214 protein-coding genes, 1 tRNA gene, 1 pseudogene and 3 riboswitches (2 of these 219 cut by a window edge) are annotated in these 225,872 nt (G+C 71.2%); of the genes and pseudogenes, 124 read left to right on the top strand and 92 right to left on the bottom strand.

Annotated features, from left to right (window positions below; genetic code table 11):
- The 8 genes from ICW72_RS12380 to ICW72_RS12345 form a co-directional block, all read right to left on the bottom strand.
- Positions 1-454 carry the start of a zinc-binding dehydrogenase gene (locus ICW72_RS12380; RefSeq protein WP_191082987.1) on the bottom strand. Its footprint begins 524 nt before the window's first position, so the window shows 454 of its 978 coding nt (coding positions 1-454); its start codon is at positions 452-454; its stop codon lies off the left edge, out of view.
- 10 nt (positions 455-464) lie between these two features.
- Positions 465-1,094 (bottom strand): LysE family translocator, encoded by a 630-nt coding sequence (locus ICW72_RS12375; protein WP_191082986.1) that lies wholly within the window; start codon positions 1,092-1,094, stop codon positions 465-467.
- 2 nt (positions 1,095-1,096) lie between these two features.
- Positions 1,097-1,528: a GNAT family N-acetyltransferase gene (locus tag ICW72_RS12370; RefSeq protein WP_191082985.1), complete on the bottom strand. Its 432-nt coding sequence runs from the start codon at positions 1,526-1,528 to the stop codon at positions 1,097-1,099.
- On the bottom strand, positions 1,525-1,983 hold the full coding sequence (locus tag ICW72_RS12365; RefSeq protein ID WP_191082984.1) for a CopD family protein: 459 nt from the start codon (positions 1,981-1,983) through the stop codon (positions 1,525-1,527). The genes ICW72_RS12370 and ICW72_RS12365 overlap by 4 nt, the downstream gene beginning before the upstream one ends.
- An 85-nt stretch (positions 1,984-2,068) precedes the next feature.
- Entirely contained in the window at positions 2,069-2,620 is a 552-nt protein-coding gene (locus ICW72_RS12360; RefSeq protein WP_332308913.1) for a ParA family protein, read from the bottom strand.
- Positions 2,621-2,727: 107 nt separating this feature from the next.
- Positions 2,728-3,357, bottom strand: coding sequence for an Asp/Glu racemase (locus ICW72_RS12355; RefSeq protein WP_191082983.1), 630 nt, complete (start codon positions 3,355-3,357; stop codon positions 2,728-2,730).
- 8 nt (positions 3,358-3,365) lie between these two features.
- Positions 3,366-3,710 (bottom strand): aldehyde dehydrogenase, encoded by a 345-nt coding sequence (locus ICW72_RS12350; protein ID WP_191086355.1) that lies wholly within the window; start codon positions 3,708-3,710, stop codon positions 3,366-3,368.
- On the bottom strand, positions 3,710-5,035 hold the full coding sequence (locus ICW72_RS12345) for a sulfite oxidase (RefSeq protein WP_191082982.1): 1,326 nt from the start codon (positions 5,033-5,035) through the stop codon (positions 3,710-3,712). Before ICW72_RS12345 ends, ICW72_RS12350 begins: the two co-directional genes overlap by 1 nt.
- Before the next feature lie 48 nt (positions 5,036-5,083).
- Between ICW72_RS12345 and ICW72_RS12340 the strand changes: the two genes are divergently transcribed.
- From ICW72_RS12340 to ICW72_RS12240, 21 genes are all read left to right on the top strand, one after another.
- Positions 5,084-6,502: an NAD(P)H-hydrate dehydratase gene (locus tag ICW72_RS12340; protein WP_191082981.1), complete on the top strand. Its 1,419-nt coding sequence runs from the start codon at positions 5,084-5,086 to the stop codon at positions 6,500-6,502.
- Positions 6,503-6,688: 186 nt separating this feature from the next.
- Complete coding sequence (locus tag ICW72_RS12335; RefSeq protein ID WP_191082980.1) at positions 6,689-8,029, top strand: hypothetical protein; 1,341 nt, start codon at positions 6,689-6,691, stop codon at positions 8,027-8,029.
- The gene (locus ICW72_RS12330; protein ID WP_191082979.1) at positions 8,026-8,400 is read left to right on the top strand and encodes a putative periplasmic lipoprotein; all 375 of its coding nucleotides are present in this window, start codon (positions 8,026-8,028) and stop codon (positions 8,398-8,400) included. Before ICW72_RS12335 ends, ICW72_RS12330 begins: the two co-directional genes overlap by 4 nt.
- Before the next feature lie 121 nt (positions 8,401-8,521).
- Entirely contained in the window at positions 8,522-9,082 is a 561-nt protein-coding gene (locus tag ICW72_RS12325) for a penicillin-binding protein activator LpoB (RefSeq protein WP_191082978.1), read from the top strand.
- The gene (locus tag ICW72_RS12320; RefSeq protein ID WP_191082977.1) at positions 9,082-10,410 is read left to right on the top strand and encodes a DUF6844 domain-containing protein; all 1,329 of its coding nucleotides are present in this window, start codon (positions 9,082-9,084) and stop codon (positions 10,408-10,410) included. Before ICW72_RS12325 ends, ICW72_RS12320 begins: the two co-directional genes overlap by 1 nt.
- A gap of 2 nt (positions 10,411-10,412) precedes the next feature.
- Positions 10,413-11,594 carry a CsgG/HfaB family protein gene (locus ICW72_RS12315; RefSeq protein ID WP_191082976.1) on the top strand — a complete coding sequence of 394 codons (1,182 nt, stop codon included), beginning with the start codon at positions 10,413-10,415 and terminating at the stop codon, positions 11,592-11,594.
- Positions 11,595-11,666: 72 nt separating this feature from the next.
- Positions 11,667-13,073, top strand: coding sequence for a malonyl-CoA decarboxylase (locus ICW72_RS12310; protein WP_223880561.1), 1,407 nt, complete (start codon positions 11,667-11,669; stop codon positions 13,071-13,073).
- Positions 13,074-13,133: 60 nt separating this feature from the next.
- Entirely contained in the window at positions 13,134-13,841 is a 708-nt protein-coding gene (locus ICW72_RS12305; RefSeq protein ID WP_223880560.1) for a DUF1194 domain-containing protein, read from the top strand.
- A gap of 71 nt (positions 13,842-13,912) precedes the next feature.
- Positions 13,913-14,908, top strand: coding sequence for a YMGG-like glycine zipper-containing protein (locus ICW72_RS12300; RefSeq protein ID WP_191082975.1), 996 nt, complete (start codon positions 13,913-13,915; stop codon positions 14,906-14,908).
- Positions 14,908-17,799 carry a caspase family protein gene (locus ICW72_RS12295; protein ID WP_191082974.1) on the top strand — a complete coding sequence of 964 codons (2,892 nt, stop codon included), beginning with the start codon at positions 14,908-14,910 and terminating at the stop codon, positions 17,797-17,799. The genes ICW72_RS12300 and ICW72_RS12295 overlap by 1 nt, the downstream gene beginning before the upstream one ends.
- A gap of 82 nt (positions 17,800-17,881) precedes the next feature.
- A complete protein-coding gene (locus tag ICW72_RS12290) occupies positions 17,882-19,807 on the top strand; it encodes a type VI secretion system Vgr family protein (protein ID WP_191082973.1) in 1,926 nt (641 codons plus the stop codon).
- Positions 19,807-20,409 carry a DUF6931 family protein gene (locus ICW72_RS12285; protein ID WP_191082972.1) on the top strand — a complete coding sequence of 201 codons (603 nt, stop codon included), beginning with the start codon at positions 19,807-19,809 and terminating at the stop codon, positions 20,407-20,409. Before ICW72_RS12290 ends, ICW72_RS12285 begins: the two co-directional genes overlap by 1 nt.
- A 43-nt stretch (positions 20,410-20,452) precedes the next feature.
- Positions 20,453-20,707, top strand: a complete 255-nt coding sequence (locus tag ICW72_RS12280; RefSeq protein ID WP_223880559.1) for a PAAR domain-containing protein — start codon at positions 20,453-20,455, stop codon at positions 20,705-20,707.
- An 81-nt stretch (positions 20,708-20,788) separates the two neighbouring features.
- Entirely contained in the window at positions 20,789-22,366 is a 1,578-nt protein-coding gene (gene tagH, locus ICW72_RS12275; RefSeq protein WP_191082970.1) for a type VI secretion system-associated FHA domain protein TagH, read from the top strand.
- 32 nt (positions 22,367-22,398) lie between these two features.
- On the top strand, positions 22,399-23,742 hold the full coding sequence (tssK, locus tag ICW72_RS12270) for a type VI secretion system baseplate subunit TssK (protein WP_191082969.1): 1,344 nt from the start codon (positions 22,399-22,401) through the stop codon (positions 23,740-23,742).
- A 13-nt stretch (positions 23,743-23,755) separates the two neighbouring features.
- The gene (gene tssL, locus ICW72_RS12265) at positions 23,756-25,129 is read left to right on the top strand and encodes a type VI secretion system protein TssL, long form (protein ID WP_191082968.1); all 1,374 of its coding nucleotides are present in this window, start codon (positions 23,756-23,758) and stop codon (positions 25,127-25,129) included.
- A complete protein-coding gene (locus ICW72_RS12260) occupies positions 25,129-25,536 on the top strand; it encodes a hypothetical protein (protein WP_191082967.1) in 408 nt (135 codons plus the stop codon). The genes tssL and ICW72_RS12260 overlap by 1 nt, the downstream gene beginning before the upstream one ends.
- Positions 25,485-27,719 (top strand): type VI secretion system membrane subunit TssM, encoded by a 2,235-nt coding sequence (gene tssM, locus ICW72_RS12255; RefSeq protein ID WP_191086246.1) that lies wholly within the window; start codon positions 25,485-25,487, stop codon positions 27,717-27,719. Before ICW72_RS12260 ends, tssM begins: the two co-directional genes overlap by 52 nt.
- Entirely contained in the window at positions 27,647-28,603 is a 957-nt protein-coding gene (locus tag ICW72_RS12250) for a type VI secretion IcmF C-terminal domain-containing protein (RefSeq protein WP_191082966.1), read from the top strand. Before tssM ends, ICW72_RS12250 begins: the two co-directional genes overlap by 73 nt.
- Entirely contained in the window at positions 28,603-29,115 is a 513-nt protein-coding gene (gene tagF / locus ICW72_RS12245) for a type VI secretion system-associated protein TagF (protein WP_191082965.1), read from the top strand. The genes ICW72_RS12250 and tagF overlap by 1 nt, the downstream gene beginning before the upstream one ends.
- Positions 29,112-29,807, top strand: a complete 696-nt coding sequence (locus ICW72_RS12240; RefSeq protein WP_191082964.1) for a PP2C family protein-serine/threonine phosphatase — start codon at positions 29,112-29,114, stop codon at positions 29,805-29,807. The genes tagF and ICW72_RS12240 overlap by 4 nt, the downstream gene beginning before the upstream one ends.
- Before the next feature lie 40 nt (positions 29,808-29,847).
- On the opposite strand, the gene ICW72_RS12235 is transcribed toward ICW72_RS12240, so the two are convergent.
- Positions 29,848-30,327 (bottom strand): Hcp family type VI secretion system effector, encoded by a 480-nt coding sequence (locus ICW72_RS12235; protein WP_191082963.1) that lies wholly within the window; start codon positions 30,325-30,327, stop codon positions 29,848-29,850.
- A gap of 237 nt (positions 30,328-30,564) precedes the next feature.
- The gene (tssH, locus tag ICW72_RS12230) at positions 30,565-33,195 is read right to left on the bottom strand and encodes a type VI secretion system ATPase TssH (RefSeq protein ID WP_191082962.1); all 2,631 of its coding nucleotides are present in this window, start codon (positions 33,193-33,195) and stop codon (positions 30,565-30,567) included.
- Positions 33,196-33,345: 150 nt separating this feature from the next.
- Here tssH and tssA point away from each other — a divergent pair, with 150 nt between their 5' ends.
- The 12 genes from tssA to ICW72_RS12170 all read left to right on the top strand — a co-directional run bounded on the left by tssA (position 33,346) and on the right by ICW72_RS12170 (position 47,018).
- A complete protein-coding gene (gene tssA, locus ICW72_RS12225; RefSeq protein WP_191082961.1) occupies positions 33,346-34,464 on the top strand; it encodes a type VI secretion system protein TssA in 1,119 nt (372 codons plus the stop codon).
- A gap of 178 nt (positions 34,465-34,642) precedes the next feature.
- Positions 34,643-35,152 (top strand): type VI secretion system contractile sheath small subunit, encoded by a 510-nt coding sequence (gene tssB, locus ICW72_RS12220; protein WP_191082960.1) that lies wholly within the window; start codon positions 34,643-34,645, stop codon positions 35,150-35,152.
- Between the two features lie 4 nt (positions 35,153-35,156).
- A complete protein-coding gene (tssC, locus tag ICW72_RS12215; RefSeq protein ID WP_191082959.1) occupies positions 35,157-36,653 on the top strand; it encodes a type VI secretion system contractile sheath large subunit in 1,497 nt (498 codons plus the stop codon).
- A gap of 13 nt (positions 36,654-36,666) precedes the next feature.
- Positions 36,667-38,178 carry a type VI secretion system contractile sheath large subunit gene (tssC, locus tag ICW72_RS12210; protein ID WP_191082958.1) on the top strand — a complete coding sequence of 504 codons (1,512 nt, stop codon included), beginning with the start codon at positions 36,667-36,669 and terminating at the stop codon, positions 38,176-38,178.
- A 19-nt stretch (positions 38,179-38,197) separates the two neighbouring features.
- Positions 38,198-39,004: a type VI secretion system accessory protein TagJ gene (locus ICW72_RS12205; RefSeq protein WP_191082957.1), complete on the top strand. Its 807-nt coding sequence runs from the start codon at positions 38,198-38,200 to the stop codon at positions 39,002-39,004.
- Complete coding sequence (tssE, locus tag ICW72_RS12200; protein ID WP_191082956.1) at positions 39,001-39,480, top strand: type VI secretion system baseplate subunit TssE; 480 nt, start codon at positions 39,001-39,003, stop codon at positions 39,478-39,480. The genes ICW72_RS12205 and tssE overlap by 4 nt, the downstream gene beginning before the upstream one ends.
- Entirely contained in the window at positions 39,477-41,309 is a 1,833-nt protein-coding gene (tssF, locus tag ICW72_RS12195; RefSeq protein WP_191082955.1) for a type VI secretion system baseplate subunit TssF, read from the top strand. Before tssE ends, tssF begins: the two co-directional genes overlap by 4 nt.
- A complete protein-coding gene (tssG, locus tag ICW72_RS12190) occupies positions 41,306-42,238 on the top strand; it encodes a type VI secretion system baseplate subunit TssG (RefSeq protein ID WP_191082954.1) in 933 nt (310 codons plus the stop codon). The genes tssF and tssG overlap by 4 nt, the downstream gene beginning before the upstream one ends.
- A gap of 13 nt (positions 42,239-42,251) precedes the next feature.
- Positions 42,252-43,733 (top strand): class I SAM-dependent methyltransferase, encoded by a 1,482-nt coding sequence (locus ICW72_RS12185; RefSeq protein ID WP_191082953.1) that lies wholly within the window; start codon positions 42,252-42,254, stop codon positions 43,731-43,733.
- The gene (locus tag ICW72_RS12180; protein WP_191082952.1) at positions 43,733-45,184 is read left to right on the top strand and encodes a class I SAM-dependent methyltransferase; all 1,452 of its coding nucleotides are present in this window, start codon (positions 43,733-43,735) and stop codon (positions 45,182-45,184) included. Before ICW72_RS12185 ends, ICW72_RS12180 begins: the two co-directional genes overlap by 1 nt.
- 132 nt (positions 45,185-45,316) lie before the next feature.
- Positions 45,317-45,928, top strand: coding sequence for an OmpA family protein (locus ICW72_RS12175; RefSeq protein ID WP_191082951.1), 612 nt, complete (start codon positions 45,317-45,319; stop codon positions 45,926-45,928).
- 49 nt (positions 45,929-45,977) lie between these two features.
- Entirely contained in the window at positions 45,978-47,018 is a 1,041-nt protein-coding gene (locus tag ICW72_RS12170) for a hypothetical protein (protein WP_191082950.1), read from the top strand.
- A gap of 1 nt (position 47,019) precedes the next feature.
- Here ICW72_RS12170 and ICW72_RS12165 read toward each other — a convergent pair whose 3' ends face one another.
- The 9 genes from ICW72_RS12165 to fsa form a co-directional block, all read right to left on the bottom strand.
- A complete protein-coding gene (locus tag ICW72_RS12165) occupies positions 47,020-47,601 on the bottom strand; it encodes an anthranilate synthase component II (protein WP_191082949.1) in 582 nt (193 codons plus the stop codon).
- Between the two features lie 57 nt (positions 47,602-47,658).
- Positions 47,659-49,545 (bottom strand): DUF2207 domain-containing protein, encoded by a 1,887-nt coding sequence (locus ICW72_RS12160; protein WP_191082948.1) that lies wholly within the window; start codon positions 49,543-49,545, stop codon positions 47,659-47,661.
- Positions 49,546-49,559: 14 nt separating this feature from the next.
- Positions 49,560-50,129: a LemA family protein gene (locus tag ICW72_RS12155; protein WP_191082947.1), complete on the bottom strand. Its 570-nt coding sequence runs from the start codon at positions 50,127-50,129 to the stop codon at positions 49,560-49,562.
- A 54-nt stretch (positions 50,130-50,183) separates the two neighbouring features.
- Entirely contained in the window at positions 50,184-51,767 is a 1,584-nt protein-coding gene (locus ICW72_RS12150) for an ABC transporter substrate-binding protein (RefSeq protein WP_191082946.1), read from the bottom strand.
- A gap of 81 nt (positions 51,768-51,848) precedes the next feature.
- A complete protein-coding gene (locus ICW72_RS12145; protein ID WP_191082945.1) occupies positions 51,849-52,721 on the bottom strand; it encodes a PhzF family phenazine biosynthesis protein in 873 nt (290 codons plus the stop codon).
- The gene (locus ICW72_RS12140; RefSeq protein ID WP_191082944.1) at positions 52,718-53,518 is read right to left on the bottom strand and encodes an exodeoxyribonuclease III; all 801 of its coding nucleotides are present in this window, start codon (positions 53,516-53,518) and stop codon (positions 52,718-52,720) included. The genes ICW72_RS12145 and ICW72_RS12140 overlap by 4 nt, the downstream gene beginning before the upstream one ends.
- Positions 53,519-53,530: 12 nt before the next feature.
- A complete protein-coding gene (locus ICW72_RS12135) occupies positions 53,531-54,466 on the bottom strand; it encodes a tyrosine recombinase XerC (RefSeq protein ID WP_191082943.1) in 936 nt (311 codons plus the stop codon).
- Entirely contained in the window at positions 54,375-55,016 is a 642-nt protein-coding gene (locus tag ICW72_RS12130) for a hypothetical protein (protein WP_191082942.1), read from the bottom strand. Before ICW72_RS12130 ends, ICW72_RS12135 begins: the two co-directional genes overlap by 92 nt.
- A gap of 208 nt (positions 55,017-55,224) precedes the next feature.
- Complete coding sequence (gene fsa / locus ICW72_RS12125; protein WP_191082941.1) at positions 55,225-55,878, bottom strand: fructose-6-phosphate aldolase; 654 nt, start codon at positions 55,876-55,878, stop codon at positions 55,225-55,227.
- Between the two features lie 65 nt (positions 55,879-55,943).
- On the opposite strand from fsa, the gene ICW72_RS12120 reads away from it, so the two are divergent.
- From ICW72_RS12120 to ICW72_RS12070, 11 genes are all read left to right on the top strand, one after another.
- A complete protein-coding gene (locus ICW72_RS12120; protein WP_191082940.1) occupies positions 55,944-58,133 on the top strand; it encodes a primosomal protein N' in 2,190 nt (729 codons plus the stop codon).
- A 161-nt stretch (positions 58,134-58,294) separates the two neighbouring features.
- The gene (tkt, locus tag ICW72_RS12115) at positions 58,295-60,241 is read left to right on the top strand and encodes a transketolase (protein ID WP_223880973.1); all 1,947 of its coding nucleotides are present in this window, start codon (positions 58,295-58,297) and stop codon (positions 60,239-60,241) included.
- A gap of 22 nt (positions 60,242-60,263) precedes the next feature.
- Positions 60,264-61,283 carry a type I glyceraldehyde-3-phosphate dehydrogenase gene (gap, locus tag ICW72_RS12110; protein WP_191082938.1) on the top strand — a complete coding sequence of 340 codons (1,020 nt, stop codon included), beginning with the start codon at positions 60,264-60,266 and terminating at the stop codon, positions 61,281-61,283.
- 144 nt (positions 61,284-61,427) lie between these two features.
- A complete protein-coding gene (locus ICW72_RS12105) occupies positions 61,428-62,621 on the top strand; it encodes a phosphoglycerate kinase (RefSeq protein ID WP_191082937.1) in 1,194 nt (397 codons plus the stop codon).
- A gap of 159 nt (positions 62,622-62,780) precedes the next feature.
- Positions 62,781-62,990: a hypothetical protein gene (locus ICW72_RS12100; protein WP_184381814.1), complete on the top strand. Its 210-nt coding sequence runs from the start codon at positions 62,781-62,783 to the stop codon at positions 62,988-62,990.
- A 159-nt stretch (positions 62,991-63,149) separates the two neighbouring features.
- Positions 63,150-63,923, top strand: coding sequence for a TorF family putative porin (locus ICW72_RS12095; RefSeq protein WP_191082936.1), 774 nt, complete (start codon positions 63,150-63,152; stop codon positions 63,921-63,923).
- 76 nt (positions 63,924-63,999) lie between these two features.
- Positions 64,000-64,620, top strand: coding sequence for a hypothetical protein (locus ICW72_RS12090; protein WP_191082935.1), 621 nt, complete (start codon positions 64,000-64,002; stop codon positions 64,618-64,620).
- 57 nt (positions 64,621-64,677) lie between these two features.
- The gene (locus tag ICW72_RS12085; protein ID WP_191082934.1) at positions 64,678-65,310 is read left to right on the top strand and encodes a LolA family protein; all 633 of its coding nucleotides are present in this window, start codon (positions 64,678-64,680) and stop codon (positions 65,308-65,310) included.
- A gap of 63 nt (positions 65,311-65,373) precedes the next feature.
- Positions 65,374-66,147, top strand: coding sequence for a gamma-glutamyl-gamma-aminobutyrate hydrolase family protein (locus ICW72_RS12080; RefSeq protein ID WP_191082933.1), 774 nt, complete (start codon positions 65,374-65,376; stop codon positions 66,145-66,147).
- Positions 66,148-66,567: 420 nt separating this feature from the next.
- Complete coding sequence (locus ICW72_RS12075; protein WP_184381809.1) at positions 66,568-67,254, top strand: fumarylacetoacetate hydrolase family protein; 687 nt, start codon at positions 66,568-66,570, stop codon at positions 67,252-67,254.
- A gap of 45 nt (positions 67,255-67,299) precedes the next feature.
- Positions 67,300-67,899 carry an NUDIX hydrolase gene (locus ICW72_RS12070; protein WP_191082932.1) on the top strand — a complete coding sequence of 200 codons (600 nt, stop codon included), beginning with the start codon at positions 67,300-67,302 and terminating at the stop codon, positions 67,897-67,899.
- On the opposite strand, the gene ICW72_RS12065 is transcribed toward ICW72_RS12070, so the two are convergent.
- Together ICW72_RS12065 and ICW72_RS12060 are read right to left on the bottom strand one after the other, a co-directional pair.
- The gene (locus tag ICW72_RS12065) at positions 67,880-68,653 is read right to left on the bottom strand and encodes an SDR family NAD(P)-dependent oxidoreductase (protein ID WP_223880558.1); all 774 of its coding nucleotides are present in this window, start codon (positions 68,651-68,653) and stop codon (positions 67,880-67,882) included. The genes ICW72_RS12070 and ICW72_RS12065 overlap by 20 nt on opposite strands.
- The gene (locus ICW72_RS12060; protein ID WP_191082930.1) at positions 68,641-69,903 is read right to left on the bottom strand and encodes a capsular polysaccharide export protein, LipB/KpsS family; all 1,263 of its coding nucleotides are present in this window, start codon (positions 69,901-69,903) and stop codon (positions 68,641-68,643) included. The genes ICW72_RS12065 and ICW72_RS12060 overlap by 13 nt, the downstream gene beginning before the upstream one ends.
- A 107-nt stretch (positions 69,904-70,010) precedes the next feature.
- On the opposite strand from ICW72_RS12060, the gene ICW72_RS12055 reads away from it, so the two are divergent.
- From ICW72_RS12055 to ICW72_RS12035, 5 genes are read left to right on the top strand one after another with little or no spacing between them, the layout of a single operon-like run.
- Positions 70,011-70,388, top strand: a complete 378-nt coding sequence (locus ICW72_RS12055) for a DVU3141 family protein (RefSeq protein WP_191082929.1) — start codon at positions 70,011-70,013, stop codon at positions 70,386-70,388.
- The gene (locus ICW72_RS12050; protein ID WP_191082928.1) at positions 70,389-71,195 is read left to right on the top strand and encodes an ABC transporter permease; all 807 of its coding nucleotides are present in this window, start codon (positions 70,389-70,391) and stop codon (positions 71,193-71,195) included. It abuts the gene before it with no gap.
- 9 nt (positions 71,196-71,204) lie between these two features.
- Positions 71,205-71,852 carry an ABC transporter ATP-binding protein gene (locus ICW72_RS12045; protein ID WP_191082927.1) on the top strand — a complete coding sequence of 216 codons (648 nt, stop codon included), beginning with the start codon at positions 71,205-71,207 and terminating at the stop codon, positions 71,850-71,852.
- Positions 71,853-71,898: 46 nt separating this feature from the next.
- A complete protein-coding gene (locus ICW72_RS12040; protein ID WP_191082926.1) occupies positions 71,899-73,164 on the top strand; it encodes a capsule biosynthesis protein in 1,266 nt (421 codons plus the stop codon).
- Positions 73,154-74,911, top strand: coding sequence for a polysaccharide biosynthesis/export family protein (locus tag ICW72_RS12035; RefSeq protein ID WP_191082925.1), 1,758 nt, complete (start codon positions 73,154-73,156; stop codon positions 74,909-74,911). The genes ICW72_RS12040 and ICW72_RS12035 overlap by 11 nt, the downstream gene beginning before the upstream one ends.
- A 12-nt stretch (positions 74,912-74,923) precedes the next feature.
- On the opposite strand, the gene yddG is transcribed toward ICW72_RS12035, so the two are convergent.
- The 7 genes from yddG to ICW72_RS12000 form a co-directional block, all read right to left on the bottom strand.
- Positions 74,924-75,772: an aromatic amino acid exporter YddG gene (gene yddG, locus ICW72_RS12030; RefSeq protein ID WP_191082924.1), complete on the bottom strand. Its 849-nt coding sequence runs from the start codon at positions 75,770-75,772 to the stop codon at positions 74,924-74,926.
- Positions 75,773-75,848: 76 nt separating this feature from the next.
- Positions 75,849-76,487, bottom strand: coding sequence for a YciI family protein (locus ICW72_RS12025; protein ID WP_191082923.1), 639 nt, complete (start codon positions 76,485-76,487; stop codon positions 75,849-75,851).
- 13 nt (positions 76,488-76,500) lie between these two features.
- On the bottom strand, positions 76,501-77,274 hold the full coding sequence (locus ICW72_RS12020; protein WP_191082922.1) for an ABC transporter ATP-binding protein: 774 nt from the start codon (positions 77,272-77,274) through the stop codon (positions 76,501-76,503).
- Complete coding sequence (locus ICW72_RS12015) at positions 77,271-78,056, bottom strand: MlaE family ABC transporter permease (RefSeq protein WP_191082921.1); 786 nt, start codon at positions 78,054-78,056, stop codon at positions 77,271-77,273. Before ICW72_RS12015 ends, ICW72_RS12020 begins: the two co-directional genes overlap by 4 nt.
- Complete coding sequence (alr, locus tag ICW72_RS12010; RefSeq protein ID WP_191082920.1) at positions 78,053-79,096, bottom strand: alanine racemase; 1,044 nt, start codon at positions 79,094-79,096, stop codon at positions 78,053-78,055. The genes ICW72_RS12015 and alr overlap by 4 nt, the downstream gene beginning before the upstream one ends.
- Positions 79,096-80,610 carry a replicative DNA helicase gene (locus ICW72_RS12005; RefSeq protein WP_191082919.1) on the bottom strand — a complete coding sequence of 505 codons (1,515 nt, stop codon included), beginning with the start codon at positions 80,608-80,610 and terminating at the stop codon, positions 79,096-79,098. The genes alr and ICW72_RS12005 overlap by 1 nt, the downstream gene beginning before the upstream one ends.
- A gap of 64 nt (positions 80,611-80,674) precedes the next feature.
- Positions 80,675-81,826 carry an MFS transporter gene (locus ICW72_RS12000; RefSeq protein WP_223880972.1) on the bottom strand — a complete coding sequence of 384 codons (1,152 nt, stop codon included), beginning with the start codon at positions 81,824-81,826 and terminating at the stop codon, positions 80,675-80,677.
- 200 nt (positions 81,827-82,026) lie between these two features.
- Between ICW72_RS12000 and ICW72_RS11995 the strand changes: the two genes are divergently transcribed.
- From ICW72_RS11995 to fdxA, 4 genes are all read left to right on the top strand, one after another.
- Positions 82,027-83,406 carry a TIGR04086 family membrane protein gene (locus tag ICW72_RS11995; protein ID WP_223880555.1) on the top strand — a complete coding sequence of 460 codons (1,380 nt, stop codon included), beginning with the start codon at positions 82,027-82,029 and terminating at the stop codon, positions 83,404-83,406.
- Positions 83,407-83,492: 86 nt separating this feature from the next.
- A complete protein-coding gene (locus ICW72_RS11990; RefSeq protein ID WP_191082916.1) occupies positions 83,493-86,378 on the top strand; it encodes a helicase-related protein in 2,886 nt (961 codons plus the stop codon).
- Positions 86,379-86,398: 20 nt separating this feature from the next.
- A complete protein-coding gene (locus ICW72_RS11985) occupies positions 86,399-86,683 on the top strand; it encodes an RNA-binding S4 domain-containing protein (protein ID WP_191082915.1) in 285 nt (94 codons plus the stop codon).
- Between the two features lie 72 nt (positions 86,684-86,755).
- A complete protein-coding gene (gene fdxA / locus ICW72_RS11980; RefSeq protein ID WP_191082914.1) occupies positions 86,756-87,088 on the top strand; it encodes a ferredoxin FdxA in 333 nt (110 codons plus the stop codon).
- 73 nt (positions 87,089-87,161) lie between these two features.
- Here fdxA and ICW72_RS11975 read toward each other — a convergent pair whose 3' ends face one another.
- Positions 87,162-88,361 carry a coiled-coil domain-containing protein gene (locus ICW72_RS11975; RefSeq protein WP_191082913.1) on the bottom strand — a complete coding sequence of 400 codons (1,200 nt, stop codon included), beginning with the start codon at positions 88,359-88,361 and terminating at the stop codon, positions 87,162-87,164.
- 84 nt (positions 88,362-88,445) lie between these two features.
- Complete coding sequence (locus ICW72_RS11970) at positions 88,446-89,744, bottom strand: hypothetical protein (protein WP_191082912.1); 1,299 nt, start codon at positions 89,742-89,744, stop codon at positions 88,446-88,448.
- A gap of 105 nt (positions 89,745-89,849) precedes the next feature.
- Here ICW72_RS11970 and ICW72_RS11965 point away from each other — a divergent pair, with 105 nt between their 5' ends.
- Both ICW72_RS11965 and ICW72_RS11960 read left to right on the top strand, forming a co-directional pair.
- Positions 89,850-90,749 carry a metal ABC transporter solute-binding protein, Zn/Mn family gene (locus ICW72_RS11965; protein ID WP_223880554.1) on the top strand — a complete coding sequence of 300 codons (900 nt, stop codon included), beginning with the start codon at positions 89,850-89,852 and terminating at the stop codon, positions 90,747-90,749.
- Between the two features lie 49 nt (positions 90,750-90,798).
- Positions 90,799-91,974: a hypothetical protein gene (locus ICW72_RS11960; RefSeq protein ID WP_191082911.1), complete on the top strand. Its 1,176-nt coding sequence runs from the start codon at positions 90,799-90,801 to the stop codon at positions 91,972-91,974.
- On the opposite strand, the gene ICW72_RS11955 is transcribed toward ICW72_RS11960, so the two are convergent.
- From ICW72_RS11955 to cnbZ, 4 genes are all read right to left on the bottom strand, one after another.
- Positions 91,958-92,791, bottom strand: coding sequence for a class I SAM-dependent methyltransferase (locus tag ICW72_RS11955; RefSeq protein WP_191082910.1), 834 nt, complete (start codon positions 92,789-92,791; stop codon positions 91,958-91,960). The genes ICW72_RS11960 and ICW72_RS11955 overlap by 17 nt on opposite strands.
- A 5-nt stretch (positions 92,792-92,796) precedes the next feature.
- The gene (locus tag ICW72_RS11950; RefSeq protein WP_191082909.1) at positions 92,797-93,618 is read right to left on the bottom strand and encodes a metal-dependent hydrolase; all 822 of its coding nucleotides are present in this window, start codon (positions 93,616-93,618) and stop codon (positions 92,797-92,799) included.
- A gap of 25 nt (positions 93,619-93,643) precedes the next feature.
- On the bottom strand, positions 93,644-96,373 hold the full coding sequence (secA, locus tag ICW72_RS11945) for a preprotein translocase subunit SecA (RefSeq protein WP_191082908.1): 2,730 nt from the start codon (positions 96,371-96,373) through the stop codon (positions 93,644-93,646).
- Positions 96,374-96,499: 126 nt separating this feature from the next.
- On the bottom strand, positions 96,500-97,252 hold the full coding sequence (cnbZ, locus tag ICW72_RS11940; RefSeq protein WP_191082907.1) for a 2-amino-5-chloromuconate deaminase CnbZ: 753 nt from the start codon (positions 97,250-97,252) through the stop codon (positions 96,500-96,502).
- Between the two features lie 81 nt (positions 97,253-97,333).
- Between cnbZ and ICW72_RS11935 the strand changes: the two genes are divergently transcribed.
- From ICW72_RS11935 to ICW72_RS11870, 14 genes are all read left to right on the top strand, one after another.
- Positions 97,334-97,759: a DUF6998 domain-containing protein gene (locus tag ICW72_RS11935; RefSeq protein WP_191082906.1), complete on the top strand. Its 426-nt coding sequence runs from the start codon at positions 97,334-97,336 to the stop codon at positions 97,757-97,759.
- Between the two features lie 68 nt (positions 97,760-97,827).
- Positions 97,828-98,781 carry a peptidylprolyl isomerase gene (locus tag ICW72_RS11930; protein ID WP_191082905.1) on the top strand — a complete coding sequence of 318 codons (954 nt, stop codon included), beginning with the start codon at positions 97,828-97,830 and terminating at the stop codon, positions 98,779-98,781.
- A gap of 5 nt (positions 98,782-98,786) precedes the next feature.
- A complete protein-coding gene (gene argJ / locus ICW72_RS11925) occupies positions 98,787-100,019 on the top strand; it encodes a bifunctional glutamate N-acetyltransferase/amino-acid acetyltransferase ArgJ (RefSeq protein WP_191082904.1) in 1,233 nt (410 codons plus the stop codon).
- Positions 100,020-100,174: 155 nt separating this feature from the next.
- Positions 100,175-101,362 (top strand): acyltransferase family protein, encoded by a 1,188-nt coding sequence (locus ICW72_RS11920; RefSeq protein WP_191082903.1) that lies wholly within the window; start codon positions 100,175-100,177, stop codon positions 101,360-101,362.
- 76 nt (positions 101,363-101,438) lie between these two features.
- Positions 101,439-102,542: a bifunctional GNAT family N-acetyltransferase/(deoxy)nucleoside triphosphate pyrophosphohydrolase gene (locus ICW72_RS21075; RefSeq protein WP_191082902.1), complete on the top strand. Its 1,104-nt coding sequence runs from the start codon at positions 101,439-101,441 to the stop codon at positions 102,540-102,542.
- A 9-nt stretch (positions 102,543-102,551) separates the two neighbouring features.
- Complete coding sequence (locus ICW72_RS11910; protein WP_191082901.1) at positions 102,552-103,340, top strand: competence/damage-inducible protein A; 789 nt, start codon at positions 102,552-102,554, stop codon at positions 103,338-103,340.
- On the top strand, positions 103,340-104,488 hold the full coding sequence (locus ICW72_RS11905) for an MFS transporter (protein WP_191082900.1): 1,149 nt from the start codon (positions 103,340-103,342) through the stop codon (positions 104,486-104,488). The genes ICW72_RS11910 and ICW72_RS11905 overlap by 1 nt, the downstream gene beginning before the upstream one ends.
- Positions 104,485-105,531, top strand: a complete 1,047-nt coding sequence (locus ICW72_RS11900) for a calcium:proton antiporter (RefSeq protein ID WP_191082899.1) — start codon at positions 104,485-104,487, stop codon at positions 105,529-105,531. Before ICW72_RS11905 ends, ICW72_RS11900 begins: the two co-directional genes overlap by 4 nt.
- A 120-nt stretch (positions 105,532-105,651) precedes the next feature.
- Positions 105,652-105,754, top strand: a riboswitch (glycine riboswitch).
- A riboswitch (glycine riboswitch) is annotated at positions 105,755-105,864 on the top strand.
- 35 nt (positions 105,865-105,899) lie between these two features.
- Positions 105,900-106,985: a glycine cleavage system aminomethyltransferase GcvT gene (gcvT, locus tag ICW72_RS11895; protein WP_191082898.1), complete on the top strand. Its 1,086-nt coding sequence runs from the start codon at positions 105,900-105,902 to the stop codon at positions 106,983-106,985.
- Between the two features lie 12 nt (positions 106,986-106,997).
- Positions 106,998-107,372: a glycine cleavage system protein GcvH gene (gene gcvH, locus ICW72_RS11890; RefSeq protein WP_184381775.1), complete on the top strand. Its 375-nt coding sequence runs from the start codon at positions 106,998-107,000 to the stop codon at positions 107,370-107,372.
- Positions 107,369-110,260 carry an aminomethyl-transferring glycine dehydrogenase gene (gene gcvP, locus ICW72_RS11885; RefSeq protein WP_191082897.1) on the top strand — a complete coding sequence of 964 codons (2,892 nt, stop codon included), beginning with the start codon at positions 107,369-107,371 and terminating at the stop codon, positions 110,258-110,260. Before gcvH ends, gcvP begins: the two co-directional genes overlap by 4 nt.
- A gap of 33 nt (positions 110,261-110,293) precedes the next feature.
- On the top strand, positions 110,294-111,700 hold the full coding sequence (gene thrC / locus ICW72_RS11880; RefSeq protein ID WP_191082896.1) for a threonine synthase: 1,407 nt from the start codon (positions 110,294-110,296) through the stop codon (positions 111,698-111,700).
- 17 nt (positions 111,701-111,717) lie between these two features.
- Positions 111,718-112,983 (top strand): M16 family metallopeptidase, encoded by a 1,266-nt coding sequence (locus ICW72_RS11875; RefSeq protein ID WP_191082895.1) that lies wholly within the window; start codon positions 111,718-111,720, stop codon positions 112,981-112,983.
- A complete protein-coding gene (locus ICW72_RS11870; RefSeq protein WP_191082894.1) occupies positions 112,980-114,305 on the top strand; it encodes a TldD/PmbA family protein in 1,326 nt (441 codons plus the stop codon). Before ICW72_RS11875 ends, ICW72_RS11870 begins: the two co-directional genes overlap by 4 nt.
- A gap of 106 nt (positions 114,306-114,411) precedes the next feature.
- Here ICW72_RS11870 and ICW72_RS11865 read toward each other — a convergent pair whose 3' ends face one another.
- From ICW72_RS11865 to ICW72_RS11815, 12 genes are all read right to left on the bottom strand, one after another.
- Positions 114,412-115,266, bottom strand: a complete 855-nt coding sequence (locus ICW72_RS11865; RefSeq protein ID WP_191082893.1) for an SAM-dependent methyltransferase — start codon at positions 115,264-115,266, stop codon at positions 114,412-114,414.
- A gap of 19 nt (positions 115,267-115,285) precedes the next feature.
- Entirely contained in the window at positions 115,286-115,939 is a 654-nt protein-coding gene (locus ICW72_RS11860) for a P-loop NTPase family protein (RefSeq protein ID WP_223880553.1), read from the bottom strand.
- Positions 115,831-116,100 (bottom strand): nucleotide-binding protein, encoded by a 270-nt coding sequence (locus ICW72_RS21230; RefSeq protein ID WP_332308909.1) that lies wholly within the window; start codon positions 116,098-116,100, stop codon positions 115,831-115,833. The genes ICW72_RS11860 and ICW72_RS21230 overlap by 109 nt, the downstream gene beginning before the upstream one ends.
- Complete coding sequence (locus ICW72_RS11855; protein ID WP_191082892.1) at positions 116,043-116,942, bottom strand: flagellar biosynthesis protein FlhF; 900 nt, start codon at positions 116,940-116,942, stop codon at positions 116,043-116,045. Before ICW72_RS11855 ends, ICW72_RS21230 begins: the two co-directional genes overlap by 58 nt.
- 3 nt (positions 116,943-116,945) lie before the next feature.
- A complete protein-coding gene (gene flhA / locus ICW72_RS11850; RefSeq protein WP_191082891.1) occupies positions 116,946-119,009 on the bottom strand; it encodes a flagellar biosynthesis protein FlhA in 2,064 nt (687 codons plus the stop codon).
- A complete protein-coding gene (locus ICW72_RS11845) occupies positions 119,006-120,376 on the bottom strand; it encodes a sigma-54-dependent transcriptional regulator (protein ID WP_191082890.1) in 1,371 nt (456 codons plus the stop codon). The genes flhA and ICW72_RS11845 overlap by 4 nt, the downstream gene beginning before the upstream one ends.
- Positions 120,373-120,726 carry a flagellar motor switch protein FliN gene (gene fliN / locus ICW72_RS11840; RefSeq protein WP_223880552.1) on the bottom strand — a complete coding sequence of 118 codons (354 nt, stop codon included), beginning with the start codon at positions 120,724-120,726 and terminating at the stop codon, positions 120,373-120,375. Before fliN ends, ICW72_RS11845 begins: the two co-directional genes overlap by 4 nt.
- Complete coding sequence (gene fliG / locus ICW72_RS11835) at positions 120,707-121,714, bottom strand: flagellar motor switch protein FliG (RefSeq protein WP_223880551.1); 1,008 nt, start codon at positions 121,712-121,714, stop codon at positions 120,707-120,709. Before fliG ends, fliN begins: the two co-directional genes overlap by 20 nt.
- Positions 121,711-123,351, bottom strand: a complete 1,641-nt coding sequence (fliF, locus tag ICW72_RS11830; RefSeq protein WP_191082889.1) for a flagellar basal-body MS-ring/collar protein FliF — start codon at positions 123,349-123,351, stop codon at positions 121,711-121,713. Before fliF ends, fliG begins: the two co-directional genes overlap by 4 nt.
- A 138-nt stretch (positions 123,352-123,489) precedes the next feature.
- Positions 123,490-124,134, bottom strand: coding sequence for a flagellar hook assembly protein FlgD (locus ICW72_RS11825; protein WP_191082888.1), 645 nt, complete (start codon positions 124,132-124,134; stop codon positions 123,490-123,492).
- Between the two features lie 25 nt (positions 124,135-124,159).
- On the bottom strand, positions 124,160-124,669 hold the full coding sequence (fliK, locus tag ICW72_RS11820; protein WP_191082887.1) for a flagellar hook-length control protein FliK: 510 nt from the start codon (positions 124,667-124,669) through the stop codon (positions 124,160-124,162).
- Positions 124,657-124,995 (bottom strand): hypothetical protein, encoded by a 339-nt coding sequence (locus tag ICW72_RS11815; RefSeq protein ID WP_191082886.1) that lies wholly within the window; start codon positions 124,993-124,995, stop codon positions 124,657-124,659. Before ICW72_RS11815 ends, fliK begins: the two co-directional genes overlap by 13 nt.
- A gap of 961 nt (positions 124,996-125,956) precedes the next feature.
- On the opposite strand from ICW72_RS11815, the gene flgE reads away from it, so the two are divergent.
- The 5 genes from flgE to ICW72_RS11790 all read left to right on the top strand — a co-directional run bounded on the left by flgE (position 125,957) and on the right by ICW72_RS11790 (position 131,385).
- Positions 125,957-127,258, top strand: coding sequence for a flagellar hook protein FlgE (flgE, locus tag ICW72_RS11810; protein ID WP_191082885.1), 1,302 nt, complete (start codon positions 125,957-125,959; stop codon positions 127,256-127,258).
- 118 nt (positions 127,259-127,376) lie between these two features.
- The gene (locus ICW72_RS11805) at positions 127,377-128,912 is read left to right on the top strand and encodes a flagellar hook-associated protein FlgK (protein ID WP_191082884.1); all 1,536 of its coding nucleotides are present in this window, start codon (positions 127,377-127,379) and stop codon (positions 128,910-128,912) included.
- 15 nt (positions 128,913-128,927) lie between these two features.
- Positions 128,928-130,001, top strand: a complete 1,074-nt coding sequence (locus ICW72_RS11800; RefSeq protein ID WP_191082883.1) for a flagellin — start codon at positions 128,928-128,930, stop codon at positions 129,999-130,001.
- 163 nt (positions 130,002-130,164) lie between these two features.
- Positions 130,165-130,608 carry a flagellar biosynthesis repressor FlbT gene (locus ICW72_RS11795; RefSeq protein ID WP_191082882.1) on the top strand — a complete coding sequence of 148 codons (444 nt, stop codon included), beginning with the start codon at positions 130,165-130,167 and terminating at the stop codon, positions 130,606-130,608.
- Positions 130,609-130,611: 3 nt separating this feature from the next.
- Positions 130,612-131,385, top strand: coding sequence for a DUF1217 domain-containing protein (locus ICW72_RS11790; RefSeq protein WP_191082881.1), 774 nt, complete (start codon positions 130,612-130,614; stop codon positions 131,383-131,385).
- Here ICW72_RS11790 and ICW72_RS11785 read toward each other — a convergent pair.
- Positions 131,274-131,720 carry a hypothetical protein gene (locus ICW72_RS11785; RefSeq protein WP_191082880.1) on the bottom strand — a complete coding sequence of 149 codons (447 nt, stop codon included), beginning with the start codon at positions 131,718-131,720 and terminating at the stop codon, positions 131,274-131,276. The two genes, ICW72_RS11790 and ICW72_RS11785, sit on opposite strands and share 112 nt — an antisense overlap.
- A gap of 129 nt (positions 131,721-131,849) precedes the next feature.
- Here ICW72_RS11785 and ICW72_RS11780 point away from each other — a divergent pair, with 129 nt between their 5' ends.
- Positions 131,850-132,893: an AbrB family transcriptional regulator gene (locus ICW72_RS11780; protein ID WP_191082879.1), complete on the top strand. Its 1,044-nt coding sequence runs from the start codon at positions 131,850-131,852 to the stop codon at positions 132,891-132,893.
- On the opposite strand, the gene ICW72_RS11775 is transcribed toward ICW72_RS11780, so the two are convergent.
- Positions 132,847-133,584 (bottom strand): hypothetical protein, encoded by a 738-nt coding sequence (locus ICW72_RS11775; RefSeq protein ID WP_191082878.1) that lies wholly within the window; start codon positions 133,582-133,584, stop codon positions 132,847-132,849. The two genes, ICW72_RS11780 and ICW72_RS11775, sit on opposite strands and share 47 nt — an antisense overlap.
- A 118-nt stretch (positions 133,585-133,702) precedes the next feature.
- Here ICW72_RS11775 and ICW72_RS11770 point away from each other — a divergent pair, with 118 nt between their 5' ends.
- From ICW72_RS11770 to ICW72_RS11760, 3 genes are read left to right on the top strand one after another with little or no spacing between them, the layout of a single operon-like run.
- Positions 133,703-134,929, top strand: a complete 1,227-nt coding sequence (locus ICW72_RS11770; RefSeq protein WP_191082877.1) for a CaiB/BaiF CoA transferase family protein — start codon at positions 133,703-133,705, stop codon at positions 134,927-134,929.
- 8 nt (positions 134,930-134,937) lie between these two features.
- Complete coding sequence (locus ICW72_RS11765; RefSeq protein WP_191082876.1) at positions 134,938-135,741, top strand: enoyl-CoA hydratase; 804 nt, start codon at positions 134,938-134,940, stop codon at positions 135,739-135,741.
- Positions 135,742-135,743: 2 nt separating this feature from the next.
- Complete coding sequence (locus ICW72_RS11760; protein WP_223880550.1) at positions 135,744-136,379, top strand: exopolysaccharide biosynthesis protein; 636 nt, start codon at positions 135,744-135,746, stop codon at positions 136,377-136,379.
- Positions 136,380-136,481: 102 nt separating this feature from the next.
- Here ICW72_RS11760 and ICW72_RS11755 read toward each other — a convergent pair whose 3' ends face one another.
- From ICW72_RS11755 to ICW72_RS11745, 3 genes are all read right to left on the bottom strand, one after another.
- Complete coding sequence (locus ICW72_RS11755; protein ID WP_191082875.1) at positions 136,482-137,558, bottom strand: amino acid ABC transporter permease; 1,077 nt, start codon at positions 137,556-137,558, stop codon at positions 136,482-136,484.
- A gap of 3 nt (positions 137,559-137,561) precedes the next feature.
- Positions 137,562-138,743 carry an amino acid ABC transporter permease gene (locus ICW72_RS11750; RefSeq protein ID WP_223880549.1) on the bottom strand — a complete coding sequence of 394 codons (1,182 nt, stop codon included), beginning with the start codon at positions 138,741-138,743 and terminating at the stop codon, positions 137,562-137,564.
- Between the two features lie 123 nt (positions 138,744-138,866).
- On the bottom strand, positions 138,867-139,898 hold the full coding sequence (locus ICW72_RS11745; RefSeq protein WP_223880548.1) for an amino acid ABC transporter substrate-binding protein: 1,032 nt from the start codon (positions 139,896-139,898) through the stop codon (positions 138,867-138,869).
- Between the two features lie 168 nt (positions 139,899-140,066).
- Positions 140,067-140,271, top strand: a riboswitch (cobalamin riboswitch).
- Positions 140,272-140,393: 122 nt separating this feature from the next.
- On the opposite strand from ICW72_RS11745, the gene ICW72_RS11740 reads away from it, so the two are divergent.
- Both ICW72_RS11740 and radC read left to right on the top strand, forming a co-directional pair.
- Complete coding sequence (locus tag ICW72_RS11740; RefSeq protein WP_191082874.1) at positions 140,394-142,337, top strand: TonB-dependent receptor plug domain-containing protein; 1,944 nt, start codon at positions 140,394-140,396, stop codon at positions 142,335-142,337.
- Between the two features lie 150 nt (positions 142,338-142,487).
- The gene (radC, locus tag ICW72_RS11735; RefSeq protein ID WP_332308908.1) at positions 142,488-143,384 is read left to right on the top strand and encodes a RadC family protein; all 897 of its coding nucleotides are present in this window, start codon (positions 142,488-142,490) and stop codon (positions 143,382-143,384) included.
- A gap of 133 nt (positions 143,385-143,517) precedes the next feature.
- Here radC and ICW72_RS11730 read toward each other — a convergent pair whose 3' ends face one another.
- The 7 genes from ICW72_RS11730 to ICW72_RS11705 all read right to left on the bottom strand — a co-directional run bounded on the left by ICW72_RS11730 (position 143,518) and on the right by ICW72_RS11705 (position 148,383).
- Positions 143,518-144,069, bottom strand: coding sequence for a cob(I)yrinic acid a,c-diamide adenosyltransferase (locus ICW72_RS11730; protein WP_191082873.1), 552 nt, complete (start codon positions 144,067-144,069; stop codon positions 143,518-143,520).
- Positions 144,070-144,080: 11 nt separating this feature from the next.
- Positions 144,081-144,971: an energy transducer TonB gene (locus tag ICW72_RS11725; RefSeq protein ID WP_191082872.1), complete on the bottom strand. Its 891-nt coding sequence runs from the start codon at positions 144,969-144,971 to the stop codon at positions 144,081-144,083.
- Entirely contained in the window at positions 144,968-145,225 is a 258-nt protein-coding gene (locus ICW72_RS21225; RefSeq protein ID WP_332308907.1) for a cation transporter dimerization domain-containing protein, read from the bottom strand. Before ICW72_RS21225 ends, ICW72_RS11725 begins: the two co-directional genes overlap by 4 nt.
- Positions 145,222-145,854, bottom strand: a complete 633-nt coding sequence (locus ICW72_RS11720) for a cation diffusion facilitator family transporter (RefSeq protein WP_332308906.1) — start codon at positions 145,852-145,854, stop codon at positions 145,222-145,224. The genes ICW72_RS21225 and ICW72_RS11720 overlap by 4 nt, the downstream gene beginning before the upstream one ends.
- Positions 145,855-145,942: 88 nt before the next feature.
- Positions 145,943-146,461 (bottom strand): GNAT family N-acetyltransferase, encoded by a 519-nt coding sequence (locus ICW72_RS11715; protein ID WP_191082871.1) that lies wholly within the window; start codon positions 146,459-146,461, stop codon positions 145,943-145,945.
- A complete protein-coding gene (locus ICW72_RS11710; protein ID WP_191082870.1) occupies positions 146,458-147,651 on the bottom strand; it encodes an amidase in 1,194 nt (397 codons plus the stop codon). Before ICW72_RS11710 ends, ICW72_RS11715 begins: the two co-directional genes overlap by 4 nt.
- Positions 147,652-147,732: 81 nt before the next feature.
- Positions 147,733-148,383 carry a GNAT family N-acetyltransferase gene (locus ICW72_RS11705; RefSeq protein ID WP_191082869.1) on the bottom strand — a complete coding sequence of 217 codons (651 nt, stop codon included), beginning with the start codon at positions 148,381-148,383 and terminating at the stop codon, positions 147,733-147,735.
- Between the two features lie 194 nt (positions 148,384-148,577).
- Between ICW72_RS11705 and ICW72_RS11700 the strand changes: the two genes are divergently transcribed.
- The 10 genes from ICW72_RS11700 to ICW72_RS11655 all read left to right on the top strand — a co-directional run bounded on the left by ICW72_RS11700 (position 148,578) and on the right by ICW72_RS11655 (position 156,297).
- Entirely contained in the window at positions 148,578-149,384 is an 807-nt protein-coding gene (locus ICW72_RS11700; protein WP_191086240.1) for a ferredoxin--NADP reductase, read from the top strand.
- 83 nt (positions 149,385-149,467) lie between these two features.
- Complete coding sequence (otsB, locus tag ICW72_RS11695; protein WP_191082868.1) at positions 149,468-150,223, top strand: trehalose-phosphatase; 756 nt, start codon at positions 149,468-149,470, stop codon at positions 150,221-150,223.
- The gene (locus ICW72_RS11690) at positions 150,207-152,039 is read left to right on the top strand and encodes a glycoside hydrolase family 15 protein (protein ID WP_191082867.1); all 1,833 of its coding nucleotides are present in this window, start codon (positions 150,207-150,209) and stop codon (positions 152,037-152,039) included. The genes otsB and ICW72_RS11690 overlap by 17 nt, the downstream gene beginning before the upstream one ends.
- Entirely contained in the window at positions 152,024-153,358 is a 1,335-nt protein-coding gene (locus ICW72_RS11685) for an alpha,alpha-trehalose-phosphate synthase (UDP-forming) (protein WP_191082866.1), read from the top strand. The genes ICW72_RS11690 and ICW72_RS11685 overlap by 16 nt, the downstream gene beginning before the upstream one ends.
- 60 nt (positions 153,359-153,418) lie before the next feature.
- A complete protein-coding gene (locus ICW72_RS11680) occupies positions 153,419-153,742 on the top strand; it encodes an NIPSNAP family protein (protein WP_191082865.1) in 324 nt (107 codons plus the stop codon).
- Between the two features lie 85 nt (positions 153,743-153,827).
- Entirely contained in the window at positions 153,828-154,124 is a 297-nt protein-coding gene (locus ICW72_RS11675) for an AtpZ/AtpI family protein (RefSeq protein WP_184381737.1), read from the top strand.
- Between the two features lie 17 nt (positions 154,125-154,141).
- Positions 154,142-154,897: a F0F1 ATP synthase subunit A gene (locus ICW72_RS11670; RefSeq protein WP_184381736.1), complete on the top strand. Its 756-nt coding sequence runs from the start codon at positions 154,142-154,144 to the stop codon at positions 154,895-154,897.
- 49 nt (positions 154,898-154,946) lie between these two features.
- Positions 154,947-155,174: an ATP synthase subunit C family protein gene (locus tag ICW72_RS11665; RefSeq protein ID WP_184381735.1), complete on the top strand. Its 228-nt coding sequence runs from the start codon at positions 154,947-154,949 to the stop codon at positions 155,172-155,174.
- A 137-nt stretch (positions 155,175-155,311) separates the two neighbouring features.
- Positions 155,312-155,809 (top strand): F0F1 ATP synthase subunit B family protein, encoded by a 498-nt coding sequence (locus ICW72_RS11660; RefSeq protein ID WP_191082864.1) that lies wholly within the window; start codon positions 155,312-155,314, stop codon positions 155,807-155,809.
- A complete protein-coding gene (locus ICW72_RS11655) occupies positions 155,809-156,297 on the top strand; it encodes a F0F1 ATP synthase subunit B family protein (protein WP_191082863.1) in 489 nt (162 codons plus the stop codon). The genes ICW72_RS11660 and ICW72_RS11655 overlap by 1 nt, the downstream gene beginning before the upstream one ends.
- 59 nt (positions 156,298-156,356) lie before the next feature.
- On the opposite strand, the gene ICW72_RS11650 is transcribed toward ICW72_RS11655, so the two are convergent.
- Both ICW72_RS11650 and hemW read right to left on the bottom strand, forming a co-directional pair.
- Positions 156,357-156,614: a hypothetical protein gene (locus ICW72_RS11650; protein ID WP_191082862.1), complete on the bottom strand. Its 258-nt coding sequence runs from the start codon at positions 156,612-156,614 to the stop codon at positions 156,357-156,359.
- A gap of 140 nt (positions 156,615-156,754) precedes the next feature.
- Entirely contained in the window at positions 156,755-157,906 is a 1,152-nt protein-coding gene (gene hemW, locus ICW72_RS11645; protein ID WP_223880547.1) for a radical SAM family heme chaperone HemW, read from the bottom strand.
- Positions 157,907-157,970: 64 nt separating this feature from the next.
- On the opposite strand from hemW, the gene ICW72_RS11640 reads away from it, so the two are divergent.
- Positions 157,971-158,711: a sulfite exporter TauE/SafE family protein gene (locus tag ICW72_RS11640; RefSeq protein ID WP_191082860.1), complete on the top strand. Its 741-nt coding sequence runs from the start codon at positions 157,971-157,973 to the stop codon at positions 158,709-158,711.
- Between the two features lie 3 nt (positions 158,712-158,714).
- Here the strand turns inward: ICW72_RS11640 and ICW72_RS11635 are convergent, their stop codons facing one another.
- The 8 genes from ICW72_RS11635 to ICW72_RS11600 form a co-directional block, all read right to left on the bottom strand.
- Complete coding sequence (locus ICW72_RS11635) at positions 158,715-159,644, bottom strand: 3-hydroxybutyryl-CoA dehydrogenase (RefSeq protein WP_191082859.1); 930 nt, start codon at positions 159,642-159,644, stop codon at positions 158,715-158,717.
- A 5-nt stretch (positions 159,645-159,649) separates the two neighbouring features.
- Positions 159,650-160,585: an electron transfer flavoprotein subunit alpha/FixB family protein gene (locus tag ICW72_RS11630; RefSeq protein WP_191082858.1), complete on the bottom strand. Its 936-nt coding sequence runs from the start codon at positions 160,583-160,585 to the stop codon at positions 159,650-159,652.
- Between the two features lie 3 nt (positions 160,586-160,588).
- Positions 160,589-161,338: an electron transfer flavoprotein subunit beta/FixA family protein gene (locus ICW72_RS11625; protein WP_191082857.1), complete on the bottom strand. Its 750-nt coding sequence runs from the start codon at positions 161,336-161,338 to the stop codon at positions 160,589-160,591.
- Between the two features lie 210 nt (positions 161,339-161,548).
- Positions 161,549-162,250 carry a response regulator transcription factor gene (locus tag ICW72_RS11620; protein WP_184381727.1) on the bottom strand — a complete coding sequence of 234 codons (702 nt, stop codon included), beginning with the start codon at positions 162,248-162,250 and terminating at the stop codon, positions 161,549-161,551.
- 63 nt (positions 162,251-162,313) lie between these two features.
- Entirely contained in the window at positions 162,314-163,153 is an 840-nt protein-coding gene (locus tag ICW72_RS11615) for an AraC family transcriptional regulator (RefSeq protein ID WP_191082856.1), read from the bottom strand.
- Positions 163,154-163,196: 43 nt separating this feature from the next.
- Positions 163,197-164,903, bottom strand: coding sequence for a GMC family oxidoreductase (locus ICW72_RS11610; RefSeq protein ID WP_191082855.1), 1,707 nt, complete (start codon positions 164,901-164,903; stop codon positions 163,197-163,199).
- Between the two features lie 64 nt (positions 164,904-164,967).
- Positions 164,968-165,303: a hypothetical protein gene (locus tag ICW72_RS11605; RefSeq protein WP_191082854.1), complete on the bottom strand. Its 336-nt coding sequence runs from the start codon at positions 165,301-165,303 to the stop codon at positions 164,968-164,970.
- Between the two features lie 77 nt (positions 165,304-165,380).
- The gene (locus ICW72_RS11600; protein WP_191082853.1) at positions 165,381-165,905 is read right to left on the bottom strand and encodes an NUDIX hydrolase; all 525 of its coding nucleotides are present in this window, start codon (positions 165,903-165,905) and stop codon (positions 165,381-165,383) included.
- 96 nt (positions 165,906-166,001) lie between these two features.
- Between ICW72_RS11600 and ICW72_RS11595 the strand changes: the two genes are divergently transcribed.
- Positions 166,002-167,468 (top strand): methyl-accepting chemotaxis protein, encoded by a 1,467-nt coding sequence (locus ICW72_RS11595; protein WP_191082852.1) that lies wholly within the window; start codon positions 166,002-166,004, stop codon positions 167,466-167,468.
- 133 nt (positions 167,469-167,601) lie between these two features.
- Entirely contained in the window at positions 167,602-169,056 is a 1,455-nt protein-coding gene (locus ICW72_RS11590; protein ID WP_191082851.1) for a methyl-accepting chemotaxis protein, read from the top strand.
- Positions 169,057-169,167: 111 nt separating this feature from the next.
- Here the strand turns inward: ICW72_RS11590 and ICW72_RS11585 are convergent, their stop codons facing one another.
- Positions 169,168-170,052 (bottom strand): alpha/beta fold hydrolase, encoded by an 885-nt coding sequence (locus tag ICW72_RS11585; RefSeq protein WP_191082850.1) that lies wholly within the window; start codon positions 170,050-170,052, stop codon positions 169,168-169,170.
- 92 nt (positions 170,053-170,144) lie between these two features.
- Between ICW72_RS11585 and ICW72_RS11580 the strand changes: the two genes are divergently transcribed.
- From ICW72_RS11580 to ICW72_RS11570, 3 genes are all read left to right on the top strand, one after another.
- A complete protein-coding gene (locus ICW72_RS11580) occupies positions 170,145-170,543 on the top strand; it encodes a carboxymuconolactone decarboxylase family protein (RefSeq protein ID WP_191082849.1) in 399 nt (132 codons plus the stop codon).
- A gap of 2 nt (positions 170,544-170,545) precedes the next feature.
- Entirely contained in the window at positions 170,546-171,439 is an 894-nt protein-coding gene (locus ICW72_RS11575; protein WP_191082848.1) for an NAD(P)-dependent oxidoreductase, read from the top strand.
- Positions 171,440-171,603: 164 nt separating this feature from the next.
- On the top strand, positions 171,604-172,575 hold the full coding sequence (locus tag ICW72_RS11570; RefSeq protein WP_191082847.1) for a tripartite tricarboxylate transporter substrate binding protein: 972 nt from the start codon (positions 171,604-171,606) through the stop codon (positions 172,573-172,575).
- A gap of 94 nt (positions 172,576-172,669) precedes the next feature.
- Here ICW72_RS11570 and ICW72_RS21070 read toward each other — a convergent pair whose 3' ends face one another.
- From ICW72_RS21070 to ICW72_RS11545, 6 genes and pseudogenes are all read right to left on the bottom strand, one after another.
- The gene (locus ICW72_RS21070) at positions 172,670-173,356 is read right to left on the bottom strand and encodes a translocation/assembly module TamB domain-containing protein (RefSeq protein WP_269749814.1); all 687 of its coding nucleotides are present in this window, start codon (positions 173,354-173,356) and stop codon (positions 172,670-172,672) included.
- Positions 173,357-173,433: 77 nt separating this feature from the next.
- Positions 173,434-174,210: pseudogene (locus ICW72_RS21065) on the bottom strand (translocation/assembly module TamB domain-containing protein); the annotation flags it as partial.
- A 2,162-nt stretch (positions 174,211-176,372) separates the two neighbouring features.
- The gene (locus ICW72_RS11560; RefSeq protein WP_191082845.1) at positions 176,373-178,172 is read right to left on the bottom strand and encodes an autotransporter assembly complex protein TamA; all 1,800 of its coding nucleotides are present in this window, start codon (positions 178,170-178,172) and stop codon (positions 176,373-176,375) included.
- 169 nt (positions 178,173-178,341) lie between these two features.
- Positions 178,342-179,175, bottom strand: coding sequence for an ABC transporter substrate-binding protein (locus ICW72_RS11555; protein WP_191082844.1), 834 nt, complete (start codon positions 179,173-179,175; stop codon positions 178,342-178,344).
- On the bottom strand, positions 179,172-179,885 hold the full coding sequence (locus ICW72_RS11550; protein WP_191082843.1) for a PIG-L deacetylase family protein: 714 nt from the start codon (positions 179,883-179,885) through the stop codon (positions 179,172-179,174). Before ICW72_RS11550 ends, ICW72_RS11555 begins: the two co-directional genes overlap by 4 nt.
- A 53-nt stretch (positions 179,886-179,938) precedes the next feature.
- On the bottom strand, positions 179,939-180,943 hold the full coding sequence (locus tag ICW72_RS11545; protein WP_191082842.1) for a glycosyl hydrolase family 8: 1,005 nt from the start codon (positions 180,941-180,943) through the stop codon (positions 179,939-179,941).
- Positions 180,944-181,117: 174 nt separating this feature from the next.
- Here ICW72_RS11545 and ICW72_RS11540 point away from each other — a divergent pair, with 174 nt between their 5' ends.
- Positions 181,118-181,786 (top strand): hypothetical protein, encoded by a 669-nt coding sequence (locus tag ICW72_RS11540; RefSeq protein WP_191082841.1) that lies wholly within the window; start codon positions 181,118-181,120, stop codon positions 181,784-181,786.
- Positions 181,787-181,788: 2 nt separating this feature from the next.
- On the opposite strand, the gene ICW72_RS11535 is transcribed toward ICW72_RS11540, so the two are convergent.
- From ICW72_RS11535 to ICW72_RS11505, 7 genes are all read right to left on the bottom strand, one after another.
- Positions 181,789-182,532, bottom strand: coding sequence for a transporter substrate-binding domain-containing protein (locus ICW72_RS11535; RefSeq protein ID WP_191082840.1), 744 nt, complete (start codon positions 182,530-182,532; stop codon positions 181,789-181,791).
- 73 nt (positions 182,533-182,605) lie between these two features.
- Entirely contained in the window at positions 182,606-183,391 is a 786-nt protein-coding gene (locus ICW72_RS11530) for a substrate-binding periplasmic protein (RefSeq protein ID WP_191082839.1), read from the bottom strand.
- The gene (locus ICW72_RS11525) at positions 183,388-184,704 is read right to left on the bottom strand and encodes an ABC transporter substrate-binding protein (RefSeq protein ID WP_191082838.1); all 1,317 of its coding nucleotides are present in this window, start codon (positions 184,702-184,704) and stop codon (positions 183,388-183,390) included. Before ICW72_RS11525 ends, ICW72_RS11530 begins: the two co-directional genes overlap by 4 nt.
- 5 nt (positions 184,705-184,709) lie before the next feature.
- Positions 184,710-185,573, bottom strand: coding sequence for a substrate-binding periplasmic protein (locus ICW72_RS11520; RefSeq protein ID WP_191082837.1), 864 nt, complete (start codon positions 185,571-185,573; stop codon positions 184,710-184,712).
- A gap of 146 nt (positions 185,574-185,719) precedes the next feature.
- Positions 185,720-187,369 carry a peptide chain release factor 3 gene (locus ICW72_RS11515; RefSeq protein ID WP_191082836.1) on the bottom strand — a complete coding sequence of 550 codons (1,650 nt, stop codon included), beginning with the start codon at positions 187,367-187,369 and terminating at the stop codon, positions 185,720-185,722.
- 44 nt (positions 187,370-187,413) lie between these two features.
- On the bottom strand, positions 187,414-188,430 hold the full coding sequence (locus tag ICW72_RS11510) for a TAXI family TRAP transporter solute-binding subunit (protein WP_191082835.1): 1,017 nt from the start codon (positions 188,428-188,430) through the stop codon (positions 187,414-187,416).
- Between the two features lie 244 nt (positions 188,431-188,674).
- The gene (locus ICW72_RS11505) at positions 188,675-190,687 is read right to left on the bottom strand and encodes a TRAP transporter permease (RefSeq protein ID WP_191082834.1); all 2,013 of its coding nucleotides are present in this window, start codon (positions 190,685-190,687) and stop codon (positions 188,675-188,677) included.
- A gap of 192 nt (positions 190,688-190,879) precedes the next feature.
- On the opposite strand from ICW72_RS11505, the gene ICW72_RS11500 reads away from it, so the two are divergent.
- The 4 genes from ICW72_RS11500 to ICW72_RS11485 all read left to right on the top strand — a co-directional run bounded on the left by ICW72_RS11500 (position 190,880) and on the right by ICW72_RS11485 (position 195,041).
- Complete coding sequence (locus ICW72_RS11500; RefSeq protein ID WP_191082833.1) at positions 190,880-192,526, top strand: NAD(P)/FAD-dependent oxidoreductase; 1,647 nt, start codon at positions 190,880-190,882, stop codon at positions 192,524-192,526.
- On the top strand, positions 192,523-193,698 hold the full coding sequence (locus ICW72_RS11495; protein WP_191082832.1) for a BaiN/RdsA family NAD(P)/FAD-dependent oxidoreductase: 1,176 nt from the start codon (positions 192,523-192,525) through the stop codon (positions 193,696-193,698). Before ICW72_RS11500 ends, ICW72_RS11495 begins: the two co-directional genes overlap by 4 nt.
- Entirely contained in the window at positions 193,695-194,891 is a 1,197-nt protein-coding gene (locus ICW72_RS11490) for an MFS transporter (protein ID WP_191082831.1), read from the top strand. The genes ICW72_RS11495 and ICW72_RS11490 overlap by 4 nt, the downstream gene beginning before the upstream one ends.
- A 75-nt stretch (positions 194,892-194,966) precedes the next feature.
- Positions 194,967-195,041: transfer RNA gene (locus ICW72_RS11485), tRNA-Gly, on the top strand.
- Positions 195,042-195,372: 331 nt separating this feature from the next.
- Here ICW72_RS11485 and ICW72_RS11480 read toward each other — a convergent pair.
- From ICW72_RS11480 to ICW72_RS11435, 10 genes are all read right to left on the bottom strand, one after another.
- Positions 195,373-197,634, bottom strand: a complete 2,262-nt coding sequence (locus ICW72_RS11480; protein WP_191082830.1) for a S8 family peptidase — start codon at positions 197,632-197,634, stop codon at positions 195,373-195,375.
- Entirely contained in the window at positions 197,627-198,751 is a 1,125-nt protein-coding gene (locus ICW72_RS11475) for an AAA family ATPase (RefSeq protein ID WP_191082829.1), read from the bottom strand. The genes ICW72_RS11480 and ICW72_RS11475 overlap by 8 nt, the downstream gene beginning before the upstream one ends.
- 99 nt (positions 198,752-198,850) lie before the next feature.
- Positions 198,851-200,098: a restriction endonuclease subunit S domain-containing protein gene (locus tag ICW72_RS11470; protein ID WP_191082828.1), complete on the bottom strand. Its 1,248-nt coding sequence runs from the start codon at positions 200,096-200,098 to the stop codon at positions 198,851-198,853.
- 227 nt (positions 200,099-200,325) lie between these two features.
- Positions 200,326-202,212 carry a restriction endonuclease subunit M gene (locus ICW72_RS11465; protein WP_191082827.1) on the bottom strand — a complete coding sequence of 629 codons (1,887 nt, stop codon included), beginning with the start codon at positions 202,210-202,212 and terminating at the stop codon, positions 200,326-200,328.
- Between the two features lie 66 nt (positions 202,213-202,278).
- On the bottom strand, positions 202,279-202,788 hold the full coding sequence (locus ICW72_RS20690; RefSeq protein ID WP_223880546.1) for a hypothetical protein: 510 nt from the start codon (positions 202,786-202,788) through the stop codon (positions 202,279-202,281).
- Positions 202,785-204,137 carry a recombinase family protein gene (locus ICW72_RS11455; RefSeq protein ID WP_191082826.1) on the bottom strand — a complete coding sequence of 451 codons (1,353 nt, stop codon included), beginning with the start codon at positions 204,135-204,137 and terminating at the stop codon, positions 202,785-202,787. Before ICW72_RS11455 ends, ICW72_RS20690 begins: the two co-directional genes overlap by 4 nt.
- Complete coding sequence (locus tag ICW72_RS11450) at positions 204,134-204,631, bottom strand: DUF2924 domain-containing protein (RefSeq protein WP_223880545.1); 498 nt, start codon at positions 204,629-204,631, stop codon at positions 204,134-204,136. Before ICW72_RS11450 ends, ICW72_RS11455 begins: the two co-directional genes overlap by 4 nt.
- A gap of 249 nt (positions 204,632-204,880) precedes the next feature.
- Positions 204,881-205,504, bottom strand: a complete 624-nt coding sequence (locus tag ICW72_RS11445) for a hypothetical protein (RefSeq protein WP_191082825.1) — start codon at positions 205,502-205,504, stop codon at positions 204,881-204,883.
- Between the two features lie 68 nt (positions 205,505-205,572).
- On the bottom strand, positions 205,573-205,854 hold the full coding sequence (locus tag ICW72_RS11440) for a helix-turn-helix domain-containing protein (protein WP_111470928.1): 282 nt from the start codon (positions 205,852-205,854) through the stop codon (positions 205,573-205,575).
- The gene (locus ICW72_RS11435) at positions 205,851-206,585 is read right to left on the bottom strand and encodes an ImmA/IrrE family metallo-endopeptidase (RefSeq protein WP_160121330.1); all 735 of its coding nucleotides are present in this window, start codon (positions 206,583-206,585) and stop codon (positions 205,851-205,853) included. Before ICW72_RS11435 ends, ICW72_RS11440 begins: the two co-directional genes overlap by 4 nt.
- Positions 206,586-206,882: 297 nt before the next feature.
- Here ICW72_RS11435 and ICW72_RS11430 point away from each other — a divergent pair, with 297 nt between their 5' ends.
- The 23 genes from ICW72_RS11430 to ICW72_RS11320 all read left to right on the top strand — a co-directional run.
- Positions 206,883-207,458 carry a sigma factor gene (locus ICW72_RS11430; protein ID WP_191082824.1) on the top strand — a complete coding sequence of 192 codons (576 nt, stop codon included), beginning with the start codon at positions 206,883-206,885 and terminating at the stop codon, positions 207,456-207,458.
- A 33-nt stretch (positions 207,459-207,491) separates the two neighbouring features.
- The gene (locus ICW72_RS11425; protein WP_191082823.1) at positions 207,492-207,833 is read left to right on the top strand and encodes a hypothetical protein; all 342 of its coding nucleotides are present in this window, start codon (positions 207,492-207,494) and stop codon (positions 207,831-207,833) included.
- Positions 207,833-208,375, top strand: coding sequence for a hypothetical protein (locus ICW72_RS11420; protein ID WP_191082822.1), 543 nt, complete (start codon positions 207,833-207,835; stop codon positions 208,373-208,375). The genes ICW72_RS11425 and ICW72_RS11420 overlap by 1 nt, the downstream gene beginning before the upstream one ends.
- The gene (locus ICW72_RS11415; RefSeq protein WP_191082821.1) at positions 208,375-209,229 is read left to right on the top strand and encodes an ATP-binding protein; all 855 of its coding nucleotides are present in this window, start codon (positions 208,375-208,377) and stop codon (positions 209,227-209,229) included. Before ICW72_RS11420 ends, ICW72_RS11415 begins: the two co-directional genes overlap by 1 nt.
- The gene (locus ICW72_RS11410) at positions 209,226-209,972 is read left to right on the top strand and encodes a hypothetical protein (protein WP_191082820.1); all 747 of its coding nucleotides are present in this window, start codon (positions 209,226-209,228) and stop codon (positions 209,970-209,972) included. Before ICW72_RS11415 ends, ICW72_RS11410 begins: the two co-directional genes overlap by 4 nt.
- A gap of 7 nt (positions 209,973-209,979) precedes the next feature.
- Positions 209,980-210,435 (top strand): DUF6511 domain-containing protein, encoded by a 456-nt coding sequence (locus ICW72_RS20685; RefSeq protein WP_223880544.1) that lies wholly within the window; start codon positions 209,980-209,982, stop codon positions 210,433-210,435.
- A gap of 8 nt (positions 210,436-210,443) precedes the next feature.
- On the top strand, positions 210,444-211,217 hold the full coding sequence (locus tag ICW72_RS11400) for a hypothetical protein (RefSeq protein ID WP_191082819.1): 774 nt from the start codon (positions 210,444-210,446) through the stop codon (positions 211,215-211,217).
- A gap of 23 nt (positions 211,218-211,240) precedes the next feature.
- Positions 211,241-211,990, top strand: coding sequence for a hypothetical protein (locus ICW72_RS11395; protein WP_191082818.1), 750 nt, complete (start codon positions 211,241-211,243; stop codon positions 211,988-211,990).
- Positions 211,987-213,312 carry an ATP-dependent DNA helicase gene (locus tag ICW72_RS11390; protein ID WP_191082817.1) on the top strand — a complete coding sequence of 442 codons (1,326 nt, stop codon included), beginning with the start codon at positions 211,987-211,989 and terminating at the stop codon, positions 213,310-213,312. Before ICW72_RS11395 ends, ICW72_RS11390 begins: the two co-directional genes overlap by 4 nt.
- Before the next feature lie 146 nt (positions 213,313-213,458).
- Positions 213,459-214,049, top strand: a complete 591-nt coding sequence (locus tag ICW72_RS11385) for a hypothetical protein (RefSeq protein ID WP_191082816.1) — start codon at positions 213,459-213,461, stop codon at positions 214,047-214,049.
- Complete coding sequence (locus tag ICW72_RS11380; protein ID WP_191082815.1) at positions 214,046-216,592, top strand: VapE domain-containing protein; 2,547 nt, start codon at positions 214,046-214,048, stop codon at positions 216,590-216,592. The genes ICW72_RS11385 and ICW72_RS11380 overlap by 4 nt, the downstream gene beginning before the upstream one ends.
- A gap of 461 nt (positions 216,593-217,053) precedes the next feature.
- Complete coding sequence (locus ICW72_RS11375; protein ID WP_223880543.1) at positions 217,054-217,581, top strand: crossover junction endodeoxyribonuclease RuvC; 528 nt, start codon at positions 217,054-217,056, stop codon at positions 217,579-217,581.
- Positions 217,578-217,808, top strand: a complete 231-nt coding sequence (locus tag ICW72_RS11370; RefSeq protein ID WP_191082813.1) for a hypothetical protein — start codon at positions 217,578-217,580, stop codon at positions 217,806-217,808. Before ICW72_RS11375 ends, ICW72_RS11370 begins: the two co-directional genes overlap by 4 nt.
- Positions 217,798-218,352: a DUF6456 domain-containing protein gene (locus ICW72_RS11365; RefSeq protein ID WP_191082812.1), complete on the top strand. Its 555-nt coding sequence runs from the start codon at positions 217,798-217,800 to the stop codon at positions 218,350-218,352. Before ICW72_RS11370 ends, ICW72_RS11365 begins: the two co-directional genes overlap by 11 nt.
- A 340-nt stretch (positions 218,353-218,692) precedes the next feature.
- Positions 218,693-220,162, top strand: coding sequence for a site-specific DNA-methyltransferase (locus ICW72_RS11360; RefSeq protein ID WP_191082811.1), 1,470 nt, complete (start codon positions 218,693-218,695; stop codon positions 220,160-220,162).
- The gene (locus tag ICW72_RS11355) at positions 220,152-221,420 is read left to right on the top strand and encodes a site-specific DNA-methyltransferase (protein ID WP_191082810.1); all 1,269 of its coding nucleotides are present in this window, start codon (positions 220,152-220,154) and stop codon (positions 221,418-221,420) included. Before ICW72_RS11360 ends, ICW72_RS11355 begins: the two co-directional genes overlap by 11 nt.
- A 97-nt stretch (positions 221,421-221,517) precedes the next feature.
- A complete protein-coding gene (locus tag ICW72_RS11350; RefSeq protein WP_191082809.1) occupies positions 221,518-221,754 on the top strand; it encodes a hypothetical protein in 237 nt (78 codons plus the stop codon).
- Positions 221,755-221,849: 95 nt separating this feature from the next.
- Positions 221,850-222,659, top strand: coding sequence for a DUF3489 domain-containing protein (locus ICW72_RS11345; protein WP_223880542.1), 810 nt, complete (start codon positions 221,850-221,852; stop codon positions 222,657-222,659).
- Positions 222,660-222,805: 146 nt separating this feature from the next.
- A complete protein-coding gene (locus ICW72_RS11340; protein ID WP_184487116.1) occupies positions 222,806-223,006 on the top strand; it encodes a hypothetical protein in 201 nt (66 codons plus the stop codon).
- The gene (locus ICW72_RS11335) at positions 223,006-223,287 is read left to right on the top strand and encodes a hypothetical protein (RefSeq protein ID WP_191082808.1); all 282 of its coding nucleotides are present in this window, start codon (positions 223,006-223,008) and stop codon (positions 223,285-223,287) included. The genes ICW72_RS11340 and ICW72_RS11335 overlap by 1 nt, the downstream gene beginning before the upstream one ends.
- Positions 223,288-223,365: 78 nt before the next feature.
- A complete protein-coding gene (locus ICW72_RS11330; RefSeq protein ID WP_191082807.1) occupies positions 223,366-223,881 on the top strand; it encodes a MerR family transcriptional regulator in 516 nt (171 codons plus the stop codon).
- A gap of 25 nt (positions 223,882-223,906) precedes the next feature.
- Positions 223,907-225,820 carry a phage terminase large subunit family protein gene (locus tag ICW72_RS11325; protein WP_191082806.1) on the top strand — a complete coding sequence of 638 codons (1,914 nt, stop codon included), beginning with the start codon at positions 223,907-223,909 and terminating at the stop codon, positions 225,818-225,820.
- A gap of 11 nt (positions 225,821-225,831) precedes the next feature.
- A protein-coding gene (locus ICW72_RS11320) for a phage head-tail joining protein (RefSeq protein ID WP_191082805.1) crosses the window boundary here: on the top strand, positions 225,832-225,872 show its beginning. The gene runs 196 nt beyond the window's last position; only the first 41 of its 237 coding nucleotides appear in the window; it begins with the start codon at positions 225,832-225,834; its stop codon lies beyond the right edge, outside the window.

The following is a 225,872-nucleotide window of genomic DNA, read 5'->3' as shown; positions in this document are numbered from 1 at the left end:
GCCCCACGCCCGAGGAGGCGCCCTGGATCATCACGGCGCTGCCGGGCTTGCACAGCCCATGCGTCACCACCGCGTCATGCATGGTCTGCAGCGCGATGGGCAGGGTGGCGGCCTGTTCCCAGGAGAGGTTGCTGTCCGGCACGGGCGCCACGCGCCCCCAATCGGCCAGCGCATATTCGGCGTAGGAGGCCGCCATGGAGGCCATGACGCGCATGCCCGGCCGCACGCTGTCGGGCACCTCGCTGCCCACCTCCACCACCTCGCCCGCGCCCTCCAGGCCCGGGATGGCGCCCGGCCCGCCGATGGCGCCATGCTTGTGGCCCGCCGCCACGCCAAGGTCGGCGCGGTTCAGCCCGATGGCGCGCAGGCGGATCAGCACCTGCTCGGGGCCCGGCTTGGGCACGGGCACTTCCTTGACGACGAGACCCTGTTCAGTGACGACGGCGGCTTTCATGGACGTTTCCTCAAGTGGGGCGGCGGATGAGCAGGACGCCGAGGCCCAGTGCGGCGATGGCCGCGCCCGATCCCTGACGCAGCCGGAGCAGCAGGCGGGGGCGTGTGAAAAGCCCCTCGCGCAGGCGCCCGGCCAGCAGGGCGACGAGAAGGTCCACGCCGGTGTTCAGCGCAACGCAGAAGCTTCCCAGGAGAACGAACTGCCACAGCACCGAGCCCGCGGCAGGGTCCAAGAACTGCGGCAGAAAGGCCAGGAAGAAGGCGGCGGTCTTGGGATTGAGCGCCTCCACCACCACGCCCTCGCGGAAGGGGCGGGCGGGTGCGGCGCCCGTGGCGGCCAGGTCCAGCCCGGAAGCGGCGCCCCGGAAGGTGCGCCAGCCCAACCAGAACAGGTAGAGCGCGCCCGCCACCTTCAGCAGCGTGAACAGCTCCGCGCTGGCCAGCACCAGCGCGGAGACGCCCAGCGCCCCGGCCAGCACATGGGCCATGCCCCCCACCCCGGTGCCGAGGCTGGACAGCACGCCCTCGCGCCGGCCGGCCCCCAGGCTGCGCGCGGCCACGTAGAACATGCCCGGTCCGGGGCTGAGCGCCAGCACCAGGGCCGCGCCCAGGAAGAGCAGGAGGGTCGTGACGTCGGGCATGGTTACAGCTTCTTGCGATACCAGATGCGCGAATGGCCGGGCGGCATGCCATCCAGCCGCCCCGCCTCCTGCCAGCCATTGCGCTCCCAGAAATGCGGCGCCTGGAAGCTGAAGGTGTCGGTGTAGGCGTCGGTGCAGCCGCGGCCGCGGGCCAGGGCCTCGGCGCGGGAGAGCAATTCCGTGCCGAGCCCCTTGCCGCGCATCTCGCGCGAGAGCCAGAGCCAATCAATGAACAGCCAGTTCCAGTAGGTGAGGCCGAGCAGGCCGCCCTTCACCACCTCATGCTCGTCACGCGCCAGCACCGTCACCGGCTCGCGGTCATAGGGCCCGCCCATTTCCTGGTTGAAGCCGTGCAGCCCGCGCTGGATGGCGGCGACGGCCTCCAGCTCCGGATAGTCGTCGTCGCTGATGGAGATGCCGGCGGGCAGGCTCATCCCAGCCGGCCCCAAGCCGCCACGCCGACGGTGAGGATGCCGAGGACGAAGTTCACCAGGATCAGTTGACGGATGCGGTCATTGGCCGCCGCCGCCCCCGCCGTGTCGCCTGCGGCCAGCGCGGCGCGCATCTGCTTCCAGGGCCCGGTGAAGATGGCGATGAAGACCGCCGCCATCAGGATGCCCGTCAGGTGCATCAGGTGGACATGCCAGCCCACGCCACGGAAGCCGCCATAATAGCCGAAGAGCAGCCAATAGCCGCTCAGCAGCACGATCGCGACGGCGTGCCACACCACGAGGAAGAAGCGCCGGTGCACGCCCCCCATCAGCGCCATGCGCTGCGCGGGTTCGAGGGTGGCCAGCGCCGGCCGCAGCGCCATGAGCGCGAAGCCCATGCCGCCGACCCAGAGCACGGCGAAGACGAGATGGAGCGTGTAGGCGAGGTTGGAGATCATGGAACCAAGCTAATCCCTGAGTGCCACTGTTGGAATGACCCCGCGGAAACTTCGCCCCTCGGAAAGTTCCCCCCCTCGGAAAAGTTCAGGGGGTGAAGCCCCGCAGCGCCGCGGCCAGCGCCCGCATCTCGGACGCCGCCATGCCGCGCGGCTCGCTTTCCGTCACCCCCATGCCCAGGGCGAAGGCGGCGGCGAAGGCGGAACGGTTGCCCAGCCTCTCCTCCAGCACCGGCGAGCCGCGCCGGGCCAGCTCGCCCAGGATCACGTCGCGCAGCTTGCCCGTGGGCGGCATGCGGTTCAGCACCAGGCGATAGTCGCGGCGCTCGGCCTCGGCCAGGTTCAGCGTGGCCTCGCTGGCCCAGAGGTCGGGCAGGGAGGGTTGCAGCGGCACCAGCACCAGGTTGGCGGCGCGGATGGCAAGGCGGCTTTCCGTCTCGGCATGGGGCGGCGTGTCGATCACCACGAAATCGGCCTCGCGGCGGTGGCGGTCCAGCGCGCCCTGCACCCGCCAGCCGGCCGGCGCCTCGAAACCCAGCGGCGCGGCATCGGCCCCGCGCAGCGCCTGCCAGCGGGCCAGCGTGCCTTGCGGGTCGGTGTCGAGCAGGGCGACGCGGCCGCCGCCCTCGCCCAGCGCCACGGCGAGGTTGGCGGCGAGGGTGGACTTGCCCGCCCCCCCTTCTGCTGCGCGACGGTGATGACGAAGGCCATGGCCGTCCCCCTGCTGGTCCGATTCGCGGACCCACCCTACCCCATTTTGCGGTGCTGCAACGCAGCGCGCGCCGCGGCCATCACGGCGGTGCCCGGCACGGTCAGCGGCGGCGCCTCGGGCAGCAGGGCGGCGGCGGGCGCCATGGAGGCCTGGGCCAGCGCCACCCGCCCCCGCCTGCCGCGCGCCGCCTTGGCGATGGCGGCGTGGTATTCCTCGAACCGGCCTTCCTGGAACAACGCCCAGGCGCCGGGCACGCCATAGAGCCCGACATCGGCGCCGGTCCGGGCCGCGGCCTCGGAAAACAGCTTCCAGGTGCTGGCCCGGGTGCTGGGCGCGGCATAGAGCACCGTCACCTCGCCCCCGGTGCGCGTCGCGGCGGCGGCCAGCGCCGCATCGGCGCGCAGCACCGGGCGGGGGGCGTCCTGGGCGAAATCCACCGCCTCGCCGATGGTGGAGCAGGTCAGCAGCACGGCGTCCGCGCCTTCCGCCATGGCGCGCAGCAGGGCGGCGACCTCCACCAGCAGCGCCGAATCGGGCGCGCGCAGCCATTCGGGGCGGCATTCATGCGTCAGCCGCAGCGCGCCGCCGGGCAGGGCGGCGGCGGCGGCGTCGAACAGCGCGGCATTGGAGGCGCCCGTGTGCAGGCAGGCGATGGTGAGCGCCACGCGGTCCTTCAGTTCAGGAAGGGGTTGCGCGCGCCGGGGCGGGTCTGCGCCGGGCCGAAATGCTGGGCCAGGTAGGTCACGATCAGGCGGCGCTCATCACCTTCCAGCGGGGCCATGCCGTGCACCTCGGTCATCCAGGTCATCAGCTCGTCCCAGCGGGATTCGCTGAAGCGGCTGCGGCGGATGATCGCGGTGCTGTGGCAGGCGGTGCAGGCGTAGAAGACCTCCTCCTGGCCCTCGCCGGCCGGGAGGATGGAGGGCTCCTCGACCGGCTGGGTGGCCTGGTCGAGGCTGGTTTGGGCGAAAGCGATGCCTCCGCCCAGGGCGAACAACAGGGCCAGTGCGCGCAGCATCAGCCCACCAGGATCGCGGCGCGGCTGATGGCGTTGGCGCCATAGCCCTGCGGGTTCCAGTTGGCAGGCGCGTGCGGCTGCATGCGGCCCTCGCTGTCGGTCGCGCGATACCACACCTCATAATAGCCGTCCGAGGGCAGGGCGACGCGGCCTTCCCAGCGCTGCCAGGCGTGGCGGTTGGCGGGGGCCGCCACGCGCATCTCGGTCCAGGTCTGGCCGAAATCCACGCTGGCATGGACGGCGCGCACCGTGTGGTCGCCGGCCCAGGCCGCGCCGCGCAGGTCGAGGCTGCGCGTGCCCGCCGCCAGCCGCGTGCCATGCGCATGGGAGGAGAGGATGGACCGCACGGGCATGGAGGTCATGTCCGCGAAATCCGCGCCGTCATTGCTGCTGCCCGGCACGATGGGCCGCACCGGCATGCGGTAGCTGGTGCCGCCCATGCCCTGGCCGCGATGCGGTTCGGCCAGCAGCGTCACGCGCGTCAGCCATTTCTGGCTGAGGCTGCCTGGCCAGCCCGGCACCAGCAGCCGCACCGGCGCGCCATTGATGTGCGGGATGGGACCACCATTCACCGCGAAGGCGATGATGGTGTCCTCGTCCATGGCCTTGGCGACGGGCATGCCGCGGCTGATGGCCGCACGGTCGGTGGCCCCGGAGAGATGCGGGTCCGCGCCGAAATGGCCCGTGTAGCGCCCGGTCTCCTTCACGCCGGCGGCGCGCAGCACGTCGCGCAGGCGCACGCCCGTCCAGGCGGCGTTGCAGATGGCGCCATTGCCCCATTGGTTGCCGCGCGTCTGCGGCTGGAACTGCGCGCGGCCATTGCCACCGCATTCCATCTGCAGCTGGAGCGTCACGTTCTGGAAGCGGCTGCGGAGCTCGGCCACCGTCAGCGTCAGCGGGGTATTCACCTCGCCGTCAATGGTGAAGCGCCAGGCGTCGGGGTTCGCGGCCACTTCCGGCAGCTGGCCGTTGTTGCGCACAAAAATCTTGTCATTGGGCGTGACGGCGTCGTCCAGCGCGGTCTCGGGCGCTTCCAGCACCAGCGGGCGTTCGCCCTGCAGGATCATCTCCACCTTGCCATCAATCCGCATCATCTGCGGGCCGCCGGAGCCTTGGGCGGCGGCGGGGCGGGTGAAGAGGGCGGGCAGGGTGCCGCCGGGCATCTGCGCGGAGAAGGGAATGGCGCCGCCCACCGCGGTGCCCATGGCGGCGAGGGCGGCGCCCTTCAGCGCGCCGCGCCGGTTCCACACCAGGGCATCGGCACGTTCGGGGTCATCGGCGTAGAGTTCGGTCGCACTGCGTTCGGTGCGGAAAGCCTTTTTCATCTCAACGTCCTCCCTGAGCTTCCTGCATTGTTAAGGGCTTTGGCACATATGTCCACCCGATCCGACCTGGCCTTGCTGACCCCCGCCGAGATGGCCGAGGCCGACCGTCTCGCCGGCAACGGCCCCGCGCTGATGGAGGCGGCGGGGCGCGCCGTGGCCCGCGCCATCCAGGCGCGCTTCCGCCCCTGCCGGGTGCTGGTGCTGGCCGGGCCGGGCAACAATGGCGGGGATGGCTATGTGGCGGCCCGCCACCTGGAGCGCGCGGGCTGGGATGTGGCGGTGGCGCCCCTGGCCCCGCCGCGCGCGGGCAGCGATGCGGCCGGGGCGGCCGCGCGATGGCGCGGCCCCATGCGGGCGCTGACGGCGGAGACGATCGCGCGCGCCGGGCTGGTGGTGGACGCGCTGTTCGGCGCCGGGCTGGCACGGCCGCTGGATGCGCCCCTGGCGGAGATGCTGCGGGGTGTCGCGGCGCCGCTGGTGGCGGTGGATGTGCCCTCCGGTGTCTGTGGCGCCACGGGGGCCGCGCGCGGCTTCGCGCCCCAGGCCGCGCTGACCGTCACCTTCTTCCGCCGCAAGCCGGGGCATCTGTTGAACCCGGGGCGGGATCTCTGCGGCGAATTGGTGCTGGCCGATATCGGTCTGCCCACGCGGGTTTTGGACCGCATCCGCCCACGTGCCTTCGCCAATGGCCCGGCGCTGTGGACGCTGCCCCGGCCGGGCGCGGCCACCCACAAGCACAGCCGGGGCCATGTGGTGGTGCTCTGCGGGACGCAGATGCCGGGGGCCGCGCGCCTCGCCGCTCAGGCGGCACGGCGCGCCGGGGCGGGGCTGGTGACGCTGGCCTGCCCGGACCGCGACCTGGCGCGCGCGCTGCGCGTCGCGGAACCTGGGCTGCTGGTCAGCGAGGCGCCGCTCGCCACGCTGATGGAAAGCCTGCCGCGCGCCGTCTTCCTGGCCGGTCCCGGATTACCGCCCGATGAGACGACCCGCGCCACCCTGGCCGCGCTGCACGCCGCGCGACGCGTCACAGTGCTGGATGCCGGGGCGCTGACCGCCTGCGCCGGGGCGCCGGATTTGCTGTCCGGCGCCGCCCTTCTCACCCCCCATGCGGGCGAATTCACCCGCCTCTTTGGCCCGCCCGGCGAGGACCGGCCTTCCACCGTGCGCGAAGCCGCGGCGCGGACGGGGGCAGTGGTGCTGCTCAAGGGCAGCGACACGCTGATCGCCGCGCCGGATGGCGAAGTGGTGATCAACCACGACGCGCCCCCCTGGCTCGCCACCGGGGGCACGGGCGATGTGCTGGCGGGCATCGCGGCCGCGCTGCTGGCCCAGGGCATGCCGGCCTTCGAGGCCGCCGCCGCCGCCGCCTGGTGGCAGGGCGCCGCCGCGCGGCAGGCCGGCCCCGGCCTGCTGGCGGAGGACTTGCCGGAACTTTTGGATGACAGTCACCAAAAATTGTCAACTTGACGATAATCGCCTCTGTCCCGCATCCTCAACCAAGAATTAATTAGAAGTAGGAAAACTGGTTCGGCGTTTCGTGCCTGGTCTGGGTCTTGGCGTGATGAACCAGGGTTGAGGAGGACGTTTATGGTTGTTCTTGACTGGTGCCGGGCGCCCCTGCACGCCGGCAGGGCTCTGGCGGCCCTGTTTCTGTTGCCCCTCGCTCTGGCCGCCTGCGTCCCGCAGGCTGATCGCGGCACGGTGCATGGCTTCCGGCAATCCGTGGCCCAGGGGAATTTCCAGGCCGCCACCAACATCGCCTCCGGGCTGGCCGGCGTGGGCGCGAATGGCCGCGGGACGGAACTGCTCTGGTCCATGAATGCGGGCGGCACGGCCTTGCACGCGCAGGACCATGTGCGGGCCGTGACATTGCTCGATGGCGCCGAGGAGATGATGCGCGCTGCCGAGGAGGCCAGCTTCAACTGGGGGCGCACCTACCGCTTCGGCACCTATGACGCCGTGATGGTCAACACCTACAAGGCCATCGCGATGCTGGGCCGGGGCGATCCGGCCAATGCCCGCGTCGAGCTGAACCGTCTTGAGGAACGCCAGGCCCGCACGGTGCAGCGCTTCCGCAACGAGATCGCGGCGGCCATGGCCGATGCCGAGCGCCAGCAGGCGCAGGACCCCAGCCGCAGCCAAGCGCTGCAAAACGCCCAGCAGAGCCCCGAGGTGCGCGAGCAGTTGCAGGCCCTGGACCGCTGGCGCAGCTACCAGCCTTTCGTGAACCCGGCCGGGACCTATCTGCGCGCCCTCTTCCTGCTGAACAGCGGCGAGCCCGGTGATGCCGACCAGGCCCGCACAGCCTTTGAGCGCGTTGCCGGCATCGCGGGGAACCCCCGCGTCGTCGCCGAGGATTTGGCGCTGGCGCGCCGCGCGGCGCAGGGCCGGCGCGATGCCCCGCAAGTCTGGGTGATCTTCGAGAACGGCCAGTCGCCCGTCTTCGAGCAGATGAACTTCACCGTGCCCATGCCCGTTTACATGCATGGCGGCGTCACCATACGCCCCGTCACCGTCTCGATGCCGCGCATGGTGTTCCAGCCCGACGCCTATCGCGCCATCGAGGCACGAGCGGGCAATGCCCGCGCCACCACCGTCACGGTCGCCAGCATCGAGGGCGTGATGGCCAGCGAGTTCCGCGCGCGCTACGACGGGCTGCTCGCCGCCGCCGTCTTCGAGGCGATCGCGAAGGCGGCGGGCATCAGCGTCGTGGGCGCCGCCACGCGCAACGCCTCGCCCCTGGTCGCGATCCTGGCGGATGTCGCCGCCACCACGGCGGCCAATGTCACGCAGTCCGACACGCGCTCCTGGCTGATGCTGCCGCGTGAATTCCAGGCGGCCCGCCTGCCCGTGCCGGCCAATGGGCGGCTTGAATTGCAGGCCTTGGGCGGACCTTCCGAGGTGGTGCAGCTGCCGGCCGGCCGCTCCGCGCTGGTGCTGGTCAAGGCACAGGCGCCGGGCAGCCCGCTGAGCATTCAGGTGCATCCGCTGTGACCCGGCCCGCCCTCCTCGCCGCGCTGCTGCTGATGGGCGCCTGCGCGGCCCCGCCCCCGCCGCCCCCGCCGGGCGACCCGCGGCTGATCATCACGCCCGCCGCGTCCAGCCTGCGCTATGGCCTGCCCGTGGTGGCACGGGGCGCCGACGGGCGTCTGCGGGTGAATGTGGACGTGGTGAACCCGCATGAGGCCGACTTCCCGCTGCGCGTCCAGACCGATTGGCTGGACGGCACCGGGCGTCCCATTCCCACCCTGCTGTCCCGACCCGCCTTCCGGTCGTTGGCGCGCGGCACGGTGACGACCATCGACGCCGACGCGCCCCATCCCCGCGCGGAGGATTTCCGCATGACCTTCGACACCGAGAACTGACGATACCGGGAACCGAGCCGGCAAGGAGCCACCGCATGAGCACCCACCCCACTTCCCGCCGCCTGGTCCTGGGCGCCAGCGCCACCCTTCTCCTGGCCGCCTGCCAGCCGGGGGGGGCGACATGCCGACCACCCGCATCGATCCGCGCAACGACCGCAGCGCCATCGGCATGGGCCTCGACAACCGTGACTTCGAGGAAGCGGGCCGTGCCCTGGTGCGGTCCATGCTCGACAGCGGACGGCTGCAGCCACGCCCGAATGGCGAGCCGCGGGTGATGGCCATCAGCCGCATCACCAACGACACCACGCTGCGGATCAACACCAATGAGCTGACGCAGCTGGTTTCGGTCGAACTGAGCAATTCGGGCCGCGTGGTCACGACCACCGCGGTCGGGCTGGACGGCCCGGCCGACCCGCTGGTGGCGCGGGCGCGGCAGCTCAACCAGTCCAGCATGATGGACCAGCGCACGGTGGCCCGCACGGCGGGGCGCGGCCAGGTCATCGCGCCGGACCTCAGCCTCTCGGGCAACATCATCCAGCGCACCAACCGCGTGGATGGCGGGGCGACGCGTGTGGACTACGTGTTCCAGCTGAACCTCACCAACATCCGCACCGGCATCGCGCTATGGCAGGGGCAGGAGGTGATCAGCCGCGTGGGCTCCGGCCGGACGGTGACCTGGTGATGCGCCGGCGTAACTTCGCCCTTGGGACGTCGGGCCTGTTGCTGGCGGGTGGCGCGACGGCGCAGGGCGTAGGCCAGACTGAGACCGACTTCGTGCAGCTTTCCTATGCATCTAGACAACGGCTGGAAGACGCGATCGACAAGTACATCACGGATTCCGGCTTCGCCGGACGTGCGGACGTGCTGCTCGAATTCGGCGCAGCCGACGTCAACGTCCGTGGTGACCATCCTGATTGGGCACGTCATCGCACCCTGGCCTTCGATTCGGCGCTGCTTGAAGCGCAAAGCAAGCTTGTCTCGCGGCTGAATACGCGCATCGTCGCTGAATCCATCGAACGGCTTTTTCGCGCCGGCAACAGCGAGCCTCCGCCCTTCCAGGCGGAAGGGCTGAACCGCCCGGGCCAGATGAACGACCTGTTGCGCCGCCTGCTCGCGGTCGCGCGTGGCCGCCTGGACAACGAGCTGCGAGAGTTGGGCATAGAACCGGAAACCTTGAACCAGGCGCCTGAGCCGCAGCGTCACGTCATGCTGGCGCGCAGCCTGCGCCAAACCAGTGTGCGCCGATCCGTTGGCGAACTGGTGGGGTTTGAGCCGGTCCAAACCTTCGAGGTGCATGACGGACGCGGTAACTTCCGCATTGGCGTCGTCATGGTGGGATCCGAGCGCAGCAAGGCCATCGCGCGGGATATCCTGCAACGCCGTGGGCAATTCACCCCGGAACCTGCGCGCGCAATGGATTTGCGTCAGGTGGTCGCGGACCGAAGCCGCCTCCTGGATGATTTCGGCGTGCGCCGCGTGACGGATGAGGCTGGAATGCCAGCCCTTTTATCCTTCGCCCAGTGGGGGATTGGCTATCGTGGGAATGACCGCGTCAGGCTCGGGATGGAGCTTGATATTGCCGGCCGTCAGGTGCGGGAGATGGCAGACCGGCAGATCGCGGAATACTTGGCGGGAAGCGGACAGTTCGACAGCAATTCCGAAATTGGCATGGAAATCGAACAGGCTGTCCAGCGTCACGCGGACGGCTATGTCGAGACCTCCCCTTCCACGACGGCGCTTGTGGACGGCCTGCGTCAGGTGATGCGCCGCCGCGCCAACCTTCAGGGCATTACGGGCCTGTCCACCCTGCTGGCCTGGTCGCAGACCCACCCCGTTACCAACCAGCCCATCATCGGCGCGGTGCGAGTCTGGTCGGCCTCCGCCGATCAGGCAACGCGCGCTTTCCGGGACGGCCGAACCCCGCAAGGGACAGCGGTGGAGCCGAACAACTCCGCCGGCCAGCCCGGCATGCGCCAAGGACGGCCGCTCACCACATCGCGGGATTTCTGATCATGCGCTGGCTGCTTGCCCTGTTCCTGTGTGTGGCCTTGGCGCAACCGGCGCTTGCCCAACCGATGACCGTCGAGTCCGAGGGCAGCGGGCTGACGCGGGAGGAAGCCGTGGCGCAGGCCCTCCTCCAGGCCGTGGAACAGGTCACTGGGGTCGCCATCCAGGCGGAAGCACTGTCGCAACAGTCAGGGTTGCAGATCGCGACTGAGGCCGGTTCCCGCACCGAGCTTTCGGCCTTGAGCCAGACGGCCATCCAACGGCGGTCGGGCGGCGTTGTCCGTAGCTACCAAGTGCTGTCCATCGAGGCTACGCCCGGCGGGCTGTTCCTGGCGCGGTTGCTGGTGGAAGTCGACCGCTTCCGAGCGACAAGCCCCACGGGTGAGACGCGGCGGCGCCTCGTTGTCGGTGAATTCCGCGACGAACAGCGGCGCGAAACGGAGTTCGCGCGACAACTGCGTGACCGACTGATTCAGCACTTGACCCAATCGCGGCGTTTCGCCGTGCTCGATCGCGACGCGACCGCGGCCTACCATCGAGAGATGGCGCTGCTTTCCGTGGATGCGCCCGTCGCTGAACGCGTGCGGATCGGCCAGGTTCTCGGGACGGACTATCTGGTCATAGGCCGCCTCAGGGGTGTTGGCGCCGCCCGGAACGAGCGGCAGTTGTCTATCACCGGGGAAGTCATTGTCCGCACGCAGGCCCAAGGGACGGTTGATTTCCAGGTGCTCGAAGTCGCGACGCGTCAAGTCCGCTGGGCGGGGAGCGCAAGCGTCACCAATTCCGGTAACCTCGCCGCCGTGCTGGATGCCATCGCCACGCGGATAACCCGCGAGATTACCCAGACAATCTACCCGATGCGGCTTCTGCGCGCCGAGACGCCGGAGGAAATGATCCTGAACCAGGGTGGCGTCACCGTCGTCGAGGGCCAGCGTTTCCGTGCCATGCTGCTGGGCGAGGAAATGCGGGACCCCTACACCCAGGAAAGCCTCGGCCAGGTCGAGCGTCAGCTTGGCATCATCCAAGTCTATCGCGTGGATGACCGCCTGTCCTACGCCCGGCTTGTTGAGGGCGAGATGCCGCCGGCCGGGGCCGATGTTGTGCTGCGCCCCGCCCCGCCCACACCGCCGGCCCCGCCACGGCCCGCGCCGCGCAGCCGGCCCGACAACCGCTCGATGTTCGACTGAACGCAACCCGGCCGCCCGATCGTCCTTTGTTTCCGGATATTTCCGCGCTACATTGCCGGGCTGACGGAGACGATGATGCCAGACACGGTGCTGCCTGCCGGCGAAACCCTCATGGACCGCGCGCTCCGCCGCGTCACGGGCCTGTGGCGCGACATGGCCGATCGCGTGGGAACGCGCGAGGCCGAGGCGCAGGACATCGCGGCCCAGATGCGCGCCTGCCTGGCGGGCAAGGGGGGTGAGGTCTCGGCCCGTGGCCGTGCCGCCCTGCTCGCCACCGCCTATCGCAGCCTGCCGCGCGAGGAGCGCCTGGCCTTCCTGCGCACCCTGGCCGGCTTCGATGCCGACCCGAAGGCGGTCGAAGGCGCCATCGCCGCCTGGAGCGCCGCCCCCGACCCCGCCGCCCGCGCTGCCGCCAAGGTGCAGATGCGCCGCGCGCTGGAGGCCCCGCGCATCCGCCTGCTGCAGCAATTCGCGGCCATTCCGGACGGCATGCGCCTGCTGGTGGATCTGCGCGAGGACCTGCTCCGCGCCGCCGAGGGCGACCCGCTGCTGCGCGCCCTGGAGGCCGACCTCCGCGGCCTGCTGGCCGCCTGGTTCGATGTGGGCTTCCTCGAATTGCGTCGCATTGACTGGAACAGCCCCGCCGCGCTGCTGGAGAAGCTGATCCGTTATGAGGCGGTGCACCGCATCGAAAGCTGGGACGACCTCAAGAACCGCCTCGATTCCGACCGCCGCTGCTACGCCTTCTTCCACCCCCGCATGCCGGAGGAGCCGCTGATCTTCGTGGAGATCGCGCTGGTGAAGGGGCTCGCTTCCAGCGTGCAGGCGCTGCTGGACCCGACGGCCGATGTGCTGGACCCCACCCAGGCCGATACCGCGATCTTCTACTCCATCAACAACTGCCAGCGCGGGCTGGACGGAATCGCCTTCGGCAATTTCCTCATCAAGCGGGTGGTGGAGGTGCTGGGGCGCGAATTCCCGAACCTCAAGCAATTCGCCACCCTCTCGCCGGTGCCGGGCTTCTGCCGCTGGCTGTCCAAGCGGGAGGAGGCGGGCGACACCACCTTGCTCACGCCCGAGGAGGCCAACGCCATCCGCGCCGCCAGCGGCGCCGCGCCCGAAGTCGCGCCGCTGACCGCGCTCCACCTGCTGCTGGGCCGCCGCAACCTGGATGCCGCGGCGAACAAGGCGCTGGAAGGCGTGCTGACGCGGCTCTGCGCCCGCTGGGTGGCCGTGGAGGCCGGGCGCGACCCCAAGCGCGCCGCCGATCCGGTGGCGCATTTCCACCTGTCCAATGGCGCGCGGGTGGAGCGGGTGAACTGGCGCGGCGACACCTCCGAGAAGGGCATGCGCGAAAGTGCCGGGCTGATGGTGAACTACCTCTACGACCCCGCCTTCATCGAGGACAACCACGAGGCCTATGTGGGCGAGGGCAAGCGCCCCATGGCCAATGGGGTGAAGAAGCTGCTGAAGGCCTGAGTCGGTATTTCGCTGGCGGGCCCGGGGGCCGCGCCGCTAGGCTCGCGCTTCATTCGCGCCGTGAGGTCCCCCATGGCACCACCCTTCGTCCGGCGGGCCCTGCTCGCCGCCCCAGCCTTGCTGGCCGCGCCCGCCCGCGCGCAGTCGCAAACCCAGCTCGACGTGCTGCTGGTGCTGGCCATGGATGCCTCGGGCTCCATCGGCGAGGAGGAGTTCCGCCTCCAGCGCGAGGGCTATGCCGAGGCCATCACCCACCCCGCCGTGCTGGCGGCCATCGCCTCCGGCCGACGTGGCGCCATCGGGCTGGCCGCGCTGGAATGGGGCACGCCGGGCGGGTCGCAGGTGGTGGTGGACTGGATGCGCGTGGGCGGTATCGCCAGCGCGCAGGATTTCGCCGAGGCGCTGCTGGGCGCCCCCCGCACGCCGCAATCCTGGAACGCCATCGGCGACGCCATCCACCACGCAAGCCACATGCTGCGCGAAGGCCCCTTCACCGGGGAACGGCTGGTCATGGACATCTCGGGCGATGCCGGGGACATGCGCAGCCACCGCCCCGCCCCCATCGCGCGGGACATCGTGGTGCGGCGCGGCATGGTGGTGAACGCGCTGGCCATCGCGCCCGGCGGCCTGACGCGCAGCGGGGAGAACCTGGCCGCCCTCTACGAACGCGACGTGATCGGCGGCCCCGGCGCCTTCGTCATGCAGGCCGACAGCCGCATGGACCTGACGCGCTCGCTCCGCGCCAAGCTGATCCGGGAGATTTCCTGAGCCGCCGAAGCCTCTGGCGTTTCCCGCATGCCGCGCGTTACGCTCGCCCCACAACCAGGGGATGAAACGCCATGCCGCGCCCGATATACCGCGCCACAGCCGCCCTGACCGCGGCCGTGATGCTCTCCGCCTGTGTCAGCACCCAGGCCGGGCGTATCGGCGCCGATGACGGGCGCGACGCCTGCCGTGCCGAGCTGGTGGCGCTGGACAGCACCGGCGATTTCTATGGCGAGGCCATCCTGCAGGGCGCCGCCATCGGCGCCGTGGGCGGCGCGCTGATCGGCGGCCTCGCCTCCGGCCGGTGGGAGGGAGCGCTGGTCGGCGCCGTCGCCGGCGGCGCGGCGGGCGCGGCCACGGGCTACTGGGTGGCCGTGCAGCGCCAGGCGCAGGACCAGGCGGCCGTGACGGCGCAGATCGTGAACGACCTCTCGCGCGAGAACGCGCAGCTCGACCGCACGCAGGTCGCCTTCAACCAGCTGATGGATTGCCGCTTCCACTCCGCCGCGCGCGTGCGGGTGGCGCTGCGCGACGGGCGCATCAGCCGCCCCGCCGCCCAGGCGCAGATGGCCGATATCCGCGCGCGGACCGAGCGCGACATCCAGCTCGCCCGCACCATCAGCGGCCGCATCGGCACCCGCGCGGCGGAGTTCGACACGGCCGTGGACAATGTGGTGCCCGGCGGCAAGGACAGCGTGCAGCGCGCGGTGGCCAGCCGGTCGCAATCCGTGCGCGTCACCGCGCGGCAATCCGTGCCGGTGCGGCTGACGCCCAGCAGCAGCAGCGCCGAGGTGGCGCAGATCAATGCGCGCGAGGTGGTCTCGGCCCGCCCCGGCCGCGACGGCTTCACCTTGGTCGAGACCTCCTCGGGCGTGCGCGGCTATGCGCCCACCTCGGCCTTCCAGACCACGCGCGGCCAGGCCGCGACGCTCGGCCAGTCGCCCGAAGTGGCGGGCGGCGACGTGCGCAGCCTCGCCGCCACGAACCTGGTGCGGCGCGAGGGCTTCAACGACAGCCTGGGCAATGTGGAGCGCCTCGCGCAGTCGGGTGGCTTCGAACTGGCGGGCTGATGCGGGCCGCCTGGCTCCTTCTCGCGCTCGGCCTGCTCTGGGCCGGCGCGGCCCGGGCCGACCCCCCGCGTGAGCCGGTGCTGCGGGTGGAGGCGGGCGCCCATAGCGCGCCCGTCTCGCGCCTGGCCACCGACGCGGCGGGGCGCATCCTCGCCTCGGTGGGGGATGACAAGACGCTGCGCCTCTGGTCCCTGCCCGATGGCGCGGCGCTGGGCGTGCTGCGCCCGCCCATCGGCCCGCGCGGCGAGGGTGAGCTCTATGCCGTGGCGCTGACGCCCGACGGCACGCGCGCCTTCGCGGCGGGCTTCACCGGCCATGGCTGGGACGGGGCCTTCGCCATCTACCTCTTCGACACGGGCAGCGGGCGGATGCTGGCGCGGCTGCCCGGCCTGCCGGCGCCGGTGCTGCACATGGCCGTCTCTTCCGACGGGGCGCGGCTGGCGGTGGCGCTCGGCGCGCGCGCGGGCATCCGCGTCTTCGACGCGCGGCAGGGCAGGCTGATCTTCGAGGACAGCCAGGGCTGGCAGGGCGCGGCGCGCATGGTGGCCTTCTCGCGCGACGGGCGCCTCGCCTCCACCTCGGCCGATGGGCAGGTGCGGCTGCATGACGGGCAGGGGCGGCGCGTGGCCGCCCGCGCCCCGGTGCAGGGCGCGCGACCCTATGGCGTGGCGTGGTCGCCCGATGGCACTTTGCTGGCGGTGGGCTTCGAGGACCGGCTGCGGGTGGAGGTGGTCTCGGGCACCGACCTCGCGCCGGTGCTGACGCCCGACACCTCGCGCCTGGTGGGCGAAGGATTGCCCGCCGTGACCTGGGCGGGCGACGGGCAGGGCGGCGTGCAGCTCCATGCCGCGGGCTATGCGCGGGCGGCCGCCGCCGTGCCCGGCCAGCCTACCTTCGTGGTGCGCCGCTGGGCGGATTTCGGCCTGGGCCCGCCGCGCGACATCCCCGCCGCGCGGGACGCCATCGCGCATCTGCTGCCGCTGCCCATGGGCGGCGTGGCCTTCGCCGCCGCCGATCCGGGCTGGGGGCGCATCACCCCCGATGGCGCGCTGGCGCATTCGCCCACCGCGCCCAGTGCCGATTTCCGTGCGACGGGCGGGCGGCTCATGGCCAGCGCCGATGGGCGGGTGCTGGGCTTCGCCCTGGCCCCGCACGGCCCCCGGCTGCGCTTCGACGCCGCCGCCGGGCGGCTGGAGCCGGGCGGGGCCGAGGGGCTGGCCGCGGCGCGGCGCGAGGCCCCGCGCCTGCAGGTGACCGATTGGCAGAACCGCGACCGCCCGCGCCTCAATGGCCGCCCGCTGCCCGAAGCCCCCGGCGAGTTCAGCCGCAGCCTGGCCATCGCCCCCGATGGCGAGAGCTTCCTGCTGGGCTGGGACACCGCGCTGCGCCGCTATGACCGCCAGGGCCGCCTCCTCGCCGAACTGCCGCTGCCCGCCACCGCCTGGGGCGTGGTGGCGCTGGAAGGGGTCGCCGTGGTGGCGCTGGGCGATGGCACGCTGCGCTGGATCGGCCTGGACGGGCCGCGCATGACGGAGCGCGCGGCCCTCTTCGTCCATGCCGATGCCGTGCGCTGGGTGATGTTCACGCCCGAGGGCCTGTTCGACCACGCCCCCCTGGGCGGGCAGGAGCTGGTGGGGGTCCATCTCAACAATGGCCGCGCGCAGACGCCGGAATGGGCCAGTTTCCAGCAGGCCTACCGTGCCCTTTTCGCGCCCGCCGCCGTGCGCGCCCGGCTGGCGGGTGATCCGCGCCCGGCCCAGGACCGCATGGCCGAACTCGGCGATGTGCGCGCCCGCATCGGCCGCCTGCCGGCGCTGGCGCCCGGCGAGGCCTGCGCCGTCACCCCCGAGGGCTGCGTGGCCCTGCCCTGGGGCACGGCGGAGCTGCCGGGCGAGGCGACGGCGCTGCGCCTTTCCTTCGATCTGTCCGACCGTGGCCTGGGGCTCGGCCCGCTGGATGTCATGGTGAATGGGCGGCTGGCCATGCGCAGCCCCACCGCGCCGGGCCGGGCCGAGCTGGAAGTGCCGCTCGACCCCGGGCCCAACCGCGTGGCGGCGCGGCTCTACGCCGACGACCAGGCGCTGTTTGCCGAGGGCCCGGCGCTGGAGCTGCGCCGCGCCGGTGCCGCCGCCACCACCCCCGGCGCGGGGCGCCTCATCGTGGTGGCGGTGGGCGTGGACCAATACGCGGTGCGCGAATTGAACCTGCGCTTCGCGGTGGCCGATGCGCGCACGGTGGTGGACACGCTGCGCGCGCGCGGCGCGGGCGTCTTCCGCGAGGTGGTGGCCACCCTGCTGACCGATGCCCAGGCCACCCGCGCGAACATCCTGGGCGCGCTGGACGCCGCGGCCCGGCTGGCCCGGCCCGAGGACACCTTCGTGCTGTATCTGGCGGGCCACGGCATCCGCGCGGAGGGCGACCGCCGCTTCCTCTTCCTGCCGCACGAGGTGGCCGCCCCCACCGCCGACATGCAGGCCCTGCAACGGTCCGCGCTGGACGAGGGCGCGCTGGTGGCGGCCCTGGCCCGCATCCGCGCGCGGGACGGGTTCCTGTTCATTGACACCTGCCATGCCGGGCAGCTCACCATTGATAGCCTGGCGGCGCTGGGCAACGAGACGGGGCGCTTCCTGCTGGCCGCCAGCACCTCGGTGCAGGAGGCGCTGGACAGCTATGACGACCGCAACGGCGTCTTCGCCTTCGCCGTCAGGGAAGGGCTGACCGGCCGCGCGCCGGCGGACCAGGAGGGGCGCGTCTCGGCGCTCGCGCTGGGGGAATGGGTGACGCGCCGAGTGCCGCAACTGGCGGCCGAGCGCCAGCACCGGCAGGACGCGGTGTTCCGCTCCGCCCAGCGCGACCTGCGCTCCTTCCCCCTGGCGGGGGCGCCGCGGTGACCGGCGCTTCCAGTGCGTCGCGCCTCCGGCCTATGCTCCCTGGGAAAACCAAGGGAGCGAGCGGTTGAGCGGCGCGCTGGAGATGACCCAGACCAGCCGGCTTCTGAGCATCAGCACCACGCTGGGGCCGGATGCGCTGGTGCTGCGCCGCCTCTCGGTGCGCGAGGCCATCGGCGCGCCCTTCGCGCTGTCCGCCGAGGTCATCTCCACCGAGATGGAGCTGGCGCCCTCCGCCCTCATCGGCAAGCCCGTGACCTGCACCATCACCACGGGCCATGTGGCCCCGCGGCATTTCCACGCCATCGTGCGCAGCTTCTCGCGCGTCGGGCCCTATGGGCGGGGCCTCGCCTCCTATGTGATCGAGGCGGTGCCGAGGCTGTGGATGCTCTCCCGCACCGGGGATTGCCGCATCTTCCAGGACAAGTCGGTCAAGGACATCGTGGGCACGATCCTGGGCGAGAACCAGGTGGCGCCGGTGCGCTGGGGCGGCTCGGTGCCCACCACGCCGCGCGGCTATTGCGTGCAGTTCAACGAGACCGACCTCGACTTCGCCCAGCGCCTGCTGGAGGAGGTGGGCTGCGGCTATTTCTTCGAACACACGGAAAGCGCGCACACCCTCGTCATCGGCGGCGCCAACGCCGACTATCCGCTGGTGCAAGGCGACCCCCAGGTGATCCGCCCCGATGCGGATGTGATGGGCGCGCTGACCGAATGGCGCCCCGTCTCCGCGCTGCGGCCCGGCAAGATGAAGCTGGACGACCATGACGGGCTGAACCCCTCCCGCCTGCTGGAGAAAGAGGCGGCGACGGTGCTGAACTCCCCCGGCGCCGCGGCTTTCGAGATCTACCAATGGCCCGGCGGCAGCGCGGCCCGGCCCGACGCGGACCCGGCCAAGCTCGGCATGGAGGGGTATGAGGCGGGCGCGGACCTCGTCTCGGCCTCGGGCAATGACCCCACCCTGTTCGCGGGCGGGCGGGTGCGCGTGCTGCACGGGCTGGACGCCACCTCGCCGCTGACCTGGCTGCTGAACGAGGTGGTTCACGAGGCCTATGACGAGACGCAGCTCGCGGGCGATGGCACCGCGGGCTATTCCAGCCGCCTGGTGCTGATGGCGGCCGACCGGCCCTGGCGCCCCGCCGCTCCGCGCCCGCGCCCACCCATGCCCGGCGTGCACAGCGCCATCGTCACCGGCGCGGCGGGCGAGGAGATCCATTGCGACGAATACGGCCGGGTGAAGGTGCATTTCCTGTGGGACCGCGCGGGCCCGCGCGACGACGCCTCCTCCTGCTGGGTGCGGGTGGCGCAGGGCTTCGCCGGCGCCTGGGGCGGGTCCTGGACCTTGCCGCGCGTGGGGGACGAGGTGCTGGTGGCCTTCGTCAGCGGCGACCCCGACCGGCCCGTCATCATCGGCAGCGTCTACAACGCCGAGCAGAAGCCCATCTACGCGCTGCCGGCCAACAAGACGCAATCGGGCTTCAAGACGCGCTCCAGCAAGGGGGGAGGGGCGTCCAACTTCAACGAGCTGCGCTTCGAGGACAAGAAGGGTTCGGAGGAGATCCACGTCCAGGCCGAGAAGGACATGACGCTGCTGGTCAAGAACGACCGCACCGAGACGATCAAGCGCCACCGCACCGAGACGGTGGACGGCAAGCACACCGAGACGGTGAAGCTCGACCGCAGCGCCACCATCACGCAGGGGAATGAAAGCCTGCTGGTGAAGATGGGGAACATGGACACCAAGGTCTCGATGGGGAACCAGTCCACGCTGGTGGAGCTGGGCAACATCTCGACCAAGGCGAGCCTCGGCAAGATCGAGATCGAGGCCTTGCAGTCCATCACGCTGACCTGCGGCGGCAGCAAGATCCACATGACGCCCATGGGAATCGAGCTGGAGGCCATGATGATCACGGTGAAGGCCTCGCTGAACCTCGAGACCTCCGGCGTGATGGTCACGCACAAGGCGAATGGCATCATGACCATCCAGGCGCCGCTGGTGAAGATCAACTGATGGCCGCCCCCCCCGACAAGACGCCCACCGACAAGATGGCGGTGCCGCTCGAACCCCTGCTGCCGCGCCTCGAACTGGACGAGGCCGGGCAGGAGGCCCTGCGTGGCCTGGCCGATGCCACGGCGGGCGTGGCGCGGCTGGTGGCGCTGGAACGCCACAGCGACGCCGCGCGCCTCGCCGCCCATGCCCTGCCCCGGCGCGAGGCGGTGTGGTGGGCCTGCATGTGCGCGCGCGCCATCCCCGACCCCGGCCGCAAACCGGTGGACGAGGCCGCGCTGCTGGCCGCCGAGGCCTGGGTGCGCCGGCCGGAGGAGGCGACGCGCCGCGCGGCCATGGCGGCGGCCGAGGCCGCGGCCTTCCGCAGCGCGGAGGCCTGGGCGGCGGTGGGGGCCTTCTGGTCGGGCGGCAGCATGGCGCCCGAGGGCCAGCCCGCCGTTCCCCCGGCCGAGCATTTGACGGGCGTGGCCGTGGCCGGCTCCGTCGTCCTGGCCGCCGTGCGCGTGCGGCCCGAGCGCGGGCCCGCGCGGCTGCTGCGCTTCGTGGCCTCGGCGCGCGACATCGCGGCCGGGGGGGCGGGGCGGATGGAACCGGAAGGGAACTGAGATGCCGCCGGCCTCACGCATCACCGACATGCATGCCTGCCCCATGTCCACCCCGGCGCCCGTGCCGGTGCCGCATATCGGCGGCCCTGTGCTGACCGGCATGCCCACCGTGCTGACCGGCGGGCTGCCCCAGGCGCGCATCACCGACCTGTGCATGTGCGTGGGCCCGCCCGACACCATCGTGAAGGGCAGCATGACCGTGCTGGTCGGCAACCTGCCGGCGGCACGCATTGGCGACAGCTGCGCGCATGGCGGGGCGCTCATCATGGGGTGGCCCACGGTGCTCATCGGCGGTTGAGGAAAGCGCCGCCTCTACCACCACGCGCTTGACGGCCGCCCGCCACGGCATGCCTACTGCGGCACGAGGGGAGGGTCGGGAATGGTGCTGGTGCTCTCGGTGTTGCGCTGTCCCGACCAGGCCGTGCCCGAGCAGCGGCAGGTGCCCGGCGGCGAATACACGCTCGGCCGCGGCATGGAGTGCGACTGGCCGCTGACCGACCCCGACCGCGTGCTGTCCAAGCGGCATTGCGCGCTGGAATACTTGGCGGGCGGCTGGCAGCTGCGCGACCTCTCCACCAACGGCACCTTCGTGAATGGCGCGGCCGAGCCCGTGGGGCGCGACCAGGTGCGGCCGCTGCGCGATGGCGACCGGCTGCGGCTGGGCGCCTATGAGATCGAGTGCCGGGTGGTGCAGGAGGCGGGCTTCGGCGAGGCGCGCTGGGCCAGCGCGAGCGCCCTGCCGGACCCGATGGCGCCGCCGCCGCCCTCCGACATTTTCGCCGCACCCCTGCCCGGCCTCGGGCCGGCCGGCGGCACCCCGGCCGGGGGCGCGCCGCTGCTGCCCTCCGACTTCGACCCCTTCGCGCCCGATGCGCCCAGCCACAGCCTGCCCGACCACCGGCCCGGCACGCAGGACGTGTTCATCCCGCCCCGCGCGACCACGCCGGACCTGCTGCCGGAGGATTGGAACACCCCGCCCGCGCCGCCCCGCGCGCCCGACCCCGCCGACCCCTTCGCGCATCTGCCCGACCCCTTCGCCGATGCGCCGCCGCCATCCGGCTTCAGGGCGACCCCGCCGGCCGCCGCGCCCCGCCCGCCGTCCCCTCCCGCCTTCACCGCGCCGCTGCCCGGGCTGGGCCCGGCCCCGGCGCCCTTGCCGGACCCTTTCGCGGAAGCGCCGCCACCCGCCGCCTTCACCGCGCCGTTGCCCGGGCTGGGCCCCGCCCCGGCGCCCTTGCCGGACCCCTTCGCGGAAGCGCCACCACCGCCCGCCGCCCCACCGCCGGACCCTTTCGCGGAGCCGCCGGGCTTCGCCCCCGTCGCGTCGCCGCCGCCCATGTCCCCGCCAGCGCCCGCGCCGCCGCCTCCCATGGCCATGCCGGGCGCCGATGGCGGCCTGCAGGCCGCGCTGGAGATCCTGTTGCGGGGCGCGGGCCTGCCCCCCGCCGCCCCGGGCACCGACCCCGCCGCCGCCATCGCCCAGGCGGGAGAGGCGCTGCGCGCGGCGGTGGGCGGGCTGCGCGCCCTGCTGATCGCGCGCGGGGATGTGAAGCGGGAATTCCGCATCGAGCAGACCATGCTCCGCGCCGCCGGCAACAACCCGCTGAAATTCGCCGCGACGGACGAAGCCGCGCTCCAGGCCCTGCTGGCCCCGCGCGGCGGCGGGCCGGAGGCGGTGCGCGAAACGGTGGAGGACCTCACGGCCCACCAGCTCGCCACCATCGCCGCCACCCAGGCCGCCGCCCGCGCCCTGCTCGCGCGCCTCGCCCCCGCGGGGCTGGAGGCCGAGCAGCCCACGGGCGGCATCTCCCTGCCCGGCGCGCGGGAGAAGCGCCTGTGGGAGGCGTATCGGCGCCTGCACCAGCAGGTGCAGGACCAGTTCGAGGATGATTTCGACAGCGCCTTCGGCAAGGCCTTCGCACGCGCCTATGAGCAGGCGACGCGCGGCGGCCGCTGAACGACGTTTTTTCTGGAGGTCCGGCAGGCGGCATGGCGTGGAACGACAAGGTCGTCTGGCAGGAGGGCATGTTCCTCCGCGCCCAGCACTTCCAGCAGCAGGACCGCTATTTCGAGGCGCTGCTCCAGGCGCGCGCCGCGCCGCTGCGCCCGCACCCCTGGGGCATCACGGAACTCGCGCTGGACCGCGACCTGCTGGCCGCCGGCAAGTTCGCCCTGTCCAACGTGGCCGGCATCCTGGAGGATGGCACGCCCTTCGCCATCCCGGGCAGCGCCGACCAGCCCCCGCCGCTCGACCTGCCGGAGGGCACGCGCAACCAGGTGGTCTATCTCGCTTTGCCGGTGCGCCAGCCGGGCAGCCCGGAGGTGGCCGCCGGCGTGGAGGATGGCGCGGGCCGCGCGCGCTACGGGCTTTCCGCCTTCGACGCCTATGACACCCATTCGGACGCCACCCTGCCGGCGCAACTCGCGCTCGGCCGCCCGCGCCTGCGCTTCATGCTGGAGAGCGAGGAACGCGCGGGCTTCACCTGCCTCGGCCTCGCGCGCATCGTGGAGGTGCAGGCCGACCGGCGCGTGGTGGTGGATGACCGCTTCATCCCGCCCTGCCTGCGCGCCTCGGCCGTGCCGCCGCTGGCCAACATCCTCTCCGAACTCGTGGGCATGCTGGGCCAGCGGGCCGAGGCCCTGGCCGCGCGCCTCTCCCAGCCCGGCGCGCGCGGCGTGGGCGAGGTGGCGGATTTCCTCCTGCTCCAGGCCATCAACCGCAACCTGCCGCTGCTGGCGCACTACGCCGATGCGGGGCTGGTGCATCCGGAGGAGCTGTTCCGGGTGCTGGTGCAGCTCGCCGGCGAACTCGCCACCTTCACGGCACCCGACAAGCGCGCGAGCGCCTATCCGGCCTATCGGCACGACGACCTGCAACGCAGCTTTGCGCCCGTGATCGCGGACCTCCGCCGCAGCCTTTCGGCCGTGCTGGAGACGACGGCGGTGGAAATCCCCTTGCAGGAGCGCAGCCACGGCGTGCGCGTGGGCCCCATCCTGGACCGCAACCTGCTGCGCGGGGGGCAATTCGTGCTGACCGTGATGGCCGACATGCCGGCCGAGAACACGCGGCGCCTCTTCCCCAACCAGGTGAAGATCGGCGCGGTGGAGCATATCCGGGAACTGGTGCACGTGGCCCTGCCCGGCATCATCGTGCGGCCCCTGCCGGTGGCGCCCCGGCAGATCCCCTTCCACGCGGGCGCCGTCTATTTCGAGCTGGACCGCGGCTCACCCCATTGGCAGCAGATGCAGACCAGCGGCGGCTTCGCGATCCATGTCTCGGGGGATTTTCCCAATCTGCGCCTGAGCCTCTGGGCCATCCGGGCGGATCGGTGAGGAGGCGGCGGCGATGAGCGACAACCCCTTCGGCGAACCGGACGACGCGGACCGCACCGTGATCCGTGGCGCGGGCGGCGCCGCCCCGCCGCCCCGCGCCGCCACGCCTCCGCCCATGCCCATGGGAGCCGCGCCGCGCGCGCAGCCCCTGGCGGGCGAGGCCGAGGCGCTGCCGCGCGTGGGGCCGGGGCCGCTGGCCGCCGCCGCCTCGCCCTTGCTGGAAATCCTGGCGCGCGTGGCCAATGCGGGCCTGGCCGGCGCCCCCAACCCGGAGGAGCTGCGCGAGCGCACGCTGCGCGCCTTCCGCCAGTTCGAGGCCGATGCGCGGGCGACCGGTGCCAGCGCCGAGGAAATCCGCGCCGCGCATTATGTGCTTTGCGCCGCGCTGGATGATGTGGTGCTGGCCACCCCCTGGGGCGCGCAATCCGCCTGGTCGGTGAAGTCCATGGTGTCGAGCTTCCACCAGGAAACCCGCTCGGGCGAGCGCGTCTTCGACGTGCTGACGGCGATGATGAAGGACCCGGGCCGCTTCAAGGGCACGTTGGAACTGACCTACCTCGCGCTCTCGCTCGGGCTGCAGGGGAAGTATCGGCTGATGCCGCGCGGCGCGGCGGAACTCGATCGGGTGCGGGAGGGGCTGTACCAGCTTCTCGTCCAGATCCGGGGCGAATGGGAACGGGAACTTTCGCCGCGCTGGCGGGGCGTGGACGCGCCGCATCGCGGGCCCTCGCGCTCGGTGCCGGCCTGGGTGGCGGGCGCCTTCGCGCTGGCGGCGCTCGGCGGTGGCTGGTGGTGGCTGGGCGGCGGGCTGGGCGCGGCGGCGGATGGGCTCTATGCGCGCATGGCGGCCCTGCCGCCCGGCGCGCCGCCTTCCATTGACCGCACGGCGCCGCCCGTGCCGCCCGCGCCGCCGCCACCCCCGCCGCCCACCGCCACGCCGCGCCCCGACGTGGTGCCGGTGCTGCGCCGCTTCCTGGCGCCCGAGATCGCGGAGCGGCTCGTCACCGTCGAGGCCGATGCGCAGCGCGTCATGGTGCGGCTGCGGAACACGGGGATGTTCGCCTCGGCCTCCGCGAGCGTGGAGCCGCGCTACCAGGACATATTGCGCCGCATCGGCGAGGCGCTGCGCGAGGAACCCGGCCAGGTGCTGGTGCTGGGCCATTCGGACAACGTGCCCATCCGCACCGTGCGCTTCCCCAACAACCAGGCGCTGTCCGAGGCGCGGGCGCGGGACGCCATGCGCATCCTGGTCGCGGCCAATGGCGACGCGTCGCGCTTCACCGCCGAGGGCCGCGCGGAAGCCGAACCCCTCGCGCCCAACACCACCGCCGAGGGGCGCGAGCAGAACCGCCGCGTCGAGGTCGTGCTGCAAAGGGAGGCCCGGTGATGCGCGCCTTCGTCACCATCCCCGCCTTGGGTGCTCTGCTGGGCGTGATCCTGCTGGGCGTCGTCGCCTGGATTTTCCTGCCGCTGCTGGGCGAGGCCTTCGACAGCATCTTCCTGCGCCTGCCGGTGGTGCTGCTGTTGCTGCTGGCCTGGGCGGGCTTCTTCTTCTGGCGCGGCCGCCGCGCCGCGGCGCGCGACGCGGGGCTGGTGGAAGCCGCCGCCGCGCCCGACCCCCAGGCCACCCGCAACGCCGCCGCCGCCGAGGAAGAGGAAGCCCTGCGCGGCAAGCTGACCGAGGCGCTGGCCAAGCTGAAGGCGGCGACCGGCGGCAAGGGCGGGCATCTCTATGACCTGCCCTGGTATGTCATCATCGGCCCCCCGGCTCGGGCAAGACGACGGCGCTGCTGAACAGCGGCCTGGAATTCCCCCTGGCCGAGGGCCGCGTGGCCGGCGTCGGCGGCACGCGCTTCTGCGACTGGTGGCTGAGTGAGCGCGCGGTGCTGATTGACACCGCCGGCCGCTACACGACGCAGGACAGCGACGCGGCGGCCGACAAGGGCGGGTGGGAACGCTTCCTGGATTTGCTCAAGAAGAACCGACCGCGCCAGCCCTTGAACGGGGTGCTGGTGGCCTTCGGGGTAGACATGCTGGCGAAGCTGGACGCCCCGCAGCGCGAGGCCCATGCGCGCTCCGTCCGCCGCCGCGTGAAGGAGCTGGAGACGCGGCTGGGCCAGCGCCTGCCGGTCTATTTCCTCGTGACGAAAAGCGATCTGCTGCCCGGCTTCATCGAGTTCTTCGACGACCTCGACAAGACGCAGCGCGAACAGGTCTGGGGCTTCACCTTCCCGCCCAGCGCGGCACCCGAGGGGCTGGCCGCGCAGTTCGGCACCGAGTTCGCCGCGCTGCAAGAGCGCCTGATGGCGCGGTTGATCGAGCGTTTGCAGAACGAGCGCGGGCCGGCGCAGCGTTCGCTCATCGCGGGCTTCCCGGCGCAGTTCGCCTCACTGGAGGGCGCGCTCTCCGCCTTCGTGCAGGCGGCTTTCGGCGGATCGAAGCTGGACCCAGCGCCCTTCCTGCGCGGCGTCTATTTTACGTCCGGCACGCAGGAGGGCACGCCGCTCGATCGGCTGGCGGGGGCGCTGTCGCGCAGCTTCGGCCTCGACCCCGCGCGGCCCGCGGGCATCATGGGCCAGCGCGGCCGCGCCTATTTCCTCGGCCGACCACTGCGCGAGGTGGTGTTCAACGAGGCGCGCCTGGCCGCCAACGACACGGGCGCCGAGAAGCGCCGGCGCCTCGTGCAGATCGGCGCCTGGGCGGCCGCGCTGCTGCTGGTGCTGGGCGGCGGCGCCTGGGGCTGGATGGCGAGCGGCACGGAGGAGGCGCGCAACGCACGCCTCGCCACGGCCGTCACGGCGGCCGAGCAGGCCGGCGCCGGCGCGCCGCTGGACCGCGTGACCAGCCCCGACCTCTCGGGCGTGCTGGGCTATCTGGAGGCGGCGCGCGCCCTGCCGCCCGCCGCCTCCGGGCCGGGGCCGGGGCTGGGCCTCAGCCAGGAGGAATTGCTGGAGCAGGGCGCGCAGAGCGCCTATCGCCGCGCGCTGGACCGCGTGCTGCTGCCCCGCCTGCTGGCGCGGCTGGAGACCCAGATCCGCGAGGGCATCCAGCGGCCGGAATTCCTCTACGAGGCCGTGCGCGTCTATCTGATGCTGGGCCGCCAGGGGCCGCTCGACCGCGCGCTGGTGCGCGAATGGTTCGCGCTGGACTGGCAGACCACCTTCCCGGGTGCCGTGAACCAGCCGGGGCGCGAGGCGCTGGCGCGGCATCTCGACGCCATGCTGGCCTCGCCGCTCGCGTCCTATCCGCTGGATGGCGCGCTGGTGGACCAGGCGCGGCGCGTCTTCTCGCGCCTGCCCATGGCGCAGCGCGTCTATGGAAGGCTGCGCCCGCTGGCCGAGAACGTGCCCGCCTGGACGCCCGCGCCGCATCTGGGCCCCGCCGGGCAGCGCTATTTCGTGCGGCCCTCGGGCCGGCCGCTGACCGAGGGGGTGCCGGGCCTCTTCACCATCCGGGGCCTCTACACGGCGGTGCTGCCGCGCCTGCCCCAGGCGGTGCTGGAGGCGGCCAGCGAAAGCTGGGTGCTGGGGCCCGAGGCGGCGACCGGCGGCGCCGGCGATCCGCGCCGGCTGGAGGCGGACATCCTGGCCCTCTACGCCGCCGACTACGTCCGCGCCTGGGAAGCCCTGCTGGGCGACCTGGTGCTGCCGCCGCTGACCAGCCTGAACGCCTCGGCCGAGGCGCTGAACCTGCTCGGCGCGCCCAATTCGCCGATGAAGGATCTGCTGCGGGCCATCGCGCGGGAACTCTCGCCCGGCACGGCGCCGGAGGGCGTCGCGGCGGCGCAGGGCGCGGCCGCGCAGGCGGCCCAGGCGGCGGCGCAGGCGGCGGGGGCCGCGGCCTCACGCCTGGCGGCCGCGGTGGGCGCGGCGGCGGGCGAGGGGGGGCCACCCTCGTCGCCCGGGTGGTGGAGCCGCATTTCCAGCCGCTGCGCGACGCCGCCGGCCCGCCCATTGACGGCGTGCTGGCGATATTGAACGACCTCTACGTGCAGGTGGCGCGGCTGGCCAATGCGCCGCCGGGCACGGTGCTGCCGCCCTCGCCCGGCCTCGATCCCGGGCAGCGGCTGCTCTCCGAGGCGCAGCGCCAGCCGGAGCCGCTGCGCTCCTGGCTGACCTCGCTCGCCCAGGCCACGCAGCGGGCGCGGGCGGGCGGCGCGCAGGCGGCCATCGCGGCGGGCGGGGCGGCGCAACTTGGCCCCTTTTGCCGGGGGCTGGAACAGCGCTTCCCCTTCCGCCGCGCCATGAACGCCCCCGACATGCCGGCGGGCGACTTCCTGCGGATGTTCGGCCCCGGCGGGCTGATGGACAGCTTCTTCGCGCAGAACATCCGCCCCTATGCGGACGTCACGCAGAACCCCTGGCGGCCGGTGGCGGCGGAGGGTCTGGCGCCGCCCATCTCGGCGGCGGACCTCGCGCAGTTCCAGCGCGCCCAGGCCATCCGCGAGGCCTTCTTCCCCGGTGCGGGCTCCACCGGCTTCCGCTTCCAGCTCATCCCGCAGGGGATTTCGGCGGCGGCGACGGGGGCGGTGCTGGAGGCCTCCGGCGCGCAGCACGCGCTGACGCCGGGGGGCGGCGGGCGGCCCATCGAGCTGGCCTATCCGGCCGAACACCCCGTCACGCTGCGCTTCGACCCGCCCTCCTCGGCGGGCGATCTCAGCTTCGACGGGCCCTGGGCCACGCTGCGGCTGGTGTTCCTCAGCCGCGTGATCGCCACGCGCGACCCGGACCGCTTCCGCCTGACCGTCACGCGGGGCGACCGCAGCGCGGAATTCCTGCTGGTGGCGCAGAGCAGCGTGAACCCCTTCGGGCTGCGCGAATTGCTGGAATTCCGCTGCCCCGCCCTGCCGGCCCCCAACTGATGGCCACCGGGCTGTTCGGCAAGCTTCCGGCGCATGGCGACTTCGTGCGCCGCGCCTTGCCGCGCGGCTTCACCGACCCCTGGGATGACTGGCTCTCGCGCGGGATGGAGGCGGCGCGCGCCGCGCTCGGCGAGGATTGGGCGGCGGCCTGGGAGGCCACGCCCCCCTGGCGCTTCCGCCTCGCGCCAGGCGCCTGCGGGCCGCACGCGGTGATGGGCGTGCTGGTGACCTCGGCCGACCTGGTGGGGCGGCGCTTTCCGCTGACGCTCGCCGCCGTGTTGCCCGCCGCCGCCCTGCCGGCGCCGCCCGAATGGTATGCCGCGCTGGAGGAGGCCGCGCTGGTGGCCCGCGCGGGCGGGCTGGACGCCGATGCGCTGGCCGCGCGCCTGCCCCCCGCCCCGCCGGACGATCCCGACGCCACGCTGGACGGGCGCAGCCTGTTCTGGAGCGAGGGCCTGGCCCCACGCCCCATGCCGACGGATTTCCTCTCGCTGCTGGCGGTGCCTGCATGAGCAGCTCCGCCGCCACCCACCCCGGCGCGGTGCGGCCGCGCAACGAGGACCAGGTGGTGGCGCGGCCCGATCTCGGCCTCTGGGCCGTGGCCGATGGCGCGGGCGGCCATGGCGCGGGCGAGGTGGCGAGCGGCGCCATCGCCGAGGCGCTGGAGGCCATCCCGCCCGGGCTGACGGCGGCCGAGATGCTGGCCCAGGTGCGGCTGCGCCTCGCCGCCGTGCATGCGGCGCTGCGGGTGCGGGCGCTGGCGCGGGGGCCGGGCGGCATCATCGCCTCGACGGTCGTAGTGCTGCTGCTGCGGGGCGGGCATTTCGCGGCCCTCTGGGCCGGGGACAGCCGCCTCTATCTGCTGCGCGAGGGCGTGCTGCGCCGCGTGACGCGGGACCATTCCGCCGTGCAGGAGATGGTGGATTCCGGCCTGCTGGCCGAGGCGGAGGCCGAACGCCACCCGCACGCCAATGTCATCACCCGCGCCGTGGGGCAGGAGGGCGAGGTGGTGCTGGACAAGGTGGCTGAGCGCCTGCTGCCGGGCGACCAGTTCCTGCTGTGCAGCGACGGGCTGTTCAAGGATCTGCCGGAGGCGGGGCTGGGTGCCATGCTGGCGGCGGGGATGGAGGCGCCGGCCTTCATCGAGGCCGCGCTGCGCGCCGGTGCCCGCGACAATGTGAGCGCGGTGGTGGTGCGCGTGTGACCGATGCCGGGACGCGCCCGGCACCGGCCGCGCGCGGCGGTCAGGTCAGTTCGGACTTCGCGATGTCGTAGATCACGTGGCCCGTCGTCTTCGACTCGAACTTGTCGTTGATGTCGAGATATTCGCTGTCGATCTTGGTGAAGTTCAGGCTGATGCTCTCGGTCGGCCGGTCACCGCCGGAGGAGATGCTGTAGCCCGAGACCAGCGTGTCGGTCAGGATGTACTTCTGGAACGAGACGTGCTTGCCGTTGTTGTCGGTCTGGGTCAGCTCGATCTTGGTGACCACGGCCTTCCCGCCGATCGCGGCCTTGAGGATGAGCGGCGAGGCGATGTCCATCGTCTTGGTGACGACGATCTCGCTGACGGAGGGGGCCGTCGCCTCGCGCTTGGAGCCGCCGCCCACGCCGGAGGAGATGCCGCGGCCCACGCCGAACTGGAAGGAGTTCACCTCGATCCAGTCCTTGTGGGTGAGCTGCGTGGTCTCTCCCTTGATGTCGCCCAGCTTCAGGAAGATAGCCATGTCGTTTCCACTCCGCGCGCCGCGCCCTTTGGGCCGGTTCCCACCCCGCGGCGGAGGGGTGGGACCGGTGGTTGGATCGGCGGGCACATCCCGCCAACCTGAAAGTCACGCGCCAAGAACACCTCTCCGCACGGGTCTTCCCGCGGAGGGCGGCTTTCGGCTCGCCATGGCCGGAACCTGTGCCATCACCGATGGGTGGCACGGCGAACGGGCGCACCTGCCGAAGTTACAACATCTCTAGTCCAGGTTGTAGCTGAAACTGCCATCCGCCCCCAGCCCGACCGCGACACGGGAAATGGGCTGCCCCTCAGCCAGACGCGCGAGAATGCCGGCCGACAATTGGGGAAGCAATGTACGATTGAGGATATTCTCGATGTTGCGTGCGCCGCTCTCGACTTCGCGGCAACGCTCCACGATGGCCAGTGGCACGGCCTCATCCACTTCAAAGGCCACGCCGTAGCTTTCGCGCACCCGCTTGCCGATACTGGCGAGCTTGAGGCCCACGATCTGCTTCAGCACATGGTCGGCCAACGGGTAGTAGATGACCACGTTGCAGCGGCCGAGGAAGGCGGGCTTGAACACCTTCAGCAAATCGGGGCGCAGCGCCTCCACCAATTGCTCGGGCTCCGGCGCCGTGTCGGGGTCGGCGCAGAGCTTCGCGATGGTGTCCGTGCCGGCGTTGGACGTCATGATGATGACGCAGTTCTTGAAGTCGATGTCGCGGCCTTCGCCGTCCTTCATGTTCCCCTTGTCGAAGACCTGGTAGAACACGTCCTGCACGCCCGGGTGGGCCTTCTCCATCTCGTCCAGCAGGATCACGCTGTAGGGGCGCCGCCGCACGGCCTCGGTCAGCACGCCGCCCTCGCCATAGCCCACATAGCCGGGCGGGCTGCCCATGAGGGTGGCGACCTTATGCTCCTCCTTGAACTCGCTCATGTTGATGGTGGTGAGGTTCTGCTCACCGCCATAGAGCAGGTCCGCGAGCGCCAGCGCCGTCTCGGTCTTGCCCACGCCCGAGGTGCCGGCCATCAGGAAGACGCCGATGGGCTTGCGCGGATCGGCCAGGCCCGCGCGGTTGGTGCGGATGGCCTCGGCGATGGCGGCCAGCGCGTGGTCCTGGCCCACGACGCGCCGCATCAGCTGGTCCTGCAAGGTCAGCACGGACTTGATCTCGTCGCCCGCCATGCGGCCGAGCGGGATGCCGGTCCAGGTCGCCACCACCTCCGCCACCGCCTGGCCGTCCACCACGGGGTGGACCAGCGGCTCCTCGCCCTGCAGGGCGTGGAGCTCCTCGGTCACCTTCGCGAGTTCGGCGCGGGCGGCCTCGGTGTCGTGGCCCTCGGCCGGGGTTTCCAACCCCTCGCGCAATTCGCGGATGCGGGTGACGAGGGCCTTCTCCTGCTCCCAGCGCGTCTTCAGCGCTTCCAGTTCCGTCTCGACCTCGCCCTGTTCCTCGGTCAGCGCCGCGATGCGCTTCGCGTGGTCGCCGCCGGTCGCCGTCTCGCGCCCCAGCGCCGACAACTCCGTGGCGATCAGCGCGAGGCGCCGCGTGCGGTCCTCGATGGCGGCGGGAATGGCGGCCTGGCTCATCGCCACCCGCGCGCAGGCGGTGTCCAGCAGGGAGACGCCCTTGTCCGGAAGCTGGCGGGCCGGGATGTAGCGGGCGGAAAGCCGCACCGTCTCCGTCACCGCCTCGTCCAGGATGCGGACGCCGTGATGCTTCTCCAGCGTGGCGACGAGGCCGCGCAGCATGGCGTTCGCCAGCGGCAGGGTGGGTTCCTCCACCTTCACCACCTGGAAGCGGCGGGTCAGCGCGGCGTCCTTTTCGAAATACTTCTTGTATTCGGCCCAGGTGGTGGCGGCGATGCAGCGCATCTCGCCACGGGCCAGCGCGGGCTTCAGCAGGTTCGCCGCGTCGTTCTGGCCGGCGGCCCCGCCCGCGCCGATCAGCGTGTGGGCCTCGTCAATGAACATGACGACCGGCTGGGGCGAGGATTTGGCGGCATCAATGACGCCCTTCAGGCGGTTCTCGAACTCGCCCTTCACGCCGGCGCCCGCCTGCAACATGCCGAGGTCGAGCGACATGACCCGCACCTTCGCCAGCGCCTCCGGCACGTCGCCCTGGGCGATGCGCAGCGCCAGGCCTTCCACCACCGCGGTCTTCCCCACGCCCGCCTCGCCGGTGAGGATCGGGTTGTTCTGTCGGCGGCGGGTGAGGATGTCCACCATCTGCCGGATTTCGGAATCGCGGCCGAGGATCGGGTCGATCTTGCCGGCCTTCGCCTGGGCCGTGAGGTCCGTGCAGAACTGCTCCAGCGGCCCGCCGGCGCGGGGCGCGCCCTCGGTGGGCGTGGCGGCGGCACCGGGCGCGGGGGCGCCGGCCTGGCCCGCCTCCTCGCTGCCCTTGGTGATGGCGTCGAGGTTCTTCCGCAGCGAATCGGGGGCGATCTTCAGCAGGCTGGGCGCGCTGTCCCTCACGTTGCGCGCCAGCCCCTCATCGGCCAGCAGCGCGGCCAGCATGTGGCCGCTGCGGATGCGGCCCTGGTTCGCCTCCAGGCTGGTGATGAGCCAGGCCTCGCGCAGCCAGGCCACGATGTCGGGCGAAAGGCCGGGCGCGCGGCCATTGCCGGTGCGCATCTTGTCCAGCGCGCGCGTCAGCTCGGCCAGCACCGCGCCCGCCTCCACCCCCGCATCCTTCAGGATGGCGGTGACGTCGCTGCCCGGCGCCTCGACCAGCTTGAGCAGCACATGCTCGGCTTCGACATTGTAGTGGGTGCGGGCCACGGTCAGGCCCAGCGCCGCCTCGAACTGGCGCCGCGCGACATCGGTCAGCCGCGCAACGAGGGATTTCAGGTCAATGGCCACCATGAAGCCCGTTCTCCTCCCGCCCTGGTTGCGGCGTGCAACCGGAGGCTAGGGTCAGGCCGCGCGGCCTGTCCAGCGGCGCCGTTGCTTGGGGCGTTTCCATCGGCGTCCGGGCGAGGCTAGCCTGCAACCAAAGGCAGGAGTGGCCAGGCGATGAGCGAGGACGTCGTGGATGTGGCGGCGCTGGTGGCGCCGCTGGGCAGCGGGGATGGCGCGGGGGAATTCCTGCGCGACGACAAGTCCGCCGCCTCGCTCTACTACCGGCTGCGTGACGCCGTCTCCGGCGCGCGCGACGAGGACCGCGCGCGTGACAGCGAGGAGGGTTCGGAAGGCGCCGTCTCAGAGGGTTGGCGCCAGGTCCGCAAGCTGGGCGTGGAGGCGCTGACCGACCGCACCAAGGATTTCGAGGTGGCGGCCATGCTGACCGAGGCGCTGGTGCGCCTGGAAGGGCTGCGCGGCCTGACCGCCGGCGCCAAGGTGCTGACGGGGTTGCTGGAGCAGCACTGGGAGGCCGGCCACCCCCTGCCGGACGAGGACGGGCTGGACGGACGTTCCTACCCGCTGGGCGGGCTGGATGGCGGCGACCGCGACGGCACGGTGATGCAGCCCTTGCGGCGGGTGGTGCTGTTCGAACGCCCGGGCGGCGGCCCGTTGACCCTGCACCAGTATGAGGCCGCGACCGAGACCGCCGGCATCGCCGACGAGGAGCGGCGGGAGCGGCGCTACGCCCAGGGCGTGCTGCCGCTGGACACCATCGAGACCGAGGCGAAGTTCCGCCGCGACGCGCTGTTGGCGCTGGTGGCGCAGGTGGAGGCGGCGCGGGCCGCCTGGCAGGCCTATGCCGAGCAGGCGGATGCGCGCTTCGGCGTGGAGGCGCCCTCCACCCGCCGCGTCAGCGGGGTTCTGGAGCGCATCGCGGAGGTGGCGCGGCGGCTGCTGGGCCCGGCGGCGGAGGTGGCGGAACCGGTCGCGGCCGAGGCGGCAGCGGCCATGCCCGGCGTCGCGGCCGCGGCCGGGCCGGCGCCGGCCATGGGCTTCGCCGTGCCGCCCGGCGCCGTGGCCTCGCGCGAGCAGGCGCTGGAGATGCTGGAGAAGATCTCGGAGTTCTTCCAGAAGACGGAGCCGCATTCCTTCCTGGCCTACACCCTGGCCGACGCCGCGCGGCGCGGGCGCATGACGCTGCCCCAGCTGCTGGAGGAGGTGTTGCAGGACGAGACGGCGCGGACGGCCATGCTGACCGCCCTGGGCATCCGCCCCACCCCGCCGGAGTAGCCGCCCCCGCAGGTTCACGCGGGGAGGCGGCGTCGCGGCTTCTCGTTGACGGCGCGAAGGGCTTCGACTTACGCTCGCCTTCGGGTTGTGGCCGCGCGCCGCGGCGCCATTCAAGCCCGGCGGTCACGGGCGTTCGCACATGAAGACAGGGCCGGGGCCCCGGCGCCAGGGAGATGCCATGTCAGGCTCCGTTCACGACAAGCTGAACCGCGTGCGCAAGCCGCGCGTCCACATCACCTATGAGGTCGAGACCGAGGGCGCCGCGATCGAGCGCGAGCTGCCCTTCATCGTCGGCGTCATGGGCGATTTCGCCGGCGACCCGACGGAGCCGCTGAAGCCGCTCGCCGAACGCAAGTTCACCCAGATCGACCGCGACAACTTCAACGATGTGATGGCGCGCATCGCGCCCGGCCTGAACATGAAGGTCGAGAACACGCTGGCCGGCGACGGCAGCGAGATGGCCGTGAATCTCAAGTTCAAGTCCATCGAGGATTTCGAGCCCGCCCGCGTGGCCGAGCAGGTGCCCGCGCTGAAGGCGCTGATGGAGACCCGCGCCAAGCTGCGCGACATGATGAGCAAGGTGGACAACTCGCAGCAGCTGGAAGAGCTGCTTGACGAGGTGCTGCAGGACGATGCGAAGCTGAAGGCGCTCTCCGCCCAGCTCGGCCTCGACAAGCAGGAGGGCTGAGGCCATGAGCGGAACCGAAAGCGCGCCCGCCGGCGCCGCCGCGACCACCACCACGGAAGACGGCCCCTCGCTGCTCGACCAGGTGCTGGGTGCCACCCGCCAGACCGAGCGCGACCGCGCGCAGGAACTCATCAAGGCGCTGACCGAGGAGGCGCTGAAGGGCACCGTCACCTACAGCCGCAACCTGACGCAGACCTTCAACCGCGCCATCGCCGAGATTGACCGCAAGCTGTCGCAGCAGCTCAACGCGATCATGCATCATGAGAAATTCACGAAGCTGGAGGGCTCCTGGCGGGGGCTGCACCACCTCGTGATGAACAGCGAGACGGGCACCAGCCTCAAGATCCGCCTGCTCCAGGCGAGCAAGCGCGAGCTGAACCGCGACCTGACGCGGGCGGTGGAGTTCGACCAGTCCGGCCTGTTCAAGAAGATCTACGAGAACGAGTTCGGCACCCCGGGCGGCGAGCCCTATGGCGCGCTGATCGGCGACTATGAGTGGACCAACCACCCGGACGACGTCGAGACGCTGCGCCTGATGTCCAACGTGGCGGCGGCGGGCTTCTCGCCCTTCATCTCGGCGGCCGGGCCGGGCATGTTCGGCTTCAACGACTACCGCGAGCTGTCCCGCCCGCGCGACCTGTCCAAGATCTTCGAGACGGCGGAATACGCGAAGTGGCGCAGCTTCCGCGACACCGAGGACAGCCGCTTCGTGACGCTGGTGCTGCCGCGCGTCATCGCGCGCCTGCCCTATGGCGCGAACACCAAGCCGATTGACGAATTCGCCTATGAGGAGGCGCCGTTCAACCCGGACGGCACCGCGAAGGCGATGGAGCACCACGAGTATTGCTGGATGAACGCGGCCTATGTGCATGCCGCGCGCCTGACCGACGCCTTCGCCCAATATGGCTGGTGCACCGCCATCCGCGGCGCCGAGGGCGGCGGCAAGGTGACGAACCTGCCGGCGCACGTCTTCACCTCCGACGATGGCGACCTCGACACCAAATGCCCGACCGAGATCGGCATCACGGACCGGCGCGAGGCGGAGCTGTCCAACAACGGCTTCCTGCCGCTGTGCCACTACAAGAACACCGATTACAGCGTGTTCTTCGGCGCGCAGACGGTGCAGAAGCCCAAGAAGTATGACCGGCCGGAGGCGACCGCGAACGCCGCCATCTCCGCCCGCCTGCCCTACATCATGGCCACCAGCCGCTTCGCGCATTTCCTCAAGGTGATGGCGCGCGACAAGATCGGCAGCTTCATGGAGGCGAGCGACGTCGAGGCCTGGCTGAACCGCTGGATCCAGAACTACGTGAACCCGATGGAGGGTGCGGGCCAGGAATCGCGCGCCAAATATCCGCTGCGCGAGGCCAAGGTGGAGGTGAAGGAGATCCCGGGCCGCCCGGGTTCCTACAACGCCGTCGCCTACATGCGGCCCTGGCTGCAGATGGAGGAACTCACCACCTCCATGCGGATGGTCGCGCGCATCCCGCAGAAGAGCTGAGCGGGCGGCCCTCGTGAACCACGGGGGCGCGCTGCGCGGGCCGGTGCTGGGCGGCCGCTTCTTCGGCCATGCCGCGCCCGAGGCCGCGCTGCTCGCGGCCTTCCTGGCGGAGGACGACCCCGCCGCCCTGCTGCGCGCCTGGTTCGGCACGGAGGCGCTGCGCGAGGCGGCGGCCCGGCCCGACCGCGCCGCGCGGCTGATGGAGGCGCTGGACCGCGACATCGTGGCGCTGGATGCTGCCATATCCCGCCAGCTCGACCGCGTGCTGCACGCGCCGCGCCTCACCCGGCTGGAGGGCTCCTGGCGCGGGCTGCGCTGGCTGGTGGATGGTTTCGCGCAGGACCGCCTGGTGAAGATCCGCCTGTTGCCGGTGCGCTGGCGCGACGTGGCGCGCGACCTGGAACGCGCGGTGGAGTTCGACCGCTCCGCCCTGTTCCGCCTCGTCTATGAGGAGGAGTTCGGCACCCCGGGCGGCGAGCCCTTCGGCATGATCGTGGCCGATTACGAAATCCGCGGCGGGCCGGCGCCCGGGCAGGAGGTGGATGACATCACCGTGCTGGCGCAGCTGGCCGGCATCGCCGCCGCCGCCTTCTGCCCCTTCGTGCTGCCGGCCTCGCCCGCGCTGCTGGGCCTCGATGATTTCCACGACGCCTCGCCCACGCTGAACATCCTGGACGCGCTGCGCACGCCCGAGCGCGCGCGCTGGCGCAGCCTGGCCGCGCGGGAGGACACGCGCTTCCTCGCCATTCTGTTGCCGCGCACGCTGGGCCGGCCGCTCTGGCGCGACGATGGCAGTAGGGATGACCGTTTCCGCTACCGCGAGCACGCAAAGGGGGCCGCGCAGCGCGTCTGGACCACGCCCGTCTATGCCATGGCCGCGGTCGCCGCCCGCGCCTTCGCGCGCTACCGCTGGCCCGCCGAGATCCGCGGCGCCGAGCCCGGCTGGGACGCCATGGGCGGCGTGGTGGAGACGCTGCCGCATGAGCGCTTCCGCGCCGACCCGCCCGGCCCTCCCCCCCGCCCGCCACTGGAACTGAGCCTGACCGACGAACAGGAACGCCAGGCGGCCGAGGCCGAGATGGTGGCGCTCTGCGGCCTGGAAGCCCTGCCCGAGGCGAGCTTCGGCGCCGTCCCCACCCTGCACCGCCCGCCGCGCATGACGAGCGAGGTGGCCAATGCCAACCAGCGGCTCTCATCGCAGCTCAACAGCGTGCTCTGCGTCTCGCGCTTCGCGCATATCGTGAAGCTGATGGGGCGCGACATGGTGGGCAGCTTCGCCTCGGCCGAAGATGTGGAATTCCGCCTGCAGACCTGGCTCAGCAAGCATATCAGCGGCCTGGCCGGCGGCGGCGACGCGGCCGCGCGCTATCCGCTGCGCGACGCGCGGGTGGAGGTGCGCGAGCGCCCAGGCCGCCCCGGCAGCTATGGCTGCACCATCCTATTGCAGCCACACTACCAGCTGGACGAGGTGGGGGCCTCCTTCCGCCTGGTCACGGAACTCGCGGCGCCACGGCAGGCCGCCTGAACGACAAGGAAACAAGGCGATGGCATCGGCGGGCGAGGCATTCAAGGCAGGCGATCTGGCGGCGGCCATCGCGGCGCAGCAGGCGGTGGTGAAATCCGCCCCGCGCGATTCCGGCGCGCGCTGGTTCCTGGCGGAATTGCTGCTCTTCGCCGGCGAGGCCGAGCGCGCGGACCGCATGCTGGACGCGGCGGTACTGGAGGAGCCCTCGCCCGCCGTGCTGGAATTCCGCAAGCTGCTGCGGGCCGAGGTCATCCGCCAGCAGGTCTGGGGCGAGGGCCGCGCGCCGCAATTCTCGGGCGAGGACGCGACGCCCGCGCAGACCGCCGCGATCCGCGCCGCCGTGCTGGCCCGCGCGGGCGAGACGGAACGCGCGGAGGAAGCCGCGCTGGCCGCCGAGGACAGCCGCCCCGCCACCCCCGGCACCGCCACGCTGGCCGACGGCACCACGCTGGACTTCGAGGATTTCCGCGATGCCGATGACCTGATGGCCCCCATGGTCGAGGTGCTCACCACCGGCGGCGACCACATCCTGGTGCCGGTGGAGCGCATCGAGAGCCTGGAATTCGAAACCCCCCGCCGCCCGCGGGATCTCGCCTGGCGCCGCACCACCATCACGCTCCGCGACGGCACGGAGGGCGTGGTCTACATGCCCGCCATCTATCCGGGGGCGGCCGCGCGGGAGGATGCGCTGCGCCTGGGCCGCGCCACCGAATGGACGGAAGGCCCCGGCCCCGTGCGCGGCCAGGGCCAGCGCCTCTTCCTGGTGGGCGAGGAGGCCGTGGCGCTGGCCGACCTCGCCACGCTGCGCTTCGCCGCGCCGGGATGAGCGGCCGCGCCCCGCCCCAGCGCCTGCGCCTGCCGCTGCTGGACCGGCTGATGGATGACCGCCCCGACCGTCTCGAGGAGGAACCCCTGAAGCTGTCGGAAGCCATGGACCGGCTGCGACTTTCCGTCCGGCGGGATTTGGAGGCGCTGCTCAACGCGCGCCGCCGCCGCTGGCCGCTGCCGGCCCAGACGCCCGAGCTCGCGCTCTCGCCGCTCGGCTACGGCATCCCGGACGCGACGGCGGGCAGCTACGCCCTGCCGGAGCGGCGCGAGGCGCTGGCGCTGGAGGTGGAGCGCATGATCCGCCGTTTCGAACCGCGCCTGCACGCGGTGAAGGTGACGCTGCGCGAGGGCGGTGATGAGCTGGACCGCACGCTGCGCCTGCGCGTGGACGCGCTGCTGCACGCCGAGCCCATCAGCTTCGAGACGCTGATCGAGGCCGTCAGCCACGAGGTCCGGGTGGCCGAGCGCGGATGAGCGAAAGCCTTCTCCCCTTCTACAACCGTGAACTGGCGGCGCTGCGCAAGCTGGCCGGGGAATTCGCGCAGGCGAACCAGAAGGCGGCCGGGCGGCTGCGCATCGCCACCGACGGCACGGTGGATGACCCGCATGTGGAGCGCCTGCTGGAAGGTGTCGCCTTCCTCGCCGGCCGCGTGCAGCAGCGGCTGGATGACGAGCTGCCCGAGATCACCGACGCGCTGCTGGAACTGCTCTCGCCGCATCTGCTGGCGCCGGTGCCCAGCATGGCGACGGTGCGCCTCTCGCCCAAGCGCGACGCGCGCGGCCCCGCTTTGGTGAAGCGCGGCACGCCCATCGAGACGGAGCCGGTGCGGGGCGAGGTGCTGCGCTACCTCACCTGCCATGACGTGACGCTCTGGCCCGTGCGGATCGAGGCGGCGCGGTTGATGGGCCTGCCGCTGGAGGCGCCGCCCAACCCGCGCGCGCCGGGGGCTTCGGCCTGCCTGCGCATCACGCTGCGGACCACCGCCGAGGGCTTGGGCTTCGCGGAGACGGGGCTCGACCGGCTGCGCCTGCATCTGCGCGGCAGCCACCAGGTCGCGGCCGCGCTGCACGAATTGCTGGCCACATCCTGCATCGGCGTCGCGCTGGCCGATGGCCCCCATGACGCGATGCCCACCCTGCTGGACCCCGCGCAGCTCCGCGCCGTGGGGTTCGAGCGCGAGGAGGCCGCGCTGCCCTGGCCGCAGCGCGCCTTCGACGGCCACCGGCTGCTGACCGAGTATTTCGCGCATCCGGAAAAGTTCCTCTACCTCGAACTCGGCGGGCTGGAGGCGCGCAGCCTCGTCCAGCAGGGCGACCGGCTGGAGGTCTTCCTCTATCTCAGCCGCGCCGCGCCGGAGCTGGAGCGCATCGTCGCGGCCGAGACGCTGGCGCTGCATTGCACGCCCATCGTGAACCTCTTCCCCCATCGCTGCGAGCCCATCGCGATGGACGGCACCCAGTCGGACTGGCTGGTCATCCCGGATGTGCGGCGCACGGCCGCGCTGGAGCTCTACAGCGTGGAAAGCGTGCGCGAGAGCCGCCCCGACGGCCGCCGCCGCACGGTGCTGCCCTTCCAGCGCCTGGCCCGCGACGCGGGCGAGGAGGCCGAGGCCGCGCCGATGCAATGGGTCGCCGCGCGCGGTTCCGCCGCCGCGCCGCTGCGGGGCACCGAGACACGGCTGCTGCTCTGCGACCCCGGCTTCAACCCCGAGGCCCCGGCCGATGGCGTGCTGACCATCGAGGGGCTCTGCCTCAACCGCGACCTGCCGGAGCTGCTGCCCTTCGGCGGCGGCCAGCCGAAATTGCGCATCAGCGACCCCGCCGCCCCGGCGGAGCCGATGGCGGAATGCCTCTACGCCCCCACGCCCCGGCTGCCGCCCCGCCTGCGGGACCGGGGCGCCTGGCGGCTGGTGTCGCACCTCGCCCTGAACCACCTCTCGGTGATGGGCGGGCCGGATGCGGCGGCGGCGCTGCGCGAGATGCTGCGCCTGCACGATCTGCGCGACACGCCGGAGACGCGCAGCGCCATCGCGGGCCTCGTCTCGGTCACGGCGGGCAGCGGGCTGGCGCGCATTCCGGGCCAGCGGCCGGGCGTCTTCGCGCGCGGGCTGGACGTGGCGCTGACCTTCGAGGCCCAGGCCTGGAACACCGGCGGCCTCTATCTGCTGGCGGCGGTGCTGGAACGGTTCCTGGCGCTCCAGGTCTCGGTGAACGGCTTCGTCCGCACCCGCGCCCTGCTGCGCGGGCGGGCGAACCCGGTGGCGAGCTGGCCGCCGCGCAGCGGTACGCGGGTGCTGCTGTGACGGCACGCCCGCCGAAGGACGCTCTCGCCCAGGACCCCGAGCTGTTCGACCTCGACCAGGCGGCCTTCGTCATCGCCCCCGGCCAGGACCCGGTGGAGCTGCCCTTCGCCAGCCAGCCGCGCCTCGCCTTGCCGCTCAGCGAGGTGACGGCGGCGGACCCCGCGACGGGCGCGCTGACCACGCCGCTCTTCGGCCTCATCGGGCCGGGGGGCACGCTGCCGCGCCACTACACCGCGACGGCGGCGGCGGAGCTGCGGGCGCGCAACCGCGCCCTGGCGCAGTTCCTGGACCTGCTGGCGCGGCGCTTCACCGGCATGTGGGTGAAGGCCGGCGCCAAGTATCGTCCCACCCGCGACCCCGTGCCCGCGACGCGCGCGCTGGACGCCGTGATCGGCCTCGGCACGCCGCATCTGGGCGCGCGCCTGGCCGTGCCCGCGCCCAGCCTGCGCTACCATGCGGGGCATCTGGCCGCCCGCACGCGCAGCGCGGCGCGGCTGGCCGCCATGCTGGCCGAGGAGGCGGGCACGGAGGTCGAGATCGTGGAATTCGCCGGCGGCTGGCTGCGCCTGCCGCCCACCGAGCAGACGCGCCTGGGTGCGGCCCATGCCGCGCTGGGGGATTCCGCCACAGCGGGCGCGCAGATCTGGGACCCGCAGGCGCGCTTCATCATTCGCCTCGGTCCGCTCGATGCCGCCGCCTTCGCCGAGCTGCTGCCCGGCCGGCCGCTGTTCGACCGGCTGTGCGGGCTGACGCGCCTCTTCGTGGGGCCGGAGCAGGAATTCGTGCTGAACCCGCTGCTGAAGCCCGAGGCGGTGCCGAAGGCCCAGCTGGGGGCGGGGGCGCGGCTTGGCCTCACCTCCTGGATGGGGGGTGCCAAGCCCCGCCGGTCGGTGGCCCGCGACGCCCTGCTGCGCCCGCCCGCCCTGTGAGGATGCCCGCCGCATGACCGTCTGGAGCCACGGCTACGTCGCCGACAGCCCCTACACCTTCTCCTACCAGCCCGCGCAGGCGCCGGGGCATCTCGCCATGGTTTGCGCCATGGCCGGCGTGGTCTGGGCGCCCCAGCCGCGCATGGCCATGCTGGACATCGGCTGCGGGCGGGGGCTGACGGTCAATGTGCTGGCCGCCGCCAATCCGGGCTGGCATGTGCTGGGGCTCGATTACAACCCGGCCCATATCGCAGAGGCGCAGGAGCTGGCCGATGCCGCCGGCTGTGCCAATGCCGGCTTCTGCGAGGCCGACCTGGCCGAGATGACCGATGCCGAGATGGACCGCCTGCCCGAACTCGACATCGTCACCATCCATGGCGTCTGGACCTGGGTGGCCGATGCGGTGCGGGCCGGCATCGTGCGGCTGCTGGCGCGACGGCTGAAGCCGGGCGGGCTGTGCTATATCGGCTACAACGTCCAGCCCGCCTTCGGCGCGGATGCGGCCTTGCAGCGCCTGTTCATGCACCTGGCGGGGCAGGCGCGCGGCTCCTCCCGCGCGCGGGTGGAGGCGGCGCTGGAACAGGTGCGGGCGCTGGCCGCCACCAACCCCGCCCAGCTCCCCTCCACGCCCATGCTGCGCTACCTGCTGGACAAGGAGCAGCGGCTGGACACCGCCTATCTCGCGCATGAATTCCTGACCGCGCATTGGCGCCCGGCCTTCCACGAGGATGTCTGCGCCGCGCTGGCCCCCGCCAAGCTGGAATTCGTGGGCAGCGCCACGCTGCACGAGAACATGCCGGACCTGCAGCTCGACGCCGCGCAGCGCGCCACGCATGACGGCATGCCGCCCGGCCCGGCGCGGGAGTTCATCAAGGATCTCTGCCTGCCGCGCGCCTTCCGCCGCGACGTCTTCATCCGCGGGCTGCGCCGCACCGACCATGTGGAGGCGCTGGACCGCCTGGTCATCGCCGCCTGCCGCGCCCTGCCGGAGGAAAGCCCCAAGCTCTCCGTGCCGGTGGGCGAGGCGGAACTCGTGCCCGCCATGTGGCAGCCCATCGCCGCCGCCCTGCGCGAGGGGCCGCAAAGCCTGCACCGCCTGCGCCACCTGCCCGAGGAGCGCCGCCCCAACCCGGCCGAGCTGCTGGCCGTGTTGCAGGGCACGGGGTTCGTGGTGCCCGTGCTGCGCGAGCCGCAGGTGACGGAGGAGGCGCAGCGCTTCAACCGCGCCCTCTTCGCCGCGACGCTGGCCAGCGGGGACCGGGAGGGGCAGTTCGCCCTGGCCTCCTCCGCCATCGCGGGCGGGCTGCCCTGCGCCTGGCTGGAAATGGCGCTGGCCGTGCAGCCCGACATCCTGGACGCCGCGCCCGAGGCCCTGGCCGCGCGGCTGCTGCCCCATCTGGACGGCGAGGACCAGGCGGAAGCCGCCACCCTCATCACCCGCATCCGGGCGGAGCGCATTCCCGTCTGGCGCGGGCTGGGCCTGCTGCCGGGCTGATGGGCGCCGCCTATTCCATCGCCTTCCAGGCCCAGCAGACCCCGGCGCATTTCGCCCTGGTCGCCGCCATGGCCGGCCACCCCTGGACCCCGCGCGAGCGGATGGTGGTCGTGGACCTCGGCTGCGGGCGGGGGCATGTGGCGCAGGTGCTGGCCGCGGCCAATCCGGGCTGGACGGTGTTCGGACTGGACCATGACGCGGCCGCCATCGCGGAGGCGCGGCAGCTGGCCGCCCGCGCGGGCCTCGCCAACGCGAATTTCCTGGAGCTGGACCTCGCCGCGCTGGATGGCGCGGAGCTGGACCGGCTGCCCGAATGCGACGTGGTCATGGCGCATGGAATCTGGGGCTGGGTGTCGGATGCGGTGCGGGCGGGGGTGGTGCGCTTCCTCGCGCGGCGGCTGAAGCCGGGCGGGCTCGCCTATGTCGGCACCAATGCGCTGCCGGCCTCCGGGGCGGAGGCGGGGCTGCAACGCCTGCTGCGGCACCTGGCGGGCGGCGAGGCCAGCGCCGAGGCCGCCCTCCATGCCATGTCCCGCCTGCGCGCCTTGGCCGGGTCCGGCGGCCTGAACCTGCCGCGCACGCCCATGCTGGAGCGCCTGCTGGCCGAGCCCTGCGTGCTGGAACCCGGCTTTGTCGCCCATGAATTCCTGACGCCGCATTGGCGCCCCGTCTTCCACGAGGATCTCGCCGCCGCCCTGGCCCCGGCCCGGCTGGAATTCCTGGGCAGCTGCAACCTGATGGAGGCCCTGCCGGCGCTGGCCGGCACGCCCGCGCAGCGCGCCGCCCTGGCGCCGCTGGAGGGCACGGAATTCGCCAAGGACCTGCTGCTGGCCCGCGCTTTCCGCGCGGACCTCTTCGTGCGCGGTCGGCGCCGGGTGGACCCTGTGGCCGCCATGGACGCGCTGCCGCTGGCCGCCTGGCAGGCGCCGCCCGCGGCCTCGCCCGCGCTGCGCACCGCCGAGGGAAGGGCCGCGCTGCCCGAGGCCGCCTGGGCGCCCATCGCGGCGCGGCTGGCCGAGGGGCCGGCGCGGCTGGGCGTGCTGCGCGCCGCGGTGCCGGAGGCGCTGCGCCCGCAACCGGCCGAATTGCTGGCGCTGCTGGTGGATACGGGCCTCTGCCTGCCCGTCTTCCGCCCGCCCGCCATGGCACCCGCCGCCACGCGCTTCAACCGCACCGCCGCCGCCTTCCATGCGCCGGGGGGCGAGGGCAGGGGGCATTTCGCCCTGGCCTCGCCCGTGGCCGCCGGCGGGGTGCCGGCCGGGGCGCTGGACCTCGCTTTGGTCGGCGCGCTGCTGGCGGGGGGCGATGCGGCGAACCCGGAGGCGCTGCTGACACGGTTCCAGCCCGGGCTGGGCGGCGGGGCGCGGCTGGTGGCGGTTTCACGTATCCGCGAAAGGCTGGCCGAGGCGCTGCCCCTGTGGCGGCGCTTCGGCATCCTTCCCGCCGGCTGACCGGCCGTTGCGCTTTCGCTTCCACCTGCCCGCCCTGGCGCTCTACGCTTCCGGCCGGAAACGCTGGCGTCTGATCGGCTTCGCTGGGATCGCCGAAGCCGTGAATCAGCCGCCCGGCCATTAAAGGAGGCCATGATGCCCACCTTCCTCCGCGCCGCGCTGCTGGTCTGTGGCGCATTGCTGCCCCTCGCCGCGCTGGCCCAGCCGCCCGCGATCCCCGCGCCGCCGGCCGCCGCGCCGCCCGCTTCCGCGCCTGATGCCGAGGAGCGCCAGATCATCGAAAGGCTGACGCGGGGCATCCGCGTGCCTGGCCGCCCGGGCAGCGAGGGCGCCACCAGCGGTGGCCCGGCCACCCCCCAGGGCGAGGTCGGCAAGGCGCAGGAGGCGGACGAACCCCCCTCGGTCAACCTGACCGTCTTCTTCCCCACGGGGTCCGCGCGCATCACGCCCCAGGCCGCCGACGCCCTGGCGGCGCTGGGCCGCGCGCTGAACCGTGAGGAGCTGCGGCCCTTCCGCTTCCGCGTGGAGGGCCACACCGACACCGAAGGCGATGCCCGCATGAACCAGATGCTCAGCGAACGCCGCGCGCTGGCGGTGCGCGAGCACCTGATCGAGAAGTTCGGGATCGCTCCGCACCGCCTCCTCGCGCAGGGCATGGGCGAGAGCCGCCTGCTGATCCCGACGCCCGACAATTTCCCCGAACCCCGCAACCGGCGCGTGCAGATCGTCAACCTGGGCGGGTAGAGTGCGGCAGGGGTCGGGCGGCCCCCGCTGGAAGGGAGGGCAGGGCACGATGGATGATGACGCCACCGTGCGGCTGGCCCGGCCGGGCGCGGTTCCGGCGTCAGAGGCCACGCCGCCGCGTCGCGGGCCGGCTTTGGCGGGGCCAATTCTGGCGGGGCTGGGCCTTGCGGTCCTCGTCGCGGGCGGGGCCGCGCTGTGGTGGTGGCCGCGCGAGGGGCCGCCGCCGGAGGCCCCGCTGGCCATGGCACCCCCCGTGGCGGCGCCGCCGCCCCCCATGGTGCTGGCGCCGCCCCCGGCCGTGGCGCCCTCACCGGAGGCGTCTGCTCCCTTGGCGCCTCCCCTCCTGGCGCCGCCGAGCCGCAGCCAGGCCGAGATCGCCGCCCATGTCGCCACCCGGCCCACCCTGTTCCGCTGGGACGCCAACCCGCTGGTCTTCGTGCTGGATTTCCCGGATCTGGCCAGCCAGGGGGCGGCGATGAACCGCGCTGCCGCCCTGATCGAGAAGGCCCGCACCCCGCGCGACCGCGTGCTGGACGATACGGCCCTGGCCGCCGCCATCGCCGCCGACCGCAACACGCCCTCGGACTACTATTTCGGGCACAATTACCGCGCCTCGGACCTCACGCGGATGTTCGCGCTGGCCGAGCGTGACGGCATCGCGCTGAACCCGCGGGAGCAATGGCTGCGCGAGCAGGTGGCGCTGGTGCAATCCCTCGCCCCCGGGCGGGATGCCGCCATCCTGACCATTCCGGGCCTGGGGCCCGAGGTCTCCCCCGCACTGCGCGCCGCCATCCTGCGGCACGAACTCGCGCATGGGCAGTTCTTCACCCTGCCCATGTTCGCCGCGCATGTGATGGCCGTCTGGCACCGCGGCATGACGGAGCAGGAGCGGGCCGCCATCCGCGCCTTCCTGGGCCGCGAGGGCTATGACACCGCGCAGGAGGAGATGATGGCCAATGAGGCCATGGCCTACATCCTCCACACGCCCGACCGCGCGGTCTTCGACCCGGTGCGGGAGCTGGGCTGGGACGAGGCACAGGTCGCGCGCATCCGCGCCCTCTTCGCCGAGGGCGCGCCGCCCGAACCGTGAATCAGGCCGCGACGCGCGCCCGGTCGAGGAAGTTCTTCAGGATGCCGTGGCCATGCTCGGAGGCGATGCTCTCCGGGTGGAACTGCACGCCATGGATGGGCAGTTCGCGGTGGGCGAGGCCCATGATGAGCCCATCCGCCGTCTCGGCCGTGATGGCGAGGCTGTCCGGCAGCGTCTCCCGCTTCACCACCAGCGAATGATAGCGCGTGGCGCGCAGCGGCGAGGGCAGGCCGGCGAAGAGGTCCTGGCCCTCATGCTCCACCTCCCACACCTTGCCATGCACGGGTTCGGGCGCGCGGATCACCTCGCCGCCGAAGGCCTGTCCGATCGCCTGGTGGCCGAGGCAGACGCCCATCAGGGGCAGCTTCGCCTCGGCGGCGGCGGCGATGAGCGGCAGGCAGATGCCGGCCTCATTGGGCGTGCAGGGGCCGGGCGAGAGCACCACCGCGTCGGGCCGCATGGCGAAGACGTCCTGCACGGTCAGCGCGTCATTGCGCCGCACCACCACCTCCACCCCCAGATCGCCGAGGAAGTGGTAGAGGTTGAAGGTGAAGCTGTCATAGTTGTCGATGAGCAGGAGCATGGGGTCCAACATGGCGAGGGGCCCATGCTCCGGTCAAGCGGTGCTTGAAGCGGCGCGTCACCACCCGCCGCCGCCCCGGCTGCCCCCACCCCCGCCCGAGAACCCGCCGCCCCCCGAGCCGCTGCGCGAGGAGGAGGGGGACCGTGCGGCCGAGCCATAGGAACTGGCCAGCGCGCTGCCGAGGCCCGACAGCCCCGACCCCCGATAGCGCCCGCCCCGGTACCAGCGCGGCTGGTAGCCCTCGGGCGAGGTCGCGGCGCGGGCCAGCACGTCGCTGAACTGCCGCGTCCAGGCCGTCTCCACGCCCAGCGCCACGGCATAGGGCAGCAGCGCCTCGAAATGCTCGGGCGTGCGGTCGGGCGGGTTGTGGAAGCGCAGTCGCTCGGCCTCCGCCACGGTCAGGTAGAGGCGCGTGCCCTCGATCTCGTCCAGCGCCTGGCGGCCGGTGGGGGTGGGCGCCTTCAGCAGATGGTGGAAGATCACGTTCACCGCGACGAGGGCGATGGTGCCCGCCACCATCTCCCAGCCGATGAACTCGGCCGCGAAGAGGACCCCGAACAGGGTGAACCCGGCGACGAACAGCCCGGCCACCGCGGCCACCACCAGGCCGAAAGCCTCGCGGATGCCGCCGCCCGCGCGCCATTGCCGGAAACCCCGGACGAGGCCGAGCGGAATGCGCAGCGTCACCGCCGCGAAGCCACCCACCATGATCACGAGGGGCGCCACCTCCAGCACATGCGGATGGGTCAGCGCCATGGCCGCCCAGCCCAGCAGCGTGATGAGCACGCCCAGCACCTTCCAGCCCGTGTTCCGGCGGAAGAAGACGCGGTTGAAGGTGGCGTCCAGGTGCCGCCGCAGCGCCGAGCGCGCGGTGGAGAGCGCGGAATGGTTGGCCTGCGCCAGCACGATCATCTGGCGGCCGCCCAGCAATTGCTGCAGCAGCACCGCCTCGCCCGCCGAGGGCTCGGGCGCGCCGGGCGGCGGCGCGGCGCGCGTCAGGATGATCTGGCGCGAAGAATCCTCGCTGATGGTGAGGTGCCCCTTCACCGCGAGGCTGATCACCGCGGCCGACAGGCATTGCGCGTCGAAGCCCATGCGCTCGATGAAGCGCATGGCGGCGGGCGGCAGGGTCGGCTGGTAGACGGGAATGATGGGCCCGCCGCGGGGGTCGCGCCCCACGCGGTGCCAGACGAAGCCGTAATAGGCGAGCAGCAGCGCCAGCACGACGCCGCCCACCTCCAGCGGGGAGCGGTTCATCAGCCAGTGCAACGCCCCGTGCCGCGCGTCATGGGTGACGAAGCCCTGCGGAAAGCCCACGGCGACGGTGAGGTTCTCGCCCGCCGCGAGCGGCCGCGTGGCCTGGAAGGCGATGCGCCCGCCGCCGAGATCCGTGACGCGGACATCGCCGCCGCGCTCCCGCGCGCGGCCGGTATAGGCGGCCTGGCGCGTGGCGGTGGCGCCCGGCGGCAGCACCACCTCGGCCGAGAGGCGCAGCACGGGGAAGGCCCAACCCGTGCCGTTCACATTCCAGTAGACCTCGTCGAAGCCCTCGAAGGCGCGGACCTCGTTCTCCATGCGGAAGCGCAGGCGGTAGCGGTGGACGCCCTGCGTCAGCACCGCGTCCGCGCGGCCGAGATAGACGCGCACGCCGCCGCCGATGCGCTCGGTGCGGAAGGTCTCCGCCTCACCGTTGCGGGTGGCCTCCAGCACCTGGAACCCCGCGCGGAAGATGCCGGCGGGGTCTATCGGGCGCAAATCATAGTCGCGGTAGATGCCGCGGCGGATGGCCTGGCCCAGCGCCAGTACCTCGATCTCCTCGGTGACGATGAGGGCGCCATCGGCCTGGATCTCGATGCGCGCGGTAAAGTCGCGCGTGACCTCCACCTGCTGCGCGAACGCGGCCCCGGCCGCGAGCCAGAGGCAGAACGCCAGCAGCCAGCGCATCAGCTTCCCACCCGTCAACGGAAGGAGACGGGCACGGGGCGGGAGGCGGCTTCGGCCTCAGCCTCGTCGAGGGTGAAGAATTCGGCGGGCGTGAAGCCGAAGGAACGGGCCACGATGTTGGAGGGGAACTGCTCCACCGCCACGTTCAGCTCGCGCGCCGAGCCATTGTAGAAGCGGCGCGACATCTTGATGCGGTTCTCGGTGTCGGTCAGCTCCTGCTGGAGCTGGCGGAAATTCGCGTCGGCCTTCAGCTCGGGATAGGCCTCGCTCAGCGCGAACAGGGATTTCAGCGTGGATTGCAGCGCGTTCTCGCTCCGCGCCTGGGCCTCGGGGCTGCCCTGGTTGGACATGGCCTCGCCACGGGCGCGCACCACCTTTTCCAGCGTCTCGCTCTCATGCCCCGCATAGCCGCGCACCGTCTCGACCAGGTTGGGGATGAGGTCGTAGCGGCGCTTCATCTGCACCTGGATGTCCGACCACGCCTCGCGCACACGGATGCGCAGGCCGACCAGCCGGTTGTAGGTGACGATGACATAGGCGGCGACCAGCACCAGGACGCCGCCCAGGATATACACCATTTCCATCACGCCCTCCGCTGACTGTGCGCGCGGAGGTTGTAGACGAAAGGACCCCCCGCGTCAGGTCCGGCGCACGTTCCAGAAGACCGGGATGCCGCCGGGCTGCATCACGCCCGTCAGGTTGCGGCGATGCGCGAGCGGCTGGAAGAACTGGCCGAGCGGGATGTAGGGCACGTCCTCGAACATCTGCCGCTGCAAATCGGCGGCGATGCGCTGCTGCGCCGGCAGGTCGGGTGCTTCGAACCAGGCCTCGCGCAGGGATTCGAGGCGGGCACTTTCCGGCCAGCCGATGAAGCCCTGCCGCCCCTGGCCGCGCAGCATGAGGTGGCCGGCGGGGTTGAGGTGATCCAGCCCGCCCCAATTGGTGCAGAAGGCGCTCCAGCCGCCGGCATCGGGCGGCGTCTGCTGCGCGCGGCGCTGCACCACCGTGCCCCAGTCCATGGACTGGAAATCAATGTTGACCTGGAGGCGGCGGAACATGTCGGCCGCCACCTGCGACCATGCGGCGAGGCTCGCGATGTCGGTGGTGCCGAGCAGCACGATGCGTTCGCCATTGTAGCCGCTCTCGCGGATCATGCGGCGGGCGGTCTCGATGTTGTTCTCGAAGACTTCCAGCCCCGCATCGCTGGCCAGCGGCGTGCCGGGGGTGAAGGCGCCCACGCCGGATTTGAAGCCCTGCGGATCGCTGCCCATGAAGGCCGTCATGAAATCCGCCTGGTTCACGGCGCGCAGCAGCGCCTGGCGGAATTTCGGGTTGTTCATCGGCGCGTGCAGATGGTTGGGCCGCATGACGGCGATGGAGCCCAGCGGGTCCGGCACCATCACGTTCACGTTGCGGTTCCGCCGCAGCATGGGGGCGAGGTCCGGCGTGGCCACCTCCCACCAATCCATCTCGCCCGAGACCATGGCGTTCGCGGCGGTCGCGAAGTCCGGGATGATGTGCCACTCCACGCGGTCGAAATGCACGACCTTGGGGCCGGCCGTGCCGCTGGGCGTGCCGTTCGCGCGCGGCCGGTAGCCGGCGAAGCGCTCATAGACCACGCGGCTGCCGGAGATCAGTTCCCGCGCGTTGAAGGTGAAGGGGCCGGAACCGATCACCTGGTCGGGGCGGATTTGCGTGAAGGCGTCGGTCGCGGCGATGCTGGCCGGCATGATGAAGGGCGCGTTGGAGGTGGGCTTGGCCAGCGCGTCCAGCATCAGCCCGAAGGGCCGGCTGAGGCGGATGGTGAAGCGCCGGTCGTCCAGCGCGCGCATCTCCTCGGTGAGTGCCGCGAGGCGCGTGCCCATGGCGTCGCGCTTGCCCCAGCGCTCCAGCGAGGCGATGCAATCCTGCGCGCGGACGGGTTCGTTGTTGTGGAAGCGCAGCCCTTCGCGCAGGGTGAAGGTCCAGAGCTTGCCGTCATTCTCGACGGTGTGGCCTTCCACCATCTGCGGCTGCGGACGGTAGTCGTCATCCAGGCCGTAGAGCGTGTCCCACACCGCGAAGCCGTGGTTGCGGGTGATGTAGGCGGTGGTCCAGACCGGGTCCATCACGGTCAGGTTCGCGTGGGGCACCACCTTGAGCACGCGGTTGGCCTGCGCCTGCACGATGGAAGGCGCGGCGGCCGCCGCGGCGGCGCCGGCCAGGAAGGAACGTCTTTGCATCTCTCAGTCTCCCATGCCCGTTACGGGTCTGGGGCCGGAGCATGACGAGCGCGGGGCCGCCATGTCCACTTTTTTGCTGCGCTACAGCAGGGCCTCGCCGCGCAGCACGGGCACGCAGGCGCCGCCGACGGTGGCGTGGATGGCCTCACCTTCGCGCCGCGCCGTGCTCCGCATCAGCGAGGGCCGGCCCATCTCGACGCCCTGGGTGATGTCGAAGCGCGCCGTGGCGTCCTGGGTAAGGGACAGGCGCAGCGCGGCGAGCGGTGCCGCGGCGCTGCCGGTGGCGGCATCTTCCATGGTGCCCGTCAGGGGGGCGAACATGCGCGCGCTGAGCGTCGTGGCGCCCGTCACGGCATAGAGGTAGAGCGGCAATCCCCGCGCGCCCAGATGCGGGAATTCCCGCGCCGCGGCGGCGAAGGCGGCGGGGTCGGGGCGGGCCTGGGCCAGCGCGGCCTCCGTCACCTGCGCGATGATGAAGACATTGCCGCAGCCTGCGATGACGGGGGCGTGGCCCTCGGTGAGGACATCCGCGGGCGCGATGCCCACGCAGCCGGCCAGCAGCGCCGGGTCCATCCGTTCGCCCAGCGCCAACGGCTGCGGCGCCGTGATCTCGGCGCTGTCGCCTTCGACGCGCACCTCGACCAGGCCGGCGATCTCCTCGAAGCGCAGCACGCCTTCCACCGCGCGCGGGGCGAGTGCGAAGCCCGTGCCGACATTGGGGTGGCCGGCGAAGGGCATCTCACCCGCGCGGCTGAAGATGCGCACGCGGGCGGTGTTGGCGGGGTCCTCGGGCGGCAGGACGAAGGTGGTCTCGCTGAGATTGAACTCACGCGTCAGCGCCAGCATCTCCGCGTCCGACAGACCGCGCGCATCGGGAAACACCGCCAGCGGGTTGCCGCCGAAGCGCGTGTTGGTGAAGACGTCGAGCGTGACGAAGGGATAGCGGCGCGTCACAGCGCCATCTCCACCATCACCGGCACATGGTCGCTCGCCTTTTCCCAGCCGCGCGCCTCGCGCAGGATGTGCTGGCGCGTGAGCTTGCCGCGCAGATCCTCGCTGACCCAGATGTGGTCGAGGCGCCGGCCGCGGTCACTCGCCTCCCAGTCGCGCGCGCGGTAGCTCCACCAGGAATAGAGCTTCTCGCTGGCCGGCACGAAGTGGCGCACGGCGTCGTGCCACTGGCCCTGTTCCATCCAGCGCGCCATGGCCTCCACCTCGACGGGCGTGTGGCTCACCACATCCAGCAATTGCTTGTGCGACCAGACATCGTGCTCCAGCGGTGCGATGTTCAGGTCGCCCACCAGCACGCGGCGGCGCGTGGGCGCGCGCGTCGCGGTCCAGGCCGTCGCTTCGGCCACGAAGTCGAGCTTGTGCGCGAATTTCGGGTTGGCCTCGCGGTCGGGAATGTCGCCGCCGGCGGGGACGTAGAAATCATGCAGCTCGATGGGCCCGCCCGGCGCGTCGAGCAGCGCCACCAGGTGCCGGCAATCGCCGCGCGCGCACCAGTCGGGCGCATCCTCCACCAGGGTGAAGGGCACGCGCGAGAGGATGGCCACGCCATTGTAGCCCTTCATCCCCTTGGCCGCGATGTGGGGGAAGCCCAGCGCCTCGATCTCCGCGCGGGGAAACAGCTCATCCGGGCACTTCGTCTCTTGCAGGCAGAGCACGTCCGGCGCCTGCGCCGCGTCCAGCGCCTTCAGCAGCGGCCAGCGCAGCCGCACGCTGTTGATGTTCCAGGTGGCGATACGCAAGGGGAGTTCCTCTCAGCGGTCGGCACGCGGATGGGCCATGCGCCAGGTGGCGAGAAGCCCCTCCGTGTCCACGGCGGTGTAGCGCTGGGTGGTGGAAAGGCTGGCATGGCCCAGCAATTCCTGGATGGAGCGGAGGTCCGCCCCGCCCGCCAGCAGATGGGTGGCGAAGGAGTGGCGCAGCGCGTGCGGCGTCGCGTGCTCCGGGATGCCGGCCAGGCGGCGATAGTCGCGCATGGCTTTCTGCGCCACGGCGGCGTCCAGCCTTTCGCCCCGCACGCCGAGGAAGAGGGGTTCGTCCGGCTCCGCCCCCGGCCGCTGGGCCAGCCAGGCGGCGATGGCCTCGCGCACCACGGGCAGCACGGGGACGATGCGCGCCTTGCCGCCCTTGCCCATGATGCGAAGCGCCGTCTCGCTGCCCGGCAGGGGGGCGTCGCGCACGTCCAGGCCCAGCGCCTCGGAAATACGAAGCCCGCTGCCATAGAGCAGCGTGAACAGCGCCGCATCCCGCGCCGCCTGCCATTGCGGGCGGGGCGTGGCCTCGGTCATGCGGATGGCGGCGATGCCCGTGCCGAATTCGCGCGCATCGGCCGGCGAGAGGGCGCGCGGCAGCGGTGGCTTGCGCCGCGGGCCGCGCAGCCCGGCCACGGCCACCGGCGCCACCCCCTGCTGGCGCGAGAGGAAGCGCAGGAAGCCGCGGATGGCGGCCAACTGCCGGGCGCGGGTGGCGTTGGAGGCGCCCTCGGCCGCGCGGGCGGCGAGGAAGCCACGCAGGTCGGCCAGCCGCAGCGCCGACAGTGCGTCGAGGTCCGGCGCCGCGCCCAGATGGCGGGTCAGGAATTCCAGCAGGTCGCGGAGGTCACGCCCATAGGCCTCGACCGTGTGGGGGCTGGCGCGGCGTTCCTGCGCCAGCCAGTCGAGGAAGGCCTGGCAGGCGGCCTCGCCCGTCATGCGCGGTGCAGGCCGGCGTGCAGGGCGCGGGCCAGCACGTCCAGGGATTCGGGTTCGTGCGGCAGGTCCTCCGCCGCGCGGGCGCCGAGGGCGAGCGTGGCCTCGCCCACGCGCAGCAGGGCCTCGCGGCGGACCAGCGGCGCGGCCTCACCATGCCAGAGGGGGTCGGCGCGGGGGTGTCGCGCAGGGTCAGGGCCGCGGGGGCGGGGTGGGGCAGGAGGGTGGCGTGCTCGACGCCCAGCAGGGAGGGCCATTCGTGGCGCACGCAATCGCGCGGGTCCGCGGCGGCGATGAGGGCGAGGACGGCCTCGGCCACCTTGGCGGCGAAGCTGCGCCCGGTGCGCCCGGCGGCGAGGACTTGGCGCCACTCGGCCCGCCCGGCCTGGATCATGGCCGCCATGTGGTCGGCCAGCACCTCGCCATGGACGCGGCGGGGGGGTGCCAGGACGGCGTAGAGGCCCGGGCGCGCGGCGAGGAAGCCGGGATGGGCGCGCAGATAGGCCTCGACGAAGGCGGCCTCCTCGGCCTCGGTCTTGCGGGCGGCGGTCATGCGCGGAGCATGGCATGGGGCGGCGGAGTCAGGGAAACCTCCCGATCAGGGGAGCCGCAGCCCAGCGCCCGAGTGCAGGAAAAGCGCCCACTTCCCCACTCACCGGCCGCAAGGCGGCCGGCGCGCCCAGCCCAACCGCTGGCCCCGGCGCGCCAGCGCGCGGCGCGGAAGCCAAGGCGGCGGAGCCGCCGCCCGGCGCTTGAGGGCGTCAAATAATGGTTTGCCCCGTCTTCGCCCAATCGGCCAGGAAGGCCTCCAGCCCCTTGTCCGTCAGCGGGTGCTTGAACAGGGCGCGGATCACGTTGGGCGGCATGGTGCCCACATGGGCGCCGAGCTTCGCGGATTGCAGCACATGCACGGGGTGCCGGATGGAGGCGACCAGCACCTCGGTCTTGAAGGCGTAGTTGCGGTAGATCTGCACCACGTCGGCGATCAGCCCCATGCCGTCCTGGCCGATGTCATCGAGGCGGCCCACGAAGGGCGAGATGAAGGTGGCGCCCGCCTTGGCCGCCAGCAGCGCCTGGTTGGCCGAGAAGCAGAGGGTGACGTTCACCGGCGTGCCCTCGTCGGACAGCACCTTGCAGGTGCGCAGCCCCGCTTCCGTCAGCGGCACCTTCACGCAGACATTGGCGGCGATGCCGCGCAGGTAGCGGCCCTCGGCCAGCATGGTGTCGTAATCGGTGGCGGTGACCTCGGCGGAGACGGGGCCGGGGGTGATCTCGCAGATCTCGGCGATCACCTCGCTCATCTTGCGGCCGGACTTGGCGATGAGGCTGGGGTTGGTGGTGACGCCATCCAGCAGGCCGGATCCGGCCAGGGCCCGGATTTCCGCGACATCGGCGGTGTCCACGAAGAACTTCATCTGTTGCATATCCCAAAGAGGCGGCGGGCTTGACCCGGGGCGGGCCGGTGCCCAGGGAATAGCCCATGGCAGCACCCCCAAGAAAGGCCGGAAGGCGCATACGCGTCCTGCTCCCGCTGCCGCTCGCCGAGGCCTATGACTACTGGCTGCCCCAGGACGTGCCCGCGGGCCCCGGCAGCTTCGTCGAGGTGCCGCTGGGCGGCCGCACCACCCTGGGCGTGGTGTGGGAGGATGCGCCGGAGGGCGGCGTGGCCGAGGGAAGGCTGCGGGATGTCATCGCCCTCAAGCCCGCGCCGCCCATGCGCAAGCCCCTGCGGGAATTCGTGGATTGGGTGGCGGCCTACACCCTCTCGCCGGCGGGGGCGGTGCTGCGGATGGCCATGGCCTCGCCCTCCGCGCTGGATAAGCCGGCGGCGGTGGCTGGCTGGCGCGCGGTGCAGCCACGCCCCGAGGGCGCCCGCATCACCCCCGACCGCGCCCGCGCGCTGGAGGCGCTGGGCACGGCCACCCTGCCGGGCACGGAAATCAGTCGGCGGGCGGGCGTCTCGCCCGGGGTGGTGCGGGGCCTCGCTTCGGTCGGGCTGATCCAGCCCGCCGCCATGCCCCGCCAGTCGGCCTTCCCCCGCCCGGACCCAGGTTATGCGCCGCCCGCGCTGGGCGAGGCGCAGTCCCGCGCGGCCGAGGCCCTGGTGCGCGGCGTGGCGGCGCGCGCCTTCGGCGTGACGCTGCTGGAGGGGGTGACGGGCTCCGGCAAGACCGAGGTCTATCTGGACGCCATCGCCGAATGCCTGCGGCAGGGACGGCAGGCGCTGGTGCTGCTGCCGGAAATCGCGCTCTCCACCCAATGGCTGGCGCGGTTCGAGCGGCGCTTCGGCGCCCCGCCCGCGCTGTGGCATTCGGAATTGTCCTCGCGCACGCGGCGGGTGACGTGGCGGGCGGTGGCGGAGGGAACGGCGCCCGTGCTGGTGGGCGCGCGTTCGGCCCTGTTCCTGCCCTTCCCGGACCTCGGCCTCATCGTGGTGGATGAGGAGCACGAGACCGCCTTCAAGCAGGAGGAGGGCGTGATCTACCACGCGCGCGACATGGCCGTGGTGCGCGCGCGCCTGGAACAGGCCGCCTGCGTGCTGGTCAGCGCCACCCCCAGCCTCGAGACGGTGACGAACGCCAAGGATGGCCGCTACGCGCGCCTTTCGCTGCCGCAGCGCCATGGCGGGGCGAGCCTGCCCGACATTCGCGCGCTGGACCTCCGCGTGACGCCGCCCGAGCGCGGGCGCTTCCTGGCCCCGCCCTTGGTCGCGGCCATCACCGAGACGCTGGCGCGCGGCGAACAGGCCATGCTGTTCCTCAACCGCCGCGGCTATGCGCCGCTGACGCTCTGCCGCACCTGCGGCCACCGCATGCAATGCCCCAACTGCACCGCCTGGCTGGTGGAGCACCGGGCGCAGCGCCGCCTGCTCTGCCACCATTGCGGCCACACGGCGCCCACCCCGCCCGCCTGCCCCGAATGTGGCGCGGAGCATTCCCTGGTGCCCATCGGGCCGGGCGTGGAGCGCATCCAGGAGGAGGTGGCGGAACTTTTCCCCGACGCCCGCCGCCTGGTCATGGCCAGCGACACCATCCCCGGCCCCGCCGCCGCCGCCGAGGCCGCCCGCCAGATCGAGGCGCGGGAGGTGGACCTCATCATCGGCACGCAGATCGTGGCCAAGGGCTGGCACTTTCCGCACCTGACGCTGGTGGGGGTGGTGGATGCCGATCTCGGCCTTGGCGGCGGGGATTTGCGGGCGGCGGAACGCACCATGCAGTTGTTGCACCAGGTGGCGGGTCGGGCGGGGCGCGAGGCGGCGCAAGGCCAGGTGCTGCTGCAAAGCTTCGCGCCCGACCACCCCGTGATGGCCGCGCTGATGGCCGATGACCTGCCGGGCTTCCTGGAGGCCGAGGCCGCCCAGCGCGCCCCCGGCCACTGGCCCCCCTTCGGCCGCCTGGCCGCGCTGATCGTCAGCTCCGAGGATGCGCGGGCGGCGGAACGCGCGGCGCGGGATCTGGGCCTGGCCGCGCCGGAAGGGGAGGGGGTGCAGGTGCTGGGCCCCGCCCCCGCGCCGCTTGCCTTGCTGCGCGGCCGCCACCGCCACCGCCTGCTGCTGAAGGCGCCGCGCGGGGTGCGGGTGCAGCCCTTGCTGCGCGACTGGCTGGGGCGGGTGGACGTGCCCGCGAATGTGCGGGTGCAGGTGGATGTGGACCCGGTGGGGTTCCTGTGATCCAGGGGCATAACCTTGCCCACCCCGCCCACCCCCTCTAGAACCCCGCAAACTGAAGAGCAGCCCGGACCTTGGCCAGCATCGTCGATCCCAACGCCCCCAACCTCGCCCTCGCCGCGCAGGCGGCCATCCTGGCCCAGCCCGTGACGGAGGAGCGCCGGATGGCCGATGCCATCCGCGTCCTCGCCATGGATGCGGTGGAGAAGGCCAAGTCCGGCCACCCGGGCATGCCCATGGGCATGGCCGATGCCGCCACGGTGCTGTTCACGAAGTTCCTGAAATACGACGCGGCCGACCCGCGCTGGGCCGACCGGGACCGCTTCGTGCTCTCCGCCGGGCACGGGTCCATGCTGCTGTATTCACTGCTGCATTTGACCGGCCATGCGGGCATGGAGATGGAGGTGCTGCAGCGCTTCCGTCAGCTCCATTCCCCCGCCGCCGGCCACCCGGAATTCGGCGAACACCCGGCCATCGAGACCACCACCGGCCCCCTCGGCCAGGGTGTCTGCAACGCGGTGGGCATGGCGCTGGCCGAGCGGATGCTGGCCGCGCGCTTCGGCAAGTCCCTGGTGGACCACCGCACCTGGGCCATCTGCTCGGACGGTGACCTGCAGGAAGGCATCAGCCATGAGGCCCTGTCGCTGGCCGGGCATCTGGGCCTGTCCAAGCTGACCCTGCTGTGGGACGACAACCACATCTCCATTGACGGCGACACCGCGCTCTCCTTCAGCGAGGACGTGCTGAAGCGCTTCCAGGCCTATGGCTGGGCGGTGAAGCGGGTGGACGGGCATGACCACGCCCAACTGACGGCCGCCATGGCCGCGGCCACGCGCAGCAGCAAGCCCACCATCATCGCCTGCCGCACCATCATCGGCTTCGCCGCGCCCAAGAAGGCGGGCACGGCGGGCAGCCATGGCGCGCCGCTGGGCGGCGACGAGATCGCCACCGCCAAGTCGGCGCTGGGCTGGAATGCCGAGCCCTTCACCGTGCCCGAGGGCCTCAAGGCCCGCTGGGAGGAGGCCGGGCGCCGTTCCGCCGGCACCCGCCGCTCCTGGCTGAAACGCCTGGCCAAGCACCCCATGCGCGCGGATTTCGAGCGCGCCATGGCCGGCAAGCTGCCCGACAACTGGAACGAGGCGCTGACGGCGCTGCGCGCCCAGCACGCGGCGGAGAAGCCCAAGATCGCGACCCGCGTCGCCTCGCAGCGGGCGCTCGCGGCCCTGGTGCCCGCCATTCCGGAGATGGTCGGCGGCAGCGCGGACCTGACGGGTTCCAACAACACCGATGTGAAGGGCATCCCGGCCGTGCGCCCCGGCGATTTCGCCGGCCGCTACATCCATTGGGGCGTGCGCGAGCACGGCATGGCCTCCGCCATGAACGGCATGGCGCTGCATGGCGGCGTCATCCCCTATTCGGGCACCTTCCTGGTCTTCGCCGACTATCTGCGCCCCGCGCTGCGCCTGGCCGCGCTGATGCACCAGCGCGTCATCCATGTGCTGACGCATGACAGCATCGGCCTGGGCGAGGACGGCCCGACGCACCAGCCGGTAGAAACCCTGGCCTCGCTGCGCGCCATTCCCAACCTCTTCGTCTTCCGCCCGGCCGATGCCATGGAAACGGCCGAGTGCTGGGACATGGCCGTGCGCCGCGCCGATGGCCCCTCGGTGCTGGCGCTCTCCCGCCAGAACCTGCCCGCGCTGCGCGACGATGCCGGCGAGAACCGCTGCGCCCGCGGCGCCTATGTGCTGGCCGAGGCCGAGGGCGCGCGCGACGTGACGCTGATCGCCACCGGCAGCGAGGTGAGCCTCGCCATGGAGGCCCGCGCGCAACTGGCGGAGGCGGGCATCAAGGCCGCCGTGGTTTCGATGCCCTGCTGGGAACTCTTTGCCCTTCAGGACGTTGGTTATCAGGATTCCGTGCTGGGCACGGCGCCGCGCATCGGCATCGAGGCCGCGCTGTCCTTCGGCTGGGAACGCTGGCTGGGCCAGAACTCGGCCTTCGTGGGGATGACGGGCTTCGGCGCCTCGGCCCCGGCCGACCAACTCTACGCCCATTTCGGGATCACGCCGGCCGCGGTGGTCGCCGCGGCCCGCAAGCTGCTGTCGTAATTCGAGAGAGGGAGTGCATCGCATGCCGGTGAAGGTTGCCATCAACGGGTTCGGTCGTATCGGCCGCCTGGTCCTGCGCGCCATGGTCGAGAGCGGGCGGACGGATGTGGAATGCGTCGCCATCAACGACCTCGGCTCGGTCGAGGCCAATGCCCACCTGTTCAAGTATGACAGCGTGCATGGCCGCTTCGACGGCGAGGTGCATGTCGCGGGCGACAGCATCCTGATCAAGCGCAATGGCCGCACCTATGGCCCCATCAAGGTCTCCGCGCAGCGCGACCCGGCCGCCGTGCCCTTCCAGGGCGTGGACGTGGCGATGGAGTGCACCGGCATCTTCACCAGCAAGGCCAAGGCCGGCGCGCTGCTCCAGGCCGGCGCGCGCAAGGTGCTGATCTCGGCGCCGGGCGAGGATGCGGACGCGACCATCGTCTATGGCGTGAACCACAAGACGCTGACGAAGGACATGACCATCGTGTCCAACGCGTCCTGCACCACCAACTGCCTGGCGCCCATGGTGCATGTGCTGCACGAGAAGTTCGGCGTGCTGCGCGGCTACATGGTGACCATCCACGCCTATACCGGCGACCAGAACACGGTGGACACGCTGCACAAAGATCTGCGCCGGGCCCGCGCCGCCGCCGTCTCCATGATCCCGACCAGCACGGGCGCGGCCAAGGCCGTGGGCCTGGTGCTGCCGGAGCTGGCGGGCAAGCTGGACGGCACCGCCATCCGCGTGCCGACGCCGAACGTGTCCATGGTGTCGCTGGACGTGAACCTCTCCAAGTCCGGCGTGACGAAGGAGCAGGTGAACCAGGCCATGCACGAGGCCGCGATGGGCCCGCTCAAGGGCATCATGGCCTATGAGACGGAGCAGCTGGTCTCGGTGGACTTCAACACCAACCCGCACTCCTGCACCTTCGACGCCACCCAGACGCAGAGCCTGGACAATGGCGGCATGGTCCGCGTCATGGGCTGGTACGACAATGAGTGGGGCTTCTCGAACCGCATGAGCGACACGGCCGCCTTGTTCGGAAGTTTGTAAGCCCTCAGGCGCCGGGCGCGCGCTTCGCGCGCTTGGCTTACGCCGCGCGGCTGGTGCGCCGGCCGCGCGGTTGAGTGGGCGGCGCCGGCCGCGTTGCGGCCGGATCCTCTTGAGGCGCGCTTTTCTTCTTCGGTGGAGCTTTCCATGTCCTTCCGCACGCTTGATGCCCTCGACCCGCGCGGCAAGCGCATCCTGCTGCGCGCCGACCTGAACCTGCCGGTGAAGGATGGCCGCATCACCGACATGACGCGGATCGAGCGCCTCGCCCCAACCATCCGCGAACTGGCGGAGAAGGGCGGGCGGGTCATCATCTGCTCCCACTTCGACCGCCCCAAGGGCAAGCGCGTGCCCGAGATGTCGCTGAAGCCCATGCAGGCGGCGCTGGCCACCACGCTGGGCCGTGAGGTCGCTTTCGTGGACGACTGCATCGGCGCCGAGGCCGAGGCCGCCGCCCAGGCCCTCACCGATGGCGGCGTGCTGCTGCTGGAAAACACCCGCTACCATGCCGGCGAGGAGAAGAACGACCCGGCGCTGGCCGCCGGCCTCGCCAAGCTGGCCGATGCCTATGTGAACGACGCCTTCAGCGCCGCCCACCGCGCCCATGCCAGCACCGAGGGCGTGGCGAAGCTCATCCCCGCCTATGCCGGCCGCCTGATGCAGGCCGAGCTGGAGGCGCTGGATGCGGCCCTCGGCAACCCGCAGCGCCCTGTGCTCGCCATCGTGGGCGGCGCCAAGGTCAGCACCAAGCTCGATTTGCTGGGCAACCTGTCCAAGAAGGTGGACGTGCTGGTCATTGGTGGTGCGATGGCCAACACCTTCCTGGCCGCGCAGGGGCATGGCGTCGGCAAGTCGCTCCAGGAAGCCGAGATGCACGACACCGCCCGCGCCATCCTGGAACAGGCCAAGGCCGGCGGTTGCGAGATCATGCTGCCGCTCGACCTGGTGGTGGCCGAGGGCTTCGCCGCCCACTCCCCCAACCGCGTGGTCGGCCTGGACGATGTGCCCGCGGGCATGATGGCGCTGGATGTGGGCCCCGCCACCGTCGCGGCGGTGAAGGCCAAGCTCGCCACCGCGCGGACCCTCGTGTGGAACGGCCCCTTCGGCGCCTTCGAACTGGCGCCCTTCGACGCGGCGACGGTGGCGGTAGCGCAGGAAGCCGCGCGCCTGACCGAAGCCGGCACGCTGCGCAGCGTGGGCGGCGGCGGCGACACCGTCTCGGCGCTGCGCCACGCCGGCGTGGCCGAGCGGATGAGCTATGTCTCCGCCGCCGGCGGCGCCTTCTTGGAATGGCTGGAGGGCAAGACCCTGCCCGGCGTCGCGGCGCTCGAGACTCGTTAAGATTTTATCAACACTACAGCTATAAGTTGCTAGAAGGTTAACGCGTGGGCGCGGCAAGCTGCGCCCATGCGGATCAATCGCCTCATCGCCGGCCTTGGGGGCCATCAAACGCCCCGCCCGTTAACCGGATCTTCACGGCTTCGGTGGACAGTGGCGCGCATGATCACCACCAACTCCCTCGCGGCCTTCACCCAGGAGGTCGTTCGCAACCGCCCGGCGCTGGCCCCGCAGGGAACGCGACCGCCCGAAACCGCGGCCGCGGAGCGTGCCGCCCGGCCCGAGCCGGTGGCCGAGCGACGGCTGGAGGCCGTGCCGCCCCAGCCCGTGAAGCCGGGGCCGCGCGGCTCGCTGCTCGACCTCAAGGTCTGAGCGCGGCAATCTGCTCAGGCTTTGTGCCCGCTTTGTGGGCATATTCCATGCATGAGCGGAATTTCACCCTACTTGGGGTTCCGTTTGCTTGTTCCGTGGCCATTCCTCGTGCCTGATTGTTGCGTTGTAGCGACACATGCCCGGCGAAAGGCAAACTCCATGAGAAAGCTCCTTCTGGCCCTCTTCGCGGCCGGCGCCATCTCCGCCGCCGCGCCGGCGCAGGCCCAGATCCAGCTCGGCGAAACGGGGCTGACCGCCACGGTCACCGGCACCTTCGCCAGCGACTACCTCTTCCGTGGCCTGAGCCAGACGCGCTCGCGCATGGCCTACCAGGCCGGGGCCGAGATCGAACATTCCTCCGGCCTCTATGTCGGCACCTTCATCTCCAATGTCCGCTTCCTCGGCACCGATGCGCGGCAGGAGGTGGATGTCTATGGCGGCTACCGCTTCACCGCCTTCGAGACGAAGTTCGACATCGGCTTCATCGGCTATCTCTACCCGGGCTACACCGCGCCCGTGGGCGGCATTCCCCGGCTGGATTTCTGGGAAGGCTACATCATGGCCAAGCGTGAGATCGGTCCCGTGACCCTCTCCGCCGCCTTCCATGCCTCGCCGGATTTCTTCGGCACCTCGGGCCAGGCCTTCCATCTGCAGGGCGGTGTGGACTACGCCACCGGCATCTGGGACGTGACGGTGGCGGGCCGCGTCGGCCACCAGTGGATCGAACGCAACGCCGTCTTCGCCGCGCCCGACTACGCCTGGTGGTCCATCGGCCTCAGCCGGCCCTTCGTGATCCCCAATGTGGGAACGGTGACGGCGACGGTGGCCTACTACCAGTCCTCGATCTCCACGGGCCGCTGCTTCCCCACGGCCACGGGCGGGCAGGATGTCTGCGGCGCACGCGCCTATGGCAGCCTCTCCATGGCCTTCTGAGCCAGACGGCGCCGGCGGGCATTGACCCGGCGGCGCCCCATCCGCACCTTTGGGACCAGTCCGAAGGGAGCGACCCATGCCCAAGCTGATGCCGCAAGTCACCCTGGCGGCGCTTTTGCTCGCCAGCCCCGCCCTGGCGCAGGATCGCCCGCAGGCCATTCCCACCCGCGATGTCACCGTGACCTACCAGGCCCCCCAGGGCGCGGGCGAGGTCCGCATGTCCTGGCTGGCCGCCCGCGGGCTGATGCGGATGGACATGCCCGGCAACCAGGGCTGGATGGTGGTGGGGCCCGAGGGCGGCGGCGGCTTCGTCGTCATGCAGGCCCAGCGCATGATCATGGACCTGCCCCCCTCCCAGGAGGCCGAGGCGCGGCGCTTCGCCCCCGGCCCCAATGCCCGCTTCACGCGCGAGGGCACGGACCGCGTGGCCAACACGCCCTGCACCATCTGGCGCGTGGTCGAGGGCAATGACAGCGCCCGCGTCTGCCTCACCGCCGATGGCGTGACGCTGCGCGCCGAGGCCGTGAACCAGCCCAATTCGCAGATGGTGGCCACCGCCATCGCCTATGGCGCGCAGGACCCGGCGCGTTTCCAGCGGCCGCAGGGCTACCAGAGCTTCCAGCTTCCCCCGGGCATGGCCGAGCGCATGCCGCGCGGAACGGCGCTGCCGCCACCCGGCATGCCCCCCCGGCAGTAACACGCCGTAGCGCGGGCCCCTCTTTCCCCGGGGCCTTCGCGCGCCCACAACAGGGATATGCAACGCCGCACCCTGCTGACCGGCCTGGCCCTCGCGCCAGGCCTCGCCGCCCCCGCCATCGCCCCCGCCCTGGCCCAGGCGCCCGACCGTGCGGCCATCGCCGAGGTCGAGCGCTATTTCAACGGCCTGACCACGCTGCGGGCGCGCTTCCTCCAGATCGGCCAGCATGGCGGTTCGGCCGAGGGCACGGCCATGATCTGGCGGCCCGGCCGCATGCGCTTCGAATATGACCCGCCCGAGCCCACGCTGCTGATCGCGGCCGACGGGCAATTCTTCCATTGGGACAAGGAATTGCGGCAGGCCTCCATCGTGCCGCTCTCGGCCACGCCGCTGGGGCTGCTGTTGCGGAACCCGCTGCGCCTCGCGGGCGACATCACGGTGGAGGCGGTGGAGCGCGGCGCCGGCGTGGTGCGCGTCACCCTGCATCGCACCGACCGCGCGGCGGAGGGCCGCATGCAGCTCGTCCTCGACGAGGCGCCGATGGCGCTGCGGCAATGGGCGGTCCAGGACCCCCAGGGCCGTGTCACCCGCGTGACCCTGACCGATGTGCGGCTGGGCGAACGCTTCGATCCGTTCCAGTTTGCCTTCAACGACCCCCGATTCCGCGAAGAACTTGAGCAGAGGCGCTGAAAAATTGCGTCCGGCGCGGCCCCATGCCTTGAAACCGCCGCGTGGGCGCGGTTTTCTCTCCTGATGCGAGCATTGGTCGGCATCTCCTGCTGCGTGAAGGCCTTCGGCATCTTCAACACGCCGAACCACGCGGCCTCGGACAGCTATGTGCGCGTGGTGCTGGGCCCGGTGGGCGGCGTGCCGGTGCTGGTCCCGGCCGGCGGCGAGGGGCTGGTGGCCGATATCCTGCCGCGACTCGACGGCCTGATCCTGACCGGCAGTCGCTCCAACGTCTGGCCCGGCCATTATGATGGCCCGCCCCACGCCGAAGGCACGCCCGAGGACCAGGAGCGTGATGCCACCACACTTCCGCTCATCCGCGGCGCCATCCAGGCGGGCGTGCCGCTGCTGGCCATCTGCCGGGGCATGCAGGAGCTGAACGTGGCGCTCGGCGGCAGCCTGGACCAGCGCATCCAGGACCTGCCGCGCCGGATGGACCATTCGACGCCGAGCGACCAGCCCATCCCCCTCGTCCGCACGGGCAAGGCCCATGCGGTGCGCCTCGCCCCCGGCATGCTGCTGGCGGAACTGGCGGGGCGTGAGGAGGTTCCGGTGAACTCGCTGCACAACCAGGGGGTTCAACGCCTGGCGCCGCGGCTGGAGGCGGTGGGCTGGGCGCCCGATGGCACGGTCGAGGCCGTGCGTGTCCGCGAAGCGCGGAATTTCGCCTGGGGTGTGCAGTGGCACCCTGAATATGACTGGGAACGCGACGAATTCAGCCGCGCCATCTTCACGTCCTTCGGCGCCGCCTGTGCCGAAAGAGCGGCGGCACGCTTCGTTTTGCAGGCGGCAGAATAGGATTGAGCAGGGCTACAGGTGGAAACCTGTTGGCTTCGTCCCAGCATGGTGCTAAGTTTTCTTAACTGGCGGGGCAACCTGCTGGTGGACGCGCCGGTTTCCCCTACCGGCTCGCCCGACCACTCCGATCGGTAGTGTACTGCACGGGCGCCCGACCACCCCCCTGGTCGGGCGCTTTTGCGTTCCGGGCATGTCGCCGGGGCTTTCGGCGCCGCGCCGCAGAGTTGCGTGCAAAACTTCTCATTTCGCTCGAAGTCGGGTCAAGCCGGAAAGATTGCCGCGCGCCCAGCCTGATGATGATTTTCGGGCAAGCTGTGACCGAAGACAGCGCGAATCCGTGCCCGGCCCGGTTTCTGACCGCGGCAAACCGCTCTAGACCAAAGGCGCAACGCCCCACCGCCATGTCCGGGAGCCCCCGTCTTGCCGCAATATGTCCTCACCCCGCCCGCCATCGCCGCCATCCCCGTCCAGGGCAGCGACGCCATGTTCCCGGTGCGCCGCATCTTCTGCGTGGGCCGCAACTACGCCGAGCACGCCATCGAGATGGGCAGCGACCCGACGCGCGAGCCGCCCTTCTACTTCACCAAGCCCGCCGACGCCGTGGTGATCAACGGCGCCGACATGCCCTACCCCTCCATGACCAAGTCCCTGCACCACGAGATGGAACTGGTGGTCGCCATCGGCACGGGCGGGTCCAACATCGCCGTGGCCGATGCGCTGAAGCATGTGTGGGGCTATTGCGCCGGCCTCGACATGACCCGGCGTGACCTCCAGAACGAGGCCAAGAAGACCGGCCGCCCCTGGGACATGGGCAAGGGCTTCGACCACTCCGCCCCCATGGGCGCCCTGATGCCCGCCGGCAGCTTCGACCCCTCCAAGGGCAAGATCGAGCTGAAGGTGAATGGCAAGCAGCGCCAGGTGAGCGACCTGTCCAAGCTGATCTGGTCCGTGCCGGAGGTGATCGCGAACCTCTCCGAGCTCGTGGCGCTCGCCCCCGGCGACCTCATCATGACCGGCACGCCCGAGAATGTGGCGGCGGTGGAGCGCGGCGACCTGCTGGAAGGCTATGTCGAGGGCGTGGGCGAGGTCCGCACCCGCCTGGTCTGACGCGCATGGTTGCGGATTGACCCCGCACCGTGCCAGGGAGGCGCCGTGCCTGACGACGCCCCCCTCCCCGAGGGCAGCCCCTGGACCACGCTCGGCTCCCGCACGCTGCTCGATGACCGATGGATCCGCCTGCGGGCGGACCATCTCCGCACCGCCACCGGGCATGAGATCTCGCCCTGGTATGTGCTGGACTATCCCGACTGGTGCGCCGTGGTGCCGCTGACGGCGGATGGCCAGGTGGTGATGGTCCGGCAATGGCGCCACGCGGCCCAGTGCTGGAGCCTGGAACTGCCCGGCGGCGTCATGGACGCGACCGATGCGGACCCCATCGCCGCCGGAAAGCGCGAATTGCTGGAGGAGACGGGCTTTGGCGGCGGCGAATGGCGGTGGCTGTTCGCCGGGCCGCCCAACCCCGCCATCCAGACCAACCGGCTGCATGTGGTGCTGGCCACCGGGCTGCACGCCGTGGCCGCGCCCATCCCGGAACCCGGCGAGACCATCCGTGTGGAACTGCACGACCCCGCCAGCCTGCTGGCCGTCCTGCCGCGCGGCGCAATGGGCCAGGCCATGCATGTCGGCGCGTTGATCCTGGGCCTGCAGGCGGCGGGCTGGCTCCGCTGCGAGGTCACTCCGCCCGGATCGTGAAGCGCAGCACCCGTGCCGCGCGGTCATTCAGCGGCGCGGGCAGCAGGGCCAGCAGCCGCAGCAGCCAGCCCAGGGGGGCCGGGATGATGGCGCGCCCCCGGCCACGGCGGATGGCGCGGGCGATGCGCGCGGCCATGGCCTCCAGCGGCAGTTTGCCGGGATGGGCGCCCTGGAAACGGTCGCTCATCTCGCTCGCGAAGAAGCCCGGCGCCACGCAGGTGACGCCCACGCCGAGCGGCGCAAGCCGCGCCCGCAGCGCCTCGCCATAGGCCCAGAGCCCGGCCTTGGAGGCCGAATAGGCCGGGCTGTCCGGCAACCCCTGGAAGCCGGCCACCGAGCCGATCAGCACCACGCGCCCCGCCCGCCGCGCCACCAATCCGGGCAACAGCGGCTCCACCGTGTGGATGACGCCCATCAGGTTCACGCCCAGCACGCGCTCGGCGCTGGCCCAGCCCTCCAGCCCGCCATCCGGGGGCGTGCCGCCGGTCACGCCGGCATTGGCGATGACGAGGTTGAAGGGCTGCGCCGCGTCCCATTCGGCCAGCAGCGCCGCCAGGCGGGGCGCGTCGCGCACGTCGCAGAGGGCGGTGGCGACGGTGGCGCCGCGCGCCGTGCACTCCTCTGCCACCCGCGCCAGCGACGCGCCGTCCCGCGCCACCAGGCAGAGATGCGCGCCGGGTGCGGAAAATTCCCGTGCCAGCGCCGCGCCCAGCCCGCGCGAGGCGCCGGTGATGAGGATGTTCAGCGCTGCCAAAGCCCGAAATGCCGCACCTGACGCAGCAGCCATCCCTGCGGCCGCCACCACAGCCGGTCATAGAGGCGCCGCCCCGTGGGCAAGGGCGGCCATGCCTCGTGCTGACCCAAACGGTCCAGCAGGGTCTCGGGTGGGCAGGGCAGCCCGGTCACGGGGTCCGTGTAGCGGGGGTAGAGCAGCAGGGCGCCGGCCACCAGCGCATCGAGGCTGAGGGGGCGGCCACGGCGCGGCGGGGGCTTGCGGTCGGTGGTCAGCCCCCAGCCGGCATAGAAGGGCTGCCCATAGGTGGTGACGCGAAGGCCCCGCAGCAGCGCCTCGAAGCCGGCCAGGCTGGTGAGGGTATGCACCTCCTCCACCTGGGCGAAGAGGGTCGCGATGTCACCTTCGGGCAGGAAGACGTCGGCGAATGCCAGTGCCTCGCCCCGGGTGACGTAGCCGCGGCGATAGCCCGTCTGCACGTCGGGATGCGGGCGATAGACGATCCAGGCGGTGGGATTGGCGGCGCGCACCGCCTCCAGCAGTTCGAGGTTGCGGCGGATGCCGGCACCCCCCAGCCGGACGGAGGCGTCATCCTCCACCTGGCCCGGCACCAGGATGCGCGGGCGCCCGCCCGCCGCCTCCGGCACCCGCGGCCGCGGGCCGCCGCGCAGGTTGTACTTGGTCAGCCCGAGCGCCACGATGCGCGCGCGAAAGGCCCGCGCGCGTTCCAGCAGGTCCGGCGGGAAGTCGGTGTTGGTGAGGATGCGCTCCAGCAGGCTCTGCGCCCCCGGGTCGTAATGCGGCGCATAGGGGTCCACGCAGAGCGAGCCCGCGGTGACGAAGTTCACCCCCAGCCCGACCGAGCGCACGAAGCCATCCTCCACATGCAGCAGCGGCACGCCTGCCGCGGCGCAGCGGGCCGCGAAGCCGGGGGGCAGGCGGGTGGCCCAGGCGGCGATGGCGCCCTTGCGGGGATGGCGCAGCGCCAGCGTCAGCGCCGCCTCGGCCGAGGCGGCGAAGGGCGGCGCGCCCGCCGGCCCCGTGAAGGCCTCGCGCATGGCGCTCTGCTTCCAGCGGTCCATCCCGACCAGCGCCGCCACCTGCGCGTTCTCGGCCGCGCGGTCGTACCAGAGTTCGCGCAGCAGTTCGGCGCCGCCCGGCGGAAGGGGGCGGTCCGAGAAGGGATCGGTCCAGCCGCCCTCGGGGTGTGGCCGCAGCGCGGCCCGCCATGCCTCCGGCATTTCGGTCAGGGCGGAGACGGGCTGCAGCATGCGGCGGGGCCTGCCTTTCAGCATTTGCGGAGGGCGCTGCGCCGATATATGACTTCGGACCGACGCTCGGCCAGCCCGACCGCGTTCCTTTCATAAGGAAAGTACCGTTGCGGACCTCCGTTCTTCCCCTGCTGCTCGTCGCGGGCCTTCTTTCCGGTTGTGGAACCAGCGCGGCCCGTTTCCTGCCGCTGGACTTCAGTGGGTCCCAGGCAGGCAACCCGGCGGTGGGGCCTGGTGCCGTCGCCGCGGTGGCGCAGCCCGAGGACCCGTTGTCCCTTTTCGCCGCTTCGGCCCGCCCGGGGCAGCCCGGCACGGTGCAGGGCCAGCCGGCCCGGCTCGTGCGGGTCTACAATGCGGCCAGCGGGCGTGAGTGCCGCGAAGTCCTGCTGGGGTCCGGCACCACGGAGCGCACGGCGGTCGTCTGCCGCACGCCGGAGGGCGGCTTCGTGGCCGCGCGCCCGCTGCTGCGGGGGAGCGCGCGCTAGGTGGCATTGCAGCCCACCATCGTCGAGGATCGCAGTTTCGGCCGTGCCCTGAAGGTGCAGCTGGGCGTGCTGGGCGCCTTGATGATGCGTGACCTGCACACCCGCTATGGGCGGCGCAATGTCGGCTTCATCTGGCTTTTCGTGGAGCCGGCCTTGCTGGGCGTGTTCGTGGCCGTCATGCGCGTGCTGCGGGAGCGTATTGTGCCCGGTGGGCTGAACATCATCGGCTTCGCCGTCATCGGCTACGTGGTCTTCTACGCGTTCCGCAGCATCGTGAGCCGGGCGCCCTCCGCGGCCGAGCAGAACGAACCCCTTCTCTGGCACGCCCGCGTCACCCTCGAGGATGTGATGATCGCGCGGACCCTGCTCGAGACGGGTGCGGTGACGATGGCGACCATCGTCTTCCTCATCGGCATCGGCATCTACTTCGACGATTGGCCGACCAGCTGGGTGCAGATGGGCATCGGCATCATCATGATGGCGCTGCTGGGGCATGGCGTGGCGCTGATCGTGCTCGCGCTGACCCAGTTCGGCGTGTCGGTGGTGGAGCGCATCGTCCACCCGCTGCTCTACATCTCCATCGTCTTCACCGGCGTGTTCTACATGGTCTGGTGGATGCCCTACCAGTTCCAGCAAATCACGCTGCTGCTGCCGATCATCCACGTCTTCGAGTTCATCCGGGAGGGACAGTTCGGGCCCGGGCAACCCTATCACTATGATCTGGGCTATGTCTGGATCTGGATCATCGTGCTCAACGTGTATGGCGGCTTCGCCCTGCGCCGCGCCAAGCCGCATCTCGAGGTGTGAGGGCCTGCCGTGTTGAGGCTCACCTCCGTCCGCAAGACCTTTGTCGATAACGGCCTGGTGCGGGAAGTGCTGCGCGGGGTGAACGCCACCTTCCATGTGGGCGACACGGTGGGCATCCTGGGGCGCAACGGCGCGGGCAAGTCCACGCTGATGCGGATCCTGGCCGGGGTGGAGAAGCCGAGCTCGGGGCTGATCGAGCGGCACATGTCCGTCTCCTGGCCGCTGGGTTATTCGGGGGGCGTGCATCCCTCCCTGACCGGGGCGGACAATGCCCGCTTCATTGCCCGCATCTATGGCCGGCCCACGGGGTGGACCGTGGATTTCGTGCGCGACTTCGCCGAGCTGGACGAGGAGATCCATGCCCCGGTGCGGACATATTCCTCCGGCATGCGGTCGCGTCTCAGTTTCGCGCTGTCGCTCGCGGTGGATTTCGACTGCTATCTGCTGGATGAGATCACCTCCGCCGGCGATGCGCGGTTCAACGCGAAATGCCAACAGGCGCTGCTGTCACGCCGACGCCGCAGCGCCTTGATTTTGGTGTCGCACAATGCCGATACGGTACGGACTTTCTGCCGCTATGCGGCGGTATTGAACGGGGGTAGGTTGTACTTCCATGAAAATATGGACGAAGCTTTCCGCGTCTACGAACAACTCTAGCGCGGGCGGCTCCGGTTCTGGCAGCCCCCGTTCGGCCAGTTCTGGCATGGGCACGGCTGACGCGCGGACGGGGGGTGCGGGGCCGCACCGCATCCCGCTGAAAGGCCTGCGCGCGCAGCCCGCGATGAGCGGCGCGGCGGGGCGTTTGTCCCGTGGCCGCCCGCCGGGCATCGACCTGGGTTTCCCGGCCGGCACCATGGCCGCCGACACGCCCCGCCGTCGCCTGGGCGCGATATTGCGGCAATATCCCTACACCTTCGCCGTGATCCTGCCGACGCTGTTGGCGGCGCTGTACTTGTTCTTCTACGCGACTCCACAATACATCTCGGAGGCCCGCTTCCAGATCAAGACCCAGTCCAGCATGACCGGGACGCTGGGTATGGACATGCTCAGCGGCCGCGCCGGCATCGGGTCGAGCGAGAGTGAGAATGCCGTGCGCGACCATCTGCTCTCGCACGACGCGCTGCGCGCCGTGCGGGAGCGGATGGACCTGGTCGCGGTGTTCCGCCCCCCGCAGGCGGATATCTATTCGCGCCTGTGGTGGTCCAACCCCACGGCCGAGCGTCTGCTCGACCATTTCCGCCACCAGGTGCGCGTGGTTCCCGACGCCTATACGGGCATCGTCACCCTGACCGCGCGGACCTATTCCCCCGGCGAAAGCCAGGCATTGGCCAACAACCTGCTCGAGATCGGGGAGCAGTGGGTCACGCGGGTCAATCAGCGCATGCTGGACGAGACGCTGCGCGCCTCGCGCGAGGTGGTCGAGCGTGCCGAGCGCCGGGTGACCGAGGTCGCCGCGGCCGTGACGCAGTTCCGCCAGCGTGAACTGGCGCTCAACCCGACGCGCTCGGCCGAAATGGCGGTGGGCACCATCGGCGGGCTGGAGAGCGAAGCCACCCGCCTGCGCTCCGAACTCCAGCAGGCGCAGGCCTTCACGCGGCCCGACGCCCCGCTGGTCCAGAACCTGCGCAGCCGCATCGCCGCCATCGAGACCCAGATCCGGGAGGAGCGCGCGCGGCTGTCCAATGCCGACCAGGGCGTGACCCAGCAGGTGGCGGGCTTCGAGCGCCTGGTGCTGGAGCAGGACCTGGCCAATCGCGGCCTGGCCGCCGCCATGGCCGGGCTGGAGACCGCCACGGCCAACGCGCAGCGCCAGCAGATCTTCCTCCAGCGGGTGGTGGAGCCGAACTACGCCGAGCGCTCGCTCTATCCGAAGCCCGTGCTGTTCACCGGCTATGTTTTCGCCGGGCTCTCGCTGGTCTATGGGCTATTGTGGCTGTTGGTTGCCGGGGTGAGAGAACATGCGTCTTGAGTGGAACTTCCTGGGGGCGCTCGCCGCCTGCCTGTTCACGGCCTCGGGCGCCTTCGCCCAGGCGGGGATGACGCCCCAGCAGGCGGCGCAGCTGCGCGCGCTGCAGGGGCAGGCGGCAGCGCCGGGCGGCGGCGCCGCGGTGCAGGGGCTCATGCTCGGCGCGCAGCCAGGCGCCACGGGCACGGCCCGCGCCGGCACGGAGACCGAGGCCGAGGCGGGGGCCGGCATCACATTGCCGCTGGGCGAGGGCATGCGGCCCGCGGGGCTGCCCATGGCCGTCTTCGGCGCGGCGCTGTTCACGGGGACCGCCACCTCGACCTCCGATGCGCCCAACCCGAACTATGTCCTCGCCATCGGCGACCGGCTGAACGTGCGCGTCTGGGGCGCGGTGGAGGCCGAGGTCTCTGGCATCGTGGACCCCGAGGGCAATTTCTTCCTGCCCAATATCGGCCCCGTGCGGGTGGCCGGCACCCGCGCCGGTGACCTGCAGTCCACCATCGAGAACGAGCTTCGCCGCACCTACACCCAGCAGGTGCAGGTCTATGCGGTGCTGGTCTCGGCGCAGCGCATCGGCGTCTTCGTCACGGGCTTCGTCCGCACGCCGGGCCGGTTCAGCGGCTCCGCGGCCGACAGCGTGCTGGAATTCCTGGTGCGCGCCGGCGGGGTGGACCCCACGCGCGGCAGCTACCGCGACATCACCATCATGCGCGGTGGCCGCAACGTGGCGACGGTGGACCTCTACCGCTTCCTGATCGACGGCCGCCTGCCCACGCTGCGCATGCAGGATGGCGACACGGTGCTGGTGGGCCGGCAGCGCGCCCTGGTGGGCGCCACCGGCGCGGTGCGCAACAACTTCCTCTTCGAGGTGCCCGGCCGGGTGATGTCGGGGCGTGAGCTCACGGAATATTCGCGCCCGCTGCCCGCCGCCACCAATGCCGTGATCCAGGGCAGCCGCGATGGCCGCCCCTTCTCGCGCTATGTCAGCCTCAATGACTTCCAGCGCGTGACCCTGACGGACCAGGACACCGTCACCTTCATCACCGACAGCCCCGCCCAGACCATCCGCGTGACGGTCGAGGGCAGCCGCATCGGCCCCTCCGTGCTGGTGGCCGACCGCGAGGCGACGCTGTGCCAGGCGCTGGACTACATCGCCGTGGACCCGACGCTGGCCGACACCGCCAGCGTCTTCCTGCTGCGGACCAGCGTGGCCAACCAGCAGCGCCGTGCCCTGAACGAGGCCGCCGATCGGCTGGAACGCCAGCTCTTCACCGCCATCTCCCAGACCGCGGGCGTGGCCGCCATCCGCAACACCGAGGCGCAGCTGGTCTCCACCTACCTCCAGCGCGCCCGCACCGCGACGCCCGACGGGCGCGTGGTGGTGATGGACAGCCAGGGCCGCTGCGGCGCGCTGCGGCTGGAGGAAGGCGATGTCATCGTCATTCCGGAGCGGAGCAACACCGTCTTCGTCTCGGGCGAGGTAGGGGCGCCGCGCTCCATCATCTGGCAGCCCAACCTGCGGGCGGAGGACTACATCGCGCAGGCGGGCGGCTTCAGCGAACGCGGCAGCGCGAGCAATCTGCTGATCCGCCGCCCCTCGGGCGAGCGGGTGGTGGACCTGCGGACGCCGCTGCGCCCGGGTGACGAGATCATCGCGCTGCCGCGGCTCGATCCGCGCTACCTGCAGCTGGGCATGGACCTGACGCAGATCGTGTTCCAGACGGCGCTGGCGGCGCGGGCCTTCCGGTAGAGGGCAACCGCGTCAGCGGGCGGTGGCGGCCAGCCAGCCGCCGCCCGCCACCAGCAGCAGCGCGATGCCCAGCGCGGGGGTGAGGGCACCTTCGCCCGCCGCGGCCAGCAGCAAGGTGGATGCCACGGGCACCGCATAGGCCAGCGTGCCCAGCAGCCGCGGGTCGCCGCGCTTCATCCCCGCATCCCAGAGGAAGAAGGCCAGGCCCACCGGCCCCAGCCCCAGCAGCAGCGCGGCCAGGGCCTGGGGGGCATCGGGCCAGACCGTCGCCTCGAAGCCCAGATGCGCCAGCGCCGCCAGCAGCGCCGCGCCGCCGCAGAACCCGGCCACCGCCTCGGTCGGCACGGAGGCGAGGCGCTGGGCCGTCACCGAATACAGCGCCCAGACCACCGCGCAGCCGATGGCGCAGAGGAAGCCCAGCCACACACTGGCCGGGGCGCCGGCCGAAAACCCCGCACCCCCGCCCAGCAGCAGCGCGCAGCCCGCGAAGCCGAGCGCGACCCCCAGCAGCCGCCTAGCCCCCAGAGGCAGCCCCAGGATGGGCGCCGAGAACAGCACGATCAGCAGCGGCCAGAGGTAGTTCAGCAAATTGGCCTCGATGGCCGGCGCCAGGGCCAGGGCCGCGAAATACAGCGCGTGGTAGCCGAACAGCCCCCCCACCCCATGCGCCCAGGCGATGGGGCTCTGGCGCAGCGCCGAAAGCCGCCCGCGTGCCGCCACCACGGCGATGCCCGCCATGGCGGCCACCGCGAAGCTCATGGCCGTGAGTTGCAAGGGCGGAATGCCGGCCGCAAGCCTGGAGAGCAGCCCCAGGAAGGCCCAGAGCGCCAGCGCGCCCACCCCCAGCAGCGTGGCGTTCATGGTGTCTCTCTGGTTTGGCCCGCCACTGCCTGCCAACCCGGCGTACCGGAGATGTCCGGCCCTTCGGCGGGCCGTATCAGACGGCGGCGCCCGGCAGGGGGTGGTAGGGCAGGGGCGCGAAGCGGGTGGGGTAGAAATCCATCTTTCCCCAGACGCCGCCGGTCACATAGGGGTCCTCGGCCCAGAAGGCGCGGGCCTCGGCCACGCTGGCGTGGCGGGTGATGGCGATGCTGCCCACCATCTCGCCCTTCGCGTCCAGCAGCGCGCCGCCGCAGGCCAGGGTGCCGTCCTCGGCGAAACCGCGCACGCGGTCGAAATGGCCGGGGCGGGCCGCGGCGCGGCGGGGGGCGGCGCCCTCCTGGTCCTCGGCCACCAGCACGCAATGGGTCATGGCGCTGGGCATGGGGCCGGAGGGCAAGGGCTGGTAGGGCAGGGGGGCGATGCGGAAGGGCCGCATCTGGTAGGAGAGCCAGACCCCGTCGCGCGCGAAGGGTTCCTCCGCCAGGTATTCGCGGGTGCCAAGCTCATCCTCCCCGCCCAGGATCATGACGGAGCCGGCGACGCTGCCATCCTCGCGGAACAGCGGCACGGCGAGGTTGAGACGCCCCGCCTCCGCCCAGCGGGAGATCACCTTCAGGTGGCGGTCGCGCGCGGCGGCGCGGCGGGCGGGGGAATCGGCGTCCTCGCCGTCCCAGCCCAGGATCACATGGCCCATCGCACGCCCTCCGTTACCGCCGCAGCTCCATCTGGATCGGCCCCTCGCGCTCGCCATTGGCGAACTGGTCCACCATGGCGTTGCCCGTGTGGCCCAGCGCCTCGGCATGGCCCGCCCAGACGATGCGGCCCTTGTGGATCATGGCCGCATGGTCGCCGATCCGGCGCGCGCTGGCCATGTCATGCGTGATGGAAAAGGCGGTGGCGCCCAGCTTCTCCACGCAATCCACGATCAGCCCGTCAATCACCGCGCCCATGATGGGGTCGAGGCCGGTGGTGGGCTCGTCGAAGAAGATGATGTCGGGCTTGGAGGCGATGGCGCGCGCCAGGGCCACGCGCTTCTGCATGCCGCCCGAGAGCTCGGAGGGCGAGAGATCCCCCACGCTGGCCGCCAGCCCCACCTGCGCCAGCACCTCGGCCGCGCGGTCGCGCGCGGCGCGGCGGGTGATGCGGTTCTGCGCCAGCAGCTTGAAGCAGACGTTTTCCCAGACGGGCAGGCTGTCGAACAGCGCGCCGTTCTGGAACAGCATCCCCGTGCGGTCGAGCAGTTCGGCGCGGTCGCGGCGGGAGAGGCGCGTCACGTCGCGCCCGTCAATCTCCACCACGCCGTCATCGGGCGGGATCAGCCCCAGGATGCACTTGATGGTGACGGACTTGCCCGAGCCCGAGCCGCCCAGCAGCACCATGGAATGCCGGGCCTCGACATCGAGGTCCACGCCGTCCAGCACCACCTTCTCGCCGAAGGACTTCCTGAGGCCCCGCAGCCGGATCTTGAGGTTCGCGCTCACCGGGAGAAGAACGCCTCGGTCAGCACATAGTCGAAGGCCAGGATCAGGATGGAGGCCGCCACCACCGCCTTGGTGGTCGCCTTGCCCACGCCCTGCGCGCCGCCCTGGCTCTGGTAGCCGAACCAGCACCCCATCAGCGTGATGAGGAAGCCGAAGACGGCGGCCTTGATCAGCCCGCTGCCCACATCCATCACCTCCAGCACGTCCCAGCTGCTGGTCAGGTAGCTTTGCGGCGCGAAGCCGAGCTTGGTGGTGGCGACCAGGAAGCCGCCCATCACGCCCAGTATGTCGGCCACCAGCACCAGCAGCGGCATGGCGAGCGTGCCGGCCAGCAGGCGCGGGGCCACCAGGTATTTCATGGGCTCGGTCGAGAGGGTCCGCAGCGCGTCGATCTGGTCGGTGACGCGCATGGTGCCGATCTCGGCCGCCATCGCCGCGCCCACGCGCCCGGCCACGATCAGCCCGGTGATGACAGGCCCCAATTCGCGCGTGACCGAGAGCACGACCACCGAGGCCACGGCACTTTCCGCGTTGAAGCGGGCGAAGCCGGTGTAGGTCTGCAGCGCCAGCACCATGCCGGTGAACAGCGCCGTCAGCGCCACCACGGGCAGGGAGAAATAGCCGATCTCGACGAAATGCCGCAGGAATTGCCGCGGCCCATAGGGCGGGCGGAACAGCTGGGCCAGGGCGTTGGCGGCGAAGAGCACCAGCGCGCCCACCTGCGCGCTGGCGCCCATCACGGCGCGGCCGAGCCCGGCCACGATGTCGAGGGGTGCGGTCATGCGGGCAGGTAACGCCGTGCGTAGCGCGCGCCAAGCGAGGTCAGCACCTCATAGCCGATGGTGCCGGCGAGTGCGGCCACCGCATCGGCATCCTGCGCGGGGCCCAGCACCTCGACCGTCTCGCCCACGCGCGCCGCGGGGATATCGGTCACGTCATAGGTGGTGAGGTCCATGGAGACGCGGCCCACCAGCGGCGCGCGCCGTCCATGCAGCAGCCCGAAGCCCTGGCCCGACTGCGCGCGCAACCACCCATCGGCATAGCCGAGCGCCACGGTGGCGATGCGGGTGGGGCGCGGGGCCGTCCAGCCGGCGCCATAGCCCACCGTGGCCCCCGCGGGGATGTCGCGCAGCTGCAAGATGGGTACCTCCAGCCGAACAACGGCTTCCATGGGGTTCGGCTGCCCAGGGATAGGGTTGATGCCATAGAGGGCGCAACCCGGCCGTGCCAGGTCGCTGACGAATTGCGCCCCCAGGAAGAGGCCGGAGGAATTGGCCAGGCTGCGGGGCAGGGTCGGCAGCCGGGCGCAGGCGGTGGCGAAGCGCTGGGCCTGCAACCCATTGAGAGGATGGGAGGCTTCGTCCGCGCAGGCCAGGTGCGTCATGACATAGCGCAGGCGGACAGCGGCCAGCGGCGTGGGGTCGGCGGCCAGCGCGTCCAGCTCCGACGCATCGAGGCCGAGGCGCGACATGCCTGTATCCAAGTGCAACAGGCCTTCCCCGCCCGCATGGGCGCGCAGGTCGGCCAGGCTGTTCAGCACGGGCGTGAGGCGCGGATGGGCGCCGGGGGCGAAGCCGTTCAGCACCGCCACCATGGGGCCAGGGCCGATGGCATCGCGCACCGCCTCGCCCTCGGCGGGGTGGGCCACGAAGAAATGCGCGCAGCCGGCGGCGTGCAGGGCCTGGGCCACGGGCACGGCGCCCAGCCCATAGCCATCGGCCTTCACCACGGCGGCGACGGCGCCGGGGGCGTGGCGTTCGCACAGGCGGCGCCAGTTCCGCACCACCGCGCCGAGTTCCACCGTCAGCAGGCCTTGTTCCATCAGTCCCCGTATTGCGGCGCATGCACCGTGTCGAGGTCCCCGAAGCGGGTGAATTCCGGCTCGAAGAAGAGCGGGATGGTGCCGGTGGGCCCGTGGCGCTGCTTGGCCAGGATGAGGTCGGCGCGGTTGTGGGCGCGTTCCATGTCGGCCTGCCAGCGTTCCATGGCCTGCTGGAACTTCCCCTCATCCGGGAAGGCCGCGATCTTGGGCTCGCGCTGCTTCAGGTAGTAGTCGTCGCGATAGACGAACATCACGGCATCCGCGTCCTGCTCGATCGAGCCGGATTCACGGAGGTCCGACAGCATGGGCCGCTTGTCCTCGCGCTGCTCCACCGCGCGCGAGAGCTGGGAAAGCGCCATGACCGGCACCGCCAGCTCCTTCGCGATGGCCTTCAGCCCCTGGGTGATCATGGAGATTTCCAGCACGCGCGATTCCGGCCGCGTGCCCACGGAAGGCCGCATGAGCTGGAGATAGTCCACCACCACCATCTTCAGCCCCCGCGTGCGCGCGATGCGCCGGCAGCGCGTCCGCAGCGCCGAGAGCGTGATGGCCGGCGTGTCGTCGATCATGATGGGCAGCGTGGCCAGCTCCCGGCTGACCGCGACGAAATTGTCGAACTCCCGCTGGCTGATCTCGCCGCGGCGGATGCGGTCGCCGGGGATGCGGCTCGCTTCGGAGAGAAGGCGGTTGGCCAGCTGGTCCGCGCTCATTTCCAGCGAGAAGATGACGACGGCCGGCACCTTGGCGCCTGTCGTCTCGGCCAGCACCGCCTTGGCCGCGCCGAAGGCGATCTTGGTGGCCAGCGCGGTCTTGCCCATGCCGGGGCGTCCCGCCAGCACCAGCAAATCCGAAGGGTGGAGCCCACCCGTCTTGGCGTCGAAGTCCCGCAGGCCGCTCGGCAGGCCCGAGACGCCGCCACCGCGCTGCATGGCGGCGTTGGCGGTCTCGATCGCGTGCGCCATGGCGCGTTCGAAGCTGATGGCGCCGCCTTCGGTCGCCTTCTCGGTGGCGAGTTCGAAGAGGCGCTGTTCCGCGGCCTCGATCTGGTCCTTGCCGGGGAGGTCCTCGTCGGGGTCGGTGCCGAAGGCGCGGTTCACCACCTGTTCGCCCAGGTCCACGAGTTCGCGCCGCAGCCAGCAATCATGGATCAGCCGGCCATATTCGCCCGCGTTGACGATGCCGACCATGGCCGAGAGCAGCTGCGCCAGGTAGGCCGGGCCACCCACCTCCGCCAGTTCGCCCGAATGCTCGAAGACATTGCGCAGCGTCACCGCATCGGCCAGCTGCCCGTTCTCCACGCGCCTGGCGATGGCGGCGTAGATGCGGCCATGCACGGCGTCGGCGAAATGCGCGGGCTCCAGGAATTCCGCGACGCGCTCATAGGCCTTGTTGTTGGCCAGCAGAGCGCCCAGCAGCGCCTGCTCGGCCTCCAGGTTGGCCGGGGGCAGGCGGACACCCATGCCGAAGCCGCCCGCGTCTTGGGGCGCTGATCCACGCGGAGGAATATTGTTCATGCGTGCCAAGGGTATCCTCTTCCGCCCGAGTCCCGCATCTGTGGACAGCTGTGGATAACGGGGATCAATCCCGCCGCCATGTCACCACCGCCAGCAGCGCGGCGGCGCACATCGCCGCCATGGCCATGAAAACCAGGCCGCCCAGCGCCGCGAAAACCTGCCCGGACAGCCACATGACCAGCCCCATGGTGGCGCTGACCCCCGCGGCGAGCAGACTCTGCGCGCGGCCCATCAACTCCGCCGGCAGGCGGATCATGGCGCGCATGGCGGCCAGGTGCATCACGCCGAAGGTGGCGGCGTGCAGGGTTTGCAGCAGCAGCAGGGCGATGGGGTCGGCCGTCAGCGCCGTCAGCCCCCAGCGCAGCACCCCCGCCCCGGCGGCGATGGCCACCAGGGCGCGCAGCCCCAGAAGGTCCACGATGCGGCCGCCGCGCAGGAACAGCAGCACCTCCGCCACCACGCCCACGCCCCACAGCACCCCGATGAAGCCCGCCGAAAGCCCCATGGCCTGCCAATGCAACGTCGAGAAGCCGTAATAGGCCGCGTGGCTCGCCTGGATCAGGGCCGAGACCAGCAGCACGCGCCGGAACAGGGGTTCACGCAGCGGCGCCCAGAGCCCGCCGCGGGGCCCCGCCCGCCGCGGCCCCGGCGGCGGCAGGGCGAGGGCGGAGAGCGCCGTCAGCACCATCGCGCCGGCCAGAATCCAGGCCACCGCGCGTGGCCCGGCCCATTCCGTCGCCTGCCCCGCCGCCACCGCGCCCAGGATGAAGGTGATGGAACCCCAGGCCCGCACCCGCGCATAGTCGAAGCCCCCCGCCCGCACCGCCCCGGCCGCCTGGCTGTCCGAGAGGGGAATGATGGGCGCGGCCGCCGCGCTGTGCAGGATCTGCACCGCCAGCAGCAGCACGAAGCCGGCCAACAGCCCGAACCCCACCGCCGCCAGCGCCGCCAGCAGGCAGGTCAGCGCCAGCAGGCGGCGCATATCCGCCACCTGGTCCGCCAGCCGCCCCGAGAGCGGGCCGGCCACCAGCCGCACCATGGCTCCCGCCGCCAGCACGGTGCCGATCTGCTCCGGCGTCAGCCCGCCATCCGTCAGGATGGCCGGCAGGAAGGGCAGCATGGCGCCAAAGCCCAGGAACTGGGCGCCGAAAAGGAGCGCGAAGCGCCTGGGGGCAGCAACTTTTAATTGACCTGTTGGCGCCCGCCCCTTCAGCATCATTCGCACAAAGCTCTTTCTCCGATGGCCGATGGCCGATGGTCCTGGCGGTCATTTCGCCGGCGCTCAGCTTGCTCATGCCCGCAACGCCCGCGGCGCGAAAGGAGGCGAAGGATGCCTGCCACGCACCTGATCAAAGATGACCCTGGGGGGCAAGGGATGGCTTCCGGTTGGAGGAGGTTGTGCCTCCGCCCGCGAACATGCCGCCCGGCATCCTCGGGCGCGCGACGGAGCTGGCGCGCTTCATCACGTCGCAGCTCGGTGAACTCGCGGCGCGCACCGACAACACCGCCGCCGGGGAACGCAGGCTGCTGCGTGAGATCGCCGAGATCGGGCTGGCGGACGAGCACCCGGCACCCCAGCAAGGCCTCTCACTCTTCGCCGCGACCTTCAACGCGCCTTATGTGACGCCTCTGGGCGACGACGACATCGTCGTGAAGGTGCCGCGGACCGCCGGGCCGGAGCAGCTTGATTTCCAGTTCCGGCTCACCGCCGCGATGCGTCTGGTCCGCAAGCTGCACACGCCACGGCCTCCGCGGGGCCCGCGCCCCTGGGAGTGGCTGGCCAGCCTCCCAGCGAGGCTGCATCGCGCGCTGGCGCCCGGCGCCCCGACGGAAAGCCCGGCCCGGGACCAGGACCCTGGCGCGGCCGAGGCGGATGCCGTGCGCGCCGAGAGCCTGCGCGTGGTGCGCGACCAGATCCTGCGCGCGGGCCGCATCGCCTTTCCGGACCATGGTGACACACGCGAACCGCGCGTGGACCTGGCCGGGCGCCTCCTGGACCAGGCGTTGACGGATGCGGCCGACGACCATGGTCCGGCCGCCCGCCGTGCCTATCTGGCCGATCTCGCCGAGGCCTACATCATCACCGCGCTCTGCTTCGCCATTGCCGCCTTTCTGTTCTTCCTGTTCTGGGATTTGGTCTTCGGGTTTGGCGAGAGGTACACGCGGCCGCTGCACATGACCGTCTCCTTCTTTTCCATCTCCATCGCATCCCTGTTCCTGGGCGCCTGGCTTTCGGCCGCCGAGCGGTTGCGTGCGCGGAATGTCGTGACCCTGGAGAGCATTTTCGCCGAGACCTTCGACACCTGGGTTCGGGCGGCGATCCTGCTGGGGCTGGGCATGCTCGTCATCCTGCTGTTGCACAAGGGCGTCGTGATCGTGTCCTTCGGCACGTCGGATGGCAGCCTCTCCACGTCGAAGGTGCTCGCCAACCTCCCCGCGGCCGTGCTGGTGGGCGCGCTGCTCGGCATCAGCGAGCGCCTGTTGCCCGAGGTGCTGTTCTCCCGCTCGCGCGAATTGGTGGGCAAGCTCGGGCCTGGGGCGCCGCCCGCCGCTGGCGGAGCGAACACCGGGGCCGGGTCGGAAAATCCACCCCCCTCCGGCGGCGCGCGGACCGCGGATGGCAAGGGCAATGGCGCGCCGGCGGGCAAGCCCCAACCGCGGGAGGGGCGGGAACAGGGCGCCGGCAAGGAGGAAGGCAAGAAGGCCGAGCGGCCATCGGATCAGGGCGGCGGTCCCCGCGCCCCGGCACAACCGCCCGGCCCCGCCCCGAACCGCCCCGGCGAGACGGGCGGCTGATCGGCCGGCTTCCGGCACTCCCCGGGCGGCTCCGCATTGCAATCACCGCCGCATGCGCCATAACGACCGGGATAGCGTCCGGAACCATGGCTCACATGTTCGATCCCCGCGTGAAAGCGATCCTCGGCCCCACCAACACGGGCAAGACGCATCTGGCCATGGAGCGTCTGCTTGCCCACGCCTCGGGCATCATCGGCTTCCCGCTGCGCCTGCTGGCGCGCGAGAACTATGACCGCATGGTGGCCGCCAAGGGCGAGAAGCACGTCGCCCTCATCACCGGCGAGGAAAAGATCATCCCGCCCGAGGCCAAGTGGTTCGCCTGCACGGTGGAGGCCATGCCGCTGGACCGCCGCGCGGAATTCCTGGCGGTGGACGAGATCCAGCTCTGCGCCGACCCGGACCGCGGGCACATCTTCACCGACCGGCTGCTGCACGCGCGCGGCCTGGTGGAAACCATGTTCATGGGCGCGGAGACCATCCGCCCCCTGCTGCAACGCCTCGTCCCGCAGGTGGAGATCGAGACGCGGCCGCGCCTGTCGCAGCTGACCCACACCGGACCCGCGAAGCTGACCAAGCTGCCGCCGCGCAGCGCCGTCGTCGCCTTCAGCGCAGCCGAGGTCTATGCCATCGCGGAGGCCATCCGCCGCCGGCGCGGCGGCTGCGCCGTGGTGATGGGCCGCCTGTCCCCGCGCACCCGCAACGCCCAGGTCAAGATGTACCAGGACCGCGAGGTGGACTTCCTGGTGGCGACGGACGCCATCGGCATGGGGCTGAACATGGATGTGGACCATGTGGCCTTCGCCAATCTGCAAAAGTTCGACGGCCACGCGCCCCGGATGCTGACGCCGCAGGAGGCCGCGCAGATCGCCGGCCGCGCGGGCCGCGGCATGCGCGACGGCAGCTTCGGCGTGACGGGCGAATGCCCGCCGCTGCCGGAGGAGATGATCGAGAAGATCGAGAACCACAATTTCGAGCCGTTGCAGGCGCTGGCCTGGCGCAACAGCAATCTCGACTTCACCAGCCTGGACGGGCTGCTGGACAGCCTGGGCGCCCCCCCGCCCCAGCCCGGCCTGACCAAGGGCAACGACGCGACCGACCACATCACGCTGAACCATCTGGCGCGTGAGGCCGAGATTCGTCGCCTCGCCTCCTCCCGCACGCGCATCGCGCTGCTGTGGGAGACCTGCCAGGTGCCCGATTTCCGCAAGCTGGCGGATGACAGCCACACGCGCCTCTGCGCCCGCATCTTCACCCATCTGGTGGAGGATGGCGCGCTGCCGTCGGACTGGATCGCGTCGCAGATCGCCGCCTGCCGCAACATCGAGGGCGACCTCGACACGCTGATGGCCCGCCTCTCGCACATCCGCGTCTGGGCCTATGTCGCCGCCCGCGCCGACTGGGTGCGCGACGCCGCCGCCCAGCAGGAGGCCGCCCGCGCCGCCGAGGACCTGGTCAGCGACGCCCTGCACGAGCGCCTGACCGCCCGCTTCGTGGACCGCCGCGCCGCCCACCTGATCCGCCGCCTGGACGACACGGCCGAGGACGTGCTCAGCGCCGTCAACCGCCAGGGCGAGGTGGTGGTGGAAGGCCACAAGGTCGGCCGCATCCAGGGCTTCGACTTCATCCCCGAACAAGGCGAGGGGGGCGAGGAGGAGAAGAAGCTCGTCCTCCGCGCCGCCCGCCGCGCGCTGGCGCAGGAGATGCCGCGCCGCCTGGCCGCGCTGGAAGTGGCCAAGCCCGAGGCCTTCGCCCTGACCCCCGAGCACCGCGTCACCTGGGACGGCGCCGAGATCGCGCGCCTCAAGATGGGCAGCGAGCCGGGCAAGCCGCTGATCGAGGTGAACGCCTCCGAATACCTGGACGGCGCGCAGCGGGAGCGGGTGCGGGTCAAGCTCGCGGCCTTCATCGAGGGCGTGCTGGCCAAGGACCTCGCGGCGCTGACCACGGTGGAGACCAAGGCCGCCGAGGACAACACGCTGCGCGGCCCCGCCTTCCAGCTGCGCGAGACGCTGGGCCTCAAGCCCGGCGACACGCGGAACAACATCGGGCAGGAGGTGCGGGCCAAGCTCAAGGCCATCGGCATCCGTGCCGGGCGCTTCGCCCTCTATGTGCCGGAGGCGCTGAAGCCGCGCCCCATGGGGCTGCGCGCGCAGCTCTGGGCGCTGAGCCATGACATCCCGACGCCGCCGCTGCCCGCGCCGGGCCTCGTCTCTATTCCGGCGGATGGCGTGATGGCGTTGCAATGGCCGCCCGGCTTCGCCGAGATCATGGGCTGGGTGCCGGCCGGCCCGGTGCTGGTGCGCCTGGATGTGGCGGAGCGCGTGGCCGCCGAACTCGGCTACCTGACGCGCCGCGCCCCCGCCCCCCTGCCGCCCGAGACTTTGGGTCGCTTCGGCATCCGCGGCGAGATGCTTGGCCCCGTATTGGCGGGCTTGGGTTTCCGCCTGATCGAGAGCGTGCCGCTGGAGGAAGGGGTGGAAGGCCCGCCCGCGCCCACCATGGTCGCCTGGGCGCGGCCCGAGCGCCCGCCCCGGCGCGAGGGCAACCGTGGCCGCCCGGACCAGCGCGGCCGCGGCCCGCGCCGCGACGGTGCGCCGGCCGGCGAGGGCGCCCCCGCCGCCGAGGGCGAGGCCCCGCGCCCCGCCCGCCAGCGCCGCGAATTCCCCAAGGGTCCGCGCGGCCCGCGCCCCGAGGGTGGCGAAGCGCCCCGCCCCGAGGGCCAGCGTCCCGAAGGCCAACGCCCAGAGGGGCAAAGGCAGGACGGCCCGCGCGGCGACCGCCGCCCCGACCGGCCCCGCCACGAAGGCCAGCGCCATGACGGCCCCCGGAAGGACGGCCCGCGCCCCGACCGCCCCCGCCGCGACGGCCCCCGCGCGACCGGGACCGCGGCCCGGGCGGCCCCGAGACGCGGACCTTCTTCGAGGACCGCCCCGCCGCCAAGGCCGAGGACAGCCCCTTCGCCGCCCTGCTGAAGCTCAAGCTGAAGTAGTCCATGGCCGAAGGTGGCGCGCCCTTCCTGCGGCTCGACACCTGGCTCTGGCATGCGCGGCTGGCCAAGACCAAGGGGGAATGCGCCCGGCTGATCGAGGGGGGCGGCTTCCGCCTCAACCGCCAGCCGGTGACCAAGGCCCATGCGCGCATCCGCCAGGGCGATGTGCTGACCTATCTCTGGCGGGAGGAGGTGCGGGTCTGGCGCGTCCTGGCGCTGGGCGAAAGGCGCGGCCCGCCGGCCGAGGCCCGCACCCTCTACGAGGATGTCGCGCAAGCGGAACAATGACGCGCGAAGCCTTGCCAGACCGCGCGCCAGGGTCCAATTCTGCGCGTCATCCGACCCGCCGGGAGTGCCTTCGTGACCTATGTCGTCACCGAGAATTGCATCAAGTGCAAGTACATGGACTGCGTGGAAGTCTGTCCGGTGGACTGCTTCTATGTCGGCGAGAACATGCTGGTGATCCATCCGGACGAATGCATTGATTGCGGCGTCTGCGAACCGGAATGCCCGGCCGAGGCCATCCTGCCCGACAGCGACGACAAGGCGACGGCCTGGGTCGAGATCAACCGCAACTTCGCGCAATCCTGGCCAAACATCACCCGCAAGGGCGAGGCGCCGGAAGACGCGGATGAGTGGAAGGACAAGCCCGGCAAGAAGGAACTGCTGAGCCCCAATCCGGGCAAGCCGTAGCCGGCGCGGCCTTCACGGCACGAAAAAGGGGCGGGGCGCGCGAGCACCCCGCCCCTTTTCGCGTTCCCCGCCTTTACTGGCGGGGCTGGGCCGGCGGCGCGGGTTGCGCCGGCTGGGCCGGTTGCGCGGGCTGGGCCGGCTGGGCGTTGCGGCGGGCCTGTTCCAGCTCGTTGCGGGCCGTGGCCAGCGCCTGCTCGGCCTGGGCGGCGCGCTGCGTGGCCTGCGCGGCGGCCTGCTGCTGTTCCGTGGCCTGGGCGCGGGCGGCCGTCAGCTCGCGCTGGGCGGTGGCGAGGGCCTGTTCGGCCTGGGTGGCGCGCTGGGTCGCCTGGGTGGCGGCCTGCTGCCGCTCCGTCGCCTGGGTGCGGAGGGTGGCCAGCTCGCGCTGGGTGGCCTCGGCGCGGGTGGTGGCTTCGGTGGCGGCCTGACGGGCCTGCGTCGTCTCGGCGCGGGCCGCGGCGAGTGCCTGCTCGGCCTGGGTGGCGGCCTGCTGGCGCTCCGTCGCCTGGGTGCGGAGGGTGGCCAGCTCACGCTGGGTGGCCTCGGCGCGGGCGCTGGCCTCGGTGGCGGCCTGGCGGGCCTGCGTGGTCTCGGCGCGGGCGGCGGCGAGGGCCTGCTCGGCCTGGGTGGCGCGCTGGTTGGCCTCGGCCAGGGCGGCGGCCTGACGCGTCAGCTCATCGCGGATGGCCGCGCCCTCGAAGCGCGCCATGTCGAGGTCGGTGCGAAGCGCATCGGCCTCGGCGCGGGCGGCTTCGGCCTGGGCCTGGGCGGCGTCCAGCGCCGCGCGCGACTCGGCCTGCGCGCGGGCCGGGGCGGTGGCGGCCAGGCTGCCCGGCGCGGCGCGAAGCTGCGTCGCGGTCATGTTGCATTCGCGTGCCCGGCGGTCATCGGCCAGGAAGAGGCCGCCCGACAGGTCGAAGCGGCGTTCGGAAGCGGCATCGCCGGCCAGGCGCGTGCTCCAGCGCGCATTGCCGAGTTCGCTGGCCACCGTCACTTCCATGCGGTTGCCGGAAACCTGGCCCGTCCAGCTGTCGGTCTGCGTGCCGGAGGCGCCGCGGATGCGCCGCACATGGTTGAAGGCGCCGTTGGCCAGGCTGGCCTCGAAGCGCTGCACATAGCCCGCCTGGCCGGACAGCAGGTTGGGCCCGCAGGTCATCTCGAAGCGCCAACGCCCGTCATAGTCGCCCTGGCCTTGCGCCAGCGCGGGCGCCGCCGCCCAGCCGAAGGCCGTGACACATGCCGCGAGCGCGAATGCGCCCTTCCTCGATCCCGTCATCCCAGAGCCCCTTTTGTCGCTCCGCCCGGCCCGCGGGCGATTCGCAACAGGGAAGCAGGCTTCGCGGGCTTCGTCCATGTGGGTTCAGCGCGGGTTCACGCGGCTGTCCCAGGGCGCGGGGCGGAATTCCGGGTCAATGCGGCAGGGGCCGGTGAAGCGCGCGCTCAGCGCCTCGCAGCGCGCCTGCACCGCCGCCGCGTCGGGCCGCGCGCCGCCGCCGGCCCATTCCGCCAGCGCGGCCAGTGCGGCGGGGTAGAGCGGGCTCGACATCTTGGAATGCGCGGCCTCGTTCACGAAGACCTGCACGAGGCGCGCGGAATTGCCCGCCGCCTCCACCGTGGCGGCGAAGGCCGACTGGTGCTCCACATAGGCCACCGCGTCGCGGATGCCGTGCAGCGTCAGCACCGGGATCTCGAAACGGCCCGTCAGATCGGCATCGGCGGCCAGGATGGCGGCGGCCTCCGGGTCGGGCGTGATGCGCGGGATGCGCGCGTTCAGCCCCTCGTCATCCGAGGTGCCGCGATAGCGCACGCCGGCATTGCCGAAGGCGTTGCGCCCGCCCGTGAGGTTCTGGGCGATGTCGCGGAAGGTGAAGGTGGCCCAGGCGAAATGGCCGGGCATGGCGGCCTCCGGAATGCCGGTGGCGGCCACCAGGTCGGCCGCCGCGCGGGCCTGCGCCTCGGTGCGGGTGGGGGCGCCGATGCCGGTGCAGTCGGTCAGCCGGGACAGCACCTCGGCCCGCGTCATGCTCGCACCCGGGGGCAGGCCGAGGGTGAGGGTGTATTGCGCCTCCTCCGGCCGGGGGTGGGTGCCGCAGATGGCCTGGAAGGCCGCGCGCAGATCCACCCGCATGTCATAGGCCCGCGTCCCGCCCGCCAGCACGCCCGAGGTCAGCAGCGCCGCGTCATAGGGGCGGCGTCCGTCGGGGCCGGGGGCGTTGTGCCGTTCGATCAGGGCGGCGGTGATGTTGGCACCCCAGGACTGCCCATGCGCGATGGTGACGCGGGGCTGGCCGAAGGCCGCGACATAGAGGCGGCGGGCATTCTCGGTGTCCTCCGCGCCCATGGCGACGCCGAAGCCCGGGCGGCGGCGGGAGGTGGAAACCCAGGACCAGCCCTCGGCCAGGAATTCGCTGAAGCGGCGGATATCCTCGTCCGTGGTCTCGGGCCGGATCGGCGCGAGGCGCGGCCCGCCATAGGTGTGGACCACCAGCCCGCCATGCGCCTGCGCCGGCCGCGCGATCAGCACATGGGCGCCGTTCGCGTCCTGGGCGCGGTGGCAGGTGACGCCCTCGGGCAGGCCGGTCGGGCAGGGGGCGGGGCTGGCGGCGAGGGCGGGCAGTCCGGCGATGGCGAGACACAGGGTGAGTGCGGCGCGGCGCATGGAGTCCTCCGGTTCGGGCCGGGAGGGTGCGGTGCGACGCGACGCATCGCAAGGGGATGGCCCCTCTTGCGGCCTCGTCGCGCAGATGTAACGTTATGACATAACATGACCCAGCGCCGAACCCTCCTCGCCCTCCCCTTCCTCGCCCTCGCTGCCAGGGGCGCCGCGGCCCAGGCCCCGCCCCTGGTGGGCGCCTCCTTCTCCATCCTGGGCGACCTGGTGCGCCAGGTGGCGGGCGATCGCGTCACCCTGCGCGTCACGGCCGGGCCGGGGGTGGATGCCCATCATTTCGAGCCCCGCCCGAGCGACGCCCTGGCCCTGCGCGGCGCCGCGCTGCTGGTCCGCAACGGGCTGGGCTTCGACCCCTGGTTCGACCGGCTCGCCCGCGCCGCGGCGGAAGGCCCGCCCGTGCCGGTGGTGACGGCGACCGAGGGCATCACGCCGCGCGGCATGGAGGCGCATCACGACCACGACCATGGCGGCGCGGGGCGGCGCACGCAGCACAGCGTGGGCCCGCGCCGCGTGGCCGACCCCCATGCCTGGCAGGACGTGGCCCTGGCCCAGCACTATGTCCGCAACATCACCGAGGGCCTCGCGCGGGTGCAGCCCGGCGCGGCCGAGGCGCACCGCGCCGCCGCCGCCGCCTATCTCCAGCGGCTGCAGGCGCTGGATTCCTGGATCCGCGCGCAGCTCGCCACCGTGCCGGCCGAACGGCGCAAGGTGCTGACCACCCATGACGCCTTCGGCTATTTCGGCGCCGCCTATGGCGTGACCTTCCTGGCCGCCCAGGGCGTCAGCGCGGAGGCCGAGCCCTCCGCCGCCGCCATCGCGCGCCTGATACGGCAGGTCCGCGCCGAGAACATCACCGCCGTCTTCCTGGAGGGCCAGGGCAACCAGTCGGCGCTGGAACGCCTGGCGCGCGAGGCGGGCGTGGCCCCCGCGGACGCCTCTACGCCGACGCCCTTTCCCCCGCGGACGGACCCGCCCCCAGCTATGAGGCCATGATGCGCCACAATGTCACCCAGATGGTCAACGCCATGCGGGGGGCCGCGTGATGCGCCGCCTCGCCCTGGGCTTGGCCGCCCTGCTCGGCCTCGCCACGCCGGCCGCCGCGCAGGACTACCGGGCCGTCGGCCCCTTCCCACAGATTTCGGGCGAGCTGGATGTGGGCTTGCTGACCCTGGCGCAGCCCCGCGCGCGGGACCGGACGGTGCGCGGCAGCAGCAGCTTCCTCTTTGGCGAGCTGGCGGCGGGGCTGCACCTGTCACCCACCCTCTCGCTGCAGGGCGTGCTGGCCTTCGACCCGGCCGGTGAGCAGCTGCCCAATGGCACCGACATCTTCCTGCGCCGCCAGGCCGCTTTCCTGGAGAGCCTGTTCCTCGACTGGCGCGCCCATGAGCGGCTGCGCTTGCAGGCCGGCAAGTTCAACGCGCCCTTCGGCTATGGCCACCACAGCTTCCCCGGCGCCTTTGCCCGCTTCCGCGCGCATGAGGCCTATCTGATCCGCGAATCGCTCGGCGTGGGCGCGACCTACACCTGGCTTTCCAATGCGCGCTTTGGCGAGCATGACATTTCCGCCGCGCTGTTCACGCTGGACACCAGCCCCTTCTCGAACACGCTGTTCACCCGGCGCCGCTGCTGCGAGGAGGGCTTCGAGCGCTACAGCCGCAATTCCCTGCGGCAGGGCGGCGCGGGCAACAATGGGCGGCTGACGAACTTCGCCATCGCCCTGGATGGCGACCGCATGCCCTTCCTGCCCAATTTCAGCTACCACGCGGCCATGGTCTCGCGCGGGGCGGGCAAGGATGGCGCGGCGCGCGAATGGGGCTACGCCCTGGGCGCCCGCTTCCGCGTGGAATGGACGCCGCAGGTGCGCACCCTGTTCTTTGGCGAGTTCGTCGAGTTCCGGAACGCCGGCGGCCGTCCCATCGAGGTGATTGACGAGGACGGCACCGAACTGGCCGTGCGCGAGCGCCGCCGCTTCGGCACGCTGGGCGCCCAGACCACCCATGGCGACTGGCGCGCCACCCTGGTGTGGCAGGTCGAGGAGCGGCGGCGCGAGGCCAACCGCGTGCCCACCCGCCGCTATCTGGAAGCGACGGTCGGCCGCGAGATCGGCTGGGGCTTCGGCGTGGACCTCGGCTACCAATACGCCGTGAACCCGGGCGAGGAACGCACCGGCAGCGCCCATGGCTTCGTCAGCCGGCTGGGCTTCACCCAGCGCTTCTGACGGGCTCCGAAGCCAGCTTCCGATAGCGCCGCGCGAGGTAGAGCACCTGCCCCTCGCGCAGCGCCTTCCGCAGCACCGAGCCCTGCATGCCCGTGAATTCCCGCAGCAAGGGCCGCAGCAGGCCATAGCGCGACACTTCGCGCGCCTTGGCCTCCTCCACCGCGTCCAAAGCGGCCAGGACCCCCGCGTTCAGCCGCGTCTCGGACAGGAGTTCCAGCGGCTGGGCGGCGAAGCTGGCGTCCAGCGCAGGCAGCATGGCGGGGCTTCGCATGTCCGCCCAGCACAGATGCCCGCCGGGGCGCAGCACCCGCGCGGCCTCGGCCACGAAGCGGTCCATGCTGCCGTAGCAATGGGAGCTTTCGATGTTCAGCAGGATGTCGAAGCTGGCATCGGGGAAGGGCAGGGCCTCGGCGTCGCCGATGCGGTAGTCGAGGTTGGGGGAAGGCGCGTTCAGCTTGCGCGCGCGGGACAGCGTGCCGGGCGAACGGTCCACCGCCACCATCGCTGCCGGCGTGAAGTGCCGCGCCACCCAGGCCGCACCGCCGCCATGGCCGCAGCCCACCTCCAGCACCCGCGCGCCCTCCACGTCCAGCCCCTCCAGCGCCTGGTGGTAGAGGCCGATGAAGGGGCGGTCGGCCTCATCCGCCGCGGCCAGGGGGAAGGGCGGGCCGTCCGGGACATGGCCGTAGTTCAGGAAGCGCCAGGGCTTCCGCCAGACCAGCGAGAGGAAGGTGTAGCCCCATTTCCAGGTGCGGCGCCTCAGGCCCGGGAAGGCCCCGCGCTCGGTCGCGCGCAGCATGTGATCGAGCGCGGCCATCGCCGTCAGGCGGCCGCCATCTCGGCATCCAGGGCGTTGCGCGCCTTGGCCACCAGCGCCGCGTCGCAGTCATTGCGGCCGAGATAGCCGGGGCGGAGATAGGCCAGCATGGTCGGCACCATCCGCCGCACCCAGCCCGGACTGAACAGGGCGGCGCGCCACAGCGCCCAGCCCGAGGGCCCGCCCGTGGCACGCAGGTTCCGCCGCGCCGAGATCATGGCGAGGCCCACCATGGCCGGCAGCATCATGCCCAGCGCCGCGCAGCGCAGGATGTAGCGCTTCCAGCCCGGCACGCCGGGGGTGACGGCGCGCAGCACGCGCAGGCCGACGGAGGAATGTTCCACCTCTTCCAGCGCGTGCCAGCGCCAGAGGCGGCGATAGGCGGGGTGGGCCTTGTCCATGATCTCCGGCCGCTCGATCACGATGCGGGAGAGGGCGTAGGTGACGTGCTCGATGGCGCAGGTGAGGTAGAGGCGGGCCAGCGGCGTGTCGAAGCGGGCGAAGAACCAGCGCACCGACTCTTCCTGCCGGTCCACATCATAGCCCAGGCCGCGGAGCGCGGCGTTGTAGCCCAGGTGTTCGCGCGTGTGGAACGCCTCCTGCGCGCAGAAATCCTGGATGTCCTGGCGCAGCTCGGGGTCCGTCACCTCGGGCAGGAAGGGCTTGAGGGCGCGGATGAAATAGCGCTCGCCCTCGGGCAGCATGACCGCGAAGGCATCCACCAGCGCGCTGCCCGCCTGGTCGCCGCCGAGCCAGCGCGGGTCCGGATGGTCCTTCACGCCGAAGCGGAGGTCGCGGGGGATGATCTCAGGGTCCGGCGTGGTCATCGGCGCTCCTTGAGGGGCCTGGGCGTCAGGCCCTTCCGTGACAATGCTTGTATTTCTTCCCCGAACCGCAAGGGCAGGGCGCGTTGCGCGGCGTGGCGCCCCATGTCGTGGGATCGTTCGCGTCCACGGCGGCGGGGCGGGCGGCTTCCGCCGTCGCGGCACCATAGGGGGCGGCGGGCGCGGCCTCGGCCATCTCGTAGTCGCCGCCCATGCCCTGCGGGGCGGGGTGGCGCATGTCCGTCACGCGCACGGGCTGGGGTTCGGGCGGGGGCGCGTCGGGGGCGAATTCCAGGCGCAGCAGCAGGGAGGTCACGCGCTCGCGCAGCTCCTCCAGCATGTTGTTGAACAGCGCGAAGGCCTCGCGCTTGTACTCGTTCAGCGGGTCGCGCTGGCCATAGGCGCGCAGGCCGATGCCCTGGCGCAAATGGTCGAGGCTCAGCAGGTGCTCCTTCCACACCTGGTCGAACAGCTGCAGCAGCAGCGACTTCTCGACCATCCGCATGAAGTCGGGGCCGAGGTTGGCGGCCTTGGCAGCGGCGGCCTGGTCGGCGGCGGCCTCGATGCGCTCGCGCACCTGGACCTCGTCAATGCCCTCCTCCTTGCCCCAGGTCTGCACAGGGAGGTCGAGGCCCAGCACGTCCTTCACGCGCTTTTCCAGCCCCTCCAGATCCCACTGCTCGGCATAGGCGTTCTCGGGGATGGCGCGGTGGACCATGTCGTGGATGGTCTCGCGCCGCATGTCCTCGACGGTCTCGCTGAGGTCCGCGGCCTCCATGTAGGCGCGGCGCTGGGCATAGACCTCGCGCCGCTGGTCGTTCATCACGTCGTCGTATTTCAGCAGGTTCTTGCGCGTGTCGAAGTTGCGCGCCTCGACCTTCTTCTGCGCCTTCTCCAGCGCCTTGTTGATCCAGGGGTGGACGATGGCCTCGCCTTCCTTGAGGCCGAGCTTCGTCAGCATCCCGCCCATGCGGTCGCTGCCGAAGATGCGCATCAGGTCGTCTTCCAGCGAGAGGAAGAAGCGGCTGCCGCCCGGGTCGCCCTGGCGGCCGGAGCGGCCGCGCAGCTGGTTGTCGATGCGGCGCGATTCATGCCGCTCGGTGCCGATGACGAAGAGGCCGCCAGCCGCCTTCACGATGGGCTGCGCGGCCTCCACCTCGGCCATGTGGCGGGCCAGCGCGGCCTCGTATTCGGGGCTGTCATTGTTGCCCACCTCGGCCTTGGCCAGCATGTCCGCATTGCCGCCGAGCTTGATGTCGGTGCCGCGGCCGGCCATGTTCGTCGCGATGGTGACGGCGCCGGGGCGGCCCGCCTGGGCGACGATGCCCGCCTCCTGTTCATGGTAGCGCGCGTTCAGCACATTGTGCGGGATGCCGGCCTTCTTCAGCAGCTCCGAGATCAGCTCGCTCTTCTCGATGCTGGTGGTGCCGACCAGGCAGGGCTGGTTGCGCGCGCGGCATTCGGCCACGAGGCGGATCACCGCCTCGTATTTCTCCATGGCGGTGCGATAGACCTCGTCATCCTCGTCCTTGCGCGCCACGGGCACGTTGGTCGGGACCTCGACGACTTCGAGCTTGTAGATCTCGGCGAACTCGTCGGCTTCCGTCGCCGCGGTTCCGGTCATGCCCGACAGCTTGGGATACAGACGAAAATAGTTCTGGAAGGTGATGGAGGCCAGCGTCTGGTTCTCGGGCTGGACCGTCACATTCTCCTTGGCTTCCAGCGCCTGGTGCAGCCCGTCGCTGTAGCGGCGGCCGTCCATCATGCGGCCGGTGAACTCGTCGATGATGATGATCTTGTCGTTGCGGACGACATATTCGACGTCGCGCTTGAACAGCACATGGGCGCGCAGCGACTGGTTGACGTGGTGCACGAGGCTGACATTCACCGCGTCATAGAGGTTGCCCTCGTTCAGCTCGCCGGCCTCGGCCAGCATGCGCTCGATGTCCTCGCCGCCCTTTTCCGTCATGTTGACGGTCCGCTGCTTCTCGTCCTTCTCGAAGCGCTCGGGGTCCTTCACGAACTCCGCCATCACCTTGTCCACGCGGCGATAGAGGTCGCTGGTGTCGTCGGTGGGGCCCGAGATGATGAGGGGCGTGCGCGCCTCATCCACCAGGATGCTGTCCACCTCGTCCACGATGGCATAGGCGAAGGGCCGCTGGACCATCTCGTCCAGGCGATACTTCATGTTGTCGCGGAGGTAGTCGAAGCCGAACTCGTTGTTCGTGCCGTAGGTGATGTCGCAGGCATAGGCCGCGCGGCGCTGGTCGTCGCTCAGGCCGTTGACGATGACGCCCGTGGTCAGCCCCAGGAAGCCGTAGAGCTGGCCCATCCAATCGCTGTCGCGCGTGGCCAGGTAGTCGTTCACGGTGACGACATGCACGCCCTTGCCGGGCAGCGCGTTCAGATAGACGGGCAGGGTGGCGACCAGCGTCTTGCCCTCGCCGGTCTTCATCTCGGCGATCTTGCCCTCGTGCAGGACCATGCCGCCGATCATCTGCACGTCGAAATGCCGCAGGCCGAGGCAGCGCTTGGACGCCTCGCGCACCGTGGCGAAGGCCTCTTCCAGAAGGTCGTCCAGCGTCGCGCCCTGCGCCAGCCGGGCGCGGAAATCGGCCGTCTTGCCCCGCAGCTCCTCGTCCGAGAGGGCGGCGAGCTTGGGCTCCCACGCTTGGATCGCGGCGATGCGCGACTGGTGGCGCTTCAGCGCGCGGTCATTCGCGGAGCCGAAGATGGAGCGGACGAGGCGGGCGAACATGGGTGGGGACAATTCTCCGAACGCGGGTCCCCGGGCACAGGCCGCGCGGAATGCGGCACGGAATGCTTGCACCCCTGGGGAGCGTCAGAGATAGGTCCCGGCCCCCCAGGGTCAACCGCGGCCATATTACGCCGGCAACACGATTTCCCGCGCGAGGCCCCGGCAATCCATCTCGAAATCCAGCCCCCGCACGGGCGGGCGGCAGGGTTGCCAGGTGATGCCGTGCCGCGCCGCGCCGCGCCCCACCATCTCCGGCAGGAAGAGGGCGCTGAAGTCGAACACCGTATAGACCTGCACATCGGTGGTGTCGGCCCAGCCGAAACCGAGGGCCGTCATGCGCCGCTCCATCTCGCCCAGCACATAGCCGGCCTTGGCCGCCATGCCGGCGGGTGAGGTGTCGCCCGGGGCGACGATGCTCTCCTCATAGGTGGCGCCGCCCTCGCGCGCCTCGCCGGAGCCGGCCACCACGAAGCTGGGCGCGGCCCCAGGGTCCACCACCGTGTAGGAGAAGGCGTGGAAGCTGGGTTCGGGCGGCGGGGCGATCTCGGGGCAGACATTGCTGCGGGCCACGGGGTTTTGGCCGTCCACCACCACGCCCCAGGATTCCAGCACGCCGAAATAGACGCGGTTGAAAGCGGTGAAGCCCTCCTCGGTGAAGGGGGCCGGGCTGCGGAGTTCGCAGGCGGCGAAGGCCGTGCGGGGGCGGCCCAGCCCGTCCAGATGGGCGGCGATGCGGTCGAAGCCCTCGGCCAGGGGCACGGGGCGGGAGAAGCGGGCGCGCTCCAGCCGGAAGCCGGGCTCGGCGGCCACGCCGCCCGAATACTGGAAGACGGCGGGGATGAAGCGGTAGCCGCCGGCGGGCGTGGTTTTCGTGCTCATGCGGACACGGTTTCGCGCGGGGGCGGGGCTGTCAATGGGGGCGGGCCTTGCGCGCCGCCGTCATTCCGGGGAGGCAGGGAGATGACCCGTCGCATCCCGCTCCCGTCGCCCGTCGCCCGTATCTATGAGGCGGTGGCCGAGTTGGAAGCGCGCTACCCCGGCCGGAAATTCACCCCCGACGGTCACCTGGTGGGTTCGATTGGCGAGGTGGTGGCGGCCGAGGCACTGGGGCTGACCCTCTACCCTGCCTCCCGCCCCGGCCATGATGCCTTCGACGCGGCGGGTGATGTGCAGATCAAGATGACGGGCCCCCGGGGCAGGGGCGTGGCGCTCTATGCCGATTGCGTGCGGCTGGTGGTGTTGAAGGTCGTCTCACCGGCCGAGGCGGAGCTGGTCTATGACGGGCCGGGCGCCCCGGCATGGGCCGCGGCGGGGCCCATGGGCAAGAACGGCCAGCGCGTGGTCAGCCTGGCGCGGCTGAAGCAATTGGCCGAGGGGCGGGTGTGAAGCTGGGGCGGGTTGTGGGCGCACGGGCCATCGGCCATTGTCGGCGCCTTGTTGTGAAGGCTTCGCCGATGGCCCGTTTCCCCCTCGCCGCCCTGCTGCTGGCCGGCACGTTCCTGGCGCCGGGCGTCCATGCCCAGGCGCCGGCCCGCCCGCCCGCCGCGCCACCCACCGCCGCGACCCCAGCCCCCGCCGCCGACCCCAACCCGGTCCTCGCCCGCGTGGATGGGCAGGAAATCCGGCTGGAGGAGGTGATCGCCGCCGCCGCCGAGGCCATGCCGGCCGAGCTCCGCAACGTGCCGCCCCAGGTGCTGCGGACCATGCTGCCGCCCGAGGTGTTCAACCAGCTTCTGGACCGCGCGATTTCCGACCGCGCCATGGTCATCGCCGCCCGCCGCGCCAATGTGCAGGACGACCCCGAATTCCGGGCCCGCATGCGCGCCTTCGAGGAGAACGCGCTGCGCGACACCCTGCTGCGCCGCGAGGTCCTGCCCCGCCTGACCGACGAGGCGCTGCGCGCCCGCCACGCCCGCGACCAGGCGGCCGCGCCCGAGCAGGAGGAGGTCCGCGCCCGCCACATCCTGGTGGCCAATGAGGCCGATGCCCGCGCCATCATCACCCAGATCCAAGGCGGGGCGAATTTCGAGGAGGTGGCGCGCAGCCGCTCCACCGACCCCGCCGGGCGCAATGGCGGGGATCTCGGCTTCTTCGCGCGCGGCGACATGGTGCCCGAATTCGCCAATGCCGCCTTCGCGCTGCAGCCGGGCCAGCTCAGCCCCAACCCCGTGCGCACGCAGTTCGGCTGGCATGTGATCCGCGTCGAGGAACGCCGCACCACCCGCGGCCCCGCCTTCGAGGAAGCCCGCGACACGCTCCGCCAGCGCATGATCGAGGAGGAGGTGAACGCCGTGATCGAACGCGTGCGCGCCGCCACCACGATCGAGCGCGTGGAGGCCCCCGCCGCCCCCGCGACCCCCCCTGGCCCCATCCAGGCCGTTCCCCCGCCACCCCCCGCCCGCCGGTAAGACCCATGGCTCTCGCTGTTTCCCCTCTGGCCCTTCCCCTGCCGGAGATGCCCACCCTTGCCGGGGCCGAATGCGGCTCCGTCGCCGCCGGCATCCGCTACAAGGCGCGCGAGGACATGACGGTGTTCCGCTTCGCCCCGGGCACCACCGTGGCGGGCGTGTTCACCATGAACAAATGCCCCGGCGCCCCGGTGGATTGGTGCCGCGCCGCGCTCAAGGGCGGCAAGGCGCGGGCCCTGGTGGTGAATGCCGGCAACAGCAACGTCTTCACCGGCCGCGCCGGCCGCGAGACCTGTGAGCGCACGGCCGCCGAGACCGCCGCCCTGGTCGGCTGCAAGCCGCGCGAGGTCTTCATCGCCTCCACCGGCGTCATCGGCGAACGCCTGCCGACGGATGTGCTGCTGGCCGCCCTGCCGCGCGTGATGGAGGGGCTGAAGGAAGAAGGCTGGGCCGCCGCCGCCCGCGCCATCATGACCACCGACACCTTCCCCAAGGCCGCCACCCGCACGGCGCGCATCGGGGATGCCACGGTCACCATCAACGGCATCGCCAAGGGCAGCGGCATGATCGCGCCCGACATGGCGACGATGCTGAGCTTCATCGCGACCGACGCGAAAATTCCCGCGCCTGTGCTGCAAAAGCTGCTGACGCGCGGCAACGCCAAGAGCTTCAACTGCGTGACGGTGGACAGCGACACCTCCACCTCCGACACCGTGCTCCTGTTTGCCACCGGCCAGGCCAGGCACCCGCGCGTGACGGCCGACAGCCCGCCCAGCCTGCTGCGCGACTTCGCCCGCGCGCTGGACGAGGTGCTGCATGAGTTGGCGCTGATGGTGGCGCGCGATGGCGAGGGGGCCCAGAAGCTCATCACCATCAACGTGACTGGCGCCGTCAGCGCGAAATCCGCGCACCGCATCGGCATGGCCATCGCCAACTCGCCCCTGGTCAAGACCGCCATCGCGGGCGAGGACGCCAATTGGGGCCGCATCGTCATGGCCGTGGGCAAGGCCGGCGAACCCGCCGACCGCGACAAGCTCAGCGTGGCCGTGGGCGGCACCTGGATGGCGCGCGAGGGCGGCGTGATCCCGGGCTATGACGAGACGCCGGTGGTGGCCCACATGAAGGGCCGCGAGGTCGAGATCACGGTGGATATCGGCCTCGGCCGCGGCAAGGCCACCGTCTGGACCTGCGATTTGACGCACGGCTACATCGACATCAACGGTTCCTACCGGAGCTGACTTGTGGCGGGGTTCGCCCCCCGCCATTTTCCCGCCGCAACCTTTTCTGAAAATTCATTCAGCCTCGCGGCGGCCCCGCGCGTTGGGAGCTCGAGCGTGGCGCGTCGCGTCCGCGCGCCACCCGGCCCATCCCGGAAAGCCCGCGAGGATCGCGCATGCAGTCCGCCAACATCGCCTATATGCCGCGGCTGGACCATCTGCGGTTCTACGCGGCCTTCATCGTGCTGCTCTATCACTTCTTCCACCCGATGCTGGCGCAGCAGGACAACCCGCTGCTGCTGGTGGTGCGCGAGGGCTATGGCGGCGTCGCGCTCTTCATGGTGCTCACCGGCTTCATCCTGACCAGCATCTGCCTGGGGCGGGAGGTGCAGTATCGCGCCTTCCTGATGAACCGGCTGCTGCGGATCTATCCGCTCTACATCGTGGCGGTTTGCATCGCGGCCTTCGCCTTCGGGCGGCAGGTGGATGCCCTGTCCTTCGTGGCGCTGGCCAGCTTCCTGGGCAATCTGAGCGATGTGAAGCTGCCGCACTTCCCGCATCTCTGGACCATCATGGTCGAGTTCCAGTTCTACCTGCTCTTCCCCCTGCTGATGATCTTCGTGCGGCGGGTGGGGCTGGGCTATCTGGCGGGCATCCTGGCCCTGTTCCTGTCCTTGCGCCTGCTGGTCTTCTTCCTGGACGGCACGGTGCAGGACGCCTCCTACTGGACGCTGCTGGGCCGGCTGGACCAGTTCGTGCTGGGCATGCTGCTGGCGGTGCTGCACCGGCAGCGGCCCCGGCTGCTGGCCAATCCCGCCTGGATGGCCGTCGCGCTGCTGACCCTGCAGGGCTGGCTGATGACCTTCGTCTGGTGGTCCGGCGGCTATTTCGGCGAGGGCACGCCCCACAGCCCCAGCATCGCCTGGGCCTTCAGCCCGCTGCTGGAAGGCGCGGCCTATGGCTTCGTGCTGCTGGCCTACCTGCATTTCCGCTGGCCCCTGCCGGCGAGCGAGGCGATGCAGCGCCTGGGCGCGCAGGCCAGCGCCGCCTTCGCCTGGCTCGGCACCATCAGCTACTCGCTCTATGTCTGGCACTTCCCCTTCGCCATGCTGCACCACCGCATGATGGAGCGCGGCTGGGAACTGCCCGTGGTGGGGGGCGTCTGGTACCTGGAGTTCCTGGTGGTGCTGCTGCCGGCCATCCTCGCGGTCAGCGCGCTGTCCTATTACGTGATCGAGCGGCCCTTCCTCGCCATGCGGGTGAAGTACCTGGCGGGCGCGGTCAGCCCCCTGCCGGTGACGGCGCCGGCGCGCCATGCGGCTTACTCCCCGGCGCGGGGTGGTCTATCCTCCGCAAGGCCTTGAACTGACGGAGTCCGGTCCCGCGGGGCCGGGGACCTGACGCCAGGGTTCCCGCCCCGCCACCAACTTCCCGGACCCAATGGCCTCCTTCGCCGCTGAACTTCCCATCCGGACGGCCAGGCTGGTGCTGCGCCCGCTGGAGCCCGCCGATGCGCCGGATGTGACGCGGCTGGTCAATGACTATTCCGTGGCGGGCAATCTCTCCCGCGTGCCCTTCCCCTATCGCGACGGGCTGGCGCTGGAATGGATCGCGGCCACGCGCGGGCAGATCGAGGCCGGCACGGGCTGCCACCTTGCCATCACCCAGGGCGGCGTATTGGTGGGCTGCGTGGGGCTGACCTTGCGCCAAGGGGGGCAGGGCCAAGGGGGGCAGGGCCCGAACGGGCCGGCGGAGCTGGGCTATTGGGTCGGCCGCAAGTTCTGGCGCCAGGGTATCGCGCGCGAGGCCGCGTCGGCGCTGTGCGCATGGGGCGAGCGGGTGCTGGGCCTCACGGAATTCGAGGCCAGCGCGCTGACCGACAATGACGCCTCCCACGCCGTGCTGCGCGCCATCGGCTTCGAGGCGGCAGGGCAGGGGGCGGAGCCCTTCCTCTCACGCAACCGCAACATGCCGGTGGTCTTCTTCCGCCGCCGCGCCGCGGCAGCGGCCAGGAATCCTGCCGCGCCGCCCCCCGCCGCGGCAGCGGCCAAGAATCCCGCCGCGGCAGCGGCCAAGAATCCCGCCACGGCAGCGGCCAAGAATCCCGCCGCGGCAGCGGCCAAGGATTTCACGCCGCCCGCGGCCAGGCCCATCCTGCTGGTCGTCGCCTGCGCGCTGGTGGATGTGGAGGGCCGCGTGCTGCTGGCCCAGCGGCCCGAGGGCAAATCCATGGCCGGCCTCTGGGAATTCCCCGGCGGCAAGCTGGCGGAGGGCGAGACGCCCGAGGCCGCCCTCATCCGCGAATTGCGCGAGGAGCTGGGCATCGAGACGCGCGAGGCCTGCCTCTCGCCGCTCTTCTTCGCCAGCCACGCCTACGAAAAATTCCATCTGCTGATGCCCCTCTACATCTGCCGCAAATGGGAGGGGCGCGTGACCCCCCGCGAGGGCCAGCAACTCGCCTGGGTGCGCCCGCAAAAGCTCGCCGATTATCCGATGCCGCCCGCCGACATTCCCCTCGTCGCCCTGCTGCGGGACTTCCTGTAGGAGAGACCCATGCCCAACCCCACCGCCTGCCTTCTCATCATCGGCAATGAGGTGCTCTCCGGCCGCACCCGCGACGCGAACCTGCAATTCCTGGCCACGCGCCTGGGCGAGATGGGCATTCCACTCCGCGAGGTCCGCGTCATTCCCGACGTGCCGGAGACCATCATCGGCACCGTGAACGAGGTGCGGGCCAAGTTCGACCACGTCTTCACCACGGGTGGCATCGGCCCCACCCATGACGACATCACCAGCGAATGCGTGGCGGCCGCCTTCGGCGTGCCCTGGGTGGTGCATGAGGAAACCCGCGCGCTGATGGCCGAGGACTATGCCCGCCGCGACCCGCCGGTGGAGTTCAATGCCGCCCGCCTGCGCATGGCGACCCTGCCGCAGGGCGCCACCCCCATCCGCTGCGCCATGACCACGGCGCCGGGCTTCACCATGGGCAATGTGCATGTGATGGCGGGCGTGCCGCGCATCATGCAATCCATGTTCGAGGCGCTGGCGCCCTCGCTGGGCGGGGGCGTGCCGGTGGTGTCCGCCACGGTGCACGCGCTGGGCGTCTATGAGGGCAACATTGCCGAGGCGCTCGCGGCCGTGCAGGCGCGCTTCCCCGCGCTGGATGTGGGCAGCTACCCCTTCTACCGCAGCCATGGCCCGCAGGGCTTCACGGGGGGCGGGGTCGCGCTGGTGGCCAAGGGCGTCTCGCCCGCCGAGGTCGAGGCCGCCGCCGCCGCCATCACCGAGATGCTGGAATCCCTGGGCGCCACCCCCATCCAGGGCGAGCCGCCGCCCGCCTGATGTCGCGCGCGCAGCACAACCGCCTGGTCCTGACCTTCGCGCTGGCGGGCTTCGCCTCGGCGGTGGCCACCCGCATCACGGACCCTCTGGTGGCCGTGCTGGCCTTCGACTTCGCGGAGGACCCGGCGCGCGTCGCGCTTCTGGCCACCGCCTTCGCCTTGCCCTTCGCGTTGGTGCAGCCCGTGCTGGGGCCGGTGGCCGATGCGCTGGGCAAGCAGCGCGTCATCATCTTCGCGCTGGCCTTCCAGGCGGTCTTCCTGGCGGCCTCCGCGCTGGCGCCCACGCTGCTCTTCCTGATGGTGATGCGGGTGCTGACCGGAGGCGCCGGCGGCGGCATCTTCCCCGTGACGCTCGCCCTCTTCGGCGACCGCGTGCCCATGGCGGAACGCCAGGTGGCCATCAGCCGCTTCCTCGCCTGCGCCATCGCCGGGCAGATGGCCGGCGGCGTGCTGGCGGGGCTGCTGGAACCCATCCTGGGCTGGCGCGGGCTGATGCTGCTGACAGCGCTGCTGGCGGCCGGCGCCGTCATCCCCCTCTGGCGCGACCGCGTGCCGGAGCCGCGCGGCCGCCTCAGCCTGCACGAGGCCATCGCCCGCTACCGTTCCCTGCTGGCCAACCCCGCCGCCCGCGCTTTGTTCTGGGCCGTGGGCATCGAGGGCATGCTGGTCTTCGGCGCCTTCCCCTATTTCGCCAACCATCTGCTGGAAAATGGCATGGGCGGCACGCGCGAGGCCGGGTTCACGCTCGCCGCCTTCGGCTGCGGCGGCTTCCTCTACACCGCGCTGGCGCCCTGGCTGGTGCGGCGCCTCGGCCCCTCGCGCATGATGATGCTGGGCGGCGCGCTGGCCGCGCTGGGCACGCTCTGCTTCGCGGGGGCGCGGGTGGACTGGGCCTTCATCGGCGGCGGGCTGCTGCTCGGCACCGGCTTCTTCATGCTGCACAATTCCCTGCAGACCCGCGTGACCGAGATCGCCCCCCAGGCGCGGGGTTCGGCCACCGCGCTGCACGCCTTCCACTTCTTCATCGGCCAGGCGGCCGGCCCGCCGCTGATGGGCCTGGCCCGCGCGACGGTGGGGCTGGAGGCGGGGCTGGTGGTGGCCGCGATTGGCCTGGTGGTGCTGGGCTTCCTGATCGGGCGGCGGCGATGAGGCGGTTTCCGTGGTGGTCCCTGGCATTCCCGGCCATCGGCCTCGCGGAGCTGCTGGTGACGGGGCTGGTGCCCATGCCGCTGGTGGCCGTGACACTGATCGGCGTCATCTTCGCCGCCGTCCGCCATGCCGAGACGGTGGCGCAGCGCCTGGGCAATCTGCTGGGCGCGCTGGTGCTGGCCGTCTCCATCACCGTGATCGAGGCGGGGCTGATCGTCTCCATGATGCTGGGCGGCGCGGAGCCCACGGTCGCGCGGGATTCCATCTTCGCCGCGCTGATGATCGCGTTGAACGGCGTGCTGGGCCTCTGCCTGCTGCTGGGCGGGCGCCGCTGGTTCGAGCAGAGCTTCCGCACCTCGGCCTGCAACGCCTTCCTGGCGGTGCTGATCCCGCTGGCGGTGCTGACGCTGGTGCTGCCCAGCCACACCATCAGCGCGGCGGGGCCGGTCTATTCGCCGCCGCAGCTGCTGTTCGTGGCGGTGGTGTCGCTCGGCCTCTATGTGGCCTTCCTCTATGTGCAGCTGGTGCGGCACCGGGCGGAATTCGTGGCGGACCATGACATCGCGGCCGGCGCGCACCGGCCCGCCGCGATGGCGGCGCTGGTGGCGGGCGGGCTGCTGGTGCTGTCGCTGGTCTGCGTGGTGCTGCTGGCCAAGGCGCTGGCGCCGGTGCTGGAGGCGGGGGTTCGCGCGGCGGATTTGCCGCTCTCGCTGGTGGGCGTCGCCATCGCGCTGCTGGTGCTGATGCCCGAGGGGCTGACGGCGCTGCGCGCGGCGGCGCGCAACAACCTCCAGGCCGCGCTGAACCTGACGCTGGGCTCGGTGCTGGCCTGTGTGGGGCTGACCATCCCGGCCGTGGCGGTGGTGGCGCTGGCCACCGGCCAGCCGCTGCATCTGGGGCTGGACGCGGCCATGACGGTGCTGCTGGCCACCACCTTCCTGATGCTGGCCATCACGCTGAACACCGGGCGGACGACGGTGCTGGAGGGGATGGTCCATCTCAGCATCTTCGCGGCCTTCGTGATGTTCTCCTTCCTGCCGTAAGCGCGGGCAGCGCCGCCCTTGCCTGCCGGTTTCGCGGGCGCGCGGCTTGCTGAAGGCCCGGATGCGGCCCGTCGCCGCCTTGCTTTCGCCTTCGAAGCGGATCATATCCGGCGGGCCTGCATATCGCGTGCGGGAGAGAATCGCCGGGGCCCCGTGCCCCGGTGGTCGCCGAAGGCGCAACCGGCCCCCGGAAACGCTCAGGCAAAAGGGCCGCGCGCGACAGGGCACTCTGGAAAGCCCGGCACCCCGCAAGGGGCCGGCACCGACGGAGTAAGGCACCGGGCGTCCAACCCCGGGGCTGAATCTCTCAGGTTTTCCGACAGAGGGGGGTCACGATCGCAACCGCCGCGGATGCGGCAGGGGGATACGTGGCCGATTCCGATACGCTTCTCGAAACGCCTCTGGCCGCGCTCCACAAGGAGCTGGGCGGGCGCATGGTGCCCTTCGCGGGCTATTCCATGCCCGTGCAATACCCCGCCGGCATCATGGCCGAGCACCTGCATTGCCGCAGCGCCGCCGCCCTGTTCGACGTGAGCCACATGGGCCAGGCCGAGCTGGTGGGAGAGGGGGCCGCCGCCGCGCTGGAAGCGCTGACCCCCGCCGATGTCCAAGCCCTTAAGCCCGGCCGCCAGCGCTACGGCCTGCTGCTGAACGAGGCCGGCGGCATCGTGGACGATTTCATGGTGGCCAATCTTGGCGACCGGCTGTTCCTGGTGGTGAATGCCAGCCGCAAGCAGGTGGACCTGCCGCTGATCGAAAGCGTGCTGCCCACGGGCGTGAAGCTCCGCCCTCTGCCGGACCGCGCGCTGCTGGCGCTGCAAGGGCCGGCCGTGGCGTCGCTGGTGCCGACGGACCTCACCTTCATGGGCATCGCGCCCATCACCATCGCGGGGATCGAGGTGATCGCCTCGCGCTCCGGCTACACGGGTGAGGATGGCCTCGAAATCTCCGTCCCCGCCGAGCGGGCCGAGGCGCTGGCCCGCGCGCTGCTGGCCATGCCCGGCGTGATGCCTGCCGGCCTCGGCGCGCGGGATTCGCTGCGGCTGGAGGCCGGCCTCTGCCTCTACGGCAACGACCTGGACGAGACGACCACGCCCGTCGAGGCGAACCTCGTCTGGTCCATGGGCAAGCGCCGCCGCATGGCGTGGGATTTCCGCGGCGCCGAGCGCGTGCGCGAACAGCTCGACAATGGCGCGCCGCGCCTGCGCGTCGGCCTGCGCCCGGAGGGCCGCCAGCCCGCTCGTGCCCACACCGCCATCAAGGCCGGCGGCGAGGTGGTGGGGGAAGTGACCTCCGGCGGCTTCGGCCCTTCGGTGGGTGCCCCCGTCGCCATGGGCTATGTCGCCCGCCCGCATGCCGCTGACGGCACCGCGCTTGACCTCATCGTCCGCGACAAGGCGCTGCCCGCCCGTGTCGCGCCCATGCCTTTCCAACCCCATCGCTACGCCCGCTGAAGGACGCACCCCATGACCGAGCTGAAATTCACCAAGGACCATGAGTGGCTGCGGATGGAGGGCCAGGTGGCCGTCATCGGCATCACCGACCACGCGCAGACCGCGCTGGGCGATGTGGTGTTCGTGGACCTGCCGGAGGTCGGCCGCGAGGTCACGGCGGGCGAGGCCATCGCCGTGGTGGAAAGCGTGAAGGCCGCCTCCGACGTCTATGCCCCCATCACCGGCCGCGTGGTCGAGGTGAACGAGGCCCTGACCGACGACCCCTCCAAGGTGAATGCCGAGCCGACCGGCGCCGGCTGGTTCTTCAAGATCGAGGCCAGCGGCGCCCTGCCGGATGATCTGCTGGACGCCGACGCCTACAACGCCTTCGTGGACAGCCTCGCATGAGCACGCTCGACGAGTTGCGCGCCCTGGAGGACCAGGGCGAATTCATCCGCCGCCACATCGGCCCGACCGAGGCGGAAATCCAACAGATGCTGGAGGTGGTGGGCTGCCAGAGCCTGGAGCAGATGGTGGGCCGCACCGTGCCCGCCGGCATCCGCGGCGTGGATTTCTCCGCGCTGCCCGCCCCGGTGAACGAGGCCGCCGCCATCGCGGAACTGCGCGCGCTGAGCGAGCGCAACATCCGCAAGCGCAGCCTCATCGGCATGGGCTATCACGGCACGCACACGCCGCCGGTGATCTTGCGGAACATCCTGGAGAACCCGGGCTGGTACACCGCCTACACGCCCTACCAGGCGGAAATCGCGCAGGGCCGACTGGAGGCGCTGGTCAATTTCCAGACCATGATCTGCGACCTGACGGGGCTGCCGGTCGCGGGGGCTTCGCTGCTCGACGAGGGCACGGCGGCGGCGGAGGCCGTGACGCTGGCCCACTCCGCCCACAAGGGGAAGGGCGACGTGCTGGTGGTGGCCGAGGATTGCCACCCCCAGACCATCGCCGTGCTGCGCGTGCGCGCGGAGCCGGTGGGCATCAGGCTGGTGCTGGCCGCGCCCGCGAAGCTGGTGGACGTCATCGCCGCCGAAAAGCCCTTCGCCGTCGTCACGCAATACCCCGGCACGACCGGCGCGCTGCGTGACATCGCGCCCGAAATCCGCGCCGCGCATGAGGCCGGCGCGCTGGCCATCGTCGCCGCCGACCTGCTGGCGCTGACGCTGGTGACGCCGCCGGGCGAGATGGGCGCCGACATCGTGGTCGGTTCCTCCCAGCGCTTCGGCGTGCCGCTCGGCTATGGCGGCCCGCATGCGGGCTTCATCGCGGTGAAGGATGCGCTGAAGCGCAGCCTGCCGGGCCGTCTGGTGGGTGTGTCGGTGGACGCGGCCGGCGCGCCGGCCATGCGCCTCGCCCTGCAGACGCGTGAGCAGCATATCCGCCGCGAGAAGGCCACCTCCAACATCTGCACCGCCCAGGTGCTGCTGGCGGTCATGGCCTCCATGTACGCCGTCTGGCATGGGCCGGAGGGGCTGAAGCGCATCGCCCGCCGCGTCGCGCTCCAGGCCCGGATGCTGGCGGGTGCCGCGCGCGAGGGCGGCTTCACGCTGCGCCATGACGCCTTCTTCGACACCATCCTGGTCGAGACCGGCGCGCGCACCGAGGCGTTGATGGAGGCGGCGCTGACCGCCGGCTTCAACCTGCGCCGCGTGGGTGACAATGCCATCGCCATCGCGCTGGACGAGACGGTGACGCGCGCCGAACTCGCCACGCTCGCCAAGCTGCTGGGGGCGTCGGAGCTGGGCGCCACCGCGGGCGGCATCCCTGCGGGCCTGCATCGCGCCAGCGCCTTCCTCACGGCCGAGGTGTTCAACACCCACCACGCCGAGCACGCCATGCTGCGCTACATGAAGCGGCTGGAGGACAAGGACGTGGCGCTGAACCGCTCCATGATCCCGCTCGGCTCCTGCACCATGAAGCTGAACGCGACGGCGGAGATGATCCCCGTCACCTTCCCCGGCTTCGCGGACATCCATCCCTTTGCGCCGGTGGACCAGGCGCGCGGCTACCTGGCCATGATCCGGCAGCTCGAGGCCTGGCTGTGCGGCGTGACCGGCTTCGCGGCCGTCAGCCTCCAGCCCAATGCCGGCAGCCAGGGCGAATATGCGGGGCTGCTGGCCATCCGCGCCTATCACCAGGCGCGGGGCGAGGGGCACCGGAACATCTGCCTCATCCCCTCCAGCGCGCATGGCACCAACCCCGCCAGCGCGGTGATGGCGGGCATGAAGGTGGTGGTGACCGCCTGCGACCGCGACGGCAATGTGGACCTGGACGACCTGCGGGCGAAGGCCGCCCAGCACGGGCCGAACCTGGCCGCGCTGATGGTCACCTACCCCTCCACCCATGGCGTCTATGAGGAGCGCATCCGCGAGATTTGCGCCGTCATCCACGACCAGGGCGGGCAGGTCTACATGGATGGCGCCAACATGAACGCGCAGGTGGGGCTGACCTCGCCGGCGGCCATCGGCGCGGATGTGTGCCATTTGAATCTGCACAAGACCTTCTGCATCCCGCATGGCGGCGGCGGGCCCGGCGTGGGTCCGATCGGCGTCGCGGCGCACCTCGCCCCGCATCTGCCCAACCACCCGCTGGTGGCCGAGGCCGGCCCCGCCACGGGCTTCGGCCCGGTCAGCGCGGCCCCCTTCGGCAGCGCGGCGATCCTGCCCATCAGCTACGCCTATATCCGCATGATGGGCGGGGAGGGGCTGACCCGCGCCACCGAGGTCGCCATCCTCAACGCCAACTACATGGCGGCCCGGCTGCGCGACCACTTCCCCATCCTCTACCGGGGCGGGCAGGGCATGGTGGCGCATGAATGTATCCTGGACTGCCGCGGCTTCCAGCAGGGCGGCGGGGTGATGGTCGAGGACATCGCGAAGCGCCTGCAGGATTACGGCTTCCACGCCCCCACCATGTCCTGGCCCGTCTCCGGCACGCTGATGGTGGAGCCCACGGAGAGCGAGACCAAGGCGGAACTGGACCGCTTCATCGAGGCCATGATCGCCATTCGCGCCGAAATCCGCGCGGTGGAGCAGGGCCGGATGGACCGGGCCGACAACCCGCTGAAACACGCCCCCCACACGGCGGCGGAGGTGATGGCCACGACCTGGACCCACCCCTACAGCCGCGAACAGGCCGCCTTCCCGCTGCCCTGGGTGCGCGCCGCCAAGTACTGGCCGCCGGTGAAGCGGGTGGACAATGTCTATGGCGACCGCAACCTGGTCTGCACCTGCGCGCCGCTGGAGGAATATGCCGCCACGGTGACGCTCCAGGCGGCGGAGTAGCAAGTGGGGGCGGGAGGCGCTATCTCCTGCCCCATGCGCTACATCTCCACCCGAGGCGAAGCCGCCCCCCGCGGCTTCGAGGATGTCCTGCTCGCCGGCCTGGCCGAGGATGGCGGGCTTTTCGTGCCCGAGGCCTGGCCCACGCTGACGCCAGCCGAATGGCATGCCCTGCGCGGGCTGCCCTTCGCGGAGCTGTCGGCCCGCATCCTCCACCGCTTCACGGGCGATGCGCTGGGCTTCGACGAACTGCACGCCCTGACGCGCGACGCCTATGCCAGCTTCCGCCACCCGGCCGTGGTGCCACTGGTGCAGCTGGGCCCCCGCGACTTCGCGCTGGAGCTGTTCCACGGCCCGACGCTGGCCTTCAAGGATGTGGCGCTGCAATTGCTGGGCCGCCTCTTCGACCATGTGCTGGCAAAGCGCGGCGAGCGCATCACCATCGTCGGCGCCACCAGCGGCGACACCGGCAGCGCGGCCATCGAGGCCTGCCGCGACCGCGCCTCGGTGGACATCGTCATCCTCCACCCCGAGGGCCGCACCAGCGAGGTGCAGCGCCGGCAGATGACGACCGTCATGTCCCCCAACGTGGCGAACCTCGCCATCCAGGGGTCGTTCGACGATTGCCAGGACATGGTGAAGGCCATGTTCGTGGACGCGCCCTTCCGCACGGACATGCGGCTGGCGGCGGTGAATTCCATCAACTGGGCGCGCATCGCGGCGCAGATCCCCTACTACGTCGCCGCCGCCCTGGCGCTGGGCGCGCCGGAGCGCGAGGTGGCCGTCTCCGTCCCCACCGGCAATTTCGGCAATGTGCTGGCGGCCTGGGCGGCGAAGCGCATGGGCCTGCCCATCAAGCACTTCATCGTGGCGTCTAACCGCAACGACATCCTCACGCGCTTCCTCACGGCCAATGACATGTCGGCGCGGCCGGTGGAGCCCTCGCTCTCGCCCTCCATGGACATCCAGGTCAGCTCCAATTTCGAGCGCCTGCTGTTCGAGCTGCTGGGCCGCGACCCGCGCGCCACCGCCCGCATGATGCAGGATTTCCGCGCCACGGGCCGGATGCCCGTGCCCGACGCCGCCTGGCGCCAGGCCAGCGCCGCCTTCACCGGTTTCACCCTGTCGGACGAGGATACGTTGGCCGAAATCCGTCACTGGCACGCGGCGGCGGACTACCTGGCGGACCCGCACACGGCCATTGGCCTCGCCGCCGCGCGCGCCCATGCGCCGGCCGACCTGTCCATCCCCGTCATCACCGCCGCCACGGCGCATCCCGCGAAATTCCCCGACGCGGTGCAGCAGGCCACGGGCTTCCGTCCGCCCTTGCCGCCGGCCCTGGCCGATCTCTACGACCGGCCGGAGCGTTTCTCGGTGCTGCCCAATGACCTCGCCGCGGCGCAGGGCTTTGTGCGCGCGCACACCCTGCGCAACGCGGCGTGAAGGACCACATATCCCCCATGTCCGAATCCCTTCGCCTGACCACCTTGCCTTCCGGCCTCGTCGTCGTCACCGACCACATGCCCCGCGTCGAGACCGTCTCCATCGGCGCCTATGTCCATGCCGGCACGCGGCATGAGAGCGCGCCGGAGAACGGCGCCTCCCACTTCCTCGAGCACATGGCCTTCAAGGGCACGGCGCGGCGTGACGCGGCGGCCATCGCGCGCGAGATCGAGAATGTCGGCGGCCATATCAACGCCTACACCGCGCGCGAACAGACCGCCTATTACTGCAAGGTGCTGAAGGAAGATGTGGGCCTCGCCGCCGACATCATCGGCGACATCCTCTGCCACTCCACCCTGACGCCGGAGGAGCTGGAGCGTGAGCGCGGCGTGATCCTGCAGGAGATCGGCCAGGCGAACGACACGCCGGACGACATCATCTTCGACCATTTCCAGCACGCCTGCTTCCCGGAACAGGCCATGGGCCGCCCGACACTGGGCACCGAGCAGACCATCGAGACCATGAAGCGCGAGGCGCTGACCGGCTACATGGCGCGCCACTACGGCCCCTCGCGCACCGTGGTGGCCGCCGCCGGCGCCGTCTCGCACGAGGCGGTGCTGGAGCTGGTGCAGGCGCATTTCGCCGACCTGCCCCAGGTGGCCCCGCCCGCGCCCGAGGCCGCGCGCTACCTGGGCGGCGAATACCGCGAGGAGCGTGACCTCGACCAGGTCCACCTGGTGCTGGGCTTCCCCTCCGCCCACTACACCGACCGCGACCACTACCCGGTGCTGCTGCTCTCCACCCTGCTGGGCGGCGGCATGTCCTCGCGCCTGTTCCAGGAAATCCGCGAGCGGCGAGGACTGGTCTATTCCATCTACTCCTTCGCGCACCCCTATCAGGACAGCGGCATCTTCGCCCTCTACGCCGGCACGGGCGAGGAGCAGGCGGCGGAGCTGGTGCCTGTCGCCGTCGAGGAACTGCGCCGCGTCCAGCTCGACGTGACGCAGGAGGAGCTGGACCGCGCCAAGGCGCAGCTTCGCGCCTCCTTGCTCATGTCGCTGGAATCCACCGGCAGCCGCTGCGAGCAGATCGCGCGCCACATCCAGATCCATGGCCGCGTCATTCCCATCGAGGAAACCAAGGCGCGCATCGCGGCGGTGACGGTGGAGGACATCCAGCGCGCCGCCCACCGCCTCTTCCGCGCGCGGCCCACGCTGGCCGCCATGGGCCCCATCGGCCGCGTGCCGGGGCTGGCCGAGATCGCGGAGAAGCTGGCGGCATGAACAGCCAGGACCTCCTGGGCGCCCTGCTCGACGCCGCGAAGCGCGCGGGCGCCGAGCAGGCCGATGCGCTGCTGGTGCGCTCCGCCTCGCTGGCCGTGCAGCGCCGCCTGGGCGCGATCGAGCAGCTGGAGCGCAGCGAGGGCGTGGACCTCGGCCTGCGCGTGTTTGTCGGCCAGCGCGTCGCCATCGTCAGCGCCACCGAGGCACGCCCTGAAGGTTTCGCCGCCCTGGCCGAACGCGCCGTCGCCATGGCGCGCATCGTGCCCGAGGACCGCTTCGCGCAAATCCTGGACGCGCCGGCACCCAGCATGGCCGCGCTCGACCTCGATGACGGCGAGGCCCCCGAGGCCGATGCCCTGCTGGCCCGCGCCGCGCTCGCCGAGGAAGCGGCGCTCGCCGTGAAGGGCGTCACCAACAGCGAGGGTGCCTCCGCCGGCTGGTCGCGCGGCACGCGCAGCCTCGCCACCTCGCGCGGTTTCTTCGGGGAATATGCGCGCGGTTCGCACAGCGTCTCCGCCACCGCGCTCGCCGGCGAGGGCACCGGCATGCAGCGCGACTATGACTATGCCAGCGCCGTCTACCTGTCCGAACTTGAGGATGCCGCCGCCATCGGCCGCCGCGCCGGCGAACAGGCGGTGGCGCGGCTGAACCCGACCCGCCCGAAATCCGCGGTGCTGCCGGTGGTCTATCACCCGCGCGTCTCGGCCTCGCTGCTGGGGCATCTGGTGGGGGCGATCAACGGTGCTTCCATCGCGCGCGGCACCTCCTTCCTGAAGGACGCGATGGGCACGCAAATCCTGCCGCGCGGGATGAACGTGCTCGACGACCCGCTGCGCCCGCGCGGCCCCCGCTCGCGCCCCTTTGACGGCGAGGGCCAAGCGGGCCAGCGCCGCGCGCTGGTCGAGGATGGCATGCTCACCACCTGGCTGCTGGACAGCCGGAGTGCCGCGCAGCTGGGCCTCGCCTCCACAGGCCATGCGGCGCGCGGCACGGGCGGCCCACCCTCGCCAGCGCCCACCAATCTCTGGCTGGAGGCGGGCACGCTCTCCCCCGCCGCGCTGATGGCGGACATCAAGCTGGGTCTCTACGTCACCGAACTCATCGGCATGGGCGTGAACGGCATCACGGGCGACTACTCGCGCGGGGCGGCGGGCTTCATGATCCGCGACGGGCAATTGGCCGAGCCGGTGGGCGAGATCACCATTGCCGGCAAGCTGCCCGAGATGTTCCGCGCGCTGACCGCCGCCGATGACCTGGAATTCAAGCGCGGCACCGATGCGCCGACGCTGCGCGTGGATGGGATGACGCTGGCGGGGGCGTGAGGCTTTTGCGCGGCCGATTCACCGCCCCGGCGTGCCGCCGAAGCGGATCGGACGCGGGGCGCGGCGGCCGATTCACCGCCCGGCGTGCCGCCGGCCGGATCGGACGCTAACCCTTCCGCGCCACCAGCAGCCGATACCGCACGAAGCCCTCCGTCTGGAGGGTTTCCAGCATGATCCCGCCGATCTCCGCCTCCGCGCGCACGCCGAAGCCCAGCGCGCGCCGCAGCCGCAGGGGCCAGCGCCGCAGCTCGCGCAGGCGCGGCGCCGCCTGCGCCATGTCACGCACACGCAGCAGGGGCGAGAGGTCGCGCTCACCCACCAGGGTCAACCCCGCCCCCTCCATGGCCCGCACCCAGCCCGCGCGCGTGGGTGCGGCGGGGCAGCGCCAGTAGCGGCGGAACAGGGCGAAGCGGCGGGCGGCCTCGTGCGGCATGCCCTCCTCCGGCATGTCGTCCACCATGACCAGGTGCCCGCCCGGCGCCAGCACCGAAGCCAGCACCGCGATGGTCGCCGCGGGTGCCGCGGAATGGATCAGGCTCTCGATGCCGATGATCAGGTCGAAGGGCCCGGGCGGCGGCATGTCATAGGATTGCACGCGGATGCGCGCCTGGTCGGCCAGCCCCGCCGCCGCCAGGGCCGCCCCGCCGCGCTGGCGCTGCGCCTCGGACAGGGTCAGGCCGGTCCAGTCCCCGCCCAGGCGCGGTGCCAGGTCCAGCATGGTCGCGCCATAGCCGCAGCCGGCATCGAGCACGCGCGGCGTCTCGGGCAGCGCCACGCCTTCCAGCATCAGCCGGTGCAGCACATAGGGCGAGGGCGCGCCGCCGTCCGGGTCGGTCAGGGCGCGATGGATGGGGTGGGCGGCCTCGCCCTCCGCGCGGCGTTCCTCGAAGAAGGACAACCCGTCCAGCCAACGATAATAGCGGGCAACCCTGCGGGCCTGGCGTGTGGCAAGCGATGACATCGCAAGGTGAGATGGGGAGTCACGCTGCCTTTCCGAGGGGGATGGCCCGCAACGCCGCCGCCAAGATCCGCAAATCCCGGGCGGCGGGGCTGTCCGGGTGGCGCGTCAGCAGCGGGGCCTGGGCGCGGATGGCGGCGGGCACCTTGGCGTCGCGCCGGACATGGCCCAGCAGCTTCACCCCCTGGCCCAGGAAATGCCGGCAGGCCTGGTCCAGCGCGCCATGCACCCGCGCGGCCTGGACCGGACCCTGCACCATGTTGGCGACCAGCGCGGACCGCGCCCCGCCATCCGCCCCCCCACTGTCCTGGCGGTGCAGTTTCAGCACGGCATAGGCGTCGGTCAGGGCCGTGGGTTCCTCGGTGACGACCACCAGCAGCAGGTCGGCGGCGGCGGCCAGGCGGCGCTGCGCGAGGGAGAGGCCGGCGCCGAGGTCCAGCACCACCTCCTCCACCGGCAGGGCGCGCAGCAGGCTCACCATGCGGTCCAGCCCCTCCGCCCCCAGCGAAGCCAACCCCGCGGCGCCCGACCGCCCCGGCAGCAGGGCGAAGCCGGCGGGGTGGGGGGTCAGCGCCTCCGCGGCCGTGCAGGCGCCGGTGAGCACATGGCCGAGGTCGCGCGTGGGTGTGATGCCAAGCTGCACATCCACATTGGCGAGCCCGAGATCGCCATCCACCAGCGCCGTGCGCGCCCCCCCTCCGCCAGCGCCTGGGCGAGGCCGATGGCCAGGCAGGTCTTCCCCACACCCCCCTTGCCGGAGGCGATGACCGTCAGTCGCGTCATGGCGCGCACTCCAGGGGTGTGCCGGGGGCGGCGCTGAGGCGCGCGGCCAGCCATTCGGCGGAAAGAGGGTGCAGGCCGCGCGCCACCTGCGGGCCGATGCCGGCCTCGGTCAGCGCCAGCCCCGCGGCGGCGGCGGCCAGCACACCGCCCAGCCGCCGCGCGCTGTCGAGGCGCGTCGCGATCATGTGGCGCGCGCCCAGCAGATGGAAGGCGCGGGCGAGGTCGGCGCTTTCCTCGGCGTCCAGCCCGCCGGGCAGCACCAGCACGGGGGTGGCGCCGGCGGCCTCGATGAGGCGGTGCAGGCGTTCGGCCTGGGCGGCGTCGAAGGGGTCGCAGCCGAAGCCGTCGAGGAAGGCGGGCTGGCCGGGTTCGCGCCGCTGCACGGATTTGGCCAGCACCTCCGGCTGCGCTGCCACGGCCAGCGTCAGCCGCAGCAGCCGCGTGAAAGCGGCAAGCTGTTCCACGGCACCCGCCCGCGCGCCATCGGCCGTCACCACCAGCGGCGTCTGCCCCGCCATGGTGGCGCGCGCGGCGAGCTTCGCGCAGGTCAGCGTCTTGCCCGCGCCGGGCGGGCCCACCAGTAGCAGGGGGCGATCCATCGGCAGGGCCGCGAAGCTGAGATGCGCGGCCAGCGCGGGGGCGAGCCGCCCCTGGCCCAGCCGCATCGCCAGCGGGGCGGGCAGGTTGTGGCGGGCGAGCGCGGGCGGAAGGTCCAGCGGCGCTGTCGCCCCTTCGGGCGGGATCAGCAGGGGTTCGGCCACATCCAGCGCGGCCGTCACCTCCACCCCGCCGCCCACGCGCCGCGTGTCGAGGATGATGGCCTCATCCCCCAGCGCGTCGCGCGCGGCGGCCAGCGCCAGCGAGGCATTGCGGCCATGGAAGACGCGCAGCTGCATGGATCAGATGCTGGCCAGGGCGCGCACGCGGATGCGCGGGTGCAGTTCGGCCTGGGCCAGGACGGTGGTGCTGGGGCGGATGCGCTCCACGATGGCGCGGAGATGGGCGCGCAGCGCGCCGGAGCACAGCAGCACCGGCGCCTCCTCCTGCGCCGCCTGGGCGTCCAGCACGTCGCGCATGCGGGTGATGAATTGCTGGAGCTTCGCGGGCTCCATGGCCAGCTGCCTGTCCTCCGGCGGGCCGGTCAGCGCCTCGGTGAAGGCCACCTCCCATTCGGGCGAGAGGGTGACGAGGCCCACATAGCCCTGCGGCCCGCGCGCGGCTTCGGAGAGTTGGCGGGCCAGGCGCATCCGCACCACCGCCTGGATGTGCGGCAGGGCGCGCAAATTCGCCGCCACCGCCTCCTGCAGGCCTTCGAGGATGGTGGGCAGGTCGCGGATGGACACACGTTCCGCCAGCAGGGATTGCAGCAGGCGTTGCAGCGTGCCGACGCTGGCCTGGGCCGGGATCAGATCCTGCACCAGCTTCTGCTGTTCGCGCGGCAATTCCTCCAGCAGCTTCTGCGTTTCGGCGTAGGAGAGCAGTTCGCTCATGTTCTCGCGCACCACCTCGGTCAGGTGGGTGGCGAGCACGCCCGCGCAGTCCACCACCGTGCAGCCGCGGGCCAGGGCTTCCTCGCGCAGCCGCTCCTCGATCCACAGCGCCGGCAGGCCGAAGGCGGGTTCCTGCGTGCGCTCACCCGGCAGGTCCGGCATGTTGCCGGAGGGGTCTATGGCCAGGTTCATGGGCGGGCGCAGGCTGCCGCGCGCGGCCTCGATCTCCTTCACGCGGATCACGTAGGAATCGGCCGGCAGTTCGAGGTTGTCCTGGATGCGCACGCTGGGCAGCACGAAGCCCATCTCCTGCGCGATGGAACGGCGCAGCCCGCGGATCTGTTCCGACAGGCGCGGCGCATCCCCGGCGGCCAGCGAAAGCAGCCCATAGCCCAGTTCCAGCCGCAGCAGATCCATCCGCAGCGCCTCGGCCACGGGCGGCTCGGCGTTGCTGGGGGGTGGCGCCTCCTCGGGCGGGGGAAGTGCCGCCGTGGGGTTGCGGCGCTGATACCAGGCGGCCCCGCCCGTCACGCCAGCCAACGCCAGGAAGGGCAGCAGCGGCATGCCCGGCACCAGCCCCAGCACGAGCGAGCTGCCCGAGGCCACGGCCAGCGGCTTCCAGGTGCCCAGCTCCTTCGCCATCAGCGCATCGGCCTGGCCTTCGCGCGCGGCCTTGGTGACGACGATGGCCGCACCGACCGAGACGAGCAGCGCGGGAATCTGCCCCACGAGGCCGTCGCCCACGGTCAGGATGGAATAGGTCTGCACCGCCTCCATGAAGGGCATGCCGTGCCGGCCGATGCCGATGGCCAGCCCACCCAGCAGGTTGATGAAGACCGAGACGATGGCGACGATGGCATCGCCCTTCACGAATTTCGCGGCGCCGTCCATGGAGCCGTTGAAGCTGCTCTCCTCCTCCAGGTCGCGGCGACGGCGCTTGGCTTCGGCCTCATCAATGGTGCCGGCCGAGAGGTCGGCATCAATCGCCATCTGCTTGCCGGGCATGGCGTCCAGGTGGAAGCGCGCGGAGACTTCCGCGATGCGCCCCGCGCCCTTGGCCACCACCGTCTGGTTCACCAGCAGCAGGATGGCGAAGATGATGAGGCCCACCAGCACGTCGCCGCCCATCAGCGACTGGCCGAAGACGGCGATGATGTCGCCCGCCGCCTGCGGCCCCTCATGCCCATTGGCGAGGATGGCGCGCGTGGTGGCGACGTTCAGCCCCAGCCGGAACAGCGTGGTGATGAGCAGGATCTGCGGGAAGGATTGGAACTCCAGCGGCTTCGTCAGCAGCAGCGCCACCATCAGCACCAGCACCGAGATGGTGATGTTCAGCGCCAGCGCCGCGTCCAGCAGGAAGGCCGGCAGCGGGATGACGAGGATGCCCAGCACCAGCGCCACCGCCAGGACCAGCGCGACCTCCGAGGAGACGCGCAGCCCGGTGAGCCAGGGCGGGAGGGGAAGTGCCTTCACGCGACCTTCCAGCTATCCGGCATCTGGCCCGGGGCGGGCGGCACGGGCAGGCCCTGGCCGCGATACTCGGCCAGCTTGTTCCGCAGCGTGCGGATGGAAATGCCCAGGATTTCCGCGGCCCGCGTGCGGTTGCCAAGGCAGCGCCCAAGGGTTTCGAGGATGAGGTCACGCTCCACCTCATCCATCCGGCGCCCGACCAGGGCGGCGATGGGCTCGGCGGGGCTGGCGGGCGCGATGGCCGGGGTGGCGATCACCGTGGCTTCCGGCGGCGGCGCCATGAGTTCGATGGCGTCGGGCGTGATCTCGGGGCCATGCGCCAGCAGCACGGCGCGGTGCAGCGTGTTCTCCAGCTCCCGCACATTGCCCGGCCAGGAATGCGCGAGCAGCCGCGACGCCGCCAGCGGCGCGAGCGGCCGGCGCGGCAGCCCGTTGGCGTCCGCGTAGCGCAGCGCGAAATGCTCGGCCAGCGGCAGGATGTCGCCGGGGCGGGCGCGCAGCGCCGGGATGTGCAGCGCCACCACGTTCAGCCGGAAATACAGATCCTCGCGGAAGCGGCCGGCGCGCACCTCGCTGGGCAGGTCACGGTTGGTGGCGGCCAGGATGCGCACATCCACGCGGATGGGGCCGGTGCCGCCGAGGCGGTCCACCTCGCGCTCCTGGATCACGCGCAGCAGCTTGGCTTGCAGGCGCAAATCCATCTCGCCGATCTCGTCCAGCAGCAGCGTGCCGCCCTCGGCCTGCTCGAAGCGGCCACGGCGCGCGGCGACGGCGCCGCTGAAGGCGCCCTTCTCATGGCCGAAGAGTTCGCTTTCCAGCAGCGTCTCGGGCAGGGCGGCGCAGTTCAGCGCGACGAAAGGGCCACGGTTGCGGCGCGAATGCGCGTGGATGTGCCGGGCCAGCACCTCCTTGCCCGTGCCGCTCTCGCCGGTGATCAGCACCGAGGCCTCGGCACGCGCCAATTGCTCCGCGCGCGCCATTAGCGCGGCCATGGCGGGGTCGCGGTAGACGGGCGCGTCCGGGCCTTCCGCCACGGCCTGGAGCATGGCCGCGATCAGGTCCGCATCGGGCGGCAGGGGCAGGAATTCGCGCGCGCCGGCGCGGATGGCGCGCAGCACCGCATCCGCATCCGCGTTGCGGCCGCAGGCGATGACGGGGGTGGCGATGCGCTCCTCCGTCAGGCGTTCCAGCAGCCAGGGCAGGTCATGCGTCACATCGGCCAGCACCAGGTCCGCGCCCGTGCCGCGCAGCTGCGCCAGCGCGCCCGTCACACCCTCGGCCTGGACCAGCGCCGCGCCGCGGGCCGAGGCCAGCCGCGCCGCCTGGCCCAGCTCACCCGAGAGCGAGCCCAGGATGAGCAGCCGCGTCACAGCCCGCGATCCGCCTTGACGATTTCCGTCATGGTCACGCCCAGGCGGTTGTCCTCCACCATCACCACCTCGCCGCGCGCGACCAGGCGGTTGTTGACGTAGATGTCCACCGCCTCGCCCAGCTTGCGGTCCAGCTCCACCACGGCACCTCGGCCCAGCTTCAGCAGCTGCGACACCTGCATGGTGGCCCGGCCCAGCACGGCGCTGACCTGCACGGGGATGTCATAGACGGCCTCCAGCTCGCGCGGGGTGGTGGGGATGTTGCCGTCCGCGGGCAGGGCGCTGCCCGGGGGCGCGGGCTCGAAGGGGGGCTCGTTGCCGCCCTCGGCCTCATTCGACGAACTGGTCATTCTTGCCCTCCGAAAGCTGGATCTGGCCCTGGGCCGCGAGTTCCTTCGCGGCGATGACGACGGCGGCCTGCGCCTCGTCCACATCCTTCAGCCGCACGGGGCCGAGGGCCGCGATGTCGTCGCGCAGCAGCTTGGCCGCGCGCTCGGTCATGTTGCGGAAGAACATCTCCCGCATCTCCTCGCCGGCGCCCTTCAGCGCCAGCGTCAGCCGGTCCTTCTCGACGCCGCGCAGCAGCGTCTGCAGGCCGGTGTTGTCCAGGCGCTTCAAATCCTCGAAGGTGAACATCAGGCTGCGGATGCGCTCGGCCGCCTCACGGTTGCGCTCTTCCAGCGCGGCGAGGATGCGGCCCTCGGCCTGGCGGTCCAGCCCGTTGAAGATTTCGGCCATCATCTCGTGCGGGTCGCGGCGCTGGGTGCGCGCCAGGTTGGACATGAACTCCATCTTCAGCGTGCGCTCCACGCCCTCCAGCGCCTCCTTCTGGACGTTCTCCATGCGGAGCATGCGCATGACGACCTCCATGGCGAAGCCATCGGGCAGCATGGACAGCACGCGCGCGGCGTGGTCGGGCTTCACCTTGCTCAGCACCACGGCGACGGTCTGCGGGTATTCGTTCTTCAGGTAGTTCGCGAGCACCGTCTCGTTCACGTTGCCCAGCTTGTCCCACATGGTGCGACCCGCGGGGCCGCGGATTTCCTCCATGATCTGGTTCACGCGTTCCTGCGGCATGGTCTTCAGCAGCAGGCGTTCCGTGGTCTCGAAGGAGCCGATGATCTGCCCCGCCTGGCCGAGCTGGCCGGAGAACTCCTCGCACACCGCCTCGACCATGGAGGCCGAGACGCTGCCCAGCTGCGCCATGGCGTGCGACAGGTCGCGGATCTCGTCCTCCTGCATGCGGGAGAACATCTGGGCCGAGAGTTCCTCGCCCAGCGTCAGCATCAGGATGGCGGCCTTCTGCGGGCCGCGCAGGCGAATGAGGGTCTCGCTCACTGGTCGTCATCCGGGGTGAGCCAGCGGCGCAGCACCACCAGCGTCTCGTCGGGGTGCTGTTCCACGAGCGTGATCACACGGGTGATGGAGGAAGCCCGCATCTGCCCCTGCACCTGTGCCAGATTCACCATGCCATCCTCTCCCACTTCCACGCCCGCCGGCAGCAGCCCGGCATTCTCCTGTCCCGGCAGGCCCGGCACGCCGCCGCCCGCCAGCGCCGCCGCGCCACCCTGGCCACCTGCCAGCGCCGCCGGCGGGGCAAGCGTCAGCGCCAGGCGCCGCGCCACCGGCCGCGCCACCAGCAGCAGCGCCAGCAGCGCCAGCACGCCGATCAGCGCCGTCTCGATCAGGCGCGTGACCATGGCGCCCGTGATCTCGATGCCGAAGGGATGCTGCGGCGGCGCCTGCACCTCGGCCTCGGCGAAGCGCATGGAGACGACCTCCACGCGATCGCCGCGCTGTTCATTGAAGCCCACCGCGCTGCGGACCAGCGTCGCGATGCGCGCAAGTTCGGCCTCGCTGCGCTCGCGCCATTGGGTGCCGCCGCCCTCGCGCGGTTCCATCACGCCATCCACCAGCACGCCCACCGAGAGGCGGCGCATCACCGGCTGTTCGCGCAGCACGTTGCGGATGGTGCGGCCGATCTCGAAGTTGGTCGTCTCCTCCTGGCGGCTTTCCTGCGTGCCGCCACCGGCCGCGCCCGGGTCGGCGCCGGGCAAATTGTTGCCTACGGTGACGTTGGCGGGTTCGGTGGTGCGGTTGTTCTCGGTGACCGATTGCTGGCTGCGCGGCACCTGGTTCTCGGGGTCGAAGCGCTCCTCGCGCGTTTCCACCCGGTCGCTGTCCATCTCGATGGCGGCCTCGGCCCGCACGCGGCCCGGCCCCAGCACGCGTTCCAGCATCTCCTCGACGGCGCGGGCCAGCCGCGCCTCCTGCCCCCGCCGCAACTCATCGGCGGTGGCGACGCCCGCCGCGCCGCCCAGCGCCTGGCCGGCGCGCGCCAGCAGCTCACCGCGGCTGTCCACGATGGAGACGCTGGCCGGGCGCAGCCCAGGCACGGCGGCCACGACCAGATGCAGCACCGCCTGCACGCCCTCGCGGTCCAGCCGCTGCGAGCCCTGCATGGTCAGCAGCACGCTGGCCTGCGCTTCCGCCCGCTCACGCGAGAAAGCCTCGCGCCGCGGCAGCACCAGATGCACCCGCGCGCCCCGCACGCCGTGCAGCGCGCGGATGGAGCGGGCCAATTCGCCCTCCAGCGCGCGCAGCCGGTTCATCTCCTGCTGGAAGGGCGTGGTGGTCAGCCCCTCGCCACGGTCGAAGAGTTCATTGCCGATGGAGCCCCCCGCCGGCAGCCCCTCGCGCGCCAGGTTCAGGCGCAGGCGCGGCACATCCTCCACCGGCACCAGGATCTGCGTCCCGCCGGCGGCCAAGCGATATGGCGTGCGGCTGCGTTCCAGCGCGGCCACCACCGCACCGGCATCCCGCGCCTCCAGGTCGCCATAGAGCAGCGCCATGGGCGGCGTGCCCGAGCGCAGCAGCAGGAAGCCGAGGCCGCCCAGCGTCAGCACCGCCAGCCCCGCCAGCGCGGCCAGGCGCAGGCGGCCCAGCGCCTTGATCTGCTCGATCAGCGCCTGCATGGCGGGACCCCCGGGCGGGAAGGATGGTCCAAGAATAGGGAAATGTGGTCCCGCAACACCTGATGGCTCCCGGCTCCCCATCCTGGGGCCTGGGCAGAGTTTGCCGGGCGCATGTCACCGAAAGGTTAAGCGGGTGGCTTATTCCACCACGCCGCGAAGACGGTCGAAGTTCACCGCCAGCGTGCCGAGCTTCAGGCGCACATCGCCCTCCACCCGCTCGGCCCCCGTGGCGCGGCCCACCACGGTGAAGGGCAGGGCCGCCCCGCCCGCGGTCAGCCGCGCCTGGTAGGCGCCATCGGCCAGCTGGCGCCCGGCGGCGTCGCGGCCATCCCAGCGCCAATCCTGCGCGGCACCGGACAGCACCACCTCCGCGCTCCGCAGCACGCGGCCGGTGCGGTCCAGGATGTCCACGCGCGCGGCGGTGGCGCCGGTCGTGGCGGGCGGCAGGCGCATCACGGCCTGGCCGTTCTGCAAGGCGAGGTATTCGCTTTCCACCTCCACCACGCGCCCGGTCAGCGGCGCGGCGGAGACCAGCTGGCTGCCCTGTTGCAGCGTGATCAGCCGTTCCAGGTTCTGGTTGACGGCCAGCTGCTGCTCCACGCTCGCGAACTGCACCAGCTGCGCCGTCATCTGCTGCGCGTCCATGGCGTTGGTGGGGTCCTGGTTGCGCAGCTGCGTCGTCAGCAGCGCCAGGAAGGTGTTGAAATCCGCGTTGATGCGGGCGCCCGCGCGGGCGCCGGTCTGGGTCTCGGCGGCGGCTGCGGCGGTGATGGAACCGGACATGGGGCCTCCTTCCTCGGGGCGGGGTTCAGATGTTCAGGTCGAGCAGGCCGCGCGCGGCGCGGCGGGGTTCGGGCGGGGCGGGCTCGGCCGGCGCGGCACGGCCGCCTCCGCCGCCACCCCATCCTTGCCGTTCCCAGCCTTGCCCGCCCCATTCGCCCCCGCCCGTGCCCTGGCCGGAGGCGAGGGAGAAGCCGATGCCCCCCTCCTCCACCACCAGGCCGGACTGGGTCAGGGCGCGATCCAACTCCTGCCGGTCGCGCTGGAGCAGGGCCAGGGTCTCGGGCCGTTCGGCCATGACCAGAACGCGGTGCGTCTCACCCTCACGCCGCACCGTGATCTCGACGCGGCCGAGCTCCACGGGTTCCAGCGCCAGGCGGAAGCTGCCCGTGGCGGGGGAGAAGGCCAGCGCCACGGCCATCTGCGCCACTTGGCGCATGGGCGGCGGGGGGCTGGGCGGTGGCGTGGCGCTGGCCGCCGGGCTTTCGGTGGTGGGCGCGAGGGGGGCGAGCGGGTTGAGGCCAGTCACGCCCTCCATGGGCCGGGGTTCCGGCGTGGGGGCGGGCGGTGGTGGTGCCGCGCGGGGCGCGAGGGCGATGACGGCGGAGGGCGTCGGGGGGTGGTCTCCGCCGAGGGCGTGGCGCCGGTACGCCGCGGGGCCTCGGGCGGGGAGGTTTCGGCCTCCGGCGCCTCGGGGTGCGGTGCCGGGCGGGTGGCGGCCTCGGGACGTTGCGGCGTGGCCGCGACGATAGGGCCTTCCGGTGCCGTGGGCACCCCGGCCGGGGCGGGCGCCACCCGGGGTGCGAGGCCGGCGGCGTCCGACGCGGCCGGGCTGTCCTCGGCCGGCTGGGGCGCCACGGACATGGGGGGCGGGATGCGACGGCCTGGGCCGCGACCAGCAGGGGCTGGGGCGCGGTGGCGGGCGCTGGCAGGGCAAGCCCGGTGGGCGCGGTCTGCGCGTTTGCCCCTGCTTCCGGCGCGGGCGTCTCGGGTGCCGTTGCGGCCGGTTCCGGGCTTTCCACATCCGCGGCGGGCGCGGTGGGTGGCGCGGCTTCGGCGGCGTCGGGGCTGGCGGGCGGCGCCTCGGCGACAGGGGATGCCGCCTCCGGCGTGATGGACATGGGGCCAGGCCGGGTTGTGGGGGTCGGGGCCGGGCCCTGGCGCGCCATTGCCGGCGCGGGGCGCGGGGCCTCCTCGGGCGTGGCGGGGGGCGCTTCCTCCTCCCCGGGTGCCAGGATGGCTGGCGGGCCGGCTGGCACGGGCGCGGCGGCGGTATCGGGCTGCGGCACTTGTACCGGCACTTGTACCGGCACTGGCATGGGCGACGGCGGCGGGGAACTCTCGGTCACGGGCAAGGGTGCCCCCGCCTGCGGCGGCATGGGCATGGCGGCCGGTGCGGGTGCGGTGCCGGGCGTGGGCGGCGGCGTCACGATCGCGACCGGCCCCGCCTCGCCCGGCGCCGGAGCCAGCGCGATGGCAGGTGCCAGCGCCGCGGCCAGCACCTGCCCGAAGCCGGCGGCCGGCGCATCCCCGGTGGGGCCCAGCCCTGTTGTGGCCCCCAAGGCTGCACCGGGCGGCGCGGCGAGGGCAGGCAGAAGTTGCGCCTCCATGGGCGGGTCTCCGGCGGCCTGGCCCCATGCCATGGCCGCGCCCCGCCATTGCAAGCCGAGGGCCAGCGCACCGCCGCGCAGGGCCGGCAAGCCGCGCCCCGCCCCCGGCAGGGCCTGCCCGCTCCCCGGCAGGAAATGCCGTCCGGACCCCGCCCCGGGCTGGCACGCGGGATGCGAGGGGCACGGGGCCACCGCCCTCTTCCGGAAGGATGCCCATGTCCCTGTTCGGCTCCATGACCACCGCCATCGCCGGGCTCAACGCGCAGGCGCGTTCGCTCGGCCATGTCTCCGACAACCTGGCGAACAGCCAGACGGTGGGCTTCAAGCGCATCGACACGAATTTCCAGGACCTCGTCACCCAATCGGGGCCGAACCTGCACGCGCCGGGCTCCGTGCTGGCGCGGCCCACCTTCACCCACACCGTGCAGGGCACCATCGAGCAGAGCCAGAACCCGATCGGCATGGCCATCGGCGGGCAGGGCTTCTTCAGCGTGGCCCAGGCGCGCGGCTTCGTGGACGGGCTGCCCACCTTCGACGACCGGCAATTCTTCACCCGCGCCGGCGATTTCCGCATGGACCGCGACGGCTTCCTGGTGAACGGCGCCAACTACTTCCTGCAGGGCTGGCCGGTGAACGACGCCGGTGCCGTGGACCGCACGACGCTGGAGCCCATCCGCGTCAGCCAGCAGGTGTTCAACCCGATCGCCACCACCTCCATCGAGATCGCGGCCAACCTGCCCGGCGTGGACCCGCCGGCCACGCCGGGCGATGCGCGCACCTTCAGCACCCAGGTGCAGGTCTATGACACGCTGGGCACGCGGCGCGCCATGACGCTGACCTTCACCCAGACGCCCGGCGCCGTCGGCCCGCCGCCCGTGGCCGGCCCGCCGCGGAGCTGGGACATGACCATCTCGCCCGACCCGGTGGGCGGCGCCGTCACCATCCCGATCGTCTTCGGGGTGAACGGCACCGTCGAGACCTTCAACGGCACCACCGGCGTGGCGGGCACGCCCGTCGAGTTTCCCTTCGTCATGGATTTCGGGCTGGGCAACCAGAACATCTCGCTGAACCTCGGCCGCTACCAGCTGGCGCAGGGCCTCACGCAATATGCGGGCACCGACTTCTCGCTGCGGAACCTGCAGCAGAACGGCGTGCCGCCCGGCGCCTATGCGGGCCTGGCCATCCGCGACAATGGGGATGTGACGGTGAACTACGACAACGGCCAGTCGCGCGTGATCTACCGCGTGCCGGTGGTGGGCTTCAGCGACCCCGACCGCCTGCAACGCCTGGACGGCGCCGCCTTCATGCGCACGATCGAAAGCGGCGAGGCGCAGGTGACGGACGCCAATTCCAACGGCGTAGGCAAGCTGGTGGTGGGCGCGCTGGAACGCTCCAACGTGGACATCGCCACCGAGTTCACGAAGCTGATCGTGGCGCAGCGCGCCTATACGGCGAACACCCGCGTCGTCACCACCAGCGACGAGATGATGCAGGAGACGATCAACATGCGCCGCTGACGCGGCGCGCTGCCGCTCCGCGCACCGCTCCGCGGCGGGCAACATGCGCCGCCGAGATGGTGCGGCGGCCCGCCCGTCAAGGTTTGGTTAACCACGGTCTCACCACACTGGAACCCGCATGAGCCTGGACCTCGCCTTCGGAATCGCCCGCAGCGGGCTGCTCACCACCCAGCGCAGCCTGGCGCAGGTGGCGCAGAACCTCGCGAACGCCTCCACCGAGGGCTATACGCGCAAGGCGGGCGACACCATCTCGGTCTCGCACAACAACTCGCCCATGGGTGTGCGCATGGGCCCCGCGCAGCGCAGCGTGGACGCGGCCCTGCTCGCCGAGCGCCATGCCCGCGCGGGTGAGGCCGCGGGGGCCACGGTGCGCGAACGCCTGCTCTCCGGCGTCGAGGCCGCGCATGGCCAGCCCGGGGACGGCCAGTCCATCGGCGACCGCCTGGGCGCGCTGCGCGCCAGCGTCATCGGCCTGCGCGCCAGCCCTGGCGAGCCTGGGCTGCAACGCGAATTCCTCCAGGCCGCGCATGATCTCGCGCTCAGCTTCAACGACATCGCCGGCGCCATCGGCGATGCGCGGCAGCAGGCGCAGGACGGCATCCAGGAGGAGGTGGCGCGCATCAACGCCGGTCTGCGCGAGGTGGCCCAGCTCACCACCGCCATCCAGCGGGACCGCGTGCTGGGCATCGCCACCGGTGACCTGGAGGACAAGCGCGACCTCGCCCTGGGGCGCCTCTCGGAAAGCCTGCCGCTGCGGACCCTGCCGCAATCCGATGGCGGGTTGATCCTCGTCACGAAGGGCGGCCTTGGCCTGCCGCTCGACCCCGACAAGGACGCCTTCTCCACCGCCCCGGCCGCGCTGGGGCCCGAGGCGTTCTTCGGCGCGGGCGGCACCCTGCCCGGCGTGATGCTGGGCGGCGTGGACGTGACGCGGCAATTGGGCGGCGGGCGGCTCGGCGAATATGTCGCGCTGCGCGACACCACCCTGCCGCGCTACCAGGCCGAGCTCGACCTCGCGGCCGGGCATCTGGCCAGCCGGATGGAGGGGCAGGGGCTGCGCCTCTTCACCGCGCCCTCCGGCACCGTGCCCGATGTCACCATGGCCTACAGCAACCCCGCCGCGGGGCTGATGGGCTTCGCCAACAGCATCCGCGTGAACCCCGCCGTGGCGGCCGACCCCACGCTGCTGCGCGACGGCACCCATGCGGTGGCCGATACGCCGGGCGGCCCCACCGCCTTCACACCCAACCCCGCCACCGGCCCCGCGGGCTTCACCCTGATGCTGGACCGCGTGCTGAACCACGCGCTGGGCGATACGGTGCGCACGGGCGTGGCCTGGGCGGCGCTGCCCTCGGGCGGGCTGGGGCCGGATGGCAGCCTCACCTCGCCCTTCCTGCCGCCGCGCGCGCTGGAGGACTACGCCGCCGTCGTCACCGGCGCCCACACCGCCGACCGCGCGGCCGCCACCGCGGCGCGGGAACGCGCGGAGGGGCTGCGGCGCGGCCTCGACGCCCGCTTCCAGCGGGAATCCGGCGTGGATTCCGATGCCGAGATGGCCGCCATGGTGCAGTTGCAGAACGCCTATGCCGCGAACGCCCGCGTGATGAGCACGGCCCAGCAGATGTGGGACACGCTGCTCAACATGGTGCGCTGATGAGGGAGACCCCCCTTGAGCCTTGAGATCACCGGCCGCCTGGCCGCCGAGACCGCCCGGCTGCGCACGCAGATGGAAATCCTGACGCGGCAGACCGCGTCGGGGCAACGCTCCTCCCGCCTGGGCGACCTGGCGCCGGACGTGCCGCGCGCCGTGTCGCTACGCGCGCAGTCCGGGCGGCTCGACGCCTATGACCGTGTGCTGACGCAATCCATCGGCCGCACCGAGGTGATGCAGGCCTCGCTCAGCCGCCTCACCGAGATCGCGCGGGATTTCCGCAGCACCGCCCTGCCGCGTCTCTACACGCGCGACCCGGTGGCGCTGGAGGCGGTGAAGGTGCAGGCGCGCAACGCGCTGACCGAGATGGCGCATCTGCTGAACGTGCGTCATGCGGGGGAATATCTCTTCTCCGGCTCCGACATCGGCCGCCCGCCCATTCCCGATCCGGAAGGGCTGGCCACCGGGCAGATGGCGCAGGATGTGGCGGCGGCCGTGGCCACACTGGGCGCGGCGGGGGCGGCCAGCGTGCTGAATGACACGCGCACCGCCGCGCAGAGCAATGTGGCGGGCGTCTCGCCCTTCTCCGACTTCCTGCAGGACGAGGCCGCCCTCGCGCCCGCCGACCGGGAGGCGCGCCGCGCGGCACCCGCCGCCGACGGGCAGTTCGTGGCCTATGGCATCTTCGCCGACCGCAACGCCGTCAGCGTCAGTTCGGGCGAGACGACGGGAAGCTGGGCGCGCGACCTGATGCGCAACCTGATGAGCCTCGCCGCCCTCGATCCCGCCCAGATGGACGACCTGCCCAACTACACCGACCTGCTGGCCGGGCTGCGCGACGGCTTCGCCGCCGCCGAACAGGCGCTGACCGAGGAGGCGGGCGGCCTCGGCCAGGTGACCGCGCGGCTGGAGGACACGCAGCGCCGCCAGCGCACCACGATGGACCTGCTGCGCGGCCAGATCGCCGATATCGAGGAGGTGGACCTGGCCAGCACACTGGAACGCCTGCAGGCCACGCGCACCGCGCTGGAGGCGAGCTACCGCGCCATCGGCTCGCTGTCCGAACTCACGCTTGCGCGCTTCCTGCGATGAGCGCGCGAGGGCTGATCTTCAAGCGCCGTTAACCCGCTGCGGCGAGTATGGCGCGCGCGGTTCCGGAGAGGGTCTCTCCACCGCGGCAGGGCCTCGCACCAGAAGGGTGGAATTCCGCGGGGGCGCATGAGGCGCCTTCGTGCAGCAGTCGGAAGGGAACAAGATGTCCACGCTCGTTCTGGAGTTGCGGCAGGGTGATCTGATGGTGGTGAACGGGGCGCCCATCCGCTTCCGCAACCGCACGCGGATCGAGCTCGCCGCCAAGGCGCGCTTTCTCTTCGGCAAGCAGATCATGGCGCCCGATGCGGCCAACACGCCGGCGCGGCGCATCTACTTCGCCTTGCAGACGGCCTATATCGGTGCCGATGAGGAGCGTGGGCCCGGCCTCGCCGCCGCGCGCGACCTGATCCGTGACTTCATGGAGGCCACCACCTCGCCCACCGTGCGCGAGATGCTCGACCGCGCGCGGGAGGCCGCCGAGGGCGATGACTGCTATTCCGCGCTGCGCATCGCGCGCCGGGTGATGCGCCATGAGGAGGAGGTGCTGGGTATTCCGCCGCTGCCCTCCCCCCGTCGCGACCCGCTTCCCAACCCGGCGCCGGGCTGAGCCATGTCGGACGCGGGCAGCGCCATCACCGCCTTCCGTCGCTTCCAGAAGCAGTTCGAGGAAACGCGCGCGCTGGAACGCATCGCGAAGGACCCGATGCAGACCCGCGCGCTGGACCAGTTTCGCCGCGCCATTGACCGCGCGCCGGACATCCAGACGGCCCTGCGGGACCCGCGCGTGCTGCAGGTGGTGACGGTGGCCATGGGCATTCCCGACGGCGCGCAGCAGGCGGGGCTGGCCATGCGCGCCCTGACCTCCGACCCGACGGACCCGAAATCCCTGGTCAACCGCCTGGCCGACAAGCGCTGGAAGGCGGCGGCGGAAGCCTTGCGCCTCGATGAACGCGGCCTCGATGCGCTGCGCGACCCCGAGATCCAGGCGCGCCTGACCGACGGTCTGCGTCGCGCGCGCTGGCGGGATGAGCTGGAGGAAAGCCAGCCGGGCCTGGGCGATGCGCTGCTGTTCCGCGAGAGGGCGGCCAAAGGGGCCGCAAGCGCCTTCGCCGTGCTGGGCGACCCGGTGCTGCGCCGTGTGGTGCTGGGGGCGGTGGGCCTGCCGAAATCCATCGCCGTGCAGTCGGTGGAGACGCAGGCGCGCGCGCTGGAGGCGCGGTTGAAGCTCGACTCGCTGAACGACCCGAAGGTGGTTCAGCGGCTTGCGGAACGCTACTTGATCAGCCGGGCGTCGGAATCGGCTGGCGCCTTCGGCGCGCCCTCGGCCGGCACGTCCAATGCGCTGGCGCTGCTGGGGCTGCCGCCGGGCGGGCTGCGGGTCTGATCGGGCGCGCCCGTCGCGCGGGAAGCGGCGTCGGGCGCATCTTCCCCACGCATATCCTCGCCGCGTACGCCTTCCCCCCGCAGGGCGGCGGTGCGGTAGGCGCGCAACTCGCGCTCGGTGGGCACGCTGCGCGTCACCTCGCCGGCGCCATCGCGCACCTCGAACACCACGACGCCGAGCGTCGGCTCGATGCGCAGGCTGGGGTTGGGCGCGATGGGCGGCGAGATATCCTGCCGCGCGCCGGGTGGCGTCTCGGTCGGCGCCTGCAAGGGGCGCTCGAGGAGGGGCGGAGGGCTGGCCAGCATGGGGCGGGCAAGCCCGACGGGGGAGGTCATGGCGATCCTTCCGGTTTCATGGGGACCGCATCCCAGAAACCATGCGCAGCCTTAACGCATCCTGAATCACTGCCTGAATCACGGCCCGGGGTTTGACCGGGCGGCGCCGAGGGCCGATCCTGCGCGCCAGTGTCCATTCCTCCGCGCCTCGTCCCCCATCTGCTCACCCTGGCCGCCGCGCTCACGGGGGGCACCATCTGCCACCTGTTGTCGGTCCCGCTCGCCTGGATGATCGGGGCGATGGCGGGCACGGCGGCGCTGGCCTGGTTCCGGCCGGTGGCGGTGCACCCCTATGCGCGGCCCGGGGCGCTGATCGTGCTGGGGCTGGCCTTCGGGCAGACCTTCTCGGGCCCGGTGCTGGGGGCGCTGCTGGGGGCCATGCCCGTCATCCTCATCGCGGGGCTGCTGTCCATCGCGGCGGGCGTGGCGGCGGTGCCCATCTTCACGCGGCTGGCCGGGGTGGACCCGCGCACGGGCTATTTCGCGGCGGTGCCGGGCGGCGTCATCGTCATGGTGGTGCTGGCGCAGCGGGCGGGGGCGCCCATCGCGCCGGTGACGCTGGCGCAGACCATCCGCGTGGTGATCGTGGTGCTGGCCATCCCGCCGTTGCTGACGGCCTTCGCGCCGGTGGGCGACGCCACGGCCTTCCTGGCGCCGCGCCTGCCCTTCGATCTGGGCGGGCTCGGGCTGATGCTGGTGGTGGGCTTGCTGGCGGCCTTCGCGCTGCGACGCACCGGCATCGCGAATCCCTGGATGATCGGCCCCTGCGCGCTGGCCATCACGGCCGCCGCCATGGGCCATCTGCCTTCCTCGGTGCCCACGGTGCTGGTGGATGCGGCGCAGGTCGCGATGGGCGCCACGCTGGGGCAGAGGTTGACGCGGGAATTCCTGTTGTCGTCGCGCCGGCTGCTCTGGGCCTCGGTCATGTCCGCCTTCGCGCTCTGCGTGCTGTGCCTGGCGCTCGGCGCCGCGCTGGGCTGGGCCAGCGGCCTGCCGGTGGGTGCCGTGATGCTGGGCATGGCGCCGGGCGGCATGCCGGAGATGGGCATCACCGCCAAGACGCTGGAACTGGCCGTGCCGCTGGTGCTGGGCTTTCACCTGGCGCGGACGCTGATGTGCAACTTCCTCATCGGCCCGGTCTGGACGCTGACCAGCCGGCTGGGCTGGAAGTAGCGCCCCAGCGGCGCCAGGACCGCAGGCCCGCCCAGGCCGCGCAGGCGGCCCCGCCCAGGAAGCCCGCCAGCGGCATGATGGTGAAGACCACGCCCATGGCGAAGGCGCCCTCCATCTGCGACACCTTGTAGATGCTGCCCAGCGTCGAGGCGATGATCGCCCCGAGGATGGCGGAGACGAAAGCCGCCGGCACGAAGGCCAGCAGTGCCATGGCGAGGGATTGGCTCAGCCGGCTCGGCCGCATCCCCTGGCCCGCCCCCAACGCCGCGGTGCCGCCCGTCACCGCCAGCACGACCAGCCACATCACCGCATCCGAGTCGTGCAGCGAATAGGGCAGCACCGCCGCCAGCATGATGACATACACCAGGAAGCCGAAGGGCACGCCCAGCACGCCGCCCAGCGCCGCCCCCAGCACGGCCTTGAGGGGCGAGCCCGGAGGGATGCCCGCCGGCAAGGGTGCCGGCGCGGCGCGCAGCGCGGCCAGCCGGGCGAGCAGCGCCTGCTCATCGCGCACTTGGCCCCCGGGGCCGATGGGCCATTCCTCCAGCATCCGGCGGTGCGCGTCGCGCAACTCAGGCGGGATGCGGCCTTCCACATCGCGCACCAGCGCATCGAGGGTCGGGCCGAAGACTGGCCCCTCGCCGCGCATGATGCGCGCGTGGCGGCTCTCCGCTCGTGGGTCCTGCGCCATGCTGCCTCCTCCGGCCGGTGCGCCACCGTGGCAGCCCGGCCCCCACTTGGCCAGCTTCACCGGGTTCCGGGCCGGCGCGCTTGGGGTTAACCTCCCCGCCGGGAAACGGGAGAGAGCCATGCCGGATGACAGCCGCCACAGCAGCGCCGCCAGCGCGGAGGCCGCCGGTGCCGCCCTTCCGCTCGCGGGGCTGCGCGTCCTGGACCTGACGCTGGCCCGCGCCGGCCCCACCTGCGTGCGGCATCTGGCCGATTGGGGCGCGGAGATCATCCGCGTGGAACCGCCCGGCGCCAGTGACGCGCTGGGCGGCGCACGCGACGGGTTCGACTTCACGAATTTGCACCGCAACAAGCGCGGCCTCGTCCTCGACCTGAAGCACCCCGATGGCCACGCGGCCTTCCTCAAGCTGGCCGAGACCGCGGATATCGTGGTCGAGAACATGCGGATGCAGGTGAAGCACCGCCTGAAGATCGATTACGACACGCTCTCCGCCCGCAACCCGCGCCTGATCTACGCCAGCATCTCGGGCTTCGGGCAGACCGGCCCCTATTCGACGCGCGGCGGCGTGGACCAGATCGCGCAGGGGATGGGCGGGCTGATGACCATCACCGGCGAGAAGGGGCGCGGCCCCATGCGCGTCGGCATCCCCATCAACGATTTGACGGCGGGCAATCTGCTGGCGCTGGCCATCATGATGGCGCTCTACGAACGCGAGAAGACCGGGCGCGGCCGCTATGTCTCGACCTCGCTGCTGGAGGCGCAGGTCTTCATGCTGGACTTCCAGGCCACACGCTTCCTGCAGAAGGGCGAGGTCGCGGGCCAGGCGGGCAATGACCACCCGGTGAACACGCCCATGGGCGTGTTCCCCAGCGCCGACAAGCCCATCAACATCGCCGCCTCCTCGCCCAAGCTGTGGGAGGTGTTCTGCCGCGTCGCCGGCCGCGAGGACTGGCTCGACAAGCCCGAATGGAAGACCGCCGAGGGCCGCACCAAGGACCGCCCGGCGCTGAACGCCGCCATCGCGGAGGTGACGCGCCAGCAGCCCAGCGAATACTGGATCCTGAAGCTGGAGGAGGCCGGCATCCCCTGCGGCCCCATCAACGACATCCGCGAGGTGTTCGAGGACCCGCAGGTGCAGCATCTCGGCATGGTCTGGCAGATCCCGCACGCGAAGCTCGGCCAGGCGGGGGTGGTGCGCACGCCCATCAACATCCAGGGCCACACGCCCGGCATCCGCCGCGGCGTGCCGGGGCTGGGCGAACATTCGGACGAAATCCTGGCGGAAGCCGGGCTCGGCGCGGAGGAGATCGCGAAGCTCCGCGCGAACAAGGTCATTGGAGGCTAGAGAGAAGCATGTCGGATATGGTGTTCGCGGAGGGCAAGATCCTCGCCCGCGCGCAGGACGGTGTGGGCACGGTGGTCTTCAACCAGCCCGAGAAGCGCAATGCCATGAGCATCGCGATGTGGGACGGCATGGCGGCCGCGCTCGACGCCTTCGAGGCGGATGACGCCATCCGCTGCGTCGTGCTGGAAGGCGCGGGCGGCAAGGCCTTCGTCTCGGGCGCGGACATCAGCCAGTTCGAGAAGAACCGCTCGGACGCCGACGCGCAGCGGCAGTACAACGCCAAGACCAGCCATGGCCGCAAGAAGCTGGCCGAGTTCGGCAAGCCCGTGATCGCGAAGATCCAGGGCTTCTGCATGGGCGGCGGCCTCGGCATCGCCATGTCCTGCGACATGCGGATCGCGGGCACGGGCAGCGAGTTCGGCATCCCGGCCGCCCGCCTCGGCATCGCCTATGGCTTCGACATGGTGAAGAACCTGGTCTCGCTGGTCGGTCCCGCGCAGGCGCATTTCATCCTGATGACGGGCGGGCGGCTGCCGGCCGAGGAGGCCGAGCGCCTGGGCCTCATCAACAAGCTGCACCCGGCCGAGAGCCTGGATGCGGAGGTGGCGAAGATCACGTCGCAGATCGCGCGCAACGCGCCGCTCTCGCTCAAGGCGAACAAGCGCACGGTGCGCGCCGTGCTGGCCGATGCGGCGGACCGTGACATGGCGGCCATCGCCGCCGCCGCCGATGCCTGCTTCGACAGCGCCGACTACCGCGAAGGCCGCCGCGCCTTCATGGAGAAGCGCACGCCGGTCTTCACCGGCGCCTGACGGTGGAAGCGGGTCACCCCCTCGACCCGCTGCCGGAGGCGCATCCCTCCGCCCCCATCTCGCGCATCGTGCGCGAGGTGGCGGCGCAATTTCCCGGCGCGCGCATCACGCTCGGCGAAATGGCCGAGGCCTTCGGTGAGCGCGCCTTCGGCCTGTTGATCCTGCTGCTGTGCCTGCCCGCGCTGCTGCCGGGCATGGCCTCGGTCTTCGGCATTCCCATGCTGATCCTGGGCGCGCAGATGGGGCTGGGGCTGAAGGTGCCCAAGCTGCCGCGCTTCATCGCGCGGCAATCCATCAAGCGCGAGGACCTGCTGCGCCTGGCCGACGTGACCTCCGGCCCGCTGAAGCGGGTGGAGCGCTTCGTGCGCCCGCGGCCTGGTGTCTTCCTGTCGAATTGGGGTGACCGGATGGTGGGCTGGCTCACGGTCATCTCGGCCGTGATGCTCATCCTGCCCGGGCCGGGCACCAATGCCCCGCCCGCCTTCGGCACCATCATCATGTCGCTCGGCGTGGTCGAGCAGGACAGCCGGGTGGTGGGCATCGGCGTGGTGCTGGCCACGCTGGGCAACCTCTTCGCCGCGGCCGTGCTGCTGGTGCTGGCCTGGATGGCGATCCAGGCGCTGGGCTGGGTGTTCTAGAGCATGCTGCGTTCACCTGCGTTCACGCAGCCTGCTCTCACCTTTGTTGAGAGGCGGGATTCAGCGTTTTCGGTGATTCCACCTCAACGCATCCCGCTCTAGTCACCTCCCCGCCGGCGTGAAATCCCGCTCCAGCCGCTGGCTGTATTTCGACATGGCGAAGCACAGCACGAAGTAGACGGCCGCCGCGTAGACATAGGCCTCGGTCGGGAAGCCCAGCCAGTTGGGGTCGCCCAGCGAGGCGCGCAGCGTCGTGAAGAAGTCGAACACGCCGATCACCACCACCAGCGTCGTGTCCTTGAACAGGCCGATGAAGGTGTTCACCTGCGCGGGGATGGTGATGGTCAGCGCCTGCGGCAGGATGATGAGGCGCATCTTCTTCCAGTAGGACAGGCCCAGCGCATCCGCCGCCTCATACTGCCCGCGCGGCATGGCCTGCAGCCCGCCGCGCACCACCTCGGCCATGTAGGCCGCGGTGAACAGGGTGTAGGCGAAGAGCACCCGCACCAGCCGGTCCACCGTCACGCCCTGCGGCATGAACAGCGGCAGCATGATGGCCGCCATGAACAGCAGCGAGATCAGCGGCACGCCGCGCACGCACTCGATGATGGCGGTGCAGAACCAGCGCACCAGCGGCAATTCGCTGCGCCGCCCCAGCGCCAGCAGGATGGCGAGCGGATAGCCCAGCGCCAGCCCATAGACCGCGATGATGCCCGTGATGGCGAGGCCGCCCCATTGCCGCGTCTCGACGAAGGGCAGGCCGAAGACGCCGCCGCGCATCAGCGTCCACATCGCCACCGCCGCCACCGCCCAGGCCAGCAGCAGCCAGCGCGTCCAGAAGCGGCGGATGGTGGAGGCGATGACGAGCGTGACCAGGATCACCATCATGGTCGCCGGCCGCCAGCGCTCCTCGAAGGGGTAGAGGCCGAAGATGGAGAACCAGAATTTCTCCCGCACGAAGGCCCAGCAGGCGCCGCCCGCCGCGCGGCATTCCGCCGCCGTGCCCGACCAGGTGGCGTCCAGCACCGCCCAGCGGAACATGGGCGGGATGACCCAGGCCAGCAGCGCGATGCAGGCCAGGCTGATGGCGATGTTGAGCGGCCCGGTGAAGCAGGCCTTCGCGAAGTCGCGCGCGCGTTCGGCGAGGGTGGGCAGGGCGGGGGCTGTGGTGGTGGACATCGCTCACCGCTCCTTCAGCGCGACGGCGCGGTTGTAGAGGTTCATCAGCAGCGAGGTGACGAGCGAGATGATGAGATAGACCGCCATGAAGATCGCGATCACCTCCACCGCTTGGCCCGTCTGGTTGATGGAGGTGTTGGCCACCGACACCAGATCCGGATAGCCGATGACGACGGCCAGCGAGGAGTTCTTCGTCAGGTTCAGGTATTGGCTGGTCAGCGGCGGAATGATGACGCGCAGCGCCTGCGGCAGGATGACGAGGCGCATGATGCGCCCGGGCGCGAGGCCCAACGCGCGGGCCGCCTCCCACTGCCCGCGCTGCACGGACTGGATGCCCGCCCGCACGATCTCGGCGATGAAGGCCGCCGTGTAGATCACGAGGCCCAGCAGCAGCGCGAAGAATTCGGGCGAGAGGGTCAGCCCGCCGCGGAAATTGAAGCCCGCCAGCACCGGCCATTCCACACTGGGTGCGCCGATGACGTAGCCCGCCAGGATGGGCAGGCCGAACAGCAGCGCGAGGCCCGGCGCCCAGGTGGCGCGGCGCTCGCCGGTCGCTTCCTGCCGCGCGCGTTCGCGCCGCAGCAGCAGCCACCAGGCCAGCAGCGCCACGCCCACCGCGACGGCGGCCCAGAACAGCGCCGTGTCGGCCATCAGCGCCGGCGTCTTGAGGCCGCGCTGCGAGAGATAGAGGCCCGGCAGCGGGTTCAGCGCCTGCCGCACCGAGGGAAGCTGGAGCACGATGGCGTGCCAGAACACCAGCTGCAGCACCAGCGGCGTGTTGCGGATCACCTCGATATAGCCGCCCGTCAGCCCGCGCAGCAGCGGGTTGGAGGACAGCCGCGCGAGGCCGAGCAGGATGCCCAGCACCGTGGCCAGCACCACGCCGATCACCGCCACGCGCAGCGTGTTCAGCAGCCCCACCGTCAGCGCGCGCTGGTAGGTGTCGGCCGGGGTGTAGGGGATGAGGTGCTCGCCGATGGGGATGCCGGCGCTGCGGTTCAGGAAGCCGAAGCCGAATTGCAGGCCGCGCGCGGCCATGTTGGCCAGCATGTTGTTGTAGAGCGACCAGCCGATGAGGATGACGGCGATGGCCAGCCCCGCCTGCCACAGCACCCCGCGCATCGAATGGCCGCCGGGCAGGGGAATGAGGGGCCGGGGCGGGGCCAGGGCGGCGGTGCTGCTCATGCCGGAAAATCCGAAGGGGGTGACAGGGGGTGCGGCCGCCGTGCTGGCGTCTGATCGCCTTCGGTGGAAACACCGAAGGCGTGAATCAGCCGCTCAAGGACGGCGGCCGCGTTCAACGCAGGCTCAGCGGGCCGGCGGCGCGTAGAGCAGGCCGCCATTCATCCAGGTGCGGTTCATGCCGCGCTCGAGGCCGAGCGGCGTGCGCTCGCCCAGCCAGCGCTCATAGATCTCGCCGTAATTGCCGAAGGTGCGGATGATCTGGCGCGCATAGTCGCCGCGGGCGGCGTTGATGCTTTCGCCCATATTGCCCTCGACGCCGAGGAAGCGGCGGACGATGGGGTTGGTGCTGCTGCCGGCGATCTGCTCGACATTGGCCTGGGTGATGCCGAGTTCCTCCGCCTCGACCAGGGCGAAGACGGTCCAGGCGACGATGTTCGTCAGCTCCTCATCCCCCTGGCGGATCACGGGGCCCAGCGGCTCCTTCGAGATGCGCTCGGGCAGGATGACGTGGTCGGCCGGGCGGCTCAGCAGGGTGCGCTGGGCGGCGAGAGCGGCGAAGTCATTGGTGAACACGTCGCAGCGGCCGCTGTCATAGGCGCGGCGCAGCTCGTCCAGGTCGGCCACCACCACGGGGGTGAAGCGCATGTTGTGCTGGCGGAAGTAGTCCGCGAGGTTCAGCTCGGTCGTCGTGCCGGGCTGCACGCAGACGGTGGCGCCGTCCAGCTGCCGCGCGCTGGTCACGTTCAGGCGCCGGGGCACCATCATGGACTGGCCGTCGTAGAAGACGATGGCCGGGAAGTTGAAGCGGTTGACGTTGCTGTCGCGCGTCAGCGTCCAGGTCGAGTTGTTGGAGAGGATGTCCACCTCGCCCGAGGAGAGGGCCGGGAAGCGGCTCTGCGTCGTCACGGGCACGAACTGCACGCGGTTGGGGTCGCCGAAGATGGTGATGGCGACCGAGCGGCAGACCTCCACGTTGAAGCCCTGCCATTGGCCCTGGGCGTTGGGGAAACCGAACCCGGGGTTGGAGGGGCCCTGCACGCCGCAGAGCAGCTGCCCGCGGGCGCGGATCTGGTCGAGGTCGCGCCCGGCCATCGCCTGGCTCGGGCCGAACATCAGGAACGCCGCCGCGGCGGCGGCGAACGCGGTGAGCTTCATTGGTGTGATGTCCCTTCGCTTGCCCGCGAGCCATGCCTCTTGGGCCGGGCAGCCATGTGCCAAGCGGCCATCAGCCTTTCAAGGTGGTTACCATAGATTCAGAAAATTTTTTTGCGGGGCCGGTTCATGGCTTGCGGAACCGCCTTGGCACCCCGTTCCCGGCCGGACTACATGGCCCCATGCGACGGTGCCCCGATGAGGGGTGAAACGGGAACGCGCGACGCGGGGCCAGTCCCCGCCAATCCGCGGCTGCCCCCGCAACTGTAGGCGGCGAGCCCGGGTCCATATCGCCATTGCCCCCATCCCGGGGTGAGAAGGCGGACCCTGGCCAGGACCCGCGAGCCAGGAGACCGGCCGTCGCAGAGTTGTTCTCGCGCGTGCCGGGCGGGGTGCACCGGTGCCACGGAACCCTGTTCCGGATGCGGGCTCGACGTCAGCCGTCGTGCGGGGATGCCCCCGCGCGGCATGTCGTCACGCGCAACCCGGGGGAACCCCATGCGCCATCTGTTGCTGTCCACCGCCGCCCTGCTGGCGGCTTCCTTGCCCGTGCTTGCCCAGGAGGCGGCCACGGCCCTGCCCGAGACCATCGTCACCGCCACCCGCGTGCCCACGGCGCTGGAGCGCGTGCCGGCCTCCATCACCGTCATCACCCGCCAGCAGATCGAGGAGCGCGGCCATGCCACCGTGGCCGAGGCGCTCTCCGCCGTGCCGGGGCTGCGCCTCGCGCAATCGGGGGGGCCGGGGCAGCAGGCCAGCGTCTTCCTGCGCGGCAATTCCAGCCGCTCCGTGCTGGTGCTGCTGGACGGGGTGCCGCTGAACGACCCCTCCGAGGCCAATGGCGCCTTCAACTTCGGCAATGACCTGCTCTTCGACGTGGAGCGCATCGAGGTGCTGCGCGGCCCGGCCTCCTCGCTCTACGGGAGTGCGGCGGTGGGCGGCGTCGTGAACCTCGTCACCCGCCGCGCCGCCAGCCGCCCCTTCGCGCCCTATGGCGAGCTGGCGGGCGGCACCCAGGGCACGGTGCGCGGGGGGCTGGGCGCCACCGGCACCCTCGGCGCCTTCGACTACCTGGCCAGCGCCAATGGCATCAGCACCGATGGCTTCAACGCCACCGCCCGCCGCTTCACCCGCACCCTGAACGAGCGCGACGGCTTGCAGGGCGGCGCGCTGGCCCTGCGCCTGGGCTGGACGCCCGTGGAGGGCAGCCGCGTCGAGGGCACGCTGCGCTACCGCCAGAACCGCTTCGACCTGGACAGCGTGCCGCGCGACGACCCGAACTTCACGGGCGATGACCGGCGCTTCATGGGCCAGCTCCGCGCCGAGACGCGGCTGCTGGACGGGCTCTGGACCACGGGCTTCCGCGTGGCCTTCACCCAGGACCGCCGCGCCTATGTGAACCTGCCCGACGCGCGCAGCACCGCCTCCACCCGCGACTATTACCGGGGCGAGCGGCTGGGCTTCGACTGGGGCAACACGCTGCGCCTGCCGGGGCTGGGCTTCGCCACCGACGGCGCGCTGAATTTCGGCGTGACCCATGCGCGCGAGGAGGTGTTCAGCCTGGCCGGCAACACCCCCTTCCAGACGCGCGTGAATGCCGCCCAGGACAGCACGGCCGGCCACATCGCCCTGCAATACCGGCTGTGGAACCGGATGGACGTGACGGCCGGGCTGCGCCACGATGCGGTGGGCAGCTTCACCGGCGCCACCACCTGGCGCGCCGGCCTGGTCTATCACGTGCCGGAGCTGGGGGCGCGGCTGCGCGCCTCGGGCGGCAGCGGCTTCAACGCGCCCTCGCTGTTCCAGCGCTTCGGCACCATCGGCACCACCTTCCGCGGCAACCCGAACCTGCGGCCCGAGCGCAGCCTGGGCTATGAGCTGGGGGGTGAGCTCGACCTGCCGCTCTTTGGCCGGGCGGATTTCGCCACGCTGGGCGCCACCTGGTTCCAGTCCCGCGTGCGGGACCTCATCATCTTCCAGGGGACGAGCGTCGCCAATGTGGACCGCGCGAACCTTCAGGGCGTGGAGCTGACGCTGGCGGTGCGGCCCGCGCCCTGGCTCTCGGCCGAGCTGGGCTGGACCATCACGGACGCCACCGATGCCCGCACCCGCCGCCCGCTGCCCCGCCGGCCGGAGCATGTGATCAGCGCCACCGCGCGCCTGACGCCGCTGCCGGGGCTGGTCATCGCGCCGCAGCTGCAATTCACCGGCCGCTCGCCCGAGGGCGCCTTCGCGAGCTACCGCGACGACGGCACCGCCTTCACCACGGAGCGGCGGAACAAGACGGGCACGCTGTTCAACATCACCGCCAGCTATGTGGTGCGCGAGGGCATCACCGCCTTCGTGGAGGGCCGCAACCTGGGCAATTCCCGGTGGGAGCCGGTGAACGGCTTCCAGACGCCCGGGCGCAGCCTGCTGGTGGGCACGCGCTTCGGCTTCTGAGGCGGAGGGGGCGGCGGGCGCGGATCTGCCCGCCGCCGAAATTTTACCAATAAGTAAAAATGTGAATGAAAAATTACTTTCCATGGAAACCTGAGATGGTATGTCACGCCCCCTGCGGCCAGAAGGGCGATGATGATGTGGTGGCAAGCCTTGGTGCGGCGCGTCCTGCCCGCGGAACGCGGCGCCTCGGCGCGGGCCTCGGCCGGCCCGCGCTATCCGGATGCGGTCTATCGCGGCGGCCGCGCCGAGGCGGGGGGCTTTCGTGACACGGGCGGCCGCCCTGGGCCGGCCTTGCGGGAGAGCGGCGCGCTTTCGCGCGAACTCCCCCGCCAGCCCGACGGGACCCCGTCCGACGCGGCCGTGCTCCCCTTCGCCAGCACCGGCCCGCACGGCCACCGCGCCCGCATGCGGGACAAGCTGCTGACGCGCGGCCCCGACGCCCTGGCCGATTACGAATTGCTGGAGATGCTGCTTTTCCTCGCCATGCCCAAGGGCGACACCAAGCCGCTGGCCAAGGCGCTGATCAACCGCTTCGGCAGCTTCGCCCAGGTGCTGGCCGCCCCGCAGCAGGCGCTGATGGACGCGCGCGGCCTGGGCCCGCACAGCGTGGCGGCGCTGAAGCTGGTGCAGGCCTCGGCCCTGCGGATGGCGCGCGCCGAGGTGATGGACGCGCCCGTGCTGAACAAGTGGGACCTGCTGATGGATTACCTGAAGCTGGTCATGGCGCGGGAGAAGACCGAGCAGTTCCGCATCCTGTTCCTGGACAGCAAGAACCGGCTGATCGCGGATGAGGCCCAGGCGCGCGGCACGGTGAACCACACGCCCGTCTATCCGCGCGAGGTGGTGAAGCGCGCGCTGGAACTGCACGCCACCGCGCTGATCCTGGTGCACAACCACCCCAGCGGCGACCCCACCCCCTCGCGCGCCGACATCGAGATGACGCGCGAGGTGAAGGCGGCGGGCGAGATCCTCTCCATCGCCGTGCATGACCACCTGATCATCGGCAATGGCGAGGTGTTGAGCTTCCGCCGCGAGGGCCTGTTGTAGGGCGACGCCACGCGGCTGATTCACGCCTTCGGCGATCAGTCGCTAGAGCATGCTGCGTTCACGCAGCCTGTTCCAACCTTTGGTGAGAGCGGGATTCAGCGTTCTCGGTGATTCCACCTCAACGCATCCCGCTCTAACCCCGCCCCGGCACCCAGGCCACGTCCCGCGCGCCATTGTCGTTGCAGCGCCGCGCCAGCACAAACAGATGGTCCGAGAGGCGGTTGAGGTAGCGCACCGCCTCGGCGTTCACCTCCTCCGCGGCGGCCAGCGCCACCACCAGGCGTTCGGCGCGGCGGGCCACGGTGCGGGCCAGATGCGCGTGCGCGGCGGCGGCGCTTCCGCCGGGCAGCACGAAGCTGCGCAGCGGCGGAATATGCGCGTTCATGGCCGCCACCTCCTGTTCGAGGCGCAGGCATTGCGCGGCGGTCACGCGCAGCCGCCCGCCCGCGGCGCCCGGCACGCAGAGATCGGCGCCCAGGTCGAACAGGTCGTTCTGGATGCGCGCCACCATCGCATCGGCTTCGGCGTCGAGGTACAGGCGAAGAATGCCCAGCACGGCGTTCACCTCGTCCACCGTGCCATAGGCCTCGACGCGCAGCGCGTCCTTCCGCACCCGGCTGCCATCGCCGAGCGAGGTCTCGCCCCCATCGCCGCCCCGGGTCGTGATCACGTCCAGCCGCACCATCTGCCTTGCCCCTAATCCAGTCGGAACCGCACCGTGCTGCGCAGCTGGGCCTCCACCGGCCGCCCGGCATCGAGGGCCGGGCGGAAGCGCCAGTTCAGCACCGCGCGCCGCGCCGCCGCGTCCAACATGGGATGGCCGGAGCTTTGCGCCACCTCGGCCCCCACCACGCGGCCCTCGGCATCCACCCGCAGATCCAGCACCACGGCGCCCTGCTGGCCGCGCTGGCGGGCCATCTCGGGATAGGCGGGGCCGGCATTGCGGAAGCCGGCATCGGGGCGGGGCGGGGCGGTGGGGCCTGCGGGCGCGCCCAGCGAGGTGGCGGCGGGCGCGCCGGTGGCGGGGCCGCTGACCTGCGTGGGCGTGGGTGTGGGCGGCGCGGCGCTCGGCGCGGCGGCGCGGCGCGGCGCTGGCCGTGGGGCAGGGCGGGGGGCCGGTGCCTGGGCGACGGGCGCCGGTGCGGGCTCGGACTCCGCTTGCGGCGCCTCGGCCAGGGCGGCCGGCGGAGGCGGCAGGGCCGGCGCCGCGATCTCCGCCGGGGAATCGGCGGGCGGCGGCGGGGCGGCCGTGACCGGGCTTTCGGCCACAGGCGGCGGCGGGGCCGGCGGCGCCGCCAGGGCCATGGGCGTGGGCGGCAGCTGCGCCAGGGGCGGCGGGCCGGGCGGCGGTGGCGGCGCCACGATGGCCGGCGGCGCCGGCAGGGGCGGTTCCGGCGCGCCTTCGCCCGCCTCGCCCGGCGCGGCCTCGGCCCAGACCACCTCCATGCCCGCAGGCGCCTCGGGCTCGGGCCGGGGCGTGGGCACCAGCACCCAGCCGACAACCGCCAGCGCCAGCCCATGCGCGGCCAGGCTGGCGGGCAGGCCCCAGCCGCTGGGCGCGGGGCCGGGCGGCCGGCGCCAGGTCACAGCACCACCACGCCCCGGTGCTTGGCCTTGCCCTCGGGCTCGACATGGATGGTGATGGTGGCCTCGCCCAGCTCGGCGCGCAGCGCGGCCTCGATGCGGTCGCAGATGATGTGCGCGTCTTCCACCGGCATGGCGCCGGGGACGACCAGGTGGAATTCCACGAAGGCGATGCGCCCGGCGCGGCGGGCGCGGATGTCATGCGCCTCGATCGCGCCCTCGGCGGCGCGGGCCAGCACCTCGCGGATGCGCGTCATGGTCTCGGGGGCATGGCCTCGTCCATCAGGCCGCCCACGCTCTCGCGCATCAGCCGCACGCCGCTGAAGAGGATGTTCACGGCCGTCACGGCGGCCAGCAGCGGGTCGAGCCAGAGCAGCCCCGTCGCCATGGCCAGCGTCAACCCCGCGATGGCGCCGGTCGAGGTCACCACATCCGCCAGCAGATGCCGCGCATCGGCCACCAGCGCCGGGGATTGCAGGGCGCGGCCGCGGCGGAACAGCACCCAGCTCCAGCCCGCGTTGATGGCGGTGGCCAGCACCGCCACCGCCACCGCGGCCAGGGGCAGTTCGGGCGTGCGGGGGTTGACCCAGCTCGACCACGCCTCGTTCAGGATGATGAAGGCCGCGACCAGGATCAGCGCCCCCTCCAGCACGGCCGAGAAATACTCGGCCTTGTGGTGGCCATAGGGGTGGTTGGCATCGGCCGGCATCGAGGCGTAGCGGATGGCCACCAGCGCGGCGCCGGCCGCGGCCACGTTCACCACGCTTTCCAGCGCATCGGCGAAGAGGGCCACGCTGCCCGTCATCCACCAGGCCACGGTCTTGAGGCCGAGCACGGTCAGGGCGACGGCCACGCTGGTGGCGGCCAGGGTCTCGGCGCGTTGCAAGCTCTTCCTCACATTGGCGGGAGGGGAAGGTCTAGCCTCCCCGGCGCCGGTGACGGAACCCTGAATGGCGCGGGGCCGCCCCGCCTTTTCAGCCCGGCAGGCTGCGGTCGCCCTCGCCCAGGGCGCGCTGCATGGTGACCACATCCACCCATTGGCCGAACTTCAGCCCCACCGCGCGCATCAGCCCCACCTGCCGGAAGCCCAGGGCCGCGTGCAGGCCGATGGAGCCCACATTCTCGCTGTCGCCGATGACCGCGATCATCTGGCGGAAGCCCAGCGCCTCGGCGCGGGCCAGCAGGGCCTGGACCAGCGCCTTGCCCACGCCCATGCCGCGTTGGTCGTCGCGGACATAGATGCTGTCCTCGGCGGTGAAGCGATAGGCGCTGCGGTCGCGGAAGGGGGCGAAATAGCCATAGCCCACCACGCCGCCATCCTGTTCGGCCACCAGCCAGGCGCAGCCGCCCTTCTGCACCTTGGCCAAGCGCTGGCCCATCTCGGCCTCGCCGGGCGGCGTCTCCTCGAAGGTGCCCGTGCCGGTCAGCACATGGTGGGCGTAGATGGCGGTGATGCCGGGCAGGTCGGCCGGGGTTGCGTCGCGCAGGATCATGCGGCCTCTCCCATCATGGCGGAAACGCGGGCGGCCAGCGCCAGCAGCGCACGGTCCCGCCCCGGGGCGGCCACGAGCGAGAGGCCGACCGGCGCCCCCTCCACCCGACCGGCGGGCAGCGACACCTCGCAGAGCGAGGCGAGGCCCGAGATGGCGGTGACGCGCATCGTGATCTCCCGCAGCGTGTTCTGCTCCGGCTGGCCGGCGGTCAGCTTCGGCGCGGGCACGGGGCTGGTGGGGTAGGCCAGCACGGCGCCGCCACCCAGCAGCGCGCCCAGGCGGCGCTTGAAGACGCGGCGGAAGGCACGGGCGGCGGCGGCCTTGGCAGGGTCCATGTCGCGCGCGGCGGCGAAGCGCTCGCCCACGCCGGGGCCGAATTTCGGGCTGTGGGCCGTGATCCAGTTGCCCAGCGTGGCCCAGGCCTCCTGCGCCTGCATGCAGCGGAAATGCTCGGCCACCACGGGCAGCCCCTCGGGCGCGATACGGATGTTCAGGGCGGTTCCGGCCACGCGCTCCAGCGCGGACATGGCGGGGGCCATGGCGGCGGCGGTGGCGGGGTCGGCGTTGATCCAGGCCTCCTCCACCTTCAGCACGGGGCCGAGCGCGCCACCCGCGCTGTCGGCGGGCAGCAGGACATCGCCCACCTTTTCCATGATGGCGGCGTCACGCGCGAACCAGCCGCAGGTGTCGAAGGAGGGGCCGAGCCCCGCCGCCCCCGTCAGCGCCACCGCGCCCCAGGAGGGCCGCAGGCCGAAGACGCCGCAATAGCTGGCCGGGATGCGCACGCTGCCGCCCGTGTCGGTGCCCAGCGCGAAATCCACCAGCCCCGCCGCCACCGCGGCCGCCGAACCGCAGGAGGAGCCGCCCGGGAAACGGTCCGGCGCGTTGGGGTTCAGCGGCGTGCCGTGCCAGACATTCTCGCCCGTCAGCCCATAGGCGAGTTCGACGGTCTTGGTCTTGCCCAGCAGGGCGCCGCCGGCCTCCAGCAGCGCCAGCACGGCGGGCGCGGTGGCGGCGGCGGGCGGCTGGGTGCGCGCCCAGTCCGGGTTGCCATAGGTGGTGACATGGCCCGCGAGGTCGAAGAGGTCCTTGATGGCGAAGCTGAGCCCGTCCAGCACGCCGGAGCCCGTGGGGGCGGCGGTGGCGGGCTCGCCCGGAACAAAGGCGTGGACGGGGTCTGGCGACGCCATGGCGGTGAAACTCCCGGGAAAACCGGAGTTCATCCTAGGAGTTGTCGTGGTCCATGAAAAGCCAAGCGGAATGAAGGGGCTTTATGCCCCCCGCAGGCTCCGCTTCGGCCGTCCCTGGGCGTCCCAGTTGGAATCATCCAGCCAGGCCTCGATGGCGGCGCGCTGGGCGGGCCATTCCTCCTCCAGAATGGAGAACCAGGCCGTGTCCCGCCGCCGCCCCTTGGTGACCTGCACGGCGCGCAGCGTGCCCTCATAGGTGAAGCCATAGCGCGCGGCGGCGGCGCGGGAGGGCGCGTTCAGCGCGTTGCACTTCCAGGTGAGGCGCCGGTAGCCGAGGTCGTCCATCGCGTGGCGCATCAGCAGGAACACCGCCTCGGTGGCCGCGCGGCTGCGCTGCATGCGGGGGCTGAACCAGATATGGCCGATCTCGATATGGGCGTTGGCCGGCTGGATCTCCATCAGCGTCAGCCAGCCATCCACCGTGCCGCTGCGGTGGGGGCGCACCGCGAAGGCCATGGGGTCATGGGTGGTGGCGAAATGGCCCACGAAGGTCCGCATGGCGGCCTCATCGGCGAAGGGGCCATAGCCCATATAGGCCCAGGAGGCGCCCTCCTGGTCGCTTTGCGCCGCGCGCCAGAGGTCGGCGGCGTGGCGCACATGCAGCGGCTCCAGGTCCACGCTGCGCCCCTTGTGCGGAATGCGCGCGGGCAGGGGGCGGGGGGTGGCGTCCACGCGCGGCCCGACGGGCGGGGTGGATTCGGGGTCGGCCGGGGGATGAACCCGGGCGGTTGGAAATCGGGCATGCCGGCAGTCTTGTCCCGCCCTTGCGCGGGCGCAAGGCGGCCATGCATCGCTTGGTTGCAACTTGCGCCGCACCCGCCTCACCGCCAATACAGGCGCACCCTCCCGCGCAGAGTGCCCGCTTGATGAATGATGCTCCCGCCCCCGCCTTGGTCGCCCCCAAGGGCTACAACCTGGAAGAAGTGACCTGGGTCCATCACTGGACCGACAGCCTCTTCTCCTTCCGCTGCACGCGCAGCCCGGCGCTGCGCTTCACCTCCGGGCAATTCGCCATGATCGGCCTGGTGGTGGAGGGCAAGCCGCTGGTGCGCGCCTATTCCATGGTCAGCCCCGCCTGGGAGGAGCATCTGGAATTCCTCTCCATCAAGGTGGCGAACGGGCCGCTCACCTCGCGGCTGCAGCACATCAAGGTGGGGGAACATGTGCTGATCGGGCAGAAGCCGGTGGGCACGCTCATCACCGACAACCTGCTGCCCGGCCGGAACCTCTGGATGCTGGCCACCGGCACCGGCCTCGCCCCCTTCATGTCCCTGCTGCGCGACCCGGAGGTCTATGACCGGTATGAGCGCGTCATCATCGCCCACACGGTGCGCGAGGTGGCCGAGCTCGCCTACCGCGACTACCTGACGCACGAGCTGCCCCAGCATGAATTGCTGGGCGAGATGGTGCGCGAGAAGATGATCTACATGCCCGCCGTGACGCGCGAGGCCTTCCCCATCCAGGGCCGCATCACCACCCGCCTCGAAGCCGGCACGGCCGAGCGGGATGCGGGCGTGGCGACGCTCGACCCCGCCCATGACCGCGTGATGATCTGCGGCAGCGAGGCCATGAACGCCGATTGCAAGACGCTGCTGGAAGCCCGTGGCTTCACCGAGGGCAACAACTCCGAACCCGGCACCTATGTGCTGGAAAAGGCTTTCGTGACGAAATGAACCAAGGGTTCGGGGGCGCCGGAGGATTACAACCCGGATAGTTACTCATTGCCTCAGTCCCAATTCTGGTTACTTTGTGGCGGATGACGACCACATCGCGCCCCCCGTCGGCCATTCCCGGGCCGACGGATGTTTTCCCGCGCGCGGCTCTCCTCCTGGACATGGATGGCACGCTGCTCGACCTCGCCCCCCGCCCGGATGAGGTGGTGGTGGCGCCAGGGCTGCTCGACCATCTGGCGCGGCTGCACGCCGCGCTGGGCGGCGCGGTGGCGGTGGTGACGGGGCGGCGGCTGGATGATGTGGACCGCATCCTGCACCCGCTGCGCCTGCCGGCGGCGGCCGAGCACGGGGCCATCCTGCGCCCCATCCCCGACGCGCCGCCGCGCCAGGGGCTGCTGAAGCCGGCGCCGGCCGCATGGCGCCAGGCCGCCGAGGCCTTCGTCGCCGCCCATCCCGGCACGCTGCTGGAACCCAAATCGGCCGGCTTCGTGCTGCATTACCGCCTGGCGCCCGACCGGGGCGCGGAGGCCCATGCGCTGATGCGCGGCTTCGCGGATTCCGGCCAGGGCTTTGATCTGCTCCGCGCCGACCATGCCTGGGAATTGCGCCCGGGCGGCGTCCACAAGGGCGTGGGCGTGCGGGCGCTGATGGCCGAACCCCCCTTCGCCGGCCGCTTTCCCATCTTCGTGGGCGACGACGTGACGGATGAGGACGGCATCGCCGCCGCCGTGGCCCTGGGCGGCCAGGGCTTCCTGGTGCCCGACAGCTTCGGCACGCCGGCCGGCGTGCGCGCCTGGATCGCCTCCCTGGCCGAACACGCCCATGCCCCGGCACCCTGAGGTGGTGGGGCCGCCCGACCGGCCCCCCCAGCCGCTGGACCTGGCCGCCGTGGGCAATGGCACGGTGGCGGCGCTGATCTCCCCCGCCGGCGCGGTGAACTGGATGTGCTGGCCGCGGCTGGATGGCGACCCGGTCTTCAGCGCCCTGGTGGATGGCGACCATTCGGAGCGCGGCTTCACCGACATCCTGGTCACGGGCTTCGCCCACAGCCGGCAGCGCTACTGCCGCAACTCCGCCGTGCTGGAGACGGAAATCACGGACAGCCAGGGCAACGCCCTGCTCATCACCGACCACATGCCGCGCCTGCGCCGCTTCGGCCGCATGTTCCGCCCGCCCATGCTGGTGCGGCGGATCGAATTGCTGCGCGGCCGCCCGCGCATCCGGCTCCGGGTGCGGCCCTGCTTCGGCTGGGGGCAGGAAAGCCCGCGCGGCCGGGCGGGGTCCAACCACATCAGCTATGTGGGCAGCGGCGAGGCCATGCGCCTGTCCACCGACGCGCCGCTGGGCTTCATCCTGAGCGAGACGGAATTCGCCCTCGACCGCCCCATCGCCATGATGTTCGGCCCGGATGAGACGGTGAACGGCATGGTCGCCCGCGTCGCCCAGGAATTCGAGGAGGAGACGCAGGCCTATTGGGAGGATTGGGTGCGCGGCCTCTCACTCCCCTTCGAGTGGCAGGACGAGGTGATCCGCGCGGCCATCACCCTCAAGCTCTGCGCCCATGACGACACGGGCGGGATCCTGGCGGCGCTCACCACCTCCATCCCCGAGGCCGAGCACACGCAGCGCAACTGGGACTACCGCTTCTGCTGGCTGCGCGACGCCTATTTCACAGTGATGGCGCTGAACCGCCTGGGTGCGACCCGCACCATGGAGCACTACATCGGCTACATCACCAATGCGGTGCTGGAGCAGACGGGCATGCTGCGCCCCGTCTATCCGCTGGTGCCCAATGATTCCATTGACGAATGGGAAGCCACCGCGCTCAAGGGCTTCATGGGCCATGCGCCGGTGCGCGTGGGCAATGCCGCGGCGCTGCAAGTCCAGAATGATGTCTGGGGCGCGGTGGTCATGGCCGCCGCCATGCTCTTCTTCGACCACCGCCTGCCCGAACCGGCGGGCGAGGCGCTCTACCGCCGCCTGGTGCCGCTGGGCGTGGCCGCCGAGGCCGCGGCTCTCACCGCCGATGCCGGCATCTGGGAATACCGGGGGCGGGAGCGCATCCACACCTTCTCCGCCGCCATGTGCTGGGCGGCGGTGGACCGCCTTGGGCGCATCGCCGCCCATCTGGGCCTGGTCGAGGAGGCCGCCGACTGGCAGGCCCGCGCCGCCACGCTGAAGGAGGCCATTCTCGAAGGCGCCTGGAACGAGGAGGCGGGCAGCCTGCAGGAGGTGTTCGGCGGCCATGGCCTCGACGCCGCCCTGTTGCTGCTGCCCGAGATCGGCCTGCTGCCCCCCACCGACCCGCGCTTCGTCGCCACCGTGGAAGCCATCGAGCGCGACCTGATGCGCGACGGGATGCTGCTGCGCTACTCGGCGGCCGATGATTTCGGCGTGCCGGAAACGGCCTTCATCGTCTGCTCCTTCTGGCTGGTGGACGCCTTGGCCGCAATCGGGCGGAAAGATGACGCGCGGTCACTTTTTGAACGCATCCTTTCCCTGCGGAACCACGTTGGATTGCTGCCGGAGGATGTGGACCCACGAACCGGGCAGCTCTGGGGAAATTTCCCGCAGAGCTACTCGCAGGTGGGCCTCGTGCTGTCGGCCATGCGGCTCTCACGGAGCTGGGAGGAGGGGTTTTGGCGCGCCTGGTGATTGTTTCCAATCGGGTTCCCCCGCTGCGGGCCACCTCGGCCGTGGCCGGCGGCCTGGCCGTGGCACTGGAAGAGGCGGTGCGGCGGCGGGAGATGCTGTGGTTCGGCTGGTCGGGCGAGACCTCCGCCAGCACCGAACCCAAGGTCACCTCGCGCGGGCAGCGGACCCAGGCGGTGATCGACCTGACGGCCCAGGAACACCGCCTCTATTACGGGGGCTATTGCAACGGCACGCTCTGGCCCCTGCTGCACTACCGCTTCGGCCTGGCCGAGTTTCGCCGCGAGGAGGAGGAGGCCTGGCGCGCGGTGAACGACCGCTTCGCCGAGGCGCTCTGGCCCCTGCTGCGCGAGGATGACGTCATCTGGGTGCATGACTTCCACCTCTTCCCGCTGGCCGCGAAACTGCGCGCGATGGGGGCGAAGCAGCGCATCGGCTTCTTCCTGCACGTGCCCTTCCCGCCACCCGGCCTCTTCGCCGCCCTGCCCCGCGGCGAGGCGCTGCTGCGCGACCTGGACGGCTATGACCTGATCGGCATGCAGACGCCCGACGACGCCGAGAACCTGCGCGACGCGCTGCGCCAGCAGGGGGTGAACACGCCCGTCGGCGCCTATCCGGTGGGCATTGACGCGGAGGCCTTCGGCAAGGCCGCCGAGAAGGCCGAGGCGCGCCGCGACGTGCAGCGCTTCCAGGAGAGCCTGAGCGGAAGGCGCCTGATCTTCGGTGTGGACCGGCTGGACTACACCAAGGGCCTGCCCCAGCGCCTGGAAGGCTATGCCGACCTGCTGAAGCGCTTTCCCCAGCACCGCGGCAAGATCACCTTCCTCCAGGTCGCCCCCGTCTCGCGCGGGGAGGTGAAGCATTACCGCCTGCTGCGGCGCGAGCTGGACGAGGCGGTGGGCCGCATCAACGGCGAATTCGCCGAGGTGGACTGGGTGCCCCTGCGCTGGACCACCCGGCCCATCCAGCGCAGCGTGTTGGCAGGCTTCCTCCGGATTGCCCGGGTGGCGCTGGTGACGCCGCTGCGGGACGGCATGAACCTGGTGGCGAAGGAATTCGTCTCGGCCCAGCCGCCCGAGGATCCGGGCGTGCTGGTGCTGTCGCGTTTCGCGGGGGCCGCGCGGGAGATGCACGGCGCGCTGCTGGTGAACCCCAACGACCCGGACGAGATCGCCGAGGCGTTGGACCAGGCGCTGTCCATGCCGCTCTCCGAACGGCGGCAGCGCTGGCGCCAGGATTACGACCTGCTGCAAGAGGCGGGGTCCAGCACCTGGTCGCGCGACTTCCTGACCGATCTGACGGCCGCGCGCGCCGAGCGGTGATATCGCCCGGCGCGGGAAGGGGTTAGCTTTCGTCCCCGTCACCCAGGGAGGACGCGACACATGATCGTCGAGGAAAGAATCTACACCGTGCAGCCGGCCACCGCGCCGCTCTACATCGCGGCCTATGAGGCCGAGGGCATGCCCATCCAGAAGCGCATCCTGGGCCGCATGGTGGGCTACTACACGACGGAATTCGGCCCGCTGAACCAGGTGATCCACCTCTGGGCCTATGACTCCCTCGCCGAGCGAACCGAGAGGCGCGCCAGGCTGTTCCAGGACCAGGGCTGGCTGGACTACCTGAAGAAGGTGCGGCCCTACATCGTCAGCCAGGAAAGCAAGCTGCTGATGCCCGCGCCATTCCTGAAGGTGAAATGGCAGGATTGAACAAGGGCCGCGCGCCTTGACAGCATTGCTGCGCCGCCATAATCCACCCTCGCCTTCCAGGGGTGAACCGCCGGAGGGAGCCATTGTGGACGATCGGGAAGCCTTCGCGAAACGACTGGCGGATGCCCGGGCCAAGAGAGGCCTGGACAAGCCGGAGCGCGGAAAACGGGCCCTTCCGTCGAGCACCTGGGGCGTGGGCCTGCGGGCCGGTGTCGAGGTGGTTTCCGCGCTGATCGTCGGCGTGGTGATCGGCCTTGGACTGGACCGGTGGCTCGGGACCGCCCCCTGGCTCTTTCTGCTGTTCTTCGTGCTGGGGGCCGCCGCGGGGGTGTCGAACGTGTATCGGCTGTTCGCCCCCCGGACCGGTGTTCGCAAGGACTAGGCCAGGAGAGGTTCCCGGTGGCGGCAGAAGGCAATGCGATCGACGCACTCGGGCAGTTCGTGCTGTACCCGGCGCTCGGCCAGGTGGGCTCCGCCGTGGGCTTCACCAACTCCAACCTCTACATGGTCTTCGCCGGCGTCCTGATCGTGGCGCTGATGGTCTATGGCATGCGCGAGGCCGCGATGGTGCCGGGCCGCATGCAGGGCCTGGCCGAAAGCGCCTACGGCTTCATTGATGACATGGTGGTGGCGCAGGTGGGTGAGGAAGGTCGTCGCTTCTTCCCCTTCGTGTTCACCCTGTTCATGTTCATCCTGTTCGGGAACATGCTGGGCCTGTTCCCCTACGCCTTCACCTTCACCTCGCACATCACGGTCACCTTCGCGCTGGCCGCGACCGTCTTCGTGCTGGTCACGGCCGTCGCCATCGCGCTGCACGGCCGCAAGTTCTTCGGCTATTTCATGCCGGAAGGCGCGCCCATGTGGCTCGCGCCCATCATCATTCCGGTCGAGATCGTCTCCTACCTCTCGCGCCCCATCAGCCTATCCGTGCGTCTCTTCGCCAACATGATGGCGGGCCACGTGATGCTGAAGGTCTTCGCCACCTTCGTGGTGATGCTGGCGGGCCTGGGCACGGTGGGTCCGGTCCTGTCCCTCATGCCGCTGGCGCTGAACATCGCGCTGGTCGCCTTCGAAGTGCTGGTCGCGTTCCTGCAGGCATATGTCTTCGCCATCCTGACCTGCATCTACCTGCACGACGCGGTGCATCTGCACTGACGCAGACGCCGAACCTTCAACTTTCCTCGCAAACCTAAGGATCGAGATCATGGAAATTGTTCTGGCTGCGAAGGCGATCGGCGCCGGCATCGCCGTGCTGGCTCTCTTCGGTGTGGGCCTCGCCATGGGCAACATCTTCTCCACCCTCATCAGCAGCGTGGCCCGCAACCCGGCCGCCCGCGACACCGTCTTCCCGATCGGCATTCTGGGCTTCGCGCTGACGGAAGCGGTGGCGCTGTTCGCCCTGCTGATCGCCTTCCTCATCCTCTTCACCTGATCCGGCGGGGAGGGGGCCATCCGGCCCCCTTTCCACCTTCAGGGCGGGGCGGCGCCGCGAGGCACCCCACCCCGCGACCCGGCAGAGGCTGAAGGCCAAGGCGCGAGCCCTGGCCTTCAGGACAGCAGGACAAGGCCATGCCCCAGCTCGATTTCGCCAACCCGTTGATGACGACCACGCTGCTGTGGCTGTTCCTCATCTTCGGCGCCCTCTATTTCGCGCTGAAGTCCTACGCGCTGCCGCGCGTGGCGACCGTGCTGGAGAACCGCGCCGCGCGCATCCGCGCCGACCTGGACGCCGCGCAGGCCGCGCAGCGCGAGGGTGAGGCCGCCCTGGCCGAGCTGCGCGCCGCCACCGCCGCGGCCCGCGCCGAGGCCCAGGCCACCGTCGCCGCCGCCATGGCCGAGGCCCAGGCCAAGGCCAGCGCCCAGGCCGAAGCCATCAATGCCCGCCTCGCCGCCCAGGTGGACGAGGCCGAGGCCCGCGTCCGCGCCGCCCGCGACGCCGCCATGGGCGCGCTGCGCGAGGTGGCGGGCAGCACCGCCCAGGCCATGCTGGCGCGGCTGGGCGTTTCCGCCCCCGCGCGCACCGTCACCGCCGCCGTGGACCGCGCGGCCAAGCAGGGGGCGCGCTGATGTTCGCCGATCCGAAATTCTGGGTTGCCGCCAGCTTCATCCTCTTCGTCGTGCTCGTCGGGAAGATGGGCTGGACCAAGATCACGGAGATGCTGGACGCCCGCACCGCCCGCATCCGTGAGGAGCTGGAGGAGGCGCAGCGCCTGCGCGCCGAGGCCCAGGCCATGATGACCCGCGCCGAGGCCGAGCGCGCCGCCGCCATCGCGGAGGCCGGGGAGCTGGTCGCCCGCGCCAAGCAGGAGGCCGAGCGCCTGGCCGCCGCCATGGCCGCCGAGGCCGAGGCGGCCGCCCGCCGGCGCGAGCGCATGGCGATGGACCGCATCGCTGCCGCCGAGGCCGGCGCCATCGCCGAGGTCCGCAACGCCGCGGCCGACCTCGCCGCCGTCGCGGTGCGCGAGGTGATCGCTTCCAAGCATGATGCCGCGGCCGATGCCGCCATGCTCGACAAGACCATCGCGAACCTGCCGACGGTGTTCCGCGCGGCCTGAAGCCGGCTTCATCCTGACGAAGGGCGCGCCTCCCGCACGGGGGGCGCGCCCTTTGTGTTTCAGGCGGCCTCAGCCCAGCGCGCTTCCTGCATCTCCACCGCCAGCACGCCCACCACCTGGCCGAGATTGCCGGCGATGAGGTGCAGCACGCCCGAGTCCGGCGCGTGCAGGGTGAAGGTCACGCGCATCTCCTCGCCCTGGCGTTCGGCCAGCATGTGGTCGGGCGTCAGGTCACGCTTGGCGAAGGGCTGGAGCAGGCGCGGCAGCAGCCCGGGTTCGGGCAGGGCCAGCACGGCGAAGGTCACGGAATCGGTCATAGTGGAGTTCCTGGAAGCGGTGGCGAAGCGGGCCCGACCGAAGGACCACGCCGCCCCATGCGGCGCGGATCAACCGGCCGGGGGCGTAATTCGCAGCGTGCGCGTCATCCAGGACATGGGTGGAAGATAGGCCGTGCGGGTCAGCGCAGCAAGACGGGCAGGAGCGCGTCCAGCCGCACCCTTCCCTCGATGGTGGCGACGAGGCGGCCGCCCACCCATTCCAGATAGTTTTCTTCCAGCAGGGCGGTCAGCATCGCCGCGTCCACGATCTGCGCGAAAGCGAGGCCCGCGCGGGCTTCCACGCGGGCGGGGTCCACGCCTTCGGCCAGGCGCAGCCCCATCAGCATGGCCTCGCGCCCGCGTTCGGCGGGGGTCAGGGTTGTGGATTCGACGGCGCCGTGCCCGTGCTGCTCGACGCGGCTGGCCCATTCCTCGGGGGCGCGGTGGCGGCGGGTGGCGAGCATCTCGCCCCCTGCCAGCACGCGCTGGTGGGCACCCGGCCCGATGCCGAGATAGTCGCCATAGCGCCAATAGGCGAGGTTGTGGCGGCTCTCGGCGCCCGGCTTCGCGTAGTTGCTGACCTCATAGGGCAGGAGGCCGTGGCGCGCGGCTTCCTCGGCCGTGGCCTCATACATGCGGGCCGCGTCGTCCTCGGCGGGCAGGGCGAAGGCGCCGCGGGCATATTCGGTGAAGAAGCGCGTCCCGGGCTCGATGGTGAGCTGGTAGAGGCTGAGGTGGTCCGCGGCCAATGCCAGGGCCTGCCGCAACTCCGCCCGCCAGGCGGCTTCCTCCTGGCCGGGGCGGGCGTAGATCAGGTCGAAGGAGAGGCGGGGGAAGATGGCGCGCGCCTTCTCCAGCGCGGCCACGGCGTGCGGCGCGTCATGCTGGCGGCCGAGGAAGCGCAGCGCCTCCGCGTCCAGCGACTGCACGCCGAGGGAGGCGCGGTTCACCCCGGCTTGCGCGAAGGCGCGCAGCTTTTCGGTCTCCACGCTGGTGGGGTTGGCCTCCAGCGTCACTTCCATGTCCGGGGCCGCGTCGAACAGCGCGCGGGCGTCCTCGACCAGCGCCGCCACCGTTTCCGGCTCCATCAGCGAGGGCGTGCCGCCGCCGAAGAAGATGGAGGCCAGCGGGCGGCGACCCAGCCGCGCGGCCTCATGCGCCAATTCGCGGCGGAGCGCCGCGCGGAACCGCGCATGGTCCACACCGCCCTCGCGCACATGCGAATTGAAGTCGCAGTAGGGGCATTTGGACGCGCAGAAGGGCCAGTGGATGTAGAGGGCGAGGGGTTCCACGCCCTCCCCATACACGCCCGCCCGGTGCGGCGACAGGCCACCCGTCCCGCGCCATACTGCGACAATGCCCTGGCCCGAGACCCATCTGCTGCTCGCGGCCATCGGCGCCGCCTTCCTGGCCGGGCTGGCGCGGGGCTTTTCGGGCTTCGGCGCGGCGCTGATCTTCGTGCCGTTGGGCAGCGCCATCCTGGGGCCGCGCGTGGCGGCGCCGTTGCTGCTGGTGGTGGACCTGGTCATGGCCTCGCCCATGGTGCCGCGGGCCTGGCGTTTCGCGGCGCGGCGGGAGGTGGCGGTGATGGCACTCGGCGCCATGGCAGGGGTGCCCGCCGGCGCCTGGCTGCTGCTGCAACTGGATGCCGAGGCGCTGCGCTGGGGCATGTGCGCCATGGTGCTGGCCATGGTGGCGCTGCTGGCCTCCGGCTGGCGCTACCAGGGCGCGCCCTGGCCGCCGGCGACGCTGGCGGTGGGGGCGGTGTCGGGGCTGTTCTCGGGCGCGGCGCAGATGGGCGGGCCGCCGCTGGTCGCCTATTGGATGGGCGGCACCAATGACGCGGCGCGGGTGCGGGCAAACCTGGTGCTGACGGGCGCCATCGGCGGGGTGCTGAGTGCCGTGGCCTATCTGGCGGGTGGGCTGCTGGGGCTGGAGCTTCTGCTGCTCGCCGCCGCGCTGGGCCCGGGCTATGGGCTGGGGCTGTGGCTCGGCGGGCGGCTGTTCGGGTTGGCCAGCCAGCAGATGTTCCGGCGCATCTGCTTCGGCCTCATCCTGCTGGCGGCGGTGGTGGGGCTGCCGCTTTGGGACCGCTGAAGGTCAGCGGGTAGGGGCAGGCGGGTCCTGGCTGTAGTCGTAGAAGCCCTTGCCCGACTTCCGGCCGAGCCAACCGGCCTCCACATACTTCACCAGCAGCGGGCAGGGGCGATACTTGCTGTCCGACAGCCCGTCATACAGCACCTGCATGATGGACAGGCAGGTGTCCAACCCGATGAAATCCGCCAGTTCCAGCGGCCCCATCGGGTGGTTGGCGCCGAGCTTCATGGCGGTATCAATGGAGCGGATGTCGCCCACGCCCTCATAGAGGGCATAGACCGCCTCATTGATCATCGGCACCAGCATGCGGTTCACGATGAAGGCGGGGAAATCCTCGCTGGTGGCGGTCTGCTTGCCCAGCTTCTTGGCCAGGTTGTCCACGGCGCGGTAGGTCGGCTCATCGGTCGCGATGCCGCGGATGATCTCGACCAGCTTCATGACCGGCACGGGGTTCATGAAGTGCATGCCGATGAAGCGCTCGGGCCGGTCGGTGGCCGCGCCCAGGCGGGTGATGGAGATGCTGCTGGTGTTGGACGCCACCATCGCCGTGGGCTTGAGGTGCGGGCAGAGCGCCTTGAACACCTCGATCTTGATGGCTTCCTTCTCGGTCGCCGCCTCCACCACGAAGTCGGTGTCGGCGAAGAGCGCGTAGTCGGTGCCCGTGGTGATGCGGGCCAACGCCGCGTCCCGCTGCTCCTCGGTGATGAGCTTGCGGCCGAGTTGCCGTTCCATGTTGCGGGCGATGGTGGTCACGGCCTTGTCGAGCGCGGCCGGGTTGATGTCCACCACCGTCACCGGCAGGCCGGCCAGGGCGCAGACATGGGCGATGCCATTGCCCATCTGCCCGGCCCCCACGATGCCGACGCTCTGGATCTCGGGCACCGCGGCGGGGGCCTCGTTCGTGTCGGCGCGGGTGGCCAGCCGGAAGGACATGGGGGTCAGCCCTTCGCCAGCTCGGCCTGGAGTTCGGGGATGATCTTGAACAGGTCACCCACCAGGCCGTAATCGGCCACCTGGAAGATCGGCGCCTCCTCGTCCTTGTTGATGGCGACGATGACCTTGCTGTCCTTCATGCCGGCCAGGTGCTGGATGGCGCCCGAGATGCCGATGGCGATGTACAGCTCCGGCGCCACGATCTTGCCGGTCTGGCCCACCTGCATGTCGTTGGGCGCGTAGCCGGCATCCACCGCGGCGCGCGAGGCACCGACGGCGGCGCCCAGCTTGTCGGCCACGCCCTCGATCAGGTGGAAATTCTCGGCCGAGCCCATGGCGCGGCCGCCGGAGACGACCACGCGCGCGGCGGTCAGTTCCGGCCGCTCGCTCTTCTGCACCTCGGCGCCCAGGAAGCTGGACTGGCCAGGATCGGCGGCGGCGGCGACGTTCTCGACCGGGGCGGAACCGCCCGTGGCGGCCACCGGGTCGAAGCTGGCGGCGCGGATGGTCATGACCTTCTTCGCGTCGCTGGACTTCACGGTGGCCAGCGCGTTGCCGGCATAGATGGGACGGATGAAGGTGTCCGCATCCACCACGCCCGAGACGTCGCTGATGGGCTGCACGTCCAGCAGGGCGGCCACGCGCGGCATCACATTCTTGCCGGCGGCGGAGGCGGGGGCCATCAGATGGTCATAGGCGGGGGCGAGCTGGACCAGCAGCGCGGCCAGCGGCTCGGCCAGGCGGTGGGCGAGGGAGGCATCCTCGGCCAGCAGCACCTTGGCCACGCCCGGCAGGGCGGCGGCGGCGGGCGCGGCGCCGGCGGCGCCTTCACCGACCAGCAGCACATGCACCTCACCCAGCTTCTGGGCGGCGGCGAGGGTGGAGCGGGTGGGCTGCGAGACGGCCGAACCGTCGTGGTCGGCGAGAAGAAGGACGGCCATGGCTCAGATCACCTTCGCTTCGTTGCGCAGCTTCTCGACCAGTTCCTGCACGGAGGCCACGCGCGCGCCGGCCTGGCGCTTGGCGGGTTCCTCGACGCGCAGCACGGAGAGCCGCGGGGTCACGTCCACGCCGAGATCGGCGGGCTTGATGGTCTCGATGGGCTTCTTGCGCGCCTTCATGATGTTGGGCAGCGAGGCGTAGCGCGGCTCATTCAGGCGAAGGTCCGCGGTGACGACGGCGGGCAGCTTCAGCTTCACCGTCTCGAGCCCGCCATCCACCTCGCGCGTCACGGTGGCCGCGCCATCCGCGATCTCGACCTTGGAGGCGAAGGTGCCCTGGGGCCAGCCCATCAGCGCCGCCAGCATCTGGCCGGTGGCGTTCATGTCGTCGTCAATGGCCTGCTTGCCCATGACCACCAGGTCCGGGCTTTCCTTCGCGATCAGCGCCTTCAGCAGCTTGGCGACCGCAATCGGCTCCAGCACGCCATCATGCTCGACCAGGATGCCGCGGTCGGCGCCCATGGCCAGCGCGGTGCGGATCTGTTCCTGGGCGGCGGTGGGGCCGCAGGAGACGGCGATGATCTCGGTGGCGACGCCCTTTTCCTTGAGGCGCACGGCCTCCTCGACGGCGATCTCGTCGAAGGGGTTCATGGACATCTTGACGTTGGCGGTCTCGACGCCGGTGTTGTCCGCCTTCACGCGAACCTTGACGTTGTAGTCCACCACCCGCTTGACGGGAACGAGGAGCTTCATGGGGCGTGGCGCCTTCTTTTGCTGCACTGCCGTGATGTGGCGGCGACCCTAGCCACGGCGGGCAGACAGGGCAAGCGGGCCAGCCCGGTTTCCGGGCCCCCGCCTTACCATCTTACGATCTTACCATCTTACCCGTGCTGTGCCGGGGGCTACTGCTTCTTGTAGCGGGTGATTCACGCCTCCGGGCTGAAGCCCTACGGCGATCACACGCTACTGCTCCTTGTAGCGGTAGCCGATGCCGTAGAGCGTCTCGATCTGCGCGAATTCGTCATCCACGGCGCGGAACTTCTTCCGCACACGCTTCACATGGCTGTCAATCGTGCGGTCGTCCACATAAATGTTTTCGCCGTAAGCCGCATCAATGAGTTGGTCGCGGTTCTTCACAAGCCCGGGCCGCAGCGCCAGCGTCTTCACCAGCAGGAATTCCGTGACCGTCAGCTGGATGGGCTGGCCGCGCCAGAGGCAGGTGTGCTTCGTCTCGTCCAGCGTTAGGTCGCCGCGCACCAGGAGCCCGCCGGGCGGCTGGCCCGAGGCCTCGGCGCGGCTCGCGTCATTGCGGCGCAGCAGGGCGCGGATGCGTTCCAGCACCAGGCGCTGGCTGAAGGGCTTGGTGATGTAGTCATCGGCGCCGAGGCGCAGGCCCATCAGCTCATCCACCTCCTCATCCTTGGAGGTGAGGAAGATGACGGGCATGGCCGAGCGCGCGCGCAGCCGCTGCAGCAGCTCCATCCCGTCCATGCGGGGCATCTTGATGTCCAGCACCGCGAGGTCGGCGGGCTTGCCGAGCAGGCCTTGCAGGGCGCTCTCGCCATCGGTGTAGGTGCGGACGGTGTAGCCCTCCTGCTCCAGCGTCATGGAGAGCGAGGTGAGGATGTTCCGGTCGTCATCCACAAGGGCGATGGTTTGCGGCATGGGGGCCTCCTGTCCGCCACTTATAGGTGCGGATCATGGCGGAAGACAGGCTGGCCGGTGGCGTCAGCGCGGCTTGAGGGGCATCAGGATGTCCGTCAGCCATTCGGAAGGGGGCAGGGCGCGCGGGTCGTTGAGGTATTCCTCCATCATGGGCTGGTCCGCCGGCTCCTCGCCCGAGGCGGGCAGCCATTCGCCATAGAGCCGGTCATAGGCGGCCTCGATCTCCACATAGGGCCCCTGGAAGCGCAGCCGGGCGCAGCGCAGGGCGGGGGTGGCGATGATCTCCATGCCGGGGTCGGGCGGGGTGCCGGGCGGCACGGTCAGCGCCGCATGGGCGTGGAGTTCAGCGTCGGGCATGGAGGTCGGGTCGTCATGGTAGAGGCCGAAGGACCGCGCCTCCTCCCCCATCAGCCCGCGCGCGGCGGCCCAGGCGGTGAGGCGCGCGAAGACCGGCCCGATGGCGTCGTAGGAGCCGCGATGCGGCAGGGCGGCCAGGTGAAAGGCGGGCAGTTCCACGATATCCACCCGGTCCAGCATGTCCTCCTCCAGGCCGATCCCCGCGCGGGCGCGATAGGCGCCGGGCGGAATGCCATGCGCCTCGCGGAAGGCGCGGGTGAAGGCGGGAATGGAGGCATAGCCCGCCTCCCGCGCGATGCGCGCCATGGGCGCGTCGCTCTTGAGCAGGGCGGCGGCGGCGCGGGAAAGGCGCAGCCGGGCCAGGGTCTCCACCGGCGTTTCGCCCGCCAGCGCGCGATAGGCGCGGTGGAAATGATAGGGCGAGAAGGCGGCGACGGAGGCCAGCTCGTCCAGGCCGGGCGGCTGGTCCAGCCGCTCGGCCAAGTGGGACATGGCGCGCGCGATGCGCCGGGCGTGGTCGGTGAGGGTGAGGGTCTTGATGGGCATGGCGCGCTTCTACGCCATGCCCGGTTGACCGGGGTTGCGAAGTTCAGTGCCCGGCGAGGATGGCGTCGCTGATTTTCTCCGCACTCATCAGCGTCGGGAAATTGGTGTTCGCGCAGGGCACCACCGGGAAGATGGACGCATCCACCACCCTCAGCCCCTCGATGCCCTTCACCCGGCCCGTGCTGTCCACCACGCTCATCGGGTCCTCCTCCCGCCCCATCCGGCAGGAGCAGGAGGCATGCCAGATGCCGATGGTGGCCTTGCGGATGAAGGCCTCCAGCGCCGTGTCGTCGGTCATCACCTCCTGGAACTGGAAGCCCTCCACCACGAAGCGCTCGATGAAGGCCTTTCGCAGGAAGGCCGGGCCGTCGAGGAAGCGGGAGATGACGTTGGTCAGGAAGCGGTTCTTCGCGTTGATCACGCCGATCTTGCGCACGCGGTCGGAATAGGCGGCGGGGAAGGGGTTGTCCGTCACCTGCGCCAGGGCGGGCGCCATCATCATCCCCGCGCACATGCGGAAGCCGTGCATGAGCCGGTCGAGGTCCCGCCGGTCGGAGAGCAGGTTGAACTCCACCACCGGCTCCGCCTGCCAATCGGCGGAGGCGAGGCGCACCTGGCCCGTCTCGGAATAGGTCTTGTTCACCCAGATGAGGAAGCTGCCCACCTGCTCGCCCACCGCGTGCCAGGCGGATTTGTTCACCACGGCCACGAACATGTCGCCGGCCGGGATGCCCTCCAGCCCCGAGGAATAGCGCAGCCCCGCCAGGATGTGCCGGCGCGTGACGTGGTTCTCCACCCGCGCCGCGCGCTTCACGAAGGAGGAGAGGGCGATGGAAGGATGGTCCATCAGCCCCTGGCCCACGCCGGGCAGGTTGTGCAGCACCGGAATGCCGAGGTCGCGCAGATGCCCGGCCGGGCCGATGCCCGCGCGCAGCAGATGCGCCGGCGAATGGATGGCGCCGGAGGAGAGGATCACCTCCTTGGCGCGGAACTCCTGCTCCTGCCCCCGCACCATCGCCACCACGCCCACGCAGCGCGTGCCCTCGAAGAGCAGGCGCTTCACCACCGTCTCGCAGGAGAGGGTCAGGTTGGGGCGGCGCCGCGTCTCGGCGTCGAGATAGCCCATGGCCGCGCTGGCGCGGGCCTCGTTCTCGTTGGAGATGGTGATGGGGAAGTACCCGTCCCGCCATTCGCCGTTCTGGTCGGGGATGTAGTCGAAGCCCGCTTCCTTGAAGGCCTGGGTGACGGCGCGGGCGTGCGGGTTCCAGTTCTCCGGCATGATGCGCCGGACGGGGATGCGCCCCTCCTTGCCGTGCAAGGGCCCGTCGAAATCAAGGTCGCGCTCGACTTTCTTGAAATAGGGCAGGCAGTCCTGCCAGCCCCAGCCCTCGGCGCCGCGGGCCGCCCATTCATCATAGTCGGTGGGGGCGCCGCGATTGGCCATCTGGCCGTTGATGGAGGAACCACCGCCCAGCACCCGCGCCTGTTCGTATTTCCGCAGCGGCGGGCGGTCTTCGGGGTTGTTGTGGCTGACGACCTGGGTGTGGACCTTCAGCTCGGTCCAGTGGAAGCGCGGGTCGAAATAGGCGGTGCCGGGATAGCTGTCGCGGATTTCCGGCGCTTCCTGGCCGGGCGGGGCGTCGGGCCCGGCCTCGCAGACCAGGACGCGGTGATGGCCGCGCGCCGAAAGCCGGTGCGCCAGGACGGACCCGGCCGAGCCGCCGCCCACGATGATGGTGTCGAATTCCACGCGCTGTTTCCTCCCCAGGGGCGCGGGGAGAGTGTGCCCCTCATGCGAGGGGATGCGAAGTCCTCTACCAGGTGACGGGTGCGGAGAAGCGGGCGCCGGCGGCCGGCGTGTCGAGGAAGCGGCGTTCGCGCCGGTTGATCATGCCTTCCGCCGCCATGCCGTTGCCGGGGATGGCGGGGTTGATGATGGTGGGGCGGATGCCCGCCACCTCCTCGGCCATGGGCGCGCGGGGGGCGTCGAGGCTGAGATTGGGCCGCGGCGCCAGCTCCACCCGGGGCGCGGGGCGCGGGGCATTGCCGAAATCCGGCGTGGCGGCGAGGCCGCCGGAGCGGAAGGCGCGGTCGCGCGGGTCATTGGCGCGGGCGCGGGGCTGGCTCGGCGCCTCGGAGAGCGTCTCCATGCGGGTATCAATGCGGGACTGCGCGGCCAGCGGCGCGGGGGCGAGCAGCCAGAGCCCCGGCAGCAGCAGCGCCGCGGCTAGAGCCCGGCCATGCCGCGCCGGTCTTCCGGCGGGTTCCCCGCGACCCCCGTCCCGCCCTCCCGCCAGGCCTTCAGCGCCCAGTGCACGGAGGGGAAGGCTATCTCGTCCCATGGGATATCCCCCCATTCGAAGAAGCGGGTCTCCAGGCTTTCCGGGCCCGGCTCATGTCCTGGCTCGGCGAGGCCGGCCCGGAAGATCACCTGAACTTGTCCGATTCTGGCGATAGAGTAAACGGCCAATATTCTTTCCAACGTGAGCTTAACCCGCGCTTCCTCCCAGGCTTCACGTCTGGCCCCTTCCTCGACCGTTTCGCCCAACTCCATGTAGCCGGCGGGCAGGGTCCAGAAGCCGCGGCGGGGGTTGATGGCGCGACGGCAGAGCAGGACGCGCCCGCCCTCGCTGACCACGGAGCCGACCACGATCTTGGGGTTCTCATAGGCGACGAAGCCGCAATCGCCGCAGATCAGGCGCTCGCGGTCCTCGCCCTCGGGGATGCGGCGCTGGAAGCGTTCGGTTGTCATGGAGGGAATGTCGCATGGCGGCGCGCGGCCGCAAGCGGTGTTAAGGGGCCGGTCATAAACCAGACTTATTTGGTCGGGTATCCCTTGGAGACCCGCATGTTCCTTCGCCCTCGTCCCTCGCTGCTGCACGACCTCCGCCTGGCCGCGCTCGACGCGCTGCGGGCCAAGGTCATGATCGCCGACCCCGACCTGACCATCGTCTACGCCAACCCCGCCGTGATGCGCCTGCTGGGCGAGGCCGAGGCGGAGCTGCGCCAGGCCCTGCCGCGCTTCAGCCTGGCGGGGCTGATCGGCAGCAACATTGACGTGTTCCACCGCCAGCCAGACCACCAGCGCCGCATGCTGGCCGTGCTGGACAAGCCGCACGCCGCCACCATCCAGATCGGCCCGCATGTCTTCGACCTGCTGGTGACGCCGCTGGCGCGCGAGGGCCAGCGCCTGGGCTTCGTGGTGGAATGGGAGGATGCGAAGCATCGCCTGCTGAACCTGGACTACGCCGCGCAGATCGAGGCCATCGGCCGTTCCAATGCCGTGATCAGCTTCGACCCGCAGGGCACCATCCTGGACGCCAACCAACCCTTCCTGGCCGTGATGGGCTACACGCTGGAGGAGGTGCGCGGCCAACCCCACGCCATGTTCATGCCGCCGGAAGAGGCCCGCGGCCCCGAATACGCCGCCATGTGGGAGGAGCTGCGCGCCGGCAAGTTCCGCACGGGGCGCATTCGCCGCATGGCCAAGGGCGGGCGCGTGGTCTGGATCGAGGCGACCTACAACCCGATCCTGGACGAGAAGGGCCGGGTGGTGAAGGTGGTGAAGTTCGCCTCCGACGTGACCGCGCAGGCGCTGCTCGCCGCCCAGCTGGGCGAGACGGTGCTGGAGGTGGACGCGACCGTGCAGGAAACGCGCGCCGCGGCGGCCAAGACCGTGGCGGCGACAAGCCAGGCCACCGGCGACATCCGCGACGCGGCGGCCTCGGGGGGCGAGATGGCGCGCGCCATGCGCGACGTGCTGCGCGGCATGGACCGCGCGCGCGAGGGCACGGAGGCCGCCTTCGCCCAGGCGCTGGCGGTCAGCGACAACACGGATGCGATGGCGCGCGCGGCGCAGGCCATGGGCGGCATCGTGGCGCTGATCCGCAGCGTGGCGAGCCAGATCAACCTCCTCGCGCTCAACGCCACCATCGAGGCGGCGCGCGCGGGTGATGCCGGCAAGGGCTTCGCCGTGGTGGCGGGCGAGGTGAAGAACCTGGCCGTCCAGGCCGCGCGCGCCACGGAGCAGATCACCACCGAGATTGATGGCCTGCAGAACCTCTCCAGCGGCGTGGCCCAGGCCGTCATCGGCATCCGTGACGCGGTGGGCGGCGTGCGCGAGGAGGTGGCCCAGGCCACCACCGCCGTGCAGGCCCAGACCGATGGCGCCGAGCGCATCCGCACCCAGCTGGAGACGGCGGCCGGCGCGGTGGAGGGGCTGGCGCGGGAGATGACCGGCATTTCCGATGCCGTGTCGAAGGTGAGCGATTCCGTGACCCGCACGCGGGAGGCGTCGCAGGCCATGGGAAGCTGAGGGCGACCTCCGCCGGCCATGGCCGCGGGCGGGATTCGGCGTCTTCAGGGGCCAGGCCGCGAGGCGTCCCGCCTTAAACCCACGGTTAAGGGATGTCTTGCTTTCCTGGCGGCCTGACCGAGGAAGCAAAGGCATGTTCATCCGTTCCAAGCCGCCCCTGGCCGACCGCCTGCAGGGGGCGGCCCTGGCTGCATTGCGCGGCAATGTCATGATCGCGGATCGCGATCTCAACATCGTTTATGTGAACCCTTCCGTCGTTCGGCTGCTGAGCGCGTCGGAAGCCGATCTGCGGCGCGAATTGCCGCGCTTCAGCGTGGCCGGGCTCATCGGCAGCAACTTCGATGTCTTCCACCGCCAACCCGACCACCAGCGCCACACGCTGGCCGCGCTGGACAAGCCGCACGCCGCCACCATCCGCATCGGCGCCCATGTCTTCGACCTGATGGTGACACCGCTGGACGAGGACGGCCAGCGCATCGGCTTCGTGGTGGAATGGGAGGACGCGACGCACCGCCTGAAGAACCTGGACTATGCGGCGGAGATCGCGGCCATCGGCCGGACCAACGCCGTCATCAGCTTCACCCCGCAGGCCGAGGTGCTCACGGCCAACAAGGCCTTCCTGGACGTGATGGGCTACCGGCTGGAGGACATCCAGGGCCGTCCGCACAGCCTCTTCATGCCGCCGGAGGATGTGGACCTGCCTGAATACCGGGCCATGTGGGAAGGGCTGCGCGCGGGCCGGCCCCATGTCGGTCGGATGCGGCGGGTGGGAAGGGGCGGGCGCAGCGTCTGGATCCAGGCCTCCTACAACCCCATCCTGGACGAGAATGGCCGGGTGGTGCGGGTCGTGAAGTTCGCGACCGATGTGACGGCGCAGGTGCAGCTCCTCACCCAACTCACCGACATGATGCGGGAGGTGGACGCCACCGCGGCGGAAACGCGCGGCGCGGTGGAGGCGGCGGGCGGCGTGACGGCGGAAATCCGCGAGGCCTCGGCCTCCGGCGGCGCCGTGGCGCGTGCGATGCACGAGGTCGGCCACGGCATGGACCGCGCGCGGCAGGGCACGGAGGCCGCCTTCGCCCAGGCCGGCGCGGTCAGCGACAACACGGATGCGATGGCGCGCGCGGCGCAGGCCATGGGCGGCATCGTGGCGCTGATCCGCAGCGTGGCGAGCCAGATCAATCTTCTCGCGCTGAACGCGACGATCGAGGCGGCGCGCGCGGGTGATGCCGGCAAGGGCTTCGCCGTGGTGGCGGGCGAGGTGAAGAATCTGGCCGTCCAGGCCGCGCGCGCCACGGAGCAGATCACCACCGAGATTGATGGCCTGCAGAACCTGTCGAATGGCGTGGCACAGGCGGTGCTTGGCATCCGCGACGCGGTGGGCGGGGTGCGCGAGGAGGTGGCGCAGGTCACGACCGCGGTGCAGGCCCAGACCGAGGAGACGGAGGCCATCCGCAACCAGCTCGAAGCCGCCGCCGGCGCGGTGGAGGGGTTGGCGCGCACGATGACGGGCATTTCCGGCTCGGTCGAGAAGGTCAGCGCCTCGCTGTCGCGCACCCAGGCGGCGTCGGATGCGATGTCGCGCTGAGCAGGGGTCGCTAGAGCATGCTGCGTTCACATGCGTTCACGCAGCCTTCTCTAACCCTTGTTGAGAGCGGAATTTAACGTTTTCGGTGATTCCCCCTCAACGCATCCCGCTCTAGCCGCGCAGGAAGGGCTCCAGCGCGGCCAGCACCTCCTCCGGCGCCTCCTCGGCCAGGTAGTGCCCGCTGTTTACGGCGTGGCCGGAGACGGGGCCGGTGGCGTAGTCGCGCCACACCGCCAGCGCGTCATACCATTGCCCGATCTTGCCCTTGGCGCCCCACAGCGCCAGCAGCGGGCAGGCGATGCGCTGGCTGGCGGCGCGGCTTTCGCGGTCATGCGCGAGGTCGATGGTGGCGGCGGCGCGGTAATCCTCGCAGATGGAAGTCACGGTGCCGGGCAGGCGCAGCGCCGCCAGGTAGTCGGCGCGGGCTTCGGGGTGGAAGAAGCCGCGGTCCTTGGGTTCGCGGTTGGTGTGGATGTCGAACCAGAGTTCCACATCCTGCTCGATCAGCCGCTCCGGCTGGGGGTGGGGCTGGGCCAGCCAGAACCAGTGATAGTAGCCCATGGCGAAGGCCATGTCGGCGTGCTCGAAATGGTGCAGGGTGGGCACCACGTCCATCAGGCAGAGGCGTTCCACCCGCGCCGCGTGGTCCAGCGCCAGCCGATGCGCCACCCGCGCGCCGCGATCATGCGCCACCACCTGGAAACGCTCATGGCCCAGCTGCGCCATCAGCGCGGCCATGTCATCCGCCATGGCGCGCTTGGAATGCGCCACGTGGTCCGCGCTGACACCCGGCTTGCCGGAGAAGCCATAGCCGCGCAGGTCGGGCGCCACCACGGTGAAGCGCCGCGCCAGCACGGGCGCCACGCGGTGCCACATGGCATGGGTCTGCGGGTTGCCGTGCAGCAGCAGCAAGGGCGGGCCCTCGCCGCCGCGCCGCAGCCGGAGGGACTGGCCCGCGACCTCGCGGGTTTCGAGCGTGAAGCCATCGAAGAACATGCCGGCATGCAAGCACCCGCCGCCCCCGTTGACCATGGGGGCATCCCGCCCCAGCCTGCCCGCGACACCGGACCTGCAAGGGAGAGACCGCCATGGCCGATGACGACGCGCTGTTCGAGAAGGGCCTGCCCATCCGCCGCGAGGTGCTGGGCGCCGATTATGTGGACGCCAGCCTGGAGAAGGCCGACGACTTCATGATGGCCTTCCAGCGCATCACCACCTCCTGGGCCTGGGGCATGGCCTGGGGCGACCCGACGCTGGACCGCAAGACGCGCAGCATCATCAACCTCGCCATGCTGACCGCCCTGGGGAAGATTCCCGAGGTGAAGCTGCACGTGAAGGGCGCGCTGAACAACGGCGTCAGCGTGGACGAAATCCGCGCCACACTCAGCCACGCCGCGGCCTATTGCGGCATTCCGGCCGCGCTGGACGCCTTCAAGGCGACGCATGAGGTGCTGATCGCCGAAGGCGCCATCAAGGCGAAGAAGTAATCATGGCGCGCATCGCCTTCGCCGGCATCGGCAATATGGGTTGGCCCATGGCGGCCAATCTGATCAAGGCCGGGCATGATGTGGTGGTCAGCGACCTCTCGGCGGAGCGCGTCGCGCGCTTCGTCTCGGAGGTGGGCGGCCATGGCGCGGCTTCGGCGGCCGAGGCCGCGTCCGGCGCCGACGCCCTCGTCACCATCCTGCCCACCAGCCGCGAGGTGGCGGTGGTGGCGGGGCAGGTCGCGGATTTCCTGCCGAACGGCGCGCTGTTCATCGACATGACCTCGGGCAATCCCACCCGCACGCGCGAGATCGCGGAAAGCCTCGCCCCGCGCGGCATCCGCATGGTGGATTGCCCCGTCTCGGGCGGCGTGCCGCGCGCCAGGACGGGTGAGCTGGCCATCATGGCTGGCGGCAGCGACACCGACCTCGACGCCGCCGAGCCCATCCTGCGCGCCATGGGCACCTCCATCCACCGCTGCGGCGCCATCGGCGCGGGGCAGGCGATGAAGGCGCTGAACAATCTGGTCAGCGCGGGCGGCTTCCTCATCGGCATCGAGGCGCTGCTGATCGGGCAGAAGTTCGGGCTGGAGCCGGGGCTGATGGTGGATGTGCTGAACGCGTCCACGGGCATGAACAACTCCACCCAGAAGAAGTTCCGGCAATTCGTGCTGTCGCGGCGCTTCGACAGCGGCTTCGGGCTGGATTTGATGGTGAAGGACCTGTCCATCGCGCTGGAGGTCGGCAAGGAGGCCGGCGTGCCCACGCCGCTAGCGGCACTCACGCGCGAGATGTGGGCGGCGGCGGCCAAGAGCCTCGGCGCCGGCGAGGACCACACGGCGGTGGCGAAGCTCAGCGAGAATCTGGCCGGGCAGGTGCTGACGGGCGGGAACAGCTAGCGTCCGCCGGCGATGGAGTCCGGCGGCCGCCTGCCGCCGGGGTTCATGCGTCGTCACGCTTGCAAATGCCGCGCGGCCGCAACTACCGTCACTCCTCAATGGCCGCATCCGCCGGCCAAGCAAGAAAAGCCGGTCCGCATGGACCGGCGGAGGAGGAGACAAGAATGACCGCACGGATCGCGCGCCGCGGCGCGCTGCTCGGCGCCGCCGCATTGCTGTCGGCGCCCGCCATCGCCCAGGCGCGCTGGCCGAGCCGCCCCATCCGCATCATCACCCCCTGGCCGCCGGGCGGCTCGCTCGACTCCCTGCAGCGGACGATGTTCGACATCGTCAGCCGCGACCTCGGCGTCTCCATCGTGTCCGAGAACATGCCCGGCGCGCGCGGCACCCGCGCGGCCATGTTCCTGAAGCAGCAGGCGCAGCCCGATGGCTACACGCTGGCGCACCACCACCTGTCCATCCTGCGCCACCCCTTCCTGACCCGGCAGCCCACCTGGGACCCGGTGACGGACTTCACCTACATCATGCAGCTTTCGGGCTTCCTGTTCGGGACCGTGGTGCGCAATGACAGCCCGCACCGCACCCTGGCCGATGTCTTTGCCGCGGCGCGGGCGCGGCCCGGGCAGGTGTCCTATTCGACCTCGGGCATCGCCACCACCAACCATTTGGCCATGGAGGATCTCTGCCTGCGGGAGCGTGTGGAGATGCTGCACGTGCCCTTCCGCGGCGCGCAGGAGGGTGTCACCGCCCTGCTCGGCCGGCAGATCGACATGATCGCGGACGCGCAGGCCTGGCGCCCGCAGGTCGAGAACGGGGATTTCCGCCTGCTCAGCGTCTGGACGCGCACGCGGCTGCCCTCCTTCCCCGACGCGCCCACGCTGAATGAGCTGGGCTACGGCATGTCGGTCACCTCGCCCTATGGCTTCGTGGGGCCCCGGGGGCTGCCGCCCGAGATCGTGGACAGGCTGCACCAATCCTTCCGCAAGGCCATGCAGGATGAGGCGTCCCAGGCGGTGATGCGCCGCTGGGAGATGCCCGACGAATATCTGGGCCCCGCCGAATACCTGGCCTTCGCGCAGGAGCGCACGGCCTATGAGCGGGAGACGGTGGCGCGGCTCAACCTTTCGATCGACTGACCCGGCCGGGCGGGTGAAGGCCCGTCATCACTCGTAGCTTCCCGGTGAGGCCACAGGCCTCACCATTCATAACTCCCCGGTGAGGCCGTAGGCCTCACCATTCATAGCTCCACGTCAGGCCCACCCGGTCGCCGGCCTCGCCCGTCTGGGTTTCCGCCTCCAGCCGGAGGCGCGGCGTCAGCTCCACCTGCACGCCCACGCCGGGCGTGGCGCCCGAGGTGCCCTGGCGCACGCCCACATAGACGCCCGGGGCCACATAGCGCCCGGCCTCCACCGTGGCGCCGCCGCCCTCCGCCGCGCCGGCCGAGAGACGGTCCAGCCCCAGCGCCTCACGGATGCGGCCCGTGACCCCGCCGCCCGAGGGCATGATGCCCGCCAGCTGCGCCACCGCCTGGGTGAGTGCCGCGATCTCGAAGGGCGAAAGCCGCTCCAGCTCCCGGTCGAACAGCAGCCGCGCCAGCGCCTCATCCTGCGGCAGGTCGGGCTGGGCGCCCACCGTCAGCTCCGGGGAATTGGCCGGGCCGCTGATGGTCAGCGTGATGGTGTGGGTGCGGGAGCGCGTGGTGGCCAGGAAGTCCAGCGTCGGGATCAGCGTGCCCGTGTCGAAGCGCGCGGCGCCGCGCGTCAGGTTCAGCACGCGCCCCGCCAGGTCGAACTGGCCGCGCCGCAGGGTGAAGGCGCCGGAGATGGTGGGGGCGACGAGGTTTCCGCCCACGCGGATATCGCCCGACAGCTCCGCCTCCAGCCCGCGCCCGCGCACGAAGATGGCGCGGGGCGCCACCACCTGCACGTCCAGCGCCAGCGGCGGGCCGGCCGGGGCCGCGGCGGCGGCGCGCGGGGGGCGGGGGCGGGGCGGCCGGGGGGGCGCGGGCCCACCTCGCGCACCGGCCCCACGGTGGGGATGCTGCCGCCGAAGCTCTCGGGGATGCGGAGCTCGGCGCGGGTGATCTCGATGCGACCCGACAGGCTGCCGCCCGCCAGGATGGGGCCGCGCAGCACCAGGTCGGCGTTCATCACCGCCTCGCCCAGCTCGGACTGCACGGGGCGGGCGTTGCGGGCGGTGAGGCGCAATTCGGCCGGGATGTTCTCGCCCAGCGGCTCCACCCAGCCCTCGCCGGAGATGCTGCCATTGCCGCGCGTGCGGGCGGAGAATTGCTGCAACACCAGCCGCTCGCCCTGGGCCACGAGGCGCGCCGTGATGCCCTCCAGCCGCACCCCCTGGGCGTCATTGCGGTAGGTGGCGCCGGTGACATTCGCGGTGCCGGTGAGCTGCGGCGCCTCCGGGCTGCCGGTCAGGCGCAGGTCGAGATCGGCGCGGCCCGTCACCACATCGGCGCCGCCGGCCAGGATGGGGCGCGTGATGGCGTTGAGGTCGAGCCGCCCTTGCAGCCGCGCCTCGGTGGCGGCGGCGGCACCCAGCCCGCGCGGCTGGCTGGCATTGATGGTCAGCGCGATGCCGGGGCCGGCGTTGATCTGCGCCTCGATGCGCGCGGCCTCGGGGGTGGCGGTGCCGTTGGCGGTGAGGCGCGCGGCGGGCAGGCCTTCCAGCGCGGTGGCGCGCAGCCCTTCGCCGCGCAGGTCGAAGCGGGCCTGGGGGGCGGCCAGGCTGCCCGCCACATTCACCTGCCCCGCCATGGTCCCCACCACCGCGCCGGCGGTGAAGGGCGCGAGCGGCAGGGCGGCGAGTTCGGCGCGGCCGGTCAGCGCCTCACCCCGGGTCTGCCCCTGCACGACCAGCCGCCCGCCGCGCGAGGCATTGAAGCGTGCCGGCGCGAGCGTCAGGTCGCCATTGGCCGCGCGGGTCACGCGCGCCTCGCCCTGCAGCCTCGCGGCATCCTGGCCGGAGGCGAGGTTGAGGCGCGTGAACACGGCCTCCGCCGCCTCGTCGTTCACGCGGATGCGGGCGCTGGCCTCCACATTGGCCGCGTCGCTGCGGGCGTTGAGTTCCAGCCTGGCCTCTTCCAGGGTGCCGCCCAGGCTGAAATCCAGCCGCCCGCGCTGCCCGGCGATGGCGAAGCCGGGGCTGACCACGCGCAGCGCGAAGCGCTGGGCGGCGGGGCCGGTGGCGCCCTCCACGGGGGCGGCGCTGGCCTCGGCCGTCAGCGCCCCGGTGACGGGCTGGCCGAGGAAGGGCGCCAGCACCGACAGGTCCGGGATGGCCAGCGCCAGCTCCGCCTGCTGCTGCCCGTCGGGCCAGTCGAAGCGGCCGCCGCCGCGCAAGGTGATGCCGGCCCAGGCGCCATCCAGCGCGCGGATGTCCAGGCGGCCCTCGGCATCCTGCCGCAGCTCGGCGCGGAGCGTCAGCGGCCGTTCGTCCAGCGTGCCATTGGCGTCCAGCGCCACATGCTGCGGGCTGGCCTGGACCGCCACGCGCAGCGGCCCGGCGCGGCGACCGGCATAGACCAGCGCCTCGGTCGTCAGCACGGCGTCGAGCGCGGGCGCGGCCATCGTGCCGGTGGCGCGGCCCTCCAGGGTGACGGTGCCCTGCGCCTCGGGCGGGTCGGTGACGCGGGCGGTGATGTCCAGGGCCAGCGGCGCCTGGTCGTTGGTGGGGATGGCGCCGGCCACCCGCGCCTCCAGCCGCGCGCCTTGGAGCGCGAGCGCGGCGTCGCGCCCGCCCTCGGCATAGCTTGCCTCGACCGTCAGCACCTCACCCAGCAGCGGGTCGGCCGGGGTGTTGGTGCGGGGCTCGGTGATGCGGGCGGAGAGGGTGGCGCTCGGGTTGTCCTGCGTGCCGCCGAAGCGCGCGGTGGCGGTGGCGGTGCCATAGGTGATGCCCTCGGGCAGGAAGGGCGCGAAGAGGGCGGCGGCGCCGGGGTCGAGCCGGGCCTCGCCCGCCAGCGCGCCATTGGCGGCGAGGGTGGCGCGGCCTTCCAGCCGCCCACCGGGGGCGGTGGCGAGGATGCGGTCCAAAGCGAGGTCGCCCTCGGCGGAATAGCGCAGGGCGAAGTCGAGCCCGACCGTCGCGGCCAAAGGCGCGTATTCCGCGGGCAGGAAGGGGCCGGGCAGGGCGTCCAGCCGGCCCGAGGCCGCGACGGCGCCACCGGCCAGGGCCAGTTCGCCCGCGCCCGTGACGCGCGCCTCGCCCAGCGTCGCGTCCAGGCGCCAGGCCTGGCTGTCCAAAGCGAGTTCGGCCTGGAAGGGCGCGCCGGGCTGGCCGGCGGCGGTGGCGACCACGCCGCCGGGCGGTTCGCTGGCGATGAGGCGCGCCACCAGCCTCTCGCCCTCCAGCTCCGCTACGAGGTCGGCGGTGCCGGGGGCGTCGAGGCGCCGCACGGCCAGTTCCACCGAGGCCGATGGACCCGCCAGACGCGCATGGCCGCGCGCGGACAGCGCCGCCGGCCCGCCCGGCACGGCGGCGTCCAGCTCCAGCCGCGCCACCTCCAGCGCATCCAGCCGGATGGCGACGGGAAGCTGGGGCAGGCTGGGCAGGGTGATGCCGGGGGTGGGGTCCGAGTCGGGCTCGCCCGCGGGCAGGCGGGCGAGGTGGATGCGGGCGGCCTCGAGGCGGGTGATATGCGCCTCGCGCCCGAACAGCGCGGTCCATTCCAGACGCAGCGAGGCATCCTCCACCGTCAGCCAGACGCCCTGTTCATCGGCGAGGGTGGCGCGGGTGAGGGAAAGGCGCCCGGGCAGCGGCCCCGTCACGCCTTCCAGCACCAGGCCCGGCACCGCCCATTGCGCCACCCGCGCCACCTGCCGGTTGCCCAGCGGCGTGGCCAGCAGGAAGCCCAGCACCAGGGCGGTGAGAAGCAGCAGCGAGGCGACGAGCCACGCGAAGATTCGCAGCGCGCGCATCAGAAGGCGTGGCCGATGCCGAGATAGATGCCGAAATTGCCGCTGCCCGGCTGGCGCACCAGCGGCATGGCGATGTCGGCGCGCACCGGCCCGAAGGCGGTGTAGTAGCGCACGCCCACACCGGCGCCCACGCGCAGCGCATCGGTGGGGGTGAAGGGCTCCAGCCCCACCCCGCCCGCATCCACGAAGGCCACGCCGCCGAAATTGCTGCCGAAGCGCTGGCGCAGCTCCACGCTCGTCTCGATGATGCTGGCGCCGCCGCGCGGGCGGCCCTGGGCGTCGCGCGGGCCGATGGTCTGGAAGCCATAGCCGCGCACCGAACCGCCGCCGCCCGCGAAGAAGCGCTGGGCCACCGGCACATCCTCGGCCTGGGCGTTGAGCAGGGAGCCGATGCTGCCGCGCAGCGCCAGGACCGTGCGGCCCGCGCCCTGGAAATCGATGTAGGTGCTGGCGGTGGCGCGCACCGGCACATAGGCCTGGGCGCGGCTGAGCGAATAGCTCGGCGTCACGTCGAAGCGCAGGCGCCAGCCCCGCGTGGGGTCGAGCGCGCTGTTGGTGTTGTCGAAGCGCGCCTGGGTGGCGAGTCCGATCAGGTTGCTTGGCCGCAGCGGGCCGCCGGGCGGGCCGGAGCGGCCGATCTCGCCCGTCGGGCCGGCGCCCAGGGTCCAGTGCCGGCCGAAGCGCTGCTCGTAGAGGATGGAGGCGGTGATGGCGTCGCGGTCGTAGCTGTCCAGCCGTTCGCGCAGAATGGCCGTGTTCACCACCAGCGTGCCGGGGAAGCCCAGGGGGAAGGGGCGGCGGTAGCTGGCCGAGAGGCGGGCATTTGTGCGGTCGAAGCTCTCGCCCAACCGGCTGATCGCGGCCTCGATCCGCAGCCGCTCGGCATTGCCGAAGAGGTTCCGGTGCTCCCAGGCGCCGGTCAGGGCCAGGCCGAAATTGGTTTCATAGGCGGCGGTGGCGGTGATGGCGCGGAAGGGGCGTTCGGTGACGTGGAAGGTCACGGGGAAGCGGCCCTCCTCGTCCAGCGCCGTGCCTTCCTCGGCCCGCACGGCGCCGAAGGGGCCGAGCGCCAGCAAATCCGCCCGCGCCTCCGCCACCAGACCGGGGCTGTAGTGCCAGGAGCGCAGCCGGAGTGCGGCGACGCGCTGCGCCACCTCCGGGTTCACCGCCACGGTGCCGGCCACGCTGGGCGGCGCGAAGGTGGCGCGGGGGCCGGGCGCGGCGAGGAAGGTCACGTCCATCGCGGCGGCGCCATGGTCCACGGTCACGCGGCGCTCCACGCGGGCGAGCGGCCGGCCCTCGGCACGCCAGGTGGCCAGGGCCGCGGTCTCGGCCGCCAGCACCGTTTCGGCGCGGGCGGGCTGGCCGGGGCGCAGCAGGATGGGGGCCGCGCCCTCGGTGTTGATGCTCCGCAGGGTGTAACGGGTGCCGGGTGTCGCGCGGATTTCCAGCGCGATGGGGGTGGGCAGGGCGGCGAGCTGCTCGGCGGTGGGGGGCGGGCTGCCGGGCGGGCTGCCGGCCAGGGCCACCTGCGCCTGCCCGGCCCAGAACCCTTCGGATTCGAAGGCGGGGCGCAGCCGGTCGGGCTCGGCGCCGATGCGCGCGGCGAGGCCCAGCGCATCGGTCGGCGCGCGTTCCTGCAGGCGGATGAGGGGGGAGGCGGCCTGGAGCAGGCTGTCCAGCTCCTCCACCCCGGTCGGCACCACGGTGGCGCGGTAGGGCAGGTTGCCGGGGACGGGTTCGGTCGCGACCGGTGCTTCCTGCGCGGCCAGCCGGGAGGCGCCCGGCAGCGCCAGCACCAGGCCGCACAGCAGAAGAGCGGCCGGTTGGAGACAGAAAACCCTTATATGTCGCGGCGTCATTCCCAACAGGCTACCCCATTCTTGCCCCGCCCGGCATGTCCCGCCGGAGGCGCGATGCGCGGGGTGGACCGACTGAACGCGCGATTACTCTTGCGGTTGCCCGCTGTTACCGGAAGCGATCCGGCGTTCCGGCCCAGATTTCATGTAGGGTCAGGGCGCGATCCGTCAGCCCCTGGGCGTGGCAGAGTCGGGCGGCTGCGGCCAATGGCGCGGCGAAGGCGGCGCGGCGGGCCACCTCCACACCGCCCGCCCGCAGCCGGGCCAGCAGGGCGGAGAGGGCGTCCACCCGCGCCGCCGCCACATCGGTCCGGGCGACCAGCACATGGTTGACCGGCATGAAACCATGCGTGGCAATGAACTGCGCGGCGGCGGCCTCGTGGTCGGCCATCACGGGCAGGACCTCCGGCGTGCCGGCGCCCTCGCTGCCGAAGATGGCGGCGTCCAGCTCACCGGCCAGCAGCATGGCGGTCATGTCGGCGCCTGTGGCGGCCCGTTCGCACCAGGGCGGGTCCTGGTAGCCGGCCACATGGGCGTCCTCGAAGGTGACCCAGCGCATCGCGTCGGCGGGCAGGCCGTGGCGCTCGGCCAGGATGCCGCGCAGCCAGAGCGCGGTGGTCTGGCTGTAGGCGCGCACGCCCACGCGCCGGCCGCGCAAATCCTCGGGCTTCCGCACTTCCCCGCCGCGCCGGGCCAGCAGCGAGGCCTCCGGGTGGCGGGCGGACAGCACGGCCGGCAGCAGCACGAGAGGCGCGCCGGCCGCCTTGGCCATCAGGAAGGTGGCGATGGCCAGTTCGCTCACCTCATACCGCCCCTCCCGCACCATGGGCGCGAAGGCGCGGGTGATGTTGGGCATTTCCGCCAGCGCGAAGCCCCTGGGGTCCGCGAACAGCGCGGCCGTGCGCGGCGTGCGCCCGATGGCGACCTGGAGCGGCGCGCTCATCCCAGCGTCTCGACCACATGGGGGAAGACGGATTGGTAGCCTTCCCCGTGCTTGATGGATTTGTCGCTGTTGCGGGCGGCCTGGGCGCCGCGCTGGAGGGCGACGCGGGTGTAGTATTCCCAGAGATGCTCCTGCCCCGCCATGCACTCGATGGCGGCGCGCTTCTTCTCCCACACCGGCGAGATGTCCAGCAGCACATCGGGCTTCCAGTCGCATTGCTCGGGCTGGTGCGGCTCGAACAGGAAGACGGGCGGCGCGCCCAGCACCTTCTGGCCGGGGTTGTGGCCATGCGCCTGGGCGGTGATGCGGGCGTGCTGGGCGAAGTCGGTCACGGCCGGGTGGTCGTGGTTGTAGATGTCGGCCTTGCTGTGGGTCAGCACGAAGGCGGGGTGGATGGCGCGGTAGAGGTCCACCAGGCGGTAGAAGGCCGCCTCGTCCAGGTTGATGGGGTAGTCGCCCAGATCCCAGAACTGGATGTCATGCACGCCGAGGTGCCGGGCGGCGGCCTTCGCCTCCTCCTCGCGCGCGGCCTTCACGCGATCGAGCGTCATGCCCGGCTGGCGCCAGAGCTTCGCGGATTCGCCACGCTCCCCGTAGGAAAGGCACACCACCGTCACCTCCCAGCCCTTCGCGGCGTGCAGCGCGATGGCGCCGCCGGCGCGCCAGACGAAATCGGCGGAATGGGCGCTGACGACGAGGGCGGTGGGCATGGGGCTGATCCTCCGGGTGTTTGCCCTTGCCTCCCACAGAATGTGCCGGAGGGCTACACCCGCAGCAGGTCCCGCCAGGCCATCCGCGCCAGCATGACCAGGGCGGCGGAGTAGTATTCCCCCTGCGCCTGGGCCACGCGCGGCAGCACCGCCCGCGCCCCCGCGCCATCGCGCAGCGCCTTCGACAGCAGCGCCACGGCGCGGATGCCGGGGTTGGCGGGATAGGGGGCCAGCACGTTGCTGGGCAGTTCCGTCCAGGCGGGCATGGGGGCGGCGGGGCCGCGATGCGTCCAGAAATCGGCGCAGGCGCGCACCACGGCATGGGCACCGGAGCCGCCCCAGCACAGGTTCAGCGGAATCCGCACCGCGTCGAAGCTGAAGCGCGGAGGCCAGTTCCGCGCGATCCGCAGCGCGCCGTTGTCGGCCTGGATCTCCAGCCAGTCGGGCGGGAGCTGCCATTGGCCGAAGCGCGCCTCCTCCAGCAGGGCCAGCGCGTCCATCTCCACCCGCGTCCAGGTGGCGTCGCGCAGCTCCCGCCCCAGCTCCTGCAAGGCGGGGAGGATGATGTAGGAGAGGTTCACCACCACCCGGTTGGCCGCGCGGAAGCCATAGGCGCCCGGCAGCAGCAGCCAGCGCCGGCCCAGGTTCAGGAAACACAGGCGTTGCAGGTCCCGCGCGATGGCCAGGCCGCGCTGGGTGTATTCGGGGTGGCGCCACTTCCGCCCGGCCTCGACCAGCGCCCAGGCGATCATCAGGTCGCCATCGCTCGCATTGTTGAGGTCGGTGACGGGGGGCGTGCCGTCCGGGGTGAAGCGCCAGGCGAAGAGGTTGTCGTTGGGCCGTTTCAGCGAGGCCAGCGTCCAGGTGAGGATGCGCTGGAAGGCCTGGCGGTCATCGGCGCGGACGGCGCCATACAACCCATAGCCCTGCCCCTCGCTGTGCGAGACGTTGCGGTTGCCCGTGTCCACCACCCGGCCCTCTGGGGCGAGGAAGCGGGTGCGGAAGACGTTCCAATCCTCGGCATCGCTGCCGGCCGGGCTGCCTTGGGCGATGCCCATGGCCCCGACCGCGCCGGCCGCCATCAAAAGACCATGCCGGCGCAAGAAATCCGGCTTGCCTCCTTGCGCCGAAACAATGATGAATGTCCCCGACATGTGTTAGGAATGCGACCAGAGAACGGGAATGGACCAATGTTGAGTCGGGTTTCCTTTTTTGGAAGCTTGCGGACGGCGATGGTGCTCACCGCGCTGGTGATGGCGCCCGCCCAGGCCACGGAACCGCCCCCCGCCGAAGAAGGCGCGCGTTTCGAAGGGCTTCGCCTCGAACTGTTGGCCACCGCCCGCGACATAGACCTCGACATGTCGCGGCTGGAGGTGGTGGAGGTGCTGCGCGGCGCGGGCTTTTCCATCGAGGTGGAGGCGGACCTGCCCCCCGATGGGCTGACGCGCATGCTGCTGGCCGTCCCCGCCGAGGATGACTGCCTGCCCCGCGGCGCCCCCTTCGTCTGCCCCAATATCCGCGTCAACTTCCTGAACGACCCGCAGCGCGGGCTGCGCGTGGTCCGCATCGAGGCCTTCCAGACCATCGAGGGCGGGGCCACGGTGGCCGAGGTCTTCGCCCATGTGGGCGCCGCCATGGGCCCGCCCCTGCAAACCCAGTCCTGGCCCGAGATGGTGCGCGGCGGCGCCGTCAGCGTCTGGCGCCAGCGCTGGCAGGAGGGGGTGGGCCAGGGCCCGCTGCTGGAAATCCTGGCCACGCAGGAACGGACGGGCAGCTCCCCGCTCGGCATCAGCAACCCGAATGAGCGGGCGGTGGGCGTGGGCTATGTGCGCGCCGACCCCGATGTGGAGGGCGCCTTCGCCTCGGTGCGGCGCCGCCTGCTGAGCGGCCGGGGCGGCTGACCTCATGGCGACCGCCTGTCGGTCGCGGATGTCTCGGTCGCGGGCGCGCTGACGAAATAGCGCCGGTGCAGGGCATCCAGCGTGCCATCCGCGGTGCGGAGCAGCACGAAGGTGTCCAGGAAGCGCAGCAGATCCCGCTCGCCCATCGCGACGGCGAGCGCCAGGGGGGAGTCGCGCACCAGGAAGCCCTGTTCGATGGGGGCGAAGGGGTCGGTCAGCAGCAGGTTCCGCACGCTCCATTCGAAGGCGACGGTCGCGTCCACCTCGCCTTGCAGCACGGCGTCCAGGCATTCGGCGTAGTCCGGCAGGAAGACGGCCACCGCCCCGGGCGGCAGCAGCGGGTGGACCAGGTCCGCCAGGGCGGTGCCGATCGGCAGCGCCAGGGTCAGGCCGTCCAGGTCCGGGAAGTCGTGCAGATGGCGCCCCGCGCGCCCGGCGATCACCACCCGCAGCCGGTCATGCGGCCGCGCCAGGGCGATGTGGCGCAGCAGCCCCGTGTTCACCGGGAAGGAGGCGACGATGTCCACCCGGCCGCTTTCCAGCGCCGGAATCCGCTCCTCCGCCTCCAGCACCACGATGCGCAGCCGCGCGCCGAGGTCGCGCGCCAATTGCCGCACCAGCGCGACCTCCGAGCCGTCGGGCTCGCCCCATTCGTCATGCGCGGCCCAGGGCGGGGTGCGCAGCATCAGCCCCACCCGCAGCTCCCCGTTCTCCAGGATGCGCGCCAGGGCGCCGCGCGCGGCCATGGCGCCGGCGGGGGCGCCGCGAGGCCGAGCAGGGCCGGCCCTGCCAGCAGGGCGCGTCGCGGCAGGGGGCCTGTCATGGCGCGCCCCCCACGCGCAGTTGCGTGCCGAGGAAATGCCGGTGGAGGATGGCCAGCACCCCACGCTGCCGCAGCAGCAGAAGCTGGGCGTTCACCGCCTCCAGCAGATCATGCGCGCCGAAGGGCGCCGTGATGGCCATCAGCGCGCGGCCCAGGCTGGACTTGGTCTCGATCGCGGGCAGCGTGTCGGTGATGCGGGCGGCCAGGGTGGCGGGCACGATGGCGGCCTCGGCCTCGCCCCGGTGCAGCGCCTCCGCGATCCCGCGCCAGTCCTGGCGCAGCAGCAGATGGCGCGGGCGCTCGCCCAGCAGCTGGTTGCCGAAGACGCTGTTCCAGCCGCGCAGCTGCACCAGGGGGCGGCGGCCCACCTCGTCCAGGCCGGGCAGCGGCAGGTCGCGCCGCGCCAGCAGATGCCAGTCGAGCTCGGCATAGGGGGTGGAGAACATCATCACCCGCGCGGCCTCCAGCGTCATGGCCGGCGCGGTCAGCAGCAGGTCGAAGCGGCCTTCGCGCAGGGCGTCCACCTGGTCGCCATAGGTGGTGAGGTCGAAATCCGGCTGCACGCCCATGCCGAAGGCCAAGGCCGCGCCCACCGCCACCGCCATGCCGTCCAGCCGGGTGCCGTGGTTGCGGAAGGCCATGGGCGTGTCGTCCACCAGCAGGCCGAGGCGCAGCCGGCCCGCCGTGCGGATCGCGGCGAAGCTGCCATCGGCCCGGGCGGTGCCGGGCAGCAGCAGCCCGGCGGCCAGGGCGGCGCGGCGGGTGAGGGGCGGTGCCCTCATGGCCGCAACCGGCAGGCGTCGCAGAGCTGGACCCAGAGGGCATGGGCCATCTCCGCCGCCGCCTCGGGCGCCAGCCGGTCCAGCGCCACGGCGCGCCAGATCTCGTTCGTCACGCCCTGCCAATTGCCGAACCAGGGCGCGATGACGTCCTTGTTGCGGGCCGAGGCGAGGTGCAGCGCGCGCCATTCGGGGCTTTCGCCATCGGACACCAGCACGTCGCTGACCCGCGGATCATTCAGCAGGGGCAGGGTGCAGAAGGGCAGGCCGTCATTCACGAAGAGGCGCCGCTGCATGGTGTAGGCGCCCGACGCGTCATGCCCGCCAAAGGCCGAGAGGAAGGCGCTGGCGCGGGCGAGGCGCCCCGCATCCCGCCCGGCCGCGGCCGAGATGGCGTAGAAGCGCACCCAGCCGCAGGTGGCGGGGTCCAGCTGCGCGCCGCCCACCGGCATCAGCCCCAGCCGCGCCTGGCCCGCCACGTCCGAGGTCAGCGGGTTGTTCAGGGAGCGCAGGCGGTAGCTGGGCAGCAGGGCGAAGGCGTGGCGGCCCTCGGCGAAGGCGCGGGCCACGCCCACCTCGTCCTGGCCGGGGCTGGTCGGGTCCAGGGCCTGGTGGCGGTGGATCATGTCGCGCAGGAAGGCCAGGGTGGGGATGATGCCGCGCCCGGGCTCCGCCATCACGCTGACCCGCGCATCATCCACGAAGCGCCCGCCATGGCTGAAGACGAGGGTGGAGAGCAGCTCGATCAGCCAGGGGTCGCCCGCCAGCGGCAGCCCCATGGGGAAGCGGGCGATCCCGAGCGACCGGATGCGGCGGCAATGGTCCATCACCTCCTCCCAGCTCGTGGGCGGGGTGACGATGCCCGCCGCCTGCAACAGGCCGCGATGGTAGAAGAAACCAATGCTGTCCGTGTAGTAGGCAAGGCCATATTGCTGCCCGCCGAAGCGCATGGCCTCCGTGCAGGCGGGCGCGGCCTCGGCGTTGAAGCGGGTCAGGGCGGGCATGGCGTCAATGGGCGCCAGCAGGCCGGAGGCGGCCACCTCCGGCAGCCAGGCATCGGACATCAGGACCACATCCGCCGCCGCCGTCGCGCGCAGCTGTGCCAGCAGCGCCGGGCGGTAGGAGATCCAGGGCACATGCTGGTGCCGCACCGTGACGCCGCTGGCGCGTGTGAATTCCGCGAATTGCGCGCGCAGGCTGTCCAGCACCGCCGTCCAGCTCAGGAAATGCACCGAGGAGCGTGGCTGGGCGGCGGCGGGCGCGACCCAGGGCGTGGCGAGCAGCGCGCCGAGGGCGCGGCGGGGCAGGAGCGTCATGGCGGTCAGAGGCCTTCCCGCGGGGCCACCAGCGGCGCCCCGGCATGCAGTGCGAAGAGATGGGCCAGCGTGCCGTCCTCCTGGACGGCGTGCAGGGCGATGGTGATGGCGCGCAGCAATTCGTGCTCGCCGAAGCGCACCGCCGCCCCGTGCAGATGCGGGGTGAGGGAGGTGCGAATGCCGAAGCCCCTGCCGGGGTGGCGCGCCATGATGTTGCGCGCCGTCACATTGGTGGTGATGACGGCGTCGAGCGCGCCGTCGAGCAGCGCCTCCTCCAGCGCGGCCAGTTCGGTGAAGGGCTGGGCGCGGGCCTCCTCCAGGTCGAAGCCCAGATTGGTCAGGTGCGCCACATAGCCATCCTGCAGGCCCAGCCGCAGCCCGCGCCAATCCGCCAGGCGCCGGCGGCGCGCGACATGGGCGGAGAGGATGACCGTCTCCAGCTCGGCATAGGGGGGGGTGAACATGAGCTGCCGCGCGGTCAGGCGGTTGAGCATGGGGCCGAGCGCCACATCCGCCTCGCCCGCCACCACGTGTTGCAGGGTCTCGAAGGCGCGCCGGGGCAGGTCGAAGCTGTGCCGCAGCCCCAAGGTGGCGGCGAGGTGCGCGGCGAGGGCGGCGTGGAAGGGGTCCTCCACCGGTTCGGCCCAGGGGGTGGCCGAGGGGGCGGCCGAGGGGGCAGGCGGCACGGGAAGCCGCGCCATCCAGATCCCGCTGGCGAAGCGGATGCGGCCCCGGGCGAGGATGCGGCGCCACGCCTGGTCATGGTGGTCCGCGCGGGCGGGCCTGGCCAGCAGCGGCGCCAGCGCGGCGCCGGCCCGCAGCAGGGCGCGGCGGCCTGATGGTGGTGGCAATGGTGCCCGGCGCGGCATCTGGTTCTACTCCCGGCCCGCGCCTGATGGCGCGACCTCCCGGCGCGCGCCTCGCGGCGCGAACCGGGGCATCCTGCGCCAGGAGGGGCGAAGGATGCCTTGCGGTGCGTCAACCTCCAGGCGCGTTCGCCACCTGGAGTTGAGCATCAGCCGCCCGGCTTGGCCAGCCCGTGTTGTTCGCGCACGGCGTGGAAGGTGAGTGCCGGGAATTCCTCCTCGGCGCGGCGGCGGCGCCAGTCGGAGGTGAAGAAGGCCACCATCTCGCCGTCATGGTCCTCGGCGAGGTCGGCCTTGTGCTGGCGGGTGAAGCGCTCCACCGCGTCCTTGTCGTCGGAGGCGAACCAGCGCAGCTGGTCCCAATGGGTGGCCTCGAAGCTGACCGGCACGCCGTATTCCACCTTGATGCGGCTGGCCAGCACGTCGAGCTGGAGCAGGCCCACCACACCAACCACAGGTGGCGATCCGTCCAGCGGGCGGAACAGCTGCACCACCCCCTCATCCGCCAATTGTTCCAAGGCTTTCTTGAGCTTCTTGGCCAGCATGGGGTCCTCCAGCCGGGCGCGGCGGAGGTGTTCGGGGGCGAAGGAGGGCACGCCGCGGAAGTTCAGCGGCTCGCCCTCCGTCAGCGTGTCGCCGATGCGCAGGGTGCCGTGGTTGGCGATGCCGACCACATCGCCGGGCCAGGCCTCTTCCGCCACCTGGCGGTCCTTGGCGAAGAAGAAGAGGGGGGCGTTGACGGGCACCTGCTTGCCGGTGCGGGTCTGGGTCAGGCGCATGCCCTTCTCCAGCCGCCCGGAGCAGATGCGCAGGAAGGCCACGCGGTCCCGGTGGTTGGGGTCCATATTGGCCTGGACCTTGAAGACGAAGCCCGAGAGCTTGCCCTCGCCCGGCGTCACGTCGCGCGCATCGGCGGCGCGGGGGCGGGGCGGGGGGGCCATGCGGCCCAGCCCATCCAGCAACTGCCCCACGCCGAAGTCGCGCAGGGCGCTGCCGAAGAAGACGGGGGTGAGGGTGCCTTGCAGGAAGGCCTCCATGTCGAATTCCGGATAGCCCATGGTGACCAGGCCCACCTGTTCGCGCAGTTCCGCCAGCAGCGGGGCGGGGATGCGGGCGTCCAGGATGGGGTCGTCCAGGCCGGAGACGGGGATGACCTCGTCGCCCTCCTCGCCCAGCAGGCGGAGCGCGGGGTTCACGATGTCATAGACCCCCAGCAGATCCCGCCCCGCGCCGATGGGCCAGGCGGCGGGGGTCACGTCGAGCGCCAGCGTCTTCTCGATCTCGTCGAGAAGCTCCATGGGTTCGCGCCCCTCGCGGTCCATCTTGTTGATGAAGGTGACGATGGGGATGTCGCGCAGGCGGCACACCTCGAACAGCTTGAGCGTCTGCGCCTCGATGCCCTTGGCGCCGTCCAGCACCATGACGGCGGCGTCCACGGCGGTGAGGGTGCGGTAGGTGTCCTCGGAGAAGTCCTCGTGGCCCGGGGTGTCCAGCAGGTTGAAGATGAGGTTGTCGCGCTCGAAGGTCATCACGCTGGTGGCGACCGAGATGCCGCGGTCCTGCTCGATCTTCATCCAGTCGGACCGCGTGCGCCGCGCATTGCCCTTGGCGCGCACCGCACCCGCGAGCTGGATGGCGCCGCCCTTCAGCAGCAATTTCTCGGTCAGCGTCGTCTTGCCCGCATCGGGGTGGGCGATGATGGCGAAGGTGCGCCGGCGCGCCGATTGCAGGGCGGCGTCGCGCGCCACCGCATCCTGGGCGAGGCCGGCGCGGGTGGTGGTCTCGGGCTGCTGGTCCATGGGGCGGTGAGATAGACCCAACACCGCCCCAACTCCAGCACCGGCTACGCCGGCACGAGGTTGGCCGGCACGTTCAGCCCCCGCTCGCGGTAGTAGCGGATGGCGCCCGGGTGCAGCGGGAAGGGATAGCCGCCGAGCGATTCCTCCAGGTTGATCTCCCGCGTGGCGGCATGGATGTTGTTGAGGAAGGGCAGGTTCTCGAAGATCGTCTTGGTGACGAGATAGACATCCTCCTCCGGCACGGCCGCGTTGCAGGCGAAGTAGTTGGGCAGCTTGGCCGTGGTCCATTCCTCCGTCTGGCCGGGATAGGTGCCGGCGGGGATGAGGCCCTTCACCAGCAGCGAGGCACGGCCATTGCCGCGGCGGATGTCCTCGTCATTCCATTGCAGGAAGCGCAGCCTGGCACCCGCGCGGGCGAAGGCCTGGGTGACGGCGCCGGTGGGCAGGCCCGCCTCGAAATTCGTGCCATGGATGGTGCCGTTCATCAGCGATTCCGCGCTCGGCCCATAGCCCTGGTAGACGAGGTCCATCTTGGTGTGGTCCACGCCGAGATTGGGGAAGAGCCACAGATGCATGGTCTCCAGCCCCGAGCCGCGCGCGCCCATGGAGAAGCGCCGCCCGCCCTCCAGGTTCTTCATGTCCATGATGCGCCCGGTGGTGGCGAGCGAGCGCTCGATCACGAACTGCTCGAAATTGTACCACAGCGGCAGGATGCCGCGGATGTTGCGCTGCACCCCGGCATTGGCGAAGGGCCCCGCACCCTCGCCCGCGAACTGCGCGACGAGGCCCTGCAGGATGGCGAATTGCGCTTGGTTCTCGCGCATCAGCCGCACGTTCTCGGTGGAGCCGGCGGAGCTGATGGCGCTCATGTCCAGGCCGAGCTGCGCCTGGAGCTTCACCTTGATGAGTGTCGCCAGCGCCACCCCCACCGGGTAGTAGGTGCCGCCGATGGTGGCGGTGGTCAGCACATAGGAACGTGCGTTCTGCGCGCTGGCGGTGGTGGCGCCGAGCGTGGCGGCGGCCGCGCCCAGGCCGAGCGCTCTCCGGCCGAAATCGGTCATGTCGTCTCACTCCCTGATGGCCGCGCGGGCCGGTCGCCCTGGTCCGGGACCTGGGGCGGCCGGCCGGGTCTTTGCCCGGCAGCCTGTCGTTGCTTCACAAAAGGGGGCCTTGCGGCCCCCGGTTCATGGTGTTGCGGGAGGGGAGGGGGAGCAAGGCATTTCTGCCCATCTGGGCGGCCGATTCACGACTTCGGCGTTTCGCCAAAGCCGATCGGACGCCAAGCACATTCCAGGGCAGAGAAGTTCAGGAACGCCGCTCGACCGGCCTTGGCAGCGTGACCATGCCCTCGACCGGATAGGCGCGGCGCTGCCAGAGGAACAGCGCCACGCCGATGGTGATGCCCGTGAGGTCCGTCACGGATTCCGGGATCATCATCATGAAGCCCGCGCTGCCCGAGACGAAGCGCAGCGCGGGGTGGAGGGGCCCGTTCAGCATCCAGCCCTCGGTCGCGCAGGCGAGGAACCAGACGCCGCCCAGCGCCGTGATCAGCGCGGGCAGGACCTCCAGGAAGGAGCCCTGCGCCAGCAGCGCGGGCGAGAGCCAGAACATGTAGGGCACGATGAAGGTGGCCAGCCCCAGTTTCAGCGCGATCACGCTGGTCTGCCACATATCCGCCCGCGCCATGGAGGCGGCCGCGAAGGAGGCGAGCGCGACCGGCGGCGTGATGGCCGAGAGGATGGCGAAGTAGAAGATGAACATGTGCGCCACCAGCGGCTCGACCCCGATGCGGATCAGGCCTGGCGCCACCACGGCCGCCGCGATGGCATAGGCGGCGGTGGTGGGCACGCCCATGCCCAGGATGATGGCCACGCACATGGCGAACATCATGGCCACCAGCGAGGAGGCGCCCGCCACCTCCAGCAGCATGGAGGCGAAGCGCCCGCCCACGCCGGTCACGCCGATGACGCCCGCCACGATGCCGGCCGCGGCGCAGACGGCGATGAGCTGCATCACCTCCTTCATGGAGCCATGCAGCGCGTCATAGATCTGCGCCGCCGTCTCGATGACGGCCGAGGCGGTGCCGGTGAACAGCCCCTGCCGCTGCAGCCACACCCGGTGCACCAGCGAGGTGACGATCATGATGACCAGCGTCGCCGCGATGCCCCAGGCCGCGGCGCGGAAGGGCGAGAAGCCCTGCACCAGCATGAAGATCAGCAGGATCAGCGGCGAAGCCATGTAGAGGCGGCGCAGGATGGTCGTCCAGCGCGGCAGCTCGTCGCGCGGCAGGCCCCGGATGCCGAGCTTGCGCGCGTTCAGGTCGCAATGGGTGTAGTTGGCCCAGTAGAAGAGCAGCGCGGGGATGAGGCCCGCCAGCGCGATCTCGGTGTAGGGGATGCCCAGCACCTCGGCCATGATGAAGGCGCCGGCGCCCATGACGGGCGGGGTGATCTGCCCGCCGGTGGAGCTGGTGGCCTCGATGGCGCCGGCGGTGGCGCGATCATAGCCCACGCGGCGCATCATGGGGATGGTGAAGGCGCCGGACGCCACCACATTGGCCACGGCCGAGCCCGAGACCGCGCCGAACATGATGCCGGACAGCACCGTGACCTTGGCCGGGCCGCCCCGCAGCCTTCCCACCAAAGCGAGGGCCACGTCGTTGAAATACTCGCCCGCGTTGGATTTCTGGAGGAAGGTGGCAAACACCACGAACATGATGATGAAGCTGGCGCTGACCTGCACGATGGTGCCCAGCACGCCATTGTTGTTGAACAGCTCCACCAGCAGCTGGTCGAAGGCCACGCCACGATGGAACAGGATGCCCGGCATCCAGGGCCCGACGAAGCAATAGGCGATGAAGGTGACGGCGATAAGCGGCATCACCAGCCCCGCCGTGCGCCGCGCGAATTCCAGCACCAGCAGGATGCCGACACCCGCCACCAGCATGTCCTGCAGGTTGGGGCCCATGAAGGTCCGCATTTCGATGCCGTCGGCGTCGAAGATGTAGTGGAACGGGATGATGAGGGAGAGGCCGATCAGCACCCAGTCATACAGCGGCACGGGCCGCACCAGGTTGGTGCTGGCGCGCGGCGCGAAGAGCGCGAAGCCCAGCGCCGCGCCGAAGAAGACGTGGATGGCGCGCGAGACGGTGGGGTCCACCGGCTGCACCAGCAGGATCCAGAGGTGGAAGGAGACGAAGGCGGTGGCGGCGGCGCGCCAGATCATGCCCTGCAGCCCCGGCAGTTCGCGGCGCGCGCTGGCGAATTCGAGATCCTCGATCTCGGTGTTCACGTCGTCATTCGGGCGTGTCTGCGCCATACGTGTCCTGCCCCCAGAAAATCCATCGTGAAATATCAATGCCCGCCCGGTGTCGTTCGCGACATTCTTGGCCGATGCGGATGGCGGCAGACGCAACGGAGGTCAAGCGGAAATGACAGGTTAACGGAATGACACGCCGACTGTCGCCAAATGCCGCGCCGCGCCCTATCCAGGACCGTTGAGAGACGAGCCATGCTGAGACTGACCGAACTGCGCCTGCCGCTGGACCACGCGCCCGACGCCATCGCCGCCGCGCTGGTGGCGCGGCTGGGGCTGCGCGCGGGCGAACTGCTCTCGCACGAGGTGGCACGGCGGGCCTGGGATGCGCGCCGCCGCTCGGCCATCGAGCTGGTCTATTCCGTGGACTTCGCCGTGGCCGATGAGGCCGCGCTGCTCAAGCGCGCCGCGGGCGACAAGGCGCTGGCGCGCACGCTGGGCCCGCGCCCCGACACCACCTACCGCCATGTGGCGCATGCGGCCGAGCCGCCCGCGCGCCGGCCGGTCGTGATCGGCACCGGGCCTTGCGGGCTCTTCGCCGCGCTGATCCTGGCGGAGATGGGCTTCCGGCCCATCATCCTCGATCGCGGGAAGGTGGTGCGGGAACGCACCAAGGACACCTGGGGGTTGTGGCGCCGCGGCGTGCTGACGCCCGAGAGCAATGTGCAATTCGGCGAGGGCGGCGCGGGCACCTTCTCCGACGGCAAGCTCTGGTCGGGCATCAAGGACCCGCAGCATCTGGGCCGCAAGGTGCTGACGGAGTTCGTGCAGGCCGGCGCGCCCGAGGAAATCCTCTGGGTGGCCAAGCCGCATATCGGCACCTTCCGCCTGGTGACCATGGTGGAAAGCCTGCGCGCCAAGATCGAGGCGCTGGGCGGCGAATACCGCTTCGGCACCAAGGTGACGGATTTCCTGGTGGAGACGGGGCGCGACGGGGTGCGCCGCATGGCGGGCGTCGTCACCGAGGCGGGCGAGACCATCGAGACGGAGCATGTCGTGCTGGCCATCGGCCACTCCGCCCGCGACACCTTCGAGGTGCTGCACGCGCGCGGCGTGCATGTGGAGGCGAAGCCCTTCTCCATCGGCGTGCGGATCGAGCACCCGCAATCGGTCATCGACCGGGCGCGCTTCGGAAATTTCGCGGGCAACCCCATCCTGGGCGCGGCGGACTACAAGCTGGTGCACCACTGCGCGAATGGCCGTGGCGTCTATTCCTTCTGCATGTGCCCGGGCGGCACCGTCGTCGCCGCCACCAGCGAGCCCGGCCGCGTGGTGACGAACGGCATGAGCCAGTATTCGCGCGCCGAGCGGAACGCCAATGCGGGCATCGTCGTCGGCATCACGCCGGAGGTGGACTACCCGGGCGGGCCGCTGGCCGGCATCGCCTTCCAGCGGCATTGGGAGGAACGTGCCTTCGTGGCGGGCGGCGGCGACTATCGCGCGCCGGCCCAGCGCGTGGAGGATTTCCTGGCCGGGCGGCCTTCCACCCATCTCGGCAGCGCGGTGCCGAGCTACAAGCCGGGGGTGACGCCAACCGACCTCTCGCTCTGCCTGCCCGATTTCGTCGTGGCGGCGATCCGTGAGGCCTTGCCCGCCTTCGCGCGGTCCATCCCGGGCTTCGACATGGAGGATGCGGTGATGACGGGGGTGGAGACGCGCACCTCCTCGCCCGTGCGCATCCGGCGCGACGCGTCCTTCCACAGCGTGAACACGCGCGGGCTGTATCCGGCGGGCGAGGGCGCGGGCTATGCGGGCGGCATCTTCTCGGCCGGGGTGGACGGCATCCGCGTGGCCGAGGCAGTGGGGCGCGACATGGCGGGGCTGTCCCAGGCGGCGGCGTGAACCACCACTATGACGCGGTGGTGATCGGCGCCGGCGCGGCGGGGCTCTTCGCCGCCATGCGCGCGGGGCAGCGCGGGCGGCGGGTGCTGCTGCTGGACCATGCCGAGGCCGCCGGCAAGAAGATCCTGATCAGCGGCGGTGGGCGCTGCAACTTCACCAATACGGGCTGCGTGCCGGAGCGGTTCCTCTCGGCCAACCCGCATTTCGCGCGCTCCGCCCTCGCGCGCTACACGCAGCATGACTTCATCGCGCTGGTGCGGCGGCACGGCATCCCGTTCCATGAGAAGACGCTGGGGCAGCTGTTCTGTGACGGCTCGGCGCGGGCCATCGTGGCGATGCTGCTGGCGGAATGCGCGGCGGCGGGTGTGGAGATCCGGCTGAACTGCCGCATCACCGACATCGCGCGCGACACGGGCTATCGCGTGGAAACCAGCCAGGGCGTTTTCACCGCGCCCGCTTTGGTGCTGGCGACGGGGGGGCTTTCCATTCCCAAGATGGGTGCGACCGGCTTCGCGCATGATGTGGCGCGGCGCTTTGGTTTGCCCGTCACGGCGCTGCGCCCCGGCCTGGTGCCCCTGACCTTCGCGGGCGAGGCGCTGGAGCTGATGCGGCCGCTCTCCGGCGTGGCGTTGGGCGCGGTGGCGCGCTGCGGCCGCATGGCGTTCGAGGAGGCGATGCTGTTTACCCATCGCGGGCTGTCCGGCCCGGCCATTCTCCAGGCCTCCTCCTACTGGCGGGAGGGGGAGGCGCTGGTGCTGGACCTGCTGCCCCACCGCGACGCCACCGCCTGGCTGCTGGAGGGCAAGCGCGCCCGTCCCCGCGCCGAGGGCCGCACCCTGCTGGCGGAGGCCTTGCCGCAGCGCCTGGCGCAGGCCCTGGCCGCGCGGCACCTGCCCGCGCGGCTGGCCGACACGCGCGATGCCGACCTCCGCGGCCTGGCCGCCCTGCTGAAATCCTGGCGCCTCGAGCCCGCGGGCACCGAGGGCTACGCCAAGGCCGAGGTGACGCTGGGCGGCGTGGACACCCGCGCCCTGTCGCAGCAGAGCATGGAGGCGCGCGCGGTGCCCGGCCTCTTCGTGGTGGGCGAGGCGGTGGACGTGACGGGCTGGCTCGGCGGCTACAATTTCCAATGGGCCTGGTCCTCCGGCTGGGCGGCGGGCGAGGCGCTGTGAGGCCGGCCCCCGGCACCTCTGCCTTCCTGCGGGGCATGGTGCTGGCGCAGTTCGGCGTGCAGGTCGGCGCCTTCACCCTGCCCGCCCTGCTGCCGGGCTTCATGGCGCGGTGGGAGATGTCCAACACCGAGGCGGGCTGGCTGGTGGGCATCTTCTTCGCCGCCTATGTGCCCGCCGTGCCGGTGCTGCTGGCCCTGACCGACCGCATGGCCCCGCGGCGCATCTACCTGTGCGGGGCGGCGCTGACGCTGGCCTCGCATCTGGGCTTCGTGGTCTGGGCGGACGGGTTCTGGTCCGGGATGCTGCTGCGGGCCATGGCGGGGGTGGGCTGGGCGGCCTGCTACATGCCCGGCCTCAAGGCGCTGGCCGATCCGCTGGAGGGCGCCGCGCAGTCCCGCGCCGTGTCCTGGCATGCGGCGGGGGTGGGGCTGGCGGGGGCGCTGTCCTTCGCCTTCGCCGGGCTGTTCGACGCGCTGGCGGGGCCGGGCGCGGCCTTCCTGTTCGGCGCGGTGATGGCGGGGCTGGCGCTGGCCATCGCGGCCTGGCTGCTGCCCGATGCCCGGCCCGCCCCGGCGCCGGGCCGGCTGCTGGACTTCCGCCCGGTGCTGCGGAACCGCCAGGCCCTGGGCTGGATCGCGGGCTACACCGTCCACACCTGGGAATTGGCCGCCCTGCGCGCCTGGGCCGTGACCTTCCTGGTGGCGTCCCAGGCGCAGCTGGGCGGGCCGGCCTGGCTGCCGGCGCCGGCCCTGCTGTTCACATTGGCGGGGCTGCTGGGCATCGCGGTCTCCATCACCGGCAACGAGATGGCGCAGAGGCATGGGCGTGGGCGGGTGGTGCTGGGGGCCATGGGGGCCGCCGCCGCGCTGTCGGTGCTGACGGGCTGGGCCGGGAGTGTCTCGGTCCCGCTGGCGGTGGCGCTGGTGCTGCTGTGGAACGCCGCGATCTACCTGGACAGCGCCGCGCTGACCGCGGGCACCGTCCAGGCGGCCGACAAGCGGCTGCGGGGTGCCACCATGGGGCTGCACAGCATGGCGGGCTATGCCGGCGGCTTCCTGGGGCCGCTGGGCGTGGGGCTGATGCTGGATTTGGGAGGCGGCGGCGCGCTGGGCTGGGGCCTGGCCTTCGGGCATCTGGCGGTGGTGACGCTGGCGGGGCTTTGGGTGCTGCGATGGCTGGGGCGGGGGGCTTAGCCTTTCGCGTCGGCTTTTCGCGGTGGGGGGCTTGCGAGGGTTTCCGAACCATGGCAATCACCCGCCACGCCACGAGCGGGCGTAGCTCAGGGGTAGAGCACGACCTTGCCAAGGTCGGGGTCGAGGGTTCGAATCCCTTCGCCCGCTCCAGTCGGTTTCCCAACCTCACATGGTCGACGCGTCGACAGCGCCGTGAACCGCAGGTTTCGTGGGGTTTTGCCACGGCGGCTTGAGGGTTGGAGAACGCAACGACCCGGGCAATCGCTCTCCGGAGGCTCGAAAGTCTCCCAAGCTTGGGGGTGGGGTGATTTACCCAACAAGCTGCAACCAACTGATTTCACTCAATGTGCTTGGAAGGCATGTCGCCACCATTCCGCATCGTTATTGCCCGGGCGGTGGCCACCGGGCCCGAGCACAGCGCTTTACCCCCGAGCCTGTTGCACGCGCCACGTCCCTCCGAGCCAACTTCAGAGGTCCGGGGTCAGAGACCGTCGTCCGCCTCGATATCGATACCGGCTTCAATCACAGACGGTTCGACGAAGGCGCCGAGCTGCTGCCTAACTTGGTCGTAAATTTCGCCCGCTTCGTCGGGCGAGACGAGCGACAGGACGAACACCGCGTCGAGCTCCGGCACCTCGTCGGCGCTGGAATAGCCGTATAAATAGTGATCGCGCGTGTAGACGCGGGCATAAACGCGAAGGTTCGGTCCGTCGGCCTGTACACCGGGTCGCCGGAAGTCGCGCACGTGGTGCCGGACCGGTGACCACTTATGGTCGATTGCCCGCGCGATCTGCTCTGGGATCCGGTCGGTGTCCATTGAGCCGAGCAGGTTGTGAAAATGCCCGCCCCTCTCCAGCTGCACGGCGGCGTTGAGCCTCGCGCTGAAGTAGTTCGGCCCCGCGTAGTCCGTCACCATTGGGTGCGGGTTCAGGATTGCAGTCAGGCGCCCCTGACCCCGAAGCCTGCCCCCGTCACGCAGTGCCGGCGGGATCGGGAGCTCCCAGTAGTAGGCTGCGCGTGTGCGGAGGCGCGCCCGCCAGTGGAGCGTCACGGTACCCGGACGGCACTCCCACGGCAGCGTGACGAGATCGGTTGTGCCAAATCCGAGCGCCGGATCAAAGCCGCCTCCGTCCGAGCGGTGGATCAGGAGCGCTTTCACCAGGTCCGGCGTAGGGTCGCGGAGCCGGTCCATCGTATGCGCCGCCAGCGGCGAGGCGAGGGCCGTGGCGAAGCTTGATCCCCTTACTACGGCTCCACCCAGTGCACGGACGTGGGAGAAATGCACGAGGTCCGGCTTCAGCAGGCCCGAAGGACCAGGCCCGCCCAAACTCACCGTGCAAGGGTCCCCGGGCTCGCCGCTAGCGGTTTGTAGCCGGCCACCCACCGTCAGCGCTGCCTCGCAGTCGGCCGGGGCCTGCAGCCACGACCCCGGCTTGTTGCCGACGGAGTTCACCAGGAGCACGCCGTGCTTCCTGGCCAGCTCCGCGAGCGCATGGCCCAGGTAGCTCACCGCGTCGAGCTCGCACTCTTGCGGCTGATTGAACGACAGATTCCAGACCCGCGTCTCAGGATATGCGGTGACGACGGCGTCGAGGTAGGCCACGAGTTCCTCCGGCCCTGGGCCTCCATGGCCAACCTTCGCGATCGCCTGAACCGTGCCGACGCGGCAATGCAGTGGTGGCAGGACGAGGTTGCTGTTCCACTCGTGGCCCTGGACCACGAGCGAGGTGACCCGGTTGCCGTGCTTGACCTCCGCCGAAGCGCCCGGAACGAGCGGGTCCGCTCGCCATGCCTCGGCGGGGCTGTAGGAGGTCGCCGTCATGCCGCCGTCCACGACCCCGACGATCGGCGCCGTCGCCAGCGTGGCCGGGAGAGGACGATTGGGCTCACGGCCCTCGCCCGGCGAGGTCGCGGTCACCGGCGCCACAGGATCAAGGCGGAACACCGCGCCTGACGCGACAAGCTGGGCCAAACCACTGGGCGAGCTCACCACGGCGGTTGTCCGGGCGCGGTGATGCTGCCGGTATTCCCGCATGGCGCGGTTGAGGCGGTCCACCGGCGCCACAGCGCGGAGGCTGCGCTGCAGCGCCGGCCGAACCAGCGGGTCGGCCTCGGCCGGAGGCCCCTCCAGCAACGACGCCGGCGCGACCAGCACGCGCTCGCGCAGTGAGGCAAAGAGTTGCAGCAATCCTTCCGCCGCCTCGTTCGTGCGCAGCGGCATAAGCCACACGAGGAAGGCACGGCCACCGTCCGCTTCGCGGGCTGCCTCCCATAGGCTGTCGATTGACCGGGCGCCGAGAACGTCGCTCGGCTCGTGAAACCTGACGCGCTCGACACGTGAAATGTCGACCCGGTCCGCAGTGTTATCAGCGGCCTCCACAAGGCTTGCGTACCACTTGAGGCGCTCGGCCTCGAACTCGACCAGGTACCCCTTGCGAAACGGGGCGACGAGCCGCGCGCCGCGAGTCGAGTGGAAGAGGTCGGAGGGCGTCCAAGTGGGTGCAAGCGAGTCGTCGAACATGGATGCATAGACGACGAGCCGGCCGGCAAAGCGCGGGCTGCTACCCGCCGCCGCGGCGAGCGCCCTGAACTGCGTGGAGAGCGCGCGCCGCTGCGTGCCGAGGCGGTCACTCCGAACGCCTGACGCGCTCTTCCCGCCGCCCGCGATCCCTTCCGGCCTTGGCTCCTTGGTGAAGCGGAGGACAGGGCTCAGCAGCGGACGCATCGGCGTGTCCTCAGCCATCCGCCGCCTCCTTCCTATATCTGTGGATCGTTTGGCGACTCACGCCGGCGACGCGCGCGATCTCCGCCTGGGACAGCCCGCCCGCGCCGTCGAGGAGCAGAGCGAGCCGCCGTCGGTCGTCGCTCGTCAACTCCCTGGCGTCGGGAAGGCGCGGATTGCCCGCCTTGCTGTCGGCAACGGACAGCACGATGTGTCCAAGGCTGAGCTCCCGCCCACTGATGAGCGCACGGCGCCGCGCCGCCAGCGCCAAATTCTCAATGTCCGCACCGCTCAGGCCGTCGGCCACGCGCGCCAAGAGGCGGGCCGGACCATTATCGCCCTCCGCGTCCCGGAACAGGAAGCTGCGCCACATCGAGGCGCGCACGTCCTCGTCTGGGAGCTGAAGCTCAATCTTGTATGGAAAGCGCCGCCAGATTGCAGAGTCGAGGAGATGTGGATGATTGGTGGCGCCGACCACAATCACGTCGTCAGTCAGCGAGTCGAGGCCCTGCAGTACTGTGTTCACGACCCGTTTCAGCTCGCCGAGTTCGTGCCGGTCGTCGCGCAGCTTAGCGATTGCGTCCATCTCGTCGAGGAAGAGGACGGCCTGCCGGGTCGGAATAAAGTCAAATACTCCACGAATGTTCTTCGAGGTTTCCCCTAATCTGGACGAGATCAGGGAGTCGAGCCGCGCGGTGTAGAAAGGTCGCTGTAGTCTCGCCGCCACATGGCCGGCCAGGAGCGACTTGCCCGTCCCCGGCGGCCCGAACAGCAGCAGGCCGAGCCGCGACGACACCCCGTTCTCCGCAAGGAGGGCGATATTCCCCGCGTCTTCAAGGAACTGGTTAATCGCCTCGCCCGCCTGCCTGTTCAGCAGGAGCGGCGTGGACGGCCAGGGCGCTTCCTCGACGAGCGGGAGGCGCGAGGCGGCGTCTCGAGGCAGCGCCTCGGCATACCCGGAGACCTGAAGCGGAACGCCCCGCCGCCTTAGGAGGGATTGGATGGCCTTTGCCCCGTCGAGGTCGTTCTCTTCGGCGAAGCGCTTGGCCAGTTGGCTCCCGATCCGCCGGACCCGCGTGTAGTCCGCTGACATAGCAGCATCGAGAAGGTCGGTGAGAATGAATTTGTCAACTTGCATGGGGCAAACTGCCTCATCCACGCCCGGAATGTCAACCAAAACTGCGAAATTGTAAACTGGATCGGCGCGGGAGCTTAGTGTCCGTGCTCCGTCGAAGTGTTATCCGCGCATCGACCAGCCTGGACGCCCCCGTGACGCGGCCGGCGGCGCGGGCTCCAGACTCCGTACGGTCTCGGCTAAGCGTCGGCGCAGCAGAGCCTTGGCAAGCATCTGCGCCTCCATTCCAGCCCCGATGCTCGCGGCGAACGGCGAGGAGGGATCTGGAACACGGACCTCCAGCAACCGCTTGCCTAACGTGTCGATGACGTCCCGCGTGAACTGCTTGGATCGCATCTGCCGCCGGACCAAGGGAAGGTTGAGCAACCCGAGCAACTTAGCCGGGCTCAGTGCCTCCCGATCCCGCGTCCTCAGCCGGTAGATGCCGCCACACACGAGGGCAGGTGCGTCGTCGGCACCGGCCAGCGCGGAGGAGCCGACGAGGTACGTTCCGTCCCTAACCAGCAGCACGTCACCCTCCGCGACGGAGGCACGGGCGGCGTGTTCGTCGTAAATGGCGCGCGAGACGCCCTGGCGCGGGTCGGCCTTGATCTCGAGCTCGGCGATGTCCGTGGTGCGCAGGAACGGGATCGGACCGGTGCCGTAGGCCATCTTGCCGACCTCAACGCCCGTCTCGGCACCGAGGACGCCAGCGCTGACCAGCTCGCCGATAGGTAGCCAGCGTGCCGCTAGCCGAGCCTCCTCCGCGTCCAGGTCGCCCCGGAGCGTCGGATCGTAGTACTTTGGGATCAGGACCCGCTTGGCCAGCGCCGTGCAGGGGACAGAGAAGCCATGGCGGGCTGCGGCGCGCTCGCGCGTCATCCGCATGTCCGAGCCTAGCAGGGACGAGACCTCCCGCCGGGCGATCCCTTGTCCGACGACCACCTCCCGAACCGCCTCCGAGGCTGCCTTCCTCCGCTCTGCATCGCGGGGGATGGGCAGACGCAGCTCGACGTGCCGCTCGCCGATCTTGTCGATGATGTCGGCGGAGAACTGCCGAACCCGCACCTGCCGGCGAACGAAGCGGGTCGAAAGGGCAGCCAGTGCAAGCCAGGTATCTACCGGACCGGCGCCCTGCGCCTCCGCGTCAGGCCGGAGCCGCAGCCGAAACACATGGTCCTGCAGGACAAGCGGCAGGTCCTCGTCCGTCACCACTGCTACCGTGCCGACGAGATAAGTCCCGTGCGCGACGAACAGGATGTCCCCCGCCCGCACGTCCTGGCGGACGCCGACCTGCTCGTAGACCTCTCTGGAGACGCCCTTTTTGTAGTCGGGTCGGACCCGCCAGCCGTTCAGGTCGCTGGTCCGCACGAAAGGTATTGGACCCGTGCCATAGTGCTCACGCCGGATCCATGAGCCGAGGCGCGATCCCTTCGCGCCTGGCAGCAGGAGGTCGCCCAGCCTGGGCAGCGCGAAGTCGGGCTCCGCAAGTGCTTCCGCCGCTGCGATCTCCGGGTCATAGTACTTTGGTATGAGAATGCGGCTGCGAAGCGCCGTGCGAGCTACCGAGAACGAGAGGTGGCCCTCCGCCCCCCCGCTCACGCCCAGATGCCCTTCGCCGCCATGTGTTGGCCGATCTCGGGCAGGTCGTCGAGGAGCTCGACGCCGGAAGGCGTCGTCCGTAGGGTCGGATTGCCGCGGCTGTCGTGGCCGCACCAGTCCGCGATAGCCATCTCGATGCTCTCGGACGGGTGCGGCGGCCGCTTCTGCAGGAAGAGTACGCAGGTCTTCGCGTGCGTGTACGGCTGGAACACCTCTTCGGGGAGGCTCACGAAGCCCCGCAGGGAGAAATTCGCCATTAGGAACTGCACGACGTAGCCATAGACCGGCATGCCGAAGATGCTCTCCGGCAGGACAATGGCGAGGCGGCCGTTCGGCTTGAGGAGCTGGACGCAGCGCTCGATGAAAAGCACCTGCGGCGATTGTTCGGTGCGAAACCCGCCGCCGTCGGCCCAATCGCCGTCCGGATCCTTCGGCTGCTTCCACTTCCTGGCCAGGTCGTACTGCCCGAGCTTTTGCGCGCCGGTCACCTTGATCTTTGAGCCAAACGGCGGGTTGGTGATGACGACGTCAAAGGTGCCAGGCTGCAGAGCGGCGCGCGCGTCCGCGTGCCAGTTCACCGGCTGTGCAAGCGCGTCCTCACAGAAAATTCCGCCCCGTCCGTCGCCGATGATCGCCATGTATGCCTTGGTGATCTTCGTTAGGAACGCGTCCTTGTCCGTGCCGCGGAAGCAGCGCGACGCCACGTCGCGCTTGCGGCGTTCGAGGATCGCGTCGCTCCATCCCTTCGCCTTCGCCTCGACCTCGACGGCTCGCCAGACGTGCTCTAGCGCGACGATTAGGAACCCGCCCGAGCCGCAGGCGGGATCGATGACCGTCTCGCCGGGCTTCGGGTCGGTCACTTGGACCATCATCTGCACGACGTTCCGGGGTGTGAAGAACTGGCCCTCCTCGCCCCGCACGGCAGGCCCGATGAACACCTCGAAGGCGTCGCCGATCGCGTCACGTGGTGCGGCGACGAGGCTATAGTTCTGCAACTCGCCCACAACGTACCTCAGGCTTTCGGGGTCGAGCCCGATCTCTTCGTGCTCGCGGAACACGTCCGGGTACTCGCGCCGCACCGCTTCGAAGAGGCCGTCGATCCGTGACTCGATCCGCTCGGCTGGCTCTAGGTGGACCGCGCGGAACTGGGGCAGGTCGTCCGGAGCGGTGTTGAGCTCGTCGTAGATCTTGCAGAACAGGATCGAGGTGATTTCGATCGCCAGCCCCTGGTCCCGCGTGATGCCCGTGGTGTTCCCCGCGAGGTGGTTCCTGATGTCCCTGAGCACCGCCTTCAGGTTCGTCGGGACAATGAGGTCGCGCCGGCGCAGCGTGCCGATGTCGCCCACCGCCTGGCCGAACTTTGGCAAGGTCGGAAGCGTCGTCCAGTGGATCTCGCCCCCCTCCCGGTACTCCTTGAGGAGATAGAGGTGATCCTTGCCGTTGAACCACACCCCGATGTGGGCCGCGGACATGGTCAGGTAGATCTTGAGCTGCTCCTCGCCGTCCTTGCGGGTCTTCTTCTTGCACTCGACAATAATGTGCGCGTCGGCCTCGAGCCGCCGCGCAGAGGAGAAGACGACAATGTCGACGGGGTAGCTCTTCGCCCTCTCGGCGGACGGCGTCGCCCTGACCCTGAACTGAGGCCTGGTCTGAACGTGGGTCTTCGGATAGCCGAGCTCGTCGACAAGGCGGCGGGCGAACACCTGGACGGCGTCGACCTCCTCGGGCGTGGCGCGCACGGCCTTCCCGGAAATGTAATCCACGACAGTGACCGGCGCCTTCGCGCCTGTGGCCACCGCCGCGCCATCTGCCGAGGCCAGAGCGTCGGCCAAAAACGGCTCAGGCAACGCGGCGTCGATTCTCTTGCCCTCGCTCGATGTCATCCCGGTCAGTGCCCAATCCCATCAGCCTCGCAGGGACTCGGCGCCGTGCCCCCCCCAAGAGCCTGGTTACACCACTTCGAGCCTACGTCGTAGCGGGCTGGGCGGGCGTCGTCGCCTAACCGTCCCGGGCTCCGCCGTGGAGGCCGCAGCTGTGGGACTCGTCTGAGGCCGGCCGACATAGGCCATCTCGGAATGTTCGGCGATCGCGGCCCGTTGGCTCGGCCAGGCTGCCGAAGTCGTCCTCATCACAATGGGCAACGCGGCCCCGGCCGGCTGCCGCCCGTCTAGGATCGCCTCGACGATATCCGGTGCCAGGAGGGTGAGCCGGAGAAGGCTTCCGAGATACCCCCGCTCGACCCGCTCGGCGGCCGCAATTTCGGTGATCGAGGCGTACCGCCCCTGATCGAGCATGCGCTGATATCGGAACGCCCGTGCCAGCGCCTTCACCAGCGCCGGGTCGGCGCGTGTGGTGACCGGCGCTACGCCATCGGTCGTCGGCGTCACGACGGTCTTCCGCCCGGGCCGGTGGCGGATCGTCAGCGGCACCCGAACCGTGATGCTGGTCGCGGTCGTCATGCTGCCGACCTCAGCGCATCGGGAGCGATGGCGCCGAGGTCGCGGACCAGGCCGCCCAGCCCGTCCAGCCGAAGCCGGATGTCCGCGCCGGCCGGCCCGACCACCACCCGCTCCACCAGCGACCGCACGATCCGCGCCTGCTCCGCCGGGAACAGGTGCTCCCACAGCGGGTCGAGCCGATGCAGCGCATCCTGGACCTCGCCCTCGGTCAGGTCCGGCGCCTCCCTGCGCCCCGCCCGCCAGGTACCGACCACGATCTCCGGCTGCCGCAGCAGTGCCCGCACCTGGTCCACCACAGCAGCCTCGATCTCCGCCGCCGACGCCCTGCGCACGATGCTGGCGTCGCCGGCGGCGTCCCCCTTCAGCACGCGCTGAGCCACGTAGTAGCGGTAGAGCCGGCCATTCTTTCGGGCGTGCGTCGGCGACAGCGCCCGGCCATCCACCCCAAAGATCAGCCCCTTCAGCAGCGCCGGCGTCTGCGCCCGATTCTGGTTGGCGCGGACGCGAGGGCTGATCTGGAGCACCGCGTGTGCCCGGTCCCACAGATCCCGCGGCACGATCGCCTGGTGCTCGCCGGGATAGACCTGCCCCTTATGCGCCGCCTCCCCGACATAGGTCCGGTTGTTCAGCAGCTTGTAGACATCGCCCTTGTCCAGCGGCCGGCCCGCCTTGCTGGAAGCGCCCTCCGCCCGGAGACGGGTCACCGTCTCGATGCCGGACCCGGTCTCGGCGAAGATTTCGAACACCCGCCGCACTCGCGGCGCTTCGTCCTCATTCACCACCAGCTTCCTGGCGACGACGTCGTATCCGAGCGGCACCTTGCCCCCCATCCACATGCCGCGGGCGCGGGACGCCGCGAATTTGTCGCGGATCCGCTCGCCAATGACCTCCCGCTCGAACTGGGCGAAGCTGAGCAGGATATTCAGCGTCAGCCGACCCATGCTGGTCGTCGTGTTGAAGCTCTGCGTGACGGAAACGAAGGTCACGCCATGCGCGTCCATCACCTCCACCAGCTTCGCAAAATCCATCAGCGAGCGGCTGAGGCGATCGATTTTGTAGACCACGATTACATCGACCAAGTCGGCCTGGATGTCGCGCAGCAGGCGTTGCAACGCCGGCCGCTCCAGCGTGCCGCCGGAGAACCCACCATCGTCGTAGCGGTTGCGCACCAGCACCCAGCCTTCGGCGCGCTGGCTACTGATATAGGCTTCGCAGGCGTCACGCTGAGCGTCCAGGGTGTTGAATTCCTTCTCCAGGCCCTCGTCGGTGGATTTGCGCGTGTAGACCGCGCAGCGGAGCTTCTTCGTGGTCGCCGGCATGGCTGGCTCGATGCGGGCGCGGCGGGTCATGCTTCACCCCGCGCGCGCAGCCCGAAGAACGTCCAGCCGTTCCACCGCGTGCCGGTGATGTGCCGCGCGATGGCCGAGAGCGACTGGTATGGTCGCCCCTCGAATTCGAAGTCGTTCATGCGCACCGTGACCACGTGCTGCACGCCCTGCCATTCGCGGATCAGGCGCGTGCCGGCCAATGGCCGGCTGTCGGCGCGGATTCGGCGCAGGACGACGTTGCCGCCATCCAGTTGCTCACCCAGCGCCACGAGCCGGTCGACGGTCTCGGGTTTCAGCCCGCCATACGCGAGTTCCTGGATCCGATATGCCAGCCGGCTCTGGATATAGGCCCGATTCCAGGGCGGCGGCTCCTTGCCGAACAGCTCCCGCCATTGGTCCTTCAGCGTGGCGGTCGGCGCAGCCTGCAGCGCGGCGAGCCGGCTCAGCACCTGCGTCGGCGGGATCTTCGGGATGGTGGGCGCCGGCGCGGGCGCGGCGGTGGATCGTCTGGTCATGCGAGTCCCTTCCTGTTGGGGTTCGCATGCAGGCGCTGCCTGGGGGTGGAGTGTAGGCGAATTTCTCCCACCCCCCGAGCTATCTCGGCATCGCGCGCTTCATCCTCGGCAGCGCGGCTGCGCAGCCGCACCAGCCCCCTAGCCAGGATGCCGCAGACCTCTCGGATGTGCGGCGGGAGGTGAGCATTCAGTCCCACGGGCGATGGCTTCATACTTAGCCCTACCCGCCTCGGCGGCGATCCGTCCCAATCAGGCGCGGCGGCGTTCCAACTGAGGCGCGATCCGCCGCCAGGGCTGGCTCAGCTTCTTCTTGATCGTGCTGGAATCGGGATGCTCGCCACGATCAGCAAACCACGTCTCCATGCGGCGAACGTATTCCGCCAGCGTGGCCGGCGGGCCGTCCTGGAACATGCTGACCAGTGCCTCAGCCCAGAAGGCATCCCAGTCATAGCGCGGTGCTGCGCCCCGCGCGGCCGGTGGCGGCGCCACGACAGCGGCTGTGCTGCTGGCCGTCGCCTCACCCACCTCCTGCTCCGCCTCAAATCGCAAACGCTCGGCATGCCGGACGACCAGCCGTTCGCGCGAAACCACGATCGTGCCCGCGTCATCGCCGCGCGCTTCAATACTGATGTAGCGACCTGGCTCTGCCTTGAAGCTGCTGATCGTCTCGAACCCATTCATGAGGGTGGCCCAGGCCTGCGACTGGTGGAGATCTGCGGCGCCCGAGAGGTAGCTGCGCTCGTCCGGGATGTGGCACCAGTCCCGATCATTCACGTCCTCGATGCTGCCCTTCTCGACAGCGAGGCCCGCGACGACGACGGAGAGTGTGAGCTCATTGGCCGCGACGAAATTCGCCACGTCCAATTCCGTCACGCCCCAACGCTCACAGATCTCGGCCAGCCCATAGCAGGGCTTCCTTACAATTCGGCCGCCCACGACATTCATCCCTTCCCGACAAAGCGCAACCGCCGATACGCTTGCACAACCTTGGCCATATCCTTCCGCATGTCGGGCGGCAGTCGCTGCGCCTCGACGAACAGGTCATCCATCCGCACGCCGAGAATGGCGGCGGCGCGCTCTATCAGCTCGTCACGGGGCGGATTCTCCTGGTCGCGCTCAATGCGCGACCAATAGGCCGCTGAGATTTCCAATCGCTCCGCGAAATCGTTCAACCCGATGCCGAGCGCAGTCCGTCGCTCGCGGATGACCGATCCAAAGCTCACCGTTGCTCTCCTTGAACCAGGCCGTAGCGGCTCAGCCGCACGGCGATAAAGCGCTCCGATACGCCGAAGTCGCCCGCCAGCGCGGCGACCACGCCCTCGATCACCTCGGGCGGGTTGTCGGCCGCCAGGACGCGGCAGCCCTGCCGACCCCGATGCGCCGCATGCACCGTGCGCAGCCGCTCCGACCGCGCGTGCACCAGCATCCGGAGATGGAGCTGCACCGGGGGAGCGAGTAGCGCACCCATGAATTCATTCGCCCGACGCTCGGAGGCCGCTGTGGTCCGATCGAGCAGCGCGCTCGGGCCGGCCGTCACAGACCGATACCGCCGCGCTGGCGTGCCGAGTGCCACAGGCACGTCGAACACCACGTGGCCAAGCTCGTGGGCCGCGGTGCTGATCGCGAGGTCCGGCCGGCCGGCCACCATGCGCGCATTCACCGAGACCAGCGCCGTGCCTGGCATGTCGGGATCCGTCTCGCAGACGCCGAGCACCGCCTCCCCGGAGCCATCATGCACAGGATGGTCCAGCTCCCAGGCGACTACGATGGCCCGACCGTTCGCCGACACTGTCCGCGTGGCGGCGACCAGTGCGGCGAGCGGGAGCGCGAATCCACCAGGCTCCGTCATGGCCTGGCGGCGTACCTGCGCGGCGACGGCCCAGAGGGTCTGGGCGGACAACGGCCGAGGCGCGCCCGAGGCGGCGTGATGCGGGTACTCAACGGTGATGGACATGCCGGGATCATGACGAATTGCTGTGCGATTGGTCAACAGCATTGTTCCCTTTCTGTTCGCCAACCCCCGATATCCACAGGCGACCGGCTGAGGGAGCAGTTCCCGCATGGGTGGGGCGGAAATCGCCGGGCTATCCATCTGATTTCCGACGAAAACGGCCATAAGCCGTTGAATTAGCATTGGGGAATAAATCCCAGGCGGCTTCAATTCCCCATTGCGCCCCATTCCGCCTCTCCGCCCCGGCAGGTCGTGTGGTTGCTTGTGGACGTCATAGCCGTCCTCCAGGAGCCACCGCGGATGCCCACCCAGCTTTCCCTCGCCGATCTCGATGTCGTTTACCCCCTCGCCGAGCGCTACGCGCGGCGCCTCTGCCGCACCCTGGGGCGCCCCAGCCATGAGCAGGAGGACATGGAGCAGGACATGCTGCTCGACCTCCTGGCGCGGTTGTCCGGCTTCGATGCGGCGCGCGGGACGTTGGCGGCCTTCGCCACGGTCTGCTTCCAGCACCGCGCATCCCGTCTTGCCACCCGCCTGCGTCGCGAGAAGCGCGAACGACATGAGGCGTCGCTCGACGACGCGGTGCCCGGCCAGGAGGAGGAACTGACCCTCGCCGACATCATCCCCGAATCCGAGGGGTATGCGGCGTGGTGCGGCCAGCAGACCGACGCGGTGGTCGCGCTGGACCGCCGCCTCGATCTGGATCGGGCTGGCGCCGTCCTCGACCAGCGCGACCACAGCATCTGCGCAGCCCTGACGCAGTGCACGCCGCACGAACTCGGCCAGCAGGGCCCGATGCCGCGATCGGTTCTGTACCGCCGCATCCGCGAAATGCGCCTGCGGCTCCTCGCCGGCGGCATCGCCGCGGCGGCCTGAGACGCATCGGCGAGGGGCTGGGTAGGGCTAAGTATGGACACCAACATCACCGACATCCGCGCAGTGTCGAAGCCTCTCACCGAGGCGTCGCTCTGCACCTGGCTGGGCGCCGCGGCTCCCGGCGACCGCATCACCTATCACCGCGGCGCGCTCGCCCGGCAGGTCTGCCCGCAGCTGCAGTGCCTGCCCGAGCCGGAGCGCACGGCGCTGCAGCGCCTGGCAGCCCGCGCCTGGAAGCTGGCCGATCTCGGCCTGGCGGATATCGTGCAGCGCCGCCACGGCTATGAGGACTACGCCTACATCCTCGTCGCCCGCCGCCGGCCACGTCGCTATGCGTCGTCCATCCTGCCGCTGCTGCTCGCGGAGGCCGCGTGATGGACGCGCCCCGCACCAACCGCCCCAGCCTCGACGCTCTGCGCCACATGCCGGTGAGCGACGTCATTGCGCTCCCCGCCGAGCATCTGGCGCTGCTGCAGACCGATGCGCGCGAGGCGCTGGATGGCGCCAAGCGCATGCAGGACTGGATCGAGGCCGCGATCGCGCTCCGCTACGAGCAGCGCGCCATCGGCGCCCGTGCCGCGGCCGGCAAGGACACTGGCACGGTCCGCTTCCATGACGGCGCCGTGGAGATCGCCGTCGATCTCCCGAAGAAGGTGGAATGGGACCAGACGCACCTCGCCGCGCTGTCGGAGCAGATCCGTGCCGGTGGCGAGGATCCCGGCCAGTATGTTGAGGTCAGCTTCAAGGTCTCGGAGCGGGCCTACACCGCCTGGCCGGAGCGCATCCGCGCCGCCTTCGAGCCGGCCCGCACCGTGCGCACGGGCCGCGCCACCTATCGCCTCGCCATCATGTCCGACGTCGCACGGCGCGATAGCCCTCATGCTGACGGCATCATCTCGATGCGGGGAGGTCGCTGATGGCACTCCGCATCGTCACGGCCGACGAGCGCCTGTCAAGCGCCGTCAACAAGACCACCCTGGCGCTGTTCGGGCCGAGCGGCGTGGGCAAGACCACGCAGGTCCAAACGATGCATGCCGAAAAGACCCTCTGCATCGACCTCGAGGCCGGCCTCAAGTCGGTGCAGGACTGGCGCGGCGACAGCATCCCTGTCCGCTGCTTCGAAGATGCCATCGACCTTGCCTGCCTGGCCGGCGGTGTGAACCCGGCGGCCGATCCGACCGGGTTCTTCTCGGAAGGGCACTATCAGCATCTCGCCGCGGCGCATCCCGACCTGGTGCGGCTGCTCGCCAGCAAATCCATCGTGTTCCTCGACTCGATCACCGACCTCACGCGGCAGGCGATGGCCTGGGCCAAGACGCGGCCCGAGGCCTTCTCGGAGAAGACCGGCAAGCCGGACACCCGCGGCGCCTACGGCTTGATGGCGCGCGAGGTCATCGGCCTGCTGAAGCACCTGCAGCACGCGCCGGGCAAGACCACGATCATGGTCGGCATCTTGGAGAAGGTGACCGACGAGTTCGGCAAGGTCACCTGGCAGCCGCAGATGGAAGGCGGCAAGGCCGCGCGCGAACTGCCGGGCATCGTCGATCAGGTCGTCACCATGGGGCTGTTCAGCCGCGAAGGTGACGCCTGGCGATACGACCCGGAGCGCGGAACCGAGCGTCGCCTCGTCTGCCGTGCCGGCAATAGCTTCGGGCTGCCCGCGAAGGATCGCTCCGGCCGTCTCGACGAGACCGAGCCCGCGGACCTCGCCGCCCTGCTCCGCAAGATCAACGCCACCAGCACCAACGCCACCAAGGGGGTGATGCCATGACCTATGACATGAACGATGCCGAACTGCCGCGCGGCTCCGACCTCATCCCGGACGGCAGCTTCGTGAAGGTCATCATGCACCTCCGCAAGGGTGGACTGGATGGCCAGGGCGAGGCAGATCGCGGCCTGCTCAAGGCGACGAAGACGCAGGGCAGCGACGTGAAGATGCTGGACTGCGAGTTCACCGTCACGGCGGGCCCGCACATCCGCCGCAAGTTCTGGCAGACCTTCACGGTCGTCGGCGGGAAGGTGGACGAGCAGGGTGTGTCGATCGGCTGGAAGATCTCGAAGGGGGTCTTCCGGGCCATGATCGACAGCGCGCTCGGGCTGGACTCGCAGGACATGAGCGAGGCGGCGAAGGCCAAGCGCATGCTGCGCGGTCTGTCCGACCTTCACGGGATCACCTTCGCTGCGAAGGTGCGCGTCGAGCCCGCCAACGACCCCCGTTATTCCGACAGCAATCGCCTGGACCGTGTCGTGCTGCCGGGCGAGCCGGAATACGCCAAGGTCATGGCCGGCGAAGTCGTGGCGGCGGCGCCCAGCCACCGGCCGGCGCGTCCGCCGGCCGCAGCCGCCACCACGCCGCCCGCCTGGTCGGGCACGGCTGCCGCCGCGCCCGCGGCTCCGGCGCCCCGCATGTGGGAACGCCCGGCCACCGCGAGCCCCGCCCCCGCCGCGCCGCAACCCGCGGCTCCGCCCGCCCCGGCGCCGGCGGCAGGCGGCCCGGCCTGGTTGAACGGGTGATGCGCCGATGGTTCGTCGCCGCTGGACGCGGCCGGCGCAGCCGCGTGCTGCGGCCCAGTCCCTGCCACAGCCGCGCGGCTGCTCGCCCGAGGACCAGGTGCGTCGGCTCACCTGTGCGCTCTGCGGTCGGGAGGCGAAGGGCTTCGGCTACATCCACCAGCTTCGCTGGGGCGAATTCCCGCATCACCGCTTCTGCTCAATGCGGTGTTGCGAGGCAGGTGGCGCGCTGGGCCGAAGGTCCAACGGCGTGATCGACAAAACGCAGATGGAGGAGCGCGCGGTGAAGGACGCGCGCCGGCCGCTCGCCGAGGTGCTGGTGGAGCTGAACCTCATGGCGCCGTTCCACGACCGCAGTGCGTCAGAAATCGACCGCATCATCGAGGCCTGCGTGGACGGCTTCCAGGCATCCATGCAGCGCCAGGCCGCCGAGCGGGATCCGCTCGACGACCCGATTCCATTTTGAGGACACCCATGATCCTCGACCTCAACCACCAATCCGGCCTGGTCTACGGACGCGCCGCGCACGGCATGGCCGACACCACCGCCCGCATCAATGCGCATGTCGATGCCGCACTGGTCGCGCGCAACCAACGGCAGCGCCCGCGCGACTATCTCGGTGGCAGCCGGATCGGCGAGGCCTGCGCGCGAAAGCTGGTCTACGAGGTGGCGCATACCCCGAAGGATGCGGGCCGCGATTTCGACGGCGGCACACTGCGCGTCTTCGATGCGGGACACCAGTTCGAGACGCTGTCCATCCGATGGCTCCGCCAGGCGGGCTTCGATCTGCGTGACCGCGGCGCCGATGGCGAGCAGTTCGGCTTTGCCGCCGCAGGCGGAAAGCTGCGTGGGCATGCCGATGGCGTCATCGTCGCGGGTCCCGATGTCGGCATCCGCTGGCCTTCCCTGTGGGAGCACAAGGCCCTCGGCCAGAAGTCGTGGAACGACCTCGTCAAGCACGGCCTACGCCAGTCCAAGCCGGTCTACTTCGCACAGGTCCAGCTCTACATGGCCTATCTCGAGCTCGAGGTGGCGCTGCTGACCGCGCTGAACCGCGACACCCTCGCCCTGCACCACGAGGCGGTGCCCTTCGATGCAGCCGAGGCGCAGCGCCTGTCCGATCGGGCCGTCGACATCCTCCGCGCTGCCGAGGCCGGCGAGTTGCCCCCGCGCATCGCCGCCCACGCCGATTTCTTCCTCTGCCGCTTCTGTCCCTACGCGGCCCGCTGCTGGGAGGCCAACCCGTGAGGTCACCTTCGCCATCTCCGCCCGTGCCGATGGCCTACGCGCTGAAGCGCCACATTCATCGTTACGCGAACCGCTTCTGGTGTCCCGTCGATGCCGCCGGTGTCCTCACCGCACCGGTCTACCTCTTTCCCGACCAGACCAGCTTTGACTCGGACGAGGTCCAGCTGCTGTCGCAGACCATCATGGCCGGCGCGCTGCGGCTGCCTCACGAGCGTGTGCTGTTCGAGGTCACCGAACAGCTCCATCCCGGCGCATCTCTCGTTGCCTACGCGGTCGGGACCGAGCAGGGCGTCGATGCATTCCTCTTTCGCTTCGACACCCGTCGCAAGCTCTGGACCGACGTGTTGGCTCGGGCCAGCTTCCTGCCCGACGGCGTCGCGGACGTCGAAGCGCATCCGACCCTCGTCGATCCGGCAGAGCACACTCCATACTTTCAGGCGCTCACCGGCATGGTCTGGCGTGCGCTTGGCCTGCTGTCGGTCGGCACCCAGCTCCGGGATCACGTGGTATCGCCGCTGCGGCGCGCTTCGCTCGCCAAGCACGGTGTCCGCGGATGGACCTACCGCATCGCCGAAATCGACACGACGCAGGTTGCGGCCGCAGTCGCGCTTCGCGGCGGAACACACGCTTCGCCGCGCTGGCACATTCGCCGTGGGCACTGGCGCACGCTCGCCGACGGGCGGCGCGTGTTCGTCCGCGAATGCGAGGTCGGCGATCAGTCGCGCGGGGCTGTCGTGAAGGACTACCGCATGGAACTGGGAAGTGCAGCATGAGCGGCGACATCACGCCCTCCGACACCCAGCACCGCGCCATCAGCGCGATCCGGGCATGGTTCGAGCACGGCACCGAGCAGCAGCAGGTGTTCCGGCTGTTCGGCTTCGCCGGCACGGGCAAATCGACCGTGCTGAAGTTTGCACTGGGTGAGATCGGCCTCGAGCCGCATCGCGCCGGCGGTGATGGCGAGGGCTGCGTGCCCGGTGTCGTCACAGCCACCTTCACCGGCAAGGCTGCGCTGGTCCTGCGCCGCAAGGGCACGCCCGCACGCACCATCCACAGCCTGATCTACAGCGTCATCGAGGCGACCGAGGAGGAAGTCGAGGCGGCCGAAAAGAAGATCACCGAGGCGATGGCCAGCGCTCGGCAGCTCTCGGGCTTCGATCGCACGACCGCCGAGGCGACGATCGAGGCGATGCGCCAGGCCGTCTCTGAGATGAAGCGGCCCCGCTTCGCGCTGAACCCGAAAAGCGACGCGGCGCATGCGCGGCTCATCGTGCTGGATGAGGTGTCGATGGTCGGCGAGGACATGGCGCGCGACCTCATGAGCTTCGGTAAGCCAATCCTGGTCCTTGGCGATCCTGGCCAGCTGCCGCCGATTCAGGGCGAAGGCGCCTTCACCAAGGATGCGCCCGACATCATGCTCACCGAGATTCACCGACAGGCGGCGGAGAGCGCCATCATCCGCCTCGCCACCATGGCCCGCGAGGGCATGGCGATCGGCTTCGGCCAATACGACACCCACGTCTGGAAGATGCGCAAATCCGACGTGACGCCGGAGCAGGCGCTGCGCGGTGGGCAGGTCATCTGCGGCATGAACGCGACGCGCCTGCAGCTGAACAATGCCATGCGCCAGGCCGCCGGCTTTGGGCCAGGCTGGCTGCCAACCGGCCCCGCCGAAAAGATCGTCTGCCTGAAGAACCAGAACGACCTCGGGCTCATCAACGGCATGTTCCTCTCGCTCGACGCCGTCGTCGACGAGGGGACCCACTACTTCTCGGCAGTGGTGACCGACGAAGACGGCAACCGCATCGGGCCGCCGCAGCAGGATGGCAGCCGCGGCCGGCTGCGCATCTACAAGGGGCACTTCGAGGATCACATCGCCTTCGACAAGCAGCGCCATGACCGCGACTGGAAGTTCAAGAAGGGACTGAGCGAGGCGACCTTCGGCTGGGCCATCACCGGACATAAGGCGCAGGGAAGCCAGTTCCCGACGGTCCTGGTGTGGGACGATGGGCTCGGCCGCACAGCGCTGGATCGCAACCGATGGCTCTACACGGCGATCACCAGAGCCGAATGGGGGCTCGTGATCATCGCATGAGAGATCGACCTCTAGCGACCACGAGCTTGAGCCCCGGTGGACGTGTTGGTCGGTGGACCATCATCGCCGCAGCCCAGGGGCGGAAGGACGAGCGGGGGCGTCTCCGTCCCCGCTGGCTGTGTCGCTGCGATTGCGGAGGTGAGAAGATGGTTCTCGCCCAGAGTCTAGCCCTGGCATTGCGCTCGTCGCGCGGTGGCAGCCGGAGCTGCGGTTGCCTCGCGATCGAGCGTGCCACACGTCACGCCCATGCGGCCGGGGCGGCGCCGACACCCGAATACGGTGCTTGGCTGGCCGCGAAGAAGCGCTGCGAGAACCCCCGCAACGCGTCCTTCGGCACCTATGGTGCGCGTGGCATCTCGATGTGCGCTGACTGGGCGCGCGATTTCCGCGCCTTCCTACGCGACATGGGTCCGCGGCCGTGCCCGGCGCACAGCTTGGATCGCATCGACCCAGACGGCGACTATGCACCGGGAAACTGCCGATGGGCGCTACCCGAGGTTCAGGCACGAAACAGGCGCGTGACTCGCTGGTACCTATTCGAGGGTGAGCAACTCGTCCTGGGGCAGGTGGCTTCGCGGCTCGGCATCACACGTGACAAGGCGCGCGCCTTGGAACATCGCCGCGAACTGCCGGCCTGGCAGATTCCAGGGGGCGGTGCGAACCGTCTTCACGCTGCCTCGGGATACGTGCTCGATCTGAACGATGCGTCGGCACCAGGCGGAGACGCAGCGCGATGATCGACCTCAACGACGCCGGGCCCGTTCTGCCGGTTCGGCACGACCTCGCCGAGGTGCGGCGCAGGCTGGCGGACACGGCGCGGGACTGGCTGCCGGCACTGTTCCCGCAGGCAGTCCGCGCGCCGGACCGGAAGACGCTGCGCTGCGCCGACCTGTCAGGCCGCCGGCCCCGTAGCGAGGGCTCCTGCGTCCTGCACCTCGAGGGTCGCTTCGCGGGATGGGGCTTCGACCACGCCACCGGCGAGAGCGCCGGCCCGATCGACATGGTCTATCACGCGACCGGGCTGACAGAGGCGCGGCTCTTCGCCGAGGCCGCGCGGCTTGCCCATATGGAGCAGCCGGCGCCCGGCCCGCGGCCGCAGGAGCCGAGGCCGGACCATAGCCGCGAGGTGGCGCGGTTGTTGGAAGGCTGCCAGCCGCTCGCCGGGACGGTGGCAGAGACCTATCTGCGCAGCCGGGGGCTGGTGGTGCCAGACAGCCCCGACCTGCTGTTCCATCCGGACCTGCCCGACTTTGACACGAAGCGTGGCTGGGCTGGGATGGTGGCGGTCGCGCGCGACGGCGCCGGCGAGGCCACCGGCGGCATCCACCGCACCTACCTGCTGGACGACGGCTCGGCGAAGGCGCCGCCGGGGAAGAAGATGCTCGGGCCCATCGCCGGAGGAGCAGTGCGCCTGGCGCCGCTCCCCGATGACGGCCGGATCGGCGTCGCCGAGGGCATCGAGACCGCGCTCTCGTCGCAGGCCATCTTCGGCGTGCCGACCATGGCGGCGCTCTCCGCGGATGGGTTGCGGCGTTGGCGGTGGCCGGACGGCACCACCCACGTCACCATCTTCGCCGATGCCGGCCTGCCCGGCATGCAGGCCGCGGCCACGCTGGCGGACCAGCTGAACCTCGCCAACATCCCCTCCCGCATCCTCGCGCCGCTGCATGGCGACGACTTCAACGACGACCTGCGGCATGGGGTGACGGCCGAAGACTATGCCGCGCCGGCACTCACTGGTGACCACGCACCGTCGCCCACCACCGCGGAGGAGTTGCTGGCGGCCGCGGCCACGCTCACCAACCCGCCCGACATGGTGCCGCTGTCCCAGCTGCTGGGGCGCCTCGTCACCCTCCGCCTCGAGCCACTGCCCGAGCGCCAGGTCCTCGGCGCCATCAAATCCGCGACCGGCATCGCCGTCTCCATCCTGGAGAAGCAACTCGGCGAGCTGCGGCGCCGCTTCAACACCACCGGCGATGTGAACCAGGCGCCGATCCGGCCGCGCTGGGCTGCTCTGCTGCGCCTCGAACCCAGCGGCACGCCGGAGCGGAACGAGGCCAACGTGATCACCGCGCTGTCGCTCGATGCGGCGTTCGCCGGCGCGCTGGTCTTCGACGAGTTCGCCCAGGAGATCCTGGTCACCCGGGCCCTGCCATGGGAGCCCGCCGCCGGCACCCTTCCGCGGGCCTGGGGCGATGCGGACGACGTGCGCTGCGCCGAATGGCTGCAGCGGCACGAGATCAACGTGCCGCCCGTGGTGGTGGGGCGCAGCGTCGTGGCCGTCGCCCGCAACATCCGCGTGCACCCCGTGCAGGACTATCTCCGCGCGCTCGCCTGGGATGGGACGCTGCGCCTCGACGCATGGGCCGTGACCTATCTCGGCGCGGCCGACACGCCGCTGAACCGGGCCATGGCATCGCTGTGGATGGTCTCCGCGGTCGCGCGGATCATGCGCCCCGGCTGCAAGGCCGACCACATGCTGATCCTGGAGGGGCCGCAGGGCATCCGGAAATCGACGGCACTGAAGGTGCTCGCCTCCGATGCCTGGTTCACCGACGAACTGGCGGAAATCGGCTCGAAGGATGCCGCGCAGCAGATGCGTGGCGTGTGGATCATCGAGATGGCCGAGCTCGACGCGATCGGCAGGGCCGAGGTCTCGCGCATCAAGGCCTTCCTCACCCGCACCTCCGATCGCTACCGCCCCCCCTACGAGCGCTACGTGGTCACGGTGCCGCGGCAGTGCGTCTTCGCCGGCAGCGTGAATCCCGACACCTATCTGCGCGATGAAACCGGCAATCGACGCTTCTGGCCGCTGCGGTGTGGAGAGATCGATCTCGACGGTCTGCGCCGTGACCGGGACCAGCTTTGGGCTGAGGCTGTCGCGCGGTTCAACGCGGGTGCGCCGTGGTGGCTGGAGAACCGCGACCTCATCGCCACCGCCACCGCCGAACAGGAGGCCCGCTACGAGCCGGATGCCTGGGACGCACTGATCGAGCGCTGGCTCGTCTCCGAGCGCCGCAGCGTGAATGTCGGCTTCGGGGGCTATGACGATTGGCAGGACCGCCATGTCCCCCGCCCGACGCCATTGACCGACGTCTCCGTGGGCGAGGTGCTGGAGAAGGCGCTCAGCATCGAACCGGCGAAATGGACCCGGGCAGACCAGATGCGCGTCTCCAGCTTCCTGAAGGCAAGGAAGTGGGAGCGGTACAAATCCGGTGCCTCGGGCCGGGATGCGCGGGAGTGGCGCTACCGGGCGCCGCGCTCGCAGGGCGGCTCGTGATGTCAGCTTCCCCGATGCTGTCCCAACCTCGCCCCGCGGTCCCAACCCCCTCTTCGAGGTTGGGACACAAAATCTGCACGCGAAAGCAGATGGTTGCGGCCGCCGGTCCCAACGTCCCAACCGTCCCAACGGGTCTGAAACCTAGATGCGGAAGGTCTGGGTCGGGCCGGACATACATTCTCCTTATAGGTTTAGGGGATGTCGGCCCAGGTTGGGACGTTGGGACACGCCCGCGTAACACGTTGATTTCGCGTGAAAGTACTTCCTGCCAGGTCGGCGCAGGTTGGACCCGGTTGGGTCCTGGGTTGGGGCGGCACCGGCCGCCAGCGATCGGACCGCCGGATACAGGCCCACCCGAAATGCCGGGCAGCGACGGCGAGCTCCGCCAAGAACCGTGCCGTCGCCGCCCTCACCAGGACGATCCCCTTTCGGAGACCACCATGGCACCCGCGACTCTCACCATGCCCGCCGTGCACGCAAGCCGCCCGCCCATCGCCCTCCCGCCTGCGACCAGCCTGGCGCACCACGCCGTGCTCGCCCTCGATCTCGGCACCACCACCGGCTGGGCACTGCGGTCGCGTGATGGCGGTATCACCTCCGGCATCATGACCTTCAAGCCGACCAGGTTCGAGGGCGGCGGGATGCGCTTCCTGCGCTTCCGCAGATGGCTGGCCGAGGTCGCCGCACTGTCCGGCGGTGTGGCGCGGATCGTGTTCGAGGAAGTCCGGGCGCATGCCGGCACCGACGCGGCACACGTCTACGGCGGCTTCCTTGGCATGCTGAGCGCCTGGTGCGAGGAGCACGACGTCCCCTACGAGGGCGTCCCGGTCGGCACGATCAAGCGCTACGCCACCGGCAAGGGCAACGCCGACAAGGCGAAGATGGTCGCCGCCATCCAGGCCCGCGGCTTCGCGCCGGCCGACGACAACGAGGCGGATGCCATCGCCCTTCTGCTCTGGGCCACCGACCCCACGGGAGGCCGCGCATGAGCATGCACGGCGCACCACTGCCGCCCCGCTCCTGCCTCGACCGGGGCACGCGCAGCCCGACGAACGACACCGAGGTCAACGCCATGCGGGCTGCCGCCTGGCATCGGCATGGCGTCGTCGCCCTGCCTGTCGCCGACATCACCGACGACTGGCTGCGCCAGGCCATCACCAACGAAGCCAACCGGCGCTGGGGGCGTCGCAACGGGGAGAACCGCCATGGCCGGTAAGCGCAAGACCAAGGTGCCGAAGCCGAAGCACGACGATCTGGCGAAGCCGTCGAAGTGGCGGCTGCAGCATGGTGGCTTCTCCGAGCCGATCCGCGAGGCGGATCCCGAGACCGGCAGCCCGATCCAGCATCGCCGCGCCGTGGACACGCTCGGGCTGATGCTGGCGCATGGCAGCATCACGCCGCAGATGCACGAAGCGGGTGAGATCTTCCGCGGGCTGTTCCGCGCCGCCTGCTTCGACAGCATGTCGACGTCACAGATCATGCGCATCCCAGGCACGCGCGTCGACACGCTCTCGACGATGCAGGTCGAGGCACGGCGCCGCGTCGCTGCGGCGCTCGATGCGTTGGGGGGGCAGGACAGCCCCTGCGGCTCCTGCGCGTGGTTTGTCATCGGCCTGGAGTTCTCGGTCCGCGAGTGGTCGATGCGGCAGGGCTGGGCCGGACGGACGGTGCACGGCCCAGTGGGACAGGGCATCCTGGTCGGGTCCCTCGGCATTCTTGCCGTGCACTTCGGGCTGATGCCACGAGCGAGGGCGGCGTGACGCGGGATGATCGGGGCGGTCACCATCGCCCCGATCACGCTGTTACAATTCACCCCGTAGCGGCTCCGAAATCGATAAGGCTAGAAGCAAGACACGTAGAGAAGGTGCGAGAGCGCCGCGGCTGAACAGCCACGCTGCGGCTCGATCGAGACAGTGGCTCTCGAGCCGCAGGGTCCTTCCTGGCCCCGCTGTATGCGGGGGGCGGAAGCGCGCAACATCGCTAGCGCCAGGCCGAAAATATGGGTTGCGGTTTGCAGCCTTCGCCCGCGGCTTCAAATCGATAGCTGCAAACCGACGCCGGGCCGCCGCCCTGCAAACCACCTGCAAACCGGATGGCACCATGACGCTCCCCTGGATGGCGGCGAAGATTGTGCTGCGTCCGGTGGCGGAGCTGCGCCCGCATGCGGGCAATGCCCGCGTCCACAGCGCCGAGCAGCTGGAGCAGATCAAGGCCAGCATGCTGGCGTTCGGCTTCACCAATCCGCTGCTGGTGGACGAGGACGGCGTGCTGATCGCCGGCCACGGCCGGCTCGAGGCCGCGACGGCGATCGGCATGGCCAAGGTGCCGGTGATCGTGCTGCGGCATCTGTCCGCGGCGCAGAAGGAGGCGCTGCGGCTCGCGGATAATCGCATCGCGGAGAACGCGACCTGGGACCAGGCGCTGCTGCGTGATGCGCTCGCCGCCGTGCAGGCGGCGCAGGACATCGACCTCGCGGCACTCGGCTTCTCAGCGGATGAGCTCGCGGACATCCTCGAGGCGGCTGGAAATGCTGTGTCCAACGGCGACGCGCCCGAGGCTCTGTCCGCGGATCCCGCCGAGGAGGGCGGAGCGGCAGGCGCGGCGGCGACGAATGATGCGCCGGCGGAAGACCCCGCCGATGCCGAGCCAGAACCGCCGCGCCAAGCCGTCACCCGCCCCGGCGATCTGTGGTTGCTCGGTGAACATCGGCTGCTATGCGGCGACAGTACCGACGCCGCCAGCGTGGCGCGCGTGATGGGCGAGGACCGCGCGGCGCTGCTCTTCACGTCGCCGCCTTATGGAAACCAGCGCGACTACACCACCGGCGGTGTCACGGACTGGGATGCCCTGATGCAGGGCGTATTCCAGCACCTCGACGCGGGCATGCGGACCGATGGCCAGGTGCTGGTGAACCTCGGGCTGATCCATCGCGACAATGAATGGCAGCCCTATTGGGCCGCCTGGCTCCACTGGATGCGCGCCCGCGGCTGGCGCCGGTTCGGGCTTTATGCCTGGGATCAGGGGCCCGGCCTGCCGGGGGACTGGAACGGGAGGCTCGCGCCGGCTTTCGAGCTGGTCTTCCACTTCAACCGCCAGGCGCGCCAGGCGAACAAGATCGTGCCCTGCAAATGGGCTGGCACGCCAAACAAGGGCAGCGGGCTGCGCGCCGCCGATGGCACGATCTCCGAGTACCAGCACGCCGGCCTACCGGTGCAGGACTTCCGCATCCCCGACAACGTGCTGCGTCTGACCCGCCACAAGGGCCGTGGCATCGAGACCGAGCATCCCGCGGTGTTCCCGGTGGTGCTGCCGGAATTTCTGATGCGGGCCTACACGGACGAGGGCGACCTCGTATTCGAGCCCTTCGGCGGCTCGGGCACCACCATCCTCGCCGGCCAGCGCACCGGCCGCCGCGTGCGGGCGATCGAGCTGGCGCCCGCTTATGTCGACCTGGCCGTGGCGCGCTGGCGGATGCTGCATCCCAACCTGCCGGTCGTGCTCGCCGATGACGGGCGCGATTACGACGCGGTCGCTGCGGCGCGACAGGAGGTCACCGCGGATGCAGCCTGACCTCATCGTCTCCGCCCTGCCGGTCACATCCCTCGTGCCCTACGCCGAGAACGCGCGCACGCATTCGCTGTCGCAGGTGGCGCAGATCGCCGCCTCCATCGCCGAGTTCGGCTTCGTGAACCCGGTGCTGGTCGATGCCGAGGGCGTGCTCATCGCCGGCCACGGCCGCGTCATGGCGGCGAAGCAGCTCGGGCTGGCCTCCGTGCCGGTGCTGCGGCTTGGCCATCTCTCCCCGGCGCAGGCACGTGCCCTGCGGCTGGCCGACAACCAGATCGCGCTGAACTCCGGCTGGGACGAGGCGCTGCTCGCCGCCGAGATTGCCCGCATTCGCGACGAGGCGGTGGTCGACCTGGACGTGCTCGGCTTCTCCGGGATGGAGCTGGACCGGCTGCTGGCGGCAGCGGACGCGGGGCTTTGCGACGATCCGGATGACGCCCCGCCTCCGCCCGTGGTGCCCGTCACGCGCACGGGCGACCTATGGCGCTGTGGCGAGCATCGCCTGCTGTGCGGCGATGCCACCAAGATTGAGGATGTACAGCGCGCACTCGGCGTCGGCCACTTGGCCGACATGGGCTTTGTCGATCCGCCATATAATGTCGCCTACGAGGGTGGCACGGCGGCGAAGATGACGATCGCCAATGATGCGCTCGGCGGTGGCTTTACAGCGTTTCTGCGGCCTGCGCTGGCCAATCTGCTCTCGGTCACCAAGGGCGCCTGCTACGTCTGCATGTCCTCGTCCGAATGGCCGACGCTGCATCGCGTCTGGCAGGAGGCGGGCGGGAAGTGGTCGAGCACGATCATCTGGGCGAAGAACACCTTCGCGCTCGGCCGTGCCGACTACCACCAGCAGTTCGAGGCGATGCTCTACGGCTGGAAGGCCGGCGCCCAGCACTACTGGTGCGGCGCGCGCGACCAGGGGAACGTCTGGCACTTCGACAAGCCGGCGCGCAACGATCTGCACCCGACCATGAAGCCGGTGGCGCTGGTCGAGCGTGCCATCCGCAACAGCAGCAAGCCGCGCGATACGGTGCTGGACTGCTTCGGTGGCTCGGGTACGACCATGATCGCGGCGGAGCGCACGGGGCGGCGCGCTGTGCTGCTGGAGATCGATCCCGCCTATGCCGACGTCATCGTGCGGCGCTGGCAGGAGACGACGGGCGAAGCAGCCGTGCTGGAGGGCGATGATCGCATCTTCGCCGATGTCGCCGCGGCGCGTGGCGTCGTCGATCATGATGTGATCCAGACCGCCGAAACATAGCAATTCCGCGCTGCTCCATCTTGCTTGGCTCGCGCGCGGCACAGCGCGAATGGTCCGTCACACGCAGGGGAGGCCCTGCACCACGACGGAGACCAAAATGACCGACCGCGAAGCCCGCGCCGCCCGCAACCAGGAAAACAGCCTGGCCGCCTTCCTGGCGAAGAAGGCCGAATTCGACGCCCTCCTCGCGGAACTCACCCAGGCCAGCGACGACCATTTCGGCGCGGATCCCGAGACGGTGCTCTGGGGCGAAGCGGCCTGGCTTTCGGATGCGACGGCGAAGCTGAAGGACATCGCGGACCAGCATTTCCGCCGCGGCGAATACGAAACCTGACGCGGGCCCCTCCCGCACCGCCCCGACCGGCAGCGCCGGCGGGGCTCCCGGCAGTAGGGGCCGATGACCGGCACCCGGAACCGGAGACCACCACGATGACCAAGCTTTCCGACAGCCAGCGCGTGATCCTCAGCGCCGCCGCGCAGCACGAGATGGGCCTCGCCCGCGCGCCGAAGACCCTGCCGGCCGCCGCGCGCAGCGCGGTGTTCCGCAGCCTGATCAAGAACAACCTGCTCACCGAGATCAACGCCCCGCTGGAGTTCGTCGGGTTGGGCTGGCGCCAGGACGATGACGGCACCTGGATCGTGGCGCGCATCACCGACGAAGGGCTGCGCGCCATCGGCATCGACCCGAATGAGGGCGACGAGGTGGCCGGCGAGCCCGACTGCTCGGGCATCGAGGGTGGCGTGCCCGACACGGCGCCCACGGGCGCGGAGGACGCAGCCGAGGGGGATGCCCCCGCGGAGGAGGCCGAACCCGCCCAGGCCGCGCCCACACCCGCCCCGCGCGCCAGCCTGCGCGACGCCGCCGCGGCGGTGCTGACCGCCTGGGACGCGAGCCCGGCGCAGGACGCGACCGACAACCCGATCAGCCGCGCCATCGAGGCCCTGCGCGCCGCCATCGCCGGCAAGCCCGCCCGCGCCCCGCGGGACGCCAACGCGCCGCGCAAGCCGCGCGAGGGGACGAAGCAGGAGCAGGTGCTGGCCATGCTGCGCCGCCCCGAGGGCGCCACGGTCGCGCAGATCGCCGAGGCGACGGGCTGGGCGCAGCACACGGTCCGCGGCTTCTTCGCCGGGCTGAAGAAGAAGGGTCACAGCATCGAAGTGCGCGAGCGTATCCGCCAGGTCGGCCCGAACAAGACCGGCGCGAAGGGCTCCTTCACCATCTACGCCCTGGCGGAGTGAAGCATCTCAGCCACGCCACTGAACATGATCGGGAGCGCCGGGGATCAATCAAATTCCCGGCGCTTTATCGAGTTGGCTGCGCTCCGACACAGCGCGAATCGTCCGTCACGCGCAGGGGCATCCCGCCCCGCCAGACGGAGACGACGATGAGCACCACCATCCTCCCGCACGAAACGGCCGAAGGCCCGCAGGATCGCGCCGCCTGGCAGCAGCTTCTCGCCACCGCGCCGCGCGGCACCGACAGCGTGGGACGCGCCACCATTCAGGTCTGCACCGCCAGCGACGGGCGCGGGATCTTTGCCACGGTGGACTACGCCACCTGGCAGACCGAGAAGGAGGAGGGCTGATGCCCTCCGAGCGCCGCTGGATCATCCTGGCGCAGGACGGCCGGCACGTGACGATGGGCCGCGCCGCGCCGCCTAGCGAAGCCGAGGTCAAGGCCGCCGCCGCGGCGCTTGCCGCACAGGGGCTGGCAGGCTGGCTCGCCACACTCGACGGGAACTACTGGTCGCGCCGCCGCGTGGCCCTCGCGCCGGTGCAGATGCTCGGCGACGGCGCCACGCTGGACTGGTCCGCCGCCATCACCGCCTTTGAAGCCGCTCGCCAGCGCGCCCTTCGTCCCCTCTGAGAAGGCCGGCATCGCCATCACGCGCGGCGGCTTGCGGGCCCCCATCGCGGCTCCGCGATGGGAGGCAGAGTCGCCGCCATGCCGGAAATGACCGCCTCCACGCGCGAGGCCGCCCGTCGCCTCGGCGTCAGCGACACCGCCATCCACAAGGCCGAGCGGGCGGGCCGCATCGCCCGCGAGCCGGATGGCCAGTGGGACATCGACAAGACCCGACGTCGCCTGGTGGAGACCGCTGATCCCGCCCGCTCGCCCCTGGCCAGTGGCGCGGGCGCGGACGGCACGCCCTTCGCCCGGCTGAAGGTCGCGCAGCTCGCACTGAAGGTGGAGGCGCAGCGCCTTTCGCTGGATGAGACCAAGCGCCGCCTGGTCGATGTCACTGAGGCCAACGCCGCGCTCGACGAGATCGGCAGCACCATGCGGGATGCGCTGCTGAACTGGCCGGCCCGCGTCTCTGGCCTGATCGCCGCCGAGATCAGCGTCGATCCGCATCTGCTGCAGACCATCCTGCAGAGCCACATCAACGACCTGCTGACGGAGGCGGCCGATCGCTTCGATCCAGCAGGCCTCGGAGGGGACCGGGCTCCGCAGCCGTGAGCATGTGCGCCGCCGCGTCGGTGCCATGCTCCGCCCGCCGCCGCAGCTCACCGTCTCGGAATGGGCCGAGCGCCATCGCATGCTCGGCAGCCGCGCCTCGGCCGAGCCCGGGCCATGGAGGACAAGCCGGACCCCGTACCTGCGCGACGTGATGGACGCGCTGTCGGCGGTGCATCCCGCCCGGCGCGTCGTCTTCATGAAGGGCGCGCAGGTCGGGGCCACGGAGAGCGGAAACAACTGGCTTGGCTACATCATGCACCACGTGCCGGCGCCGGCCCTGGCGGTGCAGCCCACCGTGGAACTGGCCAAGCGCTTCTCGCGCCAGCGCATCGACCCGCTGCTGGAGGAAACGCCGGCGCTGCGGGAGCGGGTGGCGCCGGCCCGCGCGCGCGACAGCGGCAACACCATGCTGTCGAAGGAATTCCCCGGCGGCATCCTGGTGCTGACCGGGGCCAACAGCGCGGTCGGGCTGCGCTCGATGACGGCGCGGTTCCTGTTCCTGGATGAGGTCGACGCCTATCCCGGTGACGTCGCTGGTGAGGGTGATCCGATCGCCCTGGCCGAGGCGCGGGCCCGCACCTTCGGCTGGCGGCGCAAGGCCTTCCTGGTCAGCACGCCCACCATCGCCGGTCGCAGCCGCATCGAGCGCGAGTATCTGGCCTCCGACCAGCGACGGTTCTTCGTGCCGTGCCCGGAATGCGGCGAGATGCAGTGGCTGCGGTTCGAGCGGCTGCTTTGGGAGAAGGGTGCGCCGGAGACGGCGCGGTATCACTGCAGCGCCTGCGACCATCCGCTGCAGGAGCACGACAAGACCGCCATGCTCGGCGGCGGCGAATGGCGCGCGACGGCCGAGGGCCAGGATCCGCACACGATCGGCTTTCACATCTCGGCGCTCTACTCGCCGGTCGGCTGGCTGTCCTGGGAACAGATCGCGCGGGATTGGGAGGCGGCCCAGGGCAAGCCGGAGGACATCAAGACCTTCAAGAACACGGTCCTGGGCGAGACCTGGCAGGAGCAGGGCGAGGCCCCGGATTGGGAGCGCCTTGTTGAGCGCCGCGAAGATTTCGCCATGGGGGTGGTGCCCACCGGCGCACTGGTGCTGACGGCCGGCGTCGACGTGCAGGACGATCGCCTGGAATGCGACGTGTGGGGCTGGGCCGAGGGGTTCTCGTCGTGGCTGGTCGACCACGTCGTGATCCCCGGCAGCCCGCGGGACCGCGAGCCCTGGGATGAGTTGGCTCGGGTGCTGGCGCGCGACTGGCCACGCCATGGCGGGGGTGCGATGCGCATCGCCCGACTCTGCGTCGACACCGGCGGCCGCGACACGGCCGCCGTCTATGGGCACCTGCGGCGGCTGCGGGATCCCCGCATCGCGCCCACCAAGGGCATCGACGGCTGGAACCGGGCGCAACCGGTCCAGGGCCCGACGCCGGTGGATGCACTCGTGAACGGCCAGAAGCTCCGGCGTGGCCTGAAACTCTGGACCGTGTCGGTCTCGACCTGGAAGGCCGATCTTTATCGCCGGCTCTGGCTAGGCCGTGGCGACGCGGAGGAGCTGCCGCCCGGCTGGGTGCATCTGCCGCGCGCGATCGACGTCGAATGGGTCAAGCAACTGGTCGCTGAGCAGCTGCGCACCACCAAGGATCGCCGCGGCTTTGCGCGGCAGGAATGGGCCAAGCTGCGCGAGCGGAACGAGGCGCTGGACTGCGCCGTGCTGTCGCGCGCGGCGCTCTGGCTGCTCGGCGCCGACCGCTACGGCGAGCAATTCTGGGCGCGGCTGCGGGATGAGGCGGCGGATGCGCCGCTGCGGCCAAGCGAGGTTCCCGCCGCTGGGAATGTCGCTCCTCCATCGCCGGCGTCGGAGGCTGCGGCGGTGCCGCCATCCGACAGCCAGCGCCCGCGAGGCTGGCTCGCGCCGCGCAGCGGCTGGCTTCGCTAAGGAGGACGATCATGGATCCGACCGTCCTCGCCTGGGCGCTGGCGCAGCCTGC

The organism is Roseococcus microcysteis, from assembly GCF_014764365.1.
Classification (GTDB): Bacteria; Pseudomonadota; Alphaproteobacteria; order Acetobacterales; family Acetobacteraceae; genus Roseococcus; species Roseococcus microcysteis.
Note: the sequence above shows the minus strand (reverse complement) of the source record. Positions and strands in the feature narration are given on the sequence as shown.

Bases quoted from the DNA above. Each gene is read 5' to 3' on its own strand.
- ICW72_RS12375 (WP_191082986.1), bottom strand. From the start codon at position 1,094: ATGCCCGACGTCACGACCCTCCTGCTCTTCCTGGGCGCGGCCCTGGTG.
- ICW72_RS12370 (WP_191082985.1), bottom strand. From the start codon at position 1,528: ATGAGCCTGCCCGCCGGCATCTCCATCAGCGACGACGACTATCCGGAG.
- ICW72_RS12365 (WP_191082984.1), bottom strand. From the start codon at position 1,983: ATGATCTCCAACCTCGCCTACACGCTCCATCTCGTCTTCGCCGTGCTC.
- ICW72_RS12350 (WP_191086355.1), bottom strand. From the start codon at position 3,710: ATGCTGCGCGCACTGGCCCTGTTGTTCGCCCTGGGCGGAGGCATCGCT.
- ICW72_RS12345 (WP_191082982.1), bottom strand. From the start codon at position 5,035: ATGAAAAAGGCTTTCCGCACCGAACGCAGTGCGACCGAACTCTACGCC.
- ICW72_RS12340 (WP_191082981.1), top strand. From the start codon at position 5,084: ATGTCCACCCGATCCGACCTGGCCTTGCTGACCCCCGCCGAGATGGCC.
- ICW72_RS12325 (WP_191082978.1), top strand. From the start codon at position 8,522: ATGCCGACCACCCGCATCGATCCGCGCAACGACCGCAGCGCCATCGGC.
- ICW72_RS12320 (WP_191082977.1), top strand. From the start codon at position 9,082: ATGCGCCGGCGTAACTTCGCCCTTGGGACGTCGGGCCTGTTGCTGGCG.
- ICW72_RS12315 (WP_191082976.1), top strand. From the start codon at position 10,413: ATGCGCTGGCTGCTTGCCCTGTTCCTGTGTGTGGCCTTGGCGCAACCG.
- ICW72_RS12310 (WP_223880561.1), top strand. From the start codon at position 11,667: ATGATGCCAGACACGGTGCTGCCTGCCGGCGAAACCCTCATGGACCGC.
- ICW72_RS12300 (WP_191082975.1), top strand. From the start codon at position 13,913: ATGCCGCGCCCGATATACCGCGCCACAGCCGCCCTGACCGCGGCCGTG.
- ICW72_RS12295 (WP_191082974.1), top strand. From the start codon at position 14,908: ATGCGGGCCGCCTGGCTCCTTCTCGCGCTCGGCCTGCTCTGGGCCGGC.
- ICW72_RS12290 (WP_191082973.1), top strand. From the start codon at position 17,882: ATGACCCAGACCAGCCGGCTTCTGAGCATCAGCACCACGCTGGGGCCG.
- ICW72_RS12285 (WP_191082972.1), top strand. From the start codon at position 19,807: ATGGCCGCCCCCCCCGACAAGACGCCCACCGACAAGATGGCGGTGCCG.
- ICW72_RS12280 (WP_223880559.1), top strand. From the start codon at position 20,453: ATGTCCACCCCGGCGCCCGTGCCGGTGCCGCATATCGGCGGCCCTGTG.
- tagH (WP_191082970.1), top strand. From the start codon at position 20,789: ATGGTGCTGGTGCTCTCGGTGTTGCGCTGTCCCGACCAGGCCGTGCCC.
- tssK (WP_191082969.1), top strand. From the start codon at position 22,399: ATGGCGTGGAACGACAAGGTCGTCTGGCAGGAGGGCATGTTCCTCCGC.
- tssL (WP_191082968.1), top strand. From the start codon at position 23,756: ATGAGCGACAACCCCTTCGGCGAACCGGACGACGCGGACCGCACCGTG.
- ICW72_RS12260 (WP_191082967.1), top strand. From the start codon at position 25,129: ATGCGCGCCTTCGTCACCATCCCCGCCTTGGGTGCTCTGCTGGGCGTG.
- tagF (WP_191082965.1), top strand. From the start codon at position 28,603: ATGGCCACCGGGCTGTTCGGCAAGCTTCCGGCGCATGGCGACTTCGTG.
- ICW72_RS12240 (WP_191082964.1), top strand. From the start codon at position 29,112: ATGAGCAGCTCCGCCGCCACCCACCCCGGCGCGGTGCGGCCGCGCAAC.
- ICW72_RS12235 (WP_191082963.1), bottom strand. From the start codon at position 30,327: ATGGCTATCTTCCTGAAGCTGGGCGACATCAAGGGAGAGACCACGCAG.
- tssH (WP_191082962.1), bottom strand. From the start codon at position 33,195: ATGGTGGCCATTGACCTGAAATCCCTCGTTGCGCGGCTGACCGATGTC.
- tssA (WP_191082961.1), top strand. From the start codon at position 33,346: ATGAGCGAGGACGTCGTGGATGTGGCGGCGCTGGTGGCGCCGCTGGGC.
- tssB (WP_191082960.1), top strand. From the start codon at position 34,643: ATGTCAGGCTCCGTTCACGACAAGCTGAACCGCGTGCGCAAGCCGCGC.
- tssC (WP_191082959.1), top strand. From the start codon at position 35,157: ATGAGCGGAACCGAAAGCGCGCCCGCCGGCGCCGCCGCGACCACCACC.
- ICW72_RS12205 (WP_191082957.1), top strand. From the start codon at position 38,198: ATGGCATCGGCGGGCGAGGCATTCAAGGCAGGCGATCTGGCGGCGGCC.
- tssE (WP_191082956.1), top strand. From the start codon at position 39,001: ATGAGCGGCCGCGCCCCGCCCCAGCGCCTGCGCCTGCCGCTGCTGGAC.
- tssF (WP_191082955.1), top strand. From the start codon at position 39,477: ATGAGCGAAAGCCTTCTCCCCTTCTACAACCGTGAACTGGCGGCGCTG.
- ICW72_RS12185 (WP_191082953.1), top strand. From the start codon at position 42,252: ATGACCGTCTGGAGCCACGGCTACGTCGCCGACAGCCCCTACACCTTC.
- ICW72_RS12180 (WP_191082952.1), top strand. From the start codon at position 43,733: ATGGGCGCCGCCTATTCCATCGCCTTCCAGGCCCAGCAGACCCCGGCG.
- ICW72_RS12175 (WP_191082951.1), top strand. From the start codon at position 45,317: ATGATGCCCACCTTCCTCCGCGCCGCGCTGCTGGTCTGTGGCGCATTG.
- ICW72_RS12170 (WP_191082950.1), top strand. From the start codon at position 45,978: ATGGATGATGACGCCACCGTGCGGCTGGCCCGGCCGGGCGCGGTTCCG.
- ICW72_RS12165 (WP_191082949.1), bottom strand. From the start codon at position 47,601: ATGCTCCTGCTCATCGACAACTATGACAGCTTCACCTTCAACCTCTAC.
- ICW72_RS12160 (WP_191082948.1), bottom strand. From the start codon at position 49,545: ATGCGCTGGCTGCTGGCGTTCTGCCTCTGGCTCGCGGCCGGGGCCGCG.
- ICW72_RS12155 (WP_191082947.1), bottom strand. From the start codon at position 50,129: ATGGAAATGGTGTATATCCTGGGCGGCGTCCTGGTGCTGGTCGCCGCC.
- ICW72_RS12150 (WP_191082946.1), bottom strand. From the start codon at position 51,767: ATGCAAAGACGTTCCTTCCTGGCCGGCGCCGCCGCGGCGGCCGCCGCG.
- ICW72_RS12135 (WP_191082943.1), bottom strand. From the start codon at position 54,466: ATGACGGGCGAGGCCGCCTGCCAGGCCTTCCTCGACTGGCTGGCGCAG.
- ICW72_RS12130 (WP_191082942.1), bottom strand. From the start codon at position 55,016: ATGACCGCCGCCCGCAAGACCGAGGCCGAGGAGGCCGCCTTCGTCGAG.
- fsa (WP_191082941.1), bottom strand. From the start codon at position 55,878: ATGAAGTTCTTCGTGGACACCGCCGATGTCGCGGAAATCCGGGCCCTG.
- ICW72_RS12120 (WP_191082940.1), top strand. From the start codon at position 55,944: ATGGCAGCACCCCCAAGAAAGGCCGGAAGGCGCATACGCGTCCTGCTC.
- tkt (WP_223880973.1), top strand. From the start codon at position 58,295: ATGGCCGATGCCATCCGCGTCCTCGCCATGGATGCGGTGGAGAAGGCC.
- gap (WP_191082938.1), top strand. From the start codon at position 60,264: ATGCCGGTGAAGGTTGCCATCAACGGGTTCGGTCGTATCGGCCGCCTG.
- ICW72_RS12105 (WP_191082937.1), top strand. From the start codon at position 61,428: ATGTCCTTCCGCACGCTTGATGCCCTCGACCCGCGCGGCAAGCGCATC.
- ICW72_RS12100 (WP_184381814.1), top strand. From the start codon at position 62,781: ATGATCACCACCAACTCCCTCGCGGCCTTCACCCAGGAGGTCGTTCGC.
- ICW72_RS12095 (WP_191082936.1), top strand. From the start codon at position 63,150: ATGAGAAAGCTCCTTCTGGCCCTCTTCGCGGCCGGCGCCATCTCCGCC.
- ICW72_RS12090 (WP_191082935.1), top strand. From the start codon at position 64,000: ATGCCCAAGCTGATGCCGCAAGTCACCCTGGCGGCGCTTTTGCTCGCC.
- ICW72_RS12085 (WP_191082934.1), top strand. From the start codon at position 64,678: ATGCAACGCCGCACCCTGCTGACCGGCCTGGCCCTCGCGCCAGGCCTC.
- ICW72_RS12080 (WP_191082933.1), top strand. From the start codon at position 65,374: ATGCGAGCATTGGTCGGCATCTCCTGCTGCGTGAAGGCCTTCGGCATC.
- ICW72_RS12060 (WP_191082930.1), bottom strand. From the start codon at position 69,903: ATGCTGCAGCCCGTCTCCGCCCTGACCGAAATGCCGGAGGCATGGCGG.
- ICW72_RS12040 (WP_191082926.1), top strand. From the start codon at position 71,899: ATGGGCACGGCTGACGCGCGGACGGGGGGTGCGGGGCCGCACCGCATC.
- ICW72_RS12035 (WP_191082925.1), top strand. From the start codon at position 73,154: ATGCGTCTTGAGTGGAACTTCCTGGGGGCGCTCGCCGCCTGCCTGTTC.
- yddG (WP_191082924.1), bottom strand. From the start codon at position 75,772: ATGAACGCCACGCTGCTGGGGGTGGGCGCGCTGGCGCTCTGGGCCTTC.
- ICW72_RS12025 (WP_191082923.1), bottom strand. From the start codon at position 76,487: ATGGGCCATGTGATCCTGGGCTGGGACGGCGAGGACGCCGATTCCCCC.
- ICW72_RS12015 (WP_191082921.1), bottom strand. From the start codon at position 78,056: ATGACCGCACCCCTCGACATCGTGGCCGGGCTCGGCCGCGCCGTGATG.
- alr (WP_191082920.1), bottom strand. From the start codon at position 79,096: ATGGAACAAGGCCTGCTGACGGTGGAACTCGGCGCGGTGGTGCGGAAC.
- ICW72_RS12005 (WP_191082919.1), bottom strand. From the start codon at position 80,610: ATGAACAATATTCCTCCGCGTGGATCAGCGCCCCAAGACGCGGGCGGC.
- ICW72_RS12000 (WP_223880972.1), bottom strand. From the start codon at position 81,826: ATGCTGAAGGGGCGGGCGCCAACAGGTCAATTAAAAGTTGCTGCCCCC.
- ICW72_RS11995 (WP_223880555.1), top strand. From the start codon at position 82,027: ATGCCGCCCGGCATCCTCGGGCGCGCGACGGAGCTGGCGCGCTTCATC.
- ICW72_RS11990 (WP_191082916.1), top strand. From the start codon at position 83,493: ATGGCTCACATGTTCGATCCCCGCGTGAAAGCGATCCTCGGCCCCACC.
- ICW72_RS11985 (WP_191082915.1), top strand. From the start codon at position 86,399: ATGGCCGAAGGTGGCGCGCCCTTCCTGCGGCTCGACACCTGGCTCTGG.
- ICW72_RS11975 (WP_191082913.1), bottom strand. From the start codon at position 88,361: ATGACGGGATCGAGGAAGGGCGCATTCGCGCTCGCGGCATGTGTCACG.
- ICW72_RS11970 (WP_191082912.1), bottom strand. From the start codon at position 89,744: ATGCGCCGCGCCGCACTCACCCTGTGTCTCGCCATCGCCGGACTGCCC.
- ICW72_RS11965 (WP_223880554.1), top strand. From the start codon at position 89,850: ATGACCCAGCGCCGAACCCTCCTCGCCCTCCCCTTCCTCGCCCTCGCT.
- ICW72_RS11960 (WP_191082911.1), top strand. From the start codon at position 90,799: ATGCGCCGCCTCGCCCTGGGCTTGGCCGCCCTGCTCGGCCTCGCCACG.
- ICW72_RS11955 (WP_191082910.1), bottom strand. From the start codon at position 92,791: ATGGCCGCGCTCGATCACATGCTGCGCGCGACCGAGCGCGGGGCCTTC.
- ICW72_RS11950 (WP_191082909.1), bottom strand. From the start codon at position 93,618: ATGACCACGCCGGACCCTGAGATCATCCCCCGCGACCTCCGCTTCGGC.
- secA (WP_191082908.1), bottom strand. From the start codon at position 96,373: ATGTTCGCCCGCCTCGTCCGCTCCATCTTCGGCTCCGCGAATGACCGC.
- cnbZ (WP_191082907.1), bottom strand. From the start codon at position 97,252: ATGAGCACGAAAACCACGCCCGCCGGCGGCTACCGCTTCATCCCCGCC.
- ICW72_RS11935 (WP_191082906.1), top strand. From the start codon at position 97,334: ATGACCCGTCGCATCCCGCTCCCGTCGCCCGTCGCCCGTATCTATGAG.
- ICW72_RS11930 (WP_191082905.1), top strand. From the start codon at position 97,828: ATGGCCCGTTTCCCCCTCGCCGCCCTGCTGCTGGCCGGCACGTTCCTG.
- argJ (WP_191082904.1), top strand. From the start codon at position 98,787: ATGGCTCTCGCTGTTTCCCCTCTGGCCCTTCCCCTGCCGGAGATGCCC.
- ICW72_RS11920 (WP_191082903.1), top strand. From the start codon at position 100,175: ATGCAGTCCGCCAACATCGCCTATATGCCGCGGCTGGACCATCTGCGG.
- ICW72_RS21075 (WP_191082902.1), top strand. From the start codon at position 101,439: ATGGCCTCCTTCGCCGCTGAACTTCCCATCCGGACGGCCAGGCTGGTG.
- ICW72_RS11910 (WP_191082901.1), top strand. From the start codon at position 102,552: ATGCCCAACCCCACCGCCTGCCTTCTCATCATCGGCAATGAGGTGCTC.
- ICW72_RS11905 (WP_191082900.1), top strand. From the start codon at position 103,340: ATGTCGCGCGCGCAGCACAACCGCCTGGTCCTGACCTTCGCGCTGGCG.
- ICW72_RS11900 (WP_191082899.1), top strand. From the start codon at position 104,485: ATGAGGCGGTTTCCGTGGTGGTCCCTGGCATTCCCGGCCATCGGCCTC.
- gcvH (WP_184381775.1), top strand. From the start codon at position 106,998: ATGACCGAGCTGAAATTCACCAAGGACCATGAGTGGCTGCGGATGGAG.
- gcvP (WP_191082897.1), top strand. From the start codon at position 107,369: ATGAGCACGCTCGACGAGTTGCGCGCCCTGGAGGACCAGGGCGAATTC.
- thrC (WP_191082896.1), top strand. From the start codon at position 110,294: ATGCGCTACATCTCCACCCGAGGCGAAGCCGCCCCCCGCGGCTTCGAG.
- ICW72_RS11875 (WP_191082895.1), top strand. From the start codon at position 111,718: ATGTCCGAATCCCTTCGCCTGACCACCTTGCCTTCCGGCCTCGTCGTC.
- ICW72_RS11870 (WP_191082894.1), top strand. From the start codon at position 112,980: ATGAACAGCCAGGACCTCCTGGGCGCCCTGCTCGACGCCGCGAAGCGC.
- ICW72_RS11865 (WP_191082893.1), bottom strand. From the start codon at position 115,266: ATGTCATCGCTTGCCACACGCCAGGCCCGCAGGGTTGCCCGCTATTAT.
- ICW72_RS21230 (WP_332308909.1), bottom strand. From the start codon at position 116,100: ATGGCTGGCCGCGCGCCTCAGCGCCGCCCCCGGCACACCCCTGGAGTG.
- ICW72_RS11855 (WP_191082892.1), bottom strand. From the start codon at position 116,942: ATGCAGCTGCGCGTCTTCCATGGCCGCAATGCCTCGCTGGCGCTGGCC.
- fliN (WP_223880552.1), bottom strand. From the start codon at position 120,726: ATGACCAGTTCGTCGAATGAGGCCGAGGGCGGCAACGAGCCCCCCTTC.
- fliF (WP_191082889.1), bottom strand. From the start codon at position 123,351: ATGCAGGCGCTGATCGAGCAGATCAAGGCGCTGGGCCGCCTGCGCCTG.
- ICW72_RS11825 (WP_191082888.1), bottom strand. From the start codon at position 124,134: ATGTCCGGTTCCATCACCGCCGCAGCCGCCGCCGAGACCCAGACCGGC.
- fliK (WP_191082887.1), bottom strand. From the start codon at position 124,669: ATGGAGGGCGTGACTGGCCTCAACCCGCTCGCCCCCCTCGCGCCCACC.
- ICW72_RS11815 (WP_191082886.1), bottom strand. From the start codon at position 124,995: ATGTCCGTGGCGCCCCAGCCGGCCGAGGACAGCCCGGCCGCGTCGGAC.
- flgE (WP_191082885.1), top strand. From the start codon at position 125,957: ATGTCCCTGTTCGGCTCCATGACCACCGCCATCGCCGGGCTCAACGCG.
- ICW72_RS11805 (WP_191082884.1), top strand. From the start codon at position 127,377: ATGAGCCTGGACCTCGCCTTCGGAATCGCCCGCAGCGGGCTGCTCACC.
- ICW72_RS11795 (WP_191082882.1), top strand. From the start codon at position 130,165: ATGTCCACGCTCGTTCTGGAGTTGCGGCAGGGTGATCTGATGGTGGTG.
- ICW72_RS11790 (WP_191082881.1), top strand. From the start codon at position 130,612: ATGTCGGACGCGGGCAGCGCCATCACCGCCTTCCGTCGCTTCCAGAAG.
- ICW72_RS11785 (WP_191082880.1), bottom strand. From the start codon at position 131,720: ATGACCTCCCCCGTCGGGCTTGCCCGCCCCATGCTGGCCAGCCCTCCG.
- ICW72_RS11775 (WP_191082878.1), bottom strand. From the start codon at position 133,584: ATGGCGCAGGACCCACGAGCGGAGAGCCGCCACGCGCGCATCATGCGC.
- ICW72_RS11770 (WP_191082877.1), top strand. From the start codon at position 133,703: ATGCCGGATGACAGCCGCCACAGCAGCGCCGCCAGCGCGGAGGCCGCC.
- ICW72_RS11765 (WP_191082876.1), top strand. From the start codon at position 134,938: ATGTCGGATATGGTGTTCGCGGAGGGCAAGATCCTCGCCCGCGCGCAG.
- ICW72_RS11755 (WP_191082875.1), bottom strand. From the start codon at position 137,558: ATGTCCACCACCACAGCCCCCGCCCTGCCCACCCTCGCCGAACGCGCG.
- ICW72_RS11750 (WP_223880549.1), bottom strand. From the start codon at position 138,743: ATGAGCAGCACCGCCGCCCTGGCCCCGCCCCGGCCCCTCATTCCCCTG.
- ICW72_RS11745 (WP_223880548.1), bottom strand. From the start codon at position 139,898: ATGAAGCTCACCGCGTTCGCCGCCGCCGCGGCGGCGTTCCTGATGTTC.
- ICW72_RS11740 (WP_191082874.1), top strand. From the start codon at position 140,394: ATGCGCCATCTGTTGCTGTCCACCGCCGCCCTGCTGGCGGCTTCCTTG.
- ICW72_RS11730 (WP_191082873.1), bottom strand. From the start codon at position 144,069: ATGGTGCGGCTGGACGTGATCACGACCCGGGGCGGCGATGGGGGCGAG.
- ICW72_RS21225 (WP_332308907.1), bottom strand. From the start codon at position 145,225: ATGACGCGCATCCGCGAGGTGCTGGCCCGCGCCGCCGAGGGCGCGATC.
- ICW72_RS11715 (WP_191082871.1), bottom strand. From the start codon at position 146,461: ATGATCCTGCGCGACGCAACCCCGGCCGACCTGCCCGGCATCACCGCC.
- ICW72_RS11710 (WP_191082870.1), bottom strand. From the start codon at position 147,651: ATGGCGTCGCCAGACCCCGTCCACGCCTTTGTTCCGGGCGAGCCCGCC.
- ICW72_RS11700 (WP_191086240.1), top strand. From the start codon at position 148,578: ATGAATGATGCTCCCGCCCCCGCCTTGGTCGCCCCCAAGGGCTACAAC.
- otsB (WP_191082868.1), top strand. From the start codon at position 149,468: ATGACGACCACATCGCGCCCCCCGTCGGCCATTCCCGGGCCGACGGAT.
- ICW72_RS11690 (WP_191082867.1), top strand. From the start codon at position 150,207: ATGCCCCGGCACCCTGAGGTGGTGGGGCCGCCCGACCGGCCCCCCCAG.
- ICW72_RS11680 (WP_191082865.1), top strand. From the start codon at position 153,419: ATGATCGTCGAGGAAAGAATCTACACCGTGCAGCCGGCCACCGCGCCG.
- ICW72_RS11665 (WP_184381735.1), top strand. From the start codon at position 154,947: ATGGAAATTGTTCTGGCTGCGAAGGCGATCGGCGCCGGCATCGCCGTG.
- ICW72_RS11660 (WP_191082864.1), top strand. From the start codon at position 155,312: ATGCCCCAGCTCGATTTCGCCAACCCGTTGATGACGACCACGCTGCTG.
- ICW72_RS11655 (WP_191082863.1), top strand. From the start codon at position 155,809: ATGTTCGCCGATCCGAAATTCTGGGTTGCCGCCAGCTTCATCCTCTTC.
- ICW72_RS11650 (WP_191082862.1), bottom strand. From the start codon at position 156,614: ATGACCGATTCCGTGACCTTCGCCGTGCTGGCCCTGCCCGAACCCGGG.
- ICW72_RS11640 (WP_191082860.1), top strand. From the start codon at position 157,971: ATGCCCTGGCCCGAGACCCATCTGCTGCTCGCGGCCATCGGCGCCGCC.
- ICW72_RS11635 (WP_191082859.1), bottom strand. From the start codon at position 159,644: ATGTCCTTCCGGCTGGCCACCCGCGCCGACACGAACGAGGCCCCCGCC.
- ICW72_RS11630 (WP_191082858.1), bottom strand. From the start codon at position 160,585: ATGGCCGTCCTTCTTCTCGCCGACCACGACGGTTCGGCCGTCTCGCAG.
- ICW72_RS11625 (WP_191082857.1), bottom strand. From the start codon at position 161,338: ATGAAGCTCCTCGTTCCCGTCAAGCGGGTGGTGGACTACAACGTCAAG.
- ICW72_RS11620 (WP_184381727.1), bottom strand. From the start codon at position 162,250: ATGCCGCAAACCATCGCCCTTGTGGATGACGACCGGAACATCCTCACC.
- ICW72_RS11615 (WP_191082856.1), bottom strand. From the start codon at position 163,153: ATGCCCATCAAGACCCTCACCCTCACCGACCACGCCCGGCGCATCGCG.
- ICW72_RS11605 (WP_191082854.1), bottom strand. From the start codon at position 165,303: ATGGAGACGCTCTCCGAGGCGCCGAGCCAGCCCCGCGCCCGCGCCAAT.
- ICW72_RS11600 (WP_191082853.1), bottom strand. From the start codon at position 165,905: ATGACAACCGAACGCTTCCAGCGCCGCATCCCCGAGGGCGAGGACCGC.
- ICW72_RS11595 (WP_191082852.1), top strand. From the start codon at position 166,002: ATGTTCCTTCGCCCTCGTCCCTCGCTGCTGCACGACCTCCGCCTGGCC.
- ICW72_RS11590 (WP_191082851.1), top strand. From the start codon at position 167,602: ATGTTCATCCGTTCCAAGCCGCCCCTGGCCGACCGCCTGCAGGGGGCG.
- ICW72_RS11585 (WP_191082850.1), bottom strand. From the start codon at position 170,052: ATGTTCTTCGATGGCTTCACGCTCGAAACCCGCGAGGTCGCGGGCCAG.
- ICW72_RS11580 (WP_191082849.1), top strand. From the start codon at position 170,145: ATGGCCGATGACGACGCGCTGTTCGAGAAGGGCCTGCCCATCCGCCGC.
- ICW72_RS11575 (WP_191082848.1), top strand. From the start codon at position 170,546: ATGGCGCGCATCGCCTTCGCCGGCATCGGCAATATGGGTTGGCCCATG.
- ICW72_RS11570 (WP_191082847.1), top strand. From the start codon at position 171,604: ATGACCGCACGGATCGCGCGCCGCGGCGCGCTGCTCGGCGCCGCCGCA.
- ICW72_RS11555 (WP_191082844.1), bottom strand. From the start codon at position 179,175: ATGAGCGCGCCGCTCCAGGTCGCCATCGGGCGCACGCCGCGCACGGCC.
- ICW72_RS11550 (WP_191082843.1), bottom strand. From the start codon at position 179,885: ATGCCCACCGCCCTCGTCGTCAGCGCCCATTCCGCCGATTTCGTCTGG.
- ICW72_RS11545 (WP_191082842.1), bottom strand. From the start codon at position 180,943: ATGGGCATCGCCCAAGGCAGCCCGGCCGGCAGCGATGCCGAGGATTGG.
- ICW72_RS11540 (WP_191082841.1), top strand. From the start codon at position 181,118: ATGGTGCTCACCGCGCTGGTGATGGCGCCCGCCCAGGCCACGGAACCG.
- ICW72_RS11535 (WP_191082840.1), bottom strand. From the start codon at position 182,532: ATGGCCGCGCGCGGCGCCCTGGCGCGCATCCTGGAGAACGGGGAGCTG.
- ICW72_RS11530 (WP_191082839.1), bottom strand. From the start codon at position 183,391: ATGAGGGCACCGCCCCTCACCCGCCGCGCCGCCCTGGCCGCCGGGCTG.
- ICW72_RS11525 (WP_191082838.1), bottom strand. From the start codon at position 184,704: ATGACGCTCCTGCCCCGCCGCGCCCTCGGCGCGCTGCTCGCCACGCCC.
- ICW72_RS11520 (WP_191082837.1), bottom strand. From the start codon at position 185,573: ATGCCGCGCCGGGCACCATTGCCACCACCATCAGGCCGCCGCGCCCTG.
- ICW72_RS11515 (WP_191082836.1), bottom strand. From the start codon at position 187,369: ATGGACCAGCAGCCCGAGACCACCACCCGCGCCGGCCTCGCCCAGGAT.
- ICW72_RS11510 (WP_191082835.1), bottom strand. From the start codon at position 188,430: ATGACCGATTTCGGCCGGAGAGCGCTCGGCCTGGGCGCGGCCGCCGCC.
- ICW72_RS11505 (WP_191082834.1), bottom strand. From the start codon at position 190,687: ATGGCGCAGACACGCCCGAATGACGACGTGAACACCGAGATCGAGGAT.
- ICW72_RS11500 (WP_191082833.1), top strand. From the start codon at position 190,880: ATGCTGAGACTGACCGAACTGCGCCTGCCGCTGGACCACGCGCCCGAC.
- ICW72_RS11480 (WP_191082830.1), bottom strand. From the start codon at position 197,634: ATGGCTGAGGACACGCCGATGCGTCCGCTGCTGAGCCCTGTCCTCCGC.
- ICW72_RS11475 (WP_191082829.1), bottom strand. From the start codon at position 198,751: ATGCAAGTTGACAAATTCATTCTCACCGACCTTCTCGATGCTGCTATG.
- ICW72_RS11465 (WP_191082827.1), bottom strand. From the start codon at position 202,212: ATGACATCGAGCGAGGGCAAGAGAATCGACGCCGCGTTGCCTGAGCCG.
- ICW72_RS20690 (WP_223880546.1), bottom strand. From the start codon at position 202,788: ATGACGACCGCGACCAGCATCACGGTTCGGGTGCCGCTGACGATCCGC.
- ICW72_RS11455 (WP_191082826.1), bottom strand. From the start codon at position 204,137: ATGACCCGCCGCGCCCGCATCGAGCCAGCCATGCCGGCGACCACGAAG.
- ICW72_RS11450 (WP_223880545.1), bottom strand. From the start codon at position 204,631: ATGACCAGACGATCCACCGCCGCGCCCGCGCCGGCGCCCACCATCCCG.
- ICW72_RS11435 (WP_160121330.1), bottom strand. From the start codon at position 206,585: ATGTCCATCACCGTTGAGTACCCGCATCACGCCGCCTCGGGCGCGCCT.
- ICW72_RS11430 (WP_191082824.1), top strand. From the start codon at position 206,883: ATGCCCACCCAGCTTTCCCTCGCCGATCTCGATGTCGTTTACCCCCTC.
- ICW72_RS11425 (WP_191082823.1), top strand. From the start codon at position 207,492: ATGGACACCAACATCACCGACATCCGCGCAGTGTCGAAGCCTCTCACC.
- ICW72_RS11420 (WP_191082822.1), top strand. From the start codon at position 207,833: ATGGACGCGCCCCGCACCAACCGCCCCAGCCTCGACGCTCTGCGCCAC.
- ICW72_RS11415 (WP_191082821.1), top strand. From the start codon at position 208,375: ATGGCACTCCGCATCGTCACGGCCGACGAGCGCCTGTCAAGCGCCGTC.
- ICW72_RS11410 (WP_191082820.1), top strand. From the start codon at position 209,226: ATGACCTATGACATGAACGATGCCGAACTGCCGCGCGGCTCCGACCTC.
- ICW72_RS20685 (WP_223880544.1), top strand. From the start codon at position 209,980: ATGGTTCGTCGCCGCTGGACGCGGCCGGCGCAGCCGCGTGCTGCGGCC.
- ICW72_RS11400 (WP_191082819.1), top strand. From the start codon at position 210,444: ATGATCCTCGACCTCAACCACCAATCCGGCCTGGTCTACGGACGCGCC.
- ICW72_RS11390 (WP_191082817.1), top strand. From the start codon at position 211,987: ATGAGCGGCGACATCACGCCCTCCGACACCCAGCACCGCGCCATCAGC.
- ICW72_RS11385 (WP_191082816.1), top strand. From the start codon at position 213,459: ATGGTTCTCGCCCAGAGTCTAGCCCTGGCATTGCGCTCGTCGCGCGGT.
- ICW72_RS11380 (WP_191082815.1), top strand. From the start codon at position 214,046: ATGATCGACCTCAACGACGCCGGGCCCGTTCTGCCGGTTCGGCACGAC.
- ICW72_RS11375 (WP_223880543.1), top strand. From the start codon at position 217,054: ATGCCCGCCGTGCACGCAAGCCGCCCGCCCATCGCCCTCCCGCCTGCG.
- ICW72_RS11370 (WP_191082813.1), top strand. From the start codon at position 217,578: ATGAGCATGCACGGCGCACCACTGCCGCCCCGCTCCTGCCTCGACCGG.
- ICW72_RS11365 (WP_191082812.1), top strand. From the start codon at position 217,798: ATGGCCGGTAAGCGCAAGACCAAGGTGCCGAAGCCGAAGCACGACGAT.
- ICW72_RS11360 (WP_191082811.1), top strand. From the start codon at position 218,693: ATGACGCTCCCCTGGATGGCGGCGAAGATTGTGCTGCGTCCGGTGGCG.
- ICW72_RS11355 (WP_191082810.1), top strand. From the start codon at position 220,152: ATGCAGCCTGACCTCATCGTCTCCGCCCTGCCGGTCACATCCCTCGTG.
- ICW72_RS11350 (WP_191082809.1), top strand. From the start codon at position 221,518: ATGACCGACCGCGAAGCCCGCGCCGCCCGCAACCAGGAAAACAGCCTG.
- ICW72_RS11345 (WP_223880542.1), top strand. From the start codon at position 221,850: ATGACCAAGCTTTCCGACAGCCAGCGCGTGATCCTCAGCGCCGCCGCG.
- ICW72_RS11340 (WP_184487116.1), top strand. From the start codon at position 222,806: ATGAGCACCACCATCCTCCCGCACGAAACGGCCGAAGGCCCGCAGGAT.
- ICW72_RS11335 (WP_191082808.1), top strand. From the start codon at position 223,006: ATGCCCTCCGAGCGCCGCTGGATCATCCTGGCGCAGGACGGCCGGCAC.
- ICW72_RS11330 (WP_191082807.1), top strand. From the start codon at position 223,366: ATGCCGGAAATGACCGCCTCCACGCGCGAGGCCGCCCGTCGCCTCGGC.
- ICW72_RS11325 (WP_191082806.1), top strand. From the start codon at position 223,907: ATGCTCCGCCCGCCGCCGCAGCTCACCGTCTCGGAATGGGCCGAGCGC.